This window comes from Microbacterium sp. Ru50 (genome assembly GCF_002920555.1).
Lineage (GTDB): Bacteria > Actinomycetota > Actinomycetes > Actinomycetales > Microbacteriaceae > Microbacterium > Microbacterium arborescens.
Genome location: NZ_PQSV01000001.1, coordinates 678,672 through 908,863 on the forward strand (window position 1 = coordinate 678,672; position 230,192 = coordinate 908,863).

Here is a 230,192-nt window from a genome sequence, read left to right on the forward strand (position 1 = left end):
CCAGGCCGTCGTATCCGACCAGATCCATCGTGCGTCGGGATCGGCTGCGATCTCACCCGCCAGCTCGGCGGCGGTGATACGACCGCGCTCGATCACCGCGCCAGCGGCATCCACGACCGCGATGTCGATGTCGCCGTCACCGCGGCGGCCGACCGCGCGCCAGCGGGCGCGCGCGGCCGTCATCGACGGGTCACAGACCGGATTCGTCGGTGCGGACGAGGATGCAGCCGCACTCGGGGCACGTGACGACCTCGTCGGCAGCAGCCTGTCCGATCGCCTTGAGGTCGGTTCCGGAGAGCTCCATGTGGCATCCGCCGCACGTGCGGCGCTGCAGGAGACCGGCGCCCGGCGTCCGCTCGGCGAGCGATTCGTAGCGCGCGAGGAGATCTGCCGGCACCTTGGCAGCGACCGCGGCGCGGTCACGGGTGGCGGCGTCGAGGCGCGCCTGGGCGTCCGCGACAGCGGCCTTGCCCTCGGCGCTCAACCGACCCCCCTCGTCGTTGACCTCGGCGATCAGGGCCTGCTGCGCGGACACCGCGGCCTCTGCGGCCTCCAGGCGCTCCATGGCCTCGAGCTGCGCGTCTTCGAGCTCGCTCTTTCGACGAGAGAGCGAAGCGATCTCGTGCTCCAGGCCCTGGGCATCTTTCGGGTTCGACGTCGCGGCCAGCCGCTCGGCGTCGCGCGCGGCCCGCGCGTCGACCACTGCGACGTCCGAGGCGATGCGCTTGAGCTCGGCCTCGATGTCGTCGCGCTTGCCGAGAAGGCCCGTCAGCTCGACGGAGAGCTCCTGGCGGCGTGCGAGCAGCTCGTTGACACGCGCAGCCTGAGCCGGATTGCGCTTCGCGGCCTCCGCTCCGCGCGCCTGCGCGTCGAGGCGGGCGATGTCCAGCAGCAGCAGCTGATCCGCGGGGGTGGCTTTCATGTGGGCCCAGAGAGACTCGAACTCCCGACTCCCTCGGTGTAAACGAGGTGCTCTAACCAACTGAGCTATAGGCCCCTGGTCTCAGTGTACGAGAGCGCCGACCCCTCCGAGCGTGAGTAGGCTGTCGTGCGGTGCTTGTGCGCGCCCGACAACGCCCGCGCCCTGCCCGTGGTGATTACCTGGCACGATCTGCCATACGAGAAAGGTCGCCCGTGACTGTCAACGATCAAGACCCCTACTCCCAGGACGCCCTGGACAGCGACCCGGAAGAGACCGGTGAATGGCAGGAGTCGCTGCGCCAGCTGGTCGATGCGAAGGGCTCGGGTCGCGGTCGCGAGATCATGCTGAGCCTCCTGCAGGCATCGCACGAGCTGCAGCTGAACGTCCCGCAGGTGCCGGTGACGGACTACATCAACACCATCGCGCCCGAGAACGAGCCGGAGTTCCCCGGTGACGAAGAGCTCGAGCGTCGCTACCGTCGCTGGATCCGCTGGAACGCCGCCGTCACCGTGCACCGCGCTCAGCGCCCCGGCATCGGTGTGGGCGGACACATCTCCACCTACGCATCGTCGGCCTCGCTCTACGAAGTCGGCTTCAACCACTTCTTCCGCGGCCCGGACCACCCGTCCGGCGGCGACCAGATCTTCATCCAGGGCCACGCCTCCCCCGGCATCTACGCCCGCTCGTACCTCGAGGGACGCCTCAGCGAGAGCCAGCTCGACGGCTTCCGTCAGGAGGCGTCGAAGGCGCCCGACGGCATCCCGTCGTACCCGCACCCGCGTCTCATGCCGGACTACTGGCAGTTCCCGACGGTCTCGATGGGTCTCGGCCCGATCAACGCCATCTACCAGGCGATGAACAACAAGTACCTCACCAACCGGGGCATCAAGGACCTGTCCGATTCGCACGTCTGGGCCTTCCTCGGCGACGGCGAGATGGACGAGGTCGAGAGCCGCGGTCAGCTGCAGGTCGCTGCCAACGAGGGTCTCGACAACCTCACGTTCGTCATCAACTGCAACCTCCAGCGCCTCGACGGCCCGGTCCGCGGAAACGGCAAGATCGTCCAGGAGCTCGAGGCGTACTTCCGCGGCGCGGGCTGGAACGTCATCAAGGTCGTCTGGGGTCGCGGCTGGGACGAGCTGCTGTCGCAGGATGACGAGGGCGCGCTCGTGCGTCTGATGAACACCACGCCCGACGGCGACTTCCAGACCTACCGCGCCGAGGACGGCGCGTTCATCCGCGAGCACTTCTTCGGTCGCGACGAGCGCACCGCGGCTCTCGTGAAGGACTGGTCGGACGACGACATCTGGGGCAAGCTGCGCCGCGGTGGTCTGGATTACCAGAAGGTCTACGCCGCCTACAAGCAGGCGATGGAGCACAAGGGCCAGCCGACCGTCATCCTCGCGAAGACGATCAAGGGCTACGGTCTCGGTCACCACTTCGAGGGCCGCAACGCGACCCACCAGATGAAGAAGATGACGCTCGAGAACCTGAAGCACTTCCGCGACTCGATGCGCATCCCGATCACCGACGCGCAGCTCGAGGAGAACCCGTACCTCCCGCCCTACTACCACCCGGGCGCCGAGGACGAGACGATCCGCTACATGCTCGAGCGTCGCCGCGAGCTCGGTGGGTTCCTGCCCCAGCGCCGCACGAACCACGCGCCGCTGACGCTGCCCGGCGACGAGTCGTACGCTCTGCCGAAGAAGGGCTCGGGCACGCAGGAGATCGCCACCACGATGGCGTTCGTCCGCCTGCTCAAGGACCTGCTGCGTGCGAAGGACTTCGGTCACCGCATCGTGCCGATCATCCCCGACGAGGCGCGCACGTTCGGCATGGACGCGTACTTCCCGACGGCGAAGATCTACAACCCGCACGGGCAGAACTACACCTCGGTCGACCGCGAGCTGCTGCTGGCGTACAAGGAGAGCCCGCAGGGCCAGATCCTGCACGTCGGCATCAACGAGGCCGGCGCCGTCGCGGCCTTCACCGCGATCGGAACGTCGTACGCGACGCACGGCGAGCCGCTCATCCCGGTGTACGTCTTCTACTCGATGTTCGGATTCCAGCGCACCGGCGACGCCCAGTGGGCGGCGGGCGACCAGATGGCCCGCGGGTTCATCATGGGCGCGACCGCCGGCCGCACGACGCTGACCGGTGAGGGCCTGCAGCACGCCGACGGTCACTCGCACCTGCTCGCGTCGACCAACCCTGCCACCGTGTCGTACGACCCGGCCTACGGGTACGAGATCGCCCACATCGTGCGTTCGGGTCTCGAGCGCATGTACGGCGGGAACCACCCCGACCCGAACGTCATGTACTACATCACGCTCTACAACGAGCCGCTGGTGCAGCCGAAGGAGCCCGAGGATGTCGACGTCGACGGCATCATCCGCGGCATCCACCGCGTAAGCGTCGGCGAGGGCGACGGGCCGCGCGCCCAGCTGCTCGCGTCGGGCGTCGGCGTGCCGTGGGCCTACGAGGCGCAGAAGCTCCTCAAGGACGACTGGGGCGTGATCGCCGACGTCTGGTCGGTCACGAGCTGGACCGAGCTGCGTCGTGACGGTCTCGCCGTCGACGAGCACAACTTCCTGCACCCGACCGACGAGCCCCGCACGGCCTTCGTCACGCAGAAGCTCAACGACTCCGAGGGTCCGGTCGTCGCGGTCAGCGACTTCATGCACGCCGTGCAGGACCAGATCCGCCCGTGGGTGCCGCGTCGCTTCGCGACGCTGGGCGCGGAGGGCTTCGGCTTCTCCGACACCCGCCCGGCCGCTCGACGGTTCTTCAAGATCGACGGTCCGTCGATCGTGGTGCGGACGCTCCAGGCTCTGGCCGAGGACGGCGTGGTGGACCGCGGCCTGTCGGCGCAGGCGATCGAGCGTTACCGCCTGCACGACGTGACGGCGGGCACGAGCGGAAACGCGGGCGGCGAGAGCTGACCCTTCGGTGACCGACGACAGCTCGAAGGCGGAGACACTCGCGTGGCTCCGCCGGATCTCGGGTGATCTGGCCACGGCCACGATTAATCGGCTCGAGGAGACGCTGCCCTGGTACGCCGAGATGCCGCCTGCGCGCCGGTCCTCTGTGGGACTGGTCGCGCAGGCGGGCATCACCTCGTTCATCCAGTGGTACGAGGACCCCACCTCGACCCCGCGCATCGCGGCCGACATCTTCGCCGCCGCTCCGCGCGAGCTGTTGCGCAGCGTCAGCCTGACGCAGACGCTGCAGCTCGTGCGGGTGACCGTCGAGGTCACCGAGGAGCGCGTGGCCCATCGCGGCGACGATGTGCGCGAAGCGATCCTGAAGTACTCGCGCGACGTCGCCTTCGCCGCTGCGGACGTGTACGCGCGCGCGGCCGAGGCGCGCGGGCTCTGGGACGCCCGTCTCGAGGCCCTCGTCGTCGACTCGATCCTCACGGGCGAGACCGACGAGGAACTGCCGAGCCGGATCGCCGCGCTCGGCTGGCACGGTCACGGCGCCGTCGCGGTCCTCGTCGGCACGGCTCCCCCGCAGTTCGACGTCGATCAGCTGCGTCGCGCCGCCCGGAAGATGGGCGTCGACGTCCTCGTCGGGGTTCAGGGCCTGCGCCTGGTGCTCGTGATCGGGCGCGCCGACCTGCCGGGCCGGGTCGAGCCGGTGCCCGAGCTGACCTTCCTCGAGATCGCGGCGCGGCTCGAACCCGGGTTCGGCCCCGGCCACCTGGTGCTCGGCCCCACCGTGCCCGCCCTGGTCGACGCGAGCCAGAGCGCCCGCGCGGCGCTCGCAGGGTTCGCGGTCGCCGGCGCCTGGCGTCACGCACCGCGCCCCGTCGAGGCCGACGACCTGCTCCCCGAACGCGCGCTGGCCGGCGATCCGGTCGCCAAGGCGACCCTGGTCGAGCGGATCTACCGTCCGCTCCTCGCCCACTCGGCAGACCTGGTCGCCACGCTGTGGAGCTATCTCGACAACGGACGCTCCCTCGAGGCGACCGCCCGTGAGCTCTTCGTGCACCCCAACACCGTGCGCTACCGCCTCAAGCGAGTCTCCGACGTCATCGGATGGGATGCCACGGGGCCGCGCGAGGCGCTCATTCTGCAGACCGCGCTCATTCTCGGCTCGATCGGCAACGACCTCACGAGGCGCCGCGCGCCGCAGTCGCGCCGGAGCTGACGACGATGCGGTGCCGCTGACCGCTACTCACGACCCGTCGACTGTACGGTCGACACAAAGGTTCGCCGCATTGTTGTGACATCGTCGCCAGCGGTCGGCCGACTGAACTTGGAAGGATGTAACAGTGATCATCGCCGTGTTCCCCGGGCAGGGGTCGCAGTCCCCCGGCTTCCTCGCCCCGTGGCTCGAGCTGGACGGCGCGCGCGAGCGCCTCGAGCGCTTCTCCGAGCTCGCCGAGGTCGACCTCGTCGCAGCCGGCACCGAGTGGGATGCCGACCGCATCCGCGACACCGCCGTGGCGCAGCCGCTCATCGTCGCCGCGAGCCTGCTGTCGTACGACGCACTCGTGCGCGACGGCGCTCGCCCCGCGGGCGTCGCCGGTCACTCGGTCGGCGAGATCGCGGCACTCGCCGCTGGCGGCGTGCTCGGCGACGACGACGCGATGCGTCTGGTCGGACTCCGCGGCCGCGCCATGGCGGATGCCGCGACTCGGGCGCAGACCGGCATGAGCGCCGTCCTCGGCGGCGACCAGGATGCCGTGGTGGCGCGGCTCGACGAGCTCGATCTGACTCCCGCCAACTACAACGGCGGCGGTCAGATCGTCGCCGCCGGCGCGCTGGACGCCCTCGCAGCCCTGGCCGCTGAGCCCGTGTCCGCGACCCGGGTCATCCCCCTGCAGGTCGCCGGCGCGTTCCACACGCGGTACATGGCGCCGGCCGTCGACACGCTCGCCGCAGCGGCATCCGCCACCTCGGTGAACGACCCCGACCTCACGCTGTGGTCGAACCGCGACGGCGCCGTCGTGACCGCAGGCCGCGACGCGCTCGACCGCCTGGTCGCCCAGGTCGCGTCCCCTGTGCGCTGGGACCTGTGTATGGCGTCGTTCGCCGAGCACGGCGTGAGCGGCATCATCGAGTTCGCTCCCGCCGGCACCCTCGTGGGTCTCGCGAAGCGCGCTCTGCGCGGTGTGCCCTCGGTCGCCGTGAAGACCCCCGACGACCTCGTCGCCGCATCCGCTCTCATCTCCGGAGGTGCCGCATGACCGCCGCCATTCGCCAGGCCACCGGCCCCGCTCACACGCGTATCTACGCCTACGGGGCGGCTCGCGGCCAGAACGCGGTGCCGAACGACGATCTCGTCGGTCCGATCGATTCGAGCGACGAGTGGATCCGCCAGCGCACCGGCATCGTCACGCGCGTCCGCGCCGATAAGGACACCACCGTGATCGACCTCGCCGCGGATGCCGTCGCCGAGGCGATCCAGCGCAGCGGAGTGCCCGCCGACCAGGTCGACGCCGTCATCGTCTCGACGATCTCGAACCCGAAGCAGACGCCGTCGGTCTCGGCGATCGTCGCCGACCGCGTCGGGGCGAACCCCGCGGCGGCCTACGACGTCAACGCCGCGTGCGCCGGCTTCTCCTACGGGGTGACCCAGGCCGACGCGCTCGTGCGCGCGGGCGCAGCACGCTACGTCGCCGTCGTCGGCGCCGAGAAGCTCAGCGACATCGTAGATCCCACCGACCGCACGATCTCGTTCCTCCTCGGCGACGGCGCCGGTGCCGCCATCATCGGCCCGAGCGACACCCCGGGCATCGGCCCGACGGTGTGGGGCTCGGACGGCTCGAAAGCCGACGCTGTGGGGATGAACCACACGCTCGTGGAGTTCCGCGACGGGACCGCGCCGTGGCCCACCCTCCGCCAGGAGGGCCCGACGGTCTTCCGTTGGGCGGTCTGGGAGATGGTCAAGGTCGCACGGCGCGCGATCGAGGAGGCCGGCATCCAGGCGGGCGACCTCGCCGCGTTCATCCCGCACCAGGCCAACATGCGCATCATCGACGAGTTCGCCAAGCAGCTCGGCCTGCCCGAGACCGTCGCGATCGGCCGCGACATCGAGACCACCGGCAACACGTCGGCGGCGTCGATCCCTCTCGCGACCCACCGCCTGCTCGGGGAGAACCCCGAGCTCAGCGGCGGTCTGGCCCTCCAGATCGGCTTCGGAGCGGGACTCGTCTTCGGCGCGCAGGTGGTCGTCCTTCCCTGATCGGGAGGGCCCCCGCACCTAGACTGAACAGCGGCCCGCGTCCGGGTCGGTCCAGAGATAACAAGGAGAAACCCCATGGCATTCAGCAACGACGAGGTCCTCGCAGGACTCGCCGAGCTCATCACCGACGAGACCGGCATCTCGGCCGACGAGGTCGCCCTCGAGAAGTCGTTCACCGACGACCTCGACATCGACTCGATCTCGATGATGACGATCGTCGTCAACGCCGAGGAGAAGTTCGGCGTCACCATCCCCGACGAAGAGGTCAAGAACCTCAAGACCGTCGGCGACGCCGTCACCTACATCACGTCCAACCAGGCGTAACCCCCACCGGCGGGGGCGCACGCCCCCGCCGGGGTTCCACCGAGGAGATCCATGAGCACCCCGCGTATCGTCGTCACCGGAATCGGAGCGTCGTCGCCCCTGGGCGGCACCGCACCCGAGAGCTGGGATGGCCTGCTGGCCGGCCGTTCCGGCTCGCGCACACTCGAGCACGAGTGGGTCGAGAAGTACCAGATCCCGGTCCACTTCGCCGCCGAGGCGATCGTGCGCCCCGATACGGTGCTGGAGCGCCCCGTTTCCAAGCGCCTCGATCCCGCATCGCAGTTCGCGATGGTCGCCGCGATGGAGGCATGGGCGGATGCCGGTAGCCCCGACGTCGACCCCGAGCGTCTCGGTGTCGACTTCGCGACCGGCATCGGCGGCGTGTGGACCCTGCTCGACGCGTGGGACACGCTCCGCGAGAAGGGACCGCGGCGCGTCCTGCCGATGACGGTTCCGATGCTGATGCCGAACGCGGCCGCCGGCAACCTTTCGCTGCACTTCCGTGCCCGCGCCTTCGCGCGGACCGTGGCCAGCGCCTGCGCCTCGAGCACCGAGTCGATCGTCAACGCGATCGAGCACCTGCAGGACGGTCTGGCCGACATCGTCATCGCGGGCGGCACCGAGTCGGCGATCCACCCCATCACGATGGCGTCGTTCGCGTCGATGCAGGCCCTGTCGCGTCGCAACGACGACCCGGCGACGGCCTCGCGACCGACGAGCGTCGACCGTGACGGCTTCGTCATGGGTGAGGGCGCCGGTGTGCTGATCCTCGAGACCGAGGAGCACGCCAAGGCTCGCGGCGCGAAGATCTACGCGTACGCCGTGGGCGGCGGCGTCACGGCCGACTCGTACCACATCACGGCCAACGACCCCGAGGGTGCCGGCGCATCGCGCGCGGTTCGCGCCGCTCTCGAGCAGGCCGATGCCTCCCCCGACGACGTCGCGCACATCAACGCGCATGCGACCTCGACCCCGGTCGGCGATCCCAACGAGTACCAGGCCCTGCGCAGCGTGTTCGGCGACCGCATCGACGAGATCCCGGTCTCGGCGACGAAGGCGTCCACCGGCCACCTGCTCGGCGGCACCGGAGCGCTCGAGGCGATCTTCACGATCCTCGCCCTGCGCGAGCGCATCGCGCCGCCGACGATCAACATCACCGAACAGGACCCCGCCGTGCCGTTCCGAGTCTCGAGCGAGACCCAGAGCCTCGGCGACGGTGATCTGCTGGCGATCAGCAACTCGTTCGGCTTCGGCGGTCACAACGCCGTCGTCGCGTTCCGATCGGCCTGACCGGCCGTAGACGACGAAACAGACCCCCGCGGACGGCGTTCCGCGGGGGTCTGTTCTTCTTTCGGGTCAGCCGTCCCGTACGTGCTCCCGTTCCCCGGGATCATTCCACCGGGGCTCGGTACGAACGCACGGGCCGGCTGGGTCTGTTTGCGACTCGGGATCAGCCCACCTTGTGCAGCCACACCACGGCGGCATCGTCGCCGGCGTGGCGGAAGGGCTCGAGCTCCTCGTCCCAGGCTGCGCCCAACGCGACGTCGAGCTCGCGCTGCAGCTCGCGCACATCGCCCGCCGCGATCTCCATCGCGTAGCGGATGCGGTCCTCGCCGATCACGACGTTTCCCGATGCATCGGTCTGGGCGTAGTGGATGCCGAGACTCGGGGTATGCATCCACCGACCCCCGTCGCTGCGCGGCGTCGGGTCCTCCGACACCTCGAATCGCAGGTGCTCCCAGCCGCGTATGGCCGTCGCGAGGGCCGCGCCGGTTCCGGCGGGTCCCTCCCAATAGAACTCCGCGCGACGGCTGCCGTCGAGCACCGGCTGGTCTTCCCAGTCGAAGCTGACCGCGCGTCCGAGCGCACGTCCTGCCGCCCACTCGAGGTGCGGGCACAACGCGCGTGGCGCGGAGTGGATGAAGATCACTCCACGCGCCTGTGGTGTCGCCATGACTTCTCCGTTTCATCAGGTACGTCTTCCCCTACGACCTGAGTCCGGATGCCGGCGAGTGTTCGGTTATGGCGTCGATTATGGCGCACGAACCTGAACAATCACAACCGTGTCACGATTTCGCGGATCATCCGATGTCAAGCGCCTTCCTCGTGTCGTGTCCGGCCGTCAGGGTGGATGTCACACACCGAGGAAAGGATGCCGCATGTCCGACAGCACTCCCCACCACCGCGACGCCGATGACGCTCACGCCGACAGCGCCGCGCCGACGGATGCCGCCAGCGATGAGGTGAAGGCCGACGCCGCTCGCGCGGGCTCCGACCTCGGCGACACCGATCTCACGGCGGGCGACGACAACACCGACTTCCCGCAGGATCCCGCGATCACGCACCCCTGACGTCACACGCCTCTGTGCATGCGAATGGCCGCCCGCGGGCGGCCATTCGTGCGTAGGGCGGGTGGGACTTGAACCCACGATCGTCGGGTTATGAGCCCGCTGCCTTGACCAGCTTGGCCACCGCCCCTCGTCGTATCGAGCCTAGCGCGCGCCGCCTCGGCCGACGCGATCGCTCAGTCGTCGAGGCGCTTGCCCTTGCTCCCGCGCGGGATCGGCAGCTGCTGACTGTCGAGCACGACCTGGGGATGGTTGCGCGCCAGCGAGGTCACGCCGTAGACCGCGATAGCTCCGGCCACGACGAATCCGACGAAAGCGGGCCAAGGCGCGGTCGCGGCCTCACGCAGGATGGCGATGCCGATGATGACGGCGACGATCGGGTCGATGACCGTGAGCCCGGCGATGACGAGATCGGGAGGCCCGACGGAGTAAGCGGTTTGGACGAAGTACGCACCGACCGCGGTCGCGGTGATCAGGCCGACGAGGCACAGGAGCGTCAACCACTCGAAGTCGCCGTTCTGGATGCGCGAGATCACGACCTTCGCGAGCGTCGCGACGAAGCCGTAGATGATTCCCGAGGCCGCGATGTAGAAAAGCGGCTTCGCGCCCTTGCGCACCAGCATCCACACGGCCCCCGAGATCAGGAGCACCCCCGCGAGCAGAGCCAGGATGGTGATGAGCTGGGCCTGATCGATCGGCTCCTCGGTCGCGACGAGCGCGGCCACCGTGACGAAGGCGAGGATGCCTCCGACGCACAGGATGATGGAGCGGACCGAGCGCTTGGTCGGCTTGACGCCGGTGATGCGCGCATTCAGGAGGGTCGTGATGACGAGAGATATCGCACCGAGCGGCTGAACGAGGATGAGCGGCGCGAAAGTCAGCGCTGCGAGCTGACACACGATGGCGAGCCCGAGCATGATCGTTCCCGCCACCCACGACGGACGCTTGAGCAGACTCAGCAGCTGCGAGCCGTTGAGACCCGAGCTACCAGACGAGTTCGTGAGACGCTCGACCTTCTGCACACCCCGGTGCTGGTACAGCGCTCCGAAGGACATGAACACGGCGCCGAGCAGCGCAAGCGGGATTCCGATGAGGATTCTGGGTTCGCGGAAGACTCCGATCAGCTGATCGGTGACGTCATCGAGGGACGCGACAAACGGAATCACCATTCGACCATAACCGCGAAGCGCGCTCGATTAGGCTCGCAACGTGCCCGTTCTTCCGATTCGCATCATGGGCGACCCCGTGCTGCACGCCCCCGCCGAACCCGTCGCCGAGATCACGGACGAGATCCGCCAGCTCGTCGCCGACATGTACGACACCATGGACGCCGCCCCCGGAGTGGGGCTGGCGGCTCCCCAGGTCGGCGTCGGCCTGCGCATCTACGTCTACACGTATCAGGACGATGACGGCCAGCCGTGGCGTGGTGAGATCATCAACCCCGAGCTCTGGATGCGTCCGCTGGAGCCCGGTGCGCCCGACCCCGACGACGAGTCGGAAGGGTGCCTCTCCTTCCCCGGCGAACGCTTCCCGCTGCGCCGTTCCGACGAGGTGCTCGTCACGGGCACCGACCTCTCCGGCTCCCCCGTCGAGATCCGCGTCGACGGCTGGCGAGCGCGCATCATGCAGCACGAGTTCGACCATCTCGACGGCATCCTCTACATCGATCGCCTCGACGACTCCGACTGGAAGACGACGCAGAAGATCGCGAAGAAGCGCGGCTGGGGCCGTCCGGGCAACGCCTGGACGCCGGGCATGGACGACCTGGACGCCTGATCTCGTGAGGCAGGCCGCCGACCCCCGGGGGTACGACATCGACGCTCTGCGCCGGCGGCTCGTCCCCGAGCGCGACGGCGAACGCTCGACGAGCATCCCCGAGCTCGCCGACGCCGACCCCGACCTGTGCGCGATAGCCCTGGCTCTGCCGGACGGCTCGGTCCGCTCGTCGGTCGACGGGGACGTCCCGTTCAGCATCCAGTCGGCCGTCAAGCCGTTCCTGTTCGCGCTCGCGCTGGCTGACACCGACGGCGCAGCCCTGGACCGGGTCGGCATCGAGCCGACGGGCGAGGCGTTCGACGCGATCAAGCTCGAAAGCGGCACGGGACGCCCGCCCAATCCGATGGTGAACGCCGGCGCCATCCTGACCTGCGCGCTCGTCGATGGAGATGATCCCGACGAGCGCACAGCTCGCATCATCGGCGGACTCTCAGCGTTCGCCGGTCGCCCACTCGAGGTGGACGACGGCGTCGCGCACAGCGAGCATCTGCTCGGAGACCGCAATCACGCCCTCGCGCACCTGATGCGGGATGAGGGCACACTGACGATCACGGCGGACGAGGCTGTCGCCGTCTACGCGCGCGCGTGCGCCGTCCTCGTCGATGCCGAGAGCCTCGCCGTGATGGGCGCGACGCTCGCCCTGGGCGGCGTCAATCCCGCGACCGGCCAACGCGTGGTCTCCTCCCGCATCGCACGCGACGTCGTCGCTGTGATGGCCACGTGCGGTGTCTACGACGGATCGGGACGGTGGATGCGTGGAGTCGGGGTCCCCGCGAAATCGAGTGTCTCCGGCGCCATCGTCCTGTCAGCACCGGGCACCCTGGGCGCCGCGATCGTGAGCCCGCCTCTCGATGAGCGCGGGACGAGCGTGCGCGGTCGCATCGGCGCCGAGGCCCTGAGCGCAGACCTCGGGCTGCACGTCTTCGGCTGATCCATCGCCCGCGCGCACGTCTTCGGATGGCACACCGCGCCGCGTGATTTCCGAGGACCGGGCACCGACTGCCGGGTGAGCCGACGCGCGGGCACATGAGTAAAGGCCCGGGGTGGAAGCCCGGGCCTTCGGTGAGAGCCGCGGTAGATAACGCGGGTCTCTCGCTCCCCGGCTTGGACTCGAACCAAGAACCTATCGGTTAACAGCCGATTGCTCTGCCAATTGAGCTACCGAGGATCAGTCGCCCGCTCGCGCTGGGCAACCCGTCTATATTAGCAAAGCTCCGGGGGTGCTCACGACATGAACCGACCCCCGGGCGGGTCGCGCTGCTCAGGAAGCCCGAGACCGGCCGTCCGGCGTCCACACGACGTCCGACGCCGTGGGCCCGTAGCCCACCGGACGTCCCCCGTGGAGAACGAGAGCCGCGGCATCCAGCTCGTCCGCGGTCTCGACGTCGTTCGTCGCGATGACGATCGCCATCCCCGTGTCGTCACGGCGCGACAGCAACGCCTCGCGAGCCGCGATCCGCACCTCGATGTCGAGGTTGGCGTACGGGTCATCGCCGATGAAGACCTTCGGGTCGAGCACGAGGGCGCGAGCCAGTGCGACGCGCTGGCGCATCCCGGCGCTCAGCTCGTACGGGTACTGCGACGCCGCCCCGAGCGGCAGGTGCAGCTCGTCGAGGAGAGAGGCGACTCGAAGGGAGAGCGCGCGCTGGCTCACGCGACGGTCGCGCGAGGTGATCGGCTCGGCGATCACCTCGGCCACCGTCAGCCGAGCCGGGAGCGACGCGCCCGCGGCCTGGGGCATGTGCCCGGCGTAGTAGGTCAGCATGCGCCGGGAACGGCCACCCTTGCGCACCGAGAGGCCCGCGACCTCAGCGGCCCCACCGACGACGCCGACATCCGACGGCGCGGTGCCGGCGAGGATCGACAGGAGCGTCGATTTACCCGACCCGGTCGCGCCCATCACAGCGAGGGCCTCCCCGGCCCGCACCGTGACGCTGACGCCCTCGACGACCCGATCGGAATCACCCGTCCGCGCGATCGAGAGATCGTCGCAGCGCACCGCGATTTCCGCGTCGGGTCGTCGGGACATGCGCATCATCCTGCCGTTTTCATCGTTCGACCGCTACTCACCGCAGACGGCGGCTATTCCGATTCCATGAGCTGTCGCAGCCGCAGGTCGAGGTCGCGGATGGCGACGCCGATCGAACGGAACTCGGGTGAGCCCGGTTCGAGACGCTGCTGCGCGCTCCTGAGCTCGGCCTTCTCGCGCTCGAGTGCCCGCTGACGCAGCTTGCGCAGCGACTCCATCGCCGTCGTCTGCGCGATGCGCTCCGTGCCCGCGGGGAAGTCCGCCGTGAGCAGCTCGATGGCGAGTGTGCGGTACGGCTCGCGAGTGGCGTCCACTGCAGCCGAGGTCCAGCCGGGCCGTGTGAGGTCGGGCTGCATCGACACGGCCTGCCGGACAGCCTCGAGAGCCGGATGCGGCATGGGCAGGCCGAGCGCGATGTCGACGGCCTGCTTGTCGAGCAGGTGCCCGTACTGCAGCACGCCCATGAGAGCGCGCTTCTCGAGCTCGAGCGCAGGCGGCAGGGAGGCGAGGGTGACCCGGACCGACGCGGGCGGAGCTTCGGCGCCCCGGCCGGGCGGGTCTGCGGGGGCGGCGCGTCCCGCGGGCGCCTCCCCGCGGGCACGCTCCCCCGGGCCCGAGGGGCCGGCAGCACGACGCGCGGCGCGCTCGACTTCCGGCTGCACTTCGGAGAGGTCGAGCCCGAGTTTTCCGGCCAGCACGCGCGTGTATCCCGGGCGCAGGGCGGTGTCGCGGATGTCGGCGACGATGGGCGCCGCCGCGCGCAGGGCACCGATGCGTCCCTCGACGGTGGACAGATCGAACGTCGACAGACGCTGATCCATGACGAACTCGAACATCGGCGCTTTGGCTTCGACGAGAGCACGAACGGCCGCATCGCCGCGGTTCAGCCGAAGGTCGCAGGGGTCCAGCCCCTCGGGGGCGACCGCGACATACGTCTGCGCCGCGAAGCGCTTCTCGTCGCCGAAAGCCCGCAGCGCGGCCTTCTGACCGGCGGCATCCGGGTCGAATGTGAAGACCACCTCACCCGAGCTGCCCTCGCTGTCGCCCATGACGCGACGCAGCACCGTGATGTGGTCGGTGCCGAACGCGGTGCCGCACGATGCGATGGCTCCGGTCACCCCGGCGAGGTGGCAGGCCATGACGTCGGTGTAGCCCTCGACGACGACGACGCGGTGCTCCCTCGAGATCGACTTCTTGGCCAGGTCGAGGCCGTAGAGGACCTGCGCCTTCTTGTAGATGGGCGTCTCGGGCGTGTTGAGGTACTTCGGTCCCTGGTCGTCGTCGTACAGACGGCGAGCGCCGAAACCGATCGTCTGACCGGCGACGTCGCGGATGGGCCAGACCACCCGACCCCGGAACCGGTCGTAGACGCCGCGCTGACCCTTCGAGACCAGTCCCCCGGTGACCAGCTCCTCGTCGGTGAACCCCTGCGACCGCAGGGCGTCGCGGAGCGCCGACCAGCCCTGGGGCGCGTATCCGACCCCGAAGTGCGCAGCGGCACCGGCGTCGAAGCCTCGTTCGCCGAGGAACTGCCGGGCCGCCTGCGCGTCGGGGGCCGCCAGCTGCGACCGGTAGAACTCGGCAGCCGCGGTGTGGGCGGCGTACAGCCGGGAACGACCGCTCGTCTCGGGGGCGGCCGCGCCGTCCTCGTAGTGCAGCTGGTACCCGATGCGCGCAGCCAGACGCTCGACAGCCTCGGTGAACGACAAGTGGTCCATCGCACGCAGGAACGAGTAGACATCGCCCGACTCGCCGCAGCCGAAGCAGTGGTAGTACCCGACCTGGGGCCGCACGTGGAAGCTCGGGCTGCGCTCGTCGTGGAACGGGCACAGGCCCTTCAGCGAGCCGACGCCGGCGGACTTCAGGGCGACACGTTCGCCGACGATGTCGCCGATGTTCGTGCGCGCCTTGACCTCTTCGATGTCGGTCTGCCGGATCCGTGCCATCAGAGCCCTTCGATGGGCTCGGGCAGCGCGAAGTGGCTGGGCGCCGTCGCGCGCGGATCGGACGACCACAGACCCAGCTCGCGAAGGTCGACCGGACCCACCAGGCGGCCGTGCCACTCGATCGCGAAGCGGTCGGTGAGCGTCGCCACCTGGTCGACGATGACACGTCGGCGGGCCGCGTCCGTTAGCGCGGCGGCGAAGTCCTCGGCGTGCAGTGCGTCGAGGTGCTCGGGACGCTCCCAGAGGGCGTCGGCGAGCCGGCGCAGCACGCGACGCTGCTCCTTGTAGAGGCCCTTGCGCCCCTCGATAGAGACGACGAACGCACCGATGACGCCCTTGAGCACGGCCATCTCGACCTCGATGACGCGCGGGACGATGACACGACCGCGGAAGCGCGTCAGGACGGGGATGTCGTAGTGCTCACGCGTGGCAGCGGTGGCCGCACGCGCGAAGCGACCGATGAGATCGGATGTCAGGTTCTTGAGCCGGGCCATCGCCGCCCGCGAACCGTCGTACGAGTCCAGCCACTCGGGAAGCAGCGTCAGGCGATACAGCGCGTCGCCGAGCTCGTCCTTCGTGAAGCCGTAGCCGACCCAGCTCTGGATCGCGGTGAGCAGTGCCTCGCGCTCTCGGGGGTCGGCGAGTCGCGCCGGGTCGAGGTAGCCGTTCAGCACCGCGTCCTCGAAATCGTGCACCGAGTACGCGATGTCGTCGGAGAGGTCCATCACCTCGGCCTCGATGCAGCGCAGGCGACCGGGGGCGCCCTCGCGCATCCACTGGAACACCGCCTCGTCCTCGGGGTATACGCCGAACTTCTGCCGTCCGCCCGGGTCCGGGATGGCGTGCTCGACGGTCCACGGGTACTTGCAGGTCGCGTCGAGACTCGCCCGCGTGAGGTTGAGGCCCGCGCTCTGCCCGAACGCGTCGACCACCTTCGGCTCGAGACGCGAGAGGATGCGCAGCGACTGCGCGTTGCCCTCGAAGCCGCCGATGTCCTCGGCCCAGTCGTTGAGGGCCCGCTCACCGTTGTGGCCGAAGGGCGGGTGGCCGAGGTCGTGGCAGAGGCAGGCGGTGTCGACGACGTCGGGCGAGAGCTCCAGCGCGATCGCGAGCTCGCGTCCGACCTGCGCGACCTCGAGCGAGTGCGTCAATCGATTGCGGGCGAAGTCGGCGGGGCTCGCCGGGCTCAGCACCTGTGTCTTCGCGGCGAGCCGGCGCAGGGCACCCGAATGCAGCACGCGAGCGCGATCGCGCGCGAAGCTGTCGCGGCGGGAGCGGTGCTCCTCCCGGTGGAAGCGGGCGGCATCGTGGTCGTCGTAGCCGGAGGGACGTCCCGCCGAGACGCCGACGCCGCTCGTGACCTCAGCCCCCACTGTTCTCGATCTCCGCTGCGGCGATGGCCGACGACTCCGCCGCGTCGACGTCGCGCGAATCGAGCCAGCGGTCCGGTAGCGCCGGACGCTTCGGTGTTCCCGCTCGCCCGCGCTGGCCTTCCGCAGCCGAGCCGGGGTAGGGCGCCGACCAGTCGAGCGTCTCGAGGATGTCGTCGATCTCGGCGAGACTCGACGCGGTCGCCAGGCGCGCACGCGTGTCGCCGCCCACCGGGTAGCCCTTGAAGTACCACGCGACGTGCTTGCGGATGTCGCGGCATCCGCGGCCCTCGTCCTCGAAGAACTCCACCAGCAGCTCGGCGTGGCGTCGGAACGCCGTCGCGACGAACCCGAGGGTGGCATCGACCTCGGGGCCGGCCGAGCCGGGCTCGCCCAGAGCGCGCGCGAGGTCGCCGAAGAGCCAGGGACGCCCGAGGCACCCGCGTCCGACGACGACGCCGTCGCAGCCGGTCTCCGCCATCATCCGGACGGCGTCCTCGGCGGACCAGATGTCGCCGTTGCCGAGGACGGGAACGCTGGTGACCGCCTCTTTCAGCGCGGCGATGGCCGACCAATCGGCGTGGCCGGAGTAGAACTCCGCAGCCGTGCGGGCGTGGAGCGCGACGGCGGACACACCGGCATCCTCGGCGATGCGGCCGGCGTCGAGGTAGGTCAGGTGGTCGGAGTCGATGCCCTTTCGCATCTTGACCGTCAGCGGGACGTCACCGGCCGCGCGGGCGGCGCGCGTGACGATGTCGCGGAAGAGATCGAGCTTCCAGGGCAGTGCCGCTCCCCCGCCCTTGCGGGTCACCTTGGGGACGGGGCACCCGAAGTTCAGGTCGATGTGATCGGCACGGTCCTCTTCGACCAGAAGCCGCACGGCGGCCTCGGTCGTCGCGGGGTCCACGCCGTAGAGCTGGATGGAGCGCGGCTTCTCGGACTCGTGATGCGTGATCAGCCGCATCGTGGTGGCGTTGCGCTCGACGAGTGCGCGGGTCGTGATCATCTCGCTGACGTAGAGACCCGCGCCGTATTCGCGGCAGAGCCGACGGAAGGCGGTGTTCGTGATCCCGGCCATCGGGGCCAGGACGACGGGCGCATCCAGGGCGATCGGGCCGATCCGCAGGCGCGGGGAGGCGGACAGGACGGTACTCACCAGATCATTCTCCCAGAAGGACGGATGCCGGAAGGCGGCCGGGCGTAGCCTGGGGACGTGACCGAAGCGACCACCGACATCCGTTCGATTCCGTTCTCCTCCGCCGACGGCACCCCCACCACGCTCGACGACCTCGGCGACGGCGTTCTGCTCGTCGTCAACGTCGCCTCCAAGTGCGGTCTCACGCCCCAGTACGAGCAGCTCGAGCAGCTGCAGCGCACGTACGGCGAGCGCGGCCTGCAGGTGATCGGATTCCCCTGCAACCAGTTCATGGGTCAGGAGCCCGGCTCGGTGGACGAGATCCTCGACTACTGCGCGATGACCTGGGGAGTGAGCTTCCCCATCATGGACAAGATCCGGGTCAACGGCTCGCACGCCGCACCGCTCTACAAGGCGCTGAAGAAGATCCGCAACGAGGAGGGCGCACGCGGCCCGGTGATGTGGAACTTCGAGAAGTTCGTGATCACGCCCGGCGGCGAGGTGCACCGCTTTCGGCCGCAGACCAAGCCCGACGCGCCGGAGATCGTCGCGGTGATCGAGGCGAACCTGCCGCGCTGACTCGCCGGCGCTCGCGGACGGGGCTCAGCTCGCGGTCTCGACGCCGTTGCGCTCCGCCCACACCTGTCGGGCGATCTGGGCGAAAGCCTCGGCGGGCTGCGCCCCCGAGACGCCGTAGCGACCGTCGATGACGAAGAACGGCACCCCGTTGATGCCGTACGCGCGCGCCTGATCCTGGTCGGCGCGGACGGCCGGCAGGTGCTCCCCCGATTCGAGCGCCGCCCGGATGGCGTCGCGGTCGAGACCGACCTCAGCCGCGAGCTCGACCAGCTCGTCGATGCGGCCCACATGGCGACCCTCGGTGAAGTAGGCCGCCATCAGGCGCTCGGCCATCTCGTGCTGACGCCCCTCCGCCTTTGCGGCGTGCAGCAGCTCGTGCGCCTTGACGGTGTTCGTGTGCTGGAGGATGTCGAAGTGGTAGTCCAGGCCCGCATCCTTCGCGACGCCGGTGACGTTCTCGAGCATCTGCTGCACCTGCTCGCGCGGCATCCCCTTGTGGCTCGACAGGAAGTCGAGCTCGTCGCCTTCGAAGTCGACGGGGGTGTCGGGCGAGAGCTCGAACGAATGGAAGGTCACCTCCACGCGCGGAGCGTCCTCGTCATCCGCCGTGGCCGCCAGGCCCGACTCGAGGTTGCGCTTGCCGATGTAGCACCACGGGCAGGCGATGTCGCTCCACACGTCGATCTTGATTGCGTCCGTCACACCGGGTGCAACGTCCCGGCGCGCGCGAGCTATTCCCGCGACCGCGTCACGCGGTCGGAGCGTCGACGGCGCCGCCGAAGCGGCGGTCGCGCGAGAGATAGAGCTGGATCGCGCCCCACAGGTCCGATCGCGAGAAGTCGGGCCACAGGGTGTCGAGGAACACCATCTCGGCGTACGCCGCCTCCCACAGGAGGAAGTTCGAGGTCCGCTGCTCCCCGCTCGAGCGGATGAACAGATCGACGTCGGGCATGTCGGGCACGTAGAGGTGCCGGCGCAGGGCCTTCTCCGTGATCGCGGAGGGCTTCATCCGGCCCGCGGCGATCTGCTCGCCCATCGCGCGCATGGCGTCGATGATCTCGTGACGCCCGCCGTAGTTGACGCACATCGTGAGCGTGAGCACGTGGTTGTCGCGAGTGAGCTGCTCGGCGTACTGGAGCTCGGAGATGACCGATCCCCACAGGCGCGGCTTTCGCCCTGCCCACCGCACGCGCACGCCCCATTCGTTGAGCTGGTCGCGACGGCGATGGAGGACGTCGCGGTTGTACCCCATCAGGAAGCGCACCTCGTCGGGCGACCGAGACCAGTTCTCGGTCGAGAACGCGTACACGCTCAAGTGTTTGACCCCGGCCTGGATGGCGCCGGCGACGACGTCGAGCAGCACCTCCTCGCCGGCGCGGTGGCCCTCGATGCGCGTGAGGCCACGGCGATTGGCCCAGCGTCCGTTGCCGTCCATGACGATCGCGACGTGATTCGGAACGCCGCCCCGCGGGAACGCCGGCGGGTACACCCCGGTCCAGTCGAGGGGGCGATAGGGAACCGCGTCGCGGTGCGTGTACGGCTTGGGACTCATCGGTTCGAGCCTAGGCGGTCGAGCCGTGCGGCATCACAGGTGTCAGCGCGCCGCGCCGATGTGGCCGAGCGATCGGATGCCGCGCTCGAGGTGCCACTGGGCATAGGCCGCGATCAGCCCCGATGCGGCGTTGGCTGTGCCGGGGCTGCCCGCATCGACGGTCTCCCACTCTCCGGCGATGAGGGCGCGCAGGCGCGCTCCGGTTTCGGGGGCGATGCGGGCCGACCCCGCGGGCGCGCACGCGTCGCACACCGATCCGCCGAGGGGCGCGACGAAACCGTCGTGGGGGCCTGGACGCCCGCAGCGCGCGCAGGCGTCGAGCGACGGCGCCCAGCCCGAGAGCGCCATGGCTCTGAGGAGGTACGAGTCGAGCACGGCGCGGCTGTCGTGGTCGCCGCGCGCGAGGGCGCGAAGCCCACCGACGAGAAGCAGATACTGCTGCGGCGTGGTCTCGGCCTCGTTCAGACGATCGGCGGCCTCGACCATCGCGGACGCCGAGGTGTAGCGGTCGTAGTCCGTCGCGATGTCGGCACCGTAGGAGCCGAGCGACTCGGCCTGCTGCACGATGTCGAGCGAGCGCCCTTTGTACATCTGGACGTCGGCGACCATGAACGGCTCCAGTCGCGCACCGAACCGGGACGACGTGCGCCGCACGCCTTTCGCGACGCCGCGCAGCTTGCCGTGCCGCCGGCTGAGCATCGTGACGATGCGATCCGCCTCGCCCAGCTTGTGGGTGCGCAGGATCACGACCTCGTCGCGGTAGGTGGGCACTCTTCAATTATCGCGCCGACCGACGACAATGGTTCCGTGGCGCAGTCTCAGTTCGTGATCCCGCTCTGGGCGGATCTGACCGCCGTCGGGCTCGGCGGGGTTCAGGGCGCCCTTTTCGCTTCCGGATTCGTCGGCAAACAGCGGCTCGATCCACTCGGGGTCGTGATCATCGGCATCCTGATCGGGATGGGCGGCGGTCTCATTCGCGATCTGCTCCTGGGCGTGCAGCCTGTCACGCTGCAGAGCAACTGGTATCTCATCACCGCGACCTCGGCCGCGCTGGTCGGCATGCTGCTGTCGAACCTGTTCCAACGGCTCAACGCCGTCATCATCGGTCTCGACGCCGTCGTCATCGGCATGTTCGGGGCGTTCGGGACGAGCAAGGCCCTCGTGCTCGGGCTGCCGATCGTCCCCGCGATCTTCATCGGCTCCTGCGCCGCCGTCGGCGGCAGCATGCTGCGCGACGTCATCCTCGGACTCCCCGTCGCCATCATGCACGTCGGCTCGCTCTATGCGATCGCGGCCGCCGCCGGGTGCGCGGTGCTCGCCGGAGCGTCGGCGCTGGGCGCGCCCATCGTGGCCGCTGCCATCGTGGGCATCGCGGTGACCACCGTCATCCGCCTGCTCGCGGTCGTCTTCGACATCTCTCTGCCCGAGCAGCGCGCCTTGCACCGGCGCAAGGTCGCGGCGGAGACGGCGTCGATCCCGATCGTCAAACCGTGAGACCGCGGGGGCGGCGAACGCACCCCGCGAAACGACGAAGGCCCCGCCGGAGCGGGGCCTTGATCGAAGAACGGCTTACTTGGAGCCGAAGTTCTTGAAGCGCTGGTTGAACTTCTCGACGCGGCCGGCCGAGTCCATGATGCGCTGCTTGCCCGTGTAGAACGGGTGCGAGGCGGACGAGATCTCGACGTCGATGACCGGGTAGGTCTCGCCGTCCAGCTCGATCGTCTTGTCGCTCGAGACCGTCGAACGGGTCAGGAACGTCTCGCCGGAGCCGAGGTCGCGGAAAACGACGGCGCGGTACTCGGGGTGAATGTCAGTCTTCATGGGATTCCTTACGTGGTGCCCTGGATTTTGCCAGGGCGAGGGAAGTCTGCGATGCGTCTGCACCGAAGAGCGATCCTACCAGGTTCAGGATGAGGCCCGAGCCGCGTAGCGTCCGCGCTCCTCGCTGAGCGCAATGGACAGCCCGAACGTCTCGGTGAGGTTCTCGGCGGTGAGCGTCTCGGCCAGCGGACCGGCGGCGACGACGCCGCCCTCGCGCAACAGGAGCACGTGGGTGAACCCGACCGGGATCTCTTCGACGTGGTGCGTCACCATGATCATCGCGGGCGTGGTGGGCGCCTGGGCGTAACCGCCGAGGAGAGCGAGCAGTTCCTCGCGGGCGCCGAGGTCGAGGCTCGCCGTCGGCTCGTCGAGGAGCAGCAGCTCGGGGTCGGTCATGACGGCGCGGGCGATCTGGACGCGCTTCTGCTCGCCGTCCGAGAGCGTGCCGAAGGTCCGCTCGGCGAGTCCGTCGAGCTTCCACTCGGCGAGCACGCGCATCGCGCGTCGCTCGTCGATGTCCTCGTACTCCTCACGCCACCGCCCGGTCACGGCGTACGCCGCCGTGAGGACCACGTCGAGCACGGTCTCTTCGGCCGGGATGCGCCGGGCCATCGCCGACGAGGCGAATCCGATGCGCGGGCGCAGCTCGAACACGTCGGTCCGCCCGAGGCGCTCCCCCAGGATCTCGACGCTTCCCGAGGTGGGGTGGAGGAGGCTCGCCGCGAGCTGCAGCACCGTCGTCTTGCCCGCGCCGTTGGGCCCGAGCACCACCCAGCGCTGATCATCGGAAACCGACCAGTCGACCCGGTCGATGATGTTCCGGGCGTTTCGGCGGACGACGACGTCGGAGAACTCCAGGACCTGCGGCATGGGTTCAGCCTAGCGGCCGAGCCCCGCCACTCTCGCGTACAACGCGGCGGTCTCGTCGGCGATCGCCGACCAGCTGAACGAGCTGGCGGCACGCTCGCGGCCCGCGGCGCCGTAGCGTCGCGCCGTGTCGGGATCCGAGACGACCTCGGTGAGCGTGGCCGCCAGATCGGCGACGAACTTCTCGGGATCCAGCGGGGTACCGGTGCCGTCGTCGGACTGCTCGATCGGCACGAGGCGCCCGGTCTCGCCGTCGACGACGACTTCCGGGATGCCGCCGGTCGCGGTCCCGACAACGGCGGCCCCGCACGCCATTGCCTCGAGGTTGACGATGCCGAGCGGCTCGTAGACCGACGGGCAGACGAAGGTCGTGGCTGCCGTCAGGATCGCGCAGAGCTCGTCGCGCGGGAGGAACTCCTCGATCCAGACGACCCCGGAGCGCGCGGCCTGCAGCTCGCGCACGAGGCCCTGCACCTCGGCCATGATCTCCGGCGTGTCGGGCGCTCCCGCGCAGAGGACGACCTGCACGTCGGCGGGAAGCAGGCGCGCGGCCCGCAGAAAGTACGGCAGGCCCTTCTGCCGCGTGATGCGTCCGACGAAGACCACGGAGGGGCGGGTGGGGTCGATGCCGTGGCGTTCGAGGACGGCGGGATCGTCGACCGGCCGCCACGACTCGACGTCGATGCCGTTGTAGATCACCGACACCTTCTCGGGATCGAGATCGGGATAGCTGCGCAGGATGTCGCGGCGCATTCCGTCGCTCACGGCGATGACGGCCGCCGCGTTCTCGTAAGCGGTCTTCTCGATGTAGCTCGACACGGCGTAGCCCCCGCCGAGCTGCTCGGCCTTCCACGGCCGCAGCGGCTCGAGCGAGTGAGCCGTGACGACGTGCGGGATGCCGTGGAGGAGCGAGGCGAGGTGCCCGGCGAAGTTGGCGTACCAGGTGTGGCTGTGCACGACGTCCGCGCCGGCGACGTCTCCGACGATCTCGAGATCGGTCCCGAGCGTCTGGAGCGCGGCGTTGGCGTCGCTCAGCCCGACGGGGGTGGCGTAGGAGGTCGTGTCCGGCTCGTCCCGGTCCGCTCCGAAGGCCCGGACCTGCACCTCCATCGTCTCGCGCAGGGCGCGGACGAGCTCGGTGACGTGCACCCCCGCTCCGCCATAGATCGCGGGAGGATACTCCTTCGAGACGATGTCTACACGCATGGGTCGAACGCTAGTACAGGAGCGTTCGACGGGCCTAGTGTGGTGCCATGCCAGCAGCGCCCAAGGTCTTCGGAATCGTTCTCGCGGGCGGGGAGGGTAAGCGCCTGATGCCGTTGACGGTGGATCGCGCCAAGCCCGCGGTCCCGTTCGGCGGCCAGTACCGCCTGATCGACTTCGCGATCTCGAACCTCATCAACTCGGGCCTGCGCCAGGTCGTCGTCCTGACCCAGTACAAGTCGCACAGCCTCGACCGTCACGTCTCGCAGACCTGGCGGATGTCGGCGCTGCTCGACTCGTACGTAGCCTCGGTTCCCGCCCAGCAGCGCCTGGGCAAGCGGTGGTTCTCGGGCTCGGCCGATGCGATCCTCCAGTCGCTGAACCTCATCAACGATGAGAAGCCCGACATCGTCGTCGTGATCGGAGCCGATCACGTCTACCGCATGGACTTCCGTCAGATGCTCGACGCCCACCTCGCCTCGGGCGCCCGGGCGACGGTGGCCGGCATCCGCCAGCCGATCGGCCTGGCCAACCAGTTCGGCGTCATCGACGTCGACCCCGCCGACGAGACCCGGATCCGCGCCTTCCTCGAGAAGCCCCAGGACCCCACCGGGCTGCCCGACTCGCCGCACGAAGTGCTGGCCTCGATGGGCAACTACATCTTCGACACCGACGCCCTCATCGAGGCGGTCGAGGCCGACGGCGAGCTGCCGACGTCGAATCACGACATGGGCGGCGACATCATCCCCTACTTCGTCGACCGCGGCGAGGCCGCCGTCTACGACTTCAAGCGCAACGACGTGCCCGGGTCGACCCCGCGCGACCGCAACTACTGGCGCGACGTCGGCACGATCGAGTCGTTCTTCGACGCCCACATGGACCTCATCTCGACGTTGCCGATCTTCAACCTGTACAACACCGACTGGCAGATCCACTCGCAGGCAGTGAACTCGCCGCCCGCGAAGTTCGTCCGCGACAGCGTCGGGCGCATGGGCAACGCGATCGACTCGATCGTCTCTCTCGGCTCCGTGCTGTCGGGCACCCATCTCGAGCGCAGCGTCGTCGGCCCGTGGACGCTCTCCGGAGGCGGTGCGACGATCACCGACTCGGTGCTGTTCGACTACGTCAGCGTCGGCGCCGGGGCACGTGTGCACCGGGCGATCCTCGACAAGAACGTGGTGCTCGAAGACGGCGCCACGGTCGGTGTCGACCGCGAACGCGACCTCGCCCGCGGCTTCACCGTGACCGACACCGGCATCACCGTCGTCGGCAAGAACGCGCGCGTCGAACGCTGACGCGCGTTCCCGCTAGCGTGGTGGTCATGCCCCACGCGCGTTTCCTCGTCGTCTTCGATGCCGACTCGACCCTCCTGCGCAACGAGGTCATCGAACTCATCGCCGACGAAGCGGGACGCGGGGCGGAGGTCGCCGCCGCGACGGAGGCGGCGATGCGCGGCGAGGTCGATTTCGCGTCGAGTCTGCGTTCACGCGTCGCGCAGCTCGCGGGTGTTCCGCTCACGGCCTTCGAGCGGGTGCGGTCGCGCGTCGAGCCGACACCGGGCGCGCGTGAGCTGATCGCGGCGATCCACGAGCGCGGCGGCGCGGCCGCCGTCGTCTCCGGGGGCTTCCACGAGGTGCTCGACCACATCGCTCCCGGCTTGGGGGTCGACCTGTGGCGCGCCAATCGGCTGGGCTCCGACGGCGCGACGCTCGACGGCACGGTCGCGGGCGACATCGTCGACGCGGAGGCCAAAGCGGCGTCGCTGCGCGAATGGGCGCGCGGTCACGACGTCCCCCTCGCCCGGACCATCGCCATCGGCGACGGGGCGAACGATCTGCGGATGATGGCGGCTGCCGGCCTCGGCATCGCCTTCAACGCCAAGCCCGCGGTGCGCCGCCAGGCGGACCTCGTGGTCGGCCCGGTCGACCTGCGAGAGGTCATCGCGCTCCTCCCCTGACGCGAGGCTGTCGCCTGTCCGGCCCGAGCGCTACGGTCGGGTCATGCACGTGATCCTCATCCCGGGCCTCTGGCTCGACGCCTCGTCCTGGGACGACGTCGTCCCCGCCCTCCGCGATGCGGGGCATCACCCGAACGCCCTCACGATGCCCGGCGTCGGCGACACCGCCGGAGCGGTCTCGACGACCCTCCGCGACTGGGTCGACGCCGTGGTCGCCCGCATCGACGACCTCCCCGGCCAGCTCGCCCTCGTGGGGCACAGCGGCGGCGGGAACGTCGCGTGGGCGGCCGCCGACCGGCGCCCCGATCGCATCGCGCGGGTCGTCCTCGTCGACACCCTCCCGCCCGCGCCCGGCGCCGAGATCTCGGCGTTCCCGGTCGCCGACGGCGTCGTGCCGTTTCCCGGTTGGGAGTTCTTCGACGAGCCGGATATCGCCGACCTCGACGACGACACGCGCTCCCGGTGGGCGGCCCGCACGCACCCGGTTCCGGCAGCGGTGCCGACCGATGCGGTCGATCTCGACGACGCTCGCCGTCACTCCATCCCGGTGACCGTCCTGTCGGGCTCGGCCGACGAACCCGGAATCCGCGAGATGCTGGCGGCCTGGCCGCCCTTCCTCGCCGAGTTCGAGGCGCTCGAGGACGTCACGGTCGTCGAGCTCGGCTCAGGCCACTGGCCCCAGTTCTCGCAGCCCGATCGACTCGCGCGCGAGATCGTCGCCGCGCTCTCCTGACGCTCGCCGCCGCGTCAGTGCCCCATTCCGAGACCGCCGTCGACCGGGATGACGGCACCGGAGATATAGGCCGCGTCATCCGAGGCGAGCCAGGCCACGGCCCCGGCGACCTCGGCGGATGAGCCGTAACGACCCGCCGGAATGCTGCGCTTGTACTCCGCCTGCGTCTCTTCGGGAAGAGCCGCGGTCATGTCCGTCTCGATGAATCCCGGGGCGACGACGTTCGCCGTGATGCCGCGGGCGCCGAGCTCGCGGGTGAGCGAACGGGCGAATCCCACGAGTGCCGCCTTCGACGACGAGTAGTTGATCTGTCCTGCTGAGCCGAACAGGCCGACGACGCTCGAGATGAGGATGACGCGACCCCACTTGGCCCGCAGCATGCCCTTCGACGCCCGCTTGACGACACGGAAGGCGCCGCCGAGGTTGGTCGCGACGACCGAGTCGAAGTCATCCTCGGTCATACGGAGCAGGAGCGTGTCCTTCGTGATGCCGGCATTCGCGACGACGACCTCGACCGGACCGAGCTCGCTCTCGACCTGAGTGAACGCGGCGTCGATCGATGCAGCGTCCGTCACGTCCGCCCGGACGGTCAGCGCACCCTCGGGTCCCTCACCCGAACGGGCCGTCACCGCGACGCGGTGGCCTTCGGCGATGAAGCGCTCCGCGATCGAGCGGCCGATGCCGCGATTGCCTCCGGTGACGAGAACGACTCGGGACGTGGACATACGACTCTCCTGTGTCTGCGGCGGGAACCTCGCAAGCCTAACCGCAGCGCGCCCGACGGCCGCGAACGATAAGCTGGCGGCCCGACGTCGACGAGGAGCAGATGTGAGCGACCAGCCCCAGCCGCAGCAGCCGTACCCCGCGCCCGGGCAGCCCGCCTCCGGCGCACCCACCCCGCCCCCGGCGCCGCCGTACGCCAACCCGCCGCAGCAGGCTTACCAGCCCGCGGGCTACCCCGCGCCCGCCTACGGCTACGGCGGCGGCTACCCCCAGCAGAAGACGAACACGCTCGCGATCGTGTCGATGATCGCCTCGATCGTGGGCTTCATCTGGCTCCTGCCCGTCATCGGGTCGATCGCGGGCGTCATCATGGGCCACATCTCGCTGTCCCAGATCAAGCGGACGAACGAGAAGGGCCGCGGCATGGCGATCGCGGGCCTCATCGTCGGCTACGCCGGGCTCGCCCTGGCGGTCATCGGCATCATCGCCTTCGCCGCCTTCATCGGCTGGGCCATCGAGCAGGACAGCTACAGCACCTACTCGTCGAGCTTCTGAGACCGGCCTCCCCCGGCCCCGCGGGCGTATCCTTGATGCACCGTGAAGCATCAGCCCGCCACCCCGTCGGCGACCTCGCTCCCGCGAGCCCCGCACGACGACTCGAACCGTCGCATGACGAAGTACTTCATCATGATGGCGGTACGCGTGGTGTGCTTCGTCCTCATGGTCGTCATCACCCCCTACGGCTGGCACACGGCGGCCTTCGCGGTCGGAGCGGTGTTCCTGCCGTACATCGCCGTCGTGATCGCGAACGTGGGAGACGATGTGCGGGAGCCCGCTGCCGTCTCGCCCCTCGCAGCGCTCCCCGAGCACCCCGACGAAACCGCGCGCGAGCCGCAGGCGCCTGCGAAACCGACCGTCATCGAGATCCGGGAGTCACGGCCGGAGTGAACGACATCGAGTGCTCCCGCGCCGGATGCCGCGCGTCGGCACGGTGGCGGGTCATCTGGCGCAACCCCCGCATCCACGCCGCCGACCGGCGGAAGATCTGGGTGGCGTGCGACGACCACGTCGCATACCTGCGCGAGTTCGTCGCGGCGCGGGACTTCCCCGTCAGCGTGGAGCGTCTCGTCGTGGACACGACCGAGGCGGGCGCATCATGAGAGGTAAGACCGCCCTGCGTTGGACCGGCTATGTCGCCGTCGCCATCGCCTTCGCGATCGCCTGCGCCTACCTGTCGAACTGGCAGTTCACGCGCAACGAGGAGCGGAGCGCGCAGCTCGAGCTCGTCGAGCGGAACTACGACGCCGATCCCGCGGCGCTGTCGGAGATCCTCCCGTCCGGGACCGAGTTCGATCCGGCCGACGAGTGGCACCCCGTGGAGCTCATCGGCCGATACCGGGCCGACGACCAGGTGCTGGTGCGCAACCGCCCCCACGGAGGCACCTCCGCCTTCGAGGTGCTCGTGCCGTTCGAGACGACGGACGGACGGATCTTCATCGTCGATCGCGGCTGGGTACCCCCGGCATCCGACAGCCCCGAACCCGCCGCGATCGCCGCACCGCCCTCGGGCACGGTGACGGTGGTCGCTCGCCTCAAGCCCGCCGAGGCGGCGCCCACCTCGGGGCGGTCGGCCCCCGACGGTCAGGTCCCGACGATCAACGTCGACCTCGTCGCCGACGAAGCCCGCCTGACCGGCGATGTCGTGACATCGGCATACGGGCTCCTCGTCTCGGAGGATCCCGCGCCGGCCGACGGTCTCGGTGCCATGCCGATCCCGTCCGAGGACCCGGGACCGCACCTGTCGTACGCGATCCAGTGGATCCTGTTCGCGATCATGGGCTTCGTCTTCATCTGGTACATGATCCGCACCGAGCGCCGGCACCGACGTGAGGACGAAGAGGATGCTGCGGCCGCCGCGCTCGCAGCGCCCGAGGCAGCCGAATCACCGGCGCCCGCGGCCACGGCATCCGGCTTGGGTGAGGCGTCCGTCGTCCCGGCGAGCCTCCGGCGCCGCCGCGACGTGAAGCGCGACCGTGACATGGAGGACGAGGACGCGATCCTCGACTCGACGCGCAGCTGATCGCGCCCCGGGCCGTCAGGCCAGGGTGATGAGCTCGAGGTAGTCGCGTCCCCAGATGTCCTCGACGCCGTCGGGAAGGATCAGCACACGCTCGGGATTGAGCGCCTCGACGGCGCCCTCATCGTGCGACACCAAGACGACGGCGCCCTCGTAGTGAGCGAGCGCGCCGAGGATCTCGTCGCGTGACGCGGGATCGAGGTTGTTGGTCGGCTCGTCGAGCAGCAGCATGTTGGCCGACGAGACGACGAGGGTCGCTAGCGACAGACGGGTCTTCTCGCCGCCGGAGAGCACCCCGGCGGGCTTGAGCACGTCGTCCCCGGTGAACAGGAACGATCCGAGCACCTTGCGCGCCTCGGTCTCGGTGATGTCGGGCGCGGCAGACATCATGTTCTGGAGCACCGACCGCGCCACATCGAGGTTCTCGTGCTCCTGCGCGTAATAGCCGATGCGAAGGCCGTGCCCGGGCTCGAGCACGCCCGTGTCGGGCTGGTCCACGCCCGCGAGGATGCGCAGCAGCGTCGTCTTGCCGGCACCGTTGAGACCGAGGACGACGACCTTCGACCCGCGGTCGATGGCGAGATCGACGTCGGTGAAGATCTCCAGCGAACCGTACGACTTCGACAGCCCCGACGCCATGAGGGGCGTCTTCCCGCAGGGGGCGGGCTTGGGGAAGCGCAGCTTCGCGACGCGATCTTCCTGGCGAACCTCGTCGAGACCCGAGAGGAGCTTCTCGGCGCGCGCCACCATCTGATGCGCGGCTGCTGCCTTGCTCGCCTTCGCGCCGAAGCGGGCCGCCTGCTGCTGCAGGGCGGTCGCCTTCTTCTCGGCGTTGGCGCGCTCCTTCTTGCGACGCTCCTCATCCGCGACGCGCTGGCGCAGGTAGTTCTTCCAGTTCATGTTGTAGACGTCGATGACCTGACGCATGGCGTCGAGGTAGAAGACGCGATTCACGGTCTCGCCGACGAGTTCGACGTCGTGGCTGATGACGATCAGGCCGCCCTTGTACCCCTTGAGGAACTCCCGCAGCCACACGACGCTGTCGGCATCGAGGTGGTTCGTCGGCTCGTCGAGGATCATCGTCTGCGCGTCCGAGAACAGGATGCGGGCCAGCTCGATGCGCCGCCGCTGCCCACCGGAGAGTGTCTTCAGCGGCTGATCGAGGATGCGGTCGGGCAGCGACAGATTATGGGCGATCGATGCGGCCTCGGCCTCGGCCGCGTAACCGCCGAGCGCTTCGAACCGCTCCATGAGATTGCCGTACCGGCGCATGGCCTTGGCCGCCGCGGCTTCGTCATCCGAACCCATCTCGAGCGACGCGCTCTGCATCTCCACCGCGATCGTGCCGAGGCCGCGGGCGTCGAGGATGCGCGTGCGTGCGAGCATCTCCGGGTCACCCGAGCGCGGGTCCTGCGGCAGGTAGCCGAGCTCGCCCGAGCGTTCGACCTTGCCGTCGCTGGGCAGCAGGTCGCCGGCGAGCACCTTGGTCAGAGTGGTCTTGCCGGCGCCGTTGCGACCGACGAGTCCGATCTTGTCTCCGTCGGAGACGCGGAAGGACACGTCCGACATCAGCGTGCGCGCGCCCACGCGGATTTCGAGGTCGTGCACGGCGAGCACAGCGATCGTCCAATCGTCAGGAACAGGGAGGGGCGGCCGAACGGCCAGCCTCTCATCCTACTCGGTGTCGGCGCGGCCGTTCCTCGAGCTGCCGAGAACCACGCGGTGCGGCACCTTCAGTCCGGCTGCAGCGGATTGGCGGGATGCGCGCCGCGGACGTAAAGTAAGCCTGCCCTTACTCACCTCTCCTCTGGAGGACACTGTGCCCCGCATCCGCACAGCCGCCGCAGCCCTCATCGCAGCCACGCTGCTCCTCGCCGGCTGCGGTTCCACCGCGGCTCCCGACTCGGCGCCCGCCGCTTCGAGCGACGCGTCGTCCGACGCTTTCCCCGTCACCATCGATCACGCGTTCGGACAGACGACGATCGAGAGCAAGCCCACGAGGGTCGCGACCGTCTCGTGGGGAAACCAGGAGGCCGCGCTCGCTCTGGGCGTCGTGCCCGTCGGCATGCCCGCGGTGACCTGGGGCGACGATGACGGCGACGGCATCCTCCCCTGGGTGAAGGACAAGCTCGACGAGCTCGGCGGCGAGACGCCCGTCCTCTTCGACGAGGCCGAGGGCATCGACTTCGAGGCCGTCGCCGACACCCAGCCCGACGTCATCCTCGCCGCCTACTCAGGGCTGACGCAGGACGACTACGACACCCTGAGCAAGATCGCCCCGGTGGTGGCGTACCCCGACATCGCCTGGGGCACCAGCTGGCAGGAGCTCACCGTCATGAACGGCACGGCCCTCGGGCTCAAGGACGAGGCGGAGACCCTCGTCGACGACCTGACCGCACACCTGAACGATCTGACGGGCGCGTACCCCGACATCGCCGGCAAGACGACGCTGTTCAGCTCGTTCGACGCGACCGACCTGAGCCAGATCGGCTTCTACTCGACGGCCGACCCGCGCCCGCTCTTCCTCGAGGACCTGGGGCTGACCCCGGCGGCGACCGTCGCCGAGCAGTCGAAGGGCACCGACCAGTTCTGGATCACCAACAGCACCGAAGAGATCGAGCGATTCGCCGACCTGCAGGTGCTCGTGACCTACGGCGATGACACCACGCTCGCGGCGATGCAGGCCGACCCGCTGCTCTCGCGGATCCCCGCCGTCGCGTCGGGAGCCGTCGTCGTGCTGCCCGCGGCGAACGACCCGCTCGCTGCCGCCGCCAACCCCAGCCCCCTTTCGATCACCGATCCGCTGACCTCGGAGTACGTCGACATGATCGGTGCGGCTGCCGCGAAGGCGAGCTCGTGATCGCAGTCGACCTGCTCCGGATGCCGTGAGCGTTCCGACCATGACGACGGCCCCCGCCGCCGTGAACGCGCCCCTGCGGCGCGACTCGCGGCGGCGGCGGGTCGTCTGGCTCGTCATCCTGGCGCTGCTCGTCCTGGTGGCGGCCATCGTCTCGGTGACGTTCGGAACGCGTGCCGTCTCCTTCGACGACATCATCGCGGGCCTCACCGGGAGCATCGAGAGCACCTCGGCGGCCGCCGTCTCCAAGCGCGTTCCGCGCACGGTGCTCGCGTTGGTCGTGGGCGCGGCCCTCGCCGTGTCGGGCGCCGTCATGCAGGGTGTCACGCGCAACCCCCTCGCGGACCCGCAGATCCTCGGCATCAACGGCGGCGCATCGCTCGCCGTCGTCATCGGGCTCGCCTTCTTCGGCGTGTCCAGCGCGTTCGGCTACATCTGGCTCGCCATGCTGGGCGCGGCCATCGCAGCCGTCTTCGTCTACACGATCGGGTCCCTGGGCCGCGGCGGCGCGAGCCCTCTCAAACTCGCTCTCGCGGGGGCGGCGACGGCGGTCGCCTTCAGCTCGCTGATCAGCGCCATCCTCCTCCCCCGCATCGACGTGATGAGCGTCTTCCGGTTCTGGCAGATCGGCGGTGTCGGCGGTGCCACCGTCGAGAAGATCCTCCTCGTAGTCCCCTTCCTCGCGGTCGGAATGGTCATCTGCCTCGCGGCCAGCGCCGCACTCAACTCGCTCGCGCTCGGAGACGAGCTCGCGGCGGGGCTCGGCGAGCGCGTTCGCACGGCGCGCCTGGTCGCCGCACTCGGTGCCGTCATCCTCTGCGGCGCCGCGACCGCCGTCGCCGGCCCCATCGGCTTCGTCGGGCTGATCGTGCCGCACATCTGCCGCCTGCTCGTCGGTCCCGACCACCGCTGGCTCCTCCCCGTCTCGGCGCTCGTCGGCGGGGGGCTTCTCATCGTCGCCGACGTCGTCGGCCGTGTGATCGCGCGCCCTCAGGAAGTCGAGGTCGGAATCGTGACCGCGCTCATCGGAGCCCCGTTCTTCATCGCGATCGTCCGCCGACAGAAGATGCGCGCCCTGTGACCGCCGCCGCCACCCGTGCGACCATCGACGTCGTCGTCGGCGGTCGCACGCGGCGCGCCTGGCGCAGACGGGTCGTCGTCGGCTCGCTGCTGACAGCTGTCGTCGTCATGTACGCGGTCTCGCTCATGGTCGGTCAGACCTTCTACACCCCCGCCGAGGTCTGGGGCGTCATCACCGGCCAGACCGTTCCCGGTGCCTCGTTCACCGTCGGCGAGCTACGACTGCCCCGGGCAACCGTCGCACTCCTCACGGGTCTCTGCTTCGGAATGGGCGGCGCCGTGTTCCAGACGATGCTGCGCAATCCGCTCGCCAGCCCCGACATCATCGGCGTCAACGCCGGCGCGAGTGCCGCGGCGGTCGTCGGTATCGTCTTCCTCTCGCTCAGCGAGGCGGGCATCTCGCTGCTGGCCACCGTCGCCGCACTGGCGACTGCGCTGATGATCTACCTGCTCGCGTTCAAGGACGGGGGTGCCGGGGCTCGCTTCATCCTCATCGGGATCGGTGTCGCGGCGATCTTCAACAGCGTCGTGTCCTACGTGCTCTCGCGCGCGGCGGAATGGGATCTTCAGGCCGCGATGCGGTGGATCACGGGCAACCTCAACGGAGCGTCGTGGGATCAGGCGGTCCCGCTGGCGCTCACGATGGTCGTGGTCGTTCCCGTTCTGCTGTGGCTGACTCGCGACCTCGAGCTCATGCGCCTCGGCGACGACACGGCGGCAGCTCTCGGTGTCCCCGTCGAACGCCGCCGCGTCCTGCTCATCGTCGCCGCCGTCGCGCTCCTGGCCTTCGCCACCGCAGCGGCCGGCCCCATCTCGTTCGTCGCGTTCCTCTCGGGCCCGATCGCCGCACGGATGATGGGGCCCGTCGGATCCCCGGTTCTCGCCGCGGGTCTGTTCGGGTCGCTCCTCGTGCTGGTCGCCGACCTCACGGCGCAGTATCTGCTGGGCATCCGCCTGCCCGTCGGCGTCGTCACCGGGGTGCTGGGTGCTCCCTATCTCATCTTTCTGCTCATCCGCAGCAGCCGCTCAGGAGGCTCACTATGACCGCGGACCGCTCTCTCGAAGCGCGTGGCGTCCGTCTCGGCTACGGTGACCGCGTCATCGTCGACGAGCTCGACCTCACGGTCCCCGGAGGCCGTATCACCGCGATCGTCGGCGCCAACGCATGCGGCAAATCGACGCTGCTGAAATCGATGGCCCGGCTCCTCACCCCGCGGTCCGGAAGCGTGCTGCTCGACGGGAAGGACATCCACCGGCTGCCGACGAAGCGGGTGGCTCGTGATCTCGGTCTGCTGCCGCAGTCGCCGATCGCTCCCGAGGGCATCACGGTCTCCGATCTCGTGAGCCGCGGCCGGACGCCCCACCATGGCCCGCTGGCCCGCTGGACCCGGGCCGACGACGAGGCGGTAGCCCAGGCGCTCGATGCCACCGACACGGCCGCCATCGCCGATCGCTCCGTGGATGAGCTGTCGGGCGGCCAGCGGCAGCGTGTGTGGATCGCGATGGCGCTGGCCCAGCAGACCGATGTGCTCCTGCTCGATGAACCGACGACGTTCCTCGACGTGAGCCACCAGATCGACGTGCTCGACCTGCTCACCGACCTCAATCGCGATCGCGGCACGACGATCGTCATGGTTCTGCACGACCTGAACCTCGCGGCGCGGTACGCCGACTACCTCGTCGCGATGGCCGGCGGGCACCTCTACGGCGCCGGCGACCCCGGAGAGGTCCTGACCGCCGAGACCGTGCGCGCGGTGTTCGGGCTCGACAGCCGCGTCATCCCCGACCCGCTCACGGGGCGGCCGCTCGTGCTCCCCATCGGGCGTCACCATGTGCCCGCAGAGCTGATTGGAAAACCATGACTCGCCCCGCACTCGACTTCTTCCGCGTCTCCGTCGCGGCCATCACCGACCTGACCCCGAGCTTCCGGCGCTTCACCTTCCGCAGCGACGACCTGGCGGAGTACGGCGACCCCGGCTTCGACCAGCGCGTGAAGATCCTGTTCCCCACCGAGACCGCGTCCATCGACACCATGCCGACGGGCCCGGACTGGTACGAGGGCTGGCGCGCACTCGCCCCCGACGCCCGCCCCGTGATGCGGACGTACACGACGCGCGCTGTCCGGCCCGAGCTGCGCGAAGTCGACATCGACATGGTCGCGCACGATGTCATCGGCCCGGCCTCGGCATGGATCGCGGATGCGCGCGTCGGCGACGAAGTGCTCATCCTGGCGCCGACGACCGCGCACACCGGGGTGAGCTACGGAATCGATTTCGTTCCGCCTGCCGACACCGACGCGATCCTGCTCGCCGGCGACGAGACGGCCGCCCCGGCGATCGCGGTGATCCTCGAACAGCTCCCTCCCGAGGCGCGCGGCACCGTGGTGCTCGAGCTCCCGACGAGCGGCGACCTCGACTATCTGCCGCGCCACCCCGGGTTCGAGCGCCGGATCGCGGCGCGGGCCGACGAGGGCCAGCGCCACAGCCACCTGATCTCGACGGTGGAGCAGACCGCCGCACGGCTGGCACCGGCCGGCATCGGCGCCGAGGTTGAGGAGATCGACATCGACGCCGACATCCTCTGGGAGGTGCCCCGCACGGCCAAGGGAGGGGCCGCCCTCAAGCGCGCTCCCCTCTACGCCTGGCTCGCCGGCGAGGCGTCGGCGATCAAGACGCTTCGACGCCACCTGGTCGGCACCGTCGGCGTGGATCGCCGCGCCGTCGCGTTCATGGGCTACTGGCGGCTCGGGCGCTCCGAGAACTGACGACGCGCGCAGGACGACTCGCCGGTATCTGCGGGTGCGAGGCGCCCGGCATCCGCATTCCCTGGCGAGTCGACGGCGGGGCGGACGCCTCAGCCGCGGGCCAGCACCGTTTGACGCGCGAACGCGCCGACGCGGCCGACGGCGTCACGCAGGACGTCGGGCCCGCAGCCGAAATTGAGCCGCACGTGCCCGACGCCCTCGGCTCCGAAGAACGGGCCATGGTGAAGGGCGACCCGGGCGCCTTCTCGGATCGGGTCGGCCGGGTCATCGCCCCAGCCGTACGCCGACACGTCGATCCACGCGAGGAACCCCGCGTCGGGGATGCGATAGCGCGCAAGCGGAAGGTGCTCGGCCAACAGCTCCCCCAGCAGCCGCCGGTTCTGATCCAGGCGCACGAGGAGGCTGTCGAGCCACGCATCCGATTCGGGCGAGAACGCGGCGATCGTCGACAGCGCGCCGAACAGGCCGGTGCGCCATTCGACCTCCCAGGGCAACCCGCGTACGACGTCTGCATTCCCCTCGGACGCGGTGACGATCACCGCACACTTCAGTCCGGCGAGGTTGTACGCCTTCGATGCGCTCGTCACCGCGTATCCGACGGCGGCGGCCTCGGTCGACGCCGTGAGGAAGGGGACGAAGGCGACCTCGCCGCCCGTGAGGGGTCCGTGGATCTCGTCGCTGATCACGACGGCGCCGTATCGGTGCGCCAGAGCAGCGAGTGCTCGCAGGGACTCGACCGAGTGCACGGTTCCCGTCGGGTTGTGGGGGTTGCAGAGCAGAACAGCTCGCGCGCCGCCGATGAGGGCCCGCTCGATGCCGTGGAGATCGAGCTCCCAGCCCGAGCCGGTGTCGGTCAGCGGCACCTCTTCGACGATGGCCCCCGCCTCGGCGACCGTATCGAAGAACGGCGGGTACACCGGGGGGTTGACCACGACCCGGTCACCGGGAGCGACCGTGGCGCGCAGGAGCTCGACGACGCCCATCATGACGTCCCCGGTCCAGCGGACCCGGCTCGGGTCGACCGTCCATCCCCATCGGCGGTGGGCGAACCCGACGAAGGCCTCGGCGATACCGGGCTGCGGCGGCGTGTAGCCGGTGTCGCCGATCTCCACGGCTTCGCGCAGCGCACTCGTGATCGGCTCCGCGAGCGCGAAATCGGTCTCGGCGACGAACATCGGGATGACGTCGTGCGGGTACGATCGCCATTTCGTGCTCGACCGTCGCCGCAGCGTCTCGAGCGGGAGGGCGTCGAGGGGCTGGGTGCTCATCCGGCGAGCCTAGCCCCGCCGCCAGGCGTCGCGCCGGTAGGTGTCGCCGCATGACGAAAGCCCCCGTATCCGCCGTCGGGCGGTCACGGGGGCTCGTCTTCAGGACTCGTCAGATCGCGAAGCCGAGAGCGCGCATCATGTCGCGGCCATCGTCCGTGATCCGCTCGGGACCCCACGGCGGCATCCACACCCAGTTGATGCGGAAGCGATCCACGACGTTGTCGAGAGCCTGAGCCGTCTGCTCCTCCAGGACGTCGGTCAGCGGGCAGCCCGCCGACGTCAGCGTCATGTGGATGATGAGAGCGTCGTTCTCGTCGTCCCACGCGAGGTCGTAGATGAGACCCAGGTCGACGACGTTGATCCCCAACTCGGGATCCATGACGTCCTTGAGAGCCTCGGTGACCTCGTCGTATTTCTCGGGCGCGAGTGTTGCGGTCATGTAACGATCCTACGCGTCGACGGGGGTGTCGGCGTCGAGGAAGCGGTCGTAGCCCTCTTCCTCGAGTCGGTCGGCGAGCTCGGGCCCGCCCTCTTCGACGATCCGGCCCTTGACCATGACGTGAACGAACTGCGGCTGGATGTACCGCAGGATGCGCGTGTAGTGCGTGATCAGCAGCACACCCAGGTCGGTGTCGGCCTTCGCACGGTTCACGCCTTCGGAGACGATCTTCAGCGCGTCCACGTCGAGGCCGGAATCGGTCTCGTCGAGCACCGCGATCTTCGGCTTGAGAAGCTCGAGCTGGAGGATCTCGTGACGCTTCTTCTCACCGCCCGAGAATCCCTCGTTGACGTTGCGCTGCGCGAACTTCGGGTCCATGCGCAGGTTGGCCATCGCCTGCTTGACGTCCTTGGTCCACGAGCGGATCGCGGGCGCCTCGCCCGCGACGGCCGTCTTGGCCGTGCGGAGGAAGTTGGTGACCGTGATGCCGGGCACCTCGACCGGGTACTGCATGGCGAGGAAGAGGCCGGCACGGGCCCGCTCGTCGACCGACATCTCGAGGACGTCTTCGCCGTCGAGCGTGATCGAGCCGCCGGTCACGGTGTACTTGGGGTGTCCGGCGATCGCGTAGGCGAGCGTCGACTTGCCGGAGCCGTTGGGCCCCATGATCGCGTGGGTCTCGCCGGTGCGCACCGTGAGGGTGACGCCGTTGAGGATCGGGGTGGCCCCCGCCTCGGTCTCGACCGTCACGTGCAGGTCGCGGATCTCGAGAACAGACATGTCGGGTTCCTTACTTCACTTCACATCGCGGGTCACGGCGGGATCGATGAGGATGTCGTCCCCCTCGATCGTGACCTCGTAAACGGGGACCGGCTCGTACGCCGGAAGATTCAGGGGCTGACCGGTGCGCAAGGAGAACGCCGAGCCGTGCGCCCAGCACTCCAGTGTGTCGCCCTCCACGAAGCCCTCGGCGAGCGAGATGTCGCCGTGCGTGCAGGTGTCTCCGATCGCGTGCACCTCGCCGTTGGCGTCGAGGACGACCGCCATCGGCACCTTGTCGACGACGACGCGCACCGCGGTGTCCTGCTCCAGCTCGCTGAGCTTGAGCACCTTCTGAGCGGTCACGCGTCGGCTCCCGCCGCCAGCTCGGCCTCGATGGCCTCCAGCAGCTCGTCCGCGAGCTCGTCGACGCCCATCTTCTGGACGATCTCGGCGAGGAATCCGAGCACGACCAGGCGGCGAGCCTCGGCCTCGGGGATGCCCCGCGCCTGCAGGTAGAACAGCTGCTGATCGTCGAACCGGCCGGTCGCGCTGGCGTGGCCTGCGCCCTGGATGTCGCCCGTCTCGATCTCGAGGTTCGGGATCGAGTCGGCACGCGCACCGTCGGTGAGGACCAGGTTGCGGTTCGCCTCGTAGGAGTCAGTCCCCACGGCGTCGGGGCCGATGAGCACATCGCCGATCCAGACACTGTGGGCGCTCTCGCCCTGCAGCGCGCCCTTGTACAACACATCGCCCACCGTCTGCGGGCCCTTGTGGTGCAGGTACACCTGGCTCTCGAGGTGCTGGCCGGAGTCGGCGAACGACAGACCGTACATCCGCCCCTCGGCCCCTGCGCCGGCAAGCTCGAGCGAGGGGTTCACACGGACCACCGCGCCGCCGAGGCTCACCACGACATGAGTGAGCGAGGCGTCGCGGTCGACGCGGGCCTGGTGCGCCGCGGCGTGGACGGCGTCGTCGTCCCAGCGCTGCAGCGAGACCACCGTCAGCGCCGAGCCGTCGCGAGCGATGATCTCGACGTTCTGCGCGTGGGCGGCCGTCCCCTCGTGGCGGAGGATGACGGTGCCGCGCGCGTTCGGCATGGCCTCGATCACCACGTGCGCGTGCGCCAGGCCGCCGTTGCCGTGGAGGCTGACCACGACCGGCTCGGCCAGCTCGACGCCGGCCGGGATCCGCAGCAGCGGCGCCTCGGCCTCCTGCGACCACGCGATGGCGCTCGGCAGGTCCTCGGGACGGAAGACCTCGCCGCGGGGCGCATCGCCCACGCGGAGCCGGGCCTGCTCGACCTCGGCCGGCGCGGTGACCTTTACCGAGACGACACCGGTCGGGCCGGCCTCGTCGACCAGCAGCGGAGCCAACCGGTCGATGGGGGTGTGCTTCCAGTTGACCTCGCGGCCCGTGGGGGCGCCGAAATCGGCCGGGTCGTACGATGACGGCCGCTCGGACCGCGTCTGGACGGGAACGAATGCCGCTGCAGGGTCGATGTGGCCCTTCTCGCCGGTGGCGGGGGCCTGGGTGACGCTCGTCATATCAGCCGACGCTGCCTTCCATGCCCATCTCGATGAGCTTGTTGAGTTCGAGGGCGTATTCCATCGGGAGCTCGCGCGCGATCGGCTCGATGAAGCCGCGCACGATCATGGCCATCGCCTCGTCCTCGGGCATACCGCGGCTCATGAGGTAGAACAGCTGCTCCTCGGACACCTTCGAGACGGTGGCCTCATGCCCGAGCTGCACGTCGTCGACGCGGATGTCGATCGCAGGGTACGTGTCGGACCGCGAGATCGTGTCGACGAGCAGGGCGTCGCAGCGCACGGTGTTGGCCGAGTGGTGCGCGTTCGCGTCGACCCGAACCTCTCCCCGGTAGCCGGCCCGGCCGCCGCCGCGCGCGATCGACTTCGAGACGATCGACGACTGCGTGTAGGGCGCCATGTGGATCATCTTCGCGCCGGCATCCTGGTGCTGACCGGGACCGGCGAAGGCGACCGACAGGGTCTCGCCCTTCGCGTGCTCGCCCATCAGATAGATCGACGGGTACTTCATCGTCACCTTGGAGCCGATGTTGCCGTCGACCCACTCCATCGTCGCGCCTTCGTGGGCGACGGCGCGCTTGGTGACGAGGTTGTACACGTTGTTGGACCAGTTCTGGATCGTCGTGTAGCGAACGCGGGCGTTCTTCTTCACGATGATCTCCACGACCGCCGAGTGGAGCGAGTCGCTCTTGTAGATCGGCGCGGTGCACCCCTCGATGTAGTGGACGTAACTGTCCTCATCGGCGATGATCAGCGTCCGCTCGAACTGCCCCATGTTCTCGGTGTTGATGCGGAAGTAGGCCTGCAGCGGGATCTCGACGTGGACGCCCTTGGGAACGTAGACGAACGAGCCGCCCGACCACACCGCCGTGTTCAGCGCCGCGAACTTGTTGTCGCCCGCCGGGATGACGGTGCCGAAGTACTCCTCGAAGAACTCGGGGTGCTCGCGGAGAGCCGTGTCGGTGTCCATGAAGATGACGCCCTGCGCCTCGAGATCCTCACGGATCTGGTGGTACACGACCTCGGACTCGTACTGGGCCGCGACACCGGCGACAAGACGCTGACGCTCAGCCTCGGGGATGCCGAGCTTCTCGTAGGTCTCGCGGATCTCCTCGGGGAGGTCCTCCCACGACTGCGCCTGCTTCTCGGTCGAGCGCACGAAGTACTTGATGTTGTCGAAGTCGATATCGCTGAGGTCGGCGCCCCACGTGGGCATCGGCTTGCGGCCGAACAGCTGGTAGCCCTTCAGACGGGTCTTCAGCATCCACTCCGGCTCGTTCTTGAGGGCCGAGATCCCGCGGACGACGTCCTCGTTGATGCCGCGCTGCGCGACAGCGCCCGCGGCATCCGTGTCGTGCCAGCCGAACTCGTACACCCCCAGGCCTTCGAGTTCCGGTCGGTCGATCAGCACATCCGACATGACTTTCCTCCTCTTCGCACCGCAACGGTGTCATCCGTCCCGGCATTCCCGACTCCGACGGGAGTCACGTGGACGGGGATGCCGATTCGCGGGCCTGATGGACGCGGATGCCGCGCCTAGACTATGAGGGACGACGTGCACACGCGCCGCCATCCCGAACACACCCGATTCTACAGGCAACGCCCCCATCCGCGGGCCTGCCCGGAACGTACGAGGCGCGAATCGAGCGCCCCCGGAGGACTCCGATGTCATTGGTCCGAACCCGCCCCGGACTCGTCGCGACGATCATGCCCACCGCCATCACGCGGTGGACGCGCGTCATGGCATGGCTGCTCGTCATCACGAACATCGGCATCGTCGGCACCGGCGGCCTCGTCCGGCTCACCGGATCGGGCATGGGGTGCGAGACGTGGCCGTACTGCACGGAGGGATCGCTCACCCCGACGCCCGAGATGGGCATCCACGGTCTCATCGAGTTCGGCAACCGCACCCTGACGGGCGTGCTCGTCATCGTCGCGCTCCTGGCCTTCCTGTCCGTCATCCGCCTGCGCGCCACGCGACGCGAGCTGCCGGTGCTGAGCTTCCTCGTCGGCCTCGGGATCATCGTGCAGGCCGTCGTCGGTGGCATCACGGTGTGGCTGCACCTGCACCCGAGCATCGTGGGGCTCCACTACCTCATCTCCGCGGCCCTCGTCGCCCTCGCGACCGCCTTCCTCGTGCGCGTCTACGCCACTCCCGGCCCGCGCGTGCGCATCGTGCCCCGCGCGTACGCCATCACGACGCACGTGACGACCCTCGCGGTGACCGTGACGGTCGTCGTCGGCATCCTCCTCACCGGGGCCGGACCGCATGCCGGCGACGACGCGGCCGCCCGCAACGGTCTCGACCCGATCTTCTGGCAGCACGTGCACAGCTGGCCCGCCTACCTCACCCTCGTGCTGACGCTCGTGCTGGTCTCCGGCGCGGTGCGCCTCCCCCGCACGACCGGGCTGCAGCGATGGACGGGCCTCCTGCTCGGCGTCGAGCTGCTGCAGATCGCGGTCGGCCTCTGGCAGGCGCGTACGGGCCTGCCGATCGCGCTCGTGAACATCCACATGGTGCTCGCCGTGGCCCTCGTGGCCGCGATGGTCGCCGTCGTGATGTCTCTCAAGGCCCCGCTGGCCAGCGCGGCGCCCGCGGCCGCCCGAGAGGTCGCGCACACAGAAGCCTCATAGGCTTCGGAAGGGGCACGCAGAGGTCGATCCCCCAGAGTGTTCGAGGCCGCCGACAGCGGTCGCGACACGAAGGAGCACCATGAGCGTTCACCCCCGCATTGTCCGCAGCATCCCGTTCTGGATTCTCGTTGCCGGATCGGTTGCCGCGATCGGCGGTGGCACCTATGTCCTGGTCGAGAAGCTCAGCCACATGGAGGCGACCATTCTCGACAACACCGCCACGGGTGTCGACGTCTACGTCGGCCAGATCTGGGGCGTCTTCGGCGGCATCCTGCTGGGTGCCGGTGTCGTCGGTCTGGCACTCGCCCTCGCCACCGCGGCGCTGAGCTCGGTCCTCTCCGCTGCTGCGCGCGGCGCCGGCGCGCAGCAGGAGCACCACACTGCGGTGCCCGCCGCAGCCGAGCCCGTCGTCGCGGCGCCCGTGGCGTCGGAGACCGCCATCTCGGAGCCCGCGGCCTCGGAGACGCCCGTCTCGACCGAGACGACCGCGGTTCGCGCCGCCGACACCTCGGCGCCCGACCCGGCGACGACCTCGACGCTGGAATCGCCGACCGGCGACGCGCAGCAGCGCTGACCACCGCCGCACTCGTTCAGGACGGCCGTCCTCCTCACCGCCCGGGCTCACCGGGAGTCAGGAGGGCGGCCGTTCTGCACGCTCTGCTCAGTTCTCAGCGCACCCCTGCTGGTCCCCCGAAGACGCTGCCGGGCCCCCGGTCCGGGCAACGTCACCTGGCAGCGGACGCCACAACCCACGCCTCGAAGAGGCACCAACTGCCCAGCGAGCCCAACCCAGCGAGCTCACCCGGCAGCACACGCCCCAACCCACGCCTCGAAGGGGCACCAACTGCCCAGCGAGCCCAACCCAGCGAGCTCACCTGGCAGCACACGCCCCAACCCACGCCCCGAAGGGGCACCAACTGCCCAGCGAGCCCAACCCAGCAAGCTCACCCGGCAGCACACGCCCCAACCCACGCCCCGAAGGGGCACCAACTGCCCAGCGAGCCCAACCCAGCAAGCTCTCCTGGCAGCACACGCCCCAACCCACTCCCCGAAGCGGCACCAACTGCCCAGCGAGCCCCGCAGGGCGGGCGGGCACCGGTGTCAGAAGGGCAGCAGCGGGTCGACCGCGATGGCGACGAAGACGAGCGTCAGGTAGGTGATCGACGCGTGGAACACGCGCATCGGGCGAGCCTGCTCGCCACGGACGGCGCGGTTGTACAGGCGGTGCGACTCGTACAGGAACCACCCGCCGAAGACGATCGCCGACACGCTGTAGACGAGCCCCATGGGCGCGACCGGGATGAGCAGCAGCGAGCACGCCACTGTTGCCCACGCGTAGAGGATGACCTGCAGACCGACCTGAGAGCCGTTGCGGGTGGCGCCGAGCATGGGGACGTCGACCTCGTCGTAGTCGTTCTTGTACTTCATCGACAGCGGCCAGTAGTGCGGCGGCGTCCAGAGGAAGACGAGGACGAAGAGGATCAGCGCCGCCCAGGAGAGCGAGCCGGTCACGGCGGACCAGCCGATCACGACCGGGAAGCACCCCGCAATGCCGCCCCAGACGATGTTCTGCTCGGTGCGGCGCTTGAGGATCATCGTGTAGATCACGACGTAGAAGAAGATCGCGAAGACGCTGAGGGATGCCGCGACCCAGTTCGTCGTGACGGCGAGCCAGACGGTGGATGCCACGGCGAGGGTCCACGCGAAGATGAGCGCACCCCGAGCCGACACCTCGCCCGTCACGATGGGGCGATTCTCCGTGCGCTTCATGTGCGCATCGATGTCGCGATCGAGGTACATGTTGAACGCGGCAGCGGATCCCGCGCTCATCGCTCCCCCGACCACGGTCGCCAGGACCAGCCACAGGTTCGGCAGGCCACCGGCGGCGAGGATCATGACCGGGACGGTCGTCACGAGCAGCAGCTCGAGCACGCGGGGCTTCGTCAGCGCGACGTAAGCGCGCACCGTGGCACCGAAGGACGTGCCGCGAGAAGTGTCGACAGAGGCCGAACCCGCAGTCGTCGTGGTGTCCATCGCTCCCCGCATCTCACCCGCTGTGAACCTGTCCAGTCTAGGGCATCCTCCGAGCGGGGCCTCCGGGAGGCGGCTGCTGCACGCCGTCACAAGACGACGTCCGCGCCCCGGGCGCCTGACGTGATCGCTATGCTGAAGACATACGCGCGCCGGCGCCGAAACCCTCCCTTCCTGACTGCGGAGCGGCATGCGCAGGCGCTGCCTCTCGAGAAAGGCGACCGAGTGTCGGAACTTCGTTGGGACGAGATCGATCGGCGCGCGGTGGACACCGCCCGCGTCCTGGCCGCGGATGCGGTGGAGAAGGTGGGCAACGGCCACCCGGGGACGGCCATGAGCCTCGCCCCGGCCGCCTACCTGCTGTATCAGCGCGTGCTGCGGCACGACCCCACCGACACCGACTGGCTCGGGCGCGACCGCTTCATCCTGTCGGCGGGTCACTCGTCGCTCACGCAGTACGTCCAGCTCTACCTGGGCGGGTTCGGGCTCGAGCTCGACGACCTGAAGGCACTGCGCACGTGGGGCTCGCTGACTCCGGGACACCCCGAGTACGGCCACACCAAGGGCGTTGAAATCACGACCGGTCCCCTCGGTCAGGGTCTGGCGACGTCCGTCGGCTTCGCCTACGCGGCTCGCTACGAACGCGGCCTCTTCGACCCGGAGGCGCCGGCCGGCACCTCCCCCTTCGATCACTTCATCTACGTCATCGCCAGCGACGGCGACATCCAGGAGGGCATCACGGCCGAGGCCGGCTCGCTCGCCGGACACCAGCAGCTCGGCAACCTGATCGCGATCTACGACGCGAACCAGATCTCGATCGAGGACGACACGAACGTCGCCTTCACCGAGGACGTCGCCGCACGGTACGAGGCCTACGGCTGGCACGTCCAGACGGTCGACTGGAAGAGCACCGGCGAGTACGTCGAGGACGTCGCCGCGCTCTATGACGCGATCGAGGCCGCGAAGGGCGAGACCGACAAGCCCTCGCTCATCGTCCTCAAGACGATCATCGGCTGGCCGGCGCCCGGCAAGCAGAACACCGGCAAGATCCACGGCTCGGCGCTCGGCGCCGATGAGCTCGCCGCCACCAAGAAGGTCCTCGGGTTCGATCCCGAGAAGAGCTTCGAGGTCGCCGACGACGTCATCGCCCACACCCGCGCCCTCGCCGAGCGTGCCGCCGCGGAGCGCGCCGAATGGCAGAAGTCGTTCGACGCGTGGGCCGAGGCCAACCCCGAGCGCAAGGCCCTGCTCGACCGCCTCGAATCGGGCGAGCTTCCGGCCGACGTCAGCGTCCCCGCATTCGAAGCGGGCAAGGCGGTCTCGACCCGCGCGGCGAGTGGACAGGTCATCAACGCCCTCGCCGAGCAGCTCCCCGAGCTCTGGGGCGGCTCCGCCGACCTCGCCGAGTCGAACCTGACGACGATCAAGTCGGGCAAGAGCTTCATCCCCACCGAGTGGTCCACGCACGAGTGGTCGGGCGACCCCTACGGTCGTGTCCTGCACTTCGGCATCCGCGAGCACGCGATGGGCGCCATCGTCAACGGCATCGTCCTGCACGGCAAGACGCGCGCCTTCGGCGGCACGTTCCTCATCTTCAGCGACTACATGCGCCCCGCGGTGCGTCTGGCCGCCCTGATGAACATCCCCTCGATCTACGTGTGGACGCACGACTCGATCGCCCTCGGTGAGGACGGCCCCACCCACCAGCCGATCGAGCAGATCTCGTCGCTGCGCCTGATCCCCAACTTCACGGTGGTCCGTCCGGCCGACGCGAACGAGACCGCCGCGGCGTGGCACGAGCTGCTGCGTCGTCAGGCCGGACCCGCCGGAATCGCCCTGACCCGTCAGAACATCCCGGTCTTCCCCCGCGGCGAAGACGGCTTCGCGACCACCGACGGCGTGGCGAAGGGCGCTTACGTGCTCGTCGACGCCGAGGGCGGCCAGCCGGACGTCATCATCGTCGCCACCGGTTCCGAGGTTCAGCTGGCCGTGGAGGCTCGCGAGGCTCTCGCGGCGGACGGCATCCAGGCGCGCGTCGTCTCCGCCCCGTCGCTGGAGTGGTTCGCCGAGCAGGACGAGGCTTACCGCGAGTCTGTCCTGCCCTCCGCCGTTCGAGCGCGCGTGTCGGTCGAGGCCGGCGCCACCCCGCTGTGGCGCTCGATCGTCGGCGACACGGGACGCTCGGTCGGCATCGACCACTTCGGTGCATCGGCCGACTACCAGACCCTGTTCGAGAAGTTCGGAATCACCACCGAGGCCGTCGTCGCGGCCGCCCGCGCAACCGTTGAGGAGAACAACGCATGAGCACGCCCACCCAGGACCTCTCCGACGCCGGCGTCAGCATCTGGCTCGACGATCTGTCGCGCCAGCGCATCACGACCGGCAACCTGCAGGAACTCATCGACACGCGCAACGTCGTCGGCGTGACCACGAACCCCTCGATCTTCCAGGCCGCCATCAGCGCCGGCGTCGGATACGAGGAGGCCATCGAGGCCCAGGCCAAGGCCGGAGCATCGACCGACGACACGATCTTCGAGCTGACGACGGCGGACGTCCGCAACGCGTCCGACATCTTCCGCCCGATCTTCGACAAGACCGGCGGCGTCGACGGCCGCGTGTCGATCGAGGTCTCCCCCGACCTCGCCCACGACACCGAGGCGACGATCGCCGAGGCGAAGAAGCTCGCCGCCGCGGTCGACCGGCCGAACGTCCTGATCAAGATCCCCGCGACCAAGGCGGGCCTGCCCGCGATCACCGAGGTGATCGCGGCCGGCATCAGCGTCAACGTCACGCTGATCTTCTCGCTCGAGCGCTACAGCGAGGTCATCGACGCCTACCTCGCCGGTCTCGAACGAGCCCGCGAGGCGGGCATCGACCTCGGCGGCATCCACTCCGTCGCGTCGTTCTTCGTCTCCCGCGTGGACACCGAGGTCGACAAGCGTCTCTCCGCGATCGGATCGGATGCCGCCAACGAGCTGAAGTCGCTCGCCGGTGTCGCCAATGCGCGCCTGGCGTACGAGCTGTTCGAGAAGAAGTTCGCCGAGCAGCGCGCGCAGGACCTCGTCGCCGCCGGCGCGAACCTGCAGCGTCCGCTGTGGGCGTCCACCGGCGTGAAGGATCCCGCACTGCCGGACACCCTCTACGTCACCGAGCTCGTCGCTCCCGGCACGGTCAACACGATGCCCGAGAAGACCCTCGAGGCGACCTTCGACCACGGCGTGATCTCGGGCGACACCGTCACCGGCGCGTACGAAGCGGCTCACAAGGTGTTCGACGACCTCGCGGCCGTCGGCATCGACCTCGACGACGTCACGCAGCTGCTCGAGGACGAGGGCGTCGAGAAGTTCATCGCGTCCTGGCACGACCTGCAGGGCACGGTGACGGCGGCTCTGGAGAGCGCCCGTTGAGCTTCGAGATCCACGTCTCGGGGCACGTCTCCGACGTCGTCGAGCAGACGCTGCCCCGGCTCGTGGCCGATCTGGTGGCGAGCGGCATCACCGCGGGTGACGCGACCCTCTGGGGTCCGGATGCCGCCGACGAGGCGTCTCGTCGACTCGGCTGGGTGCAGGCCGTAGCGGTGTCGCGCCCCCTGGTCGCCGAGATCGAGGCGCTGCGCGCGGAGCTGCTCTCCCGCGGCATCACGCGCGTCGTGCTCGCCGGGATGGGCGGTTCGTCGCTCGCGCCCGAGGTGATCGCGCGCACTCATGGGGTGCCGCTCACGATCCTCGACTCCACCGCCCCCGGGCAGGTCCTCGCGGCCATCGATGGTGACGCCGAGACGGGTGGTCTCGCCGAGACCGTCCTCGTCGTCTCGTCCAAGTCCGGATCGACCGTCGAGACCGACGCTGCCCGGCGGGCCTTCGCCGCGGCGTGGAGCGACCTCGGCATCGACCCCGCCGACCGGATCGTCGTCGTCACCGACCCGGGCTCGCCGCTCGAGGCCGAGGCGCGCGCGGCGGGACACCGCGTGTTCACCGCCGACCCGACGGTCGGAGGGCGGTACTCCGCGCTCACCGCGTTCGGGCTCGTGCCGGCCGGCCTGGCCGGAGCCGACATCGGTCAGCTGCTCGACGAAGCCGACGCGACCCTGCTCGAAGTGGCGGTCGACGACCGTCGCAACCCCGCTCTCGTGCTCGCTGCGGCGATCGCGGGTGGAGAACCGCGCCGCGACAAGCTGGCTCTCATCAGCGACGGAACCCACATCGTGGGGCTCCCCGACTGGATCGAGCAGCTGGTCGCCGAGTCGACCGGGAAGGCCGGCACCGGCATCCTGCCCGTCGTCGCCACCCCGCTCTCCCCCGAGCTCGACCTCCTGCCTAATGACCTGCAGGTCGTGCGGCTCGTCGGCGACGCGGTCCATTTCCAGATCCTCGAGCAGCACCCGGGCGAGGTGCTCGTCAGCGGCTCGCTCGGCGCCCAGTTCCTGGTCTGGGAATACGCCACGGCGATCGCCGGTCGCCTGCTCGGGATCAACCCGTTCGACCAGCCCGACGTCGAAGCGGCGAAGTCCGCCGCGCGCGCTCTGCTCGACGACGCCCAGCCCACCGCCTCCGCGCCGCTGTTCGTCGAGAACGGCGTCGAGGTGCGGGTGTCCGATCCGTCGCTCGCTGCGGATCACACGCTCGCCGGCGTTCTCGCGAACCTGTGGCGGAGCGTGCCGGCCGACGGTTACGTCGCCGTTCAGGCCTACGTCGATCGCACGGCGGTGCCGCAGCTGGCCGGCGTGCGCGAACTGATCGCGGCGGACTCCGGCCGCCCGACCACGTTCGGATGGGGACCGCGGTTCCTGCACTCCACCGGCCAGTATCACAAGGGAGGCCCCGCCAACGGCGTCTTCCTCCAGATCACCGAACGCACCGACGTCGACCTCGAGATCCCGGGGCGCCCGTTCACGTTCGGACGACTGATCGAGGCGCAGGCCTCCGGCGACGCCGCAGTCCTCGCCGGGCGCGGCCGGCCGGTCGTGACACTCACCCTGACGGACCCCGCGACCGAGGTCCTCACCCTTTTCGAAGCCGCCCAGTAGGAAGACCCCTCCCATGACCGTGGAGATCTCGCGCGCCCACAACCCCCTGCGCGATCCCGACGACCGCCGCATGAACCGCATCGCCGGGCCGAGCGCCCTGGTGATCTTCGGTGTCACCGGCGACCTGTCGCGCAAGAAGCTCATGCCCGCCGTGTACGACCTCGCCAATCGCGGATTGCTTCCCCCGGGGTTCGCCCTCGTCGGGTTCGCCCGCCGCGACTGGGAGGACCAGGACTTCGCCGAGGTCGTGCACGCCGCGGTGAAGCAGCACGCCCGTACCCCGTTCCGGGAGGAGACGTGGAAGCAGCTCCTCCAGGGCATCCGCTTCGTCTCGGGCGAGTTCGGCGACGCCGACGCCTTCCGCCGGTTGCGCGAGACGGTCGAGAAGCTCGACGTCGATCGCGGGACGATGGGGAACCACGCGTTCTACCTGTCGATCCCTCCGAAGGACTTCCCGATCGTCGCGAAGCAGCTGAAGGACTCAGGTCTGGTCGACGAGCACGCCGACGCCGACACCTGGCGACGCGTCGTCATCGAGAAGCCGTTCGGCAGCGACCTGAAGACGGCCCGCGAGCTCAATGCGGCGCTGGAGGTGGCCTTCCCGGCGGATTCGATCTTCCGGATCGACCACTACCTCGGCAAGGAGACGGTGCAGAACATCCTCGCGCTGCGCTTCGCGAACGAGATGTTCGAGCCGATCTGGAACGCGAACTACGTCGACCACGTGCAGATCACGATGGCCGAGGACATCGGCGTCGGCGGTCGTGCGGGGTACTACGACGGCATCGGCGCAGCGCGTGACGTCATCCAGAACCACCTCCTCCAGCTCCTCGCCCTCACCGCGATGGAGGAGCCCATCTCGATGGAGGCGAACCACCTCCGCGCAGAGAAGGAGAAGGTGCTCGCCGCCGTCCAGCTCCCCGACGACCTGTCGACGGCGACCGCCCGCGGGCAGTACGCCGGCGGCTGGCAGGGCGGCGAAGAGGTGACGGGCTTCCTCGACGAGGACGGGATGGACCCCGAGTCGACGACCGAGACGTACGCCGCCATCAAGGTCGACATCGCCACGCGTCGCTGGGCCGGTGTGCCGTTCTATCTACGGACGGGCAAGCGTCTGGGTCGCCGCGTGACCGAGATCGCCGTCGTGTTCAAGCGTGCTCCGCAGCACCTGTTCCTGCGCAATCAGACGACCGAGCTCGGGCAGAACGCCCTCGTCATCCGAGTTCAGCCGGACGAAGGCGTCACGATCCGGTTCGGGTCGAAGGTGCCCGGCGCGGCCACCGAGGTGCGCGACGTCACGATGGACTTCGGCTACGGTCACGCGTTCACCGAGTCGAGCCCGGAGGCGTACGAGCGCCTCATCCTCGACGTCCTCCTCGGCGACCCGCCGCTGTTCCCCCGCCACGAAGAGGTGGAGCTGTCCTGGCGCATCCTCGACCCCGTGGAGGAGTTCTGGGCGAAGCAGGGCGGTCCGCTCGAGCAGTACGCCCCCGGCTCCTGGGGTCCCACTTCCGCAGATGAACTGCTGGCCCGCGACGGCCGCGTCTGGAGGCGTCCATGATCGTCGATCTGCCCGACACGACGGTGTCGAAGATCGCCCGCGAACTCGTCAACGTGCGCGAGGAGGGTGGCGCCGTCGCTCTCGGGCGAGTGCTGACCCTCGTCATCGCCACCTCGCACGGACTCGAAGAGGACGCGATCGAGGCGGCCAATGATGCATCGCGCGAGCACCCGATGCGCGTGATCGTGCTGATCACCAATCGCGAGGGTGAATCGAAGCTCGATGCGCAGATCCGGGTCGGCGGAGACGCCGGGGCGAGCGAGGTCATCGTCCTGCGCGCCAGTGGCGGAGCCGCGAGCAACGACGAGGCGCTCGTGACGGGCCTGCTGCTCCCCGACGCCCCCGTCGTGGCATGGTGGCCCGACCACCCGCCGGCAGACCCCTCGCAGTCTCCCATCGGCCGCATCGCGCAGCGCCGCATCACCGACGCCGCCACCCTGCCGTATGACAGCGGACGGCTCGCCGCCCTCGGCACCGGCTACGCCCCCGGCGACACCGACCTCGCGTGGACCCGCCTCACCCATTGGCGCGAGCAGCTCGCCGCCGTGCTCGACCAGCCGCCCTACGACCCCGTCACCGAGGTCGAGGTCGTCGGAAGCGGCAGCTCTCCGTCGACGGGGCTGCTCGCGGCGTGGCTGTGCCTCATGCTGGACGTGCCGGTGAACTGGCAGTACGCCCCCCGCGAGGAGTGGGAGCACGGCATTCGCAGCGTGCGGCTGAAGCGTCCGAGCGGCGACGTCCTGCTCGAGCGCACCACGACCATCGACGCGACCCTGACGCAGCCGGGCCAGCCCTCGCACGACCTCGTCCTCCCCCGTCGGACGCTTCGCGAGTGCCTCGCCGAGGAGCTTCGCCGCCTGGGGCCCGACGTCCTCTACGGGCGCGTCATCACCGACGGTTGGGCGAGACTCCACCGATCGCCGGCGGGAGACGCCTGACATGCCCACCGCCGAGAAACGCGTCGTCATCAGTCCTGACGTCGACACCCTGACCGGCTCCATCGCGTCACGCTTCCTCGATCGCGTGGCGAAGTGGGGCGCGGACGGGCGGACCGTCAACGTCGGGCTCGCGGGCGGCGGGATCATCGGCGATGTGCTCGAGCGGCTGGGTTCCCACCCGGATCGTGACGGCGTCGACTGGTCGCGCGTGCACTTCTGGTGGGTCGACGAACGCTTCGTTCCGCGCGACAGCGACGACCGGAACGAAGCCGTCGCCCGCCGGGCGTTCCTCGATGCGATCGCCGTGCCCGCCGAGAACGTGCACCCCATCGCCGCATCCGACGAGGTCCCGGATGCCGAGGCCGCGGCTACGGCGTACGCGGCAGAGCTCGCCTCAGCCGGTTCGGACGAGGCGGCCTGGCCCGTATTCGACATCTGCTTCCTCGGCGTCGGCCCCGACGGCCATATCGCCTCGCTGTTCCCGGACCGCGGTGAGATCCGCATCACCGACAGCCCTGTGTCAGCCGTACACGACTCCCCCAAGCCGCCGTCCGACCGCGTGACCCTCACACGTCCCGTGATCAACGGGTCCAAGCGTGTGTGGATGGTGCTGGCCGGACCCGACAAGTCGGCGGCACTCGGGCTCGCCCTCGCCGGCGCCAGCTATCACAGCGTGCCCGCCGCAGGCGCCAAGGGCACTCGTCGCACGATCCTGTTCACCGACGAGGCGACCGCCGCCCAGGTGCCGCCGGAGCTGATCGACGACCAGTACTGACGTCGCCGACCCGGGTGAACGAAGAAGAGAGCGGATGCCGTGGCATCCGCTCTCTTCTTCGTTCGTCGCGTCGTGCGTCTCGCGTCAGTTCAGCCCACGACGCTCGCGAAGCTGCTGCAGGGCCTCATCGAGGAGCTGCTCGGCTTCTTCGTCAGTGCGACGCTCCTTCACGTAGGCGAGGTGCGTCTTGTACGGCTCGGTCTTGGCGACAGCCGGCGGGTTCGCCTTGTCGCGGCCGGCCGGCAGCCCCGAGTGTGGCGAGTCGATCGTCTCGGGGATCTCTTCCTCGGCGATACCGGCAGCGAAATAGCGCACGGTTTCGTTACCGAGAGCATCCCAGTACGAAATCGCCACGCGATCAGCGTGGTGACCGTGGTCCTGCTCGCCCATGGGCCCCGCGCCGACGCGGGTGCCGCGGATCGCGTTCCCTCCCGTGGCCATCAGAGCACCGTGAACTTCGTGATGAGGCCGAGGGCGACGATGGAGAGGAACCACGCCAGCGCGAGCACGATCGTGAAACGGTTGAGGTTGCGCTCTGCGAGCCCCGACGAGCCCATAGCGGAACTCATCCCGCCGCCGAACATGTCGGACAGGCCGCCGCCACGCCCCTTGTGGAGCAGGATCAGCAACGTCAGGAGCAGGCTGGTGATGCCCAGAAGCACCTGCAGCACGAACTCGAGGATCTGCACGGTGGTCGTCACCTTTCCGGCGATCGTTCCGATCGCACGAGGATCAAGTATATCCAGCAGCCGCGCGGATACGCGTACGGCCCGGCGACCGGTAGGTCGCCGGGCCGTACGACGTCACACGCCGACGTGCTTCTGGTAGCGGATGATCGCGGCGAACTCGTCCGCGACCAGGCTCGCGCCGCCGACGAGGGCGCCGTCGACATCGGGCTCGCGCATGAATCCGGCGATGTTCGCCGACTTCACCGAACCGCCGTACAGGATGCGGGTGCGTGCCGCCGCGTCAGCCCCGAGCACGGAGCCGACGACCTCACGCAGCTTCGCGCATACGTCCTGCGCCTGCTGCGGCGTCGCCGCCTGCCCCGAGCCGATGGCCCACACCGGCTCGTAGGCGACCACGATGTCGGCATCCGCCGCCACGCCCGCGAGGGCCGCTTCGAGCTGCGCCACCGGAACAGCCGAAGCGCCGTGCTTCTCGAGGTCTTCCGCCGTCTCCCCCACGCAGATGACCGGTGAGAGGCCGTGACGGAGTGCCGCCTGGACCTTCGCCGCGACGACCTCATCGGTCTCGGCGTGGTACTCGCGACGCTCGGAGTGACCGATGATCACATACCGGCAGTCGAGCTGCTTGAGGAACGCTCCCGAGATCTCACCGGTGTACGCACCGGAGTCCTTCGTCGAGAGGTCCTGAGCGCCGAGCGCGAACGCGATCTTGTCGGCGTCGAGCAGCGTCTGCACCGTACGCAGATCGGTGAAGGGCGGGAAGACCGCCACCTCGACCGAGTCGTCGTCGTGCTTGGCATCCTTCAACGTCCAGTGGAGCTTCTGCACGAACGCGACCGCCTGCAGGTGGTCGAGATTCATCTTCCAGTTGCCCGCGATGAGGGGCATACGGTTCATGCCCATCCGAGCACCTCCAGACCGGGCAGCTTCTTGCCCTCCAGGAACTCCAGCGACGCACCGCCACCGGTCGAAATGTGGCCGAACGACGAGTCGGAGAATCCGAGCTGGCGCACCGCCGCCGCGGAGTCTCCGCCGCCGACGACCGACAGGCCGTCGACTTCGGTGAGCGCCTGGGCGACAGCGCGGGTGCCCGCGGCGAACGCCGGCATCTCGAACACGCCCATGGGCCCGTTCCAGAAGACGGTACGGGAGCTGAGGATCGCGTCTGCGAAAAGCTCCGCCGTCTTCGGGCCGATGTCCAGGCCCATGCCGTCGGCACCGAAGGCGGTGTCCTCCAGAGCATCGGCCGCGGCGACGACGTGGTCGGCGTCGGCGGCGAAACCGGAGGCCATGACGGCGTCGACGGGGAGAACGAGCTCGACGCCGCGCTCCTTCGCCGTGGCGATGTAGCCCTTCACGGTTTCGAGCTGGTCGCTCTCGAGCAGGCTCTTGCCGACCTTGTGCCCGAGCGCAGCGAGGAACGTGAACAGCATCCCGCCGCCGACGAGGATCTTGTCGGCGCGCGGAAGCAGGTGCTCGATGACACCCAGCTTGTCGCTCACCTTCGAACCGCCGAGCACCACCGCGTACGGACGCTCCGGGTTCTCAGTGAGGCGGTCGAGGACGTCGACCTCCTTCTCGATGAGGAACCCGGCCGCCGAGGGCAGGATCTCGGCGAGATCGTAGACCGACGCCTGCTTGCGGTGCACGACACCGAAGCCGTCCGAGACGAGCACGTCGCCGAGGGAGGCGAGCTGCTCGGCGAAGGCGCGACGCTGGGTCTCGTCCTTCGCGGTCTCCCCTGCGTTGAAGCGGAGGTTCTCGATCACCGCCACGTCGCCGTCGCCGAGGGACGACACGACCTGCTGCGCCGACTCGCCCACGGTGTCGCCGGCGAAGGCGACGGGCTTGCCGAGCAGCTCGGACAGCCGCTGCGCGACGGGCTCGAGCGAGTACTTCGGGTCGGGGGAACCGTCGGGACGACCGAGGTGCGAGCAGGCGATGACGCGCGCGCCCTGGCCGATGAGGTGGTCGATGGTGGGCAGCGCCGCACGCACACGGCCATCGTCCGTGATGACTCCGTCCTTCAGGGGGACGTTGAAGTCAACACGGACGATGACGCGCTTGCCTGCGAGCGGGCCCAGCGAATCGAGGGTTCGCAGAGCCATGGTCGTCAGAGCTTGCTGGCGACGAGCTCGGTGAGGTCGACGAGGCGGTTGGAGTAGCCCCACTCGTTGTCGTACCAGCCGACGACCTTGACCTGGTTGCCGATGACGCGGGTCAGGCCTGCGTCGAAGATGCAGGAGTGGTCGTCGGTGACGATGTCGCTCGAGACGATCTCGTCCTCGGTGTACTTCAGGATGCCCTTGAGCGGTCCCTCGGCAGCAGCCTTGTATGCGGCCTTGATCTCGTCGACCGTGACCTCGCGCTCGAGCTCGACCGTGAGGTCGGTGGCCGAACCGGTGGGAACGGGCACGCGCAGGGCGAAGCCGTCGAGCTTGCCCTTGAGCTCGGGGAGGACGAGGCCGATGGCCTTGGCCGCACCCGTCGAGGTGGGGACGATGTTGAGGGCGGCGGCGCGTGCGCGGCGGAGGTCGCTGTGCGGGCCGTCCTGCAGGTTCTGGTCGGCGGTGTACGCGTGGACCGTCGTCATGAGGCCCTTGACGATGCCGAATTCGTCGTTGAGAACCTTCGCCAGCGGCGCGAGGCAGTTGGTGGTGCACGACGCGTTCGAGATGACGTTGTGGTTCTCGGGGTCGTACAGGTCCTCGTTGGCGCCGATGACGAACGTGCCGTCCTCGCCCTTCGCGGGAGCCGAGATCAGAACCTTCTTGGCGCCGCCCGCGATGTGCTTCTTGGCGTCCTCGGCGTTCGTGAAGCGACCCGTCGACTCGATGACGATGTCGACGCCCAGCTCACCCCAGGGCAGGTTGGCGGGGTCGCGCTCTTCGAAGACCTTGATGGTCTTGCCGCCGACCGTGATCGAGTCCTCCGAGTACGTGACCTCGGCGTCCAGGCGACCCAGGATCGAGTCGTACTTGAGCAGGTGGGCGAGAGTCTTGTTGTCGGTGAGGTCGTTCACCGCCACGATCTCGAGGTCCGCGCCCTGAGCGAGGGCGGCGCGGAGGTAGTTGCGTCCGATGCGGCCGAAGCCGTTGATGCCGATCTTGACAGACACGATGTCTCCCGTTTCTTGTCGCGCCGGAAAAGCCCGTGCTGGCTGACCGAAACGCGATCTGATGAAAAAGAAGAGAATGCCGGGTTCGGCTCCCGTTGCCGGGAGGAGCCCGGCATCCTCACCTGTTTATGACCCTACTACGCGAGCAGGCCGGCCGTCTTCTCCCGGGCCGTCACAAAGCGCTCGGCGACGTTCTGCCAGTTCGCGATGTTCCACGCCGCCTTGACGTAGTCCGCCTTGACGTTGAGGTAGTCGAGGTAGAAGGCGTGCTCCCACATGTCGAGCTGGAAGATGGGGATGGTTCCCTGGGCGGTGTTCGACTGCTGGTCGAACAGCTGCTGGATGATCAGCTGGGCGCCGATCGGGTCCCAGCTGAGCACGGCCCAGCCGGAGCCCTGGATGCCGGTGGCGGCAGCCGTGAAGTGCGCCTGGAACTTGTCGAAGCCCCCGAAGAACTCGTCGATCGCCGCACGGAGCTCGCCCTCGGGCTCGCCACCGCCCTCGGGCGAGAGGTTCGTCCAGAAGATGGAGTGGTTGACGTGCCCGCCGAGGTTGAACGCGAGGTCCTTCTCGAGCTTGTTGACGTTCGCGAGGTTGCCGGTCTCACGGGCCTCCGCGAGCTGCTCGAGAGCGGTGTTGGCGCCGTTCACGTACGTCTGGTGGTGCTTGGAGTGATGAAGCTCCATGATCTTGCCGCTGATGTGCGGCTCGAGAGCCGCGTAATCATAGGGGAGCTCGGGAAGGGTGTACTTCGTCATTCTCTATCTCCTGTCAGCACCGCGCAGCGCGCGGCTCGTGCTGTCGAAGGCGCGCGACCGCACGCCTCGTGGACATTTCTCATCCTATTGAGGGGCAACGCGTCGCACACCCCGTTGCTTCCCGTTCGGAACGCGGTGTAACGCGGAAGAGGTCGCTCAGTCGGAAAGACCCGCGGGGACGGCCGACTCGGTGTCGGGCAGACCCTCGGCGGCGGCCTTCTTGTCGGCCATCGCGAGAAGGCGGCGGATGCGGCCCGCGACGGCGTCTTTGGTGAGGGGCGGATCGGCGTGGTGCCCGAGCTCGTCGAGGCTCGCGTCCCGGTGCGCGAGGCGCAGGTCTCCGGCCTGCTTGAGGTGGTCGGGCACCTCGTCCCCCAGGATCTCGAGAGCGCGCTCGACCCGGGCACAGGCTGCGACGGCCGCCTGGGCCGAACGACGCAGATTCGCATCGTCGAAGTTCACGAGACGGTTCACGCCGGCGCGCACCTCGCGGCGCTGACGCATCTGATCCCAGGTGTCGGCCGTGCGCGTGGCGCCCATCTCGGCCAGCGTCTGACGAATCGCCTCGCCGTCGCGGACGACGACGCGCGGGATCCCGCGCACCTCGCGTGCCTTGGCGGCGATGCCCAGACGGTGGGCGGCGCCGACGAGGGCCATGGCGGCTTCCGGCGACGGGCACGAGATCTCGAGAGCCGCCGAACGCCCGGGGTCCGACAGCGAGCCGGCCGCGAGGAACGCTCCGCGCCACAGTGCGGCCAGATCGGGACGCGATCCCGTCGTCAGCCGGTTGGGAAGGCCGCGGACGGGACGTCGACGCTGGTCGAGCAGGCCCGTCTGGCGAGCCAGGGTCTCGCCGCCCTCGCGGACACGGACGGCGAACGTCGCGCCGTCGCGTCCGCCGGATGCCTGGATGCGGGCGAGCTCGGGGCGCACACCGTAGATCTCGACGAGCTCGCGGGCGACGCGGCGCGCGAGAATCTCCGAGTCGACCTCGGCCTCGACGGCCACACGGCCCGCGATGGAGTGCAGACCGCCCGCAAAGCGCAGGATCGCGGTCACCTCGGCCACCCGGGCGGCGGGTCGAGGGTCGCGCATCGCAGCCAACTCGGTCTTGACGTCAGCGGTCAGCGGCACGGCGCTCCTTCGGGAGGGGGTTCGGGGGACGAAGGGATAGCCTACTCGCGACCGAGGTCGCGGTGCTTGAGTCGCACCGCCACACCCGGGAGGCCCGACAACCGCTGAGCGAGTTCGCGTGCTGTCACGACGGAGCGGTGCTTGCCGCCGGTGCACCCCACGGCGACCACCGAATGACGCTTGTTCTCCTCCTGGTACCCGCGCAGAACCGGGGCGAGGGCCGCAGCGTACGCGTCGATGAACTCGCGCGCATTATCGTGCGAGAGCACCTCCTCACGCACCGCGTCGTCCTCGCCGGTGAGTGCCTTGAGCTCGGGGTTCCAGAAGGGGTTCGGGAGGAAGCGCATGTCGGCCACGAGGTCCGCGTCCGGCGGCAGCCCGTACTTGAACCCGAAGCTCATGACGGTGACCGTGTGCCGCGCCGCGCCGTCGTCGGCGAAGAGATCGGCGATGTAGGTGGCGAGCTGGTGGATGTTGTCGCGAGAGGTGTCGACGATCACGTCCGCACTCTCGCGAATGGGGGCGAGTCGCTCGCGCTCGCGGCGGATGCCGTCGACGAGTGTGCCGTCGCCCTGCAGCGGGTGCGGCCGCCGCACGGACTCGAACCGGCGCACGAGCACCTCGTCGGCGGCATCCAGGAACAGGATCCGCAGAGCGCGGCCGTGTCGCAGCGCGCGGGTGATGTCGGGCAGCGCCGCGAACAGCTCGCCACCGCGCACGTCGACGACCGCCGCGACTCGCGGCAGCGCGTTGCCCGCGAGCTCACTGAGCTCCAGGAGCGGGCGCAGCATCTGCGGCGGCAGGTTGTCGACGACGTACCAGCCGAGGTCTTCGAGGGCGTTGGCGGCCGTCGTGCGTCCGGCCCCGGACATACCCGTGACGATGAGAATCTCGCCCGCCGGAACCTCGTCGGTCACCGTCACCACCCCTGTCTTTTCGCCGGTGTCCAGCCTATCCGTCCGCGAGGTGCCGGTGGATCGCCTCCGCGAGGCGGGGACCGATTCCCGGCAGCTCCTGGATCTCCTCGGGGGTGGCCTGCTTGAGCTTCGACACGGACCCGAAATGGCGCAGCAGCGCCTTGATGCGGGCCGCTCCCAGGCCGGGGACTTCGGAGAGCACCGAGGTGATGTCGCGTTTGCGCCGCTTGCGCTGGTGGACGATCGCGAAGCGATGCGCCTCGTCACGCAGTCGCTGCAGCAGATAGAGCGATTCCGAGGTACGAGGCAGGATGACCGGGTACTCCTCCCCCGGCAGCCAGATCTCCTCGAGCCGCTTGGCGATGCCGCAGAGCGCGATCTCCGTGTGCCCGGCGTCTGCGAGCGCCCGGGCTGCGGCCTCGACCTGAGGCTTGCCGCCGTCGACCACGAGCAGCTGCGGACGGTAGGCGAACCGCGGACGCTTGCGTGCCGTGACGACCTCGCCGTCGGCCGTCGCGTCGGGAACCGGCTCGTCCTCCTCGTCGGGCCGGTCGAGGTAGGCGAGACGTCGCGTGAGCACCTGGTACATCGAGTCGGTGTCGTCGGTGGTCTCGCTGACGCCGAAGATCCGGTACTGATCCTTGCGCGGCAGGCCGTCCTCGAACACCACGAGCGAAGCGACCACGTTCGTGCCCGACAGATGAGACACGTCGTAGCACTCGATCCGCAGCGGAGCCTCGTCCAGGCCCAGCGCTTCCTGCAGATCCGTCAGCGCTTGGCTGCGGGCGACGTAGTCGCTCGTGCGACGCGTCTTGTGGAGCATCAACGCCTGCTGGGCATTGATGCTGGCGGTCTTCATGAGGTCGGCCTTCCGCCCGCGCTGCGCGACCTGGATCGTCACGCGCCTCCCGCGGCGCGTCTGGAGCCACTGCTCCAGCTCCCCGGCGTCGCCCGGGAGCGTCGGGACGAACACATGGCGCGGGATGTCGGCGGCAGCGGCATCCCCGTACGTCCGCTGCAGCACCTGATCGACCAGATCGGCACCCGAGATGTCGATCTCCTTCTCGATGGTCGTCGCCCGGACACCGCGGATGCGGCCGCCGCGCACGACGAAGTGCTGGACGGCGGCGGCGAGCTCGTCCTCGGCGATGCCGAAGAGGTCGGCATCCATGTCGTCCTCGAGCACGAGCGCGCTCTTGTTCAGGACGGCATCGATCGCCTGCAGCTTGTCGCGGTAGACGGCGGCCGACTCGTAGTCCATCGCGGCGGCCGACTCGCGCATGCGCGTCGTGAGCTCGCGGGCGAACCGCTGATCGCCGCCCGACATGAAGGCGACGAAATCGTCGACCATCGCGCGGTGCTCTTCGATCGTGACCTTCATCGAGCAGGGACCGCCGCACCGGCCGATCTGACCGGGGAAGCACGGACGCCCCGAGGCCATGGCCTTCTTGTACGACGAATCGCTGCAGGTGCGGATCGGGAAGACCTTGATCATCAGGTCGATGGTCTCGTGCACCGCCCAGACCTTGGGGTACGGGCCGAAGTACTTCGCGCCGGGGATCCGGCGGTTGCGCGTCACGATCACGCGGGGCGCTTCATCGGCGAGGGTGATCGCCATGAACGGATAGGACTTGTCGTCGCGGTAGCGGACGTTGAACGGCGGATCGAACTCCTTGATCCACATGTACTCCAGCTGGAGCGAGTCGACGTCGGTCGCCACCACCGTCCACTCGACGGATGCCGCTGTCGTGACCATGCGCCGCGTGCGCTCGTGGAGCGTGTGCAGCGGCGCGAAGTAGTTCGACAGGCGCGCCCGCAGGTTCTTCGCCTTGCCGACGTACAGCACCCGCCCCTCCGCGTCGCGGAAGCGGTAGACGCCCGGATCGGTCGGGATCTCGCCCGCTTTGGGTCGGTAGGGAAGGACGTTCGCCACGTCAGCCCGCCTTGCGCGCCGCCGGGGCCCCCAGGATCTCGGCGAGGAACTGGCCGGTGTGACTCTCGGCAACACCCGCGACCTGCTCGGGCGTGCCGGTCGCCACGATCGTGCCGCCGCCGGCTCCACCTTCGGGACCGAGGTCGATGATCCAGTCGGAGGCCTTGATCACGTCGAGGTTGTGCTCGATCGTGATGACGGTGTTCCCCTTGTCGACGAGGCCGTTGAGGACCTCGAGGAGCTTGCGGACGTCTTCGAAATGCAGACCGGTCGTGGGCTCGTCGAGCACGTAGATGCTTCGGCCGTTCGAGCGGCGCTGGAGCTCCGTCGCGAGCTTGACACGCTGCGCCTCTCCGCCCGACAGCGTCGTGGCCGACTGACCGAGCCGGACGTAACCGAGCCCGACGTCGACGAGAGTCTTCAGGTAGCGGTGGATCGCCTGGATCGGCTCGAAGAACTCTGCCGCCTCCGAGATGGGCATCTCGAGGACCTCGGCGATGTTCTTGCCCTTGTAATGCACGGCCAGGGTGTCGCGGTTGTAGCGCTTGCCGTGGCACACCTCGCAGTCGACGTAGACGTCGGGCAGGAAGTTCATCTCGATCTTCAGCGTGCCGTCGCCCGAGCACGCCTCGCAGCGGCCCCCCTTGACGTTGAACGAGAAACGGCCGGGCAGGTACCCGCGCACCTTCGCCTCGGGCGTCTCACTGAACAGGGTGCGGATGCGGTCGAAGACGCCCGTATAGGTGGCCGGGTTCGAGCGCGGTGTCCGGCCGATCGGCGCCTGGTCGACGTGGACGACCTTGTCGAGGTTGTCGAGTCCGGTGACACGCGTGTGCTTGCCCGCGACGCGTCGCGCGCCGTTCAGACGGGTCGCGAGCACTTCGTAGAGGATGCCGTTGACCAGCGTGGACTTGCCCGAGCCGCTCACACCCGTGACGGAGGTCAGCACGCCGAGCGGGAACTCGGCCGTGACGTTCTTCAGGTTGTTGGCACGAGCGCCGACGACGGTCAGCATCCGCTTCTTGTCGATCTTGCGACGCTTGGTCGGCGTCTCGAGCGAGCGCCGCCCCGACAGGTAGTCGCCGGTCATCGAGTTCTCGTCGGCGAGCAGAGCATCATAGGGGCCGGAGTGCACGACGTTGCCGCCCTCGACACCGGCGCGCGGGCCGATGTCGACCACCCAGTCGGCTGCGGCGATCGTCTCTTCGTCGTGCTCGACGACGATGAGCGTATTGCCGAGGTTCTTGAGCTTGACGAGGGTGTCGATCAATCGCCGGTTGTCGCGCTGGTGGAGTCCGATCGACGGCTCATCGAGGACGTAGAGCACCCCGGTGAGGCCCGAACCGATCTGCGTCGCGAGTCGGATGCGCTGCGCCTCGCCGCCCGAGAGCGACCCGGCTGCGCGGCCCAGGCTCAGGTAGTTCAGCCCGACCTCGATGAGGAAGTCGAGGCGAGCGCGGATCTCACGCAGCACCGCTGCGGCGATCTTGGCCTCGCGCTCCGTGAGCTCGAGCTGGTTGAAGTACGTCTGCGCCTCGGCGAGGCTCAGCCGAGCGACGTCGGCGATGGAGCGCTCGTGGACGAGGACGGCGAGCACCTCCGGCTTGAGCCGGTCGCCGTCGCATGCGGGGCACGGGACCTCGCGCAGGTACTCGGCCCAGCGCTGACGCTGCGTGTCGGTCTCGGCCTGAAGATACTGACGCTCGATGTACGGGATGACGCCCTCGAACCCGGAGGCGTAACGCATCTCGCGCCCGTAGCGGTTCTTCCACTTGACGGTGACCTTGTAGTTCTCTCCGCGGAGCACCGCATCCTGCACGTCGCCGGGGAGGTCGCGCCACGGAGTCTTGAGCGAGAACTTCAGGTCGGATGCGAGCCCCTCGAGGAGGCGCTCGTAGTACTGGAAGAGCCCCTTGCCCTGCGTCGTCCATGGCAGCAGGACGCCCTCGGCGATGGAGAGCTCCTCGTCGCCCAGCATGAGCTCCGGGTCGACCGACATCCGGGTGCCGAGACCGGAGCACGTGGGGCACGCACCGAAGGGTGCGTTGAACGAGAACGTGCGCGGCTCGATCTCGGTGAGCTGCAGGGCGTGCCCGTTGGGGCAGGCGAGCTTCTCACTGAAGCTCTGCCACGCGGCGTCGCCCTCTTCGTCGACGAAGTTGATCTTGATGACGCCGCCGGCCAACGCGAGCGCGGTCTCGACGGAGTCGGTGACGCGTCCGAGCAGGTCGGGGCCGGCCACGAGCCGGTCGACCACCACCGCGATGTCGTGCTTGTAGCTCTTCTTCAGCGTCGGCGGCTCGGCGAGCGAGACGACGTCGCCGTCGACGACGGCGCGGGCGTAGCCCTTCGCGCTCAGCTCCTTGAAGAGGTCGACGAACTCGCCCTTCTTCTGCGTCACCACGGGCGCCACGACCTGGTAACGGGTGCGCTCGGGGAGCTCCATCAGCTGGTCGGCGATCTGCTGGACCGTCTGACGCTGGATCCGCTCACCGCACTCGGGGCAGTGCGGAACGCCGATGCGAGCCCAGAGCAGGCGCATGTAGTCGTGGATCTCGGTGATCGTGCCGACGGTCGACCGGGGGTTGCGGTTCGTCGACTTCTGATCGATCGAGACCGCCGGGCTGAGGCCCTCGATGAAGTCGACGTCGGGACGGTCGACCTGACCGAGGAACTGGCGCGCGTAGGCGCTCAGCGACTCGACGTAGCGGCGCTGACCCTCGGCGAAGATCGTGTCGAAGGCGAGGCTCGACTTTCCCGAGCCGGAGAGGCCGGTGAAGACGACGAGACTGTCGCGCGGAATGTCGAGATCGACGTCCTTGAGGTTGTGGACGCGGGCTCCGCGGACGCTGAGTTTCGATGAGGAAGCGACGGGGACGATGGGCACCGCACAAGTCTAGGTGGGGCCTCCGACACTGGCTCCGAGGTTCGCCCTGGGCTCACTCGCGACGGAGAGAAGCGGGCTCTCGAGGGACCCGCCGCCCCGCGAAGGGCCCGAGACCGTCCCGCAGAGCGGTCACGTCGTCGACGGTCATCCCGACCGCCGCCATGACCTGTTCGGGTACGCGCACGGCATCCGCCCGCAGCGCGCGGCCGTCGGCGGTGAGGCCGATCTCGAGCACACGCTCGTCGCCTCTGCGTCGCTCACGCGTGACGAGCCCCTGGGCTTCGAGGCGTTTGACGAGCGGGGACAGCGTCGCCGGCTCCATCGCGAGGTCGGCCGCCAGCTCACCCAACGCCTGCGGAGACGCCTCCCAGAGGGCGAGCATGACGAGGTACTGCGGATGGGTCAGACCGAGGGGCTCGAGGATCGGACGATAGATGGCCACGACGTTCCGGGCGGCGGTGACCAGCGCGAAGCAGAGCTGGTTGTCGAGCTTCAACATGTCGTCGGCGGAGTCCACGCTCGTATCCTATACGTCCTAATCGTTAGTACACTGATGATCATGACCGACCACGACCACCGTCCTCCCCTCCGCACCCGCGTCCGCGAGGCGGGCGGCTGGTACGCCTACGTCAACTCGCGCCTCATCCGCGCGGCTGGCCCCGCGTCGGTCGGCCCCTACGACGCCGAACCCGAACCGGAGCGCACCGGACGCGCGTGCCCGCTGTGCGGCCACCCCATGAACGAGCACGATGTCGACCGGACCGGCCCGAAGCCGCTTCTGCACTGCCCCCGCTGAGACCCAGACACGGCCGAGGCGTCAGGCGTGCCCGGCGCGCTCCATCGCGCGCAGTTCTTTCTTCAGATCCTGAACCTCGTCGCGGAGGCGCCCGGCCAGCTCGAACTTGAGTTCCGCTGCGGCGGCGAGCATCTGCTGCGACAGGTCTTCGATCGTCGCCTCGAGCTGCTGAGCCCCTTCCGCGGCGATTCCCTCACGTCGCAGCTGCGGTGTCGGGCTCTTGCCCTTGCCTGACTTGTTGCGAGCAGTCGCCTTGCCGTTCAGCAGATCGCGGGTATCGGATGCCTCGCGCGCGAGCGCGTCGGTGATGTCGGCGATCTTCTTGCGCAGCGGCTGCGGATCGATGCCGTTCTCGAGGTTGTAGGCGATCTGCTTCTCACGTCGGCGCTCGGTCTCCTCGATGGCCGCGGCCATCGAGTCGGTGATCTTGTCGGCGTACATGTGCACCTGACCCGAGACGTTTCGTGCCGCACGTCCGATGGTCTGGATCAGCGAGGTTCCCGAGCGCAGGAACCCCTCCTTGTCGGCGTCGAGGATCGCGACGAGGGACACCTCCGGCAGGTCGAGTCCCTCGCGCAGCAGGTTGATGCCGACGAGGACGTCGTACGCGCCCTGGCGCAGCTCGGTCAGGAGCTCGACGCGCCGCAGCGTGTCGACGTCGGAGTGCAGGTAACGCACGCGCACGCCGTGCTCGCCGAGGAAGTCGGTCAGCTCCTCGGCCATCTTCTTCGTGAGCGTCGTGACGAGCACCCGCTCGTCGCGCTCCACCCGGAGTCGGATCTCCTCGAGCAGATCGTCGATCTGACCCTTCGACGGCTTGATGATGATCTCGGGGTCGACGAGGCCCGTCGGACGGATGATCTGCTCGACGACGCCGTCGGCGATGCCCATCTCGTAGCGCCCCGGCGTCGCGGAGAGGTAGACGGTCTGCCCGACGCGCTCCTTGAACTCGTCGAAGCGGAGCGGGCGGTTGTCCATCGCACTCGGCAGACGGAAACCGTGGTCGACGAGGGTGCGCTTACGGGAGGCATCCCCCTCGTACATCGCTCCGATCTGGGGAACGGTCACGTGCGACTCGTCGATCACGAGAAGGAAGTCGTCGGGGAAGAAGTCGAGCAGCGTGTGCGGCGGCTCTCCGGGGGAACGACCGTCGAGATGCCGTGAGTAGTTCTCGATGCCCGAGCAGAACCCGAGCTGCTGCAACATCTCGAGATCGAACGTCGTCCGCATCCGCAGACGCTGCGCCTCGAGCAGCTTTCCCTGGCTCTCGAACTCCTTCAGGCGCTCGGCCAGCTCGTGCTCGATGGTGCCGATGGCGCGCTGGACCGTATCGGTGCCCGCGACGTAGTGCGAGGCCGGGAACACCGGAACGCTGTCCATCTTCTGCACGATGTCGCCCGTCAGAGGATGCAGCATGTAGAGCGCTTCGATCTCGTCGCCGAAGAGTTCGATGCGGATCGCGTACTCCTCGTACACGGGGATGATCTCGATGGTGTCGCCCCGCACCCGGAAGTTGCCGCGCGAGAAGTCCACGTCGTTGCGGTTGTACTGCATTGCGATGAACTTGCGGATCAGGGCGTCGCGGTCGTAACGCTCCCCCACCTGCAGCGCGACCATGGCGCGCAGGTACTCTTCCGGCGCGCCGAGGCCGTAGATGCACGAGACGGTGCTGACGACGACGACGTCGCGGCGGCTCAGCAGCGAGTTGGTGGTCGAGTGGCGCAACCGCTCGACTTCGGCGTTGATCGAGGAGTCCTTCTCGATGAAGGTGTCGGTCTGCGGAACGTAGGCCTCGGGCTGGTAGTAGTCGTAGTAGCTGACGAAGTACTCGACCGCGTTGTTCGGCATGAGATCGCGGAACTCGTTCGCCAGCTGCGCGGCGAGCGTCTTGTTGTGCGCCATGACGAGCGTCGGCCGTTGCACCTGCTCGATGAGCCACGCCGTCGTCGCGGACTTCCCCGTACCGGTGGCGCCCAGCAGCACGACGTCGGTCTCACCCGCGTTGATCCTGCCCGCGAGCTCGGCGATCGCCTGGGGCTGGTCACCGCTCGGGACGTATTCGCTGATGACCTCGAAGGGCCTCACTGAGCGCGTCGTCTGCATGATTCCAGCGTAGGCGGGGCCACCGACACCGGGCCCGGTCTTCGCTCAGAGCGTGCGCTCGTGCTAGCCGGTGGCCTCCGCCGTCAGCCGGTCCCACAGGGCGTCGACCTGCCGGAGCGTTTCGTCGAGGTCGCCCGCGGTGTCGATGACGACGTCCGCGATCGCGAGGCGCTCGTCATCCGGCACCTGAGCCGCGATCCTGCGGTCGGCCTCCTCGGCCGTCATCCCCCGCAGGTACTGCAGCCGCTCGCGGCGCACGGGGGCGGGCGCGTGCGCGACGACTATCGCGTCCCACGGGTCGTCGACGCGGGCCTCGACGAGCAGCGGCACGTCGTACACGACGACTCTCCTGCGCTCCTGCCCGAGCGCCTCGTCGAAGCGACGCTGCGATTCCGCGCGCACCGCCGGGTGCACGATCTCGTTCAGCGTCGTCCGCGCCTCCGAGTCGGCGAAGACGATGGACGCCAGCGCGGCGCGGTCGAGCTCGCCATCCGCCTTGATCACTGCCGGCCCGAACGCCGCGCGAATGGCCTCCAGGACGGGCGAACCCGCTCGCTGGACGTCTCGGACGATCGCATCGGCATCGACGACGACGGCACCGTGCTCCGTCAGTCGCCGTGCGATCGTGCTCTTGCCGGATGCGATCCCGCCGGTCAATGCGATCAGAGGCATACACCCGAGGATGCCATGGGCGCCAGACCCGGCGCGAGGTCGCGCGATCGATACGATGGAACCCTGACAACCCGCAGAAGGTGGGATCACCGTGGAACGTACCGCCGTCATCGTCGAAGACCAGGCCGACATCCGCAGCCTGCTTTCGGCGATCCTCGAGTCGAGCGGGTTCACCGTGCACGCCACCGAGAACGGGCTCGACGCGGTCGAGCTGATCCGAACCGTCGCCCCCGACGTCACGACGCTCGACGTCAACATCCCGGGGATCGACGGGTTCGAGGTCGCGCGCCGCGTCCGCGCGTTCAGCGACACCTACATCATCTTCATCTCGGCGTTCGTCGAGCCCGGCGATGCGGAACGAGGGCGAGCAGCCGGTGGCGACGAGTACCTCGGCAAGCCCTTCCGCCCGCGAGACCTCAAGGCACGCCTCGCCGCGATTCCGTCTCGACGGCGCCGCGACGAGGCGCCCGTCGACGACATCGTCCCTGCCGGGCTGGCGACGTTCGCGCCGGCCGGGTCCGCTTACGGTGACCTCTCCGTCGACGAAGGCGGATTCCGCGTCGCCGGCGCACCCGTCGACCTCGCGCCCACCGAATCGGCGGTGCTGCGCGACCTGGTCGTCGCGCATGGGCGCACACGGACGAAGCACGAGCTCGCCCTCTCCCTGCGCTCCCGCTCGCGCGCCGATGCCCCCGATGCCGATGAGGTCCGGGCGGTAGAGCGCAGCGTCGAGTCGCTGCGGCAGACGCTCGCCGCCGCGGCCGCCTCCACGCTGATCCTCTCGGACCAGGGCATCGGTTATCGCCTCGCGCCTTCCTGAGCCGACCCGTTCACGCGATCAGGAAGGCTCCGCGAGAAGCACGGCCGACGCCACCCCGGATGACGCGCGGGTCGCCGTCGTCGCGGCGACCTCGATGAGAGCGTCCCCGTCGTAGCCCACGACGTCGCTCAGGGCGACTCCGATCCCGATCGCGGGCAGCACTCCCCCCTCGACCGATGCGAGCGCCTCGAAAAGCGAGCGGTACAGCGCCATGGCCTGTCGCCGCGCGTCGGCCGCCGAGCTCACGACCGTGACGACGCCGATCCGCTCGGAGCCGACCTCGCCGACGACAGCGAGCGTCGGCGCGTTGGTCGTCATGGTGTCGCGCCACGTCTGCACGACCTCGTCGCCGACATCGAGGCCGAAAGCCGTCGCGATGTATTCGAGCCCGTCGAGCTCGATCACCCAGACCGCCATCAGCTCCCGCCGGGCTCGCGCGCGTTGGACGCTCACGGCGACAGCGCGGCGGAAGCCGGCGACCGAGACGATCTCGCCGAGGCCGGCATCCCGCCCCTCCGGCGAATCGGAGCCGCGGACACCGGCCCGGCCGGCACGCAGCACGGACGCACTCACGACTGCCGTGATGGAGAGGACGACGGTGAGGATGCTGGTCGGCACAGAGCCCACCCACAGCTGAAACGTCTCGCCGTAGCCGAACATCGACACGACGAGGATGCGCGCGAGATAGAACGCGGCCTGCACACCGAACACGAGACCCAGCGGGAGCGCCGTGCGGGATGCCCCGAGCGCGCCGCGGAAGCACTCCACCGAGGCAGCGGCCGCGGCGGCGCTCAGGGCGGCGAACATCACGAGGGAGCCGGACCAGTCGTCGCCGCCCAGTGCGAACTCGACGGACGCGGCGATCGCGGCGACGATGCCGGCGACCGCCACCAGCACGCCGGCCCCGCGTACCGTCCGCCGATTGTAGGCACGGCATCCGAGCCACATGAGCCCCGTGCCCACCACCGAAGCCGTGTTGCCGCACACGACGGCCCACGCGGTCTCAGGAGCGCTGGCCCACACGACATAGAACATCGTCGTCAGCACGGCGCAGAGGAACCCGACCGCCCAGAAGCGGCCGCTCTGCTCGGGACGCCGCACCAGCGTGTCGAAGACGAAGAGCACCGCGCACGCCAAGACCACGATCGCGGTGATCACGGATACGGAGAACTGGTCGATCATGACGGCGCCGCCCCCGGTCGACGGGCCGGAAGCGTCACCGAGAACGTCGACCCCACCCCCAGGACGCTGCTCACCGTGATGTCGCCGCCGTGCCTGCGGACGATGTCGCGGCTGATGGCGAGCCCGAGTCCGTTTCCGGTGACGGTGGAGTCCCGCACAGCGGCTCCACGGTAGTAGCGCTGGAACACCGAACCGAGGTCCTCCTCGTTGAGGCCCACACCCGAATCCTGGACTGCGATGAGCGCCCACTGATCGCCCACCGAGGTCGCCACTGACACGCGTCCGCGCGGGCGGTTGTACTTCACAGCGTTGGAGAGCAGGTTGTCGAGCACCTGACGGATGCGGACCGGGTCGGCGTACGCGCGGGCGGGTTCGACGCGGGACACATCGATCGTGATCCCGCGCTCGCCCGCGCTGACGAGGATGGACTCCACCGCGGCGTTGACGATCTCGACGAGATCGATGTCGGCCGGAGACACCGTCAGCTGGGCAGCGGACTTGTGCTGGCTCGACGCAGCGAGCACGTCGCCCACGAGACGCAGCAGCTGATCCGCATTCCGGTCGGCCACGCGCAGGTTCTCGAGCGCCGCCTCGGGCACCCCGGGAGTGTCGATCGCGAGTTCGAGGTACCCGAGGATCGAGGTGAGGGGCGTGCGCAGCTCGTGCGACACCGACGAGACCAATGCGTCCCGTTCTCGCAGCGCGTCGGTCTCGGCGGTGACGTCACGCGTGACGACGACGGCTCCGGAGTCGCGTCCGTCCGGCTCGATGATGCGCCGTGCCGACACGCTCAGGACGCGGCGGTCATCGTCGCGTCCGACCTGGATGCGCGCGTCGGTGAACGCCTCGCCACGGCGCACTCGGGCGAGCGGATGATCCTGCGGGTCGAGGGGCGTCGAGCCGTCCGCCGCATACACGTCGGGCTGTCCGCTCGTGCGGGATCCCCGTTGCAGCCGGGCGTGCGCATCGTTGATGATCGAGGCCGAGCCGTCCGTTTCGATGCGCGCAACGCCGAAGTCCACGCGGTCGAGAGCCTCCGTGAGCACCTGCTCGTGCCGGCGAGCTCGCTCGAGGGATTGCGTCAGCACCGTCGCCTGACGGTCGAGGAGGAGACGCTGAGCAGCGGCCCGCCTGCTGCTGAGATACGTGGAGGTGCTCACCGCGATCAGCAGCAGCGGCAGCAGAAGAAACCCGAACGAGGACGGCGACGCATGGATGACGGCCTCCGTCAGTCCGTACGCGGTCAGAGCGAGGACGATGCCCCCGATCCAGCCGACGGTGCCGAACCCGGCGGCGAGCCAGATCACGGGGAACACCCACAGCAGCCCGAATCCCCCGGTCGGTTCGGCGACCCGCATGACCCCGATCGCCGCGACGTCGCCGAGTGGGATCATCGCGAGCCACAGCGGCCGGAGGTGACCCCAGGGGACGATGATCGCGGCGCCGGTGAGCATGAACACGGCGGTGACCGCGAGGAAGAAGAGAGCGGTGTCACCGCGGAATCCGATGACGAGACCGGCGATCGCGACGACCAGCACCACAGACGTGGTGACGATCTGATTGAGCATCGCCGATCGCGTGCGGTCGCCGTCGCCGAGGACGACATCGACCCATCGCGGGGGCGCGGGGAGAACATATGTCGCCCGCGTGCGCTGCGGCGTGTCCGTCTCCATGATCTGAAACTATCGCGTCCCGGAGCAGCCCGGGCACGCGGCGGGCTGATGATCCCGACTGCGCACGAAACGGCGGAAGGGCCGGAGCACGAGGCTCCGACCCTTCCGTCGTGTCAGTGTGAACTCAGCGGCCCGACAGCTTCTCGCGCAGAGCGGCGAGAGCCTCGTCGTCGGCAAGGGTGCCACCGCCGGTGCTCGCGGACTGGACGTCCGACGAGAACGACGAGCCGTTGTCGGCGGGAGCCGCAGCCTCGGCCTCGAGAGCCTTGACGACGGCGGCCTTGTGAGCCTCCCAGCGACCCTGAGCTGCCGCGTACTCGGCCTCCCAGGCAAGACGCTGCTCGTCGAAGCCTTCCTTCCACTGGTTGGTCTCCGGGTCGAAGCCCTCGGGGTACTTGTACTCCCCGTTCTCGTCGTACTCGGTGACCATGCCGTAGAGGGCCGGGTCGAACTCGGTGCCGTAGGGGTCGACCGACTCGTTCGCCTGCTTGAGCGACAGCGAGATGCGGCGACGCTCGAGGTCGATGTCGATGATCTTGACGAAGACCTCTTCGCCGACCGACACGACCTGCTCGGCGAGCTCGACGTGCTTGCCCGACAGCTCGGAGATGTGCACGAGGCCCTCGATGCCGTCTGCGACGCGCACGAACGCACCGAACGGAACGAGCTTGGTGACCTTGCCCGGAGCGACCTGGCCGATCGCGTGGGTGCGGGCGAAGACCTGCCACGGGTCCTCCTGCGTCGCCTTCAGCGACAGCGAGACGCGCTCGCGGTCGAGGTCGACCTCGAGGATCTCGACGGTGACCTCCTGGCCCACCTCGACGACCTCGGAGGCGTGCTCGATGTGCTTCCACGAGAGCTCGGAGACGTGCACGAGGCCGTCCACGCCGCCGAGGTCGACGAACGCACCGAAGTTGACGATCGACGAGACGACGCCCTTGCGAACCTGGCCCTTGTGCAGGTTGTTGAGGAACGTGGTGCGCGACTCGGACTGCGTCTGCTCGAGCAGGGCGCGGCGCGAGAGCACGACGTTGTTGCGGTTCTTGTCGAGCTCGAGGATCTTGGCCTCGATCTCCTGGCCGAGGTACGGCGTGAGGTCGCGGACGCGACGCAGCTCGATGAGCGATGCCGGCAGGAAGCCGCGCAGGCCGATGTCGACGATCAGACCGCCCTTGACGACCTCGATCACGGAGCCGGTGACGACACCGTCGTTCTCCTTGATCTTCTCGACGTCACCCCAAGCGCGCTCGTACTGCGCACGCTTCTTGGAGAGGATGAGGCGGCCTTCCTTGTCCTCCTTCTGGAGAACGAGGGCTTCGACCTCGTCGCCGACCTTGACGACCTCGTTGGGGTCGACGTCGTGCTTGATGGAAAGCTCGCGCGAGGGGATGACGCCCTCGGTCTTGTAGCCGACGTCGAGGAGGACCTCGTCGCGGTCGATCTTCACCACGGTGCCTTCGATGAGGTCACCGTCGTTGAAGAACTTCAGAGTCTTCTCGACCGCGGCCAGGAAGTCCTCAGCAGATCCGATGTCGTTGATAGCGACCTGCTTGGTGGCCGGGGCGGTCGTTGCGTTAGTCATGTAGTGGGTTGTCCTTGTTGGGTCAGGGTGTCGGGCCGCGGATCCGGGCGTCATCTCGACGATGACGGGCTCGACCGCGGCGGATGGTTGTGGATGATGCGTCGTGAACGCATGGCGACAAGGCCACACGAGTGACGATCCAGAGTATCAGAGCGCGCCCGCGCGATTCCAGTCCCCAGCGCATCTCCGGCTCCCGGCGACATCCGACCCGAGGCTCTGGTCGACGGTCAGCGCGAGGGATCGACGACGCCGCCGACGTAGAGCCACCGACCGCGTATCCGCGTGAACCGGCTGACCTCGTGGAGTTCTCCCGAGTCCGTGCCGGAGCGCCACCGCGCCGTGAACTCGACGGTGCCCTCGGTGTCGTCGGGGCCGCCGGCCGCGCGGACGACCGTGAGCCCGGTCCATTGCTCGGGCCCGTCCGACTCGATGTCGTCCGGGCGCGTCACGGGATGCCAGGTGCGCGCCAGGTGGGCGCCGTCGCGGACGGCGAACGCGGTGTAGCGCGAACGCATCAGCTGTTCCGCGGTCTGCGCCGCCCGACCGTCGAGAACGGGGCCGCAGCACGACCCGAACGACCCGCCGCCGCAAGGGCAGGGGTCTGTGGCAGCCGGCCGCCGTCTCAGCGCCGCTTCACCGAACGACATGTCCACCCCGGTTCCGCATGCCTCAAGGCTACGAGACCGCCCCTGTGGACAGTTCGCACGCCCGCCCGGCGAGCCTCGGTACGTTCGGGACATGTTCGTCCGACGCCGTCATGCTGTTGCCGCTCTCGTCGCCGCTCTCCTTCTGACGAGCGGATGCGGCTCCCCCGCGTCGCCGCCTGCCGCACCGATGACCACGACGACCGCCTCCCCCGCCGACAGCGACGCCGCCGCTTTCGCCGCCGCCGAGGAGACCTACCGCGCCTACGTCGAAGCCCTCAACGCTGTCGACCTCGCCGACCCGTCGACCTTCGAGCCCGTCTACGCCCTCACCACCGGCGAGATACTCGAGTCTGATCGAAAGGCTCTCAGCGGCTACAACGCATCCGGAGTCACGATGAGCGGGCGGACGGAGGTGAAAGAGGTCGTCCCTCACTCTGTTGACGGCGATGTCGCGGAGCTTTACGTCTGCATCGACGTCTCGTCCGTAACTCTCACCAATGCCGACGGCGAGAGCATGGTTCCCCCTGATCGCGAACCAATACAAGCGATGCTGGTGACGGCCGAAAGGGACCCACAGCTCGACACTGGCGCGCTGCTGATCGATGTTGTCAGCACCCTCGAGGGGCCGACGTGCGACTGACGTCCTTCGTCTTGATCATCGTGAGTTTGACCGGCATCGCCACGCCCCCGGACGAACCACCCCGCGGCACAATCGGCAGCTGGTCAGCGAGCACAAGTCGAAGTGAAGTACACGTGGGAGCAACTGTTGAGCGGCCTGGCACTGCGCCGTCCGACTCGGGCAGCGATCCTCGTGTACCTCAGCCAGGCCCGCCGCGAGACTGCGGAGCACTCAACCGATGCGACGACTTCACGGTGTCGCTCCTGCCGCAGGCGACGATCGCCGACGTCGCATCCTTCGCTCCGCAACCCGCTGCGCTCAGCAGCCAGCCGGCCGGCTTCGCCGTTGCCGGGCTTCCCGTGGACTTCGAGATCGCGGCACCGCAGCACATCGCCACCGGAACCCTCTTCGAGCTTCCGGTGACCGTTCGCTTCTCGGCGGAAGACATCGTCATCGCGCCCGGCGACGGATCGACTCTCAGCGTCGCGGGCAACGCTCGGACGCCTGCGAGCCACGTCTACCGCTCGCGCGGCAGCTTCGTCGCGACCGCCACGGTGCGCTATCGAGCGGAGGTCGATCTCGGCCGCGGATGGCGACCGGTCGCGGGTCTCCTCGACATTCCGACCGCGGGGTATCCGATCGAGGTGCTGGAGGCTCGTGGGACGCTCGTCGACCGCGCCTGCAACGAGCCGCCGTCGGGCCCCGGGTGCTGAAGCGGCAGGATGCTGCGAGGCGGGCATCCCGTGCCAGGATGATGCGATGAGCGACCGCCTCATGCTGCTCGACAGCGCATCCCTCTACTTCCGCGCGTTCTACGGCGTGCCCGACACCGTGAAGGATTCCGATGGCCGGCCCGTCAACGCGGCCCGCGGTTTCCTCGACATGATCGCGAAGCTCGTGGCGGCCTACGAGCCGACCCACCTGATCGCCTGCTGGGACGACGACTGGCGCCCGCAATGGCGGGTCGACCTGATCCCGACCTACAAGACGCATCGCGTCGCGGAGGCGGTCGAGTCCGGCCCCGATGTTGAGGTCGTGCCCGACCCGCTCGAGGCGCAGATCCCCACGATCCGCGAGAGCCTCGGCGTGCTCGGCATCCCGGTCGTGGGCGCGCCTCACCACGAGGCCGACGATGTCATCGGCACCCTCGCCACGCGGGCGACCATGCCCGTCGACGTCGTCACCGGCGACCGCGACCTCATCCAGCTGGTCGACGACGACCAGGGCGTCCGGGTCGTCTACACCGGACGCGGGATGAGCAACCTCGACGTGCTGACCGGAGAGAGCGTGCTGGCGAAGTACGCCGTGCGCCCCGAACAGTACGCCGACTTCGCGACGATGCGCGGCGACGCCTCCGACGGGCTTCCCGGCGTCGCGGGGGTGGGCGAGAAGACAGCGGCGACCCTGCTGGCCGCTCACGGCGACCTCGCCGGCATCCTGGCAGCTGCCGGACGGGGCGAGGGCATGACGGCCGGCGTGCGGGCGAAGCTGGCCGCGGCGGCCGACTATCTCGCGGTGGCGCCTCAGGTCGTCCGGGTCGTGCGCGACCTGGACCTCGGCGCTGTCGACAGCCGCATCCGTGCCGCCGATCCCGACGCCGTCGCAGAGGTCGCCGAGCGCCGCGGGCTGGGCGGCTCGCTCGCACGCGCGGCATCCGCGCTGCGCAGCCGCGCCTGACCCCTCCACGCCCTTTCAGGAGCGGGGACGACCGGCCCACTCCCGCAGCCGGTCGAGCGACCAGGTCGTGACGATGCGGTCGGCGGGGACGCCCAGCCGCTCCGCGCGCTCGGCCCCGTAGTCGATGAGCGACAGCTGCCCCGGCGCATGCGCATCCGAGTCGATCGAGAAGAGGCAGCCGGCGGCGATCGCCTGCTCGATGAGATCGTCGGGCGGATCCTGCCGCTCCGGCCGGGAGTTGATCTCGACGGCCACGCCATGCTCGGCGCACGCGTCGAAGACGGGTTCGGGATCGAACTCCGATTGCGGCCGCGTGCCGCGCTCCCCTTCGACGAGCCTGCCGGTCACATGACCGAGCACGTCGACGCGAGGATCGGATGCCGCCGCCACCAGCCGCCGGGTCATCGCGCCCCGGGCCATCCGCAGCTTCGAGTGCGCCGAGGCGACGACGATGTCGAGTCGCCTCAGCAGGGCGTCCTCCTGATCGAGGGAGCCGTCGTCGAGGATGTCGACTTCGATGCCGCTGAGCAGCGTGAACCCGTCGCCGCTCATCCCGGCGACGACGTCGAGCTGGTCGCGCAGGCGTCCCGGCGACAGGCCGCGGGCCACGCGCAGGCGAGGCGAGTGATCCGTCAGGGCGAGGTACTCGTGCCCGAGGGTGCGCGCCGCGGCCACCATCTCGGCGATCGGGGTGGAGCCATCGGACCAGTCCGAGTGGCAGTGCAGGTCGCCCCGCAGCCGGCGGCGCAGCTCGCCGGCGACGACGACACCCCGCCGTTCGCGCAGATCCGCGAGGTAGGCCGGCACGCCGCCTGCCCGCGCCTCGACGATGACCGCGAGGGTCCGTTCGCCGATGCCGGGGCGGCGGCGCAGCGCGGTGGTGTCGTCGAGCTGATCGTCGGACAGGCTCCGGATCGCGTCGGCCGCAGCTCGGAACGCCTTGGATTTGTACTTCGACGAACGCTCGCGCTCGAGCAGCTCGGCGATCTCGGTCAAGGCGTCGATGGGATCCATGAGCGTGTCTGGGGCCCGTGCCGGAGCACGGACCCTGCGTCCTCCCCGTTCAGCCGGAGGTGACCGCCGTACGGCGGACGACCACCGGGGCCGAGGCCAGGCGGTGTACCGCGAAGCCGAAGATGATCGACAGGATACCGACGCCCATCGCGAAGGCGGCGACGCCGAACGAGACCACGGAGGTGAACAGAGATGCGCGAAGGAACGAGGCGTTCATCATCGTCGCGCGGACGGGGTCGTCCTTGTCCAACTCGGCATAGGTCTTGCCGCCGGAGGCGTCGAGCGCGTGATGCTGGATGATGTCCGCCTGCACGTAGGCGGTGAAGGGCCCGGCGACGGTCTGCCCCTGGAAAGCAGCGGCGTCGTCGGGGACGGTGATGTTCTCGGCGCGCAGCTGCCCCGACACGATCGACCAGACGACGATTCCGCCAATGATCAGGACGACTCCGCCGAGCATCCCCAGGATGCCTAGGAGCTTCACGAGACCGGTACGGCGGACGGGGGCCTCCACCGTATCGGCGGTGGGGGTGGTGTGGGACATCAGTTCCTCCTCGGGTGCGTTGCGCCTCACGCTATTCACCCGGCCTCACGGCGCCGCCCACACGGTGCCGTGAATAAAGGATGTGGTCTGACCTCAGCTCGCGGAGGCCGCGATCCACCGCTCGAGGGTCTTCGACGCATCCCCCGAATCGATGGCCCGCACCGCGGCCTCGGAGGCCTCGGCCAGTCGCTCGAGAATCGGACGCTGCACCTGAGCGGCATCCCGCCACAGCCGGTAGGCCACGATTCCCGCCGCCGCGTTCAGAACGACGATGTCGCGCACCGGGCCACTCTCCCCGTCGAGCACGCGCCGGACGACCGCGGCGTTGTGCTGCGGCTCACCGCCGATCAGATCCTCGATGCGCGCGAGGGGCAGGCCGAGATCGCGCGGGTCCAGATCGTGCTCGTGGATGTCGCCGAGACTGACCTCCCAGATCCGGCTGTGCCCCGTCGTGGTCAGCTCGTCGAGGCCGTCGTCGCCACGGAAGACCAGGGCAGTCGCACCGCGCGTTCGGAAGACGCCCGTGATGAGCGGCACCCGGTCGAGGTGCGCGACGCCCACGGCGTTCGCCTCAGCGCGAGCCGGGTTGCAGAGCGGCCCGAGGAAGTTGAAGACGGTGGGGATGCCGAGCTCCGCGCGCGCCGCCCCGGCGTGACGGAAGCCGGGGTGGAAGGCCGAAGCGAAGGCGAAGGTGATCCCCGCCTCCTCCAGCACGCGTGCGACATGGTCGGGGTCGAGCGACAGGTCGATGCCGAGCGCGCCGAGCACGTCCGACGAGCCGGACTTCGAGCTCGCGGCTTTGTTGCCGTGCTTGACGACGGGCACGCCGGTGGCCGCCGCGACGATCGACGCCATCGTCGAGACGTTCACCGTGCCGAAGCGGTCGCCTCCGGTGCCGACGATATCGAGCGCGTCGGTGGGGACCGCGAGCGGCAGGGCGGCCTCGAGGATCGCGTCGCGGAACCCCACGATCTCGTCGACCGTCTCGCCCTTCGCGCGCAGCGCCACCAGGAAGCCTCCGAGCTGAGCATCGGATGCCCGGCCGGCCATCACCTCGCGCATGGCCCACGTCGCCGCCGACACGCTGAGATCCCGCTTCTCGAGAAGATCGGTCAGGATGTCGCGCCACGCGTGCTGAGCCATGACACACGATCCTATCGGCCACTTGCCGGGCGACTTTGAGCTCATTCTTAGGCACCCCTAACCGCGACGCGATCCGATCAGACCTTCAGCGATGCAGAAACCACCCTGCAGATCGGCCATAATGGATGCCGTGACGACCACTCCAGCGACGTATTCCCAGGCCCTGCGCTCGGTCAAGCGGCCGGACCCGGTCGCTGTGGGCACCATCGTGTGGCTCGGCAGCGAGGTGATGTTCTTCGCGGGCCTCTTCGCGATCTACTTCACTCTGCGCAACACCTCTCCCGAGCTGTGGGCCGACCGCACCGAACTGCTGAACATCCCGTTCGCCGCGGTCAACACCCTCATCCTCGTGTTGTCGTCGGTGACGGCGCAGATCGGTGTCCACAACGCCGAACACTTCCGCCCCTACCGCTCGGGCTCCATCTGGAACCTCCGCAAGTGGGGAATGGTGGAGTGGTTCTTCCTGACCTTCCTCATGGGCGCGATCTTCGTCTCCGGCCAGGTGTGGGAGTACGCCACCCTCGTCGCGGAGGGCATGCCCATCCAGGCCGACTCCTACGCGTCAGCCTTCTACATCACCACCGGCTTCCACGCCCTCCACGTCACCGGTGGTCTCGTGGCGTTCCTCCTCGTCATCGGGCGCGCCTTCGCCGTCAAGAACTTCGGCCGGAAAGAGATGACGTCCGCCATCGTCGTGTCGTACTACTGGCACTTCGTCGACGTGGTGTGGCTCGTCCTGTTCGCCGTCATCTACTTCCTGAAGTAACCCGGAGCTGATTCACCCATGGCATCCAAGAACCCGCGCCGCAACGGCGGACGTCGCAGCAAGTGGGCTGCCGCCGCACTGATCGGCATCGGACTGCTCGTCACCGGCGGAGGCTACGCCGGCGCCACCGCCGCGATGGCCGCGGGAGACGCGACGCAGACGACATCCACGCTCACGGTCGAGGACGGCAAGAAGCTGTTCCAGGCCAACTGCGCCACCTGCCACGGCCTCGACCTGCAGGGCACGAACGACGGCCCCTCGCTCTACGGCGTGGGCGAGCTGTCGGTCGAGTTCCAGGTCGCCACCGGCCGCATGCCGCTTCAGATGCAGGGCCCCCAGGCTCCGCAGAAGCCCGTGCAGTTCACGCAGGAGCAGATCGAGGCGATGGCCGCCTGGGTGCAGTCCGAGGCCCCCGGCCCGACCTACCCCGAGTCCGAGGTGCTCGACGGCGAAGGCGACGTCTCGCACGGTGCCGAGCTCTTCCGCATCAACTGCGCGATGTGCCACAACGTCGCCGGCGCCGGCGGTGCGCTCACGGAGGGCAAGTACGCCCCGCCGCTGACGACCACCTCGCCGCTGCACATGTACGCCGCCATGGTCACGGGCCCGCAGAACATGCCCGTCTTCAACGACATGACCCTCACCACCGAGGAGAAGCGCGACATCATCAGCTACCTGATGATGCGCCCGACCGAGAACTCGCCCGGCGGATTCTCGCTCGGTTCGCTCGGCCCCGTCTCGGAGGGTCTGTTCATCTGGATCTTCGGCATCGGCTCGCTCGTCGCTATCTCGGTGTGGATCACCGCGAAGTCGAACTGAGAACCGTGACGATCGAAGCAACGCACAAGGAGCAAAATGGCTGACGAGAAGGCGCCCGAGCAGGTTCCTGCTTCCCCGGTGCCCTCATCGGGGCTCGCCGTAGCGGTGTCCGACCCGGTGCACAACCCCGGGCTCGCACCTCACCGCAAGCGCATGACCGACAAGGACCCCGCGGCCATGACGCGCGCGGTCCGCACCGTGTACACCCTCTTCTACCTGTCCGCCGCGGCGAGCATCTGGGCCATCGCGGCGTACCTGCTCTTCCCGATCGAGAGCGGGCTGATCAGCGACATCCGCCGGAACAACCTGTTCATCGGTCTCGGCATCGCCACGGCTCTCCTCGCCATCGGTATCGGCGCGATCCACTGGTCGAAGGCCGTGATGAACGACACCGAGTTCATCGAGGAGCGTCACTCGACGCGCGGCAGTGAGAAGACCCGTGCCGCAGCAGTGCAGGTGTTCGCCGACGCGAACAACGAGTCCGGCTTCGGCCGCCGCACGATGGTGCGCAACTCGCTCTTCGTCGCACTCGCGGCATCCGTCCTGCCCGGCATCACGCTGTTCCGCGGCCTCGCGCCGCACAGCTCGCCCGAGCACCCGCACGCGGGTGACCCGGTGCACCTGCTCAAGCACACGATGTGGGAAGAGGGCATGCGCCTGGCGCACGACCCGACCGGCAAGCCCATCCGCGCCGCCGACCTCACGCTCGGCTCCGCTGTGCACGTCATCCCCGAGTCCCTCGCGACGCTCGCGCACCACGACGGCTACCTCGAGGAGAAGGCCAAGGCCATCGTCCTCCTCATGCGTCTGCTCCCCGAGCAGCTGAACGAGGCGGATGACCGCAAGGACTGGTCGTACGACGGCATCGTCGCGTACTCCAAGGTGTGCACGCACGTCGGATGCCCCGTCGCCCTCTACGAGCAGCAGACCCACCACCTGCTGTGCCCGTGCCATCAGTCGCAGTTCGACGTCACCAACGCGGCCGCCGTCATCTTCGGCCCCGCAGCACGTCCGCTGCCCCAGCTCCCGATCACCGTCGACGACGAGGGCTACCTGATCGCACGCAGCGACTTCACCGAACCCGTCGGCCCGAGCTTCTGGGAGCGTCATTGAGCACCTCCACCCACCCCACGGAGAACGTCACGACCGCGCCCGCGGTTCACGCTGACGGCCCTGCGCGTCCCTCGGACAAGCCGCTCGGCGGCAAGTTCGTCGGCGGCGTCGCGAACTACCTCGACGAGCGCACGAGCATCTCGGGCCTCGTCAAGGAGCTGGGCCGGAAGATCTTCCCCGACCACTGGTCGTTCATGCTCGGCGAGATCGCGCTGTGGTCGTTCGTCGTCGTCCTGCTCTCGGGAACGTTCCTGACGTTCTTCTTCGAGGCGTCGATGGCTGAGACGCACTACTACGGCGCCTACGCGCCGATGCGCGGCCTCGAGATGTCGGCCGCCATGGCGTCGACCCTCGAGATCTCGTTCGACATCCGCGGCGGCCTGCTCGTGCGCCAGCTCCACCACTGGGCCGCGCTCGTGTTCGTCGCCGGAATCGGCGTGCACATGCTGCGCGTGTTCTTCACCGGCGCGTTCCGCAAGCCGCGCGAGCTCAACTGGGTGATCGGCTTCATCCTCTTCATCCTCGCGATGGCGGAGGGCTTCACCGGCTACTCGCTCCCTGACGACGTTCTGTCGGGCAACGGTCTGCGCATCATCGACGGCATGATCAAGGGCATCCCGCTGATCGGCACCTGGACGTCGTTCCTGCTGTTCGGCGGAGAGTTCCCGGGCACCGAGATCGTCGGGCGCCTGTACGCGCTGCACATCCTGCTGCTGCCGGCGATCCTGGTCGCGCTCCTCGCCCTGCACCTCATGCTCATGATCGTGAACAAGCACACGCAGTTCGCCGGGCCCGCCCGGACGAACAACAACGTCGTGGGCTACCCGATGATGCCGGTCTACATGTCGAAGATGGGTGGCTTCTTCTTCATCACCTTCGGCGTCCTCGTGCTCATCGCCGCGCTGTTCACGATCAACCCGATCTGGAACTACGGCCCGTACGACCCCTCCCCCGTGTCGGCTGGTACGCAGCCCGACTGGTACATCGGCTTCGCCGACGGCGCGCTGCGCCTCGTCCCGCCGCACTGGGAGTTCGTCCTGTTCGACCGCACCTGGTCGTTCAACATCCTGGTTCCGCTGGTCGGACTCGGTCTGTTCATCGTCATCGTCATGCTCTACCCCTTCATCGAGGCGTGGGTCACCGGCGACAAGCGTGAGCACCACATCGCGGAGCGTCCTCGCAACGCGGCCACGCGCACCGCGATCGGTGCCGCCGGTGTGACCTTCTACGCCGTGCTGTGGGCTGCTGCTTCGTCCGACATCATCGCGACCCACTTCCATCTGACGATGGAGGGCGTGATCCACACGCTGCAGGCGCTCCTGATCCTCGGGCCGGTCATCGCGTACTTCGTCACGAAGCGCATCTGCATCGCGCTCCAGAAGAAGGACCGCGAGATCGCTCTGCACGGTTACGAGTCGGGTCGCATCGTGCGCCTGCCCGGTGGCGAGTACATCGAGGTGCACCAGCCTGTCGACGAGTACGAGCTCGTCAAGCTGGTCGACTACACCACGAACGCTCCCCTGGTTGTGCGTCCGAACGACAAGGGCCAGATCCCGTGGCACGAGAACCTGCGTGCCGGGCTCTCGCGCTGGTTCTTCGAGGACCGCCTCGCACCGCTCACGCAGGCCGAGATCGAGGCTGCCCGTGCACACGCCCACCACGACCTCGAGCACATCGCTGAGGAAGAGGACGCCGAGATCCAGGGCGCCCACGAGCGCGCCGGCGTGCCGAACGCTCCGCACCAGCCAATCGACGAAGGCAAGGGTGTAGAGACGGCCAACCGCCCCTCGAACATCATCGTCCCCGACGAGGATGCCGACGGCGGAGAGTCGCCCAAGAAGAGCTGACAACGGACCTGTCCGGATTACGGCGGGGTGTGACCGATCGGTCGCACCCCGCCGTTGTTCTGTCTGCGTAGCGTGATCACCATGACAGACGCGCTCTCCTATTTCACCGCCAAACTCGAGCATGAGACGGATGCCTCCGACGTGTACGCAGCGCAGCGAGGGGGCGAGAGCTTCGTTCTCGTCGACGTCCGCAGCGATGAGGCGTGGGCTCAAGGCCACGCGGTCGGCGCCATACACCTCCCCCACCAGGAGATCACCGCGCGCGCGGCCGCCGAGCTCGATCGAGACGTCGACGTCGTCGTCTACTGCTGGAGTCCCGGCTGCAACGGCGGAACCCGCGCCGCCATCGAGTTCGCCAAGCTCGGCTACCGAGTCCGGGAGATGATCGGCGGGTTCGAGTACTGGGCGCGCGAGGGCTATCCGGTGGAAAACGCTCACGGTCCCCTCACCCGCACCTACGACCCCCTGGTCGCCGTCGCACGCTCCTAGGCGTCCTTGCGGCACCTGCCGACCTGTCGACCTCCGCGCCCGGGGCCTGCTGGTCTGCCGCCGCAGCTGGGTGTACCGCGATGCAATGGATCGGAACAGACACCCCGCTCTGACTGTGCCCGACGTGGGGTGTCTGTCGTAATCCATTGCATCCCAGCGCTCCGGCCCGCAGAACCTGGAGCGAGAGGTTCGTACCGGGCGCAGCCCGCCCGCTCGTGATGCGAGGGCCGCAATGCAAGAGATCAGCGCCCACGCGCCGAGCCCCGGAGCTCAGAGGCGGCGTGTTGCTGCAGAGACCTTGCATCCGGGCCCAATGATGAGCACGAGACGTCATCTGCACGGGTCGCCCGGACACGCGGCTCGATGGACCAGGCGCCCGGAACGCCTGCCTGGCGCGCCGGCAGTGCTTCAACCGCCTCGCGTGCCCCGAAAGGCATTGATGTGCCCAGCCGTCAGGAGCACGCACAGTCCTCGGCCGACGCTACGGAGGCCTCAAGGGGCGGCGGGTGCACATGACAGCGCGACCCACGGGCGGGCGCAGGGGGCGCACGAAGGATGCCGCCGCGACGGCGTCAACGACGACGGCCACCGCACCGGAGTGCGATGGCCGTCGTAGACGCTCGGGGTCAGCGCGCGAAGTAACCGCGGTAGTACTCGTACACCCATCCGACGATGGCGACGATGAAGATCGCGAATCCGATCGGCAGAAGGAACTGGCCGACCGCGAGTCCGATGATGAACACCGACGCCGCGAACGCCAGCACGAGCGGCCACCAAGACCACGGGCTGAACTCGCCGACCTCGGGGTCGCCGTCGTCGATATCAGCGGTGAGCGAGTCCTCGGGCAGCACGCCGCCCTGAGCCTTGTGCACGCGCGAGACGTAGAACGCGATCATCGCGCCCATGAAGCCGGTGAACAGGAGGGCGGTCGAGCCGACCCACTCGATACGGTGCCACCAGACACCCTGATCGGTGTGGGCGACGAGGTTCCACACGGTGTACGTGATGAACACCGCGAAGAAGAACCACGTGAGCACCCACCACAGGTTGATGTTGGTCTTCACGGCTTACTTCACCTCTCCATCGGCGACATCCACAACCGGTGCATCGGGCGCGTCCTTCGCGGGACCCACGCCGACCGGGATGGCGGCCTCGGGGTGGTTCAGGTCGAAGGCCGGACGCTCGCTGCGGATGCGCGGGATCGACGTGAAGTTGTGCCGCGGCGGCGGGCAGCTCGTCGCCCACTCGAGCGACGCGCCGTAGCCCCACGGGTCGTTGACCGTGACCTTGGGAGCCGTGCGCGAAGTGATCCAGACGTTCAGGAAGAACGGGATCATAGACGCGCCCAGGATGATCGCACCGATTGTCGAGACCTGGTTCTGCCAGGTCCAGCCGTCCGCAGCCGAGTAGTCGGCGTAGCGACGCACCATGCCGTCGACGCCCAGCCAGTGCTGGATGAGGAAGGTCATGTGGAAGCCGATGAACAGCATCCAGAAGTGCACCATGCCGAGGCGCTCGTTGAGCATCCGTCCGGTCCACTTCGGCCACCAGAAGTAGAAGCCCGCGAACATCGCGAACACGACCGTGCCGAACACGACGTAGTGGAAGTGAGCAACCACGAAGTACGAGTCGGACAGGTGGAAGTCGAGCGGCGGCGACGCGAGGATCACACCGGTGAGACCACCGAAGACGAACGACACGAGGAAGCCGAGGGTGAAGACCATGGGCGTCTCGAACGTGACGGAACCCCGCCACATCGTGCCGATCCAGTTGAAGATCTTCACACCCGTCGGAACCGCGATGAGCATCGTCATCAACGCGAAGAAGGGCAGGAGCACTGCGCCCGTGACGTACATGTGGTGCGCCCAGACGGCCACCGAGAGCGCGGCGATCGCGATGGTCGCGTAGATCAGCGTCTTGTATCCGAAGATCGGCTTGCGGCTGAACACCGGAAGGATCTCCGAGACGATGCCGAAGAACGGCAGCGCGATGATGTACACCTCGGGGTGGCCGAAGAACCAGAACAGGTGCTGCCAGAGCAGCACGCCGCCGTTCGCCGGGTCGTAGATGTGCGAGCCGAGAACGCGGTCGGATGCCGCCGCGAAGATCGCCGCCGCGAGCACCGGGAACGCCATCAGGATCAGGATGCTCGTGACCAGCGTGTTCCACGAGAAGATCGACATCCGCCACATCGTGAGGCCGGGCGCACGCATCGTGATGATCGTGGTGATGAAGTTCACGGCGCCGAGAATGGTGCCGAAACCGCTCATGCCGAGGCCGAGCATCCAGAGGTTTCCGCCGGCACCCGGCGAGAATGTCGCGTTGGCCAACGGCTGATACGCGAACCATCCGAACGAGGCGGCACCCTGCGGGGTGAGGAAGCCCGAGATCGCGATGATCGATCCGAACAGGAACAGCCAGAAGGCGAACGCGTTCAGACGCGGGAAGGCGACGTCGGGCGCACCCAGCTGCAGGGGCAGGATCGCGTTGGCGAAGCCGGCGAACAGCGGCGTCGCGAACATCAGCAGCATGATCGTGCCGTGCATGGTGAAGAGCTGGTTGTACTGCTCCTTCGTCGGCACGATCTGCATGCCGGGCTCGAAGAGCTCAGCACGGATGATGAGCGCCATCACGCCGCCGAGGAGGAAGAACATCACCGAGGCGATGAGGTACATGTACCCGATCGTCTTGTGGTCGGTGGAGGTGATCCACTTGACGATGATGTTGCCCTTCTGCTCGACGCGAGATGCGCTGAGCAGTGCCGCCTGGCGCGGCGGCAGGGTCGTGGGGCGGCCTGCGGGCTGTTCGCCCTGGAGCGGAAGTGTCGTGGCCATCAGTGGCTTCCCTCGCCGGAGTCGTCGGTGACCGCGCCCGTTCCCGGAGCGTTCTGGAGGCGGTCGTATGCCTTGTTGATGTCACCGGTCTGGCCGCTGACGCGCAGCGACTCGAGGTAGTCCTCGTACTCCTGCTCGGAGACGACCTTGACGTTGAACAACATCATCGAGTGGTACTCACCGCACAGCTCGGCGCACTTGCCGGCGTACGTTCCCTCGCGGGTGGGGACGAAGGACCACGAGTTGGTGTCGCGGTGCGGGTACATGTCCTTCTTGTAGAGGAAGTCGATGACCCAGAACGAGTGGATGACGTCGCGCGACTGGAGGTTGATCTTGACCTCCTTGTTCACCGGCAGCACGAGCGTCGGCAGCGCTGCCTGGTCGACGTTGCCCTCGGCGTCGGGCTGCGCCTGCACGCCCATAGTCCAGACGGCGTCGGCGTTGTCGGAATCCTCGCCGTTGTACTGGAAGTCCCACGCCCACTGCTTGCCGATCGCGGTGATCGACACGTCGGGGTCGTCGTACTGCGTCTCGAGGATCGACTGGTCGCGCGCCGTGAAGGCGAAGAAGCCGATCACGAGGATCAGCGGCACGATCGTGTAGAAGATCTCGATCGGCATGTTGTAGCGCAGCTGGACGGGCAGGCCCGTCTGGCCGCGACGGCGGCGGTACGCGATGGCGGCGAAGGCCATGAGGCCCCATGTCAGAACACCGACGGCGAGGAGGACGATCCAGGAGTTCACCCAGAGCCCCGACACCATCTCGGTGCGGTTGGTCGCCTGCGTACCGTCATCGGTGAAGCCGGGAAGGTAGCCGTTCAGCTCCGTCGGTGTACAAGCTGCGAGGGAGACTGCCGTGACGATCCCGAGCGGGATCACGGCCCAGCGGAGGCGGCGTTTGAAGCGCACAGTGCACCTTTCCGGGACGAATGGTTCGACCTTCAGTCTAGGGCAAGCTTTCACCCTATTCAGGCCATCCATTCAGGATGTCGGAGACGAGGAGTGTCGCGGGCAGGGCTCAGTGGAAGCTGTCGCCGCACGCGCACGAGCCCGCCGCGTTGGGGTTGTCGATCGTGAAGCCCTGCTCCGAGATCGTGTCCTTGAAGTCGATCGTGGCTCCGTCGAGGTAGGGCACCGACATGTCGTCGACGATGACCTCGACCCCGTCGAAGTCGACGGCCTTGTCACCGTCGAGGAAGCGCTCGTCGAAGTAGAGCTGGTAGATCAGTCCGCTGCATCCGCCGGGCTGAACGGCGACGCGCAGTCGCAGGTCGTCGCGGTTCTCCTGCGAGAGGAGGCTCTTCACCTTGAGCGCCGCCTCATCGGTCAGCGAGACGCCGTGGGCACGGACGGTGTCGGACGTGGCGATGTCGGTCATGATTCTCCCGAGGTCTCGGGCCGCAGGACATGCGGCCGGTGCCACGATTCTACGCGTGAGCACCGGCCGCGGGTCGGCCCGAGACGACGTCGTGATCGTCAGCGCGAACCGGCATCCAACCGTTCGAGCAGCAGGGCCTCGGAGACGAGCGCGTGCCGGAAGGTGTCGAGGTGGAGCGATTCGTTCGGGCTGTGCGCACGCGCGTGCGGGTCCTCGACCCCGGTGACGAGGATCTGCGCCGCCGGGAACTCGCGAACCAGGTCGGCGATGAAAGGGATCGATCCGCCGACGCCGATGTCCACAGGCTCGACGCCGTACCCCTCCGCGAGAGCTGCTCGCGCGTGCGCGACCGCCTCGCCCGTGGTGTCGACGAGGAAGGGATTGCCGGTCTCGATGTCTCGGAAGGTCAGTTCCGCGCCGAACGGCGCGTGGGCTCGCAGATGCGCCTCGATGGCCCGGTACGCGTCCTCAGCGGACTGTCCCGGCGCCACACGCGCAGAGAGGACGACCGAGACCTCGGGGCTGAGCGTGTTCGACGCGTTGCGAACGCTCGGGGCATCGATGCCCGTCACCGTGATGGAGGGCTTGTTCCAGATGCGCGAGAGGATCGTCCCCGATCCGATCGGCGAGACCCCCGACGGGAGACCGGCCTCGGAACGGAGCGTCTCCTCCGAGTACTCCGGCGTCTCCGCGTCGCGCGCGGTCAGACCCTCGACGGCGACGCCGCCCTCGTCGTCCCAGAGCGTCGCGAGCAGCTTCACGGTCGCCAGCATGGCGTCGGGGACCGCTCCCCCGAACATGCCCGAGTGCGATGCGTGCTCGAGTGTGCGGACCGTCATGGTGAAGCGGGCGTTTCCACGCAGCGACACGGTGAGCGCGGGCGTCTTCGCATCCCAGTTGCCCGAGTCGGCCACGACGATGACGTCAGCGCGCAGCGCGTCGGCGTTCTGGGACAGGAACGCGGCGAAGGATGCCGAGCCGGCCTCCTCTTCGCCCTCGATGAAGAGGTTCACGCCGAGGTCGAAGTCCTGGCCCGCCGCCTCGACGAGCGCGCGCAGGGCACCGATGTGCGCCATGACCCCGGCCTTGTCGTCGGCGGCACCGCGCCCGTAGAGCCGACCGTCTCGGACGGTGGGCTCGAAGGGAGCGGACTCCCACAGGGCCTCGTCGCCGACCGGCTGGACGTCGTGGTGAGCGTAGAGCAGGATCGTCGGCCGTCCGTTCCGAGCGGCTCGGGTCGCCAGCACCGCCGGCATCCCCTCTTCGCCCGTCTCGGGCACCGTCGCGGTCGCGACCTCGACTCGATCGAAGATGCCGAGCCCGCGCGCCAGCTCGGCGACGGCCTCGGCGCTGCGCTCGACCTCGGCCCGGTCGAACCCGGGGAAGGCGACCGACGGGATCCGCACGAGGGCGCCGAGATCGGCGAGGGCGGCGGGGACGGCGGACAGGGCGGCGTCGCGCACAGCGGCGGACCGAGGAGATTCGGAGGTCATGCGGGTAATCTTAAGAGGCACGTTCGTCGCAGAACCCGAGGATCCCCGTGGCCAAAACTCCCGCTGCCCCCGCTCCGGACGACGCCGACCAGGCGTCGACGGGCACCGGCAAGAACCGTCCCACTCCCAGCCGCGCCGCCCAGGAGGCGGCTCGCAAGCGCCCGCTGGTGCCCGACACCAAGGAGGCGAAGGCGCGTGCCCGTGCCGAGCTCGCCGAGCGCCGCGATAAGGCGCGGATCGGCATGGCCAACGGCGACGAGCGGTACCTCCCGGTGCGCGACAAGGGTCCGCAGCGGCGATTCGTCCGCGACTACATCGATGCGGGCTGGCACCTCGGAGAGCTCGTGATGGGCGCGATGGTGCTGGTCATCATCGTCACTTTCCTCGGGTCGAACGCCGTGACCTTCTACGCGTTCATCGCGCTGTGGGCATTCATCCTGCTCGTCATCGGCGACATGGTCATCACCAGCATCCGGGTGAAGAAGGCCGCCCGCGCGAAGTTCGGTGCCGAGCGGATGGAGAAGGGGCTCGGCTGGTACGGCGCGATGCGTTCCATCCAGATGCGCTTCATGCGGCTTCCGAAGCCTCAGGTCAAGCGCGGTCAGCGCCCCGCCTGAGCTCGACGAGCCCGCGATTGATCTGCCGCGCCCACATCGGGCCGCGGTAGATGAACGCGGTGTACCCCTGAACCAGGTCGGCACCCGCCGCCAGCCGTTCCTGCACGTCGGCGGCGGTCTCGACTCCCCCGGCTGCGATGACGCAGAACTCCCGCGGCACCGCCGAACGCACCAGACGCAGGACCTCGAGAGCGCGGCGACGCAGCGGCGCACCCGAGAGCCCGCCGGCGCCGATCCGCTCGATCGTCGCCTCGTCGGCGAGGAGTCCGTCGCGCGAGATCGTCGTGTTCGTGGCGATGAGACCGGCCAGGCCGGCATCCACAGCCATCTCGGCGATGGCGGTCACTTCGTCGTCGGCCAGGTCGGGCGCGATCTTCACCAGCAGCGGCGTCGCTCCCGCCGCGTCGCGCACGGCCTCGAGCAGGGGACGCAGCGTCTCGACCGCCTGCAGCCCGCGCAGGCCGGGAGTGTTGGGTGACGAGACGTTGACCACGAGGTAGTCGGCCTCCGGCGCGACCAGCCGTGTGCTCTCGACGTAGTCGGCGGTCGCGTTCTCGACGTCGACGACGCGGCTCTTGCCGATGTTCGCGCCGACGACGGCGTGAGTGTTTCCGCGTCGGAGACGCCGCAGACGGGATGCCGCCGCGCTCGCGCCCCGGTTGTTGAAGCCCATCCGGTTGATGAGCGCGCGGTCCTGGATCAGACGGAACAGGCGGGGGCGGGGGTTGCCGTCCTGCGGCTTCGCGGTGACCGTGCCGACTTCGACGTGGCCGAAACCGAGCGCTCCGAGGCCGCGCACCATGACTGCGTTCTTGTCGAATCCGGCTGCGACACCGAACGGCGAGTCGAACACGAGACCGAGGGCTTCGGTGCGCAGAGACGGGTCAGGGCGGGTGAGCGCCCGGGCCACGATCGAGAACGGCGGGATGCCCAGCAGACGGATGACCGGCACCACGAGGTGGTGCGCGGTCTCGGGCTCCATGCGCGAGAAGACGGTGCGGAAGATGAACGGATACATCGCCGTCCAGCCTAGAGCGAGGTCGAGCCCTCCGATGTCCGCGCGGCGACGTGGTCGGCGCGCAGCTGTTCGATCGCGGCCTCGAAGTCCTCGAGGGTGTCGAACGCCTGGTAGACGCTCGCGAACCGCAGGTAGGCGATCTCGTCGAGGTTGCGGAGAGGTCCGAGGATCGCGAGGCCGATCTCGTTCGTGTCGATCTGCGACGAACCGGTCTGACGCACGGCCTCTTCGACCGCCTGTGCGAGCACGGCGAGGTCGGCCTCGGTCACCGGCCTGCCCTGGCAGGCCTTGCGTACGCCAGACATCACCTTCTCGCGGCTGAACGGCTCGATGACGCCCGACCGCTTGATGACGTTGAGGCTCGCCGTCTCGATCGTGGAGAAACGGCCGCCGCACTTCGGGCACTGACGCCGGCGGCGGATGCTGAGACCGTCATCACTCGTGCGGGAGTCGATGACGCGGGAATCGGGATTGCGGCAGAAAGGGCAATGCATGACGAGCCCAGATTACGCGTCGAACCGCGCCGACACGGCTTCGCCGTGCGCGGGAAGCTGCTCGGAGTCGGACAGGGCGAGGATGCCGTCGTGCACGGCACGCAGGGCTTCCCGGTCGTAGGAGATGACCTGCTGCGATCGTAGGAAGGTCGCCGCGCCCAGCCCTGCGGCATAACGCGCCTGTCCCCCGGTCGGCAGGACATGGTTGCTGCCGGCCAGGTAGTCGCCGAGACTCACCGGCGTGTGCGGGCCGACGAACACCGCACCCGCGTTGACGTACTCATCGGGGCGCGGGTCACGCAGGTGCAGCTCGAGGTGCTCGGGCGCGTAAGCGTTCGAGAACGCCGCTGCGGCCGGGATGTCGTCGACGAGGACGATGGCGGACTGCGGACCTTCCAGAGCGATCGCGACACGCTCGGCGTGGCGGGTCGCGGCTGCGCGGGCTGCGACCCGCTCCGCGACGGCCTCGGCCAGGCCGGGCGAGTCGGTGACCAGGACGGCGGCAGCCTGCTCGTCGTGCTCGGCCTGGCTGACGAGATCAGCGGCTACGAGGTCGGCGTCCGCCTCCCCGTCGGCGACGATGAGGATCTCAGTGGCACCCGCCTCCGAGTCGGTGCCGACCACACCGGCGACGACGCGTTTCGCGAGCGCTACGAAGTTGTTCCCCGGTCCCGAGATGACATCGACGGGGTCGAGCCCGAGCGAGCCGACGCCGTACGCGAAGGCGCCGATCGCCCCCGCGCCTCCCATCGCGTAGACCTCCGAGATGCCGAGAAGGCGCGCGGCCGCGAGGATCACGGGGTGGATGCGTCCGTCGTGGTCGCGCTGCGGTGGAGATGCCAGCGCGACCGTCTGCACGCCCGCGACCTGCGCGGGGACGACGTTCATCACGACACTGGAGGGATAGACCGCCTTGCCCCCGGGGACGTAGACCCCGACGCGACGCACGGGACGCCACCGCTGCTCGACCCGCGCCCCCGGACCGAGCTCGGTCACGCGGTCCGGCGGGATCTGGGCAGCGGAGGCCAGCCGCACGCGGCGGATGGACTCCTCGATCGCAGCCCTGACCGCCGGGGAGATGGCCGCCAGCGCCTCATCCAGGTGCTCGGCGGGAACCCGCACGGAGTGACCTTCCACACCGTCGAAGCGTGCCGCCTGCTCACGGAGCGATGCTTCTCCGCGAGCGGCGACGTCATGGACGATCTCGGCTGCGGTGGCCAGGGCGAGCCCACGGGCGGCCTCTGCCCGGGGAACGGCGGCGAGCAACTCGGCGGGCGTCAGACGACGGCCGCGAAGATCGATGGTGCGCATCGTTCCAGGCTAGCGCGCGGTCACGGCGGACTCAGCCGCGCGTGACATCGCTGGTGTCGTGGAGATAGCCGACGCGACCGTCCTCGTGACGGACCACGAAGACCTCGCCGCGGTCCTCGATGACGAGGGCCCACGCCGTCGGACCGATCCGGAAGAGCGGCGAACCCATCTCGTCGAGGACATCGCGCTCGTCCGGGGCGAGCGCCCAGAACGCCTGGGGTGCGGCGACGGGCTCGATGACCGTCGTCGCACCGGTGTCGAACGGCTCCGCGGCGTCGGCCGGTGCCGACTCGGACACACCGGAAGACACCGGAGCCTCTGCCGCAACGGCGTTGCCGGCCGGAGCGGCGTAGCCGGTGTACGCGGGGTTGCCGGCGCCAGCTGCATACGCCGATCCGCCGTGCGACGCACCGGTTTGCGGGGCGGGCCGGGCGGATGCCGGCCGGGCGACGACCGGACGCGTCGCGCGCGCCACCCGGTGCGCAGGCGATTCGGGCCGGTGCGCGAAATCGTCGCCGAGGACGGGAAGGTGGGGCGCGACGACGGTGAGCACGACACCCGCCAGAGCCAGGATCACCTCGACCCACACGACCCAGCTCGCGAGGAACACGCCCGACTGGGCGAGACCCGCGAACGAGCTCCAGATGATCCCGAGCCACACGGTGGCGGAGACCGAGAACGCGACCGACGCGAACTGGTCGATGCCGAGAGAGCCGACACGGCGGATGCCCTGCGGGGAGAAGCGGCGCAGCAGCACCAGGAAGACCGCGACCGTGGGCACGCCGATCGTGAGGATCCAGTCGATCCCCGCGCCCCACACCGACACCCCGGCTCCGAACCGGCCGTACACGGGGAAGAACGAGCAGATGAACGCGACGGCCCAGACGCCGGCGAGGGCGACCTCGCGGATCGAGAGCGGACCCACCCCGTACTGCGGCGGCGCCTCCCCCGGCGTGCCCGCGGCGGACTGCGCTCCGCGCTCGTCCGATCCGGGAGCAGCCGTGGTGTGTCCGGGCGCGGCGGAGGCGTGCTCGGACGATGCCGGCGTCTCCGCTGCGCCGTCGGCAGGAGCGTGCTCGGCGGCAGCGTGCTCGGCAGGAGCGTCCTCCGCGGCGGTGTGCTCCGCGGCGGCGTGCTCGGCGGACTCTTCGATCACGACGGGCTCGACGGCGGACTCGTCGATCACGACCACCGCATCCGGTGCGGGCGCGAACGCGTCCGAGGCGGCGTCGGTCTGCGTGCCGTCGACCTCGTCGGCGGCCGTGGTCTCGTGTGCCGACTCGGCAGCGCCGGGCGCTGCGTCCTCGGGACGGCCGTCGTCGGAGTGGATGTTCTTCTCGTCGGTCACGATGTTCCCTTCGTCGCGGCGGTTGCGCTGCGGTGGAATCCTACCCGGCTCAACCCAGACACTGAGGTCCCAGAAGTCCCTTGAGTTCACCGTAGAGATCGGGGGTGACGCGCACCGGATGCGGTACCTCGAAGACCTTCGCGGTACCGGCTCTGTGAAGCTTGAGCGAGACCTCGGTCTCGCCACTGTGGCGCCGTAGGACGGCCGCCAGCTCGCCGATCGTCGATTCCGTCGCCCGCTGCTCCGGAAGCAGCAGCACGAGCGGCCCCGCGGCATCGAACGAACCGAGGTCGGGAGAGAAGGCAGACTGACCGTGGAGGTTCAGCCCATCGTCGCGACGCGACACCCGTCCTCGGACGACGAGGATCGAGTCGGCCACCAGCATGCTCTGGAACTCCGTGTATGTCTTTCCCATGAACATCACGGTCACCTCACCGTCGAAGTCCTCGACGGTGATCATGCCGTAGGGATTGCCGCTCTGCTTCGCCACGCGGTGCTGCACGCTCGTCACGAGCCCGGCGACGGTGACCTGATCGCCGTCCTGGACGTCTTCCGAAGCGAGCAGGTCGTGGATCGACGTCGACGCGTGCTTGGCCAGCGGTATCTCGAGTCCGGCCAGCGGGTGGTCGGACACGTAGAGCCCGAGCATCTCGCGCTCGAAGGCGAGTTTGTCCTTCTTCGTCCACTCGGGGCGTTCGGGCACCTTGGCCGGCATCACCTCTTCGGCCTCGTCGTACAGGCTGTCGAAGTCGAATCCGATCGCACCGGTGGCGGCCTTGCGCTTGGCGTCGACCGCCGCTTCGACCGCATCCTCGTGGATCTCCATGAGTGCGCGGCGGGTAGATCCGAGCGAGTCGAAGGCCCCAGCCTTGATGAGGGACTCAACGGTGCGCTTGTTGGCGACGTGGAGCGGGACCTTCGTGAGGAAGTCGTGGAAGCTGACGTAGTTGTCGTCGGCGCGCGAGGCGATGATGCCGTCGACGACGTTCGCACCGACGTTGCGGACCGCGCCCAGGCCGAATCGGATGTCTTCACCGACGGCGGCGAAGTATCGGATCGACTCGCCGACGTCGGGCGGCAGCACCTTGATGCCCATGCGGCGGCACTCGTTCAGGTACACCGCCATCTTGTCTTTCGAGTCGCCGACGCTCGTGAGCAGGGCGGCCATGTACTCGGCGGGATAATGAGCCTTGAGGTAGGCCGTCCAATACGAGACGAGCCCATAGGCGGCCGAGTGCGCTTTGTTGAAGGCGTAGTCGGAGAACGGGAGCAGGATGTCCCAGAGCGCCTGGATCGCGCCCTCGCCGAAGCCGCGCTCCTTCATACCGCCCGAGAAGCCCTCGTACTGCTTGTCGAGCTCGGACTTCTTCTTCTTACCCATCGCGCGGCGGAGGATGTCTGCTTGTCCGAGCGAGAAGCCGGCGACCTTCTGAGCGATCGCCATGACCTGCTCCTGGTAGATGATCAGGCCGTAGGTCGTGTCGAGGATGTCGCGCAGCGGCTCTTCGAGCTCGGGGTGGATCGGCGTGATCGGCTGCAGGCCGTTCTTCCGCAGCGCGTAGTTCGTGTGCGAGTTCGCGCCCATGGGTCCCGGGCGGTACAGCGCGATGACAGCCGAGATGTCCTCGAAGTTGTCGGGCTTCATCAGGCGGAGCAGCGATCGCATCGGCCCGCCATCGAGCTGGAACACCCCGAGCGTGTCGCCGCGGGTGAGCAGATCGTAGGCCGGGCGGTCGTCGAGGGCGAGATGCTCGAGGTCGAGCTCCTCACCCCGGTTCATGCGGATGTTGTCGAGCGCATCCGAGATGATCGTGAGGTTGCGCAGCCCCAGGAAGTCCATCTTGATCAGACCGAGCGTCTCGCACGACGGGTAGTCGAACTGCGTGACGATCTGACCGTCCTGCTCGCGACGCATGATCGGGATGATGTCGAGGAGCGGTTCCGACGACATGATGACGCCGGCCGCATGCACGCCCCACTGCCGCTTCAGGCCTTCGAGCCCGAGAGCGCGGTCGAACACGGTCTTCGCCTCGGGATCGGTGTCGATCAGGGCGCGGAACTCGCTGGCCTCCTTGAACCGTGGGTGGTCCTTGTTGAACATGCCGTCGAGCGGCATGTCCTTGCCCATCACGGCCGGCGGCATCGCCTTGGTGAGCTTCTCGCCCATGCTGAAGGGGAAACCGAGCACGCGCCCGGCATCTTTCAGCGCCTGCTTCGACTTGATCGTGCCGTAGGTGACGATCTGCGCGACACGCTCGGAGCCGTACTTCTCGGTCACGTACTCGATGACCTCGCCGCGACGACGGTCGTCGAAGTCGACGTCGAAGTCGGGCATGCTGACGCGGTCGGGATTGAGGAATCGCTCGAAGATGAGACCGTGCTCGAGCGGATCGAGGTCGGTGATGCGCATCGCGTACGCCACCATCGAGCCGGCGCCCGACCCGCGCCCGGGGCCGACGCGGATGCCGTTGTCCTTCGCCCAGTTGATGAAGTCGGCGACGACGAGGAAGTAGCCCGGGAAGCCCATCTGCAGGATGATGCCCGTCTCGTACTCGGCCTGCTTGCGCACCTTGTCGGGGATGCCGCCGGGGTATCGGTAGTGCAGCCCGGCCTCGACCTCTTTGACGAGCCAGCTGTCTTCGGTCTCGCCGTCGGGCACCGGGAACCGCGGCATGTAGTTGGCCGAGGTGTTGAACTCGACCTCGCAGCGCTCGGCGATGAGCAGGGTGTTGTCGCACGCCTCGGGGTGGTCGCGGAAGAGCTGCCGCATCTCCTGCGCGGTCTTGATGTAATAGCCGTCGCCGTCGAACTTGAAGCGGTTCGGGTCGTCGAGCGTCGATCCGGACTGCACGCAGAGCAGCGCGGCGTGAGCATCGGCCTCGTGCTGATGCGTGTAGTGGGAGTCGTTGGTCGCGACCAGCGGGATGTCGAGGTCTTTCGCCAGCCGCAACAGGTCGGTCATCACCCGGCGCTCGATCGACAGGCCGTGGTCCATGATCTCGGCGAAGTAGTTCTCCTTGCCGAAGATGTCCTGGAACTCCGCCGCCGCGGCGCGAGCGGCGTCGTACTGGCCGAGACGGAGCCGGGTCTGCACCTCCCCCGAGGGACATCCCGTCGTCGCGATGAGCCCCTTGCCATAGGTCTGCAGCAGCTCGCGGTCCATGCGCGGCTTGAAGTAGTAGCCCTCCATGCTCGACAGCGAGCTCAGCCGGAAGAGGTTGTGCATGCCCTCGGTGCTCTGGCTCCACATCGTCATGTGGGTGTAGGCGCCGGAACCCGACACATCGTCGCTCTTCTGCTCGGGCGACCCCCAGGCCACGCGCGACTTGTCGCTGCGGTGCGTTCCCGGAGTCACGTACGCCTCGAGACCGATGATCGGTTTGACCCCCGCCGCCTGGGCGGCGCGGTAGAACTCGAAGGCGGCGAACGTGTTGCCGTGGTCGGTCACCGCGATCGCCGGCATGCCGTAGTCGGCCGCCGCCTGGGTCATGGCCGCGATCTTGGCTGCACCGTCGAGCATCGAGTACTCGCTGTGCACGTGCAGATGAACGAAGGAGTCGGATGCCACCAGACGAGTCTACGTTCGGGCTCGGACACCGGTCCTAGGCTGGGCCCATGGCCACTCCCGACTTCGTCCTCGATCTGCGCGAGAAGATCGGCACCGCTCCGCTCCCGCTCGTAGGGGTGACCGCCGTGGTGTTCCGCGACGAGAAGGTGCTCTTGGGCAAGCGAGCCGACAACGGCAGCTGGCAACCCGTGTCGGGCATCGTCGATCCCGGCGAGGAGCCCGCCGACGCGGCGGTGCGTGAATGCCTCGAAGAGGCCGGGGTCGTCGTCCGCGCGGAACGGCTCGCGCTCGTGCACCAGGTCCCCCGCATCGTCTATGCCAACGGCGACCAGGTCGACTACCTCGACCTGGTGTTCCGCTGCTCATGGGTCTCGGGCGACCCGCATCCCGCCGACGGCGAGCTGACCGAGGTCGGGTTCTACGACCTCGGTCAGATGACCGACGTGGCGCCCGAGCACGTCCGTAAGATCGCCCTGGCGGTCGCGGAGGACGACCCGGCGACCTTCCGGGGCGGGCGGTGACCTCGCGCGTCGCCCTGGGCGACCTGCTCGACGCCCTCGCGCGCGATCAGGGCGATCCGGGCGGTGGCGCCGCCAGCGGCGTCATCACCGCCGTCGCGGCCGCGCTCGCGCAGATGGTCAGCCGCTACAGCTCCGCAGAACCCGCCGCCGCCGGTATCGACGCGCGGCTCGCCCGCCTTCGCGACGCGGCCGTCGCCGCAGCGGAACGCGACGGGCGGGCGTCGGGTGCCCTCGGCGCCTCGCTCCGTCCGGTCTCGGGCGACGACCGCGGCAACCGCGACCGGCGCATCGTCGAGGCGGCGGCCGGCGCCATCGAGACGTCCGCTGCTCTCGGCGAGATCGCTCTGGGCGTCTGGGCGGAGGTGCGCCTCCTCGCCGACGTGGGCAATCGCCACCTCATGTCGGATGTCGCGGTCGCCGCCGACGCCGTTGCGGCCGGACTCGGCGGCGCGGCGACGAACCTGATCGGCGGCCTCGCCCTCGTCGCGGCGCACGGCGACCCGGGACCCGTCGAAGCCGCTCACAGCGATCTGCGCGATCGGCTCCTCGCGGCACGCCGTGAGGCCCGCGGCCTCGCCGACCGCCTCGCCGAGGAGTGACCGCACGAGGGCCGGCGCACGCCAGCCGGCGGGTCAGTCGCCCCTGAGCGTCTCGAGGGCCCGCGCGAGGTCGGCCGGGTAAGGCGACGTGAAGGTCGACCACTCCCCCGACACCGGATGGTCGAAGGCGAGCCGATGCGCGTGCAGCCACTGGCGGGTCAGTCCGAGGCGAGCCGACAGCGTCGGGTCGCCTCCGTAGAGCGGGTCCCCGACGCACGGATGCCGGTGCGCGGCCATATGCACGCGGATCTGATGCGTACGTCCCGTCTCGAGGTGGATCTCGAGCAGCGAGGCACCCGGGAACGCTTCGAGCGTCTCGTAATGGGTGACCGAGTCCTTGCCCGCCGGGGTGACGGCGAACTTCCACGAGTGCGAGGGATGGCGTCCGATCGGAGCGTCGATCGTGCCGGCGAGCGGGTCGGGGTGCCCCTGGACCACGGCGTGGTAGATCTTCTCGACCTCGCGCTCCTTGAATGCGCGCTTGAGGGCGATGTAGGCCCGCTCGCTCTTCGCGACCACCATGAGTCCGCTCGTGCCGACATCGAGCCGGTGCACGACTCCCTGGCGCTCGGCGGCGCCGGTGGTGGCGATGCGGTAGCCGGCGGCGGCAAGCGCCCCGAGCACGGTCGGCCCGTCCCACCCCAGCGAGGGGTGTGCAGCGACACCGGCGGGCTTGTCGACGACGACGATGTCGTCATCGTCGTACACGATGCCGAGGTCCGGTACAGCGACCGGGACGATCTGCGCCTCGGCACGCTCTTCCCAGAACACATCGAGCCATGCGCCTGCGACGAGCTTGTCGGATTTCGCGAGCGTGCGTCCGTCGAGTGTCACCCCGCCCGCGGTCGCCACCTCTGCGGCGAAGGTGCGCGAGAATCCGAGCAGCTTGGCCAGTGCGGCGTCGACACGGACACCGTCGAGTCCATCGGGAACGGGCAGTGCGCGCTGGGGCATCTCAGCGATCCGTGACCGTGGCAGTCGGCTCGTCCGCCGCGTCGTCGGCGTTTCGGCGCTCGCGCGAACCGTCGAAGCGGATGCCGACGACGACGAGTACGGCGACAGAGATCATCATCGTCACGATGAACATGTCGGCGACGTTGTAGATCGCCGAGGGGAACCACAGCCACATCCACGGGGTATGGATGAAGTCGATGACGTGCCCGACGAGGAATCCGGGTTCACGCAGCAGGCGGTCGGTGAGGTTCCCGAGCACGCCGCCCAGGAGCAGACCGAGGACGATGGCCCACGACCGCGCACGGACCCGGCGGACCGTGAGCACGATCACGACGACGGCGACGGCCGCGAGCGCGAGCGTGAAGAGCCAGGTCACGCCTGTGCCGAGCGAGAACGCGGCGCCGGGGTTCTTCGTCAGATAGAGCTGGAAGAACTCGCCGAGGACGGGAACCTCCCGCTGATACGGCAGGTTCTCAAGGGCGAGGTACTTCGTGAACTGGTCGGCGGCCAGCACCACTGCCGCGAGAATCGCGACGAGGGCACCGGCCGCCGGACCGTTCAGACGCTTGCGCGACGCCAAGGATTACGCGCCGGCCGAGACGCCGGTCGTGTCGAGGTCGCGGAGCTTGCTCTCGATGAAGCCCCGGAGCTGACCACGGTAGTCCTTCTCGAACTGCTGCAGCTCGGAGATGCGACCCTCGAGCGACACGCGCTCGGCCTCGAGGCGCGCCACCTCATCGCGGCCACGGGCCTCTGCCTCGGAGATGATCGATGCGGCCTGGGCCTGCGCGTCGGCGATGAGCTTGTCGCGCTGGGCCTTGCCCTCGGCGACGTGCTCGTCGTGCAGGCGCTGCGCCAGCTCGATGATGCCGGCGGATGCGGCGGCCGGAGCCATGTCGCCGGCCGGGGCAGGCTGCTCGACGGCCGGAACCGGCGCGGGCACCTCCTCGACGACGGCGTCGTCGGTGGAAGCGGCGGCGGGGGTCTCACCCGACTCGTAAGCGGCGAGCTTCGCCTTGAGCTCTTCGTTCTCGGCGATCGTCTTGCGCCATTCCACGACGATCTCGTCGAGGAAGTCGTCGACCTCGTCGGGGTCGAATCCTTCCTTGAAACGCACGTGCTGGAACTGCTTGGTGACGACGTCTTCAGGGGTCAAAGCCATGGTGTTGTCCTCTTTCAGGGCTCACGACGCGGGCCGGTCAGCCGGCACCCGCCGCAGCGGGCCGTACCCACCCAGCATAGTCCGACGCCTTCGCGGCCGCGACGATCCCGCCGCGACCGCCTCAGGCGAAGGCGATCACGCGGGTGATCGACAGCAGGATGAAGCACGCCAGCATGGTGAGCGGGAATGCCAGATCGATTGCGATGACGCCGAGTCTGATCGGAGGGATGACGCGGCGCAGTGTCTTGATCGGGGGGTCCGTGATCGTGTAGACGACCTCGGCGAGCACGAGGGTGAATCCCCTCGGGCGCCACTCCCGGTTGAACAGGGGGATGTACTCCAGGATCAGTCGGACGAACAGAACGAGGATGTACAGCAGGAGAGCGAAGTAGACGATTGCGGCGAGCAGCCGTACGACATCCACGTCAGGTCACTGCGCGAACGGCGCCGCCTCAGGCTCAGCCTGAGCCACAGCGCCGTCGCCGGAGACGGCGATGTTCTCGGGCGAGAGCAGGAACACCTTGCTCGTCACGCGCTCGATGCGGCCGTAGAGGCCGAGGGACAGACCGCTCGCGAAGTCGATGAGCCGGCGCGCGTCGGCGTCGCTCATCTGCGAGAGGTTGATGATCACCGGCACACCCTCGCGGAAGTTCTCGGCGATGACCTGCGCGTCGCGGTACTGCTTGGGGTGGACGGTCAGGATCTCGCTGACGGTGCCCGTGGTGGGCTGACGCACGACCGCCGGCCTGTGCAGGGGGGTCACCGGCGCGGCCGGCTTCTCGACAGGCTTGTCACGGCGGGCCTGCTGCTCGGCCTGCGGCTCTTCGTACATTTCTTCCTCATCTGCGAGGCCCAGGTAAACCATGGTCTTCTTCAGCGGGTTCGACATCGCATCCTCCGTTTGCTCGTCTGTTCCGAGGCTATCCGCGGTCCGGGCGCGGTCCCGTGATTGCCGATCCGATCCGCAGGTGTGTCGCACCGGCGGAGATCGCTTCGACGAAATCGCCGGTCATCCCGGCGGAGATCCAGGTCGCGTCGGGCGCGACGGAGCGCAAGACGTCCGACGCCTGCGCGAGACGGGCGAAGGCCGATGCGGGCTCCTCGCCGAGCGGGGCGACGGCCATGACGCCGCGAACGCGCAGGCTCGGGCAGTGCTCCACGATGTGCGCTGTCAGGGACTCGACACCGGCAGGCGCGACGCCGCCACGACCGGGGTCGTCGGTCAGGTTCACCTGCACCAGCACGTCGAGCGGCTCCCCCTCGGGATCGGCGCTGTGCAGCGCGTCCGCGATGCGTGAGCGATCGACGGAATGGACGGCATCCGCCGCCGCTCGCACCGCGCGCGCCTTGTTGGTCTGCGCCTGACCGATGAAGTGCCAGCGCATCCCATCGAGCGCCGGAAGCGCTGCGCGCTTGGCGCTGAGCTCCTGCTGCCGGTTCTCCCCTACGTCGCGCACGCCGAGGTCATGGAGCTGAGAGATGAGCTCCGGCGGGTGGAACTTGGTCACGACGATGCGGGTCACCTCGTCGGGCGCGCGACCCGACGCCCGCATCGCAGCGGCGATGCGGGCGTCGACGTCGGCGAGCCGTTCGGCCAGGTCCGGCATGGGGCGGTCGGCCTACTTCAGGAAGTCGGGGATGTCGAGGTCGTCATCGCCGAAGACCGAGTCGTATGACTCGCTCTTGGCCGACACCGGCACCGTCTCCTTGGCCTCGCGGCGCTCGGAGGGCTCGGATGCCGCGGCCTCCTCGGCCGGGATCTCGGGGAGGACCGGCGGCGCCGACGGACGCGCGGCCGCGATCGGCTCGATGCGAGCCTGCGGCTCGCCGCCGTCGAACCCTGCCGCGATGACCGTCACGCGCACCTCGTCGCCGAGCGTGTCGTCGATGACCGTACCGAAGATGATGTTCGCCTCGGGGTGCGCGGCCTCCTTGACGAGCTGAGCCGCATCGTTGATCTCGAAGATCCCGAGGTTCGAGCCACCCTGGATCGAGAGCAGCACACCGTGGGCTCCCTCGATCGAGGCTTCGAGCAGAGGCGATTCGACGGCGAGCTCGGCGGCCTTGATCGCGCGATCGGCGCCGCGGGCGGAGCCGATGCCCATGAGCGCCGAACCGGCTCCCTGCATGACCGACTTGACGTCGGCGAAGTCGAGGTTGATGAGACCCGGGGTCGTGATGAGGTCGGTGATGCCCTGGACACCGGCGAGGAGCACCTGGTCGGCGGTCGCGAAGGCCTCGACCATCGAGATGCCGCGATCGCTGATCTCGAGCAGGCGGTCGTTCGGGACGACGATGAGGGTGTCGACTTCTTCCTTGAGCTTCGACACGCCGGCCTCGGCCTGGCTCTGGCGCCGACGACCCTCGAAGGAGAAGGGCTTCGTGACGACACCGATCGTCAGCGCGCCGATCGACTTCGCGATGCGCGCCACGACGGGCGCGCCACCGGTGCCGGTTCCACCACCCTCGCCGGCGGTGACGAACACCATGTCGGCACCCGCGAGCGCCTCCTCGATCTCTTCGGCGTGGTCTTCAGCCGCGCGACGTCCGACCTCGGGGTCGGCGCCGGCACCGAGCCCGCGCGTCAGCTCACGGCCGACGTCGAGCTTGACGTCCGCGTCGCTCATGAGGAGCGCCTGCGCGTCGGTGTTCACCGCGATGAACTCGACACCCCGCAGCCCCAGCTCGATCATCCGGTTGACGGCATTGACGCCGCCACCGCCCACACCGACGACCTTGATCACCGCGAGGTAGTTCTGGTTCTGGCTCATGCCGGCCTCCATCTCGTCCCGAACCCTGCTCGTAAACCTTCAACCTCACGTAGAGGTTTAAAGAATTGCCGGGTATGCAATTCCTGAGTTGAAGCTACGCACTCATGGACTCACCCGGCGGACGTGAGCGGCGTGTCGCGACATCCCGCGTTTCTCGGCTTCGAACAAGGGCGCGCAGACCGTCGTGGCGCCTGGCCCGCGCGGAGCCGATCGGCGGCGGCTCAGCGGACGACGGCCGCCTGCGGCGACGAGACGTCGTAGCCGGAGGCATCCGCTCGCGCGTTCATCAGCGCTTCGAGTGCCTGGACCTTCTTGCCGGAATCAGACGGCCCGCCCCAGACGACCGAACGGCCGTCGGCGAGCGTCAGGGTCACGTCGTTGGGCGTTGTCGCCGACAGGACGGTCACCTGGGACCGCAGCGAATCCGGCAGGGATCGGAACACCTGGCCTGCAGCGGCGAAGGTGCTGGAGGACAGACCGCCCTCGACCTCGAGGAGCGGCTGTCCCGCGGGCGGCTCGGGGGTCGTCGAGAGGGCGACCCCGGCCGCGTCGACGAGCGTGTAGCCGGCCTCGCCCTGCACGGCGCCCACCGGCGTCCGCTCGACGATGCGCACCACCAGCTCATGCGGGGGCCTGGCCTCGAGACTGTAGGACTCGACCAACGGGAACGAGACCAGCGCCGCCTTGACGGCGCTCTCGTCGACGAGGGGCATCGGCGTGCCCACCTGACCCGCCAGCGCCGTCTCCACGGCCGCCGCATCGAGCTGCGAGGTGCCGACGATCGTGATGCGCTCGACGGCGAACAACGGGCTGTAGGCGGCACCGATCGACCCGAGGACGAGCGCGACCAGCACGCCCACGGAGACCAGCCAGATGCGTCTGCGCCGACGTTGGCGTGCCGTGAAGCGCCGCACCTCGCGGCGGAGCGCACGCCGACGCGCACGCGCGGCGCCCCAGAGGTCGCGCGCCGTGAGCGGGCGATCCGCGGCGTCGGCGTCCGCGGCATCCGGAGGCGGCGTCGTGGGCTCCGCTCGCGCCGGAGGGTCGAACGGGATGATCGGGGCGATTCCGTAGTCGCGGCCGCGCTGGTGCCACAGTTCCTCGACGGGCTCGGTCCGCGTCGAGTCCGGTGAGGCGACCGCGGTCCCGTCGCCCGTGTCCTGCCCCGCAGGGGCGCGACGCTTCCCGGATGCGCCTGCGCCGTCCTGACCGCCGACGGGCCGTGACGAGGGCGGCAGCGGACTCGGGCGGCGCACCGGCTAGTCCCCCGCCCGGGCGAGCGCGTCGAGCACCTGCGGGATGATCAGGTTCACGTTCCCGCAGCCCAGAGTGACGATGAAGTCGCCGTCGCGCGCGACACCGGCCGTGTAGTCCGCCGCTTCCTGCCAGTCGGCGACGAAGTGCACGCGGCCGGCGTCGGCGAACGCGCCGCTGACGAGCTCGCCGGTGACGCCGGGAACCGGGTCTTCGCGGGCCCCGTAGACGTCGAGGACGACGGTGTGGTCGGCGTGCGTCTCGAGGACGTCGGCGAACTCGCGGAACATCTCCTGGGTCCGCGAGTACGTGTGCGGCTGGTGAAGGGCAATGATGCGCCCGTCCCCCACGACCGTCCGTGCTGCGGAGAGCGCCGCCGCCACCTCGGTCGGGTGGTGGGCGTAGTCGTCGTACACACTGACACCGCGCGTGACCCCGTGGAGCTCGAAGCGCCGCGCCGTGCCCCCGAAGCCCTCGACAGCGCGCAGCGCGCGCTCGAGCTCGTACCCGAGGGCGGTCAGCACCGCCACGGCTCCCGCGGCGTTGATCGCGTTGTGGGCGCCCGGCACCGAGAGGCGCCCGTGGACCGTCTCGCCGCCTCCGGTGAGCGAGAACGACACCGGACCGTCGGTCACGATGTCCGAGACCCGCACGTCCGCGTCGGCGGCCTCCCCGAACGTGATGACCCGCCGGTGCGTGAGTGCCGCCGCGACGCGGCCCGCGCCGGGGTCGTCGGCCGAGATGACGACGGCTTCGCGGGCTCCGTCGGCGAAGCGGACGAACCCGTCGTAGAACGCGTCGCGCGTCTGCCAGTGATCCAGGTGATCCGGATCGACGTTGGTGATGAGCGCGATCGAGGTGTCGTAGAGCAGGAAGGTGCCGTCGGACTCGTCCGCTTCGATCACGAAGACATCGTCGTCGCCGGTCGCGCTCGAGACGCCCAGATCAGCGATGACGCCGCCGTTGACGAAGGTCGGACGGGTGCCGAGACCGCGCAGCGCCGTGACGATCATGCCGGTGGAGGTCGTCTTGCCGTGTGCTCCGGCCACCGAGACGAGCCGGCGGCCGCCGATGAGCCAGTGCAGCGCCTGCGAACGGTGGATGACGTGCAGCCCGCGCTCCTTGGCGAGGAGAAACTCCGGGTTCTCGGGCCAGATCGCTCCCGTGTGGACGACCGTGTCGGCGTCGTCGGGCAGGTGTGCCGCGTCGTGTCCGACGTGGACATCGGCTCCGCGGGCCGCGAGCGCGCGCATCGCGGGGCTGTCGGCACGGTCGGAGCCCGAGACGCGGATGCCGCGGTCGAGGAACATCCCGGCGAGGCCGGACATGCCCGATCCACCGATGCCGATGAAGTGCGCGGCGGTGATGTCGGCGGGGATCGGGAGGCTCAAGTCGGGTCTGATCATGACCCGTCAAGTCTAGGTCGCCCGGCTGAGAGGACCGCCCGCCACGCCCTCAGCGTCGCTGCGCCGCGTCGAGGAGTTCCACGACGTTGGCGGCCCCGTCGCGTATGCCGATCGACGCGGCAGCGCGCCGCATCCTGTCGAGCTCGTCACGGTCTCTCAGCAGGGGAACGACCTCCGAGCGCACGCGGTCGGGCGTGAAGTCGGCGTCGTCGATGATGCGCGCAGCACCGGCTCGAACCGCTCCCGCGGCGTTCAGCGCCTGCTCGCCGTTGCCCACGGCATAGGGGACGTAAACCGCCGGTATGCCGAGCGCGCTGACCTCGCTCACGGTCGCCGCCCCCGAACGCGAGACCACGACGTCCGCGAGAGCGAACGCGAGATCCATCCGATCGAGGTACGGGACGACCCGGTAGTCGGGCGACGGCGCCTTGGACACCTCGTTGCGCTCCCCCGCGGCGTGCAGCACCTGCCAGCCGGCGTCGACGATGTCCCGCCACGAACCCGTGAGCGCCTCGTTGAGCCGGCGTGCCCCCAGCGAGCCGCCGAAGACCAGGACGACCGGGCGTGCCGGGTCGAGACCGAAGGCGGCCGCGGCTTCATCGCGCCGCGCTGAGCGATCGAGGTCGACGATCTCGCGGCGGAGCGGCATCCCGACCACCTGAGCACCGCGAAGCGGCGTCCCTTCGAACACGCTGCCGGTCGCGGCGGCCTTCCGCGCTCCGAGGACGTTGGCGAGGCCGGGACGCGCGTTCGCCTCGTGGACGACGTAGGGAACGCCCTCCCGGCGTGCGGCGACGTAGGCCGGGGCGGCCGCGTAGCCGCCGAATCCCGCGACGACGTCGACGCCGCGTTCGCGGATGTAGGTGCGGACCTGCGCGACCGCCCGCAGCCAGCGGGCGGGGAACCGGACCGCGGCACCGTTCGGACGACGCGGGAACGGCACCTTGTCGACGATGAGAAGTTCGTACCCGCGCTCGGGGACCAGACGCGACTCGAGGCCCTCGCGCGTACCCAGCACGAGAACGGTGTCGTCGGGACGTCGGGCGCGGAGTTCGTCGGCGACGGAGAGCAACGGGTTCACGTGTCCCGCTGTTCCGCCGCCCGCCAGAAGGTAGGTGGTCACCGGAACGAGCCTACCGGCGGGCGGACCCTGCCCGAGCGGGCACCGGCCGCGCCGAGCGCGCCCCCGAGGCCACGTCGAGCGCGGGCACGCGCACCGGCAGCGTTCGCGCGAACGACAGCAGCACTCCCGTGGCGAGCAGTCCGGAGACGAGCGAGGTGCCGCCCTGAGACATGAACGGCAGCGGGACGCCGAGGACCGGGAAGACGCGCAGCACGACGCCGATGTTGATGAGAGCCTGGCCCACGATCCAGATCGTGATGCCGCCCGCGACGATGCGCACGAACGGGTCGTTGGTCTTTCGGATGATGTGGAAGGCGCCGACGGCGTAGAGCGCGAACAGACCGAGCACGACGGCGCAGCCGATGAGCCCGAGCTCCTCCCCCACGATCGCGAAGATGTAGTCGTTCGCCGCGGCCGGCAGCCACTGGTACTTCTCGCGGGAGTTGCCCAGACCGAGCCCGAAGATCCCACCGCTCGCGAGGGCCCAGACGCCGTGGAGCGGCTGGTAGCACGAGCCCGCGTCGGCGAAGTAGCAGTCGGTCGAATCGACGTTGAGGAAGCTCATGATGCGAGCCATGCGGTTGGGGCTCGTCACCGCGAACACCGCGGCGGCCGCCACGACGAGGATCAGGGGGATCACGAACAGGCGCAGCTTGACGCCGGAGAAGAAGAGGCAGCCGAGAAGTATCGCCATGAGGATCATCGCCGTCCCCAGGTCATGTCCGCCCATGACGGTGCCGATCACGAGCGTGCCGACGGGCACCACCGGGATGAACACGTGCTGCCACTTCGACAGGAGCGTCTGCTTGCGGTACAGCACGAACCCCAGCCAGATCGCGAGCGCGAGCTTGAGGAACTCCGACGGCTGCGCCTGGAACCCGAACAGGGAGATCCAGTTCGTGTTCCCGTCGTTGTGGACGCCGAGGCCCGGGACGAAGACGAGCAGCTGCAGCGCGATGCCGAGGCCGAGCGCCGGCCACGCGATGCGCTTCCAGAACCGCAGCGGCATCCGGCCCGCGATGAACATGAGCGGGATGCCGAGGAGCGCGAAAACCGCCTGCTTGAGAACCGTCTCGAACGGACTCGCGTTCGCCGTCGCCATCGTGGCCGAGAGGACCATCACGAGACCGAAGCCGGTCAGGATGAGAGCGGTCGACGCGAGCAGCAGGAACTCGCTGGGTACCGGGGCGAAGACGCGCCCCAGTGACACGCGTGCGGCGAACCCGCTGCGCGCCGGGCCGTCGTCAGCGAGGTTCGTCGGTGGCGGCGTCGGGCGGCTCGGCGTCGTGGTCACCGTCTCCCCTTCCGATCCGTTCGCGCACGGCGTCCGCGAAGCGGCGACCGCGGTCTGCGTAGGAGGCGAACTGATCGAACGAGGCGGCTGCGGGAGCGAGGAGGACGACGTCTCCGGCACCCGCGACCTCGGCCGCCAGTTCGACGACCCGTGCCATGACATCCTCAGTCTGAGTCGCCTCGACCTCGATCACCGGAACCGCCGGGGCGTGTCGCGCGAACGCGGCGAGCACGGCCGTGCGGTCCTCACCGATGACGATGGCGGCCTTCGTCGCCGCGCCGCGCCCGGCGACGAGCGCGGAGATGTCGACACCCTTGAGAAGGCCGCCCACGACCCAGATCGCGCCCGGGAAGGCGGCAAGCGACGACGCCGCGGCGTGCGGGTTGGTCGCCTTGGAGTCGTCGACCCAGGTCACGCCCGCCACCCGGGCGACGACTTCGATCCGGTGGGGATCGAGGCGGAACGCCAGGACGGCGGCGCGGATGGCGGCCGGCTCGACGTCCAGGGATCGTGCGAGCGCGGCAGCGGCCAGGATGTTCGCGACGATGTGCGGAGCCGCGAGGTCTCGCGCCGCGAGCTCGGCGACCGTCGTCAGTTCGAGAGCCGAAGCGCGCCGATCCTCGTGGAAGGCGCGATCGACGAGGATGCCGTCGACGACGCCGAGATCGCTCGGGCCGGGCACGCCCAGGTCGAAGCCGATGGCGCGGCAGCCCTCGACGACCTCGGCCTCCTCGACCATCTCACGCGTGGCGACATCCGCCTTGTTGTAGACGCAGGCGACGCGGGTGTTCTCATACACCACGGCCTTGGCGTCGCGATAGGCGGCGAACGAGCCGTGCCACTCGAGGTGGTCGTCCGCCAGGTTCAGGCAGACGCTCGCGTGCGGCGAGAGCCGATCGGGGCCTTCGGCCAGTCCCAGGTACCAGAGCTGGTGACTCGACACCTCGACGACCAGGACGTCGAAACCTCCCGGATCGCGGACCGCGTCGAGCACCGGCACGCCGATGTTGCCGCAGGGCGCGGCACGCAGTCCCCCGGCGGCGAGCATCGCGGCCGTGAGCTGCGTCGTGGTGGTCTTGCCGTTCGTGCCCGTGATGAGCACCCAGTCGGCTGGGCGTCCGTCGGGGCGGACGACCTTGTCGCGCACGCGCCATGCCAATTCGATGTCGCCCCACACGGCGATGCCGCTCTCGCGCGCCCATCGGATGACGGGATGATGCGGCGGGAACCCGGGCGAGGCGACGATGACGTCGGGAGCGTGAGCCGCCACGGCGTCGGGGACGCTCTGCAGCGAGCCGTCATGCAGCGCGACGCCGATGACCGGCAGGAGCCGCACGTATTCGGCATCCGCTCCCTCTGTGGCCACGAGGACGTCAGCGCCGAGTTCGGCGAGGGTGTCGGCCACCGAGAAACCAGTGACCGAGAGTCCGAGGACCACGACGCGGAGGCCGCGCCAGTCGGCGTTCCAGCTCGTCAGATCGTGCAGGCGCGCGGTCATACCGCCGCCAGCCAGGCCACGTAGAAGAGACCGACGCCGCCGACGGCGAGCATCCCGGCGATGATCCACATCCGCACGACGATCGTCACCTCGGGCCACCCGCGCATCTCGAGATGGTGGTGGAACGGGCTCATGAGGAAGAGGCGCTTACCGCCGGTCGCCTTGAAGTAGTACCGCTGGAGGATCACCGAGCCGGGGGCGATGATGAAGACGCCGGCGATGATGACCGCGAGCAGCTCGGTGCGCGAGAGCACGGCCATGGCGACGATGACGCCGCCGATCGCCATCGATCCGACGTCGCCCATGAAGATCTTGGCCTTCGGCGCGTTCCACCAGAGGAACCCGACGAGCGCGCCCACGAAGGACGCAGAGATGATCGTGAGGTCCATCGGATCGTTCGTCGTGTAGCACGCGGCCTCGTATGCCGGCACGAGCGCGCCGCTGGCGCACCGCTGCTGGAACTGCCAGAACGTCACGAGGCTGTACGCGGACACCGTGAAGATGCCCGCGCCGGTCGCGAGCCCGTCGAGACCATCGGTCAGGTTGGTGGCGTTGGACCACGCGACGGCTTGGAAGGAGATCCACGCGAGGTACAGGAGCCAGCCGGCGACACCGCCCAGCGCCATGAACGACAGCCAGTCGATGTCGCGGAACAGCGAGATAAAGGGGCGCCCGACCGGCTCACCGCCGTCGTTGGGCACGAGCAGGGCGAGGACTCCGAACGAGACGGCCACGATGACCTGTCCGGCGACCTTCCGCCATCCGGAGAGCCCGAGGCTTCGCTGCGAGCGGACCTTCATGTAGTCGTCGATGAATCCGACGATTCCCAGCCCGACCATCATCCAGATGACGAGCAGACCCGACATCGACGGCGGCGCGCCACCGGTCAGCGTGCCGACGAGGTACCCGACGATCGTGCCGATGATGAAGATGATGCCGCCCATCGTGGGCGTCCCGCGCTTGGCGTGGTGGCTCGGGTTGGTCGCGTCGTCGGGCGTGCGGATGACCTGACCCCAGCCCAGCTTCTCGAAGAGCCGGATGAACAGGGGGGTCAGGAAGAGTGTGAACGCGAGGGAGATCGTCGCGGCCGTCAGCAGGGATCTCACGAGAAGAATTCTCCCAGACGATCACCGAGGTGCCGCAGTCCGGCGGAGTTCGACGACTTCACGAGCACGCGGTCACCGGCGCGCAGCTCCTCGATCAGGTAGTCGTAGGCGGCGTCGGCGTCCGCGAAGAACACCGCCTCGCCGTCCCAAGACCCCTCGCCGACGGCGGCGAGGTAGAGCCGACGCGCTTCGGCGCCGACGACGACGATCCGCTCGATCCGCAGACGGACCGCCTGCAGGCCGACCCGGTCGTGCTCATCGCCCGCGAACTCGCCGAGCTCGCTCATCGCGCCCAGCACCGCGACCTTGCGCTCGCCCGGCTGCGTGATCTGCGCGAGGGTGCGCAGCGCTGCGGCCATCGAGTCGGGGCTCGCGTTGTAGGCGTCGTTGATGATCCGCACCGAGTCCGACCCGAGCGGCTGCATCCGCCAGCGTTCGGCGATCTCGACGGTCTCGAGTCGCTCGACGGCATCCTCGAGCGCGACACCCAGCTCGAGAGCGGCGGTGATGGCAGCCAGCGCGTTCATGACGTGGTGCTCGCCGAGCACCCGGAGCCGCAACGGCATCCGCTGATCTCCGACGACGACGACGCAGGTCGTCCCCGATGCGTCCACCTCGACGTCGTCCGCTCGCACCTCGGCTGCGGCGCCCCGTCCGAACCAGCGGACGCGCACGCCGCGCGCTTCGGCGACCGCCGCCATCGTCGCGACGCGCGCGTCGTCGGCGTTGAGGACGGCCACGCCGCCGGGGCGGACCGCCTCGACCAGCTCCGTCTTGGCCTTCAGCGTCGCCTCGACGCCGCCGAAGCCGCCGGCGTGGGCCATGCCGACCATGAGCACCACCCCGACGTCCGGGGTCACGAGGCCCGCAAGACGCCTGATCTGACCCGAGCCGTCGGCACCGAACTCGCTGACGAGGTAGCGGGTGTCGTCGGCGACGCGGAGCATGGTCAAGGGAGCACCCACGGAGTTGTTGAACGATGCCCGCGGCGCGACCGTCGGCCCCTCGCCCTCGAGGATGCGCGCGAGGAGGTTCTTCGTCGTGGTCTTGCCGTTGGAGCCGGTGATCCCCACGACACGGAGATCACCCGTCGCGCGCACGCGTCCGACCACCTCGCGAGCGAGGTCGGCCAGTGCCGTCACCGCGTCGGCGACGACGATCTGCGTGATGTCGGCATCGACGAGGTGCTCGACGATCGCGAGCGCGGCTCCGGCTTCGGCGGCCGCCGGCACGAAGAGATGGCCGTCGGTGGCCTCGCCCGGCTTGGCCACGAAGACGTCGCCCGGGCCGATGTTCCGCGAGTCCGTGTCGACCGTCCCCCCGACTCGGGTGTCGGGAGAGTCGCCGCCGGCGACGTGGAGGGTGCCGGAGAGCACCCGGGCGATATCGGACAACGGAAGGGAGATCATGTTCAATCCTCGGACGCGCTCACGCGCATCACTGGGTCACGGGGAGCAGTGGCGTCTGCGAGTCGGACGGCATGATCCGGTAGTGCTTGAGCACCTGGGTCATGGCCTTCTGGAACGCCGGCCGGTTGGCTGCCGACAGACGCAGGGTCTTCGGCTCGTCGAATGCCGTCAGGACAACATACTTCGGATCGTCGGCGGGTGCGTAGCCGACCAGCGACGTGTAGTACAGGTTGTCCTTATATGCACCGGTGTTCGGGTCGACCTTCTGAGCGGTACCGGTCTTGCCCGCCATCCGGTATCCGGGGATCGCGATGTCATCGGCGAGCGTGCCCTGAGCGAAGACGTTCTCGAGCATCTCGCTGACCTGGGTCGCGGTGCTCTCTTTGATGACGCGCACCGGCTCCGGCAGATCGGGCTTGGTGACCGTGCCGTCGGACGCCGTGCAGGACTCGACGAGGCTCAGCGGCTCACGCACACCGCCGTTCGCGATCGTCTGGTAGACCGATGCCACCTGCGGAGCCGTGACGGTGAACGCCTGACCGAACGTCGTCGTGTAGTAGGTCTGATTGTCCCACTGGTCGGTCGGGATGTAGGTGCCCTTCGGCTCCCCCGACCAGTTGAGCGCCGTTCCCTCACCGACACCGAACTTCTTCAGGTACTCGAGCCGGGTCTCCGGGTCGACCTGCGAGCCGAACTGCGACAGAGCGACGTTCGACGAGGTGACGAGTCCTCCGGTGAGGGTCAGGTTCTGGGCTTCGTGGTGCTCCGAGTCGTTGACGACGGCGCCGTTGGGGAACTCCATCCGGTCGGGTGACCATGCGGTGGAGAGCGGCGTCAGGCCGGCCGCCTCGATCGCGGTCGCCGCCGTGACGGGCTTGAACGTCGAGCCCGGCTCGTACGAGTCGCGGAAGAGGCGGCTGCCCCGGTCCGCGGGATCGGATGCCGCGATGTCGTTGAGGTCGACGCTGGGATATTCGGCGGCGGCGCGGATCTTGCCGGTTGCGACCTCCACCACGAGGATCGACCCGCTCTCCGCCCCGAGATTCTGGGTCTGCTCGGCGATCAGCTGCTGCATGTACCACTGCAGGTCGCGATCGATCGTGAGCTGCAGCGTTCCGCCGTTGACCGGTGCCGGATCCTCGACCTCGGTGCCGGGGATGACGACGCCGTCGAGACCCCGCATGTAGCGGATCTTTCCGTCGCTGCTCTGCAGACACGAGTTCTGCAGGGCTTCCATCCCCTCGAGAGGCGTCTCGTCCGAGCCGACGAAGCCGATGACGTTGCCCGCGACGGCACCGTCGGGGTACGTGCGATGCGGGTGCTGGTCGAAGCCGACGAAGGGCAGCTTGAGGTCGGCGAGGGCACGGTACTGCTCGGTCGAGATCCCGCGTTCGAGGTAGGCGAAGCTCGACTCGGGGTCGGCGGCGACGGCGGTCGTGACGATGCTCTCGACCTCGGCGGCATCCTGGCCGGTCACCGCGGCGATCTCGGCCGCCAGTTCGGGCCACGTGACGGTGACGGTCTGACCGTCGTCGTTCTTCCGCTTGATTCCGTTGGCTGCGAGCTTGGGGTCGATCTTCGCGTCGTAGATGGAGGTCGTCGTCGCGAGAGGAGCGCCGTTGGTATCGGTTATGTCACCGCGAGTCCCGAACAGCGTCGTCCCGGCCTCCATCGCGAGGTTGCGTGCGTCCGCCTCGTGCTCGTCGGCATTCACGACCTGGATGTCGACGAGCCGGACGATGAACGAGACGACGACGATCAGGACGACGAGGAGTGCGACGACCGTACGGCGGCGCGGACTGCGGGTGGCTCGTGTCGTCATGGTTCTCAGTGTGTGCTCGGGGCGGGCAATCCGTCTGCGATGGGCGGGGGTGTCGCATGATCGGCGCCCACCAGCTCGTCCGTGCTCGTGCCGCTCTCGAGGCTCGCGGCGGGGTCGGTCACCAGCGGAACCCCGGCGACGAGCGAGTTCGCCACGGCGGCGCGACCGAGGGCGTCGACGTTCGAGTGCGATCCGGCCGCACTCGCCGAGCCAAGCACGGCGCCGTCGCTGAGCCGCAAGTAGCTCGGCGATTCGGCGATGACCATACCGAGTGCCGTCGCATTCGCCGCGAGGTACTGGGGCGAGGCGAGCCCGGCGAGGTCATCCTGGATGATCTGCTTCTGCCAGGTGAGCTGACGCTGCTGCTGCGAGAGCGCCGAGATCTCGTATGAGGTCTGCGTGGTGAGGATCGACAGCCCCATCTGGACTGCACCGATGAGAACGGCACCCGACACGGCGATGATGCCGTAGAGCATGCGGGGGCGGCGGCGGCGCGCGGCGCCGGTGACCAGCCGCAGATCGCGCTGGCGTTCGCGCTCACCCTCGCGCGGGAGCCGGCCGGGGACGCTCGCGAAGAAGTCGTCGCCGAGCGGTGAGGGGATGCGGGCGGTGTTGTCGGCGGTCACGAGGCCTCCCTCATCCGTTCCGCCGCGCGCAGCCGAACCGGCGTCGCGCGGGGATTGCGTTCACGTTCTTCCTCGGATGCCAGCTCCGCGCCTCGGACCAGCAGTCGGAACCGCGGCGCGTGCTCGGGCAGCTCGACCGGCAGACCGCTGGGCGCGGTCGAGGACGATGCCTCGGCCAGCACGCGCTTGACCGCGCGGTCCTCGAGCGACTGGTAGGACATCACGACGATGCGTCCGCCCACGGCGAGGGCCTCGAGCGCGGCGGGAAGCGCGCGCTCGAGCACCGCCAGCTCGGCGTTCACCTCGATGCGCAGCGCCTGGAACACGCGCTTGGCGGGGTGTCCCGCACGATCGCGCTGCACGGCGACCGGCGTCGCGGCGATGAGCACGTCGACGAGCTCGCCGGAACGGGTGAGCGGAGCACGGCCGCGGGCTTCGATGATCGCTCGCGCGTACCGCCCGGCCAGCTTCTCCTCGCCGTAGCGCTCGAAGATGCGACGCAGGTTGCCCTCGCTGTATGTCGCGAGGATGTCGGCTGCGGTCGTTCCCGCGGTCTGATCCATCCGCATGTCGAGGGGCGCGTCCTGCGCGTACGCGAATCCGCGGTCCGCTTCGTCGAGCTGCAGCGATGACACGCCCAGGTCGAACAGGATGCCGTCGACGCGGCGGATGCCGAGGGAGTCGAGCGCCTCGCGGATGCCGTCGTACACGGTGTGCACGAGGGCGACGCGGTCGCCGAACCGGGCGAGGCGCTCCCCCGCGATGCGGAGTGCATCGGTGTCGCGGTCGAGCCCGACCAGCCGCACGCCCGGGAACCTCTCGAGAAGCGCCTCGGAGTGACCGCCCATGCCCTCGGTGGCATCGACGACGACGGCGCCCTCGCGCTGCAGGGCGGGGGCGAGCAGCTCGACGCAGCGGTCGAGCAGGACGGGGGTGTGGATGTCGTCGTTCGTCATGATCGTGGCGGGACGGCCCCGGAGCCCTGATCCCCCTCCGCCGCGACCTGACACCGGGGAAGTGCGTCAGGGCCAGCGGCTGAGGATCACGGCCACGGGTCAGAAGAGTCCGGGGATCACCTCCTGCTCCATGTCGGAGTAGGCGTCTTCGTTGCCGGCGGCGTAGGCGTTCCAGGCGTCGGCATCCCAGATCTCGGCGTGCGCGCCGACACCGGTCATCACCAGTTCGCGCCCCAGCCCGGCGTAAGTGCGCAGGTGCGGTGGGACGGTGATGCGGTTCTGGCTGTCGGGCTTCTCCGCGCTCGCGCCGGACAGGAACATGCGCTGGAAGTCACGGGCCTGCTTGTTCGTCAGGGGCGCTTCGCGGATGCGCTCGTACACGCGCTCGAACTCCACGGTGCTGAACACGTAGAGGCACCGCTCCTGGCCGCGCGTCACGACGACACCGGGGCCGAGGTCGTCGCGGAATTTGGCGGGGAGGATGACGCGGCCCTTCTCGTCGAGCTTGGGGGTGTGCGTGCCGAGAAGCATGGTGCTCCACCACCCCCTCCCGGCCCGTCGGTGCGCACCACTTTACTCCACTTTCCTCCACTTCACTATGGCAATGACGTCTGTTCCTCCCCCGGAGCACAAAAAAGAGCACCGACCCGAAGGTCGGTGCTCTGAAGGTGAAGCGGGATACGTCAGCGTTCGCCGTTGCGACGATCCCATCGGTCGTTCATGCGATCCATGAAACTCGACGACCGGGCAGCAGGCTTTCGCGTGCCGGTCGTGGCAGTGGGACGGCTTGCGGTCCCGTTGCGAGAGGGCGTCAGTGCCAGGACGACGCCGCCGACCATCACGAGGAAGGCGACGACGCCGATTGCGATGATGCTGCTCGAGACACCGGCGATCAGCCCGCCGAGGCCGAGGAGGACGAGGACCGCTCCGTAGACGATGTTGCGGTAGCTGAGGGACTGACCTTCGCGCGGAGCACTGACGACGTCTGCTTCATTGCGCATGAGATGGCGTTCCATCTCGTCGAGCAGCCGCTGCTCCTGTTCTGACAGTGGCATGCATCCCCCTCTGTTCGGGTACCGGTGCGCCCGATTCTACGCGCGCTGATGAGAACTAGGCTAGGCCTGTGACGAGCTCCACCGACCCGATCTCGACCGTTTCCCAGCGACTGGAAAGCTTCGCATCGGATCGGCGGGCCGAGGTCGCCGATCTCGGGGCCGAAGCGGCCGATTTCGTCGACCGCGCCCTTGCCACCGTCGCCGGCGGCAAGCGATTGCGCGCCCGGTTCCTGACGGCGGGTCACGCGGCAGCCGGCGCCTCCGCCGTACGCACCGACATCGCGGGTGTCGCCGCTTCGCTCGAGATCTTCCACGCGGCAGCCCTGGTGCACGACGATCTCGTCGACAACTCCGACACGCGGCGCGGCCGCCCCGCCGCTCACCGGGCTCTCGAGGAGGGACACCGAGGTTCCGAATGGCAGGGCGACGCCGACGCCTTCGGGCGCGCCGCGGCGATCCTGCTCGGCGATCTGCTGATCGCCTGGAGCGATGACCTCCTCGAAGACGCCATCGACGGGCATCCCTACGCCTCGGACGTGCGCCGCCAATACGCGAAGATGCGCCGTGACGTCACCGTCGGACAGTACCTGGACGTCGCCGAAGAGGCGGCCTGGGCCACGGCGCCCGACGCAGAGCACGCCGCGCGCGCTCTGCGCGTCGCCTCGTACAAGTCGGCCCGGTACAGCGTGCAGCAGCCGCTTCTGATCGGCGCGGCGCTCGGCGGCGCCACCCCGCCGCAACGCGAGGCCCTCGCCGATTTCGGTCATGCCGTCGGGCTCGCCTTCCAACTGCGCGACGACGTCCTCGGAGTCTTCGGCGACGCGGCGGTGACGGGAAAGCCCTCCGGCGATGATCTCCGCGAGGGCAAGCGGACCGTTCTCATCGCGTACGCCCGCGAAGCGATGGATGACGCCGGTCGGGCGGAACTCGACGAGGCACTCGGCGACCGGACGCTCGATGAGGCGACGATCGCGCGACTGCAGAAGGTCATCGAGGACAGCGGCGCGGTCCGGCGCCTCGAGAGCGAGATCGATCGCCTTTCCGCCGCGGCCGATGCCGCGCTCGAGAACGCACCCATCGGGGAGCCGGAGGTCGCCGCGCTCCGCGAGATCGCCGACGCGGCGATCCGGCGGTCTGCCTGACCCGCGCCTGAGCGGCAAACGCCCCGACGGCCTCAGGCGAGGGTCTGAGCGACCCTGCGCACCTCGCTCTTGCGTCCGGCGCGCAGCGCGGCGATGGGCGCTGCGCCGATCGAGTCCTCCGTGGCGAAGAGCCAGTCGATCGCCTCGTCGTCCGAGAACCCGGCGTCGTGAAGCACGGTGATGGTGCCGCGAAGCGACGAGAGCGGCGCGCCGTCGAGGAAGAACGCCTCCGGAATGCGGAGCGTGCCGTCGCGACGCGACCCGATGAGGTGATTCTCATCCAGGAGACGACGGACGCGGCTGAGCGTCTCGCCCGTCAGGTCGACCACCTCGGGCATCGTCAGCCAGGACAGGGGAACGACGGGGTATTCGGGAGTGCTCACCCCTTCACTATCTCACCTCCCACCGGAGCCGCGGGGCGTCTGTTCAGGCACTTTCACACCAGTCACAGTCGTCACTTCGGTTGACACCTCTCACAGCGACATGTCAGCGTTTCGGAGACCTCCGAGAAGGGACCCTCCGTGCGCCGCGACTCGATCTCTCCCCCGCACCGTCCGCGCCCCCGCCTGCGCGGCGCCGTCGCGCCCGCCGTCGTCGGGTCCATCGCACTGAGCCTGACGGCGCAGCCTGCCGCCGCGGCGCCGATGGCCGAAACCGCGCATCGGGATGCTGCGCCCGGCGCCTCGTTCCGGGCCGTGCCCGCGACCGCCGGCGCGCCGCGTCCGCTTTCCGCTCGGCCCGCCGAGCACACGGTGGCCCTCGGCGACACCATCAGCCGGATCGCGTCCGCCTACGGGCTTCGCACGGTCGATCTCCTCGCCTGGAACGGCCTCGACTGGTCGTCCGTCATCCGCCCCGGTGACCGCATTCGACTCAGTGCGGACTCCCCCGGCTCCGCGGCACCCGCGGTGACGCCCGGCACGCAGAACGCATCCGAGGGAAGCACCCACACCGTCTCCGCCGGCGACACCCCGTGGTCGATCGCTCGGACGCACGGCATCGGCGTCGGTGCGCTGCTCGCCGCGAACGGGCTCGACGACGGCGCCGTGATCTTCCCCGGGCAGACGCTCGCGATCCCCTCGTCGGCCGGCGCGGCCCCGGCTGCCACCCCCGCAGCGGCGACTCCCGCGACCACGATCGCGGCCGCGGCCGCGGCCCACACCGTCGCCGCCGGCGACACCCTCTCGGCGATCGCGAGCGCTCACGGCCTGGGCCTCGATGCGCTGCTCGCCGCGAACGGGCTCGACCGCTCGTCGATCATCTACCCGGGACAGCAACTCGTGATCCCCGGGGCCGTGGCCACGCCGGCCGTCGCGACCGTCGCGCTCCCGGACCTCGGTCTCGACGCAGAGCAGATCGCGAATGCACGGCTCATCATCCAGGTCGGCCGAGAACGCGGCGTGCCCGATCGCGGGATCGCGATCGCCCTCGCGACGGCGATGGTCGAGTCGTGGATCCGCAACCTCGACTGGGGCGACCGGGATTCTCTCGGCCTCTTCCAGCAGCGTCCGAGCACCGGCTGGGGAACCCCCGATCAGGTCCGCGACCCGGCGCGATCGATCGCGGCCTTCTACGGCGGTGCCGCCGACCCCAACGGGACCGCGACCCGGGGGCTGCTTGATGTTCCGGGCTGGGAGGGCCTCTCCTTCACCGACGCCGCACAGGCGGTGCAGATCTCCGCGTACCCCGACCGCTACGGCGAATGGGAACAGCAGGCATACCGCTGGCTCGACGCGCTCGGCTGACTCCGAAGCATCGGGAAGCATGTCGCAGACGTCCGGGGGTGAGCCGTTGCCCGGGCTCGCAGCATCCGCTCCGTAGAATCGCTCCGTGAGCATGAGCCAGCAGACCGACCCGCTGATCGGCCGACTGGTCGACCAGCGGTACCGCGTCCGTGCTCGCATCGCCCGAGGGGGGATGGCGACGGTGTACGTCGCGACCGACCTCAGACTCGAGCGCCGCGTGGCCCTGAAGGTCATGCACGGGCATCTGTCGGACGACTCGGTCTTCCAGAGCCGGTTCATCCAGGAGGCGCGCTCCGCCGCCCGGCTCGCCGACCCGCATGTCGTGAACGTCTTCGACCAGGGTCAGGACGGCGAGATGGCCTACCTGGTCATGGAGTACCTGCCGGGCATCACCCTGCGCGAGCTGCTGCGCGAGCAGAGGCGGCTGACCATTCCCCAGACGATCACGATCATGGACGCGATCCTCTCGGGTCTCGCCGCCGCGCACCGCGCCGGGATCGTGCACCGCGACGTCAAGCCCGAGAACGTGCTGCTTGCCGAGGACGGGCGCATCAAGATCGGCGACTTCGGACTCGCGAGAGCGACGACGGCGAACACGGCGACCGGGCAGATGCTCCTGGGCACGATCGCCTACCTCGCGCCGGAGCTCGTGACACGGGGCACCGCCGATGCCCGCAGCGACATCTACGCCCTCGGCATCATGCTCTACGAGATGCTCGCCGGCGAGCAGCCCTACAAGGGCGAGCAGCCGATGCAGATCGCCTACCAGCACGCGACCGACTCGGTGCCCCGCCCGAGCGCGAAGAACCCCGGCGTCCCGGAACAGCTCGACGAGCTGGTGCTGTGGGCGACCGAGCGCGAACCCGACGAGCGTCCGCTCGACGCGAAGGTCATGCTCGAGCGTCTGCGCGAGATCGAGCGCGAGCTCGGCGTGTTCCCTCAGGTGGTGCGCACCGCCCCCTCCGGCGCGCCGGCGGTCGTCATCGACGACGACGGCGAAGGATCGGGCGAGCTCACGAAGGTCATGCCCGGCACCTTCACGGCACCTCCGGTGACCACCGACGTCGACAACGCGACGCGACTGCGCCGCCTCACCCGCCGAAACCGGGCGAAGGGCGCCTGGCTCGTCACCATCGTCCTGCTGCTCGCGGCTCTCGCCGGCGGCACCGGATGGTGGTTCGGCTCCGGGCCGGGATCGCTCGTCGCCGTACCCGACGTACGCGGCACGACCTTCGCCGAAGCACAGAGCGCCATCGCGGCACAGGGCCTGCAGGCCCAGGAGGCCGGCGAGAACAGCCTCGACGTCGCAGAGGGTCTTGCGATCCGCACCGACCCCGACCCCGGCGCACGGCTCGACCGCGACGCGATCGTGACCGTGGTCATCTCGCGCGGACCGGCGGAGGTGTCGATCCCGGCCCTCGCCGGCCAGACCGAGCAGGCGGCTCGAGAGATCTTGCGGCAGAACATCGTCGCCGTGTCGAACGATGCCGATGCGGAATTCGATCCGGATGTCGCCGACGGCACCGTCATCCGCGTCTCGGCGACCCCGGCCGGAGGCGGCGATCCCGTGGACTGCTCAGACGGCTGCACGCTCCGCCAGGGAGACTCGGCCAGCCTGCTCGTGTCGCGCGGGGCCGTGCCGGACGTCTCGGGCCAGAGCGTCGACCGGGCGACCGCCACCCTCACCGACGTCGGCCTCGAGGTGTCGGGCGACACCCGCGCGCAGTCGAGCGATCGCATCGCCAAGGGCGATGTCATCGGCATCGACGACCGCGGCGAAGAAGGCAATTGGCGGCCGGGTGACACCGTGACCCTCATCGTCTCGAGCGGGCCCCCGCTTTTCGACGTGCCGAGCGTCGTCGGCCAGACGCGCGATGCAGCCGCCAAGACGCTGCGCGACGCGGGTTTCGAGGTCAGCTTCTCGGCCCTGTGGAACATCTGGCCGGACGGGCTGACCAAAGTCACCGCCCAGGACCCCGCCGGCGGTAGCAAGCACGTGCGCGGCACGACCATCACCCTGCAGATCACCGCGACCGGCTGAGCCTGTCGTCCTTTCCCGGCCCCGCGACCGCGAGGACGCGCATCCGCACGGTGTCGACGGCTCCGAACCGTGCAGTTGCGCATCTTCGCCGTCGACGCCCCCTCAGGCGAGAGCTCTGCGGATGCGGGCGGCCAGCGCGCCGGCGCCGTCGTCGAGATCGGCGGACCCGACGAGGATGACGCGGTAGCCGGCATCCTCGAGAAGCTGCACGCGCGTGAGGTCCTCGAGCCAGCGTCGCCGCGACGAGCGATGCTCGTCCCCCTGGTACTCGAGCAGCACACGCTGCTCGGGCCAGCCGAGGTCGGCATGCCGCACGCCCGCAGCTGTGCGAACGGCGACCTGCACCTGCGGTTCGGGAATCCCCGCGTCGACCAGCGCGACACGCAGGAGCGTTTCCTGGGGCGAGTCCACCGGCGAGCGGGCGCGGTCGAGCGCCGATCGCAGCGACCGGGCTCCGCGCGCGCTTCCTCGGGCGACGACGGCCGCCTCCAGTTCGGCGCGCGTCGCGAGAGGACGCGTGCGACCTCGCTCACCCCGCCGACCGCTGAGGAGGAAGTCGGCCGTCGCGACGAGCCATCGCCCGGCCAGGGGCTGCCGACCGGCCGCGAGCCGGCACCACGTCTCGGTCGGCGACAGGACGGGCACGCCGTCGACGTCTCGGCGTTCGAGGATGAGTCCCGTTCGAGATCCGATCACGCCGGGTCGCCGCATCGCTGCTCCCCCGCCCGCCGAGATCACCTCGAGCATCGGCGGCGTCGAGGCCCGGGGCAACGGCATCCCCCACAATGCCGCGGCCGTGCGCCCGGAGAACAGCTGCTCCGGACCGAGCGCGGGGAGGAGCAGGCGGCAGCGCCCGACCGTGTCGTCATCGTCCCCGGCATCGAGCGCCGCGTAGATCCCGTGATGCGGATGCCGCAGGTCGGCCGCCCGTGACCTGCCGCGGCTCACGCCGAACGCCCGCGCCTCGTTCGTGGCGAACGCTTGTCGGACGATGTCTTGTGGCAGCGGAGCTCGACGGTTCACCCGCCCACGATCCCCCGTCGATCCCGCTGATCCCGCGCTCTCCACAGCCCGAAACGGCGAGAGCGCACATCCGCACGGTGGGGAGGTTCCCCAACCGTGCAGATGTGCGCTCTCGCGGGCTCCGGTGAGCCGGAGCTCAGCGCTTCTCGAGCTCCTCGGCGACCAGGAAGGCCAGTTCGAGGCTCTGCATGTGGTTCAAGCGCGGGTCGCACAGGCTCTCGTAGCGCGTGGCGAGCGTCGCCTCGTCGATCATCTCCGAGCCGCCGAGGCACTCGGTGACGTCGTCACCCGTGAGCTCGACGTGGATGCCGCCGGGGAACGTCCCCACGGCACGGTGCGCCTCGAAGAAGCCGCGGACCTCGTCGACGACGTCGTCGAAGCGACGCGTCTTGTAGCCGGTGGGCGTCGTGATGCCGTTGCCGTGCATCGGGTCGGTGACCCACAGCGGCGTCGCGCCCGAGTCCTTCACGGCCTCGAGCAGCGGCGGCAGGGCGTCGCGGATCTTGCCGGCGCCCATGCGCGTGATGAAGGTCAGACGCCCCGGCTCGCGCTCGGGATCGAGCTTGTCGATCAGCGCGAGCGCGGTATCGGTCGACGTCGTGGGGCCGAGCTTCACGCCGATCGGGTTGCGGATCTTCGAGAAGTAGTCGACGTGGGCACCGTCGAGCTCGCGGGTACGCTCACCGATCCAGAGGAAGTGCGACGACGTGTTGTACGGCGTGTTCGTCCGCGAGTCGATGCGCGTCATCGGACGTTCGTAGTCCATCAGCAGGCCTTCGTGACCCGTGTAGAACTCCACGCCGCGCAGCTCGTCGAAGTTGGCCCCGGCCGCCTCCATGAACTTGATGGCGCGGTCGATCTCACCCGCGAGGCCCTCGTAGCGGGCGTTCGCCGGGTTGGATGCGAAGCCCTTGTTCCACGAGTGCACCTCGCGGAGGTCGGCGAACCCGCCCTGCGTGAACGCCCGGATGAGATTCAGCGTCGATGCAGCCGTGTGGTAGCCCTTGAGCAGGCGAGCGGGGTCGGGCTGGCGCGAGGCGGCGGTGAAGTCGTAGCCGTTGACGATGTCGCCGCGGTAAGCGGGCAGCGTGACGTCGCCGCGCGTCTCGGTGTCGCTCGAGCGGGGCTTGGCGAACTGACCGGCCATACGGCCCATCTTCACGACGGGCATCGAGGCGCCATAGGTCAGCACGACCGCCATCTGCAGCACCGTCTTGATGCGGTTGCGGATCTTCTCCGCGGTCGCGCCGGCGAAGGTCTCGGCGCAGTCACCGCCCTGGAGGAGGAAGGCTTCTCCGGATGCCGCGCGCGCGAGGCGCTCGCGGAGGATGTCCACCTCACCGGCGAAGACGAGGGGCGGGAGCGTCGCGATCTCGGCCGACACCGCAGCCACGGCGTCGGGGTCGTTCCACGCCGGCTGCTGCTTGATGGGAAGATCGCGCCACGTGTCGAGTGAATCCAGCGTAGGCACGCGCCAAGTCTAGTGCTCGGCCGCGACCTCCCCGGCCGTGTGACGCTCAGGCCTGCTGCTGCGCCGCGCGTTCCTTGACCGACGACGCGTAGACGTCCTCGTACTGCTGCTCACCCAGGCGCTGCAACGCCACCATGATCTCGTCCGTCACCGAGCGCAGCACGTAGCGGTCGCCTTCCATCCCCTGGAAGCGCGAGAAGTCGAGCGGTTCGCCGATGACCATTCCCACTCGTCCGACACGCGGGATGCTGCGTCCGATCGGCATGACCGCATCGGTGTCGACCATCACGACGGGGATGACGGGGACGCGGGCCTCGAGCGCCATACGCGCCAGGCCGGTGCGCCCGCGGTAGAGCTTGCCGTCCGGGCTCCGTGTGCCCTCCGGGTAGATCCCGAGCAGATCACCGCGGCCGAGCACCTGGAGTCCGGTGTTGAGCGAGGCCTCGGATGCCTTGCCTCCCGTGCGGTCGATGGCGATCTGACCGGTCGCCTTCATGAACATCCGGGTGGCCCAGCCCTTGAGGCCCGTGCCGGTGAAGTAGTCGCTCTTTGCGAGGAACGACATCGGCCGGTCGATCATGAGCGGCAGGAAGATCGAGTCACTGACCGACAGGTGGTTGCTGGCGAAGATCGCGGCACCGGATGCCGGGACGTTGCGGCGCCCCACGATCCACGGCCGGAAGATCGCCTTGACGACGGGTCCGATGAAGATGTACTTCATCAGCCAGTAGAACACCGGTCACCGCCCCCCGGCCAGGTCGGCCACGCCGATCAGACCCGCGTCGTTGCCGAGGGTGGCGATGGCGAAGTCGGCCGGAGCCGCGTTCTCACCGCCGGGAAGGGCTCCCCGGTAGGCGGTCCGGACCGGCGCCAGGAGCGTTTCGCCCAGCTGCGCGACACCCCCGCCGATGACGAAGATCTCGGGGTCGAGCGTCGCCTGGAATCCGCCCGCCGTCTCGCCGAGCGCCGTCGCGACCCGGTGGAGGGCCGCGAGCGCGCCGGGATCGTCGGCGAGGATCAGGCGGGAGATCGCGTCGCCCGGGATCGAGCCGTGCTCGTCTCGCACCTGCGCGAGACCGGCCCCGAGCTCGGGGTCGTCGGCGATCGCGATCGCCTCGCGCTGCAGTGCTCTTCCCGAGGCGTACTGCTCGAGGCATCCCTGCAGGCCGCAGCCGCACAGCCGGCCGCCGCGCTCGAATCGCACGTGACCCAGCTCTCCCGCCGCGCCGCGCCCGCCGATGAGGAGCTGCCCGTCGATGATGACCGCTCCCCCGACACCCGTGCCGAGCGTGAGCATGACCATGTTCGAGCTGCCGCGGCCGGCGCCGAAACGGTACTCGGCCCAGCCGGCTGCGTTCGCGTCGTTCTCGAGCACGACGGCGACACCGACGCGCGCCTCGAGCTCGGCACGCAACGGGTGCTCCACCCAGTCGATGTTGGGTGCGTGACGCATGATCGAACGCGTGCGATCGAGGAAGCCGGCCGCGGCGACCCCGACTGCGGTCACCTCGTGGGACGCGCGGAAATGCCGCACCATGTCGGCGACGGCGTCCGCCAGCGCGTCGGTGTCGGCGGGCGTGTCGACGCGGATGCGGTCGACGATCGTCCCGTCGGCGGAGACGACACCTCCGGCGATCTTGGTTCCGCCGATGTCGATGCCGATGTTGAGCACGCGTGGTCCTTTCCGTCGGCCGTCCGCCGGCGACCCGGAAAGTCTAATGGGGCGCCGCCTCGCCGCGCGGGCTCGGCGACCGGGTGGCAGATAGAGTGTGCTTACCCTGCCAGACGCTTCCGGTACCGAAGGAGTTGCCGCCCATGAGCGCCGTCCAGTTCGAAGTCCCCGCCGTCGTTCCAGCCGATCCTGACGCGAACATCACCGATCTCCTCGTCGACCGGGTCGCCGCCACCCCGTCGCGAGCCCTCTTCGCCGTGCCGCACGACGGCGCCTGGCGAGACATCTCCGCGGCCGAGTTCCAACGCGAGGTGATCGCGCTCGCGAAGGGGCTCGTCGCGGCGGGCGTCGAACCTGGCGACAAGGTCGCGTTCGTGGCGCGCACCACGTACGACTGGACGCTCGTCGACTTCGCGATCTTCTTCGCCGGCGCCGTGATGGTCCCCGTCTACGAGACGAGCTCGGCGTCGCAGATCGCCTGGATCCTCAGCGATTCGGGTGCGACCTTCGCGATCGCGGAGTCCGCCGACCACGCCGCACGCATCGACGAGATCCGTGCGACGGTCCCCCTCGTCCGCGAGGTGTGGGTCATGGCCTCCGGAGACCTCGACCGGCTGCGCTCGGGCGGTGCAGACGTGCCCGACGAGGAGATCGAGCGGCGACGCAACCTCGCCGTGGGCTCGGACATCGCGACGCTCATCTACACCTCGGGATCGACCGGACGACCCAAGGGCTGCGTCTTGACGCACAGCAACTTCGTCGAGCTGGCCCGCAACTCCGGCGAAGCGCTCAAAGAGGTCGTCAACCACCCCGGTGGAGCATCGACGCTGCTGTTCATCACGACCGCCCACGTCTTCGCGCGCTTCATCTCGATCCTCAACGTGCACGCCGGCGTCAAAACCGGGCATCAGCCCGACACCAAGCAGCTGCTGCCCGCTCTCGGAACGTTCCAGCCGACCTTCCTGCTCGCCGTGCCCCGCGTGTTCGAGAAGGTCTACAACTCCGCCGAGCAGAAGGCCGAGGCCGGGGGCAAGGGCAAGATCTTCCGTGCCGCGGCACAGGTCGCGATCGACCACTCGCGCCTGCAGCAGGAGGGGAAGAGCATTCCGCTGCTGACCAAGCTGAAGTTCCGCCTCTTCGACAAGCTCGTCTACGGCAAACTCCGCGCCGCCATGGGCGGTCGCGTCACCTACGCCGTCTCGGGATCCGCTCCCCTGGGTCCGCGCCTCGGCCACTTCTTCCACAGCCTCGGGGTCACGATCCTCGAAGGGTACGGCCTCACCGAGACGACGGCTCCGGCTACGGTCAACCTCGCGACGAAGTCCAAGATCGGCACCGTCGGGCCGGTCCTGCCCGGTGTCGGCGTCCGCCTTGGCGAGGACGGAGAGGTCGAGGTGCGCGGCATCAACGTCTTCGCCGAGTACTGGCGCAACCCTGAGGCCACCGAGGCCGCGTTCAACGACGGCTGGTTCAAGACGGGCGACATCGGATCGTTCGACGATGACGGCTTCCTCACGATCACCGGCCGCAAGAAGGAGATCATCGTCACCGCTGGCGGCAAGAACGTCGCACCAGCCGTGCTCGAAGACCCCATCCGCGCCAACCCGATCGTCGGACAGGTGGTCGTCGTGGGCGATCAGAAGCCCTTCATCTCCGCGCTCGTCACGCTCGACCCGGAGATGCTGCCGACCTGGCTGACGAACAACGGCCTCTCGGGCGACATGTCGCTCGCCGACGCGGCGAAGAACAGCCAGGTCCGCGCGGAGGTCCAGCGCGCGATCGACGAGGCCAACCGCAACGTCTCTCGTGCCGAGTCGATCCGCAAGTTCACGATCCTCGACACCGAATGGACCGAGGCGAGCGGTCACCTGACGCCGAAGATGAGCATCAAGCGCAATGTCATCCTCACCGACTTCTCGGGTGAGATCTCGGCCATCTACGACGAGCCGGTCAAGACGAGCAACGTGCCGCTCGGATGACCGGATGACGCGGAAGCGGGGCCCGGCTGGTGGATCACCGGCCGGGCCCCGCTTCCGCGTGAGGGGTCAGAACCAGGACGACTCGCGTACCTCGCGCATCGCGATCCGCCGTTCGGCGGGCGAGAGCCGGTCGAGGTACAGGATGCCGTCGAGGTGGTCGCACTCGTGCTGCAGGGCCTGAGCCATGAGCCCTTCGCCCTCGAGGACGATCTCTTCGCCGTCGAGATCGATGCCCACGGCGCGTGCGTACGGGTGCCGGAGGGTGTCATGCCAGAGGTTGGGCACGGACAGGCAGCCCTCGCCGATGAGCGACGGCTCGCCGGAGACCTCGACCAGTCGCGGGTTGAGGATGTAGCCGATGACGCCGTCGACGTTGTAGCTGAACGCGCGCAGCCCGACCCCGATCTGCGGTGCCGCCACGCCGGCTCGGCCGGGCAGCTCCACCGTGTCGAGGAGATCCTGCACGAGCGAGCGCACACCGTCGTCGATCGCCTGGATGGGCGCCGCCGCCGACTTCAGGACGGGGTCGCCGAAGAACCGGATCGCGCGAACCGCCATGTCAGGCCGCCGCCCCGAGACGCAGCCCCTCGACCACGCTGGCGGCGAGCTTGCGCGCCGCCTCACGCGTCGCCGGGTCGAGGTCCCGGAACGACACCGCGCTTCCCGCTGCGAGGTGCGGGTCGTACGGCACGCGCAGCACCGAGCGGACGCGCGTGGCGAAGTGGGTCTCCAGCTCCTCCGCGCGGACCATCGGCGTGCCCGGACGCGACGTGTTGAGCACAACCACCGCGTTCTTCACTGCGTCGGCGAAACCGTTGGACTCGAGCCAGGTCAGTGTCTCGGAGGCCAGCCGCGCCTCGTCGACCGAGAGACCGGCGACGACGACGATCTGGTCGGAGAGCCCGAGCGTCGCCCCCATCACCGAGTGCACGATCCCCGTGCCCGTGTCGGTGAGCACGATCGAGTAGTAGTGCGCGGCGATCGCGGCGATTTCCTCGTAGTCGTGGTCGCTGAAGGCCTCCGAGATGTGCGGGTCGGCGTCGGACGCCAGAACGTCGAGCCGCGTCTCGTCGCGGGCCACGATGGCGGAGAGATCGTTGAAGCCGACGACCTCGCCACGCGCGCGCGCCAGATCGCGCACCGTCTTGCCGCTCGTACGGCCGATACGGTCGGCGAGCGTGCCGCGGTCGGGATTCGCGTCGATCGCGATCACGCGGTCGTCACGGGCATCGGCGAGCGCCATCCCGAGCAGGGTGGTCACGGTCGTCTTGCCGACGCCGCCCTTGCGCGAGAGAACCGGGACGAACTTGGCCCCGCCGGTGAGCGGCGCGGTGATCCGACGATCGAGCTCCTTGCGCGAGCGTGCCCGCTTGCCGTCGCCGAGGTTGATGCGATGACCCGAGACGCTGTACACGAGGCGCTGCCAGCGGCCTTCCGGCTCGGCCCGCACGATCTGCGCCGGGTCGAGCAGACGCTCGGCCGTCAGCAGGTCGGCCGATTCGCGCCCGGGCTCGAGATCGCCGAGGCGCCGCGACTGCAGGACCGGCTCGGTCGGACGCGCGACCTGCACCCGCTCGGCGGCATGACGAACCTGCTCGGCGACCTGGTGGGCCTGCCGGCGGGTGGTCGGCACGGTGCCGGTGATCGGCGTGGTCGTCGGCACGACCGTCGCGACGACGACACCGGTGTCGCGCGCTTCCGCGGCCCCGGACGTCGCGGTGTCGGCACCCCGGGCGTGATCGCTGTCGTCACCGGCCGTGACGTCCTCTGCGGCAGCATCCGTCACACCCTCGGACGTGGCCGGAGCGTCGGCGGTCGTCGTGTCGGCCTCCGCTGGGAGGTCGATCTCGGGGTCGTCTTCATCGTCGATCACGGCGGTGACCACCTCATCGACAGGCTCCCCGGCATCGTCATCGCCGGACACGTCGCGGTCGTCGTCCTGATCAGCGAGCTCGGATGCCTCGGTGGAAGCAACCTCGTCCGCGCCGTCGCCCTCGAACTCTTCGTCTTCGGTGCCGGCATGGTCGCCCGGCTCTGCCCGGAGCGCGGGAGCTTCCTCGTTCTCCGGGTTCGCCTCACCGCCTGCATCCGCCTCGTCGTCGGCGGCGGCCGTCGCGGCATCCCCCGACTCGTCGTCGTCCGAATCGACCGGCGCGATGCCGAGGGGGATGTCGCCGGTCGTCAGCTGCTCGTCGCCGACCTCGCCGTCGATGACGTCGTCGTCATCGAGGTCGTCTTCCGCGACGGGGAGCGCGACGTCGACCTGTGCGGTGCCGCCGATGATCCCGATGGCCGTCGTATGGATACTCTCGCTGTCGGCGAGGACCGCGGGATCGGTCTCGTCGGGCTGGTTCTCGTTGCGCTCAGGCATGTTGTGCTGCGTCCACTCCAAGGTCTCGAGCTCGCGCCCGACCCCTTAGGCTACCCGCCGGGCCGGACGACGACCAAAAGGTCGCCCGCCTCGACCGCCGCCGTCGGCCCGACGACGAGCCGCTCGACCACGCCCGCGACCGGCGCCGTGATCGCCGCCTCCATCTTCATCGCTTCGATCGACGCGACGGGAGCTCCCGCCCCGACGGCATCGCCGACGGCGACCTTGAGCGTCACGACGCCTGAGAACGGGGCGGCGACCTGACCGGGGACCGAAGTGTCGGCCTTCTCGGCCTGACGAGCCTCGACGCTGATGCTGCGGTCGCGCACGAACACCGGCCGCAGCTGACCGTTGAGCGTGGCCATGACCGTGCGCATGCCTTTGTCGTCGGCCTCACCGATGGCCTCGAGTCCGACGTACAGCTGCACACCCTTCTCGATCTCGACGACGTGCTCGGCGCCGGGGACCAGCCCATACAGGTAGTCCGCCGTGTCGAGCACACTCAGGTCGCCGTAGGTGTCGCGCACCCGGTCGAACTCCTGTGTCGGCGCAGGGAAGAGCAACGAGTTCAGCGTGCGTCGCCGTGTCGCGGAATCGGCGTCGAGAGCCGCTTCCTGCGCCGCCGAGAGATCTGCAGCCGCGGGACGCACGGTGCGCCCTGCGAGGACCTTCGACCGGAACGGTTCGGGCCATCCTCCCGGCAGGTCGCCGAGTTCGCCTGCCATGAAGCCGACGACGGACTCCGGGATGTCGTATGCGCCCGGGTCGGCGGCGAAGGCGGCTGGATCGGCTTTCACCGCCGCCAGATGCAGCGCGAGGTCGCCCACGACCTTCGACGACGGGGTGACCTTGGGAACCCGGCCGAGGATCTCGTTCGCCGCGGCGTACATGTCCTCGATGAGTTCGAAATCGTCGGCGAGCCCCAGCGCGATGGCCTGCTGCCGCAGGTTCGAGAGCTGTCCGCCCGGGATCTCATGGCGGTAGACGCGTCCGGTGGGGCCGGGCAGACCCGACTCGAACGGACGGTACATGTGACGCACCGCCTCCCAGTAGGGCTCGAGGTCCGACACGGCGCCGAGATCGAGACCGGTGTCGCGCTCGGTGTGCGCGAGTGCTGCCACGAGCGCGGACAGCGAGGGCTGACTGGTCGTGCCCGCCATCGGCGCGGACGCCGCATCGACGGCATCCGCACCCGCGGCGCTCGCGGCCAGGAGCGTCGCGAGCTGTCCGCCCGCGGTGTCGTGCGTGTGCACGTGCACGGGCAGATCGAACCGTTCGCGCAGCGCCGCGACCAGGCGCGACGCCGCAGCCGGCCGCAGCAAGCCGGCCATGTCCTTGATGGCGAGCACGTGCGCGCCCGCATCGACGATCTCCTCGGCGAGACGGAGGTAGTAGTCGAGGGTGTAGAGGTCTTCGGCCGGGTCGAGCAGATCCCCCGTGTAGCAGAGCGCGACCTCGGCGATCGTCGTCCCGGTCTCGAGGACGGCGTCGATCGCCGGCCGCATCTGCGCGACGTCGTTGAGGGCGTCGAAGATCCGGAAGATGTCGACGCCGGCATCCGCCGCCTCCCGCACGAAGGCCTGCGTCACCGCCGTCGGGTACGGGGTGTAGCCGACGGTGTTGCGACCGCGCAGCAGCATCTGGAGAGCGACGTTGGGCAGGGCCTCTCGCAGCTTGTCGAGTCGTTCCCACGGGTCCTCGCCGAGGAAGCGCAGAGCCACGTCGTAGGTCGCCCCGCCCCACGCCTCAACGGACAGCAGCTGCGGGGTGAGCCGCGCGACGGCGGGAGCGACCGCGACGAGATCCTTCGTCCGGACGCGTGTGGCGAGAAGCGACTGGTGCGCGTCGCGGAAGGTCGTCTCGGTCACGGCGAGCGAGGTCTGCCCGCGCAGGGTCTGCGCGAACCCCGCGGGGCCGAGTTCGCGCAGGCGTTGGCGCGAGCCCGCGGGCGGCGGTGTCGCGAGGTCGAGCCGGGGCAGCTTGGTCCGCGGGTCGACGCTCGTCGGAGCAGAGCCGTGCGGGCGGTTGACGGTCGTGTCGGCGAGCCACCCGAGGATCTTCGATCCGCGGTCCTTCGACATCCGGCCCTCGAGCAGCTCGGGTCGCTCGTCGATGAAGGAGGTGCTGAGGTCGCCTCGCGCGAACGACGGGTCGTCGAGCACCTGCTGCAGGAACGGGATGTTGGTGGAGACGCCTCGGATGCGGAACTCCGCGAGGGCACGGCGCGAGCGCACGACCGCGGCACCGAAGTCGCGCCCCCGGCACGTGAGCTTGGCGAGCATCGAGTCGAAGTGCGGGCTCACCTGGGAGCCGGCGGCGGTCGTGCCGCCGTCGAGACGGATGCCGGCTCCGCCCGGCGACCGGTAGGTGGTGATCTTCCCCGTGTCGGGGCGGAACCCCTGAGCCGGATCCTCGGTCGTGATGCGGCACTGCAGGGCCGCGCCGCGCAGCTGGATGCGGTCTTGCGTGAGGCCGAGCTGCGCGAGGGTCTCCCCCGCCGCGATCCGCATCTGGGACTGGACCAGGTCGACGTCGGTGACCTCCTCGGTCACCGTGTGCTCGACCTGGATGCGCGGGTTCATCTCGATGAACACGATCTCGCCCGCCCGGGGCCCGTCCGTCTCGAGCAGGAACTCGACGGTGCCGGCGTTCACGTAGCCGATGGAGGTCGCGAAGGCGATCGCGTGCCGGTGCAGGTCTGCCCGCGTCTCGTCGTCGAGGTTGGGGGCCGGCGCGATCTCGATGACCTTCTGATGGCGTCGCTGCACCGAGCAGTCGCGTTCGAACAGGTGCACCGTCTCACCCGTGGCGTCGGCGAGCACCTGCACCTCGACGTGGCGCGGACGGCGGACGGCCTGTTCCAGGAAGACACGCGCGTCGCCGAACGCGCTGCCGGCCTCGCGCATCGCCTCCGACAGTGCCGGTGCGAGCTCGCCGGGTGCGCCGACGCGTCGCATCCCGCGTCCGCCGCCGCCGGCGACCGCCTTGACGAAGAGCGGGAAGCCGATGTCCTCCGCCTGGGCGACGAGAGCGTCGATGTCGTCGGAGGCCTCGGTCGATCGCAGCACCGGCACTCCGGCGGCGACAGCATGGCTCTTGGCCGTGACCTTGTTGCCGGCCATCTCGAGCACGCGCGCGGACGGACCGATGAAGGCGATGCCCGCGTCGGCGGCGCGAGCGGCGAGCTCGGGGTTCTCGGACAGGAAGCCGTATCCCGGGTAGATCGCGTCCGCTCCGCTCTCGCGCGCGACGCGGATGATCTCGTCGACGTCGAGATAGGCCCGGACGGGGTGCCCTTTCACCCCGATCTCGTAGGCCTCGTCGGCCTTCAGACGGTGGAGCGAGTAGCGGTCCTCGTGCGGAAAGACGGCCACGGTGCGCGCCCCCAGCTCGAAGGCGGCGCGGAAGGCGCGGATGGCGATCTCACCGCGATTCGCGACAAGGATCTTGCGGAACATGCTCACCTCGCTGGAATGAGTCGCACGGCGACGGCGCCGCGCGGGGGCTCGAATACCCTCACAGCCTAGGGGACGGTAACGTAGAGCCTCGTGCACGTACTTTCCGTCAGCTCGCTCAAGGGCGGGGTCGGCAAGACCACGGTCACCTTGGGGCTCGCATCCGCCGCGTTCGCCCGCGGTGTCCGGACGTTGGTCGTCGATCTCGATCCGCAGTCCGACGTGTCGACGGGGATGGACATCCAGGTCGCCGGCCGTCTCAACGTCGCCGACGTCCTCGCCAATCCCAAGGAGAAGGTGGTCCGTCAGGCCATCACCTCGAGCGGGTGGGCGAAGGTGCATCCCGGCACCATCGATGTCCTGATCGGCAGCCCGTCCGCCATCAACTTCGACGGTCCGCACCCGAGCGTGCGCGACGTCTGGAAGCTGGAAGAGGCCTTGGCGACAATCGAGGCCGACTACGACCTCGTCCTCATCGACTGCGCCCCCTCGCTCAACGCGCTCACCCGCACGGCGTGGGCAGCCAGCGATCGCGTCATCGTCGTGACCGAGCCCGGCCTGTTCTCCGTGGCTGCCGCCGACCGCGCGCTGCGAGCCATCGAAGAGATCCGCCGAGGACTCTCCCCCCGCCTGCAGCCCCTCGGCATCGTGGTCAATCGGGTGCGCCCGCAGTCGATCGAGCATCAGTTCCGCATCAAGGAACTGCGCGACATGTTCGGTCCCCTGGTGCTCTCGCCCCAGCTTCCCGAGCGCACGTCGCTGCAGCAGGCGCAGGGCGCCGCGAAGCCGCTGCACATCTGGCCCGGAGACTCCGCGCAGGAGCTCGCCTCCGACTTCGACGCGCTGCTGGACCGCGTGCTGCGCACCGGCCGGATCCCGGTCGCGGGCGAGGCCCCCACGGCCGCGCCGAGCTGACCGGCCGTCACCACACGAAAGAAACCCCGGCCGCACCGCAGGTGCGCCGGGGTTCTGTGTATCTCGGGGACGGCTCAGGCGCTGCGTGCCGAGCGTCGCGCAGCGAGCTCGTCGACGGGGTCCGGCGCCTGGGGGTCGAATTCGACGAGTGTGGACTCGACCTCACGGAGGACCTTTCCGACCGCGATGCCGAACACCCCCTGACCGCGGCTGACGAGGTCGATGACCTCGTCGTTCGACGTGCAGAGGTAGACCGACGCGCCGTCGCTCATCAGCGTCGTCCCCGCGAGGTCGCGGATGCCCGCGGCGCGGAGCTGGTCGACCGCCACACGGATCTGCTGCAACGAGATGCCCGTGTCGAGCAGGCGCTTGACGAGCTTCAGCACGAGGATGTCGCGGAAGCCGTAGAGACGCTGCGAACCCGAGCCGCTGGCGCCGCGGACGGTGGGGACGACCAGTTCGGTACGAGCCCAGTAGTCGAGCTGACGGTACGTGATGCCGGCGGCGCGAGCGGCCTGCGCTCCGCGATACCCGGCCTCGTCGTCCATCTCGGGGAGACCGTCGGTGAAGAGGAGGTCGGTCGTGAACCGCATCTCGCCGAGCGAATCATGCGCGGTCATCTGGTCCTCCTGCCGGACGGTCGGGTTTCTTCCACGCTAGATGAGGGATGCCGCCGCGGCAACGACATCCGCTCCGAGCCCGCGGCGTGTCGCGCGTGGCTCACCGGACCAGTCGGTCGATGGCCGTCTGGACGAACGCCGAACGGACGTCGTCGAGCCGACGTACCAGCTCGGGCGCGAGCTCATGGGCACGTCCGCGAGACGACGAATCGGTGCGGCGCAGCAGCGGCGCGAGCGCGGTCTCGACCAGCGCCACGTCGCGTTCAGCCGCCTGCCTCACGGTGCGGAGGTGGCGCGGGCCGATGCCGTGGCGATCGAGCGCGACGAGCGTGCGCAGCAGGACGAGCGCTCGCTCGTCGTACGTGTCGGCGGCCGGCAGCAGACCCGCTGACACCGCGTCGCCGAGCAGCGCTGCCGTGGCCTCGGCCTGATCGATCAGCTCGTCGCGTCGATAGCGCCGATGCTGGACGATCGACGCCGGCAGCGCGGGCGGGAGCCCCTCGGCCCCCGGCGTGTCGAGGTACTCGCGGATACGCGCCAGCGGCATGTAGTGATCGCGTTGCAGCGTCAGCGCGGTACGCAGCCGCTCGACGTCCGCCGGTGAGAACTTCCGGTACCCCGAGCCGGTGCGCGTGGGGGTGACGATCCCCTGGTCTTCGAGATACCGCAGCTTGCTCGAGCTCAGCGCCGGAAACTCCGGACTGAGCCGCGCAAGGACCTGGCCGATGCTCAGGTGACCCGCTGCCGTGGACCGACCGCGGGCTGCGGGGGCCGCACTCACGCGCCGGTCGCCGGAGCGCGGTCGAGCGGTGAGACGAAGAAGTTCAGGCGGAACTTGCCGACGCGCAGCTCGGCTCCATCGGAGAGCACGGCGCGGTCGACGCGCTCACCGTTGACGTAGGTGCCGTTGAGCGAGCGCTGGTCGACGATCTCGAAAGCCGACCCCGTACGGGTGATCTCCGCGTGCCGCCGCGAGACGGTGACGTCGTCGAAGAAGATGTCGGCCTCGGGGTGGCGGCCGACGGTCGTCACGTCGGTGTCCAGCAGATACCGTGCCCCCGCGGTGGGGCCGGAACGAACCAGAAGCAGGGCCGCCCGCTCGGGCAGCGCCTGGATGGCGTCACGCTCCACAGCGGTGAGGTCAGCCCCGAACGGCACGAACGACAGGTCCAGGTCGTGCCCGAACGTCTGCGTCGTGTCCGAGGAACCGCTGTGCGGCGCGCGGTCGGGTCCGCGTCGGATGTCGTCGACGTCTCGATCCTTTTCGTCCACAGTGTCCTCCTCTTCCGGGCCAGCCTAACGGATCGACGACGAGTCGCGAACGCGAATACCCGGGCCTCTCACCACCTTCATATGGCCGACGATTAGGCTCGGGGCGATGTCTGCACGCACTCCTTCTCTTCGTATGCGCCTGCTCGTGGGCTTCGGCATCGTGCTCGGCCTCGCCGCGGCCTCCCCCGCGTCGCCCGCCCTCGCGCACGACGAGCTGCTGGCCTCCGATCCGGCCGCCGATTCGGCCGTGTCCGAGCTGCCCGACGAGGTGACGCTCACCTTCAGCGGCGTGCTCATCGACGAGGAGGGGGTCAACGCGATCTCGGTGACCGACGCGGCGGGAACGGAACTCGCCGAGGGGACGCCCGCGCTCGACGGTACGACGGCCACCCAGGCCATCGACGGAGACAGCCAGGGCCCGATCACCGTGCGCTGGCGGGTGGTCTCGAGCGACGGCCACCCGGTCTCGGGCGAGTTCTCGTTCACGGCGGGCGACCCGGCGGCCGCGCCGACGGCACCCGCCGGTGGAACCACCGAGACGGCACCGGCCGAGGGCCTGCCCGCGGTGTTCTGGATCGTCGTCGCGGTCGTCGTGGTCGCCGGTGTGATCGCCCTCGTCATCGCCCTCGTCGCGGCGTCTCGGCGGCGCACCGAGGACTAGGCTGGGAGCATGCCTCACTACAACGTCGTCATCCTCGGCGCGGGCCCCGGCGGGTATGTCGCAGCTGTCCGCGCTGCGCAGCTCGGACAGTCCGTCGCGATCATCGAAGAGAAGTACTGGGGAGGCGTCTGCCTCAACGTCGGCTGCATCCCCTCCAAGGCTCTGCTGAAGAACGCCGACCTCGCCCACACCTTCAAGCACAAGGCCGATCTCTTCGGGATCAGCGGGGATGTGAACTTCGACTTCGGCACCGCGTTCGACCGCAGCCGCAAGGTGGCCGAGACGCACGTCAAGGGCATCCACTTCCTGATGAAGAAGAACAAGGTCACCGAGTACGAGGGACGCGGGTCGTTCCTCGACGCGAAGTCGATCCAGGTGACCAAGGCCGACGGCTCGCAGGAGACCGTCACGTTCGACAACGTCATCATCGCCACCGGCTCGACCGTGCGACTCCTTCCCGGTGTGCAGCTCAGCGACAACGTCGTGACCTACGAGGAGCAGATCCTCACCCGTGACCTGCCGAACTCGATCGTCATCGTCGGCGCCGGCGCGATCGGCATGGAGTTCGCCTTCGTCATGTCGAACTACGGCGTGAAGGTCACGATCATCGAGTTCCTCGACCGGGCCCTCCCCAACGAGGACGTCGAGGTCTCGAAGGAGATCCAGAAGCAGTACAAGAAGTACGGCATCGACATCCTCACCTCGACCAAGGTCGAGCAGATCGTCGACTCGGGCGACAAGGTCACCGTCTCGTACTCGGCCAACGCCGACGGCGCGAAGGGGCAGATCGAGGCCGACAAGGTCCTCATGTCGATCGGCTTCGCTCCCCGGGTCGAGGGCTTCGGTCTCGAGAACACCGGCGTGAAGCTCACCGAGCGCGGCGCGATCGACATCGACGACCACATGCGGACGAACGTCGAGGGCATCTACGCGATTGGCGACGTCACCGCCAAGCTGCAGCTCGCGCACGTCGCCGAGGCGCAGGGTGTCGTCGCGGCGGAGACCATCGGCGGCGCCGAGACGCAGACGCTCGGCGACTACCGCAACATGCCGCGTGCGACGTTCTGCTCGCCGCAGGTGGCATCGTTCGGCCTGACCGAGCAGCAGGCGCGCGACGCGGGCTACGACGTCAAGGTCGCGAAGTTCCCGTTCTCGGCGAACGGCAAGGCCAACGGCCTGGGCGAGCCCGTCGGTTTCGTCAAGCTCATCGCCGACGCCGAGCACCTGGAGCTCCTCGGCGGGCACCTCATCGGCCCCGACGTCTCGGAGCTGCTGCCGGAGCTGACCCTGGCTCAGAAGTGGGACCTCACTGCGCTCGAGGCCGCGCGCAACGTCCACACGCACCCGACCCTGTCGGAAGGCCTTCAGGAGGCCTTCCACGGTCTCGCGGGTCACATGATCAACCTCTGACGCTCGCGTCGCCAGAAGACGAACGCACCGCTCGGCCTCGGCCGGCGGTGCGTTCGTCTTTGCGGCTGATCGAACCCGGGATGCTCAGCGTCCGAGGGCGCGTCCGAGCTTGGATTCGGATGCCGCGGGCGCTCCCCCGGCGGATGCGACCAGCTCGTCGGCAGCTGCGAAGAGCTCGGCGACACCGGCCGCGGTGGCGGGCGCCGCGGGGCCCAGCTCGAGCTCCCACTCCCGCCATGAGCTCGTTCGTCCCGACCGTTCATCCGTGGCCGTCACCCGATCGTCGACGAACTCCGCGACCAGATCGCCCGCGGCGTCGAGCAGGGCGAAGGCGGTGCGCGAGTTCCGGATGCGGGCGATGACCTCGAAGGGCGGCTGCGCCACCTCGGCGAGCTCGGCGACGATGGCGTCCGGCACGTCGGGTGGGGCCGCCTCATCGGCGTCGTCGAGGGGCCAATGGGTCTCGAGTTTGCCCTCGGGCGTGGACCGCTTCACGTGCCACCCCTCGTCGGGGCCGCCCGTGCGTCGCCGCAGCGCGGTCAGCGCGGCGGCGAGTCGTCCGTCGGCGGTGTCGAGGTAGCGCGCGTCGAGTTCACGGGGCTCGGCTGCGCCGACGGTCGCGACGCCGGGGAGGAGCGACCAGTCGGGAACGCTCGCCTCGTCGCCGACGTCGTACTTCCGCTCGACCTCGAGCGAGCTGCTCGGCTCAGTCGTCACTGGTGACGCGGTCGTCGCGCTCGTCGGTCGAGGGGTCGATGTCGCCCTCGGCTTCGACGAAGTGGAACTCCGACGACGTCGGTCCGTCGCCCTCGCCGGTGTTCTCCGGCTCGCCGGAGCGTTCGTAGACCACCTGGGTCTCGCTGTAGGGAAGGATGAGCCGGTCTGACGCGTCGTCGTCCAGCGGAAGGGTCTGCCCGTCGAGGGGACCACCGTGCAGTCGTGCAATAGCCATGTTCTGACCTCCTGTCTCCCGACGATACCCGCGCTGTCCGGACCGGCCGATACGCTTGCGCCATGCGTGCTCGGCGACTACGAAAGCTCCCCTCGGCGTGAAGCCGTTCGTGCTGCTCGCCACCCGGGCCGAAGACGTGCCCGCCGACGAAGAGTACGAGCTCTTCCTACGCCACACCGGGCTCGAACCTGCCTCGCTCCGGCGCGTGCGACTCGAGTCGGAACCGATGCCCGAGATAGACCTCGACGACATCTCGGGCATCTTCGTCGGCGGTGGCCCGTTCAACGCGTCTGATCCGTATGAGCAGAAATCCGCCGTTCAGCGCCGGGTCGAGGCCGAGTTCGCCGACCTTCTGGCACGGGTCGTCGCACAGGACGCCGCGTTCCTCGGTGCGTGCTACGGAATCGGCACGGTGGGTGCGTTTCTCGGGGCGACGATCGACCGACGGTTCGGCGAGCCCATCAGCGTCGTCGACGTCGAGCTGACGGATGCCGGGCGGCGCGATCCCCTCCTGGCGGGGATGCCGCCGACGTTCGCCGGCTTCGTCGGACACAAGGAAGCGATCTCGGCCCTTCCTCCCCGTGCCGTCCTGCTTGCTTCCTCCGAGGCATGCCCCGTGCAGATGTTCCGGGTCGGCGAGAACGTCTACGCGACGCAGTTCCATCCAGAACTCGACCTCGCCGGCATCACGACTCGCATCCACGCCTACGCCGACTACGGCTACTTCGCGCCTGACGAGCTCGACCTCACCCTGAGCGCCGTGAGCCGCAGCCCGGTCACCCACACGGGGTCGATCCTCCGCGCGTTCGTCGAGCGCTACGCGCGCTAGGTCGCTAGTCTCATGCCGTGATCCATTTGGTGGCTCGGCGTCTTCGCCCCGATCATCGCGAGCGCGTCATCGAGTGGTTGCGCGAGATCGACGGCCCTCGGCGCGCGGAGGCGCTGGAGTCGCTCGCGGCTGAGGGGGTCGAGCACGAGACCGCGATGATCATCGATACGACGGATGGTCCGGTCATCGTCTACGCCATGCAGACCGACGACCTCGCGCGCTCGCAGGCGGTCGCAGATGCGTCGCCTCGTGCGATCGACGCGGAGCACCGTGCGGTGATGCGCGCGGCCGCGGGCGGGCGGGTTGAGAGCGAGGTCGTCCTGGACCTCCGCGCCGGACTGCGCCCTCCTCGGACGAGCTCCGTCGGCGACTGAGGCCGGCGAGTCAGCCGCCCGCTTTCGCGCGTTCCTCGGCCTCGAGCTCGCGCGCCTTCTCGAGCTCCCGGCCGGCGGCGGAGACGGCGTCCTCCGCGCGCTGCACGCGACGCTGCAGGAAGGTGGTGGCGCCGAAGCGCGCCCGAACGCGGTCTTCCTCTTCACGCACGCCCGTGACGATGTAGGCGGTCGCGATGAGGATGACCTGCGATGACAGGTTGAGCCACAGCAGCAGCGCGATCAGTGAGGCGAACGACGCCAGCAGCGGGTTCGAGGTGGCACCACCGACGAACAGGCCCGACAGTTGCTGCAGCACCGTCAGCCCGGCGGCGCCGAGCAGCGCGCCGCTCCACAGTGCACGCTTTCGAACCTTCACCCCGGACAGGACCCGGAAGAGCACGGCGACAGCGACCGCGTCGAGGGCGAACACCACCACCAGCGACACGGCCCAGCCGCCGAATTGCACGAGCGGGTTCTCGTCGGAGAAACCGAGGAGGTCGGCGAGCAGTCCGACCCCGGCCGTCCCGAGGAACGTCACGCCGGCAGCGGCGACGAGCGCCCCGCCGATGCCGATCGCGAGTGCGAGGTTGCGCAGCAGGACCCAGACGAAAAGCACATCATCGGTCAGTTGATCCGCGATCGCGCGCATGGCGGTACGGAGCGAACCGATCGCACCGATCGCCGCACCGACCAGACCGACGGTGGCGATGACACCCGCGATGGTCAGCCCGGCCGGGGCCTGGATGTCGTCGAGCTTGATGAGGCCGTTCTTTCCGACGAGTCCCGGGATGACACGGTTCACGGCGTCGATGAGCGCCTGCCACGCGACGGGGTCACCGGCAAGCCAGAGCGCCGCGACGGAGAACCCCAACAGCACGCCGGCGAACACGCTGAACAGGGTGCGATAGGTGACGCTGTCGGCGAGCACCGGTCCACGGTGCTCGCTGTACAGCAGGAACGCGCGCACCGGTTTGCGCTGCAGCGCCCACGCGATCGAGCGGGAGATGAACGTGGACTCGGCCATGCCGCCACGATAGCGCGGCGCTCACCCTCGCCCCCGTGCACTTGACACGCCTCAGATCCCGGCCCAGACACCCCCGACGACTGCCCATGCGCCGAGCAGCATGAAGGGGCCGAACGGTATCCGGGTATGCCGGTCGCCGCGGCGGGCGGCGATGACGACGACGGCGACGAGACCGCCGCAGAAGAACGCGAGCGCGGTCGCGACGAGCGGCGCCACCCAGTCGTGCGTGCCCGTGAGCAGCCCGATCGCCGCCGCGAGCTTGACGTCTCCCCCGCCCAGCGCCCGACCGCCCCGGTGCAGGAGGTAGTAGACGACGAACAGCACGACTCCGGCGCCCGCCGCGCCGGCGATCGGCCCCATCGAAGCCTGTTCGATGGCGGAGAGCACCGCGAGGCTCGCGGCCGCGCCCGTCAATCCGAGGACGAGGCGGTTCGGAAGCCGGTGCGTCGCGATGTCGACCGCCGCCAGCGCGACACTCAGCGCGGCACAGGCAGCCACGACCACGATCGTCGCGATCGCCAGCGGCGTCACGCGTCGAGGACCTCGAGTATCACCCGGACGACGCCGTCGGATCCGATCGATTCGGCGCGGCGGATCGCTTGCTTCAACGGGAGGACGTAACCGCCGCGCCCGGCATCCGGAAAGATCGAGGTCTCCCACGTGGAATCGCCGATCGTCGCCCGCACCCGAACGGACCCGAACCCCCGCGGCATCCGCGGGATCTCTCGGATGTCGGCGCTGGGCTCTTCCGGCACCGCCGCGAAGTACCAATCCTGGGTGCGGGCCTCCCAGCGGAACACCTCCGCGTCGAATTCCATCTTCACGCGATCAGCGTAGGCCGCCCCCGAAGCGAGCGTGGCGGGGTGTCCACAGGAGACACCCCGCCACGCCGCTCGCACGGTCACCAGTGCGGGTGGATGTCTGCTCGGAGGAGCTCGTCGTAGACCTCCGCGACCGCGTCGGAGAAGCCGGTCAGATCGGTGCCGTCATCGAGCAGCGCCGCCGCGGCTGCGTTCGCGCGGGCCTGCTCGGTCGTCCGGGCTCCCGGGATGACGCTCGTGACGCCCGGACGCGACGCGATCCACGCGAGCGTCGCCGCGGGCAGGGTGATGCCTTCGGGAAGGGCAGCCGCGAGCCGCCGGGCCGCCTTGACGCCGGTCTCGAAGTCCACCCCCGAGAAGGTCTCGCCGCGGTCGAAAGCCTCGCCGTTGCGGTTATACGACCGGTGGTCGTTCGCCGCGAACTCGGTGTGCTCGGTGTAACGGCCGCTCAGCAGCCCCGACGCGAGCGGGACGCGCGCGAAGATCGCGACGCCGGCGGCTCGGGCTGCCGGGAGCACCTCGTCGAGCGGCTTCAACCGGAACGGGTTGAGGATGATCTGGATGTTCGTGACGTTCGGCCGCGCGATCGCGGCGAGCGCCTGCGCCGCGGTCTCGACCGAGACCCCGTAAGCGGCGATCGCTCCGTCTTGAACCAACTCGTCGAGCGCGTCGTAGGTGTCGTCCGACTCGATGACGGCCGACGGCGGGCAGTGCAGCTGCACGAGGTCGAGCGTGTCGACGCCGAGGTTGCGGCGCGACCGCTCCGTCCAGGCACGGAAGTTCTCGCGGTTGTAGTTCTCAGGCACCTGCGCCTCGCGGCGCCCCATCTTGGTTGCGACGGTGATGCCGTGGCCGGGTCGGCTGGCGAGGAATCGGCCGATGGTCGTCTCGCTGCGGCCATCGCCGTAGACGTCGGCGGTGTCGAAGAGGGTCACGCCGGCATCGGCGGACGCTTCCAAGACGGCCAGAGCCTGGCCGTCGTCGACCTCGCCCCAGTCGGCACCGAGCTGCCAGGTGCCGAGGCCGATGGCCGAGACGGAACGGGAGGTCGAAGCGAGGCTGCGCTGCTGCATGGCTACAGCGTAGGCGCAGGGCCGGACACCTCGGTCCGGCCCTGCGCTCCGCGGATCGCCGTCAGGCGCCGTGCGCCGCCTTCGCCTTCCCGCTGCCCTTCTTCGCGGGTGCGTCGGGGGTCTGCGCATCGACGGGAGTCGCCGGGAGGGCGGCGTCCGCGGCGACGACGGCCGCGGCACGGGTGGCGCGCACCTCGGCGAACGAGGTGCCGTAGTACGCGGCTTCCATGAGCGTCTTCATGTCGTCGATCATCGGCATCCGCGGGTTCGCGGGGGCGCACTGATCCTCGTAAGCGGCCATCGCGAGGCTGTGCAGGTTGTCGAGGAAGCGGGCCTCGTCGACGCCCTGCGCCTGGAACGAGCGCTCGATGCCGACGCGGTCACGCAGATCCTCCACCGCGCGGGCGTAGCTCTCGACACCTTCTTCCGGCGTCGCGGCGGGAAGCCCGAGGTGCTGCGCGATCTGCTGGAAGCGCTCAGGAGCGATGTACCGCTCGTACTTGGGCCAGCTCGTGAGCTTCGTCGGGACGGTGCCGTTGTACCGGATCACGTGCGGCAGGTAGACCGCGTTGGTCCGTCCGTGCACGAGCTTGTACGTGGCGCCGGTGACGTGCGCCATCGCGTGCACGATCCCGAGGAACGCGTTGCCGAAGGCCATACCGGCTATCGATGCAGCGTTGTGCATCTTCTCGCGAGCCTTCCGATCCGCGCTGTCGGTCGATCCCGGTTGCGCCTTCGTGCTGCGCTCGATGTTCTCGAAGATGAGCTTGATCGCGTGCAGGCAGAGCCCGTCGGTGTAGTCGTTGGCGTACACCGACACGTAGGCCTCGGTCGCGTGCGTCAGAGCGTCGAAGCCGGCGTCGGCCACGAGGAAACCCGGAAGCACGCGCGTCAGCTCAGGATCGATGATGGCGACGGACGGTGTCAGCGCGTAGTCGGCCAGCGGATACTTCATCCCGGTGGCGTCGTCGGTGATGACGGCGAATGGAGTCATCTCCGAGCCCGTTCCCGACGTGGTGGGGACGCAGACCAGCTTGGCCTTCTTGCCCATCTCGGGGAAGGTGAACGCGCGCTTGCGCACGTCGAAGAACTTCTCCCGCATGTCGGAGAATTCGATCTCGGGGTTCTCGTACAGCAGCCACATCACCTTCGCGGCATCCATCGGTGATCCGCCACCGAGCGCGATGATCGTGTCGGGCTGGAACTGGCGCAGCTGCTCCGCGCCCGCCACGACCTCCGAGACCTTCGGCTCGGGCCGGACCTGGTTCAGCAACTGCACCTGGACACGGTTCTCACGCCGGTTCAGGACATCGGTGATGCGGTCGACGTAGCCGAGCGAGGTCATGGTCTCATCGGTGATGATGCTGACCCGCTCGACTCCCCTCATGTCGGCCAGGTACCGGATCGCGTGCGGCTCGAAGTAGGTCTTCGCTGGGATCTTGAACCACTGCAGGTTGTTGTTGCGCCGTCCGACGCGCTTGACGTTCACCAGGTTCACCGCCGAGACGTTGTTGGAGACGGAGTTGTGACCGTACGAGCCGCAGCCGAGGGTCAGCGAGGGCAGGAAGGCGTTGTAGATGTCGCCGATGCCGCCGAGAGCCGACGGCGAGTTCTCGATGATGCGGACCGCCTTGACGACCTCCGCGAAGCGGGCGATCACCTCCGCGTCGTTCGAGTGGATCGCGCCGGAGTGACCGAGCCCGTCGAACGCCACCATCTGCCGCGAGAGCTCGATTCCCTCATCCGGAGTCCCGGCACGGAGCACGGCGAGGACGGGGGCGAGCTTTTCGCGCGTGAGCGGCTCGTGCGGGCCGACGCCTGCAACGTCGGCCAGGAGGATGGACGTGTCCGCAGGGACCGTGAAGCCCGCCTGCTCGGCGATCCAGACCGGCGATTGACCGACGACCCGCGCATTGAGCTTCGCGTCGGCGCAGTTGGCGCTGTCGGCGGTGACACCGAAGATGAACTCCTCGAGCATCGCCTTCTCCTCGCTGCTCACCCGGTAGGCGTGCAGGCGGGCGAACTCCTCGAGCGCCTCTTCGGCGATGGGCCCATCCAGGACGACCGCCTGCTCGCTCGCGCACACCATGCCCATGTCGAACGACTTCGAGAGCACGATGTCGTTGACGGCGCGGCCGACGTCGGCGGTGCGTTCGATGAAGGCGGGAACGTTGCCCGCGCCGACACCGAGGGCGGGCTTGCCGCACGAGTACGCGGCTCGGACCATCGCGTTGCCGCCGGTGGCGAGGATGAGGGCGACGCCCGGGTGGTTCATCAGCTCGCCGGACGCCTCCATCGACGGCTCTTCGATCCACTGGATGCAGTCGGCGGGGGCACCGGCCGCGACCGCGGCGTCGCGGACGATGCGGGCGGCCTCCGACGAGCAGCGCTGCGCAGACGGGTGGAAGCCGAAGACGATCGGGTTGCGCGTCTTGAGTGCGATGAGCGACTTGAAGATCGCGGTCGAGGTCGGGTTCGTCACCGGAGTCAGCGCGCAGATCACTCCGACGGGGTCTGCGATCTCGGTGATCCCCGTGAGCTCGTCGTGCGCGATGACGCCGACGGTCTTCTGATCGATGATCGAGTGGGTGACGTGTTCGCAGGCGAACATGTTCTTCACGGCCTTGTCCTCGAAGAGGCCGCGCCCGGTCTCCTCGACCGCCATGACAGCGAGCTCGCCGTGGTGGTGCAACGCCGCCACCGACGCCTTGCGGACGATGTGGTCGACCTGTTCCTGGGTGAAGTGCGCGTACTCGTCGAGGGCACGCTGTGCCCGGGTGACGAGGGCGTCGACGGCGATGGACATCGTGAGCCTTCCCGGCGCGGACGGTCTCCGCGTCTGTGTCCGAATCCGGGATGGAGGGACCTCGACCCCGTGTCCCCAGTGTGGCTCATGTGGTCTGACCACAAGAGTCCCCGGGCCGGAACAAATCGGATACGGGTTTTCCCGCTGCCCCGCACTGTCTCGGGCGCTCTACCGGCGCAGACTGGGCCCCGTGGCGCAACTCCCGGTCTACTTCTTCTCCTCGACCTCGAACCTCATCCGCCGCTTCGCGCGTAACCTGCACGACTCGGACGGACGGCCGGTGCGGGACCTGTCCGAGCGGACGGTGCGTGCGAGCGAGGCACCGGGACCCTGGGTCCTGCTGACACCGTCTTACAAGGCGGGCAATGATGCTCACGCGACTCTGCCGGCAGCAGTCCGCGCCTTCCTCCGCTCCCCCGCCAACCGCCGGCGCCTCGTCGGGATCATCGGCTCCGGCAACCGCAACTTCGGAGACCACTACCAGGCGGCGGCCCGCGAGCTCGCCCGGGCGTCGGGACGTCCGGTCGTGTTCGAGTTCGAGCTCGCCGGCACCCCGGAGGACGTGCTGGAGTGCGCTCGTATCCTCGCCGCTTTCGATGCGCGCTTCGGGAGCGACCCCACCGCGCAGCATCCATGAGTCGTATCGCGTCTTTCGACGACATTGCACGAAGCATCGCCCCACGGGCGTCCGAAATCGCGTAGCATTCGAGAGTCGGTGCGTCACGGCGCGCCTCTCCGTCGGTTCGCTCCGACGTGCACTTCGTTTCATTCCGCCGTCGATCTCACGCACCCGGGCCGTGCTCTCGGCCCCGCGACCGCACCTATCTGGACCGGTCGCCCACACCGGCGAGTATCTGCTCGCCCCCACACACTCCGCAGCGGCCCGGCCGCAGCGGTATCCGGATCATCACAGCGGTGGTCCCAGAACACAGAAGGAAAATGACGACATGGCCACTGGCACCGTCAAATGGTTCAACTCGGAGAAGGGGTTCGGCTTCATCGCTCCGGACGACGGCACCGCGGACGTGTTCGCGCACTTCAGCGCCATCGCCGGCACTGGACACCGCAACCTGTTCGAGAACCAGAAGGTCGAGTTCGACGTGGAGCAGGGCCAGAAGGGCCTGCAGGCGACGAACATCCGCGCTCTCTGAGCGTTCGACGCAGTGAAGGGGTCGGTCCGATCGGACCGGCCCCTTCCGCGTTTCTAGCGGGCTCCGCTGTCCGCGGGTCGATCGACTCGATGCGCGGCGCCGGCCACGAGTGACTCGAGGGGCCCGCGGCCGCGGCTGAGAGCCCAGGTCGTACACGCGGCGAGAAGGGCCGCGACGCATCCGATCCAGAACCAGCCGCTGGCGGCGGGGTCGCCGTCCCACGACGCGAGACCCGGCGCGAGCGCGAGCGGCGAGATCAGGACGGCGAAAGAGACGACGTGCGCCGTGTACGCCGTGAGGGGCATCGATCCGACGGCGGCCAGCGGCACGAGCAGCGCCCGGAACGGACGCGCGGCGAGCAGGCAGGCGCCGACGACGGCGAAGGCGAATCCGCCCGACCCGATGATCTCCCATGTCCCTCCCGAGTGCGGCGTCACACCCCACGCCTGAGACAGCGCGGCTCCCAGATCGACCTCGCTCAGCTGTTCGAGATAGCTGCGCGCGTCGGGACGCATCGACGAGGATGATCCCGGCAACAGCGACGACACTCCCGAAGACGACAGCGCGGATGACGACGAGACGCTCCCCGATCCCGTGAGCCACCCGCGGACAGTTCCGTTGAACGCGTCGCCCAGGCCGTAGCCGAAGGCGGCGAGCCCGACTCCGGACCCGAGCAGCACCGCCGCGGTCCGCGGCCGGTCGAGTCGCAGCCGCCCGAGCGCCATCCCGGCGAGGACCAGGGGCAGCCACACGGTCAGCGGATACGAGCCGCTGAGGAGGAAGTCGACCGCGGTGCCGCCGATTCCCTGCGGGATGCCGGCGCCCGAGAGCGTCACCGCACGCAGGAGCGCGACGACGGTCGGCCCCGCCACGGCGATCGCGGCCGCGGTGAGCGCGAGGGTTCGGCGACGCAGGCCCAGGAACGGGATGAGGATCAGGGAGAGGATGCCGTAGATGGGCAGGATGACGGCGATCCCGCTGCCGAGCATTTCCAGCGCCAGCCCGAGGGCGAGAACGACGAGGGCGCGGCCGGCCATGCGCAGACGCGCGGACCGCAGTGCCTCTCCCCGGGGACGCTGTCCGCGTCCGGTCGCGAGAGCGACGGAGATGCCGGCGACCACGGCGAAGAGGATGGAAGATCGTCCCTGGACGATCGCCGCGAGGTCGGGGCCGTCGGGACCGGCGACCATCCACACGATCCCGGTATGCGCGCCGATCATGCCGAAGATCGCGAGGCCGCGCGCCACATCGACGCCCATGAGACGGGGCGGGCGGCCGAAGTCGTGCCAACGGTCGCGGAAGGAACGGCGGGTCGACTCGAGGGCTCGAGCGATCGGGGTGGTCGGCAGGGACATGGCAGGCTCTCCTCGGCGACGGGCCGGATGATGACACGGGCGCGTGCGGCAGATACCGCGCGGCCGGTCGACGGTAGATCGTGGCCCTGTGCGCGAATTAAGCGCGCTGGTCGCGTGCGGCGATCAGGCGGTGCTCGTCGGAATCCGAATCCCGAATCGCGTGCCCGCGCTCGAGCTGGTGACCGAGACCTCGTAGCCCGAGGCTGTCGCGAGCGCCTGCACGATTGCGAGACCGAGCCCGACCGTGGTCCCGCGTGTCTGCGACCGGCTCCCCGCCTGGGTGAAGCGATCGAAGATGGTGGGCAGCGCCTCGGGGTCGATTCCCGGTCCGTCGTCCTCGACGACCACTTCGACGGAGGTCGACGTCGTCTCGATGGACACGGTCACACTGGTTCCGTCCGGAGTGTGGTGCCCCGCGTTGGCGACGAGATTCAACAGCATCTGCCGGATCGCGCCCTCATCCCCGACCACCGTGACGTCCTCGTCGGGCAGAGCGATGCGCCAGACGTGCCCGGGATAGGCGAACCTCGCGTCGGAAGCGGTCTCCGCCACGATCATCGACAGTTCGACGTCGTCACGCGCGACCACCGGGTCGGCGTCGAGACGCGCGAGCAAGAGCAGGTCGTCGATAAGCGCGCTCATCCGCGACGCCTCCGACCCGATGCGCTGGAGGACGCCCTGCGTCTCGAGGGGGTCGGCGCCGGCATCGGGTTGCGCGTAGAAGTCGGCGTAGCCGCGGATGGAGGCGAGGGGGTTGCGCAGCTCGTGGCTCGCCTCGGCGATGAAGCGACGCATCGACTCCTCGGCGCGGTGACGTGCGTTGAGCGAGAGCTCGACGTGGTCGAGGAGGCGATTGAGCGCGTCGGCGACGCGGTCGGTTTCGGACCCCAGATGCCGCACGTCACGGGGAACCCGGCGTTGCGGGGCGATCTCGCCGGATGAGAGCGGTGTGGCCGCCACCTCATCGGCGATCTCGGCGACCCGCTCGAGCGGGTCGAGCTGCTGCCGGGTCCACCGCCAGCCGAACACGGCGGCGAACGCCGCGATCGCGATCCCGACGACCGCGAGCCAGAGGGCGTAGGTGCGGACGACCGTCTCGGTGTCGGTGAGGCCCACACCGCTGACGATGGTGAGCTCCTGCCCGTCCGCCGCCTCGACATCGGAGGCCGTCACGAGGTACCCGCCGTCGTCGGCGACGTCCATCATCGTGGTGTAGCCGCTCTCCGCCATCCCGTCACGAACGTGGGTGAGTTCGCGCTCTGTCATCGGACGGTAGGTGTAGTCACGGGTGAAGAACGCCGACACCGCGACCTCCCCGTCCTGGATGACGAAGAAGAACCCGTCGGAGGGAACTGCGAGTGACACGTCGTCGAACGTCGGAACGCTTCCGCTCGCGTCCACGGCCGTGAGAGTCTGCCCGATGGCTGTGTCGTTCGCGAGGTACAGCGTCGACTCGGCCTGGGTGACGAGACTCTGCCGCAGGATGGCTACGGAGACGACGCCGAAGACGGTGACGGACGCCAGAAGGAGCCCGGAGATCATCGCGACCGAGCGCCCACGCAGGGTGCGCAGGCCTCCCAGCCGCGCAGGCGTCACGATGAAGCCGGAGCGGTCGGAGCTGCACGCAGGATGTAGCCGACGCGACGCAGCGTGTGGATCATGGGCTCACGCCCGTGATCGATCTTCTTGCGCAGATAAGAGATGTAGATCTCCACGATGTTCGACTCCCGTCCGAAGTCATACTCCCAGACGCGATCGAGGATCTGCTCCTTGCTGAGGACCCGGTCGGCGTTGAGCATCAGGAAGCGCAGCAGCGAGAACTCCGTCGCCGTCAGCCGGATCTGCTCCCCTGCCCGCGTGACCTCGTGGTTGTCCTCGTTCAGCCTCAAATCGCCGACCTCGAGCATCGGCGTCGGAGCGCCCTGCATGAGCATGGGGCTGCGCCGCAGCAGTCCGCGAAGGCGCACGACGACCTCTTCGACGCTGAAGGGCTTGGCCACGTAGTCGTCGCCACCGGCAGCGATGCCGGTGATGCGATTGGCGACGGTTCCGTTGGCCGTCAGGAAGAGGACCATGGTCTCGCTCAGCTCGCTCCGGAGCGTACGCAGCACCTCGACTCCGTCGATGTCGGGCAGCACGACATCGAGGACCATCAGATGCGGCCTCATGCGACGCGCGGTCTCGATGGCGCTCGCCCCCGTCGCGGCGACCTCCACCTGCCAGCCCTGCCGAGACAGCACCGCTCCGAGCAGATGGCGGAGGTTCGGCTCATCATCGACGACGAGCACGCGGATCGCGGGATCGGACAGCGGGGACGACGAGAGCGACATGTCTTCATGCTCCCGTGCGACGATATGCGCCCGTTAAGAGAACCCGCGACAAATCTCAGGCGAGCACGAGGTCGAGCTCGGGGTGGCCGGCGAACACGTCCTGCACCAGGTCGAAGTAGGTCTTCCCGGCGCCCCGATCGAGATCGTCCAGCGCGGCGCGTGCCGGCGCCGCCGCGTACACGTCTGGGCGCTCGAGCTTCGCGGCCAGGTAGGCCCGAGTGAGCGGGACGCCCAGTGCCTGCCGCGAGGCGGTCGCATCAGCCCACACGACGCGGGCGGACGACGCGCGGGCGAGGACGCCGAACCCGCCGTAGAGCAGGTCGTCGAGGGCGTCCAGGCTCTCCCCGAGAGTCCAGTCCTCGTCGGGCATGAAGACGCGGTTGAGCTCCGCGTAGAGCGAGGGGATGTCGCGGACGCGCGCCCCCTCGATGCGCAGGTCGACGGCAGCGGACGGCGGACGATTCACACGCCGAGGCTAGCCGCCCATGACGATGACGCGCCCGCGAGGCGAGGCCGAAACAGGCGGGCCACGGCCAGGACCGTTCTGCTAGCGTGCGTGAGAGCGCTCCCTGGGAGCGCTCTCAGACGAGCGAAGGAGCTTGAATGGAAGCAATGAGACAGCGTCACAGGAGACGCGTGACGTCCGTGATCACGACGGGTTTGCTCGTGGGGGCAGCGATGACCACGGCCCCGCTGGCCGCTGCGGCGGCGCCGGCCGAGCTACTCCGGAACGGGGACTTCTCGACGGGTCATGAGCCCTGGTGGTCGGCCGGCGTCGATGGCTTCGACACCGCGACCGGCGCCTTCTGCGCCGGGGTGCCCGACACCGAGAACCCCTGGGATGTGCTGATCGGTCAGAGCGACCTCGCTCTGGTCGACGGGGCCGCCTACACGCTGACGGCGCGAGTCCGCGCTGATGCGACCGCCACGGTCGTCGCTCAGGTCGCCCCCACCGTCCCCGACGCCGCTTACACGACGTACCTCGCGCAGAGCACCCAGCTGACCGACGACTGGCAGCTGATCCGCGCGGAGTTCACAGCACGCGACCTGGGACAGGGCACCGTGTCGGAGCTGCAGTTCCGCCTCGGCGCGAACGGCGCCACGCGATTCTGCGTCGATGACGTGAGTCTCGTCGCCCACGACGCCCCGACTCCCCCGGTCACCCCGATCGGCGACGACGAGCTGCTCCCGAATCCTACGCTGGACGACAGCACGAACCCGTGGTGGACGAGCGGCCCCGTGTCGCTGTCGAACCCCGGCCAGCGGATGTGTGCGACGGTGACCGAGCAGACGCCGAATCTGTGGGACGTTCTCCTCGGCCACAACGACATCTTCCTGCCCGGTGAGACGGACTTTCGCCTGAGCTTCACCGCATCCGCTTCGTCCATCGCGACCGCCTCGGCGAAGGTCGGGACCTACACAGGCGCATCGCCGACCGACTGGCTCGAGCAGTCCTTCACACTGGACACCCAGCCGCAGTCGTTCGACATCGCGTTCACGACGACGCCCGCCGCCGACTACCACCTCGGCCAGGTGCAGTTCCGACTCGGCGCGGTGCCCGCCGGCACCGAGATCTGCTTCGACGAGATATCACTCCGGGGCACCGTCTACTCGTACACTGCCGATCCGGGCCCCGCCGTCAAGGTCAATCAGGTCGGGTATCTACCCCAGGGCCCCAAGCGCGCGACCGTCGTGTCCGACGCCGCCGCGCCGCTGCCGTGGACCCTCGAAGCGCCGGACGGATCCGTTCTCGCCATGGGCGAGACCGAGCCGGCCGGCTTCGACGCGAGCGCCGGGGCGTCCGTCCACCGGATCGACTTCAGCGACGTCACCGAAGAAGCGGTCGATGTGCGGCTCCGGGTCGGCACGGACATCAGCCATCCCTTCGCGATCTCCGCCGACCTCTTCCAGTCGTTGCGCGCCGACTCGATGCGCTTCTTTTACACGAACCGCTCCGGCATCGACATCGACGGCGACATCGCGGGCGCGGAGTACGCTCGCCCCGCCGGTCATATCGGCGCCTCGCCCAATCAGGGTGACGACAATGTCGGGTGCCTCGAGCCGCAGCCGTGGTCGGACGGCTGGACCTGCAGCGATCGTCATGACGTCCGCGGCGGCTGGTACGACGCGGGCGACCACGGCAAGTACGTCGTCAACGGCGGCATCGCGGTAGCCCAGGTCCTCTCGACCTACGAGCGGGCCGTCGCCGCCGGCACGGCGGACGCGCTGGGCGATTCGACCCTCGCGGTTCCCGAGCGGGGCAACGGCGTCCCGGACATCCTCGACGAGGCGCGGTGGCAGATGGAGTTCCTGCTGCGGATGCAGGTGCCCTCCGGCGACCCGCTCGCCGGAATGGCCTGGCACAAGGTGCACGACCGAGCGTGGACGGGACTGCCGCTCATGCCGCACGACGACCCGCAGGAACGACTGCTGCACCGGCCGTCGACGGCGGCGACGCTGAACTTGGCAGCGACCGCAGCGCAGGCATCCCGCCTGTATGAGCCGTTCGACGCCTCGTTCGCGCAGCGGCTGCTCGAAGCGGCCGAGCGTGCGTACGACGCCGCCCTCGCACACCCCGACCTGCTCGCGCCGGAAGAGGACGGCACGGGCGGCGGCACCTACGCCGATGACGAGGTGACCGACGAGTTCTACTGGGCGGCGGCGGAGCTCTACATCACGACCGGCAGCGACCGCTACCGCGCAGAGGTGGAGGGCAACCCGCTGCATCAGGCCGACGTGTTCGAGCCCGGCGGCTTCTACTGGGGCGAAGTCGCGGCCCTCGGACGAATGCAGCTCGCTCGATTCGCAACGGACCTGCCCGACATCGACCGCATCCGCGCGTCGGTGATCGATGCGGCCGAGCGTCTGATCGCCGATCAGCGGGCACAGCCGTTCGGCCAGCCGTACGCGCCGGATGAGGGACTGTACGACTGGGGCTCGAACTCATCGGTACTGAACAATCAGGTCGTCCTGGGGACGGCGTTCGATCTGACCCAGCGCCCGCGGTACGCCGATGCGGTCGTCGAGGGCTTCGACTACCTGCTCGGGCGCAACGTGCTCGGTCAGTCGTACATCACCGGGTACGGGACGAACGACGCACGCAACCAGCACAGCCGCTGGTACGCCAATGCCCTCGACCCGGCGCTCCCGAATCCTCCGGTGGGCACGGTCGCCGGCGGACCGAACTCGTCGATCCAGGACCCGGTGGCAGGAGCCTGGCTGCAGGGCTGCGCGCCGCAGGCGTGCTACGTCGACAACATCGGGGCCTGGTCGGTCAACGAGATCACCGTCAACTGGAACTCGGCCCTTGCCTGGGTCTCCTCCTTCGTCGCCGACCTCGGAGACGGCTTGGTCGCCGTCTCGCCGCGCGCCGTCGACGACGTCGCCTCGGGGCCCGCCGGTGGCAGGATCGCCGTGCATCCGCTCGCCAACGACGTCGCCGGCGATGCCGACATTCCGCTCGTGGCGGCGTCGCTCGCGCTCATCGATGCCGATGGCGCGCCGACGACGACCGTCGTCGTCGAAGGCCAGGGGCGATACGAGCTGAACGGGGACGTCGTGTCGTTCATCGCGGATGTCGCGTTCGAGCGAACGGCCGACCCGGTGAGCTACCGCGTCGCAGATGCCCGCGGCACCGAGGTGACCGCGACCATCACGGCGACCGTCACCGCGAGTCCGGCATCCGAAGAGCCCAGCGGCTCCGGTGCTGCGGGCTCCGCGGCACCGAGCGCGACCGGCGGCATCCTTGCACGGTCGGGTATGGACCCGCTTCCGCTGTGGGTGCTGACCGGCGTCGCCGCGGCTCTCACGGCGGCGGGAGTCTGCTTGCTGCGGCGGCGGCTCGACTGACACCGCACGGGGCGCTCGGAGCCAGGTCGCGAGCGCCCCGTCGCGTCCGTGTTAGCTTTCGAACAGCGCGACCATCATCCGGAACGAGGACATGACCGACACTCCCCCCGCCCGCCGGGCAGCCCGGGTGACGCTGCGGGAGGTCGCGGAGCGCGCCGGCGTCTCACGTTCCGCCGTCTCGTTCGTGATGAACGGTCGCACCGACCAGCGCCTCTCCGACGACGTCTTCGATCGGGTTCGACGCGCCGCAGACGAGCTCGGCTACCGCCCGAACATCACCGCGCAGACGCTGCGCACCGGGCGCTCAGGCACGGTCGCGCTGGTCTCCGATTTCGTCAGCAGCACCTCGTTCGCGAACTCGATGGTGCGCGGCGCGATGCAGGAGCTCCGGGAGCACGACACCCTGTTGTTCACCGTCGACACCCAGGGCGACGCCGACCTGGAGGACCAGCTGCTCCACAGTCTTCTCGGCCGCAACATCGACGGGGTCATCTACGCCTCGATGTTCACGCGGACCGTCACCTTGCCGCGAGTGCTGGAGGGCGTGCCGACGGTCCTGCTGAACTGCGTGACGGTGGACGGGTCGATCGACGCCGTCGTGCCCGACGAGATCGCCGCGGGCCGCGATGCCGCGCGGATGCTGCTGGATCACGGCCACCGCGACGGGATCTGGTTCGTCGGAGACCTGCCGGCGGGCTCGCGAGGCGGAGCCGCCTGGCCCGAGTGGGACCCGATCGCGCTGACCGAGCGGCTGGCGGGGATCGACCAGGTGCTGACCGCGGCCGGAACGACCCTCGCCGGTGTCACCGCGATCGACGACGACTGGGATGTCGCGAACGGTCGACGAGCGGTGTCGCGGATGCTCGCGGAGGCCCGGGACGCGCCGACCGCGCTCGTGTGCGCGAACGACGCGCTCGCCGTCGGTGCCTATCAGGCGCTGCATCACGCCGGGCTCAGCGTCCCCGCCGACGTGTCGGTGATCGGGTTCGACGGCAGCCCCTACGCCCGCGCCGTCGAGCCCGAGCTCACGTCGATCGCGCTGCCCCACATCGAGCTGGGGCGGCAGGCGGCGACGATGCTCGCGGCCCCCGGCGATTCGCCGCGGATCGAACGCGTGCCGATGCCGATCCGGGTCGGCGGGTCGGTCGGGGGACCTCCCTCCCTGTAGCGGCTCAGCTTCGTCGCGTCAGCGGAAGCCGCCCGGTGCGAACAGGTCGGGGCGTTCGGCCTTCAGATGTGCCAGGAGCTGTCCGTAGCCCGTCATGGCCGAGGTCGCCGTGAAGGCCGTCCGCCGGCCGCACTTCGCGAGAACCCCGCTGTACCGATGAGCCACGTGCGGGCGCAGCCGGGTGATGTCCGCCAGCTCGACCCGGATCGGCGGCAGGAAACCCCGCGAGACGAAGACCACCTGGGGGGCGACCTCGAGCCGCATCCGGCTCATCCCGTGCGCCAGCCACACGAGCGCCGCGCCGATGAGCAGAGCGCCCAGCCCGACGATCCGCCTCGCGGGCGAGTCCTCCGGACGGGAGAGCGGACCGACGAGATTGATGACGCCGATGATCGCCATCATGCAACCCCCGACGCGCACCATGACCCGCCGCCAACGCTGCGTCGATACGACGAAGAGCACCGTGGCGCGTTCTTGACGCCACGCCGCAGCGACGTCGGACGATCTCGCCAGTACGGCGCTCGCGCCCGCGATCGCCAGCATGACGACAGCGACGGCGAAGCCGATCACGGAGAACAGAGCATCCATGGGCGACGGGCCTCTCGTCAGGATCGGGCGACGCTCGACGGTATCGCATCAGCCGATCCGCTCGACGCGGACGTCGTCGATGTTCAACCAGGTGCCGCCTGCGGCCTCCGAGGAGAACCCGAACTCGAGGGTTCCGTTGGTGACCGGCACCTCGAGCGACACCCGCGTCCAGTCGTTCGGGCTCACCGGCAGTGCCGCCTGACGCTCGGGTACGCCGGAGTTCTTCGCGTAGAGGTACGCGAAACTCTGGCCACCACTGTTGAGCGTCCACGCGGAGACGCGATAGAGCCCCGACGGGAGCCCGCCGAGCGTCTGATAGATCGACGCGGTATAGGCGGTCGACTTCCAGAACGTGAGCTTGAGCGCACCGACGACCGCCGGGTCCTGAGTGAAGACCGCGTTGGCGTGCGCGCCTCCTGGCGACCACACACCCCAGCCGGTCGGCTCGTTCGTGTAACCGTCCTGCTCGAAGCCGCCGTTGACGGCGAGGTTCGTCGGAGGCGTCTCGCCGAACACGTCGAGGGTCGGCAGAGCCGCGCCGCTCCAGTCGAACAGCGTCTGGTTGTCCCACGGGTTGGAGAGGACACCCGGGTCGTCGTTGTCAATCTTTCCGGCCTCGGTCCCCCAGTTGGCGCCCGGGACGGGAAGCCAGCCGGGCTCCCACCAGATGAGTCCGCGCCCCCGCCCGTCGGGCACCGCGCGCACGATGTCGCGGAGGTCACGGAGGAAGGCGGTCTGACCGACGACGCTCGCGGGGTAGCCGCCGGTCGCCGCCTCTGCCGTGTAGAACGAGTTCCCGAGGCCGTCGCCGTCGCCGAGCGTCCAGCCGTACGCGGTCTCGACGATGAGGACGTCTTTGTCGTACCGCGCGCTGATGTCGTTGAGATTGACGGCGAGCTGCCCCATGGTGCCATGCCAGAACGGGTAGTACGACAGCCCGATGATGTCGAACGGAACACCCTGCGCCGTGATCGCATCGAACCACCAGCGATACAGCGCGTTGTCGCCGCCGTGATCCAGGTGCAGGACGATCTCGATGTCCTCCCCCGTCCGGAGCGACGCATCGACGCCCGCGATCCCCGCTTTCAGCAGGCCCGCGAGCTGGGTGAAGTCCGAGACGCCATTGCCGACCCGCCCGTGATCCCAGAGGATGCCGCCGGGGATCTCGTTGCCCATCTGGACCATGTCGGGCAGCACCCCGGCCGCTCGCATCGCGTCGATGAGGTCTTCGGTGTATGCGCGAACGGTCGACACCAGTTGCGAGTAGGTCAGACCGCGCCATGCCTTCGGTACGGTCTGCGTGCCGGGGTCGGCCCACCAGTCGCTGAGGTGGAAGTCGAGCAGGATGTCCATCCCCGCGGCCTTCGCTCGCTGCGCCGTCGAGATCGTCGTGGCCAGGTCGTTCGTGCCGCCACCGTACGGTTCGCCCGTGACGGTGTACGGATCGACCCAGAGGCGCAGCCGAGCGAGATTCATGCCGGCATCGCCCATGATGTCGATCGGGTCGCCCACGACTCCGCCGCGAGAGAACGTCCCGCCGAGCGACTCGACCTCGTGGATCATCCCGAGATCTCCGCCCATCACGAAGCCGTCGGGTTCGACGGCGGCGGCCCTCGTCGCGGGCAGCGCCGCCCCGACGAGGACGAGCGCCGCCGCCGTGATGAGCGCCGATGCTCGCCGCCGTGCTCTGTGCGTCATGTGTCTTCCTCTCTCATCGGTCGGAGCGGATCCGCCGTCGCCCCCAGTGCGCTCAACGAGGCGAGAGCGCATCCGCCCTCGTCGAACAGCGTCTGATTGGCCCACCCGTTGCCGGGCTCGGCCACGTCGTTGCCGTAAGCCATGCCCGCCGTCGACGCCCAGGATGTTCCCGGAACGGGCAGCCAGGCGGGCTCCCAGTACACGACTCCCCGGCCACGGCCACCGGGCACGTCGCGGACGACCCGGGCCAGGTCGTGGAGGTACCGCGACTGGCCCTCGACCGACGCCGGGTAGACCGCCGCCGGTGAGCTCGCATCGAACATCGACGTCCCCACCGGGTTGTCAGGTCGGTACGCGTAGGCGGTCTCGACGACGATGACGTCCTTCTCGTAGCGTTGGACGAGGTGGTGCAGGTTACCGCTCAGATCGGCGAGCGATCCGTGCCACAACGGGTAGTAGGACAGTCCGATCGCGTCGAAGTCGACGGCTCGCGCCGTGATCTCGTCGAACCATCGACGGTAGAGGTCGGCGGCGCCTCCCGCATCGAGGTGCAGCACGATGCGCGAACGATCGTCGGCGGCACGAACGGCGCTCGAGCCCGCGTGCAGCAAGCGGGCGAGACGGTCGTACTGCTCTCGCGCCTCGTCGGTGGGCACCGCCTCGAAGGCTCGGTTCACGAGGTCGTACCGCGGTGTCCGGCCGAGCGGCCACAGCATCCCGTTCGTCGTCTCGTTGCCGACCTGGACCCACTCCGGGCTGCCGGCATTCGCGCTCACGGCCGAGATGACCTCGGTGGTGTGGGCAGCCACGGCCTCGCACAGGCCGTCGAGGTCGAGTCCCTGCCACGAGCGGGGAAGCGACTGCTTCTTCGGATCGGCCCAGAAGTCGCTGTAGTGGAGATCGATCATGAGGCCGAGGCCGGCGTCGCGCGCACGCTCGGCCAGGCGCACGGTCGTGGCGAGATCGTTCGTGCCGCCCTGATACGGGCGTCCCTCCGCGTCGGTCGGATCCACCCACACGCGAAGCCGCGCGAGATTGACCCCGTGGTCGGCGAGGATCCGGAAGAGGTCCCTCGCGCCCGCGGCATCCGAGAACCACCCCCCGAGCGCCTCGACCTCTGCGGTCATCGATACGTCGGCACCCCGGATCTGCAGTGGTGTCGTCATCATTCCTTCTCTCCTCCCTGAGCGAGCCCCGCGACCAGGTAGCGCTGGAGCACCATGTAAAGCACCGTGATCGGCACCGCGACGAGGATGGCCCCGGCCGCGAAGGTCGTGAAGTCGTTTCGGGTCTGATCCGAGATCAGTTGGAACAGTCCTATCGCGACGGTGTAGTTCTGCGGGCTGCTTATCAACAGGCGCGGCAGGATGAAGTCCATCCAGGGGACCGCGAACTGGGTGACCGCGACGAACGTCAGCATCGGGGTCATCAGCGGCAGCAGGATGCGCGTGAAGATCTGCAGATGCGACGCGCCGTCGAGCACCGCCGCCTCGTCGAGGCTGGTCGAGATCCCGTCGAGATAACCCTTGAGAAGCCAGATGTTGTAGGGCACCGCGGCGGCGACGCTCGCGATGATCAGACCCGCGAGGCTGTCGAGCAGTCCGAAATTCAGGTACAGGATGTAGATCGCGATGGCGGTCATGAACGTCGGGAAGATCTGGATGACGAGCATGACCAGCAGGCCGGTGCGCCGGCCCGAGAATCGGAGTCGCGCGAAGACGTAGGCGGCGATCGCCGACAGCAGCACGCTGAGCACCATGTTCGATACCGCGACGATGAGGGAGTTGCCGTACCAGGTCGCGAACGGCGTCTCGGCGAACAACCGGATGTAGTTGGCGAACGTCGGATCGGCGGGGATCGCCGACGCCTGGGCGAGCGAGCGTCCCGAGCCGAGCGATGATCCGACGATCCACGCCAGCGGGTACAGCACGATGACCGCGACGACGACGAGCTCGACGTGGATGAGGACGGTGATGAGACGGCTTCGGGTTCTATGCATCGGTGAAGGCCTTCGAGCGACGCAGGCTCCAGACGGAGAAGCTCCCGACGATGACGAAGATCAGGATCGACATCACCGAAGCGATGTCGTACAGACCGTTGTCGAGGGTGAGTTTGTAGAGCCAGGTGATGAGGATGTCGGTGCTGCCGGCGTACCGGTAGTCGGGGTTGGCCGGACCACCCTGCGTGAGGAAGTAGATGACCCCGAAGTTGTTGAAGTTGGCGACGAATGACAGCACGATGAGCGGCGCCGTTGCCCGCAGGACGATCGGCAGGGTGATGTAGCGCACCTGCTGCGCGGCGGAGGCGCCGTCGATGCGGGCGGCTTCGTAGTAGCTCGGCGAGATGTTCGTCAGTGCACCGCTGACGAGTGCCATGAAGTACGGAAAGCCGAGCCAGAGGTTGACCAGCAGCGCGATGATCCGGGCGAGCCACGGATTGGCCGGGTCGGTCAGCCACATGACCCGCTCGGACGTCATGCCCCAGTCGACCAGGGCCTGACTGATCGGGCCGAACTGGCCGTTGAACATCGAGCGGAAGACGAGTGCCGAGATCATCGCCGGCACGGCCCACGGCAGGAAGAAGATGCTTCGCCACACGCGGGGGAAGCGGACGCGCCGACTCGAGACGAGGACCGCCTGCAAGAACCCGAACACGTAGGTCGTCGCCGTCGCCAGCGCCGCCCATGCGATCGTCCAGCCGAGCACGCCGAAGAACGTCGCTCCCCAGGCGCCGGCGCCGAGCAGCTGCCGGAAGTTCGCCAGCCCGACCCACTCCACGAGCTGCATCGGCGGCAGATTGTCTTTGCTGTAGTCCGTGAAGGCGATGAGGATGCCGAAGGCGACCGGGAGCGCGGTGACGAACAGCAGCAGCACGACGGTCGGCGCGAGCACGAGATACGGGAATGAGCGCTGCCGCGCGTCGCGGACCCAGGCCCGGACAGCCACGCGTTCGCCGGTCTCAAGGAAACGGCGTCGCGTCTTCGCGGCATCGCGCACCGCCCACACCGCGAGGGCGAGGAGCAGCGAGAGGACGAGCACCGCGATGATCCCGTTGATCATCAGGATGATCGAGTGGTCACCCGCGGACAGCCCGGCCACGGTCATGGCCCGCGGCTGCGTGCCCAGCGTCACAAGGCCCCAGAGACCGCGGACGAAGAATCCGCCGTGCGTCCGAGGCGTGTACTCACCGATATCCGCGTAATGCCCCGTCGTGAGCTCGACAGCGACGGCGAGCGCAGCCACGACGGCGAGCGCGATCCCTTTCACCCACTCGCGGTTGAGCACCTGCCCGAGACCGGGCACGAGGGCGGAGGCGAGTCCGATCGACCAGGGCGCCGTCGGGCTCGCTCCGCGATGATGCGGGGTCACTCCCCCAGCCCGGTCAGATCGGCGTACCCCGAGACGGCCTGCCGCTGGGCGGCGGGGGCGTCGAGCACGCCGTCCCACACGCTGGAGACGAGGGTGTTCCCGACGGTCCAGAGCTTGTCGCCGACATCGGAGACGAGGTCCGATCGCTCGGCCTGCGCGAGGATGCCACCGGCGTGCTCGTCGTCGGCGAGGCCGGGAATGGCCTCGGTGTTCTCGCTCGTCAGCGCGGGGATGCCCCCCGTCGTCTCATAGAGGGCGGCGGCGGCCTCGTCCGAGGCGAGGAACGCGGCGAAGACCCGCGCGGCACCGGGGTGGGCTGAATAGCCCGACACGACACCCACGCCGAGCCCAGCGAGCGTCGCGGGCTCCTCGCCTCCCTCGACGGCGGGCAATGTTGTCACGCCGAACTCGAACCCCTCGGACTCTCCTGCCGCGGTGAAATCGCCGATCGACCAGGGTCCCGTGATCACGTACGGGGTCTCTCCCTTGGCGAACTCCATCTCGATCGAGTCCCAGGTCGCGTCGGCGGCGTTCACCTGCCAGAGGTCGCGAAGACCGCCGTAGTAGGCCAGCGCGGTGGTCAGTGCGGGGTCGTCAAGGCCGGGAGCCGCGGGGTCGCCCGTGAGATGCCACCCCAGCGAGGTCAGCACCGGATAGGCGTAGTAGAGCTCGCCGCTGAGCCAGCGCACGGTCCAGCGATTCGTCCGGGGGTCGTTGTAGCTCGCCGCGAGTTCGCGGATCTGCTCCCAGGTCTGCGCCGGTTCGCTCGAACCCGTGAGCTGTTCCAGGAGGGTCTTGTTGTAGAACAGCGCGATCGACTCGGTCGACACCGGCACGCCGTACAGGTCGCCGTCGCGGCTGACGACGCCGGCGAAGGTCTCGCCGACGCGCTGCGTGATCTCGCTGTCGTACTCACCCAGCGGCGCGGCGACACCCGAGTCGATCGCCCCCGGGAGATCGGTGAAGTTCGTGAAGTACACATCCGCGCCGGTGCCGGCCTCGCCGTCGAGTTCCATCTTGGCGACGGCATCGACCTTCGACACCGTCGTGAGCTCGACGCGAATGTCGGGATGTACCGCGGTGAAGGCCTCCACCAGCGCTTCGCCGTACTCGGGGTACTCCACCCAGACCTTCAGCGGCGCCTCTCCGCTGGCGACGTCGGGCTCGATCTCATATGCCCGCGCCTCGGCATCCCAGGTCAGGGTCGCTTCCTCGTCGGGCGGCGCGCTGGAGCACCCGGCGGTGGCCGCGAGCGAAAGGACGATGGCCGCTCCCACCGTGGTACGGGCAGTGGCTGCTGTGCTTCGGATGGTCATGCAAACTCCCTCGTTGCCGTGACTGTGACCGGTCCCAGTCAACTGTCGCCGTCCATCTGAGTCCATGACAGTAGTGGCCGGATCGCCCCCGCGTGCGGTCTCTCCCTGGGGAGGAGTCGGTGTCCGACGGAGCTCGCGATCGTCCACCGCCATGTACGTGCTCGCCTGCGAACGCGACCCCTTCTCGGGTACTCCGCGACATGCTCCTGACCGAACCGGAGACGTTCACGGCGTTGAGCTACGCCGCGCTGAGCCACCGGTTCGGAGTGGAGCCGTGACGACTGCCCGACCCGACGCCGCTTGTGCCGGTCGCATCGACCGCAGTGCGGCTGGCACAGTGGGGGGATGAGCACGTTGGAAAGCGACATCATCGACGAGCGGGCGCTGAGGTCCGCGATCGCAGGTGCGCCGTTCTCCGGGGTCATCAGCGTCGACTCGGGCGACGCTCCGGTATGGCGGAGCGCGCACGGACTGGCTGACCGCGCGAACGGGACGCCGGCGAGCAAGGCCACACGATTTGCGATCGCATCCGGAAGCAAGGCGTTCACCGCGCTTGCGATCATGCGGCTCGTGGAAGAGGGCACCCTCGCGCTCGACACAGCGGTCCGAGACCTGCTCGGTGACGACCTCCCGCTCATCGACCACGCCGTCACCGTCGAGCATCTCCTCGGCCACACGTCGGGGATCGGCGACTACATCGACGAGGACGACGATCTCGATGTGTCGGAGTTCTTCCTCGGAGTGCCCGTGCACACGCTGACGACGGCGGAAGCGTTCCTTCCCCTGCTCGACGGCATCCCGCCCCGGGCCGCTCCCGGCGAGACCTTCTCGTACTGCAACAGCGGGTACGTCCTGCTGGCGATCATCATCGAGCGGGTGACGAGGCGCGGGTTCCACGAGGTCGTGCATGACCTCGTCATCGCCCCGGCCGGCCTCACCGACACCGATTTCCCCCGTACCGACGAGCTCGGCGCGGATCATGCCCGCGGCTACGTCTTCGACGAGGGACTGCGGGTCAACACGCTGCACCTGCCCGTCCGCGCCGGCGGCGACGGCGGCGCTTCGACCACAACCGCCGACGTGCACCGGTTCTGGCGAGCGTTCTTCGACGGACGCATCGTCTCCCCCGCGTCCGTGGCTCTCATGACGGCGCCACGTTCCCGGGTCGAAGACGAGGAGATGAGATACGGCCTGGGTTTCTGGCTGACCGAGACGGGGGCCGGCGTCGTGCTGGAGGGCTGCGACGTGGGAGCGTCGTTCCGTTCCGTGCATCACCCGCCGACCTCGACGACGGCGACCGTGATGAGCAACACGGCCGACGGCGCGTGGCCCGTCGCGCGCGTGCTGGCCGATGCGATGGCCGCGCTCGACGATCGGTAGGCCGCTCAGCCGGCCGGGACGGCTTCGTTCTCGTCGTCTTCGATGACCGGCGGTGCTGCCGCGATGTGCGTGATGGGACGCCACACCAACAAGAGGGTGAGCGCAGCACCCACGAACGCGAACCACCAAGGACCCGTCGGCCCCCAGACCTGCGCGATCACCCCGCCGAGCGCCTGACCGATGACGAGGCCGCCGAAGACACCGACCATGTTCACCGAGGCGATGCGTCCCTGCAGCTCGTGTGGAACCAGGCGCTGGCGGACCGTGGTCGAGATGGTCGCCCAGACGAACGCGTAGGCGCCGAACGCGATCATGATGACGAACGCCACGACGCCGGACGTCGTCAGGGCGAACGCGAGGTGCATGAGGACCTCCGCAGTAAGGCACACCCTCATCAGCGCGGCGAACGAGAAGCGTCGTTCCAGCCTTCCGAACAGCAGCGTCGCCGCCAGTCCCCCGATGGCCGAGGCCGTGGTCAGCGCGCCGTACCCGACGGGACCCATTTGCAGGTAGTCGGTGGCGTACAGCACGAGCACACCCCAGGGCGCGGCCCACGTCACGTTGAAAGTGAGGATGATGATCACGAGCGTCCGCACAGGGGGGTTGCACCACAACCAGCGGATGCCGCTCAGGATGTCGGCGTGCACCGCGGTCCGCTCACGCGCTGCATCCACTGGTTCGACTCTCTTCGTCGCCGTGATTCGCGAGATGAGGACGATCGCGAGCGCGACGCACAGCCCCTGGACGGCGAACGGCCAGAACGACCCGATGGCGAACAGGAAGGCACCGAGGGGCGGGCCGCCGAGCTGGTTCGCCACGAGGAACCCGGCCTGCAGCCGCGCGTTGCCGATCCCGAGGTCGCTCTTGCGCACCATCATCGGCAGCAGGGTGCTGCTGGTCGTGTCGACGAACACCTCGGCGGTGCCGTAGAGGAAGGCCACGATCAGCACCATCCAAATGCTGGCGAGTCCGGTGATGAGGAAGACGCACAGACCGATCAGCACGAGAGCCCGGATGCCGTTGGCCACCATGATCAGGATGCGCCGGTCGACCCGGTCGGCGATCGCGCCGGCGTGGAGTCCGAACAGCAGCCACGGCAGGAACTGCATGACGGCACCGGAGGCCACCAGGATGGGCGAATCGGTCATCGACGCGATCAGGAGCGGCGCGGCTGCGAGGGCGATGCCGTCGCCGATGTTGCTCGTCAGCGACGAAGCGAACAGCCACCGGAAGTCACGGCCGAGGCGCCGCGGCGCGACCCACTCTGCGATACCCACCGCACGAGCCTAGAGCGCACCTCGGACACGTAGGCTTGCCCGATGTCCGGAGACCGCCGCACGACCCCCGATGCCTTCGTCCGTGTGCGCGGAGCGAACGAGAACAACCTCCGGAACGTCGACGTCGACGTTCCGCGCGACGCGATCGTCGCGTTCACCGGGGTGTCGGGCTCAGGCAAGTCGTCGCTCGCGTTCGGGACGATCTTCACTGAGGCGCAACGCAGGTATCTCGAGTCCGTGGCCCCTTACGCCCGGCGCTTGATCCAGCAGGGCCACAATCCGCACGTCGAGTCGATCACGGGGCTTCCGCCGGCCGTCGCCCTGCAGCAGCGTCGCGGTGCGCCCAGCTCGCGCTCGAGCGTCGGCACCGTGACGACGCTGTCGAACTCGCTGCGGATGCTGTTCTCGCGCGCCGGCACGTTGCCCGACGGGTTCACCGACCGGCTCGACTCCGACGCCTTCTCCCCCAACACCGCCGCCGGCGCGTGCCCGGAGTGCCACGGCATCGGCGTCGCGCACACGGTCACCGAGGAGACCCTCGTGCCCGATCCCTCCCTCAGCATCCGCGACGGCGCGATCGCCGCGTGGCCGGGCGCGTGGCAGGCGAAGAACCTCCGCGACATCACCATCGCCCTCGGCTACGACGTCGACCGCCCGTGGCGCGACCTCGACCCCGCCGACCGCGAGTGGATCCTGTTCACCGACGAGCAGCCCATCGTCGAGATCGCGCCGCAGCGCGACCGCGTGGCCAAGCCCTATAAGGGCATGTTCTGGAGCGCGAAGAAGTACGTCTTCCACACCCTCGCCGATTCGAACAGCGCGAAGATGCGTGAGCGGGTGCTGCGGTTCGTCCGCACGGGCATCTGCCCGCTGTGCGGCGGGTCGGGTCTGCGGCGCGAGGCGCTCGCGGTCACCTTCGCCGGCCGCACCATCGCCGAGCTGAACGCCCTGCCGATGAGCGAGCTCGCCGACATCCTGCGTCCCACCACGGAGCTGACGGATGCCGCGCCCGCGCTCACGACGTCATCGTCGGGCGAGCGCACGGATGTCGCCGTCGCGATCACCACCGACCTCGTCGCCCGCATCGAGGTGCTCATCGACCTGGGGCTCGGCTACCTCGGGCTCGGTCGCGTGACCACCACCCTCTCCCCCGGCGAGATGCAGCGCCTGCGCCTGGCGACGCAGCTGCGCTCGGGCCTGTTCGGGGTGGTCTACGTGCTCGACGAGCCATCGGCCGGGCTGCATCCCGCCGACGCCGAGCCGCTGCTCGATGTGCTGGAGCAGCTGGCGGCATCGGGGAACTCGGTGTTCGTCGTCGAGCACAACATGGACGTCGTCCGAGGTGCGGACTGGATCGTCGATGTCGGCCCCGGAGCGGGCGAGGGCGGCGGCGAGGTGCTCTATAGCGGAGCCGTCGATGGGCTCGCCGAGGTCACCGCATCAGTGACGCGGCCCTTCTTGTTCCCCGGCACCGAGGGTGGCGCCGTGGAGTCGCGCTTCTTGCGCTCCCCCACCGACTGGCTGACGCTCGAGGGCGCGTCGCTGCACAACCTCGCGAACGTCGACGCGGCGTTCCCGCTCGGGACGTTCGTCGCGGTCACAGGGGTGTCGGGGTCGGGCAAGTCGTCGCTCGTCGGCGGAGTGCTCCACGACGTGGTGCGGCGTCATCTGCGCGGGGATGAGACGGCGGACCAGTCGCACGACGAGACGACGGATGCCACAGAGCCGGGCGAGGCGGGCCCGGTCGAGGCGCTGCCGGACGGGCAGGCCGAGGTCCCCGCGGTGCGAGCGGTCACCGGCCTCGATCACATCGACCGTCTGGTGCGCGTCGATCAGAAGCCGATCGGACGTACGCCGCGCTCGAACCTGGCGACGTACACGGGCCTGTTCGATGCGGTGCGCGCGGTCTTCGCCGGCACCGACCTCGCACACGAGCGCGGGTACACCGCCGGCCGCTTCTCGTTCAACGTCGCGGGAGGCCGCTGCGAGACCTGCCTCGGCGAGGGTTACGTCTCGGTCGAGCTGCTGTTCCTGCCCGGCAGCTACGGAAAGTGCCCGACGTGCGACGCCGCTCGGTACAACGCCGAGACGCTCGAGGTCACCTACCGCGGCAAGAACATCGCCGACGTGCTCGCCCTCACCGTCGATGACGCTGCCGGCTTCCTCGAGCCGGTGCCCGCGGCATCCCGGAGCCTGCGCACTCTGCGCGATGTCGGCCTCGGCTACCTGCGACTCGGTCAGCCGGCCACCGAGCTGTCGGGCGGCGAGGCCCAGCGCATCAAGCTCGCAACCGAGCTGCAGCGCGCCCGTCGCGGTCACACCCTCTACCTGCTCGACGAGCCCACCACCGGACTGCATCCCGCCGATGTGCGCCTGCTGCTCGCGCAGCTGCACACACTCGTGGACGCCGGCAACACGGTGGTCGCGGTCGAACACGACATGGATGTCGTCGCCTCAGCCGACTGGGTCATCGACCTCGGCCCGTCCGGCGGCGACGCCGGCGGGCGCATCATGGCTGCGGCCGCGCCCGCCGAGCTCGTCCGGCATCCCTCCAGCCGGACGGCGCCGTATCTCGCTCGGGTCCTCGCGAACGTCATTTCCGCACCAGCTGAATAGCACGCGGAAGCCGAAAACCGGAAACCGCTTGTAATTAAGGTGAACGCCCGTGTTACTATCGCCACGTATGTAGCCAGATGTGGCAATAGGCCGCACGTGGGGGGTCATCGGTTTCACCAAGCGTGGCAGTTTCGTCGAGTTCTGATGGCTCTTCGTATCCCGCTCACACGCGTCTGATCGCCTGCATTGCCGCCGGGATCCCGGCCACGGGAAGGGGGTGGAATCGATGACTTTGGAACAGCTCGAAGCGCTTGACGCGAGTTCGGAGGCGGCGGAAATGGCCGCCAGCCTCGGCAGCCAGTCCTGCTGACAGATAAGCGGGCGGACGCGACCGCGTCCGCCCGCTCCGCTTCCCCTCGACGAGGAGGTCTTCGTGAACGCATTGACCCGCGTGCTCCATGCCCCGAACACCGCGGCATCGATCGGCGTCCCGGCATGGTTCGACGACGTGGCCGTCGATAACTTCCTGGACAGTGGGTTGGTGGCCGTCACGGACGACGACGCGTGCCACGTCGGCTTCTCGCTCGCGCCCGAGCACCCGACCGCCACATGCTTCGTCGCGATCCCCGACGGACATGACGCGCCCGGCTGGGTGGCATCCGCCTTGACGGAAGCCGCGGCCGGGGCCCGGATGCGCGGGGCCGACCGGTTCGAAGCCTGGGTTCCGGCGTGGAACGCGGCAATCGTGCACGCAGCCGCACAGTCGATGACCCGGGAGGGCGTCCTGGAGAAGGCCGTCTTCGCTTACGGCGAGCGCTGGGATCTGATCCTCTACTCCGTCCCCGGCGGTGGACGATGACGCTCGACGCGCTCGACAATCCCGGCGATCTCGATGTCTCGGTGGAGCGCAGCTTCGAGCAGTCGCTGATCCGCAATGCGCCGCGACTGCTTCACCGGCTGACCGAGCAATGCACACTCCACAGCGCCGAGATCGAGTTGGCGCAGTCTCTCCGGCTCGCACGGAATCTCGAACGGCTCGCGAGCGTTCCGGCTCGGCGCCAGAGCCACCCCGCAACGGTGTACACCTTTCTGCCGCGCAACAATCTTCTGTATTCGATCGCCCTGTACTGCCTGATCCCTCTCTCCCTCGGGCTCCCGGTGCAGGCGCGACCGCCCGCGGCGCTCTCGGGTCTGGTCACCGAGCTCTGGCAGCTGACCGGGCTCGACCGCTTCGGAAGCGCCCACCTTCGCGACGAATCGCAGCGGGATTTCACCTCGCGTTCCTCAGCCGAGGACGTGCTGATCTTCACGGGACGAAGCGAGAACGGCCGCCGTGTCGAGGCGCAGACGTCGCATCGGGCCTTCATCGGATTCGGGTCCTCGCTGAATCCGGCCATCGTGATGCCCGGGGCGGATCTTTCGAAAGCCAGCGACGACCTCGTCTTCGCGCGCCTGTACAACTCCGGCGCCGACTGCCTGGCTCCGGACTCGGTCTTCGTACACGAGTCGGTGTACGCGGAGTTCCACGAGCGGCTGACCGCCCGGTTGACGCTGCTCGAGATGACCGATCGCAGATCCGCCGGCACGATCGCGCATGCTCCGAGCCCAGACGAACGAACCGCGACGCAGGGGCGACAGTTCCTCGCCGAGATGGCGGATCGCACGACATGGTCGGGTCCTGACTGCGACTCGCCCGATTTCGTTCCGACAACCGTGACGACGAGCGACCTCGCCGAGGCCTCGCATACCGAGCTCTTCTCCCCCGTCTTCAACGTCGTGACGTTCTCATCGTGGGAGCGTCTCCTCGAGACCTTCGCCGCTGCACCCTACGCGGGCAGTGAGATGTACCTCAGCCTCTACGGCGGCGCCGGGGGGCCGGTGCCGGACGCCTACCGGCTGTGCCCGTCGTCTACGCCGTTTCACCACGAGGCGGCATTGCGGCCCTTCGGCGGCTACGGTGCGGACGCGACCTGGCTCACGGTCGACGGGATGACGACAGGCAGACCCGTCAGTGTGTTCCACACGCTGAGGAGGGAACTGTGCGCGTGACCATGGTCGCCACGGGGGCTGTCTCCGCCGCGCACTTGCCGATGTACCTCTCCTGGCTACGTCGCCGGGAGGCGCACGGTCTCGAACGCATCGTGATGACCCGCTCCGCCTCGCAGTTCGTGAGTCCCCTGTCGCTGCGCAGCATCGCCCGGGTTCCGGTGATACAGGACGACTGGGAGTCGTTCTCGACCGCCGACCTGCACCATGTCGAACTGGGCGAGTCGAGCGATGTGATCCTCGTCTACCCGGCGACCGTGAACTATCTGATGCGCATCAGCCTGCTCGCCTTCGACACCCCGTCGGTGGCCGCTATCGCGACGGGCGAATGCACGACGGTTCTCTGCCCGTCGCTACCACCGCGGATCGTCGCGCATCCGTTGTACACGGCAGCGCGGCAGCGGATCGAGTCCGTGCCTCGGTATCGGATGGTCGAGCCGGTCGTCGGGGAGAGCCTCGCGAGCGCGGCACCCGGATCCGTGCCGCCGCCGCTGTGGGAGTTGTGGCCCGAACTGGAAGGGATGGTGACTCAGCCATGACATACCTCGACGACCTCGCAGACCCCGTGATGACCGCTCCCATCACTCTCTGGCGCCCCGAGGGGCAGGACTTCCCGATCGACCCGCGGTTCTTCGGCCCTCTGGGACAGCGATCGCCGGATCCGACGTCGGATTGGGGCATCTGGCGTGTCATACGCGGGCGCCGCCCGCTGCCCGCTCAGGGCTTCAAGATCCATCTCACCCCGTGCTTCGACGAGTTCGACGAGGTCCTCGCCATCGCCGAGCGGGTCGCGCAGGAGTTCGAGCTCACACTGAAGCACGTCGCGCGACGCGAGTTCCTGTGGGCGCTGTACTCCAAGAACGCCCCACGGGCGAATGCCGGTAAGGCGATCGTGCTCTACCCGCGACCCGAGGACCTGGCCAGATGCCTCGTGTCGCTCCGGAGGGCGCTCGGTCCGCGTTCCGGGCCTCCTGTCGCCGGCGACCACTCCCTCAGCGACACGATCATCCACTGCAGATTCGGCGCGTTCGAGTTCTCGGATGCGACGGAGTTCAACGAATGGGGACAGGCGCTGATCGAGGGGCCCGACGGGACGCTGCGGCCTGATGCCCGCGCTGTGGTGCCGGTAGCGGCCGATAAGGATCAGCTGTTCGAGCTGACCGGTCTCCGCTTCGACGCTGAGCCTCATGCACTCCCGGACAGGTATCGCGTGCGCGCTGCCGTCGCGGTGCACGCGGGCGGCGGGACCTACCTCGCCGACGACCTCGCAACGGGTGACAGAGTGGTCATCAAACGCGGCATCCGTTTCATCGGCCTCGACGGCCATGGCACCGACGCGGCGCAGCGGATCCGCGACGAGGCGGCGACTCTTCGGTCGATGGCCGACAGCCCCGAGCTGGATGGTCGCGTCCCGCGGCTCGTCGACACCTTCGAGATCGGCACGAGCAGTTTCCTGGTCGAGACCAGGGTCGACGGAGTCACGCTTTTCGAATGGGTGGCCTCGAACAGCCCGGTGTACGCGGGCATCGACCGGGGTACCGACGAGTACCAGGGTCTTGCCGCGACGTATTCCCTGCGCGTAGCGACGATCGGCGATCGATTGCGCGAACTCGTCGTCGATCTGTCGCGAGCAGGCATCACGCACAACGACCTCCAGCCCGCGAACGTGCTCGTCACGGATGCGGGAGTCGCTCTCGTCGACTTCGAAGCGGCGAGCCGCGGGGGGCCGTCGGGTGTCCGCGGAGTGCCGTGGGTGTACGGAACCCGGCGCGAATACTCGACCGGGAGCGATGTCGACGCAGTCGACCGGCTCATGGCCTATGCCTACTGGCCCCCGGTGGTCTCGGCGCACCTCGACCCCGACTGGAGATCGAGGTTCACGGCAGGCGTGCAACGTTACTTCTCCGGCCATGCGCCGACATCGCACGCGACGACCGGCGGTCACGCCGGGTCTCCGGCCACGCCACCCGCGGCTGCGGACATCTATCGGGCTTACGCGAGAGCATGCCGCCATTACCTGGATACCGGAGTCGGTCTACCGCATCCGCTGCGCTCGCCGCGAGGAAATCTCGACAACCGCCCCGTCGCAAGCCTCGGATCGGGCCTCCTCAGCCTGCTCTTCCTCCCCCGCGACGACGACGAGGTGCGCTCGGCGCAAGAACGGCTGATCGACGTCCTCGCAGGGGGCCCGTCTCGGCCGTTGCGTGTCTCCGACCTCGGACTCATCGGCGGAGTCGGCCTGCTCCCGGCAGCTCTCCGACGCCACGGCGAGAGAGACACCGCAGCGCAGTGGTCGGAGGCCTACCTGGACCGCCTCGAGGCCACTGAGGTGGATGCGCTCAGCTCGCGGTTGGACACGGGACTATCGGGCATCCTGACCGCCATTCTCCTCGGCACCGAGGGGCGACCGTCGGGTCGTGCCGCGGCCGTCGCGGACCGCGTCGGGAAGGAGCTCGAGACCCGAGCCCGACATCTGCTGCGCAGCGACCTCGGGCGGTCGCCCGACGCCGAGCAGCGTGGCTTGATGGGCGGTGGCCCGGGGGTCGCCCTCGCGCTTTCCCTGTGGGCCCGGTCGCACGGGGGCGATGCCGGTCTCTCGTACGACCTCATCGACAGCGAGCGGCGCCGATATCAGGTCGTCAATCGTGCGCTCTACTTCGTGGACGGAGACAAGAAGTTCCGTCCGTACCTCGACCGGGGCAACGCCGGGCTGCTCGTCGCCGCGTCGGCGGTCCTCCCGGCGAACGAACTGGCGAATCCGCGCTGGCAGCGGATCGCGGCCGGGCTCAAGACAGCCCTGGGGGTAGCGCCGGGCCTCATGACGGGAGCAGCCGGGCTGCTGTTCGCCGCGAGTGTCGTCAACGCGCGTCTCGGACACCTTCCGGGCCGGATCGACTCGGCCGGGCTGTTCGCCGACCTCCGATCGATGCTCGTGCAGACGCCCCATGGTCCGTTGACACCGGGGGGCCTCGGCCGCCGGGTTGCCCTCGACGGGGCGACGGGAGCGGGCGGGGTCGCGGTCGCGGTCGCGACTCACCGCGGCGATCTCTCGCTCGCCGGTCTGATCGACAACCGAACCCACTATGGAGAGCGCGCACATGCCCCTGTCACTATCCACTGAGCGCCGACTCGATGGTCGCCGTGTGACCGCGATCGACCCGTCGCTCCCGGCATCCCAGCTGCTCGACTCGTTGAGGGAGCGGTGGGACCGACATGAGGTGATCCTCGTCGACTCCGCATCAGCGCCCGTCGGCGAGGCCCGGCTCGACGTCGACGGGTCGGATGTGGCGCTGCTTCAGCGCACCAGCGGAACCACGGGCGTGCCGAGGATGTTCGCATTCGCGCGTGCAGGCGTCCGAGAGCACGCCGCCGCTACGGCTCGCGCGATGGACGTGCGGCCGGGATGCCGCGTAGCCATGGCGATTCGCGCGGGGACGGCGTACTACACCAGCGTCGTGCTGATGTCGCTGTTCAACGACACCGCGCTGGTCGTCTTCGACCCGCTCGACATCGACTCGGCGATCCGGGCCATCCTGGAGCGTCGCATCGACACCTTCGACGCCGGTGTGCGCTTCTGGCAGACCATCGCGCGGAAAGCACGGCGCGACCCCGCCGTCCTCGATGCCCTCGCCGACCTCTCCGTGCGCGGGGTCGGCGGCGATCCGCTCCCTCGCTCCGTCGAAGCGCACTACCGAGACAACGGGATACCGCTGGCCAACGGGTACGGACTCACCCAGGCCGGTCCGAATGTCGCGATCGGGTTGCACGCCTCGGCGACGGAGGGCAGCTGCGGCCGACCGCTGGACGGCGTCGAGTGCACCATCCGCGACGGCGAGCTCGTGATCCGGTCACCGTTCGCCGCCCTCGGAGAGGTCGTGAATCACCGGATCGTGGATCCGCCCGAAAGGGACGACGACGGCTGGCTGCGCACGGGCGACGGAGCTCAGATCATCGACGGTGAGATCGTTCCCCTCGGCCGGTTGCGCGATCAGGCGGGAACGGCGTCATGACATCCGCACCGGCACGGGCCGTCATCGCGGCGACCAGCGTGAGCTCGCCACGAAGCGAGCGGTTCGACGTCGGCCTTGCCGACGTGGGCGACGATGTCGAATGGGACCCGGATGCCGCCGCGCATGAGCTCCGCGACGCATGCATCAGCAGCGCGCTCAACGCGGCTCAGGCCAAGGGCTACGTCATCGGTCGCAGGGTCGTCGTCATCGTCGGCGCGCAGTGCATCGGGGCGGACCCGGCCACCTCGCGCTACTACCCGGTGAGTCCCGAGCGGCATGTGAAGGCACTGCTCCCCGGGTCCGAGGTCACGTCGCTGGTGCTCTCGCATGCGTGCGCTTCGACCGGTGTCGCCGCCGGCGTGGCCGCCGATCTCTGCCGTGCGGGGGCAGCCGACACGGTCGTGGTGTGCTCATCCTCCATCGACGGGTCGCTCGAAGAGGACACGTTCCGAGACGCACGGGCATGGGCGCCCGAGGTGCGCCCCTTCGATCAGGCCGCAGCCGGCACACGCGTCTACGGTTTCGCCGGCGCGTTGATCGTCCAGGCCGCCCCGACTCCCCTCGGTGATGACCCGGTCATCACCGGATGGCACGCACGCAGCATCGGCGGCAAGACCGTCTCGGACCCCGACGAGGAATATCTCGTGATGAGCGAATCCGCACGAAAGGCGGGCCGAGCGCCCACCCTCGTGATCGCGCACGCGACGGGCACGAAGCAGGGCGATCAGGCCGAACTGCAGGCGATCGCACGGTATGCCGAGACGTACGGCCTGGCGGTCGACGTGCTCGCCAACAAAGGCGCCGTGGGTCACGCGGTGTTCGCCGCGGGTGTCGCGTCGATCGTCACCGCCGTGCGCGTTCTCTCCGGTGTACCTGTCGGGGGCAGTTTCGGACTTCGCGAGCCGCTCGCCGCTCCCGGCAGCATCCGGCTTCTCGCGGAGGCGGAGGGCGAAGCCCGCCTCGATCTGTCCGACCGGCACCGGGCGGCATTGGTCAACGGATTCGGATTCTCGGGCAGCAATGTCGCTTTGATCATCGAAACAGAAGGAGAGAACCATGACTGACTCGGAACTGTACGACTTCGTGCGCGTCGAGGCCGGCCGGATCAACGAGGAGAGCTACGCGGATGTCGTCGTCTCCGACGACACCGTCCTCGCCGACGACCTCGACATCGACTCGCTCGCGATGCTCGAGCTGTGCATCCGTGTCGAAGAGGTGTTCGGGGTGGCTGTGGGCGACGAAGTGGCCGCGGAGATCAAGACCGTGGGAGACCTGCGTCGGTTCCTCGACTCCGCCGAGACGGTCAGCGCTTAGCGGCAGCGGAGGAACCGACGTGGAGCCCGACACCAGCTGGCGAAGCCATCTGCACGGCAAGTGGACGTATCTGCGGCGATCTGCCGAGGCGGGATCGTCGCAGGACTACAGCAGATTCGACATCCACCGACTGTCCGACGGCGATCCGGTCGGACGCATCGATTCGCGGCAGACATTCCCCCGCGTGTTCCAGATCGGCATCGAGCTGGATGATCGGGCGCTCTCGAGCGGCGCGGGGCTGGACGCCGCCATCACGTTGGGTGCATGGCTGTTCGACTTCCGCGAGGCGTACGCGCTTGCGGTGATCACCTCGGTCGAGAACAGGCCGCTCGACGGTTTGTTCCGCCTGGGGGTCGCGCGCCAGACGGCAGTCTCGCCGTCGTATCTCGGTCAGGGGTCGCTGTCGCGCACCGCGCGATGGGGCATGGTCACGAAAGAGGATTTCGAGCCGGCCAACACCCTCCTGTCGCGCATTCGGGAGCGGTATCCCCCGCTCCCCTCCCGCGCGATGGCGAGCGAGCCGGCATGACGGTCCTCATCGTCGGCGGCGGCAGAGGCATCGGCGCGTCCCTCGTGAGTGCACTCGACCGCCGCGGCGTCGAGGGCGTGTTCACCTATCGATCGAGCAGAACTCGCGCGACACGCCTGGCCGCAAGATGCTCGGGCTGGCAGGCGCGGCAGCTCGACCTCCTCGACGAGCCCGAGCCCAGGCCCGCCGGGATCCTGGCAGCGCTGGGCGGGAAGATCTCGACAGTGCTCCTGTGCGCTGCGGCGGGCCTCGAGAGCGAGCCCGATGCGACCGGAGCTCGGACAGTCAACGCCACGGCGCCCGCGAACCTGGTCCGCGGCATCGCGGACACGAACCGCGTTCCGTTCGGAGTGGTCTACGTGACATCCACGGACGCCCACAACCATCTGCCGGATCGACCCGACGACGAGGAGCCCGATATGTACGAGCTGACGGCACGCACCAAACGAGAGGGAGAGTCGTTGCTGGCTTCCGTCGCGGACGCATCGAGCACATGCCGTTCGTTCACCGCGGTCGTGGCCGACCTCGTCGTGCCTTCGACCGCCCACACCATCTACCGCCGGCGAGATCCCGACCTTGTCGATCGCTTGGTCTCGGCCGGCCGGTGGGTCGATCTCGCCGCGGTCACCGACCGGTTGGTCGACGCGACACTGATGTCCGAACGCGGCGAACGCCTGCCGCGCGTCATCCGGGTGCAGCATGACGCTTGATCTCGACGCACCGCGGGCCGCGTTCCCCGGCACGCCTTCCGGATCGGGCGCCTACTTTCTGCCGTCGATCGGCGAGTACCCCATCTACGACGACGCCGCCTATCAGTTCATGATGGACGATGAGCCTCGGGTGCGCGCTTTCGAGGAGGCTCTGGCCGACGCCGTCTCCGCGGACTCGGTCGTCGTCGAGCTGGGCTGTGGCCGGCAAGCCCCGTGGGCACGCCTTGCGGCACGGCTCGGCGCGCGCCGAGTGGTCGCCGTCGAGCAGCTGGACCACGTCCGCGAGGCCCTGACCGCCGAACTGGCGAACGAGCCCCGATATGCATCGATCGATGTTCTCTCCTACGACGAGTATGTCGAATCGGAGATCCGCCCCACGATCCTCGTGAGCGAGATCGTCGGTGCCATCGGCAGCTCCGAAGGGGCTGAGCAGGTGGTGGGCCGAGAGATCCGACGTATCGGCGACCCCGGGATGCTCGTCGTCCCGCAGGGCTGGATCACGAGCGTGAGCGCGTTCAGCTGGCGGCGGATGCTGAGGGGCGCCGAGCCCGTGTTCGCGCGCGAAGCCCATCGTTATCGCCGTGCGCTCGCGGAGACCGTCGGCTGCGGCGACGTGCGGCTGTGCGTCGTGGGGCGGCAGGTCCAGCTTGGCCTGCTGTCCCGCCCTACCACCGTGGAGACAGCGAATTTCAGCGGGAGCTTCTCGGAAGTCGCATCCGCTCCGGCCGAGGTGGCGGTGTCGCGTCCGGGGACGCTGGACTCACTGCTGTTGTCGGTGGCGGTGAAGATCGGGACGCACTCCGTCGACAGCCTGAGCTCGCGGTCGAGCTGGTTGCCCCTCGTCGTTCCCCTCGGCAGCACGGAGCTGCCGGTACGTGAGGGCGACACGATCGACGTGCGGATGCACCGGAGGCTCGAGACGAATCCGGTGTGCCCCGACTACATCGTCGACTGGCGTCTCCGACGCGACGGCGAAGAGATCGCTCACGGAACCGCCGAATTGCCCTGGCGACCCGACCCGCACGCCACGAGCAGCGCCCTGCACGTCAGCCTGACGAACAGCGACTCCCCTCTGATCGGAGACAGCCATGACCACTGAGCACACCGTCGCGGCGAATGTCTCGCTGGATTACCCGTCATGGCACGTGACGATGGGCGAGATCGTCCTCGCCGCGTGCCATCTGCACAGCCCCGACCTCGAAGACGATTTCGATGTCTGGTTCGACTGCGGCCCGCTCCTCGACTGGATCTCCGTCGAGTACCCGCGACGCCGATACAGCCCGGGCTACCGCGTCGTGCCCACCGAGCTCATGAACGCGGACGCGTGCCGGGCCTTCGGGCTGCTGGCGAAAGCGGGGTTCGACGGCAGTGCGTTCGCGGTGGGAGCCACCGACCCCACCCTCGTGCATGTCGCCGCCAGCGCCCACGACGGCGAGCGTACTGCGCTCATCATCCGCGTCCGGAGAACGCCCTCGGGCACCTGGGACGTCACTTCCTCGGCTTTGTCGGGACACCCCGCGTGACGTCGGAACTCGCTTGGGGTCCGGCGGCGGCGGCGCTGCGCGACCTGGGCGACCTGCACGTGTTCGGCCTGCCGCTCGACGCACCGGGCCTCCTCGACGCTTGCACTCGCGAAGAGCGGTCGGTCTTCAGCGACGAGCGCACCGCCGCGTTCGCCGCGTTCGGGCGCGCGACTCTCCAGCCCGACGCGTTGACGGTGCTCAGCCTCGAGACCGGGCCCTCGTTCGTCAACGCGCTCCTCGGGCTGTCCGAAGCAGCGTCAGGTCGCGTGCCCCTGCTGGTCGTCGTCGAGGCGGCCGCACCGGAGCGGCGGGGGTGGGGCGCGTTCCAGGATCTGCCGATAGAGGACATCTGCCGATCCCTGAAGATGCCGACGAGGACGATCGAGAACTCAGCCGATCTCATCGCGGGGATCACCGCCGCTTCGCGGCAGGCGTTCCGCCACCGCTCGCCGGCGGTCGCGGTGGTGCGCACGCGCACGGGGTCGGACGAGGAGCACGGAGACGGGACCCGGCGCCGGTGGTCTCGCGATCGGAGCGTTTCGATCCCGGCAACACGGGAATCGATGTCCGCTCTGCGGGCGGTCGACGAGCTTCGGGATGCCGCGGCCCAACGCGCGCGGATCGCGGTGATCGTCGGCGGGGGCGCGAAGCGGGCGCACGTCCGCGGCGGGGATCTCGACGCCTTCGCGGCTCAGCTCGGCGCGTCGACGCTGGTGACCGCTTCGGGCCGAGGCGCGATCGACGAGTCGAGCGAGAGCTTCGTCGGCCTGGCCGGGCTCTATGCGACGCCGGAAGGCCTCGATGCGCTCGCGGCGGCAGATGTCGTCGTGTCGCTCGGATCAGCGCTCGAGGAAACCGTGCGCGAGAGGTGGGCGCCGAAACAGGGCGCCACGCTCCTCGTGGTCGACGAGTCCGAGGTCAGCTGCCCGGCCCACGACGGCCGGAGGATCGACGTCACGTCCGACGCAGCGGCGTTCTTGGCGCTCGCCCGCGACGGGCTCGGGGCCTCCGCAGCGCCGCCCCGGCTCCGCGCGGCCCGGCCGATCAGGCAGCAGGGCGTGTCCGAGGTGGCCGCGACATGGGCTCAGATCGAGGGCATCATGGTCGATGGACACTTCGACATCGTCTGCATCGAGAACGGCCTCACGGACATGTGGGGTTACGACCCGCGCTTCCTCACGGTTCCGCCGTCGACGTCACTCGTCGTCGCTGCCGAGCAAGCGGCCATGGGTGCCGCGCTCTGCGGCTCGCTCGGCGCGAAGCGCTCGCAGAAGGCCCTCGTGATCTGCGGCGATGCGACCCTCCGCATGCATCTGGCGGCCGTGACGGACGCGGTGGAGAATCACCGGCCCATCGCTTACGTCGTGTCGAGCAACTCCGGAATGGGCTGGCCTTCTCTGTCGAGGACCGACCCCGAGCTCACGACGTTCGCGTGGAACCGTCGCCTGCCCGCCGTGCTGTCGTCACTCGGCGTCGATGTGATCACACCCGCAGAACTCCGGTCACAGAAGCACCTCTCGGCACCCGCTGCGACATTTTTCGACGTCCATCCTGCGGCACCGCCCTGGGAGTCATGACGCTCCGGCGCCGATATCGACCCAGCCGAGATTCGCCACCGCGTTCACCGCGAGCAGGAACCCCACAATGCCGATGATCCAGGCTGTCGTCGCCTGAGCGTTGCGCGTGAGCCACCGATCGAGCCGCGTGAGCGGTCCTTCGAGCGCATCGTGCGCAACCATCCGCCCGACCAGGAGGACGAGGGCCGGCAGGACCATGACGACGCAGTATCCCGCGATCGTCACCACCGACAGGCCCGGGCCGACGCCTGCGGCCGCCACGATGCCGATCGCCGCGAGATAGGGAACCATCGTGGCGAGTTCGAGCACGACCGCTACGAGTGCCAGACTCACCAGACCGAGTGTCGCCCCGCGCGTGCGCCCGTCCTCCATGATCCGGTTCCGCCAGTTCAGAATCCTCCCGCCACCGGCCGCCGCGCGCGCCGCCGCGCGAGCACGCGCCTTCTTCGTGTCCATCAGCCAGCTCACCGCCATCAGCACGATGCCGAGCATGAGGACCGCGATCAGGAAGCCAGGCGAATCCCATACGGCTCGCGTTCGCGTGACGATCGCGGAGAGACCGAGATACAGCAGAACTCCCACGAGGAAGTAGGCCGCAGCGACGGTCGCGAGGTATCCGACGACGCGACCTGCGCGGACCCGTCCTGGAGCTGTGAGAAGCCACACGGGAATCAGCAGCGTGCCGAAGCTCGTCGAGTCGACGAGCGCAAGGACGACGAGGGTTCCGAGGGTGCCGGCATCCATCAGGACGGCCCGAGCTGGAGCCTGCGTTCGCACACCGCGGTCGAAGCGCCTCCCTCGGCACGGTGGGTCGCGACTTCTTCACCGTCGACGAGGATGCGACATTCGATCCACGTGGCCCCCGGTCCCGCGTCGACCTCGATCCGACTTCCGCGGAATGGGAACGCCACATCCGTCGGCACGCTGAATTCGTGCTCGAACGGCAGCTCGACCGAGTCCTCCGCGAAGCTCTGACTGTCGCGGGGCGCGTCGACGGTCACCGAGATCGCGCCGGACTTCGCGGCGTCGCTCGTCACGATCGCGGTCACCACGATGTCGGTGCCGGTGCCCTCGGACCCATCGCCCCCGGCAGGCGGGGCGGGCGTCGCCGGACCGGTCGCCGTGAGTCCTTCGATGGTGTCGTCGATCACGCCGCATCCGGACGCTGCCACCGTCAGCCCGCCGACCATCGCAACCGCCAGGATCGTCTTCCGGAGTGCCTTCATCGCGTCGCTCCCCTGCCTTGGTCATCATCGCCGGCATTACTAAGTCGTTCGCACCAGTTAATCATGGCACGAACGGGCATCCATCTCGCTCTAGCGTTACCTGTGTGGCATAAATAAGCTGACCGCATGGCTTACTCGCATCGATCCGCTGCCATCTCAGGAGCGGTCGGCGCGAGTCTGGACGATCTGCTCGGTCCCGCATCCGAGCGCTACCTGGCGAGCCGATTCCGACACGTCGCGCGAGCATTCACCGGTTCTGCGACGCGCTCCGGCGATCAGCAGCTCGCCCTCGAAGGCCGCGCCGCCCTCGAGTATCCCGAGACCTGGACGGTCAAAACGGGAAGATCACCCGCGCCGCATTTCAGCTCCATCGATGCGATCGTCCTGACTGCGGCACTGTGCTCGCACCCGGCACCGGTCGACGGTTCCTCGTCGCCCACGCCCCCGCGCTTACGCAGCGTCAGTCTTCGTGCGGGGACGACGGCGGATGTCGAACTCGAGAGCGTTCCCGTCTCGGGCACGCTCGGCGCGCTGGGTTCCACGGCGGGCGTCGAAGCACGGCTCACCCTGGGCGCAATGCGCACCGTCGCGCACCTGGATCGTCCGCCTGCGCTGATTCAGGCGACACCGTCGGACGGAAGCCCCCTCTCCGTCGAGCTCGCCGCCGACTGCGCCGTGGAGCACGTCTGGAAGTCCCGGTTGACACGCATCGAGGCGGGGCGCTCGGTCGAGTTCCAGCACGAGATCGCGTCCGACTGTCCCCCCGCCCGAAGAGTCGTCACCGTGCTCGACCTCCTGCGCCTCTCCGCGCAGCAGGCGCAGGCGCTGATCTACTGCAGCGACGGACTGGATCGGGCGTCTGCCAACTCCATCTGGATGCGGAGCGCGTCGTTCGACGTCGGCGAGCGTCGACAGCTGCACGGACCGCTCTTTCTGGAGGTCAGTATCGCCCGAACCCAACGGATAGACCGCGCGTCCGTGCGGTGGAACGTGTTCGACGTCGTCGCGCGCGGCACCGGAGGCCTCCAGGCTGCAGCCTCGCTCGCCTACTCTCGTTAGGCGGGCCGGAATGCTGCCTCGACGGCGGCGACGGCGGCATCGCGATCCGCCGGGGGCACCATCGCGTCTACCGCAAAGAGCCACATATCGCGGAGACCGGCGAGCAGGTCGTCACGTGAACTCATCGCCTGCGACATGAGCTGCACACCGGTGAAGAAGCCGATGAGCGTCTTCGCGAGGGTCTCGGGAGACAGCCCGCTCGTGAGCTCGCCCCGTTCCAGCGCAGGTGCGAGCATCGCACTCGTCATCTCGACCCAGTTGAGGTAGAAGTTGCCGGCCGGCGCGCCGAGGGCGCCTTCCTCCATCGCGAGCCGGATTCCGGCCCGCACGACGGCATCGTGACGCAGCTGGTCCGCCATGGCGCGCGACACCGAGACCAGCCTCTCGAAGACGCCGGGCGAGGTGTCGACGGCATCCGTCAACAACGGGAGCGAGCGCGCGTGCTGCTCGTTGATGACCGCGAGCGCGATCTGCTCCTTCGATTTGAAGTGGAAGTACATCGACCCCTGGGAGATCCCCGATTCCTCGACGATCATCGAGAGACTGGCTTTGCCGTATCCCTCGCGGTCGAACACGTTCGCGGCCCCCTCGACCACCGCGCGCTGGGTCTCCTGCGACCGACTCTGCTGCGGCGTCCGCCGAACAGCCGTCGAGACCTCGCGGTTTGCTTCATCCTTGCGCACGAGAGCCCATTATCCTCTGGCCGATCCGCGGCCGGTGCTCACACGTTCAGCGCGCCGACCGCCCGTGCTGGACGTACCACGACAGCGCGGCATCGGTGAGGTGAACATCGCGGCTTCCCGCATCGGGCACGAGATCGCGGAGGCGCTCGGACGAGAGAAAGTAGTCGTGGGCGAACTGCGCGACCTTGCGCGCTGGGATACCGCGCGCCTCGAGTGCCGCGCCGGCATCGGCGGCGCTCAGCGACCGGGAGGGAAGTCTCCCCCACTCGGCGAGGATCGGCGAGAGGAGGTCTCTCACGGCGACGGGCCGATCCGGCACGACATGCACCACCGCACCCGCTCCACCTTCCAGGCGATGCCGCACGGCAGCGACGGCTGCCCGGGCGACGAGGCCGGCAGATGCCACCGACAATCGGGCGGCACCGTCTTCGATCCATGCTCCGAGCGCGGCGTGGGCGGAGAGCAGCCGCCGAAGAAAGTGCCCGTCCCCAACTCCGGTGATGAACAGGGGGCGCAGCACGGACGCGCCTGAAGCGGATGCGACCGCGTCGCCTCGCGCTCGCGTCGCGCTGAGCTCGGACTCCGGGTGAACCGGATACTGCCCCTCCCTGCCGCCTGAGAATGCGAGTGCACCGTAGATTCCCGCCGTGCTGACGTGCACGAGGGGGATGCCGAGCGACGTCGTCGCCTCGGCGGTATGCGTCACGCCGTCGACGTTCACGCGGCGCTGCTCCCGTGCATCATCTCCGACGTGACTCGCCGCATTGATCGCAGCGATCGACCCGGAGATCGCCTTGCGGAGAGATTCCGCCCCGTCGGCGATATCGACGACGCGACTCCTGTGATCGGATCGCAATTCGGCGTTCCGGCCTCGACTGAGGATGAGCGGGTCGAATCCCGCATGCGCGAGCTCTTCCGCCACATGACGACCGACGAATCCCGTCCCGCCGATGACCGCGACTGAATTCGCCATAGCTTCCCCCACCACGACTCGAACCCCCTCAGAACATACAAGCAGCTATCCGCTCAGTTCGGCGAGACCGTCATGAGGCGGGACGGTCACGTCCACGTTCCCGCGAGCGGTTCTGTCATCATCGGCGGCGCTCGAATATCCATGCACGGCGAAGATCACCTTCGAGTTCCTGCCGCCCCTGACCGTCGACGGATGCCGGCCACGCCGGCGTACCGGGCGCGCAGCGGCAAAGTTCACACCGGTAGCCGACTACGTAGCATGAACGGCCCTTCGCGTCCCGGCTCATGCCCCTGTCATATGCATCGTTGGCAGTGGTCATACATTCATCTCTGTACCATGTAGGCAGTTCTCACCAGGCCCTGCGACCCCACTCGCGGCGAGTGTCATGATGGGGGAACCCAATTCCGGTCGGAGGTGTCAGCCCCCATATGGGCAAGCAACAGCGGAGCGGGGAGACCCGTGAAGCACTGCTCGAATCCGGGAGCCGGGTCTTCGCGACCATGCCGTTCGATAAGGCCCGCATCGCGGATGTGATCGAACCACTCGGAGTCACGCAGGGTGCCTTCTACTTCCACTTCGAGAACAAGCACGAGCTCGCGCTCGAGATCATCCGACGTGAGCACGCGATGATGGTCGACCTGAGCGAGCGGGTCCTCAGCTCCGCGGGAGGCGGTCTCGCCGGCCTGCACGAGGTGTCGACAGGGCTGGCGGAACTGGTGCGCGCGGATGTCACGGTGCAGGCGGGGCTTCGCCTCACTTCCCACACTCCTGAGGAGTTCCCGGAGTTCCTGGGCGCGTCGTTCACCATGTGGAACGACGCCATCGGGAAGTTCCTTCTGCGCGCACAGGGGGCAGGCGAAGTCCGCTCCGACGTCGAGATCGAAGCCGCCTCCCGGTTCGTGGTGGCCACCTTCGTCGGCGTGCAGGAGATCTCCGCCATCGCCACGCGCTGGGCCGACCTCGACGAGCGTATTCGCGAGGTCAGCTCGCTTGCGATCCGGGGGATCGCCACCGACGAGGGATACGAGGCCTTCACTGCGTCGCTCTCGCCGACAGCCGCGCGATGATCTGACGGCGTTCATCGCTCTTTGAACAATCGGAACAGGTCCGCTCCGCGCACAGTGAGAGTCCCGAGGAAAACGCCCGCGAGCGCCGTACCGAAGCTCGCGACCAGCGACGGCAGCATGGCGGCCGGGACCCAGGCGACGTCCTCCGGGGCGAGAGCTCCTGCACTGAGGTAGATGACTGCTCCTGCGAAGACGGCGCCGGCCAGAGACCACACGACGGCTTCGAGGATCGCTGTCGAGGTCATCGCGCCGCGTGACTGGCCGGCGTGCAGTGCCGAAGCGTGCTCCAGGCGACGGGCGCGTACGGCGGCGAACCCGATGAGCAGCCCCGCGGCCGCGGCGACCGCGGGCGCCCATCGGGTGAGGCGGTCGTCGAACATCGCTGTGCCTGTGAAGCTCGTACCCATGCTGCGGTTCAGCTGAGTCAGCGACACCTCGGTCCCGGTGCTTGCCTCGGACGCGAGCGCCTGGCGGAGGAGGCCATCGTCGTCGGGGCCCTGAGGCCAGGCGCGCATCCAGCACTCGTCGAAGACCCCGGCACCCTCGACGGGCATGACAATCGCGTACTCCAGGCGAGCGTCACGTCCGTCGTCGGGGTAGGCGAAGATGCCGGCGACTTTGAGGTCCCGGCCATCCGTGGCGAGGGTCGAACCGGTGGCGACCCCGAGGGACTCCGCGAGAGACTCCGAGACCCAAGCACCCTCGGAGGCGGACTCCACGTCGAGCAGGCTTGCAAACCCGGCTGTCACCTCGTACACAGGGAACCCGGCGCCGGCGAGTGCGTCCAGTGGCAGGTCTTCGGCCTGACGCAATGCACCGGAGGCCTGCACGCTCCGGTACCAGTCGAGGGATTCGCAACGGGCGCGGTCGACGCTGTCCTCCGCGACCAGCATGCGGGTCGCCCCGCCGCCGGTGATGAACGTACGGGCCTGGTTCTGCAGCCCGTGGACGGCCGCGACGTCCGCCCCCGCGGCGAGCCCCGCCGTCAGCGCGAGCAGGAGACCGAGAAGCGGCACGTGCGCGGTCCCGGAGACGACGTTCCGCAGGACCTCGGAGGCGATGCTGCGCATCTTCATGCGGCCACCCCCCTCGTGGGGGCGTAGTCCTCGAGCTGGATGACGCGGTTGCACGCATCCCGTGTGCCCGGGTCGTGCGTGGCAATGAGGACGATGGCGCCCTCCTGCGCGACCGCACCGAGGGTCTGGTTCACGGTCTCCGAGGTTCGGAGGTCCAGCTGCGCCGTCGGCTCGTCGACAAGGAGCAGGGAGGGCCTGGTCGCGACGGCGCGGGCAAGCATCAGGCGCTGCGCCTCCCCTCCGGAGAGCTCTCGGAAGGAGCGGTCGGCGACGGCGGTCAGCTTGAACGACGCGAGTATCGGACGAGCGAGCTCGACGGCCTCGCCGCGCGTGCTTCCCGCGGCGAGGAACGGGAAGACGACATGGTCGATCGCCTTCCGGTGCGCGACGCCGTGCGGGTTCTGGAACACCCAGCTGGTGCGCGTGATGCGCACGCGTTCGACCCGACCCATCGATGGCGTCTCCCACCCGGCGAAGATGGATAGGAGCGTGGACTTGCCACTCCCGGAAGGACCGCACAGTCCCACCACGTCGCCCGGGCGCGCCTCGAAATCGAGGCTCTCGAACAGCAGCGGTGTGCCGGGAAAGCCGTGCCCGAGCCCGATGGCGCGCACCGCACGCCCGTCATTCACAGTGCACCCCTTCCAGCGCGCTCCCGATCGCGACGCTCTCCGGCACTTCGCCTTCGAACGCGACCACGGCCGCGCCGAGGGAGGAGCCCAGAAGTTCTGTCCTCACGGTGCCGGCGCTTGTCTTGACGCAGCTGCTGTCACCGTCGTAGATCAGCGCGCCGGCGGGAATGGAATAGGCGTCGATCGGCGACGCGAGCGCGATGGTCGCGGTGACAGTCGCCCCGGGATCTTCGGCGAGGCCGGAGATCAGCCGCTCATCGCCGGCGAGCTGGGCGAGGAAGGCCGGGTCGGAGGCGGTTCCCTGCGCATCGAGAGGGCCCCGCACCGACCCGATCTTGATCGTCCGGTCGCCGGGCGTGAGGTTGTCGGGGACAGACTGCACCGTCACGCGTTCGAGGGCCCCGCGGGATGTTGCGATGGCACTCCCTTGCGAGACGGCGTCGCCGACTTTCACGGCGCATGCGATGCCGGTCAGCTGCGGCGACGGCAGCCAGATGAACTCCGCGCGCTCAGCGAACCGCTCGCCCTCCTCGACTCCGGCTCTTACCCTCAGGTGTTGCAGAGCCCGTCCGGTGCGGCTGCCGAACTCCCCATCCACGGTTTCCGCGTCGAGGTGGCCCAGGCGGGTGAGCTCGGTCTGCAGCGCGGCCACGTCGGCGCCGTCGTCCCCGACGGACAGGTCGCGGTAGAGCGGGACCGTAGTGTGCAGTGCGATGAGGGGGCGCTCGTCGACGTGCGCGACGACGGTGCCCGAGGTAACCTCCCCCCCGTCGCGGCACCAGGACGCTGTCAGCGTGCCCGACGTCTGGATGGCGAGGGTCTGGTCGGCGCCGCTGACGAGCTTGACCTGCACGCGCCGACTGTCGTCGAAGGTCTGCGCGACCACCGGCGCCGATGTCTCTTCACTGCCTGCACGCAGCAGCTCGGGTTCCGGGACTGGTCGGAGCGCGTACCCGAGGGAACCTGCCGCGCCGATAACCACCAGTGTGGTCACAGCGATCAGTGAGACCGTCCGGCGGGACGTCACTGCTCCTCCTCCTCGAATGCGACGGCGTAGCCGCCTGCTGAGAAGCACTCCTGCACGGTGGCGTCGTTCGGGTCGTACTCCGCTTCCTCGAAGCGGTTCTCGAGGTCCTCGGCGAGGTCGGTGGTCGTGTACGTGGCCTCGACGACCTGGTTGCGCTTGAAGCAGGCCACGACGATCTCCTCGCCGTTGCTGAGCAGGTCGGGGTTGCCCTGCTGCGCTCGGTACAGGGCCTCGATCGGCGCGAGCTCGTCGGCACACTCCCCGGCGGTGTCGATGTACTTCTGCGCTTCCTCAGCGGACATCTCCGGGGGCGTGATCTGGATGATGCCGGAGGCGAGGCGCTTGTGCTCCTCCTCGTAGCCGGCGTTGACCATGCACTCGGTGTACATGCGATGCGCCTCGTCATACTGAGCCTGCGTGATGCCGCCGGTGTCGATGGCGCTCGTGAGTACGTCGATGACGTACGGGTTCTCCTCGCCTTCGAGGTACTGCTCCAAGAGCTCCTCGAAGCTACCCGCCAGACGCTCGCCTTCCGGAGCAGCCTGACCTTCGCCGTCCACTCCGGAGGTACAGGCGACCAGCGCCGAGCCTGCGAGGACGAGTGCCACCATGCCGGTGACGACCCGCGTTGATGCTGTGGTTGTTCGCATGAGAACGCTCCGATTCCTCTGAATTGCCGTGGTGTTACCGGTCTATCCACGGCGGGTCTCGGTACGGTTAGCGCTCTCCTAACCTGGCCCTAACCGCCTCCGGGAAGACTGCGTATGTACCTGAGGAAGGGAGCACGCGATGCGAATACTGCTGGTCGAAGACAACGTCGACCTGTCCGCAGCGATCACCATGTCTCTCGCCCGCGACGGATATACGATCACCCCCGCGTACGACGGCGTCCAGGCACTGGACCGCCTCATCGACTACGAATTCGACGCCGTCATCCTCGACCGCGACCTCCCGCGCATGAGCGGAGACAGCGTCTGCCGCGAGATCCGCACCTCCGGTCAGGACATCCCCATCATCATGCTCACCGCGCTGACCACCGTGCGCGATCGCGTCACCGGGCTCGACCTCGGCGCAGACGACTACCTCACCAAGCCATTCGCGTACGAGGAGCTCGCCGCCCGCCTGCGGGCGCTCCGCAGGCGCGGAACCGCGCCCATCTCGGATGAGATCACCGTCGGCGCGCTCACCGTCGATCGAGCCCGCGGTAACGTCATCTTCGACGGCCGGAGCATCCGTGTCTCCCCCAAGGAATTCGCCGTCATCGAGGCACTCGCCCGCGCCGAGGGACGGCACCTGACCGTCGAACGCCTACTCGACGTCGCCTGGGACGCCCCCGACGACATCTCCCGCAGCGTCGTGAAAGTGACGATGCACTCGCTGCGCCGCAAGCTCGCTCCCGACCTCATCGTCCATGACCCCGGTTTCGGGTATCGACTGGAGACAAGCTGATGTCCCGCAGGAGCTCTCTCGCCGCGCGCATCGCCGTGCGGTCCGCAGCGATCTTCACCGCGATCTCGGTTCTGGTCTTCGTCGCGGTCTGGGCGTCCCTGACCTCTGTCGCCTCCTCGAGCATCACCGTCGTCCCCGAAAACGGAGCCTCCTCCGCCCCGGAGGTCGTGGAAGCCGTGTTCCGACTCACCAACCAGGCGAAGACGATGACCATGACCGTCACCGGCTCCGCACTCGCCCTGATCACCGCCCTCGGCACCTTCCTCACCTATCGCGCAGCGCGGGCCTCCCTGCGCCGCGTCTCCGACATCACCCAGCACACCCGGCGCATCACCGCCAGCACTTTGGACGAGCGTCTCGCCCTCCGCGGGCCTGATGACGAGATCAAGGACCTCGCCGACACGATCGACGACACCCTCAGCCAGCTCAGTGACGCCTTCGCCCAGCAGGAGCGGTTCGCCGCGAACGCCTCCCACGAGTTGCGCACCCCACTTGCCGTCGTACGGACGTCCCTGGAGTCGATCGGCGGCCGCATTGCCCATGACGAGGATGTCGACCGGTCCCTCCGGAACGTAACCCGCATGGACGAGACGATCGACGCCCTCCTTCTGCTCGCTCAGACCCGGCGCCTCCCCGAAGACAGGCGCTACCCGGTGGACGTCGCAGGGGTGGTCCGCATCCTCGCCGACGACCTCGCCCCGGCTTTCGCGGCCCGTGGCGTCAGCTTCGAGGTGAGAGCTGACCAGGTCGCCATCGTCGACGGGGATCAGACACTGCTCACCCAGGCCGTGCACAATCTGATGCGAAACGCCGCTCAGTACGCCCCAGCCGACGGGCATGCGACCTTCGAAGTCACCGCGTCGCCCACGGCCGTGACCGCCCGCTTCGCGAATGATGGATGCGCTTACACGGACGAAGAGGTCGCACAGTTGCTCGAGCCGTTCAGCCGCGGCGCCCAGACACGCGCTGGCGACGTCACCGGGCACGGACTCGGGCTGTCGATCGTTGCGAGCATCGCACGTCAGCATGGCGGTACCTTCGAACTGGAACCGCGCCAGGAAGGCGGCCTCGTCGGCACCCTTCGCCTCCCGCCGGCAACAGAGGAGGCCGGGGATGCGACCCCCGGCCTCCGTTCAGCTCAGCCCACTCAGGCGATCACCTGAACGAGTTGTAGGCGTAGCTACCCGTGTCCACGCCACAGGCTGCCCACGCGTATCCGCCGCTGGTCGTCCAGCCCGAGGTGGCCGTCTTGCAGCCGTGTTTGGCGAAGGACAGCCCCTGTGTGCCGCCCCACACATCGTGCTCCGCGCTGGCGTTGAAGGGACCGGCGAACCACGTGCCGCTCTGTCCTGCGTAAGCCGGGGCGGCGCTCAGCGCACCGCCGACGGCCAGAGACGCCGCGAGGACGACCGCCCCGAAACCCTTCTTGAACTTCGTCTTCATGTGAACCACTTCCTTGTGAGTGAGGTTGGGCCGGCACCCTGCCGGTGAGATTCACCCTGGCAGAACGAAAACATACATACAAGCATGTATGTTTTTCGCTCACGCCCGAGGTCGGTTTACCAGACCTCGTCTTCATCGAACGAGAAAGCGCCGAGCGCGAGGTCAAGCGGCGGGAGATGATGCGGTCAAGCCAGCCGTCGATCCCCTTGCCGGCCGTCGACTTCGCGCGGGACAGCTCCAGATAGACCATGCCGTCGCGCTCGTTGTAGAGCAGGATCCAGAGATACTTCATTTCGATCTCGGCGCCGTCGGCCGTCGGCTGGTCGAACAGTGCACCTCGGCCGTTCTCATCGACGCGCTTGGCTAAGGCGCAGCCACTCGGGTTCTTGGTGCTGGGCGAGGCCCCACGGCACACCAGTGAACTCGTCACCGCTGCTCGCAATCAGCCCCATGTTGGGGTCGGCCTGGGAGAAGTACGGCAGGTTCCGCGGGTTTGGAGCGCTTCCATCGAGCTGCAACAGCTGCTCGTGCATAACACGACGGTTCGGAACCAGCACGAAACGACGAAAGGCCCGGATTCCTGTGATTCAGCAGGAATCCGGGCCTTGTTTGTCGGGACGACAAGAGTTGAACCTGCGACCCCTTGGAGGATCCGGTCGACTTCCGGTCTCCGCCGATCGTCTCGGAAACTCGCGGATTCCCTTGTGTTTACAGGGAACCGGGCGGTTCGCTTGATCCGATTGTAGCCGGTCGGTGGTGGTTCTTGGCGGCTGATTCAGGTGGGTTCCTGATGGGCCGGGCTTCGGACTCGCGCCAAGAACAACTGACGGGCTCGAGGCGAATCTCGGCTGGGCGGCGAATCGCTGAGAATTCCCGTGCGTTGGCGGTTATCATGGCGGCCGTTCCAGGGAAGTGAGTACCGAATGATGACGGCGCTTCGGAGGGTTTCTGGTCACCGTGATGGCCAGCGCGCGTCGTCAAACTGCGCGGAGTCGTTCGGACACGGGAGGTTGACAGACTGCGCAGCGCGTTCGGAAGCCTCAGCCCGCCGAAGCGTCGCTAGTCGTGCGCATAGCGAGTCGCTATGGCGCAAGCACCGAGCGGCGTATACGCGCACTGGACGCCACGCACGACTCGTCCTGTCCGCGCAACGACAACCCGGGGCTCACGTAAGCGATTCCACGCACGCTCAGCCACCGGTCAACGCGCGGATAGACCCGCGGTGACGCGAGCGGGTTCGTTGACGCGCGGGACGTTGGTATAGCGAATTGCCGCTAGTCGCGCCCACGGCCTGCCCCGTCGTCATGGTCGGGACGGTTGTCGACTGCCGATCTCGGCCTTGTTGCGATGACGTCTCCTCGCACAGCACTCCGCCGCTGCCGTGCGAAGGGCTGAACCCCAGCAATGATGTCGACTCACAGAGTCCGCCGCGGGCCGTGTCGACGGTGTGGTACACAATCGATTTGTGACCCACTTCTGGCAGAGCGATGCCGGCGAACACATTCGGCTGCACCGCAGACGGACGGCGTCGCTTCGTGTGACGGTCAAGACCGAGGCCCCAACGAAGAAGATGCGGAGGGGGTCACAAGAGAAGGCGCGGCAAGCCCTACGGCTCGCGTTCGAGGGCGACACACTCACCAGCTACGCGCGCAAGCAGACAAACTGGCCCAAGCCACGGGCGGACATCGCGCTCGAAATCTTCGTGAACAGTGGTTCACGCAACGGGGCACGTATCGACAGCGCGTGCAAGTGGTTGCTGGACGAGTTGGCGGGCCTCGTGTACCGAGACGACAAGCAGGTGAAGTTGCTGTTCGCCCGGATCGGACGTCCCCTCAACGATCCTGAATCGCTTGCTTTCTGGGGTGAGGATGCACTGCCCGTGACGAAAGTGGTGGAACCCCCGGGCGCGAGCATCTCGATCACTGCGCAGCCCCGGTCTAGCGTGCTGCACGATCTGCGCGCGGCGAACAGTCTCGAAGAGGCGTGGGACCCTCACAAAGCGGTCTACGGCGAGAGTCGGCGTTCCCCGTTCTACGACGACTTCGAACGAGACGTACTGCTGGATTATCAGACGCTATTCGACCCCGATGACGAGGAACAGGGGGCACGATTCCGGCAGATAGCGAACCAGATCGACTATCGCGATCAGGCCCGGCAACAGAAGCACGTCGATTTCGTTTTCTCTTCGTTGTTCACGGACCTACCTGTGGACAGGTTCGGCGTGTGGAGAGCTGCGCGCTCCCGCCTGGCCCACTCCCCGTACATCTTCGATCTTGGGACGATCCCTGAGCGGGGCGAGTCCGAAGAGTTCCAACGACGGCTTCGACGGATCCTTGAGGACCGCAAGCACCGCTTCCCGGGCCTGCTGCCTCTCCGCGCGCGAAGCGGCGTCTCGATGATTTTGTTCGAGAAGCCCGGTCACCCCAAGGACTTGGACAACCTCGTCCGCCAGACCCTCCCCACGATCCTGGACTTACTGAGGCCTCCCCGCCATGACCATCATGGATGGTTGGCCGACGAGCCGGAGCTCAGCGCGAGCCAAGTAGACATTCCCTTCATCGAGATTGCTGCGATCGCTGCCGACCAATCCGATATGCCGCCGGGCTCCCTAGTACTTGGGCTTTCCAGCGCAGACCGCAACTCCAGTTGGTGGTCCCTCGTCGGCGACTATGTTGAGCGTTCACTCGACGATGCGTACCCATGACCGCGAAGGAGTGATACTGAACCGTACTGAGGCACCGCGCGCGTCTTCAGGCGCTGCTCGCGGTGGCGTTGGCGACACGCAGAAGAGTGCCGATGGCCGGTGTTCTGATGAGCTCCTTCTTTCCTCCGTATGACTTCGGGCGCGATGAGTTCTTCCAGGAAGTTGTGCGGCGCGATCGCTCGTGCGTGGCTGACGGATTCATCCACCCAGCGTCGGCGCGTCAGACGGCCGGATGAGATGCGCGTCCTCAATGACGGGGCACCGGAGAGTTGAGCGGTACGCCCTCCGACAACCTGCTCATCCACGGCGACTCACGTGACGCACTGCGCCCGCTCCTCGGAATGCCGGAGTTCGCCGAGCAGGTCAAGGTCAAGGTCAAGCTGGTCTACATTGAGGCGACGCCCAGACGTATCGCGACGCTCCGAGAAAGATCAGCTGGTGGTCGGAGCGGTCACAGCCGTCATTCCAGAAGCAGGTTGGCTTCAGAGCACGTGCGCGTCCACACAGTTGCTAGACGGAGGGTTTCAGCTCCGAAAGAAGTACCGCTAGATGAGCCCCCTGATTGCCACGTCCGCAACGGTGCGCTGGTAGACCAGATCACCCAGGCGAGGAAGCCATGTGTCAGTGTCCGCGAGAAGGTCCCGGGCGATCGTCCACGGGGTTGAAAGCGAAAGGAAGTTCCCGGACGAGCTCATCGCCGAGTGCGCGCCAAGTTTCACTGCGGCGGCCCGGTGTCGGACACCCTTGGCCATCAGCTCACGAGCAGCCGCGGTGGAGACACCGAACCGCAGGAAGTCGGGGAACGAGGTAACCGCTGGGGCGAGAGTGACGCCCTCCGACGTCAGGTGCTGCTGGAGGATAGCCACTGCTTGCTCTACCAGGGTCACCAAGTCGAACAAGACAAGCTTGGCGTGGATGCGCAGCAGCACGTCAATGCTGACTCCTGCGCGTGCTGCGAGCGCTGTGAACGGCAGCCCCTCTAGCCAGGCCAGCAGTAGCTCAGACAGGGATGCAGCGAGGTCGGTTACGTCCGTCCGCCAGTACACGGTCTCCGCTTCCCGGGTGAACCCGGGCTGCTCGAGTGCCCAGTCGACAACGAGGCGTACCAGGTTAGGGTCCAGTGGTGACTCAATGCTCTCCCAGTCCGCATACCGGGGCAGGAGCCCATCGAGCACTGCGTCGACCAGACGAGGTCGTGCCGACGTCTCCTGCGCCAGCGAGAGGCGCCCGGACGCCCGCATCTCGACTAGGCGTTGCGCGCGGAGCTCGAACACACTGAACAGCATCTGCCGTTCCTGCTCCGTGGCCCGTGCCGCAGCGAAGGTCTCCGCGGCGAGCGTTTCGGCGATGCTGACGAATTGCTCCGCACCCAGCTCGTCTCGAATCAGCTCGATTAGCGCCGCATCAATCCCGTCGACGAGGGAGAACAACACTGGGCTCGCTTCCAGCACCCAATTGGTGAGTTGCAGTTGCTGGCGGGCAAGCGCGCCTTCCAACCTCTGTACCAAGGTGATCAACGCTCCCGCAACCGGTTCACCGGGCTGTCCTTCTGCGACAGGGCTGACGACCGCCCAGTCATCGGGGTTCGCGCAGACCACCAGCCCGCGTGTCGAGCTTCCCGCCCGCCCTGCTCGACCGACCAGATTCTTAATGTCGCGGGCGAGCATTGCCTCGGGTGCGCTTCCGTCGGAGCTGCGCTTCACGGAGTAGAGAACCATCGTCCGCAACGGCAGATTCACGCCCTCTGCCAACGTGCTCGTGCACAACACCATAGGTATACGCCGGTCCGAAACCAGCTCCTCGAGAACCTCGCGGGTCTCCTGTGGCACGTCGCCGTGGTGAACGATCGCGCCCTCGCGGAGTGCCCGCGTTCCCACCCAGTCGTCGCCGAACTCTCTGGTCAGATACGCCACCGCTGATTCGACGGCCGCGTCGTCCGTCACATAAGCCATCGGCTTCGGCAGGTCGAGACCTGCTGCGATCTGCTTGAGGAGCTCGTTGGCAAGGCCCAGAACGCCCCGGTTACCGCCCTTCTCCGTCGCGAACACAGCGACCGGACCCAACGTCAGCGCCTTCCGTGCTGTGGCCACCGCCAAGGTCTTCGTAGAACCGTAGTCGTAGCTGTTCAGCCGCCCCGTCGACGGGTTCGTGAACTGAAAATCCTCCAGGCCCAGGAACTCCGGCAATGTGTGCGACGGTAACGAGGTGGACGGCTCGTGAAGCTCCAGTCCGACCTTGCGTTGTCGACCCGAACCAGAAGGGCGCAGCACCGCGAACTCCGCCACCGCTGGCCGATACTCACTGCGCACCACCGTACCGTCGGAGCCGCCCAGCCAAGTGTTGATCTCTTCCACGTTGGGGACGATCGCTGACACGAACACGATCCGCGGGGCCGGGGTTCGCGCCTTCAGCCGTGCCAGTAGCAGCTCCAGCCCCACTCCGCGAGACTCGCTGTCGAGAAGGTGCCCTTCATCACAGACGACCAGCGAGATCTCCGACAGCAATTCGGGGTGAGCGCCGACGAGCCCGGTCAAAGCCTCCGGCGTGGCGATGATGACGCGGACCTCTTCCAGATCATCGCTCTCCTCGATCCCCGGAACCGTTCCGCCGTACACCGTCCGCGACCGTAACCCCATCGCCGTCAGGTGCCGGCCGACACTGCCGCGCAGCTCACGGGCCAACGCCCGGTACGGAACCAACAGCACCGCCTTGCTCTCTGGGAAGCGGCTCAGATGGTCGAAGATGAGCGTCTCTGTCAGCGCGGTCTTGCCCGCTCCCGTCGGCATCTGCAATGAGTATGATTCAGAACTCGTCAGCAGTCCCGCATTGATGGCTTCCATCTGCGACGGGAAGAAGTCCCACACCGGCTGCGTGCGGTCTAGGAACGACTCCACAAGAGGATCCCACCGCCGCGTCGCCCCGTCGGGGAGAACCGCGCGAAGATTCGTGCGCTGGAAGCGCTCAACCAGAACCGCATACAGGCGATGGGCGACCCACTCGTCAGGACCAACATCCAGCGCGCGCCCCGCTTCCTCCTGCGCGGCGACAACCACCTCGTTGACAATGCTCGTGTTCCCGGCTCGGACCGCGTCGACCAGCACCTGCGTCGAGAAAGAAACAGGATTCGCAGACCGAGTGAGGAGCTCGTACGCCGCCCGCTGGGCATCGACATCCCAGAACTGCGGATCGGCGAGTCGCATCGTCATCACCGCCGAGGCAGGATAGCCGCCCTGGTAGAACGCAACCGCCGCAAAGAACAACCCATCCGCACGAGCACCGTCCCGTAGATCCCGGCTCACCGTCTCAAGTGCACGACCGAGCGATGCCCAATCCAGCGGCTCCCCGCCCCCGGCACGCACCATGTCGAACAGCTCGCCGACCAGAGAGTAGTACAGGTCCGTCTTGCGATTGTCGAGGTAATCAAGTTGTCCCAGGTGGGTCGACAACCGGAAGTCCACAATCGTCTGCTGTGTCTCCGCATCTGCGATCCACCGACCCAAGCTTTCTCTCACGCGACATCCTCGACGTCTTCTGAGGTCAACAGCGCGGCGTCGAAGACCCGCTCGTAGGTCTCCTTCAAGTCAGGGACCGAGATCACGATCAACGCCCGCTCGCTAGGGGGAGGGGGGACCACACCGATCAACTCGTCGGCGACCAGGCTCGCGCAGATAACTGCCACCGCGCGGAACTCCCGTGTCGCCTCCGGATGGTCTACAGGGTGGATAAATCTGTCCAGCTGCTCGATCGAGATAGTGGACAACCCCGTGTCGATCGCTCGTTCTTTGAGCCAGTTCAGCGTCTTCACGAACCGTCGTGAGCTGTCCTTCTCCGAGTCCGCGATCGCACTGGCGATGGGCGTCGACGTACCGCTGGTGGACTTCGTCTTCACCTCAGCACAGATGATCCGATCATCTGCCGACGCCGCTGGCCACTGCGGAAGGATCATCTGCACCACATCAGAACCGGGAGCAGGCTTCGTGCGGTCCTGTTTCAACCGCCACTTCTTCGGGTCCAGAACGACCCCGGGATGCTCGCTCGCAGCATGGAACAGCGCCGTAAGGATCTCACCGAAGTCACCCGCCATCGTCGATCCACGATCTGGAAGTTTCGACTCAATGATCGTGCGAGCAGACACCGACGTCTCCGCGATTCGGGCTTGCAGACTCGGATCAGAGATGTAGCACCGCCGCACCGGAACGCCCAGACGATCCGCGAACGTCGCAGCCTGCTCTACCTCAATCTCGATCACCGCGAACGGCGCACTCTGGGTCGTCGAGAAGACCGCCCCGAGGGCCTCGAAATCGAGCTCTAGCTCCAGCACAACAAACCCCTATCCGCGCAGCCAATTCACCAAGACACACCGTCTGCCAACCCGACACTACGAGATAAATTTCAATCCAGTCTGCTGGGAAGCCCGGAGAGAACCGAGCCGCAGCGTCTCCGTTGCTCGCCAGGTGCAGAAACCAGCGGCCCCCGACTTCCTTTGTCAAGACGGACAGGATGCGGCGGTACGTGCAACCCGCTGGATTCCGCGGACATCTGGCACCGGTATCGATCTCATGTCGTCCGGCACGTCGGCCACTGTTGGCTGAATGAACAAAGCCCGCGATCTCCTTCAGGTTGCTACTTCTGTCCTTGACCCGTCCCCGCTGAGGTCGGCGGTTTCGTATATCCGCGTCTCTACTGCTCATCAGGCAGATCGCGGAGGTGCACGAGAGGGCTTCTCCATCCCGGCCCAGCGAGACGCGAACCAACGTCAGGCATACGGGTTGGGGGCGCTCGTGGCGGCCGAGTTCGTGGACCGCGGCCAGTCGGGGCGCAACACCAACCGCCCGGGACTCCAACAGATGCTCGCGTGCTTGAGGGAACATCAGGTCGACTACGTCATCGTACATAAGCTCGATCGTCTGGCACGATCGCGGGCCGACGACGTTGCGATAACTCAGGCGATCCACGCATCCGGCGCGCGTCTGGTATCCAGCACCGAGGGCATCGACAGCTCAGTGAACGGTGTCCTTCTGCACGGGATCATGGCGTCGATCGCGGAGTTCTACTCTCGAAACCTCCGGCACGAGGTGATGAAGGGAATGCGCCAGAAAGTCCTCCAGGGAGGGACCCCGAACCGCGCACCCATCGGGTACCGCAACGTTCGCGTCCAGACCGATGACGGCCGTGAGTATCGAACCGTCAGGGTCGACGCGGAGCGGGCGCCGCACATCACATCTGAGCGTTCGAGGCATATGCCACCGGTGAATGGGGCGTCGCGCGTCTGGCGGACGCGCTCGGTGAGCGAGGACTGCGGACACGGCCGACGCCCTCTCTCGCTCCCCCGCGATCCCGCGTTCGGCGTCGCTGCCGGCCGGTGCAGCCGGGAGACGTGGTCCATTGGGTTGCGTGGCAGCACCTCGTGGCGCACAGCCAGTCCGAGTGCGAGACGGAGCACAACGCGGGCCTGCTTGGCGCGGTTGTAGCTCTGCTTCGCGAGCTGGTTGAGGAAGTGGTCGCAGTGAGCAACGCCGATCTCCCGCAAGGTCAGGTTCCCGAAGGCGGGCATGACGAGGGCCTGCATGTTCCGCTCATACAGCTGCAGGGTGCGCTTCAACAGGCGGTCTTCGAGCTCGAGGTCTTCGAGCCAATACGCGACCAGGTCCGAGAACGGGCTGTCCGGGGTAAGCGCCGAGGACGACGGCTGGAAGAGGCTCCGGTCGGCGAGCTTCGCCTTCAACGCCCGCTCGGCGGACTTCCGGGTGTTTCCGGTCGCCTGGACGAGCCGGGTCTTGCCGTCCCAGTCACGGTAGCGGACGCGCGCGACGACCCGCCCGCTGGGGCTCGCGAGGTGGCCGATCTCCCCGAAGGTGCCGATGGTCAGGCGCTGGCGGCTCATCGGGTCACCGCCCGTCCGCCGGTGCTGGCGGCTCGGGGTCGCGTTGCTGCTCGATCCAGATCCGCACGTCGGAGAGCGCGAACTTCAGATGCTTCCCGAAGCGATACGCGCGCGGACCGAGGCCGCGGGTGCGCCAGTCCTAGACGGTGGAGACGGGCACGCCCAGGTAGGCGGCGAGCTCGCCGACGTCGAGCAGCGGCACCATGCCCCAGGGGTTGCCGGCAGGGCTGTGTTCGGTGTCCATACCGAACAGGTGCGTCCTGCTCCCACCCACGAACCGGGAGCAACCGGCACGGTCGCTCCGCTACCGGAGCGGGACGGCCCGAGAGGGCCGCGGGGGCCAAAGTGATGGGTTTTCGATGACCGGATCGCATCCACCTACAGAAAAAGTTCCGGAAACCCTTGAGTTTCCGGGACCTCTCGGTCGGGCTGACAGGATTCGAACCTGCGACCCCTTGACCCCCAGGTGGTAGGAATAGGGTTCATAGCCCACCTGACCTGGGGTTTTATGTTTCAGGAGCGTGGCCCGCGCGTCGTGTTTTGCAGGGTTTGCGAGCTGTTGGTCACTTGGTTGGTCCACTTCACATCTGCGCCCGTCCCCGTCGATTACGACGAGACAAGCGAGGTCTCATTGGCGCGAATCGTGCCCTCGGCCTCCGAACCGCTGACCTCTCAGACGTGCGCGAGTTCATCACGCGCGATGGCGATATCCCACGGCGCCGTCTGATGGACGATGCGATCCACGACGTGACCGTGACCGGCTACGAGCACCTGATCGACCAGCTGGACCTTCCCGACCCCGACGACCGGCAAGTCCTGGCCGCCGCGATCCACGCCGAGGCCCAGGTGATCGTCACCCGCAATCTCCGCGGCTTCCCCATCGAGCGGCTGAGCGCCTGGGGTTTGGAAGCGCAGCATCCCGACGACTTCCTCACCACGCTGCACCATAATCGTCCGGATACGGTCGTCGGGATCGTCGCCGCGATCGCCGTGGCGTGGGGCGCCGGACGACGTGCTCGACCGTCTCGCCATCGACGCGCCCGACTCGGTCGCTCTCGTGCGCCCGTGTCGGGGCAGATCAGCCGGATCGGCCGAGTGGACCAGGCATTGACCACCCTCAGAAACGACGAAGCCCTGATAAAAATTGCTTCTCATCAGGGCTTCAGACCGTCGGGATGACAGGATTTGAACCTGCGACCCCTTGACCCCCAGTCAAGTGCGCTACCAAGCTGCGCCACATCCCGGTCCGCTGTCCGCACGCGGACAACTCCCCTATCCTAACCGGTCCTGAGCCCGCTCGCGAACCGGCGCACCCGGGCGCGTTGCGGGGCTTGTACGACGACCGCTCGTTGCCCGCTGTCCGAGGCGGGCAGTACGTTCTGGCCATGAGCGAGACGACGATCGTGCCGGTGACGCCCGGCAGCTTCAGCGATGCCCAGCACGCGATGAGCGGCGGCGGCGATGGGCACGAGTGTCAGTGCCAGTGGTGGACGATGACGAACGCCGACTTCCAGCGCACCGATATCGACGGCCGTGCCTCAGCCTTCCGAAGCGAAGTGGATGCCGCGCCCTCCCCCGGCCTCATCGCCTACGTCGACGGCGAGGCCGCCGGCTGGGTGCGTGTCGGCCCGCGTACCCGTCAGATCCGGTTGAGCAAGACACGCGCCTACGCCGGCGCGACCGAAGAGCCCTGGGATGACGCAGATGTCTGGGCCGTCAGCTGCTTCGCGGTGCGCAAGGAGCATCGCGGCTCGGGCCTCAACGCGGCGCTTCTCCATGCCGCGATCGCCTTCGCCCGCGAGAACGGCGCACGCGTGGTCGAGGCGTACCCCGTTGACCCGGATGCGGGGCGAAAGGTGACGTCCAACGAGCTGTACCACGGCGCTCTCTCCACGTTCCTCAGCGCGGGCTTCCGCGAGGTCGCGCGCCCCAAGCCGCACGTCGCCGTCGTCTCGCTCGACCTCGCCGACACCCACGAGACGGGCACCGGAGAGCACCCGTGACGCTTCGGCGAGAATGGAACGCATGACCGCATCCGACGCTCCTGTCCGTGTGGACTCGTGGCTGTGGGCGGTCCGCATCTACAAGACCCGCTCAGCGGCGACCACGGCCTGCCGCGCCGGTCACGTCCGGGTCAACGGGGAAAAGGTCAAAGCGTCGCAGTCGGTGAAGCCCGGCGACGAGCTACGAGTGCGGATCGCGGGTTTCGACCGCATCCTCGTCGTCCGACAGACGCTCACCAAGCGCGTCGGTGCGCCCGTTGCCGCCACCGCCCTGGAAGACCGCACTCCCCCGCGCGAGCCGATGGCGATGCTCGCCGTCCGGGATCGCGGCGCCGGCCGACCGACGAAACGCGAACGCCGCGAGATCGACCGACTGCGCGGAGTCGACTGACCCGCCACCTCCGGCACCCGACCACGGGCCGCCCAGACGACTAGCCCGCGACACTCACCGCGCGGCGCGGCGGCGCGCCACCTGCACGACGACGCACAGCACGAGCGTCACCACTCCCCAGATGGCGCACGCGGGCGGCAGCACGCGGTACGCGAGGTGCTGCGCAGTCCACTCCGTCGTGAGCGGGCCGTACGCGGCGAGGCCGATCAGCCACGCCGCGACGAGCGCGACCGGCAGCGACACCCACCAGACCACCCGCACCGCCCCGGGCAGCACCCGCCGCACCGGAGCCGACGACCGTTTCCGCAGCCAGAACGCACCCGCCACCGCGAGCCCCAGCAGACCGAGCGCGCTCGATGCGTACTGGAACCACCGGTAGCCGTGGAACGGTCCCCAGCGCTCGGCCAGCGCGGGGAGGAGCTCGACGCCCCAGCGCCCCTCGTGGGTGAAGGCGTCCCAGGCGATGTGGCTCAGCACGCCGAGTGCCAGCGACACCACGACCAGCAGAACCGTGACCGCGACCGACCGGCCGCGCCCCGACCCCGGCACGACCGTTCGCAGCGCGTCGCCACCCGCGGAATCCCACGCCGATGGCAGCCTTCCCGCGAGCCAGTCCGGCGCGAGCTCACGCACCGCCGGGCGCAGCAGCAGCCACCACGCGAGCAGCAGCACACCCGCGATCACGACCGTCAGCCAGGGATACGCATGCGTCTGCGCGTAGCTGATGCCGATCCCGCGGGCGAACAACGGCAGGTCGGGAGCCATCGCCCCAACGGCCACGGCCGCCGGCACGAGCGGTGTGCGAACGACCGCCAGCGCGACGACGGCGTGGCTCGGGGTGAACGGCATCCGGTCGGGTCAGTCCTCGACGAAGACGCCCGCGAGCGTCTTCTTGCCTCGCCGCAACACGGCCACACCGCCCGGCAGGTCGCCGACGACGACGGCCGACTCGTCGTCGACCTTCGCACCGTTGATCGAGACGCCGCCCTGCGCGATGGCCCGACGGGCCTCCGACAGGCTGCCGACGAGCCCGGTGTCGACGAGCAGCTGCACGACCGAGGCACCGGCCGACGCCGTGGCGTGCGGAAGCTCCTGCAGAGCCGAGCGCAGCGTGGCAGCGTCGAGAGCGGTCAGGTCGCCCTGGCCGAACAGCGCATCGGATGCCGCGATGACCTTCGCCGTCGCATCCACTCCGTGCACCGTCGCGGTGACCTCGAACGCCAGACGCTTCTGAGCGGCACGGCGGAACGGCTCGTCGGCGACGAGGCGCTCGTACTCGGCGATCTCAGCGCTGCTGAGGAACGTGAACACCTTCAGGCGCTCGACGACATCGGCATCCGCGGTCGAGAGCCAGAACTGGTAGAACGCGTACGGGCTCGTAAGCTCGGCGTCGATCCAGATGGCGTTGCCCTCGCTCTTGCCGAACTTCGTGCCGTCGCTGTTGGTGATCAGCGGCGTGCCGAACGCGTGCACCGAGGTGCCTTCGACGCGGTGGATGAGGTCGGTGCCGCTGGTGAGGTTTCCCCACTGGTCCGATCCACCCGTCTGCAGCGTGCAGCCGTACTGGCGGTAGAGCTCGAGGAAGTCGAGACCCTGCAGGATCTGGTAGCTGAACTCGGTGTAGCTGATGCCGGCATCCGAGTTCAGACGGGCGGCGACGGCATCCTTCTTCAGCATCGTGCCGACGCGGTAGTGCTTGCCGATCTCGCGCAGGAAGTCGATGGCCGACAGCGGCGCCGTCCAGTCGAGGTTGTTGACCATGCGGGCGGCATTGTCGCCCTCGAAGCTGAGGTACTTCTCGATCTGACCGCGCAGACGGTCGACCCACTCGGCGACGGTCTCGCGCGAGTTGAGCGTGCGCTCGGCAGTCGGACGCGGGTCGCCGATGAGGCCCGTCGAGCCGCCGACGAGACCGAGGGGCTTGTGCCCCGCCAGCTGCAGACGGCGAAGCGTCAACAGCTGCACGAGGTGGCCGAGGTGCAGGGATGCCGCCGTCGGGTCGAAGCCGCAGTAATACGTGATCGGGTCTCCGCCGAGCGCCTCTCGCAGCGCTTCCTGGTCGGTGGACACATGCACGAGACCGCGCCACACCAGCTCGTCCCACACGTTCTCGAACGCGGGATCGAGCGCCACGGGGGCGGTCGTCAGGGCTTCATCAGACACGCGCTTCAGGTTATCAGCGGCGCACGGCGCGACCCGCCTCGACGGCGCTCAGGCGGCGGTGCCCCACCAGATGAGGAAGGCCGCGCCGAGGGCGACGACCCAGCTGACGAGGCTTCCGACGAGGAAGTACTCGGCGCGGTCTCCCCCGTCGTGGTCGCGCGAGATCTCGGGGAAGCGGACGATGCCCTTCGCCGCGAGCACGGCGGCCAGCAGCGTGAACGCCCCGGTGAGGGTGAGCGCGAAGACGAGCACGCGCTCGAGGGGGCCGATGATGCGCCCGCCCTTCAGCTCGTTCGCCGCTTCGGCGGCCACGACACCGCCCCGCAGCGACGCCCGCACGATGACGTTTCCCGACTCGACGAGGAACACCAACGCGCCCGCCAGCGCGATGGCGAGGTCGAGGCTCACGACGCCCAGCGGCGAGTCGATCGGCCAGACCCTCTCGAGCGGCCCCTGGCCATCGCGCACCCCGATGAGGGCGACCGCCACGGCCACGACGACCGCCAGGAGCGCCGCGGGCCACAGTCCCCACCGGGTGGGCTCGCGCGTCGAGGTGACCGCCGCCCATCCGGCTGCGACCGCGACGGCCGCGAACCACCAGGCCGCGGCGCCCGCCCAAGCGGCGAGGGGCAGCAGCGCGGCGCCGAGAACCACGAGCACGATCCCGAGCTTCGCGCCCGACAGCCGCTTGCGGGCGAGGTCGAGCGCGCCGACACCGAGGAGGATGAGCCCCGCGCCGATCACGACGAGCGCTCCGTCAGCGCCGCGTAGCCGGCGACGACCGCGGGGGCTCCCGACGAGGCGAGCAGTTGCGACACCGCCGACTGCGTGATGCCCTCCTCCTTCGCGAGGGCACCCTGGGTGCGTCCGAGGCAGCGGCCGTAGGTCAGGCGCCGGGCGCGCTCCGACATGCCCCCGACGATCTCGTCGCGGGCGAGCGCGTAGGCGTTGGCGAAGCGGATGCGGTCGGCCATGGCGACATCCTCGTCCTCCCCTCCGACAATGCGGGTGCGGGCGCGCGGAACCGCGCGGTCCTGCATCGCGTGCACCTGTTCGATCGCCTCTCGCGCGCGCCACCAGCCCGGCCCGTCGGAGATGTCCGCACTCTCGGATGCGACCGACCCCACGTCGCCGATGCCCAGCCCGAAGCGCAGCGACGCCTCATCGGGCAGGACCAGCTGGAGAAGCAGAAGCCAGGCCAGCGCGTCATCGAGCTCGTCGAAGACCGCCTGGAACTCGTCGGCGAACGTGGCACGCATCGGCGAAGCGGCGACGGGGAGCACGCGATCGATCTCGGCCATCGCGGCTTCGATCCGCGTCTGGGTGCTGCTGCGATCCACGAGCAGGCGGGAACCGACGATGTCGGCGATCACGGCGATCGACATGTCGATCAGGTTATCACTTATATTTCGGAGATATAAGTCATTCGCTCATGTTCGAGAGATATCAGTCCGAGGCTGATATCAGAGCTGCCACACCCGCACGGCCTGCTGAGCGCGAGCGATCAATGCAGCACGCTGCTCGTCGACCCGCACCGGAGCGGTTCCGCCGATACCGTCACGGCTCGCGACAGATCCCTCGGGCGAGAGAACCTCTCGAACCTCCGGAGCCAGGTGCTGTGACATCGAGGCGAGGTCGTCGTCGGTCGCCTCGTGGAGTTCGATGCCCCGCTCCTCGCAGAGCCGCACGAGCGAGCCCGAGATCTCGTGCGCCTCGCGGAACGGCACACCGCGCTTGACGAGCCACTCGGCGACATCGGTCGCGAGCGAGAACCCCTGCGGCGCGAGCTCGGCCATCCGGTCGACGTCGAAGCGAAGCGTCGCGACCATGCCGGCGAATGCGGGCAGGACGACCTCGAGCGTCTCGATCGAGTCGAAGACCGGCTCCTTGTCCTCCTGCAGGTCGCGGTTGTACGCGAGCGGCAGCGCCTTGAGGGTCGCGAGCAGACCCGAGAGGTTGCCGATCACGCGGCCGGCCTTGCCCCGGGCGAGCTCGGCGATGTCGGGGTTCTTCTTCTGCGGCATGATGCTCGACCCCGTCGAATAGCCGTCGTCGAGCGTGACGAAGCCGAACTCGCGGGTGTTCCAGATGATGATGTCTTCGGCGAACCGCGAGATGTCGACACCGATCATGGCCGCGATGAAGGCGAACTCGGCCACGACGTCCCGCGACGACGTGCCGTCGATCGAGTTGTCGGCGGGCCGGTCGAGCCCGAGCTCCGTGGCCACGAGCTGCGGGTCGAGCCCGAGGGTCGCGCCGGCGAGCGCTCCCCCGCCGTAGGGCGAGACCCGGGCGCGCGCCGACCAGTCGCGCAGGCGCTCGAGGTCGCGCAGCAGCGGCCAGGCGTGGGCCTGCAGGTGGTGGGCGAGCAGCACCGGCTGCGCGTGCTGCAGGTGGGTGCGGCCGGGCATGATCGCGCGGGAGTGGGTCTCGGCCTGGCCGACGATGGCGTCGATCACCCGCAGGATGTCGCGGGCGACGACCTCGGCGTGATCGAGCAGGTACAGGCGCACGAGCGTGGCGATCTGGTCGTTGCGGCTGCGTCCGGCGCGCAGCTTGCCGCCCAGCTCCGGCCCGACGGTCGCGATGAGGGCGGCTTCGAGAGCGCCGTGCACGTCTTCGTCGCCGGGGGCAGGCTGCAGCGAGCCGTCGCGCACGGCGGCGAGCACCGAGTCGAGCCCCGCGTGCATGCGGCTCTCCTCGTCGGGCGTGAGATACCCGGCCGCGGCGAGCGCCTTCGCGTGAGCGTGCGATCCGGCGATGTCGTACCCCGCGAGCGCCCAGTCGAAATGCGTCGATCGGCTCAGGCGGGCCAGCTCGGGCGCGGGGCCCGAGGCGAAGCGGGCTCCCCAGAGAGCCCCGGAGTTCGTGCCGCCTGACGTGTCTGCGCTCATCGCTCCAGCCTATCGGGGCGGCATCGCCGCGCTCGGCGCGTCCGCGCGACCGCGGACCGTTACCCGGGCGAGCGCGTCGATCCCGGCCTCGAGCGGACCGCGTCCCACGAGGAGCGCCCAGACGGTGCACCCGAGGATGATGCCGAGGGTCATCGGCCAGAACGGCTCAAGGGCCCGGTATGCATCGAGTTCGAACACGCCGGGCTCGGCGGCAGGCCGGGTGAGCGCCCACACGACGATCTGCGCCGAGTAGGCGGTGAGCGGCATCGAGCCGACCGCCCGCAGTGGCAACGCGATCCATGTGAGAGGCGTGCGGCACACGAGGACGCACACGCCGATGACGAGGAGGGCGAAGCCGCCGGATCCGATGACCTCGAACAGCCCGGATGAGTGGGCTTCCCCGGTCCACGGTGTCTCACCGAAGACCTCGGAGCGTCCCCACACGATGTCGAGGGCGGCGCCGACCGCCGTCAGGGCGAGCCCGGCGAGCGCGAGGAGCCACGGCGTCGCGCGCGAGCGCAGGTCGAGGCGCGCCGCCCCCATGCCCGCGAGGACGAACGCCATCCAGGTCAGGAACGGGTAGTGCCACCCGACGGCGTTCGAGACGTCGACGCCCTCGGGTGTCGACCAGAACGACAGGCCGTCGATCGCCGCCTGCGGGAACGGCGCGACGAGCCCGACGACCGCGGCGGCGATGAGCAACGTGCGCGCCCGCAGCGGCAGGACGGCGGCGGCGATCACGAACAGCAGCGCGTAGGCGGGAAGGATGACGTACACCGGCACCGCGAGGAACAGCAGCAGCACGCCGATCACCCAGATCGCCCCGGCGCGCACGAGCAGGCGCAGACGAGCCGTCTCGAGTCGTGGGCCGCGCAGCGGAACCGGGCCGCCGCTGACGAGCCCGATCGAGACACCCGCGAGCGTCGCGAACAGGATGGACGACCGCCCGTGGACGATCCCCTCGTGCGAGGAGGGGATCGTCCAGTCGAAGTCGGGGATGGCGAGCAGGTGCGCCGCGAGCATGCCGATCACGGCGAGCCCGCGAGCGAGGTCGATACCGTCGATGCGCGAGGGCGCGAACAGCGAGCGGCGCCGCAGCATCTCGCTCATCCCCGGCACCGGCCGCTCCTCACCGTGCCGTGGTCACTGCTGACGCAGCAGCCAGACCAGCAGCGCCTTCTGCGCGTGCAGGCGGTTCTCGGCCTCGTCCCAGACGACGCTGTGCGAACCGTCGATGACGTCGGCGTCGACCTCGTAGCCCCGGTCGGCGGGCAGGCAGTGCATGAAGATCACGCCGTCGGCGGCAGCATCCATCGTCTGCTGCGTCACCTTGTACGCACCCAGATCGCGGATGCGTGCGATCTTCTCCTCTTCCTTGCCCATCGACACCCAGGTGTCGGTCACGATGACGTCGGCGCCGGATGCCGCTTCGAGCGGGTCGACGAGGATCGTGACCGATCCACCCGTCTGGGCCGCGATGCGCTGCGCGTCGGCCACGACGTCTTCACGGGGACCGTAGCCCTCGGGCGAGGCGACACGGACGTGCATGCCCGCGGTCACGCCGGCGAGCACGTACGAGTGGCCCATGTTCGACTGCCCGTCGCCGAAGAACGACAGGGTGAGCCCGGCGAGGTCGCCCTTGTGCTCACGGATGGTCAGCAGGTCGGCGAGCAGCTGGCAGGGGTGGAAGTCGTCGCTCAGCGCGTTGACGACCGGCACGCGGGTGCCGCGAGCCATCTCCTCGAGACCCGCCTGCGCGTACGTGCGCCAGACGATCGCGGCGACCTGCCGCTCGAGCACGCGTGCGGTGTCGGAGGGGGTCTCCTTGCCGCCGAGCTGGCTGTTGGCCGTGGAGATGATCAGCGGCGAGCCACCGAGGTCGGCGATGCCGACGGCGAACGAGACGCGCGTGCGGGTCGACGACTTGTCGAAGATGACCGCAACGGTCTGCGGGCCCTCGAGGGGCTTGAGCTTCCAGCGGTCCTTCTTCAGCGACAGCGCGAGGTCGAGGACCTCGGCCTGCTCGGCCGGGCTCAGGTCGTCGTCGCGGAGCAGGTGGCGGGTCATGCGGATTCCTCCGTGGTCGTGGTCTCGAGAAGCAGGGCCGACTCGACGGTGCGCAGCGCGGCGGTGAACAGCTCGGCGAACTCGTCGATCTCGACGTCGCCGATGGTGAGCGGCGGAGCGATCCGCACGGTGCGGTCGTTCGCCGCATTGACGATCAGGCCGTGCTCCTGCGCCGCCGCGACGACGGCGCCGGCGACCGGATGCCGCAGCCCGACGCCCAGCAGCAGGCCCTGGCCGCGCACGCCCTCGATGAGCGACGATTCGATCGTCTCGAGCACCTGGCGCAGGCGTGCGCCGTGGGTCGCGGCGGCGTCGACGAGCCCGCCGTTCTCGATCTCGCCGAGGACGGCCGAGGCGACGGCGGTGCCCAGCGGGTTGCCACCGAAGGTCGAGCCGTGCGTGCCCGGGTAGAACAGGTCGCTCGCACTCGCGAAGGTGATGAGAGCGCCGATCGGGAACCCGCCGCCGATGCCCTTGGCGACCGTGATCGCATCGGGCTCGATGCCGGCGTGCTGGAATGCGAACCATGCGCCGGTGCGTCCGGCGCCGGTCTGGATCTCGTCGATGATCAGCAGCGCACCGTGACGCTTCGTGATCTCACGCGCCGCCGCGAGGTAGCCCTCGGGCAGCGGGATGACCCCGGCCTCGCCCTTGATGGGCTCGACGAACAGCGCCGCGACACGATCGTCCATCGCGGCTTCGAGGGCCTCGACCGTCGAGTCGATGCTCTCGACACCGGGGACCATCGGCTCGAACGGTTGCTGCATCTGCGGCTTGCCGGTCAGGGCGAGGGTGCCCATCGTGCGGCCGTGGAACGCGTCCTTCAGCGCGAGGATGCGGGGGCGCTCGGCGCCGCCGTGCAGTCGCGCGAGCTTGAACGCCGCCTCGTTCGCCTCGGCGCCGGAGTTGCCGAAGTAGACGCGTCCGGCGTCGCCGGTGCCCGCGAGACGCTTCAGCTGCGCGGCGAGGGCGAGCTGCGGCGGTGTCGCGAAGTAGTTCGAGACGTGCGAGAGCGTCGCCGCCTGCCGCGAGACCGCCTCGACGAACACCGGGTGAGCGTGTCCGAGCGAGTTGACGGCGATGCCCGCGAGGAAGTCGAGGTAGCGCTTGCCGTCGACATCCCACACGTACGCTCCTTCGCCGCGCTCGAGCAGCGCGAGGCGCGCACCGGCGCTGCGGACGAGGTCGCGATCGACATCGTCCGCCCATGTGGGCGTTGTCTGCTGGATCGTCGGGTTCGTCATCCCGCCACCACTTCCGTACCGATTCCCTGTGCTGTGAAGACTTCGACCAGCACCGAGTGGGGCTGGCGTCCGTCGATGATCGCCGCGGTGTCCACTCCCCCGTCGACCGCGTCGAGGCATGCCTGCATCTTCGGGATCATCCCCGACTCGAGCTTCGGCAGCATCGCGCGCAGGTCGGTCGCCGTCAGGTGCGAGACGAGCGAGTCGCGGTTGGGCCAGTCGGCGTAGAGGCCCGGCACGTCGGTGAGGACGACGAGCTTGGTCGCACCGAGGGCCGTCGCGAGAGCCGCGGCCGCGGCATCCGCATTCACGTTGAGTGAATGACCGGGGTTGTCGAGGTCGGGCGCGATCGAGGAGATGACCGGGATGCGGCCGGCGTCGAGCTGATCGTGCACCGGCTGCGGGTCGACCTCGACGACATCGCCGACGTGCCCGAGGTCGTGCTCGGTGCCGTCGATCACGACGCCGCGCCGGCGACCGCCGAACAGACCGGCATCCTCGCCCGACAGGCCCGTGGCGAACGGACCGTACGCGTTGATGCGGGCGACGAGCTGCGGGTTGATCTGCCCGGTCAGCACCATCCGGACGACGTCGATCGCCTCGGTGCTGGTGACCCGGTAGCCGCCCTTGAACTCGCTCTCGATCGAGAGCCGGTTGAGCATCTTCGAGATCTGCGGGCCACCGCCGTGCACGACGACGGGCTTCACGCCGACGAAGCGCAGGTAGGCGATGTCTTGCGCGAACGACTCCTGCAACTCCTCGGAAACCATCGCATTGCCGCCGTACTTGATGACGATGATCTGATCGCGGAAGCGCTGCAGCCACGGCAGCGACTCGATGAGGACGCCCGCTTTGGCCGCCGCCTCTTCGGGGGTCGTGTACTGGAGGTCGATGTCGTTCATGAGGAGTAAGCGCTGTTCTCGTGGACGTAGTCGTGCGTGAGATCGTTCGTGAGGATCGTCGCCGTCGCGTCGCCCGACTTCAGGTCGATGAGAATGTGCGTCGCGCGGGGCGTCAGATCGACCTCCTCACGCGGGCGGTCGGGGCCGCCGGCCGTGCACACGCGCACGCCGTTGAACGAGACGTCGACGTCGTAGGGGTCGAAGGCGGCATCCGTCGTGCCGATCGCGGCCAGGACCCGACCCCAGTTCGGGTCGTTGCCGAAGATCGCGGCCTTGAAGAGGTTGTTGCGGGCGACGGAGCGTCCGACGACGACGGCGTCGTCCTCGGATGCGGCACCGACGACCTCGATCGTGATGTCGTGGCTCGCGCCCTCGGCGTCGCCCTGCAGCTGCTCGGCGAGGTCGTGGCAGATCTCGGCGAGCGCGGCGGCGAAGTCGGCGGCATCCGGCGTCACGCCCGACGCGCCGCTGACCATGAGGGTCACCTGGTCGTTGGTCGACATGCACCCGTCGGAATCGAGCCGGTCGAAACTCGTTCGGGTGGCCGAGCGCAACGCGGCATCCGCCTGCGCCGCGTCGAGGACGGCGTCGGTGGTGATCACGACGAGCATCGTCGCGAGGCCGGGCGCGAGCATCCCCGCGCCCTTCGCCATAGCGCCGATGGTCCAGCCGCCGCGCGAGACGACGGCACGCTTGGGCCGGGAGTCGGTGGTCATGATCGCGAGCGAGGCGTCCTCGCCGCCCTCGGGGCTGAGCGAGCCGATCGCCACCGTGGTGCCCTCGAGCACCTTGGCGCGGAACACCTCGTCGCCCGTTCCGATGAGACCGGTCGAGCACACGAGCACGTCGCCGGCGCCGACATCCAGCAGCTCGCCCGCCTTCTCGGCGGTCTGGTGCGTCGTCTGGAAGCCGAAGCTGCCCGTGAAGCAGTTCGCTCCGCCGGAGTTGAGGACGACGGCTTCGACGACACCGTCGGCGATCGCCTGCTGCGACCACAGGATCGGGTTCGCCTTGGCGCGGTTCGAGGTGAACACCGCGGCACCGACCTTGAGGGGGCCGCGGTTGACGACGACGGCGACGTCGGGCTTTCCGGTCGACTTCAGGCCCGCGGCGACACCGGCGGCTTCGAATCCCTGGGGGGCGGTGACGCTCACGGGGCGACTCCGTTCACGCTCAGGCCCGTGGTCTCGGCGAGACCGAGGGCGATGTTCATCGACTGGATGGCGGCACCCGCGGTGCCTTTGGCGAGGTTGTCGACCGCGGTCACGACGACCACGCGGCCCGCGGCCCGGTCGATCGCGAGACCCATGAGGGCGGTGTTCGCACCGGTGACGTCGGCTGTCCGAGGGAAGGAGCCTTCGGGCAGCAGCTGCACGAAGGGCTCGTCGGCGTAGGCGCTCTCCCACGCCTCGCGGATCTGAGCGTCCGAGACACCATCCGCGATCGGAGCGGTCGAGGTGGCCAGGATGCCGCGCGACATCGGCACCAGGACGGGGGTGAACGAGATGCGGATGTCGCCTGCCGCGCCCGCTCCCCGCAGCGCCTGCCGGATCTCGGGGATGTGGCGGTGCGATCCGCCGATCGCGTAGGGGTTCGCCGACCCGAGGATCTCGGCGGCGAGGAGGTTCGTCTTCAGGCTCTTGCCCGCGCCCGACGGACCGACGGCCAGCACGCTCACGATGTCACCCGGGTCGATGACGCCGGCTGCGACGCCGGGAGCGAGGCTCAGCGCCACGGTCGAGGCGTTGCACCCGGGAGCGGCGATGCGCGAGGCTCCGACGAGCTTGTCGCGCTGCTTGACGGTGCCGCTCGCGCCTCCGACGAGGAGCTCGGGCACACCGTAGGTCCATGGCTCGTGGAAGTCGCCGCCGTAGAAGGCATCCCAGTCGTCCGACGACGTCAGCCGGTGGTCGGCGCCCGCGTCGATCACGAGGGCGGTGTCGGCGAGTGCCTCGGTGTACTGGCCGGACTGGCCGTGCGGGAGGGCCAGGAACACGATGTCGTGCCCCGCCAGCACCTCCGGCGTCGAGGGCTGGAGCGTGAGATGACGCAGCGAGCGGAGGTGCGGCTGGTGATCGATGAGCGGCTGACCGGCGTTGGAGTGCGCGGTGACGGTGCGGATCTCGACCTCGGGGTGAGCGGCGAGCAGGCGCAGGATCTCGCCTCCCGCGTATCCGGATGCGCCGGAGACGGCGACGGAGAGGGGCATGACTTCCACCTTATTGTCTGGGATGACGTCGCCTTCGCGGCGACGGGGACCGGCGGCGGCGACACCACACGCTCGACCGCGGATGCGGGAGCGTGCAGGGTCGCCTAGCGTCGGCGGTCGCCCAGACGTCGGCGCGCGCGAAGCACCGTGATGGTGCGCTGCGAAGCCGAAGACATGCGCCGACAGTAGCGCTCGCGCGCCGCATCCGCCAAATCCCCCGTATCCGAGTGGAGTTGACCCCGCAAGGTTTGCAGTGCAAAGTGGTTTGCATGAAGCACGATTCGATGGATGACGAGCAGCAGGCCGACCCGGCGGCGATGCTCGCTCTCATGCAGGACCAGCGTCGGCGCACCGCCCACTGGGTCAACCGCAACTACGCGGTGATGCTCATCACGTGGGCGGCGGCGTGGATCATCGGGTTCGGAGCGATCTGGAGCGCGGCGGTCGGCGGCGGGAACCCCTGGTTCCGCATTCCGACCACACCCGCGTGGATCGTCTTCGGCGTGGTGCTCATCACGGGCATCGTGGTCTCCGCCGTCGCCGGCATCCGCTCCGGTGCAGGCGTGCGGGGGCCCTCACGCCTGGCCGGCGCGATGTACGGCTGGGCGTGGACGCTGTCGATGTTCGGTGCCGGGCTCCTCATCGGCGCCGTGCAGCGCACCGGCGCGGATGCCACCGTGATGGCGGTGCTCTCCCCCGCGATCTTCGTCCTGCTCGTCGGTGTGCTCTACCTGGCGGGCGGGGCGCTGTGGCGCTCCCCCGTGCAGTACGCGCTCGGCATCGTCATGATCGCCACCGCGATCGTCGCCTCGTACGCGGGCACGCCGACCAACTACCTCGTGTACGCGACCGTCGGCCCGCTCGCGATGCTCGTCGTCGCGACCCTGATGCTGCGCGGCGTCATTCCGGCGGAAGGCACCCGATGACCGAGCTCGACCCGGTCATCCACGCCCCGGCCCGCCTGCGCATCGTCACGGCGCTGAACGAGGCCCTCGCCGACGGCGACGAGGTGACGTTCCCCGTGCTGCAGAAACTGCTGGGGATGACCGCCGGCAACCTCACCACCCACCTCGCAAAGCTCGAGGCGGCGGGCTACGTCGAGACCGCGAAGGCGTTCGCCGGACGCAAGCCCGTGACCTACGTCGCCCTCACTCCCGCCGGGCGCGCGGCGTTCCGCACCTATCGCAGCCATCTGCTCGATCTCCTCGGAGGAGGATCATGACCGCCCTCATCAGCACCCGCGACCTCGTGAAGCGGTTCGGCGACGTCACCGCGCTGGCCGGAGTGACGCTCGACATCCACGCCGGCGAATGCGTCGGACTCCTCGGCCCGAACGGCGCGGGCAAGACCACGCTCCTGTCGCTCGTCGAGGGCCTGCGCACCCCGACCAGCGGCGAGGTGCGCCTGTTCGGCGGCGACCCGCGCGACGCGTCGTCGCGCGTGCGGCTCGGTTCGACTCCGCAGGCGACGGCGCTGCCGGACGCGCTCCGGGTGAGCGAGGTCCTCGATTTCGTCGCGTCGCACTTCCCGCATCCCGCGCCCCGCTCCCGCCTCGTCGACGAGTTCGACCTCGGCCCCCTGCTGCGTCAGCAGTGCGGCGGCCTGTCGGGCGGCCAGCAGCGGCGGGTCGCGGTCGCGCTGGCCTTCGCCGGTGACCCCGACCTCGTGCTGCTCGACGAGCCCACGACGGGTCTCGACGTCGACGCCCGGCGAGCGCTGTGGGATGCCGTCCGCGCCCGGCACGCCGCCGGGTGCGCCGTCGTGGTCACGAGCCACCACCTCGAGGAGATCGAACAGCTCGCACACCGCGTCGTCGTCATCGATGACGGCGTCGTCCGCACCGACGACACGCTCGCGGCCGTCGTGTCGAACGTCTCGCGACGCCGCGTCACCCTGCGCGGGGTCTCGGCCGACGACATCCGGCGCCTCGACCCCGAGGCATCCGTCACCACCGCGGACGACGCCGTGACGGCCGTCGTCGGCGACTCCGACGCTCTCGTCCGCTCGCTCGTCGCCGCCGATCTGCCGTTCCGAGATCTGGCGGTACGCGGAGCGACCCTCGAAGAGGCGTTCCTCACCCTGACCGCCACGTCCGCGCACACCGAGAAAGCCGCCTGATGTCCTCGCTCTCGCTCACCCTCACCGCGACCAAGTACAACCTCATCGAGACCGCACGGGTTCCGATCGCGGTCATCGGGTCCGTCGTCTTCCCCACCCTCGCGTTCTGCCTCTTCGTGCTGCCGCAGCGCGCGATCGTGGCCGACAGCACCGTCGCGACGGCCGCGGTCTTCTCGATGGTGGTGTTCGCCTTCATGTCGTCCGGGCTGTTCTCCGTGGGCCTCGAACTCGCCGAGCAGCGCTCGAAGCCGTGGACGCCCTACCTGCGCACGCTCCCCGGCAGCCCGATGGCCCGCATCGGCGCCCTGATCCTCGCGACCCTCGCGATCGCGACCGTGGCGATGCTGCCGCTGCTCATCGTCGGCGCGGTCTTCACGAGTGCGCGCCCCGAGCCGGTGAGACTGCTCGCGGCGATCGTCCTCGTCATCGCGACGGCACTGCCGCCGATGCTCATCGGCGCGATCGTCGGGATCACGACGGGCCCGAAGGCAGCCATCGCCGTCACGCAGGTCGCCCTGTTCCTGCTCGCCTTCGGCGGCGGCCTCTTCCTGCCTCCGGAGTTCTTCCCCTCCTGGCTCGACACCGCCTCGTCGGTCCTGCCGATCCGTCAGGCCCGCGAGATCGTCGTCGGGGTCGCGACGGGCACCGAGGTGCCGCTCTGGGCGATCCTCGGCATCATCGCGTGGACGGTCGCGCTGGGAGCCCTCGTCGTGTGGCTGTACCGACGCGACGAGGGCCGCCGTTACCGCTGAGCCGACCGGGACTCGCGTCCGCCCCGGGGCCGCTCAGGTGGGGAACGACTTGATGCGCACGAGCAAGTTGGGGCCGGTCCGCTCGAGCGTGCGTCCGCCGACCAGAACCCCGACGACCGCGACGACGGCGCCGAAGAGGACACCGACCGCCAGCGCGATCCAGCCCCACATCGCATCTCCCGTCACCGCGTTGACGATCGCCGGCACGATGGCCGGCAGGGACAGCGCGATCACCGCGGCCCACACGACGAAGACCAGCAGGCCCACGATGGAGTTCTGACCCGGCGTGCTCTTGAACGGGCTGTCACCGGGCGCGGGCACCGGGGTCACGATGAGCGCCGACGACACAGCGCAGGCGCCGTACCCGGCGAGCAGCACGCCGAGGGCCGCGCCGAGCACGGCGGGAAGGTGCGCCGCGTCACCGGAGACGAGCGCGGTCGCGATCGCGATGACCACGATGAGCGGGATGCCGACGCAGGCGGCACCGAGCAGACGGCCCAGCCGGTCGGCGCGCCCGGAGATGCCCGTGGCGAGGGTGGTCCCGAAAGCGGTGCCGTCGAACGACACATCGGCGTAGCCCACCGCCGCCATGACGAGTGCGGCGAGCACCGGCGAGATGAGGAACATGAAGCCGTCGGTTCCGCCCGTGAAGGCGAACAGCACCGGGAACAGCGGGATGACGATGAGCTGCCGCAGGTACCGGGGATCGCGCAGCCATCCCGAGAGGGATCGCGCCCACGTCGCGCCGACGCCACCGGTCGGCATGACGCCGAACAGGCCGAGCTTGCCGGCGGCGACGGCTCGGGTCGCGCGCTGGCGCGGCGACGACACGGCCGTCTCGATGACGCGCTCCCATACGATCCACAGCACGACGAGGGTCACGAGGGCGATCGCGGTGCTGGCGAGCGCCGGAAGCCATTGGCCTGCCGCGACGCTCGGCGCGACCGACCAGGCGGCACCCAGCGGTGTCCAGGCGAGGATGCCCGCCGCCTGCTGGATCCGCGCCCACAGGTCGCCGCCCGCCTGGTCGAGCAGAGCCACGATGCCGGTGAGGATGGGGCCGGTGAGGATGAGCACGACGAGCACGACAGTGCCGATGATCTCGCGTGAACGGCGACCGCCCATGCCACCGGACAGCTCGCCCATGAGGCGTGACGCCAGCACGCAGGTCAGGACGCCGAGCAGCACCGTCGGCACGGCGACGACCGCCGCGAGCGGCCAGCGCACCCACACGATGAGCGTCGCGAGGGCGGCTACGGTGGTGACGATTCCCGGGATGCCGGTGAGGCCGGTGCCCGCGAGAGCGAGCATGACCTGACGACGGGTCAGCGGGAACGGTGCGAGACGCACGGCGTCGACGGTGCTGTCGAGCCCGGCGATGAGGATCGGGCCGATGAGCCAGCCGAGGATCAGCGCCGAGCCGCCCAGGACGGCGACGACCGACGCGACCTCGAGATTCTCGAAGATCGACAGCGCGATGAGCGCGGCGACGAGCCCGCCGAGGATGCTGAGGCCCCAGAGCGATCCGAGGATGAAGCCGACGAGCTGCCAGGGTCGACGGGCGAGCGTGTTGCCGAGAACGCGGTAACGCAGCTTCAGGACTGTCGCAACCACTGCGGTCCCTCCGACTGGTGGCGTCCGCCGACGAGCGAGACGAAGCGGTCCTGCAGGCTCTCGCCGGCACGCACCTCGTCGATCGTGCCGGCCGCGAGCACCCGGCCTGCGGCGATGACGGCGACGTGGTCGCACATGCGCTGGACGAGATCCATCGAGTGGCTCGAGACGATCACCGAGCCGCCCGAGCTGGTGTAGCTGCGCAGAACGTCCTCGATGTTCGCGGCCGACACCGGGTCGACCGACTCGAAGGGCTCATCGAGAACGAGCAGGCGCGGGGCGTGCACGAGGGCGCACGCGAGCGCGACCTTCTTGGTCATACCCGCGGAGTAGTCCGCGACGATCGTCCCGGCTGCGCCGCGCAGGTCCATGAGGTCGAGCAGGTCCGACACGCGTGGTGCGATCTCGGGCCGGGGCAGCCCGAACATCATCGCGGTATAGGTGATGAGCTGCTCCCCCGTCAGCCGGTCGAAGAGCCGCACGCCGTCGGCGAGGTTGCCGATCGTACGCTTGGCGGCCACCGGGTCGCGCCAGACGTCGATCCCGTGGACGCGCGCGGTACCGGCATCCGGGCGCAGCAGTCCCGTGGCCATGGAGAGGCTCGTCGTCTTGCCCGCGCCGTTCGGCCCGACGAGACCGTAGAACGAGCCGGACGGGACGACGAGGTCGATGCCGTCGACGGCGACCTTCTCACCGAACCTCTTGACCAGGCCGAGCAGTTCGAGGGCGGGGGCGGCGCCGGCCGCCGGAGACGATGGGGTGACGCTGGCTGGGATCTCGCTCACGGCCCCGACACTATCGGCAAGCGGAGGGCGGTGTCAGACACGGATGCCAGAGTGAGGGGATGCTGCGCACTCTGGCCGTATCGGGATACCGCTCGCTTCGCGACGTCGTCGTGCCGCTCGGCGACCTCACGGTCGTCACCGGCCCCAACGGCTCGGGCAAGTCGAACCTCTACCGGGCGCTGCGCCTGCTCGCCGCGGCGGCAAAGGGCGACATCGTCGGCGCGCTCGCCCGGGAAGGCGGGCTGCCGTCGGTGCTCTGGGCCGGGCCCGAGAACGGCGGAGACCAAGGAACCGTGCGCCGAGGGCCGATCGCGGTGCAGCTCGGCTACGCCTCGGATGAGCTGGGGTACCTCATCGATCTGGGCATCCCGCAGGGCGACCAGAACAGCCCGTTCGCTCGCGACCCCGAGATCAAGCGCGAACAGGTGTTCGCCGGCGTCGTCGCCAAGCCCTCGACCCTGCTGATCGACCGCACCCGGCAGCTCACCCGCGTGCGCGATGACTCCTGGACGATGCTCGGCCAGCAGCTCGCGCCGTACGAGAGCATCGTCACCGACCTCGCCGAGGGCGACACCGCCCCCGAGCTGTTGACACTCCGGCGCGGGATGACCGCCTGGCGCTTCTACGACCACTTCCGCGTCGACCTCGACGCCCCCGCCCGACAGCCGCAGGTCGGCACCCGCAGTCACACCCTCGCGCACGACGGGGCGAATCTCGCTGCGACCTGGGCGACGATCGTCGAGGCCGGGCACGGCGATGCCCTCGCCCGCGCGGTCGACCAGGCGTTCCCGGGCAGCCGGGTGCGTGTCGTGACCTCCGACGGCCTGTTCCGCCTGACGATCGAGCAGCCCGGGCTGCTGCGTCCGCTCGATGCGGCCGAGCTCTCCGACGGCACGCTCCGCTACCTCCTGCTGTGCGCCGCGCTGCTGCCGGCACGACCCGCACCGCTCCTGGTGCTGAACGAGCCCGAGGCGAGCCTGCATCCCTCGCTGCTGGCGCCCCTCGCGTCGCTCGTGCGAACGGCATCCGAGCGCACACAGGTCATCACGGTGTCGCACGCCGACGCGCTCGTCGACGCTCTGCCCGAACCGTCCCGCGTCGAACTGCAACGGTCGAACGCCGAGACGACCGTCCGCGGTCAGGGTCTGCTCGACGTTCCGGCCTGGAACTGGGGCTCGCGCTGAGCGCCTCTGGGTCGGGCGACCGGCCGAGACGACGAGTCGGGCGCAGCTCCGGACGCGCGACACGGCTGAAGCCGCGCGCGACGCCCGGAACTGCGCCCGATACGCAGGTCAGTCGCGGATGACGGCGCCGAAGCGCTCGGCCGCGACGGCGACGCCCGCGAGCTTGGCCTCGCTCGCCTCGGCCGCGGTCAGGGTGCGGTCATCGGCGCGGAAGCGCAGCGCGAAGGTCAGACTCTTCGAGCCTTCGGGAACGCCCGAGCCGCGGTAGTCGTCGACGAGTCGGAGCGATTCGAGAAGCGAGCCGGCTCCCTCCGACAGCGCCGAGGCAAGAGCACCCGCTGTCACGGAGTCGGGGACGACGAGCGAGACGTCCTGCGTGGCCGCGGGGTAGCCCGACAGCGACGCGACGACGACCCGCTCTCCCGCGCTCGCCAGAACCGCGTCGAGGTCGACCTCGGCGACGAGGACCCGGCCCGACAGGTCGGCCGCGGCCGAGACCTCGGGATGCAGCTCCCCGGCGTAACCGACCTCGACACCGCCGACGGTGAGCGCGGCGGCGCGACCCGGATGCAGCGCGGCGCGCCGGGTCTGCGAGATCTCGATGTCGACGCCGGCGGCCGAGCCGATCGCTGCGACGGCGGCGAACACGTCGCTGAGATCGGCCGTGACGGCGGCCTGGCCCGGCTTCTTCGGCGACGCATTGCCGGCGACGAGCACCGCGACGTGACGCGGCTGCGGCGGGATCGACGCGTGGAGCTCCGCGAGTGTGGCGTCGTCGGGACGCACAGCGAGCGGCGGAACCGTCGCGGTGCCGTACTGCGTGCCGGGCTCGGGGAGGAAGACCGCGCCGACCTCGAAGAGGGCAAGATCCGTCAGGCCACGTGAGACGTTGCGGTGGGCGACCTGCAGCAGGCCCGGCACGAGCGAGCGGCGCAGGTAGGGGGCCTGCCCGTCGAGCGGGTTGGCGATCTTGACCGAGGGCAGTTCCTCGCCCGAGGCGGAGCCGTGCAGGTCGTTGCTGTCGCGCGTCGTGAACGGGAACGACGGGGTCTCGACGAAGCCCGCGGCCGCCAGTGCGTTCGACACGCGACGACGGCCCTTCTGGGCATCCGTCAGTCCGCGACCGGACGGTGCCGTTGGGAGGACCGAAGGAACGCGGTCGAGCCCGTGGATGCGCGCGACCTCTTCGGCCAGCGTCCATTTGTCGGTGAGGTCGGGACGCCACGACGGCGGAATGACCTCCCAACCGGCAGCCGTGCCCGACACCTCTGCGCCGATCGTCTCGAGGGCTGCGACGACCTCGTCGTCGGTGTAGTCGATGCCGATGAGGCCTGCGACGAAGCCGCGCGGCAGGTCGATCGCCTCGAGGAACACCTCTCCGAACAGAGCGCCGCCGACCGGCTCGAGCGTGCCGCCGGCGAGCTCGACCATGAGGTCGGCGACGCGGCGGGCGGCCACGAAGGGCAGCAGCGGGTCGACACCGCGCTCGAAGCGCCGCGAGGCCTCGCTCGGCAGCTTGTGACGACGAGCGGTGCGGGCGATCGTGACGGTGTCGAAGATCGCGGCCTCGATCAGCACGTTGCGCGTCGCATCCGTCATCTCGGTCGTGCCGCCGCCCATGACGCCGGCGAGGCCGATGGGGCCCGACTCGTCGGTGATGAGAAGGTCTTCGCCGTCGAGCGTGCGTTCCTTGCCGTCGAGCGTCGTGAGCTTCTCCCCCGGCGTCGCGCGCCGCACCGTGATGCCCCCGCTGAGCTTGTCGAGGTCGTAGCCGTGGATCGGGTTGCCGAGCTCCACCATGACGTAGTTGGTGATGTCGATGAGGATGCCGAGCGAGCGGATGCCGGCGAGCGTGAGACGCGCGACCATCCACGGCGGCGTCGGCCGTGACGGGTCGACGCCCGAGACGACGCGCACCGCGAACTCGGTCGCACCGACGCGGCCACGGATCGGCGCCCGGTCGTCGACCGCGACGTCGAAGCCCGTCGCGGGGTGCTCGAGCTCGTCGAACTCGCGCAGGCCGGGGTCGCGGAATGCCGCACCGGTCGCGTGCGAGTACTCGCGGGCGATGCCGCGCACCGACAGCGCGTAGCCGCGGTCGGGGGTGACGTTGACGTCGATGGCAGCGTCGTCGAGGCCGAGCAGCGCGATCGCGTCGGCACCGACCGGCGCATCCTCGTCACTGGCGAGACCGAGCTCGGTCAGGCGCAGGATGCCGGAGTGCTCGTCGCCGAGGCCCAGCTCCTTCGCCGAGGCGATCATGCCGTCCGAGACGTGGCCGTACGTCTTGCGGGCTGCGATCGGGAACGGGCCGGGCAGCACGGCGCCGGGAAGGGTGACGACGACCTTGTCGCCCTCGAAGAAGTTCGAGGCGCCGCAGACGATGCCGCGGATGCCGCCGTTGGCCTCCCCCACGTCGACCTGGCACCAGCGGATCGTCTTGCCGTTGGACTGCGGCTCGGGCTCGAACGAGACGACGCGGCCGACGACGATCGGACCGGTGAGGTCGAACCCGTGGACGTCCTCCTCCTCGAAGCCGACCGACACGAGCGCCGCGAGGATGTCCTCGGGCGCGGCATCCGCCGGCACATCGACGTACTCACGCAACCACGAGAGCGGAACGCGCATCAGACCACCATCCCGAACTGCTCGCTGAAACGTACATCACCCTCGGCCATGTCGCGCATGTCCTTCACGTCGGAGCGGAACATCAGCGTCCGCTCGATGCCCATGCCGAAGGCGAACCCGGAGTAGACCTCGGGGTCGATGCCCGCGGCGCGGAGCACATTGGGGTTCACCATGCCGCAGCCGCCCCACTCGATCCAGCGCGCACCGCCGGCGAACGTCGGGTGCCACAGGTCGAGCTCGGCGCTCGGCTCAGTGAACGGGAAGTAGTTGGTGCGGAAACGGGTCTTGGCCTCGGGGCCGAACAGCTCGCGTGCCGCGTGGTCGAGGGTGCCCTTGAGGTGGGCCATCGTGATGCCCTTGTCGACGACGAGGCCCTCGAACTGCGTGAACACGGGCAGGTGGGTCGCGTCGTACTCGTCGGTGCGGAACACCCGGCCCGGCGAGAGGACGTAGATGGGGATGTCGCGCTCGAGCATGGACCGCATCTGCACGGGGCTCGTCTGCGTGCGCATGACGAGGTGACGCGCGACGGGATCGACGAAGAACGTGTCCTGCATCTGGCGGGCGGGGTGGTCGACGTCGAAGTTGAGCGAGTCGAAGTTGAACCACTCGTGCTCGAGCTCGGGTCCCTCCGCGATCTCCCAGCCCATCCCGACGAAGAGATCGGCGACCTCCTCTTGCAGGAGCGAGATCGGATGCCGCGCCCCGACGCGTCCGCGCGGGGCGATGGCGGTGACATCGAGCGCCTCCGCCTCGAGCTTCGCGGCCGTCTCGGCGGCGGCGAGCTCGTCCTCGCGGGCAGCGAGCGCCTGGGTGACGCGACCGCGCGCCTGGCCAACGAGCTTGCCGAACTCGGCCTTCTTCTCGTTGGGCACCGACCGCAGCTGCGCGTTGAGTCGCGCAAGCGGCGACCCCTCGGCGGTGTGGGCGTTGCGGACGGACTTCAGCTCTGCGGTCGAGGACGCGTCGGCGATGGCGGCGAGGGCCGCATCCACCGCCGCGGCGACCGCGTCAGGGGTGATCTCGGGTGCGTCGGACACGGGAGTCGAGTCTACCGGCGACGGGCCCCTCCGCTTTCGCGTGAGGGGCCCGTCGGGGTCGTGCTCGGTGCGTCAGGCGCTGCCCGAGCTATTGGAGTCGTGCTTGCCGACCCCCTTCTGCATCGCGATGAGCTCGGTGTCCGTCGTCGGAGGCACCGGGTGGTGCAGTGGATCGACGGCCGATGCCCCACCGCCCGCGGTGCCCGGGGTGCGAGGTGAACGCGAGAGCCGCTTCTCGAGGAAGCTCGCGAACCACGACAGCAGCAGGCACATCACGATGTAGATCGCGCCGATGACGATGCCGGCCTGCAGGATCGGGCGCCCCGGCTGCGAGGTCAGCTGCTTGGCGTAGTACAGCAGCTCGGGGTAGGTGATGATGAAGCCGAGCGCGGTGTCCTTCAGCGTCACGACGAGCTGCGCGACGATGACGGGCAGCATGGCGCGGACCGCCTGCGGCAGCAGGACGAGGCGCATGACGCCGCTCTTGCGGAGCCCGATCGCGTAGCCGGCTTCCTTCTGCCCGCGTGGCAGCGACTCGATGCCGGCGCGCAGGGCCTCCGCCAGCACGGAGCCGTTGTACGCGACGAGGGCGATGACGACGGCCCAGTACGGCTCCATGCGGATGCCGAGCGTCGGCAGGCCGTAGTACATCAGCATCATGAAGATCAGCACCGGTACGGCCCGGAACGCCTCGATGACGACGCCGAAGGGAATCCGCACCCACGCGTGATCCGACAGGCGGCCGATCGCGAGGACGAAGCCGAGCGCCAGGGCACCGACGGCCGCGAGCCCGAAGGCGGCGAGCGTGTTGCCGAGCGCCTTGAGGATGCCGAGCCACACGTTGCTGAAGGTGAAGATGTACCACTTGTCGGCGGAGAACTGACCGCTCACCGCGAAGCGGAAGACCACGAATCCGATCGCCGCGGCGACCAGGAGGACGGTGACGATGCCGAGGATGCGGTTGCGCAGGATCGCGCGGGGCCCCGGAACGTCGTAAAGGACGGAAGTCATCGCGCGATCCTCCACTTGTTCTCGAGTCGTCGCTGCACGGCGCTGAGGACCAGCACCAGGGCGACGAAGACGACGGCGACCCAGAGGAGCACGGTCAGGGCGTTCTCGCCGCGCTCGCTCAGATTGGCGCGGATGGCGCCGAGCTCGACCACGGAGAAGCCGGCGGCGACCGTGGTGTTCTTCAGCAGCGCGATGAACACGCTCATCATCGGCGGCACGACCGACCGGAAGGCCTGCGGCATGACCACGAGGGTCATGACCTGGCCGAACGTGAGGCCGATCGCGCGGGCCGCTTCGGCCTGGCCGACCGGCACGGTGTTGATGCCGGCACGGATGACCTCGGCGACGTAGGTCGCGGTGTAGATGCCCAGCGCCCATATGCCGAGCACCGTGAAGCCGGGGTTCGGCAGATCGAGCTGCGGGTAGCCGAACGCGAAGAAGAAGAAGACGAGCGTCAGCGGGGTGTTGCGGATGGTGTTGACGTAGACCGTGCCGAAAGCGCGCGCCACCGGAATCGGCGAGACGCGCATGGCGCCGATCAGCGTGCCGAGGACCAGGGCGATCGCTCCGCCGGCGAAGAACAGCAACAGGGTGTTGCCGAGCGCCTCGCCCCAGAGGTCGAGGTTGTCGGTGATGACGCCCACATCGTCTCCTTGGATGGTGCGGGGTGGGGACGCGTGCGCCCCCACCCCGTGGTCATGGTGTCAGTGCGAATCAGTACGCGTCGACCGCGGGCTGCTCGACCGTGATCCCGGACTGACCGAGGTTCTTGTCGAAGATGCCCTGCCACACGTCGCCGCCGTCGGTGAGCAGCTCGTTGATGTGCGCGCGGAACGCGTCGTCGCCCTTGCGCAGGCCGACGCCGTACTTCTCCTCGCTGAAGGGCTCGCCCACGACCTTGATCTCGTCGGGGTACTGCGCCGCGTAGCCGATCAGGATCGCCTGGTCGGTCGTGACGGCGTCGACGGTGCCGTTGATGAGCGCGTCGACGCATGCCGAGTAGAGGTCGAACTCCTCGGTGGGAACCTCGGGGTAGTTCGTCTTGATGTTCTGGATGGGCGTCGATCCGGTCGCCGAGCACACGCGCGTGTTCTCGCTCAGGTCGTCCTCGCTCGTGATGTCGCTGTCCGCGGCGACGAGCAGGCCCTGGCCCGTGATGAAGTACGGACCGGCGAAGTCGATCTGCTGCTTGCGCGAGTCGGTGATCGAGTACGTGCCGACGTAGTAGTCGACGTCGCCGTTGACGATGGCCTGCTCGCGGTTGGCCGAGGCGATCGCCTTGAACTCGATCTTGTCCTCGTCGTAGCCGAGGGATGCCGCGATCCAGCGTGCGATGTCGACGTCGAAGCCGCTGCGCTCGTTGGACGTCGCGTCGAGGAAGCCGAGACCGGGCTGGTCCTCCTTGACACCGACGATCACCTTGTCACGCGACTGGATCGCGTCGAACGTCGGGCTGCCCTCGAGCGAGACGTCGGAGGCGACCTCCCACAGGGCCTCGTTGCTGTCTCCGCCGTCACCGGTGGCGGCACCGCCGGGCGAGGTGGGCGAGCCGCTGTTGCAGCCGGTCAGAGCGATCGCAGCGATGGCGATACCGGCGAAAGCGCCGGTGATTCGTGTCTTGCGCATGTGGTCCTCCTGGTTGGGGCATCCGCGCCCGGTGCAGAGCGCGGAAGTCGGTGGTCTCAGTGGGTGATGAGCTTGGAGAGGAAGTCCTTCGCGCGGTCGCTCTTGGGCGCCGTGAAGAACTGCTCGGGAACGGCTTCTTCGACGATCTGCCCGTCGGCCATGAACACGACCCGGTCGGCCGCCTTGCGGGCGAAGCCCATCTCGTGGGTGACGACGATCATCGTCATGCCGTCCTGCGCGAGACCGACCATGACGTCGAGGACCTCGTTGATCATCTCGGGGTCGAGCGCGCTGGTGGGCTCGTCGAAGAGCATCACCTTCGGCTTCATCGCGAGCGCACGGGCGATCGCGACGCGCTGCTGCTGACCGCCCGACAGCTGCGCCGGCAGCTTGTCGGCCTGGTGTCCCACGCCGACGCGATCGAGCAGCTCGCGGGCGAGCTTCTCGGCCTCGGCCTTCTTCATGCCCTTGACCTTGATCGGCCCGAGCGTGACGTTCTCGAGGATCGTCAGGTGAGCGAAGAGGTTGAACGACTGGAAGACCATTCCGACGTCGGCGCGGAGCGCCGCGAGAGCCTTGCCCTCGGACGGCAGCTTCTCGCCGTCGATGGTGATCGTGCCCTCGCTGATCGTCTCGAGGCGATTAATCGTGCGGCAGAGCGTCGACTTGCCCGAGCCCGACGGACCGATGACCACGACGACCTCACCGCGGTTGACGGTCAGGTCGATGTCCTTGAGGGCCTGGAACGAGCCGTAGTGCTTCTGCACGCCCTCGATCACCACGAGCGGGTCGCCGCGGCGCACCGAGATGTTCGACGTCGGGGGCGCCGGGTTTTCGGGAGTCGTCATAAGAGTTCACACTAAGAGCACTCCCCCGCTCGGAGCAGCCGCGAACGGTCCGAGTCACCGATCTGTAACAGAATCGGAATACACGGCGCGTCTTGCCTGCCCCCGTCGACTCGCCACGACCTGCGGATGCTGCGGGGGCCGGACCCGCCGTTCCTGGCGAGTCGACCCAACAGAGACGGGGCTCAGCCGGCGCGCTGGGCGAACGCGGTCTCGTAGAGGCACACGCTCGCGGCGGTCGCGAGGTTCAGCGACTCGGCGGCGCCGTAGATCGGCAGGCGCAGCGCGAGGTCGGCGCGCGCGAGGGCCTCGTCGGCGAGCCCGCGCGCCTCGTTGCCGAAGAGCCACGCCGTCGGCTCGGCGAGGTTAGCGCGGTGGTCGAGGAATTCCTCACCCTTCACGTCGGCCGCAACGACCCGCAGGCCCGCGCCGTGCGCCTGCTCGACGGCAGCGTCGAGCTCGACGCCGAGCGCGATCGGAAGGTGGAACAGCGACCCGGTGGTCGAGCGGACCACCTTCGGGTTGTACGGGTCGACGGTCCGCCCCGTCAGCACGACGGCGTCCGCGCCGGCGGCATCCGCGGCCCGGATGATCGTCCCGAGGTTGCCGGGATCGCGCACCTCCTCACAGATCGCGACGAGTCGGGGGCGTGCGGCGAAGATGTCGTGCAGTGACGACGGCGACTGATGGGCGACGGCCACGATGCCCTGCGGCGTGACGGTGTCGGCCATCGCCTCGAGCACGGCCTCGCTCGCCGAGACGACGGCCACGCCGGCCTTCTCAGCGCTCGCGGCCAGCTCGGGATGCCGATCGATCGCGTTCGGCGTCGCGAAGATCTCGACGAGAGTCTCGGCGCGGTAGGCCAAGGCCTCGCGCGCGGCCTGAGGGCCCTCGAGCAGGAACAGGCCGGTCTCCTGACGAGCGCTGCGCTTGGTCAGCTTGGCGACGGCGCGAACGCGGGGCGAGCGAGGGTTCTCGAGCACGTTTTCAGCATACGGCGAAGGGGCGCCCTCCTCTCGGAGGACGCCCCTTCGTGGATGCGTGGAACGCGAAGACCCGATCAGGCCTTGGGAGCGTTGACGTCGGCCGGCAGAGCGCCCTTGGCCGTCGCCACGAGCGACGCGAAGACGGCGGGCTCGTTCACAGCGAGCTCGGCGAGCATACGACGGTCGACCTGCACACCCGCGAGGCCGAGGCCCTGGATGAAGCGGTTGTACGTGATGCCGTTCTGACGGGCAGCGGCGTTGATGCGCTGGATCCACAGACGACGGAAGTCGCCCTTGCGCTTGCGACGGTCGCGGTACGCGTAGACGAGCGAGTGGGTGACCTGCTCCTTCGCCTTGCGGTACAGGCGCGAACGCTGTCCGCGGTAACCGGAGGCGCGCTCGAGGATGACGCGACGCTTCTTGTGGGCGTTTACTGCCCGCTTGACTCTAGCCATTTCGTTTGTTTCCTATTCGTGCGCAGCAGCGCTCAGATGCCGAGGAGCTTCTTGGCGACCTTCGCGTCGCCGGGAGCCAGGATCTTGTCGGCCGACAGGCGGCGCGTGCGCTTGGTGGGCTTGCCTTCGAAGTTGTGGCGGAGGTTCGCCTGCTGCTTCTTGATCTTTCCGCTGCCGGTGACCTTGAAGCGCTTCTTGGCACCCGAGTGGGTCTTCTGCTTCGGCATGTCTCTTCCTTCGTTGTGTATCCCGCGAGGCGGGAGTCTGGGGGCTACTCCGCCGAGGCGGGAGCGGCGTCTTCGGTCTCGGGCGCGTCGCCGGAGCGGGCCTGACGTGCTGCCTCCTTGTTGGCGGCACGCTGGGCGTTCTGCTCGGTCTTCACCTCGGACTTGTTCTTGTGCGGCGCGATGACCATCACCATGTTGCGGCCGTCGATCGTCGGGTTCGACTCGACGGTGCCCAGCTCGGCGACATCCTCGGCGAACTTGCGGAGCAGGCGCACGCCCTGCTCGGGACGCGACTGCTCGCGGCCGCGGAACAGGATCATCGCCTTGACCTTGTCGCCCGCCTGGAGGAAGCCCTCGGCGCGCTTGAGCTTGGTGATGTAGTCGTGCGCCTCGATCTTCAGACGGAACCGGACCTCCTTGAGGACCGTGTTGGCCTGATTGCGACGCGCTTCCTTGGCCTTCTGAGCCGCTTCGTACTTGAACTTGCCGTAGTCCATGATCTTGACCACGGGCGGCTTCGAGTTCGGGGCGACCTCGACGAGGTCGAGCTCGGCCTCCTGCGCCAGACGCAGGGCGACCTCGATACGGACGACGCCGACCTGCTCTCCAGCGGGGCCGACGAGGCGAACCTCGGGG

At 68.9% G+C, this 230,192-nt stretch carries 221 protein-coding genes, 4 tRNA genes and 1 pseudogene (2 of these 226 cut by a window edge); 86 read left to right on the top strand and 140 right to left on the bottom strand.

Going from position 1 to position 230,192, the window contains the following annotated elements; genetic code table 11:
• The 3 genes from C3481_RS03210 to C3481_RS03220 all read right to left on the bottom strand — a co-directional run.
• On the bottom strand, nt 1-183 hold the start of the coding sequence (locus C3481_RS03210; protein ID WP_103840766.1) for a bifunctional 3'-5' exonuclease/DNA polymerase. Its footprint begins 1,506 nt before the window's first position; 183 of the gene's 1,689 nt are visible here — the first part of the coding sequence; its start codon is at nt 181-183; its stop codon lies off the left edge, out of view.
• Between the two features lie 7 nt (nt 184-190).
• The gene (locus tag C3481_RS03215; RefSeq protein WP_064956799.1) at nt 191-922 is read right to left on the bottom strand and encodes a zinc ribbon domain-containing protein; all 732 of its coding nucleotides are present in this window, start codon (nt 920-922) and stop codon (nt 191-193) included.
• 1 nt (nt 923) lies between these two features.
• Nucleotides 924-997 (bottom strand) — tRNA-Val (locus tag C3481_RS03220).
• A 137-nt stretch (nt 998-1,134) separates the two neighbouring features.
• On the opposite strand from C3481_RS03220, the gene aceE reads away from it, so the two are divergent.
• From aceE to C3481_RS03250, 6 genes are all read left to right on the top strand, one after another.
• Nucleotides 1,135-3,864, top strand: coding sequence for a pyruvate dehydrogenase (acetyl-transferring), homodimeric type (gene aceE / locus C3481_RS03225; protein WP_064956800.1), 2,730 nt, complete (start codon nt 1,135-1,137; stop codon nt 3,862-3,864).
• A 7-nt stretch (nt 3,865-3,871) separates the two neighbouring features.
• Nucleotides 3,872-5,074: a CdaR family transcriptional regulator gene (locus C3481_RS03230; RefSeq protein WP_023951374.1), complete on the top strand. Its 1,203-nt coding sequence runs from the start codon at nt 3,872-3,874 to the stop codon at nt 5,072-5,074.
• Nucleotides 5,075-5,198: 124 nt separating this feature from the next.
• On the top strand, nt 5,199-6,116 hold the full coding sequence (locus tag C3481_RS03235) for an ACP S-malonyltransferase (RefSeq protein WP_103840768.1): 918 nt from the start codon (nt 5,199-5,201) through the stop codon (nt 6,114-6,116).
• The gene (locus tag C3481_RS03240) at nt 6,113-7,114 is read left to right on the top strand and encodes a beta-ketoacyl-ACP synthase III (protein ID WP_103840770.1); all 1,002 of its coding nucleotides are present in this window, start codon (nt 6,113-6,115) and stop codon (nt 7,112-7,114) included. Before C3481_RS03235 ends, C3481_RS03240 begins: the two co-directional genes overlap by 4 nt.
• Before the next feature lie 75 nt (nt 7,115-7,189).
• On the top strand, nt 7,190-7,438 hold the full coding sequence (locus C3481_RS03245; protein ID WP_023951379.1) for an acyl carrier protein: 249 nt from the start codon (nt 7,190-7,192) through the stop codon (nt 7,436-7,438).
• Between the two features lie 51 nt (nt 7,439-7,489).
• Nucleotides 7,490-8,728: a beta-ketoacyl synthase gene (locus C3481_RS03250; RefSeq protein WP_103840772.1), complete on the top strand. Its 1,239-nt coding sequence runs from the start codon at nt 7,490-7,492 to the stop codon at nt 8,726-8,728.
• 160 nt (nt 8,729-8,888) lie between these two features.
• Here the strand turns inward: C3481_RS03250 and C3481_RS03255 are convergent, their stop codons facing one another.
• Nucleotides 8,889-9,392 carry a DUF3145 domain-containing protein gene (locus tag C3481_RS03255; RefSeq protein WP_023951383.1) on the bottom strand — a complete coding sequence of 168 codons (504 nt, stop codon included), beginning with the start codon at nt 9,390-9,392 and terminating at the stop codon, nt 8,889-8,891.
• A 205-nt stretch (nt 9,393-9,597) separates the two neighbouring features.
• On the opposite strand from C3481_RS03255, the gene C3481_RS03260 reads away from it, so the two are divergent.
• Nucleotides 9,598-9,789 carry a hypothetical protein gene (locus C3481_RS03260; RefSeq protein ID WP_023951385.1) on the top strand — a complete coding sequence of 64 codons (192 nt, stop codon included), beginning with the start codon at nt 9,598-9,600 and terminating at the stop codon, nt 9,787-9,789.
• 53 nt (nt 9,790-9,842) lie between these two features.
• Here the strand turns inward: C3481_RS03260 and C3481_RS03265 are convergent.
• Both C3481_RS03265 and C3481_RS03270 read right to left on the bottom strand, forming a co-directional pair.
• Nucleotides 9,843-9,916, bottom strand: a tRNA-Ile gene (locus C3481_RS03265).
• Nucleotides 9,917-9,962: 46 nt separating this feature from the next.
• A complete protein-coding gene (locus tag C3481_RS03270; RefSeq protein WP_023951387.1) occupies nt 9,963-10,955 on the bottom strand; it encodes a DMT family transporter in 993 nt (330 codons plus the stop codon).
• A gap of 40 nt (nt 10,956-10,995) precedes the next feature.
• Here C3481_RS03270 and def (C3481_RS03275) point away from each other — a divergent pair, with 40 nt between their 5' ends.
• Both def (C3481_RS03275) and glsA read left to right on the top strand, forming a co-directional pair.
• On the top strand, nt 10,996-11,562 hold the full coding sequence (gene def / locus C3481_RS03275; RefSeq protein WP_103840773.1) for a peptide deformylase: 567 nt from the start codon (nt 10,996-10,998) through the stop codon (nt 11,560-11,562).
• 4 nt (nt 11,563-11,566) lie between these two features.
• Entirely contained in the window at nt 11,567-12,493 is a 927-nt protein-coding gene (glsA, locus tag C3481_RS03280; RefSeq protein WP_023951391.1) for a glutaminase A, read from the top strand.
• A 164-nt stretch (nt 12,494-12,657) separates the two neighbouring features.
• Here glsA and C3481_RS03285 read toward each other — a convergent pair.
• The 5 genes from C3481_RS03285 to dusB form a co-directional block, all read right to left on the bottom strand.
• A tRNA-Asn gene (locus C3481_RS03285) sits at nt 12,658-12,730 on the bottom strand.
• Nucleotides 12,731-12,823: 93 nt separating this feature from the next.
• Nucleotides 12,824-13,591 (bottom strand): ATP-binding cassette domain-containing protein, encoded by a 768-nt coding sequence (locus tag C3481_RS03290; protein ID WP_023951393.1) that lies wholly within the window; start codon nt 13,589-13,591, stop codon nt 12,824-12,826.
• Nucleotides 13,592-13,644: 53 nt separating this feature from the next.
• Nucleotides 13,645-15,537, bottom strand: coding sequence for a DNA primase (dnaG, locus tag C3481_RS03295; RefSeq protein WP_103840775.1), 1,893 nt, complete (start codon nt 15,535-15,537; stop codon nt 13,645-13,647).
• Nucleotides 15,537-16,910, bottom strand: coding sequence for a deoxyguanosinetriphosphate triphosphohydrolase (locus C3481_RS03300; protein WP_103840777.1), 1,374 nt, complete (start codon nt 16,908-16,910; stop codon nt 15,537-15,539). Before C3481_RS03300 ends, dnaG begins: the two co-directional genes overlap by 1 nt.
• Nucleotides 16,900-18,063, bottom strand: coding sequence for a tRNA dihydrouridine synthase DusB (gene dusB / locus C3481_RS03305; RefSeq protein WP_071918271.1), 1,164 nt, complete (start codon nt 18,061-18,063; stop codon nt 16,900-16,902). Before dusB ends, C3481_RS03300 begins: the two co-directional genes overlap by 11 nt.
• A 57-nt stretch (nt 18,064-18,120) precedes the next feature.
• On the opposite strand from dusB, the gene C3481_RS03310 reads away from it, so the two are divergent.
• Nucleotides 18,121-18,621: a glutathione peroxidase gene (locus C3481_RS03310; RefSeq protein WP_103840779.1), complete on the top strand. Its 501-nt coding sequence runs from the start codon at nt 18,121-18,123 to the stop codon at nt 18,619-18,621.
• 24 nt (nt 18,622-18,645) lie between these two features.
• Here C3481_RS03310 and C3481_RS03315 read toward each other — a convergent pair whose 3' ends face one another.
• Genes C3481_RS03315 through recO form a run of 3 tightly spaced genes read right to left on the bottom strand, consistent with a single transcriptional unit; the run spans nt 18,646 to nt 20,944 of the window.
• Entirely contained in the window at nt 18,646-19,323 is a 678-nt protein-coding gene (locus C3481_RS03315; protein WP_064956811.1) for a DsbA family protein, read from the bottom strand.
• Between the two features lie 46 nt (nt 19,324-19,369).
• The gene (locus C3481_RS03320; RefSeq protein WP_064956812.1) at nt 19,370-20,173 is read right to left on the bottom strand and encodes an isoprenyl transferase; all 804 of its coding nucleotides are present in this window, start codon (nt 20,171-20,173) and stop codon (nt 19,370-19,372) included.
• 42 nt (nt 20,174-20,215) lie between these two features.
• On the bottom strand, nt 20,216-20,944 hold the full coding sequence (recO, locus tag C3481_RS03325) for a DNA repair protein RecO (protein ID WP_023951403.1): 729 nt from the start codon (nt 20,942-20,944) through the stop codon (nt 20,216-20,218).
• 36 nt (nt 20,945-20,980) lie between these two features.
• On the opposite strand from recO, the gene C3481_RS03330 reads away from it, so the two are divergent.
• A complete protein-coding gene (locus tag C3481_RS03330; RefSeq protein WP_023951404.1) occupies nt 20,981-21,667 on the top strand; it encodes a trimeric intracellular cation channel family protein in 687 nt (228 codons plus the stop codon).
• Between the two features lie 75 nt (nt 21,668-21,742).
• Here C3481_RS03330 and C3481_RS03335 read toward each other — a convergent pair whose 3' ends face one another.
• The 3 genes from C3481_RS03335 to glgA form a co-directional block, all read right to left on the bottom strand.
• Nucleotides 21,743-21,994, bottom strand: a complete 252-nt coding sequence (locus C3481_RS03335) for a type B 50S ribosomal protein L31 (protein ID WP_018186539.1) — start codon at nt 21,992-21,994, stop codon at nt 21,743-21,745.
• Nucleotides 21,995-22,078: 84 nt separating this feature from the next.
• Entirely contained in the window at nt 22,079-22,864 is a 786-nt protein-coding gene (locus C3481_RS03340; protein ID WP_023951405.1) for an ABC transporter ATP-binding protein, read from the bottom strand.
• 9 nt (nt 22,865-22,873) lie between these two features.
• The gene (gene glgA, locus C3481_RS03345; RefSeq protein ID WP_103840781.1) at nt 22,874-24,067 is read right to left on the bottom strand and encodes a glycogen synthase; all 1,194 of its coding nucleotides are present in this window, start codon (nt 24,065-24,067) and stop codon (nt 22,874-22,876) included.
• A gap of 47 nt (nt 24,068-24,114) precedes the next feature.
• On the opposite strand from glgA, the gene glgC reads away from it, so the two are divergent.
• Genes glgC through C3481_RS03360 form a run of 3 tightly spaced genes read left to right on the top strand, consistent with a single transcriptional unit; the run spans nt 24,115 to nt 26,754 of the window.
• Nucleotides 24,115-25,359, top strand: coding sequence for a glucose-1-phosphate adenylyltransferase (gene glgC, locus C3481_RS03350; RefSeq protein WP_088380347.1), 1,245 nt, complete (start codon nt 24,115-24,117; stop codon nt 25,357-25,359).
• A gap of 26 nt (nt 25,360-25,385) precedes the next feature.
• Nucleotides 25,386-26,021 (top strand): phosphoserine phosphatase SerB, encoded by a 636-nt coding sequence (gene serB / locus C3481_RS03355; protein ID WP_023951409.1) that lies wholly within the window; start codon nt 25,386-25,388, stop codon nt 26,019-26,021.
• Nucleotides 26,022-26,064: 43 nt separating this feature from the next.
• Nucleotides 26,065-26,754 carry an alpha/beta fold hydrolase gene (locus C3481_RS03360; RefSeq protein WP_103840782.1) on the top strand — a complete coding sequence of 230 codons (690 nt, stop codon included), beginning with the start codon at nt 26,065-26,067 and terminating at the stop codon, nt 26,752-26,754.
• A 14-nt stretch (nt 26,755-26,768) separates the two neighbouring features.
• On the opposite strand, the gene fabG is transcribed toward C3481_RS03360, so the two are convergent.
• A complete protein-coding gene (gene fabG, locus C3481_RS03365; RefSeq protein WP_103840784.1) occupies nt 26,769-27,479 on the bottom strand; it encodes a 3-oxoacyl-ACP reductase FabG in 711 nt (236 codons plus the stop codon).
• Nucleotides 27,480-27,582: 103 nt separating this feature from the next.
• Between fabG and C3481_RS03370 the strand changes: the two genes are divergently transcribed.
• From C3481_RS03370 to C3481_RS03385, 4 genes are read left to right on the top strand one after another with little or no spacing between them, the layout of a single operon-like run.
• Entirely contained in the window at nt 27,583-28,032 is a 450-nt protein-coding gene (locus C3481_RS03370; protein ID WP_023951415.1) for a DUF4190 domain-containing protein, read from the top strand.
• Between the two features lie 42 nt (nt 28,033-28,074).
• A complete protein-coding gene (locus C3481_RS03375) occupies nt 28,075-28,425 on the top strand; it encodes a DUF3099 domain-containing protein (RefSeq protein ID WP_064956816.1) in 351 nt (116 codons plus the stop codon).
• Nucleotides 28,422-28,637 carry a hypothetical protein gene (locus tag C3481_RS03380; RefSeq protein ID WP_036304608.1) on the top strand — a complete coding sequence of 72 codons (216 nt, stop codon included), beginning with the start codon at nt 28,422-28,424 and terminating at the stop codon, nt 28,635-28,637. The genes C3481_RS03375 and C3481_RS03380 overlap by 4 nt, the downstream gene beginning before the upstream one ends.
• Nucleotides 28,634-29,557 (top strand): SURF1 family protein, encoded by a 924-nt coding sequence (locus tag C3481_RS03385; RefSeq protein WP_103840786.1) that lies wholly within the window; start codon nt 28,634-28,636, stop codon nt 29,555-29,557. Before C3481_RS03380 ends, C3481_RS03385 begins: the two co-directional genes overlap by 4 nt.
• Nucleotides 29,558-29,572: 15 nt before the next feature.
• Here the strand turns inward: C3481_RS03385 and C3481_RS03390 are convergent, their stop codons facing one another.
• Nucleotides 29,573-31,171, bottom strand: coding sequence for an ABC-F family ATP-binding cassette domain-containing protein (locus C3481_RS03390; RefSeq protein ID WP_023951420.1), 1,599 nt, complete (start codon nt 31,169-31,171; stop codon nt 29,573-29,575).
• A gap of 202 nt (nt 31,172-31,373) precedes the next feature.
• Between C3481_RS03390 and C3481_RS03395 the strand changes: the two genes are divergently transcribed.
• From C3481_RS03395 to C3481_RS03415, 5 genes are read left to right on the top strand one after another with little or no spacing between them, the layout of a single operon-like run.
• Nucleotides 31,374-32,414 carry an iron-siderophore ABC transporter substrate-binding protein gene (locus C3481_RS03395; protein ID WP_064956818.1) on the top strand — a complete coding sequence of 347 codons (1,041 nt, stop codon included), beginning with the start codon at nt 31,374-31,376 and terminating at the stop codon, nt 32,412-32,414.
• 40 nt (nt 32,415-32,454) lie between these two features.
• On the top strand, nt 32,455-33,492 hold the full coding sequence (locus C3481_RS03400; protein WP_103841988.1) for an iron ABC transporter permease: 1,038 nt from the start codon (nt 32,455-32,457) through the stop codon (nt 33,490-33,492).
• Nucleotides 33,489-34,535 carry an iron chelate uptake ABC transporter family permease subunit gene (locus tag C3481_RS03405; protein ID WP_023951426.1) on the top strand — a complete coding sequence of 349 codons (1,047 nt, stop codon included), beginning with the start codon at nt 33,489-33,491 and terminating at the stop codon, nt 34,533-34,535. The genes C3481_RS03400 and C3481_RS03405 overlap by 4 nt, the downstream gene beginning before the upstream one ends.
• On the top strand, nt 34,532-35,353 hold the full coding sequence (locus tag C3481_RS03410; RefSeq protein ID WP_023951428.1) for an ABC transporter ATP-binding protein: 822 nt from the start codon (nt 34,532-34,534) through the stop codon (nt 35,351-35,353). Before C3481_RS03405 ends, C3481_RS03410 begins: the two co-directional genes overlap by 4 nt.
• Entirely contained in the window at nt 35,350-36,255 is a 906-nt protein-coding gene (locus C3481_RS03415) for a siderophore-interacting protein (RefSeq protein WP_103840788.1), read from the top strand. The genes C3481_RS03410 and C3481_RS03415 overlap by 4 nt, the downstream gene beginning before the upstream one ends.
• 89 nt (nt 36,256-36,344) lie before the next feature.
• On the opposite strand, the gene C3481_RS03420 is transcribed toward C3481_RS03415, so the two are convergent.
• From C3481_RS03420 to sufB, 6 genes are all read right to left on the bottom strand, one after another.
• Nucleotides 36,345-37,523, bottom strand: a complete 1,179-nt coding sequence (locus tag C3481_RS03420; RefSeq protein ID WP_103840790.1) for a MalY/PatB family protein — start codon at nt 37,521-37,523, stop codon at nt 36,345-36,347.
• Nucleotides 37,524-37,632: 109 nt separating this feature from the next.
• Nucleotides 37,633-37,962 carry a metal-sulfur cluster assembly factor gene (locus tag C3481_RS03425; RefSeq protein WP_023951434.1) on the bottom strand — a complete coding sequence of 110 codons (330 nt, stop codon included), beginning with the start codon at nt 37,960-37,962 and terminating at the stop codon, nt 37,633-37,635.
• Nucleotides 37,963-37,971: 9 nt separating this feature from the next.
• Entirely contained in the window at nt 37,972-38,742 is a 771-nt protein-coding gene (gene sufC / locus C3481_RS03430) for a Fe-S cluster assembly ATPase SufC (RefSeq protein ID WP_023951436.1), read from the bottom strand.
• 15 nt (nt 38,743-38,757) lie between these two features.
• Nucleotides 38,758-39,087 (bottom strand): non-heme iron oxygenase ferredoxin subunit, encoded by a 330-nt coding sequence (locus C3481_RS03435; protein WP_023951438.1) that lies wholly within the window; start codon nt 39,085-39,087, stop codon nt 38,758-38,760.
• On the bottom strand, nt 39,084-40,268 hold the full coding sequence (gene sufD, locus C3481_RS03440; protein WP_103840792.1) for a Fe-S cluster assembly protein SufD: 1,185 nt from the start codon (nt 40,266-40,268) through the stop codon (nt 39,084-39,086). Before sufD ends, C3481_RS03435 begins: the two co-directional genes overlap by 4 nt.
• Before the next feature lies 1 nt (nt 40,269).
• Entirely contained in the window at nt 40,270-41,688 is a 1,419-nt protein-coding gene (gene sufB / locus C3481_RS03445; protein ID WP_023951442.1) for a Fe-S cluster assembly protein SufB, read from the bottom strand.
• Nucleotides 41,689-41,933: 245 nt separating this feature from the next.
• Between sufB and C3481_RS03450 the strand changes: the two genes are divergently transcribed.
• Complete coding sequence (locus tag C3481_RS03450) at nt 41,934-42,902, top strand: heme A synthase (RefSeq protein ID WP_103840794.1); 969 nt, start codon at nt 41,934-41,936, stop codon at nt 42,900-42,902.
• A 79-nt stretch (nt 42,903-42,981) separates the two neighbouring features.
• Entirely contained in the window at nt 42,982-43,476 is a 495-nt protein-coding gene (locus C3481_RS03455; protein WP_103840796.1) for a dinucleotide-utilizing enzyme, read from the top strand.
• A 527-nt stretch (nt 43,477-44,003) separates the two neighbouring features.
• Here the strand turns inward: C3481_RS03455 and C3481_RS03460 are convergent.
• Nucleotides 44,004-44,936: a heme o synthase gene (locus tag C3481_RS03460; protein WP_103841990.1), complete on the bottom strand. Its 933-nt coding sequence runs from the start codon at nt 44,934-44,936 to the stop codon at nt 44,004-44,006.
• Nucleotides 44,937-45,158: 222 nt separating this feature from the next.
• Here C3481_RS03460 and tkt point away from each other — a divergent pair, with 222 nt between their 5' ends.
• The 6 genes from tkt to pgl are packed head-to-tail and all read left to right on the top strand — an operon-like array spanning nt 45,159 to nt 53,233.
• On the top strand, nt 45,159-47,237 hold the full coding sequence (gene tkt, locus C3481_RS03465) for a transketolase (RefSeq protein WP_088380353.1): 2,079 nt from the start codon (nt 45,159-45,161) through the stop codon (nt 47,235-47,237).
• Nucleotides 47,234-48,340 (top strand): transaldolase, encoded by a 1,107-nt coding sequence (tal, locus tag C3481_RS03470; protein ID WP_103840798.1) that lies wholly within the window; start codon nt 47,234-47,236, stop codon nt 48,338-48,340. The genes tkt and tal overlap by 4 nt, the downstream gene beginning before the upstream one ends.
• Complete coding sequence (locus tag C3481_RS03475; RefSeq protein ID WP_023951456.1) at nt 48,337-49,959, top strand: glucose-6-phosphate isomerase; 1,623 nt, start codon at nt 48,337-48,339, stop codon at nt 49,957-49,959. The genes tal and C3481_RS03475 overlap by 4 nt, the downstream gene beginning before the upstream one ends.
• Nucleotides 49,960-49,972: 13 nt before the next feature.
• Nucleotides 49,973-51,520 carry a glucose-6-phosphate dehydrogenase gene (zwf, locus tag C3481_RS03480; protein ID WP_023951458.1) on the top strand — a complete coding sequence of 516 codons (1,548 nt, stop codon included), beginning with the start codon at nt 49,973-49,975 and terminating at the stop codon, nt 51,518-51,520.
• Nucleotides 51,517-52,458 (top strand): glucose-6-phosphate dehydrogenase assembly protein OpcA, encoded by a 942-nt coding sequence (locus C3481_RS03485; RefSeq protein ID WP_023951461.1) that lies wholly within the window; start codon nt 51,517-51,519, stop codon nt 52,456-52,458. Before zwf ends, C3481_RS03485 begins: the two co-directional genes overlap by 4 nt.
• 1 nt (nt 52,459) lies before the next feature.
• The gene (pgl, locus tag C3481_RS03490) at nt 52,460-53,233 is read left to right on the top strand and encodes a 6-phosphogluconolactonase (RefSeq protein ID WP_064956825.1); all 774 of its coding nucleotides are present in this window, start codon (nt 52,460-52,462) and stop codon (nt 53,231-53,233) included.
• Nucleotides 53,234-53,317: 84 nt separating this feature from the next.
• On the opposite strand, the gene C3481_RS03495 is transcribed toward pgl, so the two are convergent.
• The 11 genes from C3481_RS03495 to C3481_RS03545 all read right to left on the bottom strand — a co-directional run bounded on the left by C3481_RS03495 (nt 53,318) and on the right by C3481_RS03545 (nt 65,168).
• Nucleotides 53,318-53,674: an RNA polymerase-binding protein RbpA gene (locus C3481_RS03495; protein WP_023951465.1), complete on the bottom strand. Its 357-nt coding sequence runs from the start codon at nt 53,672-53,674 to the stop codon at nt 53,318-53,320.
• Nucleotides 53,674-53,922, bottom strand: coding sequence for a preprotein translocase subunit SecG (gene secG / locus C3481_RS03500; protein ID WP_036304945.1), 249 nt, complete (start codon nt 53,920-53,922; stop codon nt 53,674-53,676). Before secG ends, C3481_RS03495 begins: the two co-directional genes overlap by 1 nt.
• A gap of 114 nt (nt 53,923-54,036) precedes the next feature.
• Nucleotides 54,037-54,825 (bottom strand): triose-phosphate isomerase, encoded by a 789-nt coding sequence (tpiA, locus tag C3481_RS03505; protein WP_064956827.1) that lies wholly within the window; start codon nt 54,823-54,825, stop codon nt 54,037-54,039.
• Nucleotides 54,816-56,030, bottom strand: coding sequence for a phosphoglycerate kinase (gene pgk, locus C3481_RS03510; protein WP_103840800.1), 1,215 nt, complete (start codon nt 56,028-56,030; stop codon nt 54,816-54,818). The genes tpiA and pgk overlap by 10 nt, the downstream gene beginning before the upstream one ends.
• Before the next feature lie 5 nt (nt 56,031-56,035).
• Entirely contained in the window at nt 56,036-57,040 is a 1,005-nt protein-coding gene (gene gap / locus C3481_RS03515) for a type I glyceraldehyde-3-phosphate dehydrogenase (protein ID WP_023951471.1), read from the bottom strand.
• 137 nt (nt 57,041-57,177) lie between these two features.
• The gene (locus C3481_RS03520) at nt 57,178-57,798 is read right to left on the bottom strand and encodes a superoxide dismutase (protein ID WP_023951473.1); all 621 of its coding nucleotides are present in this window, start codon (nt 57,796-57,798) and stop codon (nt 57,178-57,180) included.
• 156 nt (nt 57,799-57,954) lie between these two features.
• A complete protein-coding gene (gene whiA, locus C3481_RS03525; protein ID WP_023951475.1) occupies nt 57,955-58,932 on the bottom strand; it encodes a DNA-binding protein WhiA in 978 nt (325 codons plus the stop codon).
• A gap of 41 nt (nt 58,933-58,973) precedes the next feature.
• Nucleotides 58,974-59,849: an RNase adapter RapZ gene (gene rapZ / locus C3481_RS03530; RefSeq protein ID WP_036304946.1), complete on the bottom strand. Its 876-nt coding sequence runs from the start codon at nt 59,847-59,849 to the stop codon at nt 58,974-58,976.
• A 34-nt stretch (nt 59,850-59,883) separates the two neighbouring features.
• Nucleotides 59,884-61,782 (bottom strand): excinuclease ABC subunit UvrC, encoded by a 1,899-nt coding sequence (gene uvrC / locus C3481_RS03535; RefSeq protein ID WP_103840802.1) that lies wholly within the window; start codon nt 61,780-61,782, stop codon nt 59,884-59,886.
• A 1-nt stretch (nt 61,783) separates the two neighbouring features.
• Nucleotides 61,784-64,669: an excinuclease ABC subunit UvrA gene (gene uvrA, locus C3481_RS03540; RefSeq protein WP_023951480.1), complete on the bottom strand. Its 2,886-nt coding sequence runs from the start codon at nt 64,667-64,669 to the stop codon at nt 61,784-61,786.
• 52 nt (nt 64,670-64,721) lie between these two features.
• Nucleotides 64,722-65,168, bottom strand: coding sequence for a MarR family winged helix-turn-helix transcriptional regulator (locus C3481_RS03545; RefSeq protein ID WP_103841992.1), 447 nt, complete (start codon nt 65,166-65,168; stop codon nt 64,722-64,724).
• A 60-nt stretch (nt 65,169-65,228) separates the two neighbouring features.
• Between C3481_RS03545 and C3481_RS03550 the strand changes: the two genes are divergently transcribed.
• Nucleotides 65,229-65,465 (top strand): hypothetical protein, encoded by a 237-nt coding sequence (locus C3481_RS03550; protein WP_374754835.1) that lies wholly within the window; start codon nt 65,229-65,231, stop codon nt 65,463-65,465.
• A gap of 21 nt (nt 65,466-65,486) precedes the next feature.
• Here C3481_RS03550 and uvrB read toward each other — a convergent pair whose 3' ends face one another.
• Both uvrB and coaE read right to left on the bottom strand, forming a co-directional pair.
• On the bottom strand, nt 65,487-67,568 hold the full coding sequence (uvrB, locus tag C3481_RS03555; protein ID WP_023951483.1) for an excinuclease ABC subunit UvrB: 2,082 nt from the start codon (nt 67,566-67,568) through the stop codon (nt 65,487-65,489).
• 63 nt (nt 67,569-67,631) lie between these two features.
• Nucleotides 67,632-68,240, bottom strand: coding sequence for a dephospho-CoA kinase (coaE, locus tag C3481_RS03560; protein ID WP_103840806.1), 609 nt, complete (start codon nt 68,238-68,240; stop codon nt 67,632-67,634).
• 91 nt (nt 68,241-68,331) lie between these two features.
• Here coaE and C3481_RS03565 point away from each other — a divergent pair, with 91 nt between their 5' ends.
• Nucleotides 68,332-69,060, top strand: a complete 729-nt coding sequence (locus C3481_RS03565) for a response regulator transcription factor (protein ID WP_103840808.1) — start codon at nt 68,332-68,334, stop codon at nt 69,058-69,060.
• Between the two features lie 18 nt (nt 69,061-69,078).
• On the opposite strand, the gene C3481_RS03570 is transcribed toward C3481_RS03565, so the two are convergent.
• The 4 genes from C3481_RS03570 to C3481_RS03585 form a co-directional block, all read right to left on the bottom strand.
• Entirely contained in the window at nt 69,079-70,242 is a 1,164-nt protein-coding gene (locus tag C3481_RS03570) for a diguanylate cyclase domain-containing protein (protein ID WP_103840810.1), read from the bottom strand.
• The gene (locus C3481_RS03575; protein ID WP_103840812.1) at nt 70,239-71,915 is read right to left on the bottom strand and encodes a cell wall metabolism sensor histidine kinase WalK; all 1,677 of its coding nucleotides are present in this window, start codon (nt 71,913-71,915) and stop codon (nt 70,239-70,241) included. Before C3481_RS03575 ends, C3481_RS03570 begins: the two co-directional genes overlap by 4 nt.
• Nucleotides 71,916-72,039: 124 nt before the next feature.
• Nucleotides 72,040-73,497 carry a 30S ribosomal protein S1 gene (rpsA, locus tag C3481_RS03580; RefSeq protein ID WP_023951490.1) on the bottom strand — a complete coding sequence of 486 codons (1,458 nt, stop codon included), beginning with the start codon at nt 73,495-73,497 and terminating at the stop codon, nt 72,040-72,042.
• Between the two features lie 227 nt (nt 73,498-73,724).
• Nucleotides 73,725-74,237 carry a YchJ family metal-binding protein gene (locus tag C3481_RS03585; RefSeq protein ID WP_308457269.1) on the bottom strand — a complete coding sequence of 171 codons (513 nt, stop codon included), beginning with the start codon at nt 74,235-74,237 and terminating at the stop codon, nt 73,725-73,727.
• Between the two features lie 94 nt (nt 74,238-74,331).
• Between C3481_RS03585 and C3481_RS03590 the strand changes: the two genes are divergently transcribed.
• From C3481_RS03590 to C3481_RS03600, 3 genes are all read left to right on the top strand, one after another.
• Nucleotides 74,332-74,784: a hypothetical protein gene (locus C3481_RS03590; RefSeq protein WP_103840814.1), complete on the top strand. Its 453-nt coding sequence runs from the start codon at nt 74,332-74,334 to the stop codon at nt 74,782-74,784.
• 233 nt (nt 74,785-75,017) lie between these two features.
• Entirely contained in the window at nt 75,018-75,476 is a 459-nt protein-coding gene (locus C3481_RS03595) for a hypothetical protein (protein WP_103840818.1), read from the top strand.
• A 46-nt stretch (nt 75,477-75,522) separates the two neighbouring features.
• Entirely contained in the window at nt 75,523-76,440 is a 918-nt protein-coding gene (locus C3481_RS03600; protein ID WP_103840820.1) for a 5'-3' exonuclease, read from the top strand.
• 15 nt (nt 76,441-76,455) lie between these two features.
• On the opposite strand, the gene C3481_RS03605 is transcribed toward C3481_RS03600, so the two are convergent.
• The 3 genes from C3481_RS03605 to trpD all read right to left on the bottom strand — a co-directional run bounded on the left by C3481_RS03605 (nt 76,456) and on the right by trpD (nt 79,138).
• Complete coding sequence (locus C3481_RS03605) at nt 76,456-77,454, bottom strand: PHP domain-containing protein (protein WP_103840822.1); 999 nt, start codon at nt 77,452-77,454, stop codon at nt 76,456-76,458.
• A 49-nt stretch (nt 77,455-77,503) separates the two neighbouring features.
• Nucleotides 77,504-77,995, bottom strand: a complete 492-nt coding sequence (locus C3481_RS03610) for an aromatic ring-opening dioxygenase LigA (RefSeq protein ID WP_071919392.1) — start codon at nt 77,993-77,995, stop codon at nt 77,504-77,506.
• A gap of 93 nt (nt 77,996-78,088) precedes the next feature.
• Nucleotides 78,089-79,138, bottom strand: coding sequence for an anthranilate phosphoribosyltransferase (gene trpD / locus C3481_RS03615; protein WP_023951503.1), 1,050 nt, complete (start codon nt 79,136-79,138; stop codon nt 78,089-78,091).
• Between the two features lie 121 nt (nt 79,139-79,259).
• Here trpD and C3481_RS03620 point away from each other — a divergent pair, with 121 nt between their 5' ends.
• The 5 genes from C3481_RS03620 to C3481_RS03640 all read left to right on the top strand — a co-directional run bounded on the left by C3481_RS03620 (nt 79,260) and on the right by C3481_RS03640 (nt 84,172).
• A complete protein-coding gene (locus tag C3481_RS03620; protein WP_023951505.1) occupies nt 79,260-79,904 on the top strand; it encodes a heme-copper oxidase subunit III in 645 nt (214 codons plus the stop codon).
• Nucleotides 79,905-79,922: 18 nt separating this feature from the next.
• The gene (locus C3481_RS03625) at nt 79,923-80,723 is read left to right on the top strand and encodes a c-type cytochrome (protein WP_103840824.1); all 801 of its coding nucleotides are present in this window, start codon (nt 79,923-79,925) and stop codon (nt 80,721-80,723) included.
• 36 nt (nt 80,724-80,759) lie between these two features.
• A complete protein-coding gene (locus C3481_RS03630; RefSeq protein ID WP_023951508.1) occupies nt 80,760-81,836 on the top strand; it encodes a ubiquinol-cytochrome c reductase iron-sulfur subunit in 1,077 nt (358 codons plus the stop codon).
• Nucleotides 81,833-83,683, top strand: a complete 1,851-nt coding sequence (locus tag C3481_RS03635) for a ubiquinol-cytochrome c reductase cytochrome b subunit (protein ID WP_071918291.1) — start codon at nt 81,833-81,835, stop codon at nt 83,681-83,683. Before C3481_RS03630 ends, C3481_RS03635 begins: the two co-directional genes overlap by 4 nt.
• Nucleotides 83,684-83,764: 81 nt before the next feature.
• Complete coding sequence (locus C3481_RS03640) at nt 83,765-84,172, top strand: rhodanese-like domain-containing protein (RefSeq protein WP_103841996.1); 408 nt, start codon at nt 83,765-83,767, stop codon at nt 84,170-84,172.
• A 626-nt stretch (nt 84,173-84,798) separates the two neighbouring features.
• Here C3481_RS03640 and C3481_RS03645 read toward each other — a convergent pair.
• The 5 genes from C3481_RS03645 to C3481_RS03665 all read right to left on the bottom strand — a co-directional run bounded on the left by C3481_RS03645 (nt 84,799) and on the right by C3481_RS03665 (nt 89,876).
• Nucleotides 84,799-85,236, bottom strand: a complete 438-nt coding sequence (locus tag C3481_RS03645) for a cytochrome c oxidase subunit 4 (RefSeq protein ID WP_023951514.1) — start codon at nt 85,234-85,236, stop codon at nt 84,799-84,801.
• 3 nt (nt 85,237-85,239) lie between these two features.
• Nucleotides 85,240-87,006 carry a cytochrome c oxidase subunit I gene (gene ctaD, locus C3481_RS03650; RefSeq protein ID WP_023951516.1) on the bottom strand — a complete coding sequence of 589 codons (1,767 nt, stop codon included), beginning with the start codon at nt 87,004-87,006 and terminating at the stop codon, nt 85,240-85,242.
• Complete coding sequence (coxB, locus tag C3481_RS03655; RefSeq protein WP_023951517.1) at nt 87,006-87,914, bottom strand: cytochrome c oxidase subunit II; 909 nt, start codon at nt 87,912-87,914, stop codon at nt 87,006-87,008. Before coxB ends, ctaD begins: the two co-directional genes overlap by 1 nt.
• Nucleotides 87,915-88,023: 109 nt before the next feature.
• On the bottom strand, nt 88,024-88,383 hold the full coding sequence (gene erpA / locus C3481_RS03660; RefSeq protein WP_023951519.1) for an iron-sulfur cluster insertion protein ErpA: 360 nt from the start codon (nt 88,381-88,383) through the stop codon (nt 88,024-88,026).
• A 98-nt stretch (nt 88,384-88,481) separates the two neighbouring features.
• Nucleotides 88,482-89,876 carry a dipeptidase gene (locus C3481_RS03665; RefSeq protein WP_103840826.1) on the bottom strand — a complete coding sequence of 465 codons (1,395 nt, stop codon included), beginning with the start codon at nt 89,874-89,876 and terminating at the stop codon, nt 88,482-88,484.
• A gap of 47 nt (nt 89,877-89,923) precedes the next feature.
• On the opposite strand from C3481_RS03665, the gene C3481_RS03670 reads away from it, so the two are divergent.
• Entirely contained in the window at nt 89,924-90,493 is a 570-nt protein-coding gene (locus tag C3481_RS03670; RefSeq protein WP_023951522.1) for a DUF3043 domain-containing protein, read from the top strand.
• Here C3481_RS03670 and C3481_RS03675 read toward each other — a convergent pair.
• The 5 genes from C3481_RS03675 to dnaE are packed head-to-tail and all read right to left on the bottom strand — an operon-like array spanning nt 90,468 to nt 98,232.
• Nucleotides 90,468-91,511: a quinone-dependent dihydroorotate dehydrogenase gene (locus C3481_RS03675; protein ID WP_064956839.1), complete on the bottom strand. Its 1,044-nt coding sequence runs from the start codon at nt 91,509-91,511 to the stop codon at nt 90,468-90,470. The genes C3481_RS03670 and C3481_RS03675 overlap by 26 nt on opposite strands.
• An 11-nt stretch (nt 91,512-91,522) precedes the next feature.
• The gene (gene nrdR, locus C3481_RS03680; protein WP_023951526.1) at nt 91,523-92,005 is read right to left on the bottom strand and encodes a transcriptional regulator NrdR; all 483 of its coding nucleotides are present in this window, start codon (nt 92,003-92,005) and stop codon (nt 91,523-91,525) included.
• A gap of 12 nt (nt 92,006-92,017) precedes the next feature.
• Complete coding sequence (gene hisD, locus C3481_RS03685) at nt 92,018-93,316, bottom strand: histidinol dehydrogenase (RefSeq protein ID WP_103840828.1); 1,299 nt, start codon at nt 93,314-93,316, stop codon at nt 92,018-92,020.
• Between the two features lie 31 nt (nt 93,317-93,347).
• A complete protein-coding gene (locus C3481_RS03690) occupies nt 93,348-94,664 on the bottom strand; it encodes a hypothetical protein (RefSeq protein ID WP_181021874.1) in 1,317 nt (438 codons plus the stop codon).
• 49 nt (nt 94,665-94,713) lie between these two features.
• Nucleotides 94,714-98,232 (bottom strand): DNA polymerase III subunit alpha, encoded by a 3,519-nt coding sequence (gene dnaE / locus C3481_RS03695; protein WP_023951532.1) that lies wholly within the window; start codon nt 98,230-98,232, stop codon nt 94,714-94,716.
• 47 nt (nt 98,233-98,279) lie between these two features.
• Between dnaE and C3481_RS03700 the strand changes: the two genes are divergently transcribed.
• Both C3481_RS03700 and C3481_RS03705 read left to right on the top strand, forming a co-directional pair.
• A complete protein-coding gene (locus tag C3481_RS03700) occupies nt 98,280-98,753 on the top strand; it encodes an NUDIX domain-containing protein (RefSeq protein WP_023951534.1) in 474 nt (157 codons plus the stop codon).
• A complete protein-coding gene (locus C3481_RS03705) occupies nt 98,750-99,352 on the top strand; it encodes a cyclodeaminase/cyclohydrolase family protein (RefSeq protein WP_103840830.1) in 603 nt (200 codons plus the stop codon). Before C3481_RS03700 ends, C3481_RS03705 begins: the two co-directional genes overlap by 4 nt.
• 33 nt (nt 99,353-99,385) lie before the next feature.
• Here C3481_RS03705 and C3481_RS03710 read toward each other — a convergent pair whose 3' ends face one another.
• The 19 genes from C3481_RS03710 to C3481_RS03800 form a co-directional block, all read right to left on the bottom strand.
• Entirely contained in the window at nt 99,386-100,306 is a 921-nt protein-coding gene (locus tag C3481_RS03710; protein ID WP_064956842.1) for an RluA family pseudouridine synthase, read from the bottom strand.
• Between the two features lies 1 nt (nt 100,307).
• A complete protein-coding gene (gene lspA / locus C3481_RS03715; protein ID WP_023951539.1) occupies nt 100,308-100,886 on the bottom strand; it encodes a signal peptidase II in 579 nt (192 codons plus the stop codon).
• 3 nt (nt 100,887-100,889) lie between these two features.
• A complete protein-coding gene (locus tag C3481_RS03720) occupies nt 100,890-101,468 on the bottom strand; it encodes a DivIVA domain-containing protein (RefSeq protein WP_023951541.1) in 579 nt (192 codons plus the stop codon).
• A 121-nt stretch (nt 101,469-101,589) separates the two neighbouring features.
• Nucleotides 101,590-101,892, bottom strand: coding sequence for a YggT family protein (locus C3481_RS03725; RefSeq protein ID WP_103840832.1), 303 nt, complete (start codon nt 101,890-101,892; stop codon nt 101,590-101,592).
• 6 nt (nt 101,893-101,898) lie between these two features.
• Nucleotides 101,899-102,357: a cell division protein SepF gene (locus C3481_RS03730; protein WP_023951545.1), complete on the bottom strand. Its 459-nt coding sequence runs from the start codon at nt 102,355-102,357 to the stop codon at nt 101,899-101,901.
• Nucleotides 102,358-102,388: 31 nt separating this feature from the next.
• Complete coding sequence (locus C3481_RS03735; RefSeq protein ID WP_023951547.1) at nt 102,389-103,075, bottom strand: YggS family pyridoxal phosphate-dependent enzyme; 687 nt, start codon at nt 103,073-103,075, stop codon at nt 102,389-102,391.
• 12 nt (nt 103,076-103,087) lie between these two features.
• Entirely contained in the window at nt 103,088-104,239 is a 1,152-nt protein-coding gene (ftsZ, locus tag C3481_RS03740) for a cell division protein FtsZ (protein WP_036304959.1), read from the bottom strand.
• Between the two features lie 221 nt (nt 104,240-104,460).
• Complete coding sequence (locus tag C3481_RS03745; protein WP_103840834.1) at nt 104,461-105,495, bottom strand: FtsQ-type POTRA domain-containing protein; 1,035 nt, start codon at nt 105,493-105,495, stop codon at nt 104,461-104,463.
• A 3-nt stretch (nt 105,496-105,498) separates the two neighbouring features.
• The gene (murC, locus tag C3481_RS03750) at nt 105,499-106,899 is read right to left on the bottom strand and encodes a UDP-N-acetylmuramate--L-alanine ligase (RefSeq protein WP_103840836.1); all 1,401 of its coding nucleotides are present in this window, start codon (nt 106,897-106,899) and stop codon (nt 105,499-105,501) included.
• Between the two features lie 49 nt (nt 106,900-106,948).
• A complete protein-coding gene (locus C3481_RS03755; RefSeq protein ID WP_103840838.1) occupies nt 106,949-108,022 on the bottom strand; it encodes a glycosyltransferase in 1,074 nt (357 codons plus the stop codon).
• Nucleotides 108,023-108,032: 10 nt separating this feature from the next.
• Complete coding sequence (gene ftsW, locus C3481_RS03760; RefSeq protein ID WP_103840840.1) at nt 108,033-109,316, bottom strand: putative lipid II flippase FtsW; 1,284 nt, start codon at nt 109,314-109,316, stop codon at nt 108,033-108,035.
• Nucleotides 109,267-110,814: a UDP-N-acetylmuramoyl-L-alanine--D-glutamate ligase gene (murD, locus tag C3481_RS03765; RefSeq protein ID WP_023951560.1), complete on the bottom strand. Its 1,548-nt coding sequence runs from the start codon at nt 110,812-110,814 to the stop codon at nt 109,267-109,269. Before murD ends, ftsW begins: the two co-directional genes overlap by 50 nt.
• Entirely contained in the window at nt 110,811-111,920 is a 1,110-nt protein-coding gene (mraY, locus tag C3481_RS03770; RefSeq protein WP_023951562.1) for a phospho-N-acetylmuramoyl-pentapeptide-transferase, read from the bottom strand. Before mraY ends, murD begins: the two co-directional genes overlap by 4 nt.
• Nucleotides 111,917-113,329 (bottom strand): UDP-N-acetylmuramoyl-tripeptide--D-alanyl-D-alanine ligase, encoded by a 1,413-nt coding sequence (murF, locus tag C3481_RS03775; RefSeq protein ID WP_064956847.1) that lies wholly within the window; start codon nt 113,327-113,329, stop codon nt 111,917-111,919. The genes mraY and murF overlap by 4 nt, the downstream gene beginning before the upstream one ends.
• A gap of 28 nt (nt 113,330-113,357) precedes the next feature.
• Nucleotides 113,358-115,151: a penicillin-binding protein 2 gene (locus C3481_RS03780; protein ID WP_064956848.1), complete on the bottom strand. Its 1,794-nt coding sequence runs from the start codon at nt 115,149-115,151 to the stop codon at nt 113,358-113,360.
• A gap of 5 nt (nt 115,152-115,156) precedes the next feature.
• Complete coding sequence (locus C3481_RS03785; protein WP_023951568.1) at nt 115,157-115,777, bottom strand: hypothetical protein; 621 nt, start codon at nt 115,775-115,777, stop codon at nt 115,157-115,159.
• Nucleotides 115,774-116,733, bottom strand: coding sequence for a 16S rRNA (cytosine(1402)-N(4))-methyltransferase RsmH (gene rsmH, locus C3481_RS03790; RefSeq protein WP_023951569.1), 960 nt, complete (start codon nt 116,731-116,733; stop codon nt 115,774-115,776). The genes C3481_RS03785 and rsmH overlap by 4 nt, the downstream gene beginning before the upstream one ends.
• A 99-nt stretch (nt 116,734-116,832) precedes the next feature.
• A complete protein-coding gene (gene mraZ / locus C3481_RS03795; protein WP_023951570.1) occupies nt 116,833-117,264 on the bottom strand; it encodes a division/cell wall cluster transcriptional repressor MraZ in 432 nt (143 codons plus the stop codon).
• A gap of 152 nt (nt 117,265-117,416) precedes the next feature.
• Nucleotides 117,417-117,788: a DUF3040 domain-containing protein gene (locus C3481_RS03800; protein ID WP_023951571.1), complete on the bottom strand. Its 372-nt coding sequence runs from the start codon at nt 117,786-117,788 to the stop codon at nt 117,417-117,419.
• 68 nt (nt 117,789-117,856) lie between these two features.
• Here C3481_RS03800 and C3481_RS03805 point away from each other — a divergent pair, with 68 nt between their 5' ends.
• Complete coding sequence (locus tag C3481_RS03805; protein ID WP_103840842.1) at nt 117,857-118,930, top strand: polyprenyl synthetase family protein; 1,074 nt, start codon at nt 117,857-117,859, stop codon at nt 118,928-118,930.
• A 32-nt stretch (nt 118,931-118,962) separates the two neighbouring features.
• Here the strand turns inward: C3481_RS03805 and C3481_RS03810 are convergent, their stop codons facing one another.
• Nucleotides 118,963-119,268, bottom strand: a complete 306-nt coding sequence (locus tag C3481_RS03810) for an Rv2175c family DNA-binding protein (protein WP_052007748.1) — start codon at nt 119,266-119,268, stop codon at nt 118,963-118,965.
• 183 nt (nt 119,269-119,451) lie between these two features.
• Between C3481_RS03810 and C3481_RS03815 the strand changes: the two genes are divergently transcribed.
• The gene (locus C3481_RS03815; protein WP_237049190.1) at nt 119,452-120,675 is read left to right on the top strand and encodes a LysM peptidoglycan-binding domain-containing protein; all 1,224 of its coding nucleotides are present in this window, start codon (nt 119,452-119,454) and stop codon (nt 120,673-120,675) included.
• 85 nt (nt 120,676-120,760) lie between these two features.
• The gene (gene pknB / locus C3481_RS03820) at nt 120,761-122,716 is read left to right on the top strand and encodes a Stk1 family PASTA domain-containing Ser/Thr kinase (RefSeq protein WP_023951575.1); all 1,956 of its coding nucleotides are present in this window, start codon (nt 120,761-120,763) and stop codon (nt 122,714-122,716) included.
• 102 nt (nt 122,717-122,818) lie between these two features.
• Here pknB and C3481_RS03825 read toward each other — a convergent pair whose 3' ends face one another.
• The 4 genes from C3481_RS03825 to C3481_RS03840 form a co-directional block, all read right to left on the bottom strand.
• The gene (locus C3481_RS03825) at nt 122,819-123,739 is read right to left on the bottom strand and encodes a hypothetical protein (protein ID WP_103840844.1); all 921 of its coding nucleotides are present in this window, start codon (nt 123,737-123,739) and stop codon (nt 122,819-122,821) included.
• Between the two features lie 136 nt (nt 123,740-123,875).
• A complete protein-coding gene (locus tag C3481_RS03830) occupies nt 123,876-125,210 on the bottom strand; it encodes a class II 3-deoxy-7-phosphoheptulonate synthase (RefSeq protein WP_023951577.1) in 1,335 nt (444 codons plus the stop codon).
• A gap of 46 nt (nt 125,211-125,256) precedes the next feature.
• The gene (locus C3481_RS03835; protein WP_023951578.1) at nt 125,257-125,946 is read right to left on the bottom strand and encodes a 1-acyl-sn-glycerol-3-phosphate acyltransferase; all 690 of its coding nucleotides are present in this window, start codon (nt 125,944-125,946) and stop codon (nt 125,257-125,259) included.
• Nucleotides 125,947-125,949: 3 nt separating this feature from the next.
• Nucleotides 125,950-126,882: an ROK family protein gene (locus C3481_RS03840; protein ID WP_023951580.1), complete on the bottom strand. Its 933-nt coding sequence runs from the start codon at nt 126,880-126,882 to the stop codon at nt 125,950-125,952.
• Between the two features lie 143 nt (nt 126,883-127,025).
• Here C3481_RS03840 and C3481_RS03845 point away from each other — a divergent pair, with 143 nt between their 5' ends.
• The gene (locus C3481_RS03845; RefSeq protein WP_023951582.1) at nt 127,026-128,861 is read left to right on the top strand and encodes a long-chain fatty acid--CoA ligase; all 1,836 of its coding nucleotides are present in this window, start codon (nt 127,026-127,028) and stop codon (nt 128,859-128,861) included.
• Between the two features lie 66 nt (nt 128,862-128,927).
• On the opposite strand, the gene def (C3481_RS03850) is transcribed toward C3481_RS03845, so the two are convergent.
• The 3 genes from def (C3481_RS03850) to C3481_RS03860 are packed head-to-tail and all read right to left on the bottom strand — an operon-like array spanning nt 128,928 to nt 134,690.
• The gene (def, locus tag C3481_RS03850; RefSeq protein ID WP_103840846.1) at nt 128,928-129,419 is read right to left on the bottom strand and encodes a peptide deformylase; all 492 of its coding nucleotides are present in this window, start codon (nt 129,417-129,419) and stop codon (nt 128,928-128,930) included.
• Nucleotide 129,420: 1 nt separating this feature from the next.
• Nucleotides 129,421-131,232, bottom strand: a complete 1,812-nt coding sequence (locus tag C3481_RS03855) for a MinD/ParA family protein (protein WP_103841998.1) — start codon at nt 131,230-131,232, stop codon at nt 129,421-129,423.
• A gap of 50 nt (nt 131,233-131,282) precedes the next feature.
• On the bottom strand, nt 131,283-134,690 hold the full coding sequence (locus C3481_RS03860; RefSeq protein ID WP_103840848.1) for a pyruvate carboxylase: 3,408 nt from the start codon (nt 134,688-134,690) through the stop codon (nt 131,283-131,285).
• Between the two features lie 90 nt (nt 134,691-134,780).
• Between C3481_RS03860 and C3481_RS03865 the strand changes: the two genes are divergently transcribed.
• Nucleotides 134,781-135,602: a ParA family protein gene (locus C3481_RS03865; RefSeq protein ID WP_023951590.1), complete on the top strand. Its 822-nt coding sequence runs from the start codon at nt 134,781-134,783 to the stop codon at nt 135,600-135,602.
• A gap of 74 nt (nt 135,603-135,676) precedes the next feature.
• Here C3481_RS03865 and C3481_RS03870 read toward each other — a convergent pair whose 3' ends face one another.
• The 3 genes from C3481_RS03870 to C3481_RS03880 form a co-directional block, all read right to left on the bottom strand.
• The gene (locus C3481_RS03870; RefSeq protein ID WP_023951592.1) at nt 135,677-136,222 is read right to left on the bottom strand and encodes a MerR family transcriptional regulator; all 546 of its coding nucleotides are present in this window, start codon (nt 136,220-136,222) and stop codon (nt 135,677-135,679) included.
• 100 nt (nt 136,223-136,322) lie between these two features.
• Nucleotides 136,323-137,003: a MerR family transcriptional regulator gene (locus C3481_RS03875; RefSeq protein ID WP_023951594.1), complete on the bottom strand. Its 681-nt coding sequence runs from the start codon at nt 137,001-137,003 to the stop codon at nt 136,323-136,325.
• Nucleotides 137,000-137,494 carry an FHA domain-containing protein gene (locus C3481_RS03880; RefSeq protein WP_023951596.1) on the bottom strand — a complete coding sequence of 165 codons (495 nt, stop codon included), beginning with the start codon at nt 137,492-137,494 and terminating at the stop codon, nt 137,000-137,002. Before C3481_RS03880 ends, C3481_RS03875 begins: the two co-directional genes overlap by 4 nt.
• Before the next feature lie 106 nt (nt 137,495-137,600).
• Here C3481_RS03880 and C3481_RS03885 point away from each other — a divergent pair, with 106 nt between their 5' ends.
• Both C3481_RS03885 and lpdA read left to right on the top strand, forming a co-directional pair.
• Entirely contained in the window at nt 137,601-138,155 is a 555-nt protein-coding gene (locus C3481_RS03885; RefSeq protein WP_064956858.1) for a copper resistance CopC family protein, read from the top strand.
• 9 nt (nt 138,156-138,164) lie between these two features.
• On the top strand, nt 138,165-139,565 hold the full coding sequence (gene lpdA / locus C3481_RS03890; RefSeq protein ID WP_023951600.1) for a dihydrolipoyl dehydrogenase: 1,401 nt from the start codon (nt 138,165-138,167) through the stop codon (nt 139,563-139,565).
• A gap of 84 nt (nt 139,566-139,649) precedes the next feature.
• Here lpdA and C3481_RS03895 read toward each other — a convergent pair whose 3' ends face one another.
• Nucleotides 139,650-140,282 (bottom strand): CYTH domain-containing protein, encoded by a 633-nt coding sequence (locus C3481_RS03895; RefSeq protein WP_103840850.1) that lies wholly within the window; start codon nt 140,280-140,282, stop codon nt 139,650-139,652.
• The gene (locus tag C3481_RS03900; protein WP_023951604.1) at nt 140,272-140,517 is read right to left on the bottom strand and encodes a hypothetical protein; all 246 of its coding nucleotides are present in this window, start codon (nt 140,515-140,517) and stop codon (nt 140,272-140,274) included. The genes C3481_RS03895 and C3481_RS03900 overlap by 11 nt, the downstream gene beginning before the upstream one ends.
• Nucleotides 140,518-140,614: 97 nt before the next feature.
• On the opposite strand from C3481_RS03900, the gene C3481_RS03905 reads away from it, so the two are divergent.
• Together C3481_RS03905 and C3481_RS03910 are read left to right on the top strand one after the other, a co-directional pair.
• The gene (locus C3481_RS03905) at nt 140,615-141,346 is read left to right on the top strand and encodes a glutamine amidotransferase (RefSeq protein WP_064956860.1); all 732 of its coding nucleotides are present in this window, start codon (nt 140,615-140,617) and stop codon (nt 141,344-141,346) included.
• A 17-nt stretch (nt 141,347-141,363) separates the two neighbouring features.
• Nucleotides 141,364-141,720 carry a DUF6176 family protein gene (locus tag C3481_RS03910; RefSeq protein WP_141097167.1) on the top strand — a complete coding sequence of 119 codons (357 nt, stop codon included), beginning with the start codon at nt 141,364-141,366 and terminating at the stop codon, nt 141,718-141,720.
• Between the two features lie 10 nt (nt 141,721-141,730).
• On the opposite strand, the gene C3481_RS03915 is transcribed toward C3481_RS03910, so the two are convergent.
• From C3481_RS03915 to adhE, 5 genes are all read right to left on the bottom strand, one after another.
• Entirely contained in the window at nt 141,731-142,744 is a 1,014-nt protein-coding gene (locus C3481_RS03915; protein WP_103840852.1) for a YihY/virulence factor BrkB family protein, read from the bottom strand.
• 51 nt (nt 142,745-142,795) lie between these two features.
• Nucleotides 142,796-143,275: an A24 family peptidase gene (locus C3481_RS03920; protein WP_064956863.1), complete on the bottom strand. Its 480-nt coding sequence runs from the start codon at nt 143,273-143,275 to the stop codon at nt 142,796-142,798.
• Nucleotides 143,272-143,562 carry a DUF1905 domain-containing protein gene (locus C3481_RS03925; protein WP_083990711.1) on the bottom strand — a complete coding sequence of 97 codons (291 nt, stop codon included), beginning with the start codon at nt 143,560-143,562 and terminating at the stop codon, nt 143,272-143,274. The genes C3481_RS03920 and C3481_RS03925 overlap by 4 nt, the downstream gene beginning before the upstream one ends.
• Before the next feature lie 83 nt (nt 143,563-143,645).
• The gene (locus tag C3481_RS03930; protein ID WP_064956865.1) at nt 143,646-144,638 is read right to left on the bottom strand and encodes an aldo/keto reductase; all 993 of its coding nucleotides are present in this window, start codon (nt 144,636-144,638) and stop codon (nt 143,646-143,648) included.
• 61 nt (nt 144,639-144,699) lie between these two features.
• Entirely contained in the window at nt 144,700-147,444 is a 2,745-nt protein-coding gene (gene adhE / locus C3481_RS03935; RefSeq protein WP_103840855.1) for a bifunctional acetaldehyde-CoA/alcohol dehydrogenase, read from the bottom strand.
• A gap of 190 nt (nt 147,445-147,634) precedes the next feature.
• Here adhE and nrdI point away from each other — a divergent pair, with 190 nt between their 5' ends.
• Both nrdI and C3481_RS03945 read left to right on the top strand, forming a co-directional pair.
• Complete coding sequence (gene nrdI, locus C3481_RS03940; protein WP_064956867.1) at nt 147,635-148,081, top strand: class Ib ribonucleoside-diphosphate reductase assembly flavoprotein NrdI; 447 nt, start codon at nt 147,635-147,637, stop codon at nt 148,079-148,081.
• 310 nt (nt 148,082-148,391) lie between these two features.
• Entirely contained in the window at nt 148,392-148,595 is a 204-nt protein-coding gene (locus tag C3481_RS03945; RefSeq protein WP_023951622.1) for a cold-shock protein, read from the top strand.
• A gap of 53 nt (nt 148,596-148,648) precedes the next feature.
• Here the strand turns inward: C3481_RS03945 and C3481_RS03950 are convergent, their stop codons facing one another.
• From C3481_RS03950 to C3481_RS03965, 4 genes are all read right to left on the bottom strand, one after another.
• Nucleotides 148,649-149,950, bottom strand: coding sequence for a heparan-alpha-glucosaminide N-acetyltransferase domain-containing protein (locus C3481_RS03950; protein WP_103840857.1), 1,302 nt, complete (start codon nt 149,948-149,950; stop codon nt 148,649-148,651).
• A gap of 123 nt (nt 149,951-150,073) precedes the next feature.
• Nucleotides 150,074-151,546 carry a HAMP domain-containing sensor histidine kinase gene (locus C3481_RS03955; protein ID WP_023951626.1) on the bottom strand — a complete coding sequence of 491 codons (1,473 nt, stop codon included), beginning with the start codon at nt 151,544-151,546 and terminating at the stop codon, nt 150,074-150,076.
• Nucleotides 151,543-152,280 carry a response regulator transcription factor gene (locus C3481_RS03960; protein WP_023951628.1) on the bottom strand — a complete coding sequence of 246 codons (738 nt, stop codon included), beginning with the start codon at nt 152,278-152,280 and terminating at the stop codon, nt 151,543-151,545. The genes C3481_RS03955 and C3481_RS03960 overlap by 4 nt, the downstream gene beginning before the upstream one ends.
• A 55-nt stretch (nt 152,281-152,335) precedes the next feature.
• Nucleotides 152,336-152,746 carry a barstar family protein gene (locus tag C3481_RS03965; RefSeq protein ID WP_181021875.1) on the bottom strand — a complete coding sequence of 137 codons (411 nt, stop codon included), beginning with the start codon at nt 152,744-152,746 and terminating at the stop codon, nt 152,336-152,338.
• A 170-nt stretch (nt 152,747-152,916) separates the two neighbouring features.
• Between C3481_RS03965 and C3481_RS03970 the strand changes: the two genes are divergently transcribed.
• Complete coding sequence (locus tag C3481_RS03970; RefSeq protein ID WP_181021876.1) at nt 152,917-156,129, top strand: glycoside hydrolase family 9 protein; 3,213 nt, start codon at nt 152,917-152,919, stop codon at nt 156,127-156,129.
• Between the two features lie 91 nt (nt 156,130-156,220).
• A complete protein-coding gene (locus C3481_RS03975) occupies nt 156,221-157,297 on the top strand; it encodes a LacI family DNA-binding transcriptional regulator (protein ID WP_103840861.1) in 1,077 nt (358 codons plus the stop codon).
• An 18-nt stretch (nt 157,298-157,315) separates the two neighbouring features.
• On the opposite strand, the gene C3481_RS03980 is transcribed toward C3481_RS03975, so the two are convergent.
• The 6 genes from C3481_RS03980 to C3481_RS04005 are packed head-to-tail and all read right to left on the bottom strand — an operon-like array spanning nt 157,316 to nt 164,267.
• Nucleotides 157,316-157,885: a hypothetical protein gene (locus C3481_RS03980; RefSeq protein WP_071918316.1), complete on the bottom strand. Its 570-nt coding sequence runs from the start codon at nt 157,883-157,885 to the stop codon at nt 157,316-157,318.
• A gap of 48 nt (nt 157,886-157,933) precedes the next feature.
• Nucleotides 157,934-159,583, bottom strand: coding sequence for a glycosyl hydrolase 53 family protein (locus C3481_RS03985; protein ID WP_103840863.1), 1,650 nt, complete (start codon nt 159,581-159,583; stop codon nt 157,934-157,936).
• A complete protein-coding gene (locus tag C3481_RS03990) occupies nt 159,580-160,752 on the bottom strand; it encodes a glycosyl hydrolase 53 family protein (protein ID WP_258039009.1) in 1,173 nt (390 codons plus the stop codon). The genes C3481_RS03985 and C3481_RS03990 overlap by 4 nt, the downstream gene beginning before the upstream one ends.
• The gene (locus C3481_RS03995) at nt 160,749-161,582 is read right to left on the bottom strand and encodes a sugar ABC transporter permease (protein WP_064956874.1); all 834 of its coding nucleotides are present in this window, start codon (nt 161,580-161,582) and stop codon (nt 160,749-160,751) included. The genes C3481_RS03990 and C3481_RS03995 overlap by 4 nt, the downstream gene beginning before the upstream one ends.
• Nucleotides 161,575-162,951, bottom strand: coding sequence for a carbohydrate ABC transporter permease (locus C3481_RS04000; RefSeq protein WP_023951641.1), 1,377 nt, complete (start codon nt 162,949-162,951; stop codon nt 161,575-161,577). The genes C3481_RS03995 and C3481_RS04000 overlap by 8 nt, the downstream gene beginning before the upstream one ends.
• Complete coding sequence (locus tag C3481_RS04005; protein WP_181021877.1) at nt 162,948-164,267, bottom strand: extracellular solute-binding protein; 1,320 nt, start codon at nt 164,265-164,267, stop codon at nt 162,948-162,950. The genes C3481_RS04000 and C3481_RS04005 overlap by 4 nt, the downstream gene beginning before the upstream one ends.
• Before the next feature lie 345 nt (nt 164,268-164,612).
• Here C3481_RS04005 and C3481_RS04010 point away from each other — a divergent pair, with 345 nt between their 5' ends.
• The gene (locus tag C3481_RS04010) at nt 164,613-165,647 is read left to right on the top strand and encodes a serine hydrolase (RefSeq protein ID WP_103840869.1); all 1,035 of its coding nucleotides are present in this window, start codon (nt 164,613-164,615) and stop codon (nt 165,645-165,647) included.
• Between the two features lie 5 nt (nt 165,648-165,652).
• On the opposite strand, the gene C3481_RS04015 is transcribed toward C3481_RS04010, so the two are convergent.
• A complete protein-coding gene (locus C3481_RS04015) occupies nt 165,653-166,924 on the bottom strand; it encodes an MFS transporter (protein ID WP_088380858.1) in 1,272 nt (423 codons plus the stop codon).
• Between the two features lie 42 nt (nt 166,925-166,966).
• On the opposite strand from C3481_RS04015, the gene C3481_RS04020 reads away from it, so the two are divergent.
• The 14 genes from C3481_RS04020 to C3481_RS04075 all read left to right on the top strand — a co-directional run bounded on the left by C3481_RS04020 (nt 166,967) and on the right by C3481_RS04075 (nt 181,189).
• Nucleotides 166,967-169,540 carry an excinuclease ABC subunit UvrA gene (locus C3481_RS04020; protein ID WP_103840871.1) on the top strand — a complete coding sequence of 858 codons (2,574 nt, stop codon included), beginning with the start codon at nt 166,967-166,969 and terminating at the stop codon, nt 169,538-169,540.
• A 226-nt stretch (nt 169,541-169,766) separates the two neighbouring features.
• Nucleotides 169,767-169,850: a microvionin family RiPP gene (locus C3481_RS16860; protein ID WP_368730587.1), complete on the top strand. Its 84-nt coding sequence runs from the start codon at nt 169,767-169,769 to the stop codon at nt 169,848-169,850.
• Between the two features lie 63 nt (nt 169,851-169,913).
• Complete coding sequence (locus C3481_RS04025; protein WP_023951649.1) at nt 169,914-170,339, top strand: hypothetical protein; 426 nt, start codon at nt 169,914-169,916, stop codon at nt 170,337-170,339.
• A complete protein-coding gene (locus C3481_RS04030) occupies nt 170,336-171,529 on the top strand; it encodes an aldehyde dehydrogenase family protein (protein ID WP_064956878.1) in 1,194 nt (397 codons plus the stop codon). The genes C3481_RS04025 and C3481_RS04030 overlap by 4 nt, the downstream gene beginning before the upstream one ends.
• On the top strand, nt 171,520-172,065 hold the full coding sequence (locus C3481_RS04035) for a flavoprotein (RefSeq protein WP_103840874.1): 546 nt from the start codon (nt 171,520-171,522) through the stop codon (nt 172,063-172,065). Before C3481_RS04030 ends, C3481_RS04035 begins: the two co-directional genes overlap by 10 nt.
• Complete coding sequence (locus C3481_RS04040; protein WP_103840876.1) at nt 172,062-174,647, top strand: phosphotransferase; 2,586 nt, start codon at nt 172,062-172,064, stop codon at nt 174,645-174,647. Before C3481_RS04035 ends, C3481_RS04040 begins: the two co-directional genes overlap by 4 nt.
• 22 nt (nt 174,648-174,669) lie before the next feature.
• Nucleotides 174,670-175,536, top strand: a complete 867-nt coding sequence (locus C3481_RS04045; protein ID WP_181021878.1) for an AMP-binding protein — start codon at nt 174,670-174,672, stop codon at nt 175,534-175,536.
• Nucleotides 175,533-176,600: a hypothetical protein gene (locus tag C3481_RS04050; protein ID WP_103840880.1), complete on the top strand. Its 1,068-nt coding sequence runs from the start codon at nt 175,533-175,535 to the stop codon at nt 176,598-176,600. Before C3481_RS04045 ends, C3481_RS04050 begins: the two co-directional genes overlap by 4 nt.
• Complete coding sequence (locus C3481_RS04055; RefSeq protein WP_103840882.1) at nt 176,593-176,850, top strand: acyl carrier protein; 258 nt, start codon at nt 176,593-176,595, stop codon at nt 176,848-176,850. The genes C3481_RS04050 and C3481_RS04055 overlap by 8 nt, the downstream gene beginning before the upstream one ends.
• Before the next feature lie 19 nt (nt 176,851-176,869).
• Nucleotides 176,870-177,379, top strand: a complete 510-nt coding sequence (locus C3481_RS04060) for a hypothetical protein (protein ID WP_064956882.1) — start codon at nt 176,870-176,872, stop codon at nt 177,377-177,379.
• Entirely contained in the window at nt 177,376-178,089 is a 714-nt protein-coding gene (locus C3481_RS04065) for a hypothetical protein (RefSeq protein WP_064956883.1), read from the top strand. The genes C3481_RS04060 and C3481_RS04065 overlap by 4 nt, the downstream gene beginning before the upstream one ends.
• Nucleotides 178,079-179,188 (top strand): hypothetical protein, encoded by a 1,110-nt coding sequence (locus C3481_RS04070; RefSeq protein ID WP_103840884.1) that lies wholly within the window; start codon nt 178,079-178,081, stop codon nt 179,186-179,188. Before C3481_RS04065 ends, C3481_RS04070 begins: the two co-directional genes overlap by 11 nt.
• Complete coding sequence (locus C3481_RS16495; RefSeq protein WP_023951669.1) at nt 179,178-179,612, top strand: hypothetical protein; 435 nt, start codon at nt 179,178-179,180, stop codon at nt 179,610-179,612. The genes C3481_RS04070 and C3481_RS16495 overlap by 11 nt, the downstream gene beginning before the upstream one ends.
• Nucleotides 179,609-181,189 (top strand): thiamine pyrophosphate-binding protein, encoded by a 1,581-nt coding sequence (locus C3481_RS04075; protein WP_181021879.1) that lies wholly within the window; start codon nt 179,609-179,611, stop codon nt 181,187-181,189. The genes C3481_RS16495 and C3481_RS04075 overlap by 4 nt, the downstream gene beginning before the upstream one ends.
• On the opposite strand, the gene C3481_RS04080 is transcribed toward C3481_RS04075, so the two are convergent.
• Both C3481_RS04080 and C3481_RS04085 read right to left on the bottom strand, forming a co-directional pair.
• Nucleotides 181,184-181,933, bottom strand: a complete 750-nt coding sequence (locus C3481_RS04080) for a GAP family protein (protein WP_103840888.1) — start codon at nt 181,931-181,933, stop codon at nt 181,184-181,186. The two genes, C3481_RS04075 and C3481_RS04080, sit on opposite strands and share 6 nt — an antisense overlap.
• Entirely contained in the window at nt 181,933-182,415 is a 483-nt protein-coding gene (locus tag C3481_RS04085; protein WP_103840890.1) for a hypothetical protein, read from the bottom strand. The genes C3481_RS04080 and C3481_RS04085 overlap by 1 nt, the downstream gene beginning before the upstream one ends.
• Before the next feature lie 126 nt (nt 182,416-182,541).
• On the opposite strand from C3481_RS04085, the gene C3481_RS04090 reads away from it, so the two are divergent.
• The gene (locus tag C3481_RS04090; protein WP_103840892.1) at nt 182,542-183,474 is read left to right on the top strand and encodes an AvrD family protein; all 933 of its coding nucleotides are present in this window, start codon (nt 182,542-182,544) and stop codon (nt 183,472-183,474) included.
• Here the strand turns inward: C3481_RS04090 and C3481_RS04095 are convergent.
• Nucleotides 183,471-184,157, bottom strand: coding sequence for a ScbR family autoregulator-binding transcription factor (locus C3481_RS04095; RefSeq protein WP_071918331.1), 687 nt, complete (start codon nt 184,155-184,157; stop codon nt 183,471-183,473). The genes C3481_RS04090 and C3481_RS04095 overlap by 4 nt on opposite strands.
• A 46-nt stretch (nt 184,158-184,203) precedes the next feature.
• A complete protein-coding gene (locus C3481_RS04100) occupies nt 184,204-185,130 on the bottom strand; it encodes an NAD(P)-dependent oxidoreductase (protein ID WP_103840894.1) in 927 nt (308 codons plus the stop codon).
• 428 nt (nt 185,131-185,558) lie between these two features.
• Between C3481_RS04100 and C3481_RS04105 the strand changes: the two genes are divergently transcribed.
• On the top strand, nt 185,559-186,197 hold the full coding sequence (locus tag C3481_RS04105) for a TetR/AcrR family transcriptional regulator (RefSeq protein WP_103840896.1): 639 nt from the start codon (nt 185,559-185,561) through the stop codon (nt 186,195-186,197).
• A gap of 11 nt (nt 186,198-186,208) precedes the next feature.
• Here C3481_RS04105 and C3481_RS04110 read toward each other — a convergent pair whose 3' ends face one another.
• The 4 genes from C3481_RS04110 to C3481_RS04125 are packed head-to-tail and all read right to left on the bottom strand — an operon-like array spanning nt 186,209 to nt 189,582.
• Nucleotides 186,209-187,273 (bottom strand): hypothetical protein, encoded by a 1,065-nt coding sequence (locus C3481_RS04110; RefSeq protein WP_103840898.1) that lies wholly within the window; start codon nt 187,271-187,273, stop codon nt 186,209-186,211.
• Nucleotides 187,270-187,905, bottom strand: coding sequence for an ATP-binding cassette domain-containing protein (locus C3481_RS04115; RefSeq protein WP_023951679.1), 636 nt, complete (start codon nt 187,903-187,905; stop codon nt 187,270-187,272). The genes C3481_RS04110 and C3481_RS04115 overlap by 4 nt, the downstream gene beginning before the upstream one ends.
• Entirely contained in the window at nt 187,898-188,899 is a 1,002-nt protein-coding gene (locus C3481_RS04120) for a peptidoglycan-binding protein (RefSeq protein ID WP_146053617.1), read from the bottom strand. The genes C3481_RS04115 and C3481_RS04120 overlap by 8 nt, the downstream gene beginning before the upstream one ends.
• A gap of 29 nt (nt 188,900-188,928) precedes the next feature.
• A complete protein-coding gene (locus C3481_RS04125; protein WP_023951683.1) occupies nt 188,929-189,582 on the bottom strand; it encodes a hypothetical protein in 654 nt (217 codons plus the stop codon).
• Nucleotides 189,583-189,721: 139 nt separating this feature from the next.
• On the opposite strand from C3481_RS04125, the gene C3481_RS04130 reads away from it, so the two are divergent.
• Together C3481_RS04130 and C3481_RS04135 are read left to right on the top strand one after the other, a co-directional pair.
• Nucleotides 189,722-190,381 (top strand): response regulator transcription factor, encoded by a 660-nt coding sequence (locus tag C3481_RS04130; RefSeq protein ID WP_064956894.1) that lies wholly within the window; start codon nt 189,722-189,724, stop codon nt 190,379-190,381.
• A 206-nt stretch (nt 190,382-190,587) separates the two neighbouring features.
• Entirely contained in the window at nt 190,588-191,544 is a 957-nt protein-coding gene (locus C3481_RS04135; protein ID WP_181021881.1) for a HAMP domain-containing sensor histidine kinase, read from the top strand.
• On the opposite strand, the gene C3481_RS04140 is transcribed toward C3481_RS04135, so the two are convergent.
• The gene (locus tag C3481_RS04140; RefSeq protein ID WP_023951689.1) at nt 191,537-191,824 is read right to left on the bottom strand and encodes a hypothetical protein; all 288 of its coding nucleotides are present in this window, start codon (nt 191,822-191,824) and stop codon (nt 191,537-191,539) included. The genes C3481_RS04135 and C3481_RS04140 overlap by 8 nt on opposite strands.
• A 1,465-nt stretch (nt 191,825-193,289) precedes the next feature.
• Between C3481_RS04140 and C3481_RS04150 the strand changes: the two genes are divergently transcribed.
• Nucleotides 193,290-194,528: a hypothetical protein gene (locus C3481_RS04150; protein ID WP_103840905.1), complete on the top strand. Its 1,239-nt coding sequence runs from the start codon at nt 193,290-193,292 to the stop codon at nt 194,526-194,528.
• A 545-nt stretch (nt 194,529-195,073) separates the two neighbouring features.
• Here C3481_RS04150 and C3481_RS04155 read toward each other — a convergent pair.
• Both C3481_RS04155 and C3481_RS04160 read right to left on the bottom strand, forming a co-directional pair.
• Nucleotides 195,074-198,040: a DEAD/DEAH box helicase gene (locus tag C3481_RS04155; protein WP_103840907.1), complete on the bottom strand. Its 2,967-nt coding sequence runs from the start codon at nt 198,038-198,040 to the stop codon at nt 195,074-195,076.
• Entirely contained in the window at nt 198,037-198,849 is an 813-nt protein-coding gene (locus C3481_RS04160; RefSeq protein WP_103840909.1) for a Hachiman antiphage defense system protein HamA, read from the bottom strand. The genes C3481_RS04155 and C3481_RS04160 overlap by 4 nt, the downstream gene beginning before the upstream one ends.
• Before the next feature lie 271 nt (nt 198,850-199,120).
• On the opposite strand from C3481_RS04160, the gene C3481_RS04165 reads away from it, so the two are divergent.
• Nucleotides 199,121-199,999 carry a recombinase family protein gene (locus tag C3481_RS04165; RefSeq protein ID WP_258039082.1) on the top strand — a complete coding sequence of 293 codons (879 nt, stop codon included), beginning with the start codon at nt 199,121-199,123 and terminating at the stop codon, nt 199,997-199,999.
• Nucleotides 200,000-200,022: 23 nt separating this feature from the next.
• Here the strand turns inward: C3481_RS04165 and C3481_RS04170 are convergent.
• A pseudogene (locus tag C3481_RS04170) lies at nt 200,023-200,412 on the bottom strand (site-specific integrase); the annotation flags it as partial.
• A 678-nt stretch (nt 200,413-201,090) separates the two neighbouring features.
• Here C3481_RS04170 and C3481_RS16405 point away from each other — a divergent pair.
• Nucleotides 201,091-201,591 carry a PIN domain-containing protein gene (locus C3481_RS16405; protein WP_219817638.1) on the top strand — a complete coding sequence of 167 codons (501 nt, stop codon included), beginning with the start codon at nt 201,091-201,093 and terminating at the stop codon, nt 201,589-201,591.
• On the opposite strand, the gene C3481_RS04190 is transcribed toward C3481_RS16405, so the two are convergent.
• Nucleotides 201,583-201,656: transfer RNA gene (locus C3481_RS04190), tRNA-Pro, on the bottom strand. The two genes, C3481_RS16405 and C3481_RS04190, sit on opposite strands and share 9 nt — an antisense overlap.
• A gap of 141 nt (nt 201,657-201,797) precedes the next feature.
• Between C3481_RS04190 and C3481_RS04195 the strand changes: the two genes are divergently transcribed.
• Both C3481_RS04195 and C3481_RS04200 read left to right on the top strand, forming a co-directional pair.
• Complete coding sequence (locus C3481_RS04195) at nt 201,798-202,415, top strand: GNAT family N-acetyltransferase (protein WP_103840913.1); 618 nt, start codon at nt 201,798-201,800, stop codon at nt 202,413-202,415.
• A 22-nt stretch (nt 202,416-202,437) separates the two neighbouring features.
• Nucleotides 202,438-202,806, top strand: a complete 369-nt coding sequence (locus C3481_RS04200) for an RNA-binding S4 domain-containing protein (protein ID WP_023951692.1) — start codon at nt 202,438-202,440, stop codon at nt 202,804-202,806.
• Between the two features lie 54 nt (nt 202,807-202,860).
• On the opposite strand, the gene C3481_RS04205 is transcribed toward C3481_RS04200, so the two are convergent.
• The 11 genes from C3481_RS04205 to argC form a co-directional block, all read right to left on the bottom strand.
• Nucleotides 202,861-203,655: a DUF4184 family protein gene (locus C3481_RS04205; RefSeq protein ID WP_103840915.1), complete on the bottom strand. Its 795-nt coding sequence runs from the start codon at nt 203,653-203,655 to the stop codon at nt 202,861-202,863.
• Between the two features lie 9 nt (nt 203,656-203,664).
• Nucleotides 203,665-204,969, bottom strand: coding sequence for a tyrosine--tRNA ligase (gene tyrS, locus C3481_RS04210; RefSeq protein ID WP_103840917.1), 1,305 nt, complete (start codon nt 204,967-204,969; stop codon nt 203,665-203,667).
• A 48-nt stretch (nt 204,970-205,017) separates the two neighbouring features.
• A complete protein-coding gene (locus C3481_RS04215) occupies nt 205,018-205,713 on the bottom strand; it encodes a hypothetical protein (RefSeq protein WP_064956899.1) in 696 nt (231 codons plus the stop codon).
• The gene (locus C3481_RS04220; RefSeq protein WP_103840919.1) at nt 205,710-206,354 is read right to left on the bottom strand and encodes a SatD family protein; all 645 of its coding nucleotides are present in this window, start codon (nt 206,352-206,354) and stop codon (nt 205,710-205,712) included. Before C3481_RS04220 ends, C3481_RS04215 begins: the two co-directional genes overlap by 4 nt.
• Nucleotides 206,355-206,432: 78 nt before the next feature.
• Complete coding sequence (gene argH, locus C3481_RS04225; RefSeq protein WP_071918341.1) at nt 206,433-207,863, bottom strand: argininosuccinate lyase; 1,431 nt, start codon at nt 207,861-207,863, stop codon at nt 206,433-206,435.
• Between the two features lie 9 nt (nt 207,864-207,872).
• On the bottom strand, nt 207,873-208,973 hold the full coding sequence (locus C3481_RS04230; protein ID WP_258039083.1) for a DUF1624 domain-containing protein: 1,101 nt from the start codon (nt 208,971-208,973) through the stop codon (nt 207,873-207,875).
• Between the two features lie 33 nt (nt 208,974-209,006).
• Entirely contained in the window at nt 209,007-209,930 is a 924-nt protein-coding gene (argF, locus tag C3481_RS04235; protein ID WP_103840921.1) for an ornithine carbamoyltransferase, read from the bottom strand.
• Nucleotides 209,927-211,174: an acetylornithine transaminase gene (locus tag C3481_RS04240; RefSeq protein WP_052007578.1), complete on the bottom strand. Its 1,248-nt coding sequence runs from the start codon at nt 211,172-211,174 to the stop codon at nt 209,927-209,929. Before C3481_RS04240 ends, argF begins: the two co-directional genes overlap by 4 nt.
• Nucleotides 211,171-212,076, bottom strand: a complete 906-nt coding sequence (argB, locus tag C3481_RS04245; RefSeq protein WP_023951709.1) for an acetylglutamate kinase — start codon at nt 212,074-212,076, stop codon at nt 211,171-211,173. The genes C3481_RS04240 and argB overlap by 4 nt, the downstream gene beginning before the upstream one ends.
• The gene (gene argJ / locus C3481_RS04250) at nt 212,073-213,230 is read right to left on the bottom strand and encodes a bifunctional glutamate N-acetyltransferase/amino-acid acetyltransferase ArgJ (RefSeq protein ID WP_103840923.1); all 1,158 of its coding nucleotides are present in this window, start codon (nt 213,228-213,230) and stop codon (nt 212,073-212,075) included. Before argJ ends, argB begins: the two co-directional genes overlap by 4 nt.
• Entirely contained in the window at nt 213,227-214,285 is a 1,059-nt protein-coding gene (gene argC / locus C3481_RS04255; RefSeq protein ID WP_071918344.1) for an N-acetyl-gamma-glutamyl-phosphate reductase, read from the bottom strand. Before argC ends, argJ begins: the two co-directional genes overlap by 4 nt.
• Nucleotides 214,286-214,554: 269 nt before the next feature.
• On the opposite strand from argC, the gene C3481_RS04260 reads away from it, so the two are divergent.
• From C3481_RS04260 to C3481_RS04275, 4 genes are read left to right on the top strand one after another with little or no spacing between them, the layout of a single operon-like run.
• The gene (locus C3481_RS04260; protein WP_144083364.1) at nt 214,555-215,211 is read left to right on the top strand and encodes a hypothetical protein; all 657 of its coding nucleotides are present in this window, start codon (nt 214,555-214,557) and stop codon (nt 215,209-215,211) included.
• The gene (locus C3481_RS04265; RefSeq protein ID WP_036304625.1) at nt 215,208-215,507 is read left to right on the top strand and encodes a transcriptional regulator; all 300 of its coding nucleotides are present in this window, start codon (nt 215,208-215,210) and stop codon (nt 215,505-215,507) included. Before C3481_RS04260 ends, C3481_RS04265 begins: the two co-directional genes overlap by 4 nt.
• Nucleotides 215,504-216,403 (top strand): ABC transporter ATP-binding protein, encoded by a 900-nt coding sequence (locus tag C3481_RS04270; protein ID WP_023951715.1) that lies wholly within the window; start codon nt 215,504-215,506, stop codon nt 216,401-216,403. The genes C3481_RS04265 and C3481_RS04270 overlap by 4 nt, the downstream gene beginning before the upstream one ends.
• A complete protein-coding gene (locus tag C3481_RS04275) occupies nt 216,403-217,155 on the top strand; it encodes an ABC transporter permease (protein WP_103840925.1) in 753 nt (250 codons plus the stop codon). Before C3481_RS04270 ends, C3481_RS04275 begins: the two co-directional genes overlap by 1 nt.
• 33 nt (nt 217,156-217,188) lie before the next feature.
• Here C3481_RS04275 and C3481_RS04280 read toward each other — a convergent pair whose 3' ends face one another.
• Together C3481_RS04280 and C3481_RS04285 are read right to left on the bottom strand one after the other, a co-directional pair.
• The gene (locus tag C3481_RS04280; RefSeq protein ID WP_071918346.1) at nt 217,189-218,769 is read right to left on the bottom strand and encodes a hypothetical protein; all 1,581 of its coding nucleotides are present in this window, start codon (nt 218,767-218,769) and stop codon (nt 217,189-217,191) included.
• Nucleotides 218,751-219,554: an ABC transporter ATP-binding protein gene (locus C3481_RS04285; RefSeq protein WP_023951719.1), complete on the bottom strand. Its 804-nt coding sequence runs from the start codon at nt 219,552-219,554 to the stop codon at nt 218,751-218,753. The genes C3481_RS04280 and C3481_RS04285 overlap by 19 nt, the downstream gene beginning before the upstream one ends.
• A gap of 59 nt (nt 219,555-219,613) precedes the next feature.
• Here C3481_RS04285 and C3481_RS04290 point away from each other — a divergent pair, with 59 nt between their 5' ends.
• Entirely contained in the window at nt 219,614-220,738 is a 1,125-nt protein-coding gene (locus C3481_RS04290; RefSeq protein WP_103840927.1) for an AAA family ATPase, read from the top strand.
• A gap of 108 nt (nt 220,739-220,846) precedes the next feature.
• On the opposite strand, the gene pheT is transcribed toward C3481_RS04290, so the two are convergent.
• From pheT to infC, 10 genes are all read right to left on the bottom strand, one after another.
• Entirely contained in the window at nt 220,847-223,366 is a 2,520-nt protein-coding gene (gene pheT, locus C3481_RS04295; protein ID WP_103840929.1) for a phenylalanine--tRNA ligase subunit beta, read from the bottom strand.
• Nucleotides 223,366-224,406, bottom strand: a complete 1,041-nt coding sequence (gene pheS / locus C3481_RS04300) for a phenylalanine--tRNA ligase subunit alpha (protein WP_071918349.1) — start codon at nt 224,404-224,406, stop codon at nt 223,366-223,368. Before pheS ends, pheT begins: the two co-directional genes overlap by 1 nt.
• Nucleotides 224,407-224,478: 72 nt before the next feature.
• On the bottom strand, nt 224,479-225,417 hold the full coding sequence (locus tag C3481_RS04305; RefSeq protein ID WP_071919399.1) for an amino acid ABC transporter permease: 939 nt from the start codon (nt 225,415-225,417) through the stop codon (nt 224,479-224,481).
• The gene (locus C3481_RS04310; protein WP_023951730.1) at nt 225,414-226,061 is read right to left on the bottom strand and encodes an amino acid ABC transporter permease; all 648 of its coding nucleotides are present in this window, start codon (nt 226,059-226,061) and stop codon (nt 225,414-225,416) included. Before C3481_RS04310 ends, C3481_RS04305 begins: the two co-directional genes overlap by 4 nt.
• Before the next feature lie 70 nt (nt 226,062-226,131).
• Nucleotides 226,132-227,043: a glutamate ABC transporter substrate-binding protein gene (locus C3481_RS04315; protein WP_103840931.1), complete on the bottom strand. Its 912-nt coding sequence runs from the start codon at nt 227,041-227,043 to the stop codon at nt 226,132-226,134.
• Nucleotides 227,044-227,099: 56 nt separating this feature from the next.
• Nucleotides 227,100-227,891: an amino acid ABC transporter ATP-binding protein gene (locus tag C3481_RS04320; RefSeq protein WP_071918351.1), complete on the bottom strand. Its 792-nt coding sequence runs from the start codon at nt 227,889-227,891 to the stop codon at nt 227,100-227,102.
• Nucleotides 227,892-228,073: 182 nt separating this feature from the next.
• Entirely contained in the window at nt 228,074-228,871 is a 798-nt protein-coding gene (locus tag C3481_RS04325; protein WP_103840933.1) for an RNA methyltransferase, read from the bottom strand.
• 77 nt (nt 228,872-228,948) lie between these two features.
• Nucleotides 228,949-229,329, bottom strand: coding sequence for a 50S ribosomal protein L20 (rplT, locus tag C3481_RS04330; RefSeq protein ID WP_023951735.1), 381 nt, complete (start codon nt 229,327-229,329; stop codon nt 228,949-228,951).
• 32 nt (nt 229,330-229,361) lie between these two features.
• Nucleotides 229,362-229,556, bottom strand: a complete 195-nt coding sequence (gene rpmI / locus C3481_RS04335; protein ID WP_005048908.1) for a 50S ribosomal protein L35 — start codon at nt 229,554-229,556, stop codon at nt 229,362-229,364.
• A 44-nt stretch (nt 229,557-229,600) separates the two neighbouring features.
• Nucleotides 229,601-230,192, bottom strand: the 3' portion of a protein-coding gene (gene infC / locus C3481_RS04340) for a translation initiation factor IF-3 (protein WP_023951736.1). It continues 68 nt past the right edge of the window; the window shows 592 of its 660 coding nt (coding positions 69-660); the start codon falls outside the window, past its right edge — the gene reads right to left on this strand; the stop codon is at nt 229,601-229,603.

Coding starts and splice junctions, on each gene's coding strand:
- C3481_RS03215 (WP_064956799.1), bottom strand. CDS start 922: ATGAAAGCCACCCCCGCGGATCAGCTGCTGCTGCTGGACATCGCCCGC.
- C3481_RS03240 (WP_103840770.1), top strand. CDS start 6,113: ATGACCGCCGCCATTCGCCAGGCCACCGGCCCCGCTCACACGCGTATC.
- C3481_RS03245 (WP_023951379.1), top strand. CDS start 7,190: ATGGCATTCAGCAACGACGAGGTCCTCGCAGGACTCGCCGAGCTCATC.
- C3481_RS03250 (WP_103840772.1), top strand. CDS start 7,490: ATGAGCACCCCGCGTATCGTCGTCACCGGAATCGGAGCGTCGTCGCCC.
- C3481_RS03255 (WP_023951383.1), bottom strand. CDS start 9,392: ATGGCGACACCACAGGCGCGTGGAGTGATCTTCATCCACTCCGCGCCA.
- C3481_RS03260 (WP_023951385.1), top strand. CDS start 9,598: ATGTCCGACAGCACTCCCCACCACCGCGACGCCGATGACGCTCACGCC.
- C3481_RS03270 (WP_023951387.1), bottom strand. CDS start 10,955: ATGGTGATTCCGTTTGTCGCGTCCCTCGATGACGTCACCGATCAGCTG.
- C3481_RS03290 (WP_023951393.1), bottom strand. CDS start 13,591: ATGTCCCGACGACCCGACGCGGAAATCGCGGTGCGCTGCGACGATCTC.
- dnaG (WP_103840775.1), bottom strand. CDS start 15,537: ATGGCACGGATCCGGCAGACCGACATCGAAGAGGTCAAGGCGCGCACG.
- C3481_RS03320 (WP_064956812.1), bottom strand. CDS start 20,173: ATGAGTCCCAAGCCGTACACGCACCGCGACGCGGTTCCCTATCGCCCC.
- C3481_RS03335 (WP_018186539.1), bottom strand. CDS start 21,994: ATGAAGACTGACATTCACCCCGAGTACCGCGCCGTCGTTTTCCGCGAC.
- C3481_RS03340 (WP_023951405.1), bottom strand. CDS start 22,864: ATGCCGCAGGTCCTGGAGTTCTCCGACGTCGTCGTCCGCCGAAACGCC.
- glgA (WP_103840781.1), bottom strand. CDS start 24,067: ATGCGTGTAGACATCGTCTCGAAGGAGTATCCTCCCGCGATCTATGGC.
- glgC (WP_088380347.1), top strand. CDS start 24,115: ATGCCAGCAGCGCCCAAGGTCTTCGGAATCGTTCTCGCGGGCGGGGAG.
- serB (WP_023951409.1), top strand. CDS start 25,386: ATGCCCCACGCGCGTTTCCTCGTCGTCTTCGATGCCGACTCGACCCTC.
- C3481_RS03360 (WP_103840782.1), top strand. CDS start 26,065: ATGCACGTGATCCTCATCCCGGGCCTCTGGCTCGACGCCTCGTCCTGG.
- fabG (WP_103840784.1), bottom strand. CDS start 27,479: ATGTCCACGTCCCGAGTCGTTCTCGTCACCGGAGGCAATCGCGGCATC.
- C3481_RS03385 (WP_103840786.1), top strand. CDS start 28,634: ATGAGAGGTAAGACCGCCCTGCGTTGGACCGGCTATGTCGCCGTCGCC.
- C3481_RS03400 (WP_103841988.1), top strand. CDS start 32,455: ATGACGACGGCCCCCGCCGCCGTGAACGCGCCCCTGCGGCGCGACTCG.
- C3481_RS03410 (WP_023951428.1), top strand. CDS start 34,532: ATGACCGCGGACCGCTCTCTCGAAGCGCGTGGCGTCCGTCTCGGCTAC.
- C3481_RS03415 (WP_103840788.1), top strand. CDS start 35,350: ATGACTCGCCCCGCACTCGACTTCTTCCGCGTCTCCGTCGCGGCCATC.
- C3481_RS03420 (WP_103840790.1), bottom strand. CDS start 37,523: ATGAGCACCCAGCCCCTCGACGCCCTCCCGCTCGAGACGCTGCGGCGA.
- C3481_RS03425 (WP_023951434.1), bottom strand. CDS start 37,962: ATGACCGCAACACTCGCGCCCGAGAAATACGACGAGGTCACCGAGGCT.
- sufC (WP_023951436.1), bottom strand. CDS start 38,742: ATGTCTGTTCTCGAGATCCGCGACCTGCACGTGACGGTCGAGACCGAG.
- sufD (WP_103840792.1), bottom strand. CDS start 40,268: ATGACGAGCGTCACCCAGGCCCCCGCCACCGGCGAGAAGGGCCACATC.
- sufB (WP_023951442.1), bottom strand. CDS start 41,688: ATGTCGGATGTGCTGATCGACCGACCGGAACTCGAAGGCCTGGGGGTG.
- C3481_RS03450 (WP_103840794.1), top strand. CDS start 41,934: ATGTCATTGGTCCGAACCCGCCCCGGACTCGTCGCGACGATCATGCCC.
- C3481_RS03455 (WP_103840796.1), top strand. CDS start 42,982: ATGAGCGTTCACCCCCGCATTGTCCGCAGCATCCCGTTCTGGATTCTC.
- C3481_RS03460 (WP_103841990.1), bottom strand. CDS start 44,936: ATGGACACCACGACGACTGCGGGTTCGGCCTCTGTCGACACTTCTCGC.
- tal (WP_103840798.1), top strand. CDS start 47,234: ATGAGCACGCCCACCCAGGACCTCTCCGACGCCGGCGTCAGCATCTGG.
- zwf (WP_023951458.1), top strand. CDS start 49,973: ATGACCGTGGAGATCTCGCGCGCCCACAACCCCCTGCGCGATCCCGAC.
- C3481_RS03485 (WP_023951461.1), top strand. CDS start 51,517: ATGATCGTCGATCTGCCCGACACGACGGTGTCGAAGATCGCCCGCGAA.
- pgl (WP_064956825.1), top strand. CDS start 52,460: ATGCCCACCGCCGAGAAACGCGTCGTCATCAGTCCTGACGTCGACACC.
- C3481_RS03495 (WP_023951465.1), bottom strand. CDS start 53,674: ATGGCCACGGGAGGGAACGCGATCCGCGGCACCCGCGTCGGCGCGGGG.
- tpiA (WP_064956827.1), bottom strand. CDS start 54,825: ATGGGCATGAACCGTATGCCCCTCATCGCGGGCAACTGGAAGATGAAT.
- pgk (WP_103840800.1), bottom strand. CDS start 56,030: ATGGCTCTGCGAACCCTCGATTCGCTGGGCCCGCTCGCAGGCAAGCGC.
- C3481_RS03520 (WP_023951473.1), bottom strand. CDS start 57,798: ATGACGAAGTACACCCTTCCCGAGCTCCCCTATGATTACGCGGCTCTC.
- C3481_RS03545 (WP_103841992.1), bottom strand. CDS start 65,168: ATGTTGAAGCTCGACAACCAGCTCTGCTTCGCGCTGGTCACCGCCGCC.
- C3481_RS03550 (WP_374754835.1), top strand. CDS start 65,229: ATGACCGACCACGACCACCGTCCTCCCCTCCGCACCCGCGTCCGCGAG.
- uvrB (WP_023951483.1), bottom strand. CDS start 67,568: ATGCAGACGACGCGCTCAGTGAGGCCCTTCGAGGTCATCAGCGAATAC.
- coaE (WP_103840806.1), bottom strand. CDS start 68,240: ATGCCTCTGATCGCATTGACCGGCGGGATCGCATCCGGCAAGAGCACG.
- C3481_RS03570 (WP_103840810.1), bottom strand. CDS start 70,242: ATGATCGACCAGTTCTCCGTATCCGTGATCACCGCGATCGTGGTCTTG.
- C3481_RS03575 (WP_103840812.1), bottom strand. CDS start 71,915: ATGGAGACGGACACGCCGCAGCGCACGCGGGCGACATATGTTCTCCCC.
- rpsA (WP_023951490.1), bottom strand. CDS start 73,497: ATGACTAACGCAACGACCGCCCCGGCCACCAAGCAGGTCGCTATCAAC.
- C3481_RS03585 (WP_308457269.1), bottom strand. CDS start 74,237: ATGTCCCGAACGTACCGAGGCTCGCCGGGCGGGCGTGCGAACTGTCCA.
- C3481_RS03590 (WP_103840814.1), top strand. CDS start 74,332: ATGACCACGACGACCGCCTCCCCCGCCGACAGCGACGCCGCCGCTTTC.
- C3481_RS03600 (WP_103840820.1), top strand. CDS start 75,523: ATGAGCGACCGCCTCATGCTGCTCGACAGCGCATCCCTCTACTTCCGC.
- C3481_RS03605 (WP_103840822.1), bottom strand. CDS start 77,454: ATGGATCCCATCGACGCCTTGACCGAGATCGCCGAGCTGCTCGAGCGC.
- C3481_RS03610 (WP_071919392.1), bottom strand. CDS start 77,995: ATGTCCCACACCACCCCCACCGCCGATACGGTGGAGGCCCCCGTCCGC.
- trpD (WP_023951503.1), bottom strand. CDS start 79,138: ATGGCTCAGCACGCGTGGCGCGACATCCTGACCGATCTTCTCGAGAAG.
- C3481_RS03620 (WP_023951505.1), top strand. CDS start 79,260: ATGGATGCCGTGACGACCACTCCAGCGACGTATTCCCAGGCCCTGCGC.
- C3481_RS03625 (WP_103840824.1), top strand. CDS start 79,923: ATGGCATCCAAGAACCCGCGCCGCAACGGCGGACGTCGCAGCAAGTGG.
- C3481_RS03630 (WP_023951508.1), top strand. CDS start 80,760: ATGGCTGACGAGAAGGCGCCCGAGCAGGTTCCTGCTTCCCCGGTGCCC.
- C3481_RS03640 (WP_103841996.1), top strand. CDS start 83,765: ATGACAGACGCGCTCTCCTATTTCACCGCCAAACTCGAGCATGAGACG.
- ctaD (WP_023951516.1), bottom strand. CDS start 87,006: ATGGCCACGACACTTCCGCTCCAGGGCGAACAGCCCGCAGGCCGCCCC.
- erpA (WP_023951519.1), bottom strand. CDS start 88,383: ATGACCGACATCGCCACGTCCGACACCGTCCGTGCCCACGGCGTCTCG.
- C3481_RS03665 (WP_103840826.1), bottom strand. CDS start 89,876: ATGACCTCCGAATCTCCTCGGTCCGCCGCTGTGCGCGACGCCGCCCTG.
- C3481_RS03675 (WP_064956839.1), bottom strand. CDS start 91,511: ATGTATCCGTTCATCTTCCGCACCGTCTTCTCGCGCATGGAGCCCGAG.
- nrdR (WP_023951526.1), bottom strand. CDS start 92,005: ATGCATTGCCCTTTCTGCCGCAATCCCGATTCCCGCGTCATCGACTCC.
- hisD (WP_103840828.1), bottom strand. CDS start 93,316: ATGCGCACCATCGATCTTCGCGGCCGTCGTCTGACGCCCGCCGAGTTG.
- C3481_RS03700 (WP_023951534.1), top strand. CDS start 98,280: ATGGCCACTCCCGACTTCGTCCTCGATCTGCGCGAGAAGATCGGCACC.
- C3481_RS03710 (WP_064956842.1), bottom strand. CDS start 100,306: ATGCCCCAGCGCGCACTGCCCGTTCCCGATGGACTCGACGGTGTCCGT.
- C3481_RS03720 (WP_023951541.1), bottom strand. CDS start 101,468: ATGGCTTTGACCCCTGAAGACGTCGTCACCAAGCAGTTCCAGCACGTG.
- C3481_RS03730 (WP_023951545.1), bottom strand. CDS start 102,357: ATGTCGAACCCGCTGAAGAAGACCATGGTTTACCTGGGCCTCGCAGAT.
- C3481_RS03735 (WP_023951547.1), bottom strand. CDS start 103,075: ATGCCGGACCTGGCCGAACGGCTCGCCGACGTCGACGCCCGCATCGCC.
- ftsZ (WP_036304959.1), bottom strand. CDS start 104,239: ATGAGCCAGAACCAGAACTACCTCGCGGTGATCAAGGTCGTCGGTGTG.
- murC (WP_103840836.1), bottom strand. CDS start 106,899: ATGATCAGACCCGACTTGAGCCTCCCGATCCCCGCCGACATCACCGCC.
- murD (WP_023951560.1), bottom strand. CDS start 110,814: ATGACCGCGCGCCTGCACGATCTGACGAGCTGGAACGCCGACTGGCGC.
- murF (WP_064956847.1), bottom strand. CDS start 113,329: ATGATCTCCCTTCCGTTGTCCGATATCGCCCGGGTGCTCTCCGGCACC.
- C3481_RS03780 (WP_064956848.1), bottom strand. CDS start 115,151: ATGACGACACGAGCCACCCGCAGTCCGCGCCGCCGTACGGTCGTCGCA.
- rsmH (WP_023951569.1), bottom strand. CDS start 116,733: ATGACGAACGACGACATCCACACCCCCGTCCTGCTCGACCGCTGCGTC.
- mraZ (WP_023951570.1), bottom strand. CDS start 117,264: ATGCTTCTCGGCACGCACACCCCCAAGCTCGACGAGAAGGGCCGCGTC.
- C3481_RS03800 (WP_023951571.1), bottom strand. CDS start 117,788: ATGCCACTGTCAGAACAGGAGCAGCGGCTGCTCGACGAGATGGAACGC.
- C3481_RS03810 (WP_052007748.1), bottom strand. CDS start 119,268: ATGCCCGAGGTGGTCGACCTGACGGGCGAGACGCTCAGCCGCGTCCGT.
- C3481_RS03845 (WP_023951582.1), top strand. CDS start 127,026: ATGAGCGCCGTCCAGTTCGAAGTCCCCGCCGTCGTTCCAGCCGATCCT.
- def (WP_103840846.1), bottom strand. CDS start 129,419: ATGGCGGTTCGCGCGATCCGGTTCTTCGGCGACCCCGTCCTGAAGTCG.
- C3481_RS03855 (WP_103841998.1), bottom strand. CDS start 131,232: ATGCCTGAGCGCAACGAGAACCAGCCCGACGAGACCGATCCCGCGGTC.
- C3481_RS03860 (WP_103840848.1), bottom strand. CDS start 134,690: ATGTTCCGCAAGATCCTTGTCGCGAATCGCGGTGAGATCGCCATCCGC.
- C3481_RS03870 (WP_023951592.1), bottom strand. CDS start 136,222: ATGACCGCGCATGATTCGCTCGGCGAGATGCGGTTCACGACCGACCTC.
- C3481_RS03885 (WP_064956858.1), top strand. CDS start 137,601: ATGTCTGCACGCACTCCTTCTCTTCGTATGCGCCTGCTCGTGGGCTTC.
- lpdA (WP_023951600.1), top strand. CDS start 138,165: ATGCCTCACTACAACGTCGTCATCCTCGGCGCGGGCCCCGGCGGGTAT.
- C3481_RS03900 (WP_023951604.1), bottom strand. CDS start 140,517: ATGGCTATTGCACGACTGCACGGTGGTCCCCTCGACGGGCAGACCCTT.
- C3481_RS03915 (WP_103840852.1), bottom strand. CDS start 142,744: ATGGCCGAGTCCACGTTCATCTCCCGCTCGATCGCGTGGGCGCTGCAG.
- C3481_RS03925 (WP_083990711.1), bottom strand. CDS start 143,562: ATGGAATTCGACGCGGAGGTGTTCCGCTGGGAGGCCCGCACCCAGGAT.
- C3481_RS03930 (WP_064956865.1), bottom strand. CDS start 144,638: ATGCAGCAGCGCAGCCTCGCTTCGACCTCCCGTTCCGTCTCGGCCATC.
- adhE (WP_103840855.1), bottom strand. CDS start 147,444: ATGTCCATCGCCGTCGACGCCCTCGTCACCCGGGCACAGCGTGCCCTC.
- C3481_RS03945 (WP_023951622.1), top strand. CDS start 148,392: ATGGCCACTGGCACCGTCAAATGGTTCAACTCGGAGAAGGGGTTCGGC.
- C3481_RS03950 (WP_103840857.1), bottom strand. CDS start 149,950: ATGTCCCTGCCGACCACCCCGATCGCTCGAGCCCTCGAGTCGACCCGC.
- C3481_RS03960 (WP_023951628.1), bottom strand. CDS start 152,280: ATGTCGCTCTCGTCGTCCCCGCTGTCCGATCCCGCGATCCGCGTGCTC.
- C3481_RS03975 (WP_103840861.1), top strand. CDS start 156,221: ATGACCGACACTCCCCCCGCCCGCCGGGCAGCCCGGGTGACGCTGCGG.
- C3481_RS03980 (WP_071918316.1), bottom strand. CDS start 157,885: ATGGATGCTCTGTTCTCCGTGATCGGCTTCGCCGTCGCTGTCGTCATG.
- C3481_RS03985 (WP_103840863.1), bottom strand. CDS start 159,583: ATGACGCACAGAGCACGGCGGCGAGCATCGGCGCTCATCACGGCGGCG.
- C3481_RS03990 (WP_258039009.1), bottom strand. CDS start 160,752: ATGATGACGACACCACTGCAGATCCGGGGTGCCGACGTATCGATGACC.
- C3481_RS03995 (WP_064956874.1), bottom strand. CDS start 161,582: ATGCATAGAACCCGAAGCCGTCTCATCACCGTCCTCATCCACGTCGAG.
- C3481_RS04005 (WP_181021877.1), bottom strand. CDS start 164,267: ATGACCATCCGAAGCACAGCAGCCACTGCCCGTACCACGGTGGGAGCG.
- C3481_RS04010 (WP_103840869.1), top strand. CDS start 164,613: ATGAGCACGTTGGAAAGCGACATCATCGACGAGCGGGCGCTGAGGTCC.
- C3481_RS04020 (WP_103840871.1), top strand. CDS start 166,967: ATGTCCGGAGACCGCCGCACGACCCCCGATGCCTTCGTCCGTGTGCGC.
- C3481_RS16860 (WP_368730587.1), top strand. CDS start 169,767: ATGACTTTGGAACAGCTCGAAGCGCTTGACGCGAGTTCGGAGGCGGCG.
- C3481_RS04030 (WP_064956878.1), top strand. CDS start 170,336: ATGACGCTCGACGCGCTCGACAATCCCGGCGATCTCGATGTCTCGGTG.
- C3481_RS04040 (WP_103840876.1), top strand. CDS start 172,062: ATGACATACCTCGACGACCTCGCAGACCCCGTGATGACCGCTCCCATC.
- C3481_RS04050 (WP_103840880.1), top strand. CDS start 175,533: ATGACATCCGCACCGGCACGGGCCGTCATCGCGGCGACCAGCGTGAGC.
- C3481_RS04055 (WP_103840882.1), top strand. CDS start 176,593: ATGACTGACTCGGAACTGTACGACTTCGTGCGCGTCGAGGCCGGCCGG.
- C3481_RS04065 (WP_064956883.1), top strand. CDS start 177,376: ATGACGGTCCTCATCGTCGGCGGCGGCAGAGGCATCGGCGCGTCCCTC.
- C3481_RS04070 (WP_103840884.1), top strand. CDS start 178,079: ATGACGCTTGATCTCGACGCACCGCGGGCCGCGTTCCCCGGCACGCCT.
- C3481_RS16495 (WP_023951669.1), top strand. CDS start 179,178: ATGACCACTGAGCACACCGTCGCGGCGAATGTCTCGCTGGATTACCCG.
- C3481_RS04080 (WP_103840888.1), bottom strand. CDS start 181,933: ATGGATGCCGGCACCCTCGGAACCCTCGTCGTCCTTGCGCTCGTCGAC.
- C3481_RS04085 (WP_103840890.1), bottom strand. CDS start 182,415: ATGAAGGCACTCCGGAAGACGATCCTGGCGGTTGCGATGGTCGGCGGG.
- C3481_RS04090 (WP_103840892.1), top strand. CDS start 182,542: ATGGCTTACTCGCATCGATCCGCTGCCATCTCAGGAGCGGTCGGCGCG.
- C3481_RS04100 (WP_103840894.1), bottom strand. CDS start 185,130: ATGGCGAATTCAGTCGCGGTCATCGGCGGGACGGGATTCGTCGGTCGT.
- C3481_RS04105 (WP_103840896.1), top strand. CDS start 185,559: ATGGGCAAGCAACAGCGGAGCGGGGAGACCCGTGAAGCACTGCTCGAA.
- C3481_RS04110 (WP_103840898.1), bottom strand. CDS start 187,273: ATGAAGATGCGCAGCATCGCCTCCGAGGTCCTGCGGAACGTCGTCTCC.
- C3481_RS04125 (WP_023951683.1), bottom strand. CDS start 189,582: ATGCGAACAACCACAGCATCAACGCGGGTCGTCACCGGCATGGTGGCA.
- C3481_RS04130 (WP_064956894.1), top strand. CDS start 189,722: ATGCGAATACTGCTGGTCGAAGACAACGTCGACCTGTCCGCAGCGATC.
- C3481_RS04135 (WP_181021881.1), top strand. CDS start 190,588: ATGACCATGACCGTCACCGGCTCCGCACTCGCCCTGATCACCGCCCTC.
- C3481_RS04140 (WP_023951689.1), bottom strand. CDS start 191,824: ATGAAGACGAAGTTCAAGAAGGGTTTCGGGGCGGTCGTCCTCGCGGCG.
- C3481_RS04165 (WP_258039082.1), top strand. CDS start 199,121: ATGAACAAAGCCCGCGATCTCCTTCAGGTTGCTACTTCTGTCCTTGAC.
- C3481_RS04195 (WP_103840913.1), top strand. CDS start 201,798: ATGAGCGAGACGACGATCGTGCCGGTGACGCCCGGCAGCTTCAGCGAT.
- C3481_RS04200 (WP_023951692.1), top strand. CDS start 202,438: ATGACCGCATCCGACGCTCCTGTCCGTGTGGACTCGTGGCTGTGGGCG.
- C3481_RS04205 (WP_103840915.1), bottom strand. CDS start 203,655: ATGCCGTTCACCCCGAGCCACGCCGTCGTCGCGCTGGCGGTCGTTCGC.
- C3481_RS04220 (WP_103840919.1), bottom strand. CDS start 206,354: ATGTCGATCGCCGTGATCGCCGACATCGTCGGTTCCCGCCTGCTCGTG.
- argH (WP_071918341.1), bottom strand. CDS start 207,863: ATGAGCGCAGACACGTCAGGCGGCACGAACTCCGGGGCTCTCTGGGGA.
- C3481_RS04230 (WP_258039083.1), bottom strand. CDS start 208,973: ATGAGCGAGATGCTGCGGCGCCGCTCGCTGTTCGCGCCCTCGCGCATC.
- argF (WP_103840921.1), bottom strand. CDS start 209,930: ATGACCCGCCACCTGCTCCGCGACGACGACCTGAGCCCGGCCGAGCAG.
- C3481_RS04240 (WP_052007578.1), bottom strand. CDS start 211,174: ATGACGAACCCGACGATCCAGCAGACAACGCCCACATGGGCGGACGAT.
- argB (WP_023951709.1), bottom strand. CDS start 212,076: ATGAACGACATCGACCTCCAGTACACGACCCCCGAAGAGGCGGCGGCC.
- argC (WP_071918344.1), bottom strand. CDS start 214,285: ATGCCCCTCTCCGTCGCCGTCTCCGGCGCATCCGGATACGCGGGAGGC.
- C3481_RS04260 (WP_144083364.1), top strand. CDS start 214,555: ATGAAGCACGATTCGATGGATGACGAGCAGCAGGCCGACCCGGCGGCG.
- C3481_RS04265 (WP_036304625.1), top strand. CDS start 215,208: ATGACCGAGCTCGACCCGGTCATCCACGCCCCGGCCCGCCTGCGCATC.
- C3481_RS04270 (WP_023951715.1), top strand. CDS start 215,504: ATGACCGCCCTCATCAGCACCCGCGACCTCGTGAAGCGGTTCGGCGAC.
- C3481_RS04275 (WP_103840925.1), top strand. CDS start 216,403: ATGTCCTCGCTCTCGCTCACCCTCACCGCGACCAAGTACAACCTCATC.
- C3481_RS04290 (WP_103840927.1), top strand. CDS start 219,614: ATGCTGCGCACTCTGGCCGTATCGGGATACCGCTCGCTTCGCGACGTC.
- pheT (WP_103840929.1), bottom strand. CDS start 223,366: ATGCGCGTTCCGCTCTCGTGGTTGCGTGAGTACGTCGATGTGCCGGCG.
- C3481_RS04305 (WP_071919399.1), bottom strand. CDS start 225,417: ATGACTTCCGTCCTTTACGACGTTCCGGGGCCCCGCGCGATCCTGCGC.
- C3481_RS04315 (WP_103840931.1), bottom strand. CDS start 227,043: ATGCGCAAGACACGAATCACCGGCGCTTTCGCCGGTATCGCCATCGCT.
- C3481_RS04320 (WP_071918351.1), bottom strand. CDS start 227,891: ATGACGACTCCCGAAAACCCGGCGCCCCCGACGTCGAACATCTCGGTG.
- rplT (WP_023951735.1), bottom strand. CDS start 229,329: ATGGCTAGAGTCAAGCGGGCAGTAAACGCCCACAAGAAGCGTCGCGTC.
- rpmI (WP_005048908.1), bottom strand. CDS start 229,556: ATGCCGAAGCAGAAGACCCACTCGGGTGCCAAGAAGCGCTTCAAGGTC.